We start from the raw sequence: 220424 nt of genomic DNA, 5'->3' as shown, positions 1-220424 counted from the left end.
TCGTTTCGGTCATAAGAGTGAGTGCGTCGGTGTGCGCCTCGATCGCCTTGGTCGCGTTGTTCAGCGCAGTCGGATCAACGATAACGGCAGCAACCTGCGCCGAGCCTTGGGATTTCTCGGGAGCGGCTTTCGCGCCGGCAAGGATGCCGAGATGTCGCACGGCGAAGATGATCGCCAGCGTGGCGCCGAAGACAACGAGAGCGAGCGGAGGAAGCTCAGCCAATCTTTCCATTGCGAACCTCTCCCTGGTCATGCGCTGCACGATGGATATTGACCAACTCCCCGATGGCGAAGAGCGGATAGATGGCGATCCACGTACTGATGACCCCGGAAGATGCAAAAGCGTATGCGATGCCAGCCCAAACTAAACAACCGGCTCCGGCCGAAATCTGCCGGATCTGCGGTGTGACCGTCTTTCGGGCTCCGTTGATCACCAGCCCGATGATGCGGAGGCAGCCGATAACGAACATGATCCAGCCAAGGAAATTCTCTGACGGGACAATCTCATTGAAGCCCATGAAAGCTGGCTGATTGAAGGTTTGCGACGGAAGTAACAGGACCCACCCGAAGGCGATCAGATGACCCGCCATGAACCATTCCATCATCCGTGGCCCGAAGCGATGCTGTATCCTCACCCACATTCCGGTGCCATGATAACCAGGTTCCATGTTCACTCCCTGCCCTTATTTGCGGCAGGCAGCATCTTGGCTGCACTGGCGGTTGTTGGAGTAGATCGCCGGGCCGGCTGTCGGATCCTGTGACGCGAGGCGTGCAGCTTCAGCATCAGAGAAGCGTACATGTTGATATCCGCTACCGTTCATCGCAGGTGCTGTCTGGCAGCCCGCTATCACGCACGATAGCAAGGCAACGCTCGCGAGACGGAAGTTTCCGGAACGAAGCATCGTTCTTCTCCATTTTTGTGATGCGGTTGAGAGCTTCTTTCGCTGCCTCGGCCTTAGCGGCATCCCGCTCCCGAAGCTGCCCGTATGAGCATGCAGGCACAGCCATCAGCGCTGCGCCAACGACCGCGCCGATACCCAGTTTGAGATAGTCGGTAAATCCGAACATCAGCACGACCTCCATACGCCATCGGTGAGGAACCCGTGCCAGTGACCAACATGGTGAACGCTCGGTGTCAGGGTCGGCTTTTCCCGATCGCCATTCCACTCCCACGACGGCGACAGATGGGGACGGAAGTTCAGCGCGCCGGTTCGACCACATCCACAGGGACAGGAGTAAACCAGCCCCGCTACCTTCTGATTGCGATCGACGAAGAACTCGAAAGCGCCTGCCGTAGCTTTTACGTCCTCGATATCTTCGCAATAGGTGGCCGTTACCGGATCGGTTCTGACTTCCGCCATCACGCCATCCCCTGCACCTGCTCGGAGACTGCCTTGGCATCAGACTTCTTGCGCCAAAGCAGGAATGCGCCGGCAAGTCCGAACGCAAGAAGGATCAGAGCGAGGTTTTGCCATGGCATCGAGCCGACGGCTGCCAGACCGGAGGAAAGACCGCTACCCGTTACGACTGGCACGATGACTTCTTTCGACTTCCACCACGGAGCGTCGAGGCTCGGCGGCGTAACCGGTACCGGCTTTTCCTCGACGACCGGAGCAGCTTTGACCTCAACCACCTGCGATTTCGGTGACAGGTCAACGAGCATGAGGTGGATGGCAGCACGAGTCTGCGGACCATCGAGAGCGTCGAGCTTGCCCTTGTAGTAACCCGCCTTCTGCGCGGCGTTCTGCAGGCCGATGATGTCGTTGACCTTGAACCCGAGCACGACGAGGCCGAGACGCGTATAATAGTCGAGGCGATCTGCGAAACCGTTCAGGCCGCCATTGATGCGGCGGGTAATCATTTCGGGGTCGTTACGATCGGCGTAGCGATTGAGGCTCTTGCCGTCGGGGTTACCCTCGTCCCAGTACCAGATCGCCGACAGACCTTCCCACGGATCGGTGTTGATCAGGTCGGGATTTTTCACGAAGTCGGGCGGGTTGAAGCCTTTCCGTTTGCACCATTCGTAGAAGGCTCGGATGTTGCGGGCTCCGGTCACCTGGATCGGGCCGCGACCGCGGTTCTTGTAGCCGTCGCCGTCCTTCTGTGGCGTGTTGCCGAGGTCCGTTCGGGTATCGTAGCGTTCCTGTGCCGGCGTCGGGCCCCAAATCTCCCGGTCGTATCGGAATGACCCGCTTTCATGCATCAACTGGGAAAGGTAGGGAACCGTTCGGTGTGGAAGGTCCAAACCGGCACTTGGGCCGTATTTCGACAGCGCCATCATGACAGAATTCAGGTTGCTTTCGTCAACGCGCCCCTTTGCTGCGGCGCGGACCTGAGAGACGGACACTGCTGTCATGAATTAATCCTCGGGAACGGATGTGGACCCGATGAGAGATACACAACATCATGCCAAATTACAACTTTTATGAGGAATTTTGGGCATCAAAAGGAAGCTCTGCCTGATCGTTCAGCATGTCCTCAAGTTGCTTTTGAAGCGCGTCGCGCTGGCGGCTGGCCAGTTCCAGTTCGGAAGCTAGGGCATCACACGCATTCGCATGACGCTCGATTTCCGACTGCAGGAAGGTGTTCTGTCGTTTCAGTGAGTCGATGTAGGAAGCCATGAGAACCCTATTCTGCTGAAGGCCAGGAAATCGGTGTGATCTCGCTGAGGAATTCTTCGACGGTAGGCTGCTGCCGTTGCCCTGCCTGGACCCTGGCGAGTTCGTCGTAAGCGTATGACCAGACATCATCACGCCATGCGACGAAGGCCTGTGCTTCGGCTGCCCAGTTCGGCTTCGTTGACGCCGTATAAGAGGCCAATGTCACGCCGTCGCGAAACTGACGCTCACGTGCAGTGCTGTCGACAAAGTTCTGAATAGCGGATTCGTAGGCGGCAACGGTGGTGGCGTTCTTCTGTTCACGCGTAATAATTTGCGACGGATCAGGCTTCCACATCATCATTCTCCTCTTTTGGCAGTACGACCCGCCCATCGGGCGGGTTTACTATTGGCGCAGGGAAAAGAATATCGTGAGGTGGGTTCGGCCCATGTGGAAGGATGATAGTGATGTGTAACTCGCCGTCTACCCGCTCGACCGGGCCGGAGATCAATTCGCATGGGATCGTCTCCGCTGGAATTGTTGCTCCATCGGGCAAACTCGAGAAATCAAAACTTTCACCATTGATTGAGAGGATTTCACCTGCCTTGGTTACGGACAGTAGATCGTCACGTCTTTGTGGGGAAAGAGAAATAATCATTTAGAACCACCTTCCATGCGCTCCGATGTGCACATAATATTTATCACCGGGAACATTGCTACTAGTTGGATTTCCTGAAACTATAGTTGTTCCCGACGATCCTCTATTTGCAAGTCTTGTTCTCATTGCGTAACTTCTAACGGCGTTGTTCCAGAACTGAGTTTCCGCAAAAGATATTATCGGAAATTCACTGAATGCAGCGGGGTACGTCCAGTTTCCAGACATATCTGTGACGTCAAAGTAACTTAGCTCTAACTGTTGAAAACAGACTTGGATACCGTTCGCAAACCTACTGTAAATCCCGTTAGCATTCACTCCAGTCTCCAAGATAGCTCCAGTCGGGACGCCTGACGACTGCGACACAGTACCGAGGATGTTGTCTTTCGCGTAAGCGCCAACAGCCTTAAGTGCGGTCAGCGCGGCGGCATGTGTCAGTGCTTTGGCTTTACGACCTTCAGTTCCGTCGAACTGCATGAACGCCCCGTCAGCTACGGCTCCGACGGGACCGGCAACCTTTTCATCGAGCGCGTTCTGCTGTGCTGTGCTCACCGGCTTATTCAAGTCGGAGGTATTATCGACATTCTCAAGTCCGACATCAGCTTTCGTGAGCTGATCGATCGCTGTTGCCACGTCTTGTGCGGCGGCGAAGAAAGCAGGCAAGTGGCCACCGAGTCTGTCGGCGTTTGCGGCAGTTTCTGCCTCGGGTGCCACGCCGATAGCCGCATAGACGTCATCAGCATCCTGCGCCGACAGAAGCGTCTGAATGAATGCCGGATAGTTTCCATTGATAAAATCAGCAATCTGCTGCGCTGTGACCTTCCGACTGTTCCCTTCCTGAACGGTGTGAAACAACGCCGCCGCAAGCAGCGCTTCGATTGGCGATAATGCCCCAAGTTCTTTGTCGGCCATCAGGCGTCTCCTGAAAGTAGAATGCGTCCGCTCTCGTCGCCCGACATGCGGAGATATCCGCTCTCGTCACCGGACAACCCGATTGCGTCACGAGGTGTGATTTGGACCGCCAGCGTATGTGCCTGGAGGGAACGATAGCCATCGCGCTCGGCCGACACCGTGATCGTCGAATTGACGTTCGTGCCGAGTTCGCTGAGCGGGATGTTGAAACTATTGCCGGTCAAACCGGGGTAGCTGACGATCAGCGTCCCGGTCGTCGTGCGGACATCGATGCGCGTCGTCTGACCGTCTTCGCCGCCAACATCAGCCTCATTCCATTTGAGAGCCTGTGTCGACTCGAGGATGCGGTTGCGGTTCGACCACGTGACCGACAGTTCTGACGCAGCCCGCGCGTCTACCGCGCCAAAGCCGACACCGTTGATCTTCACGTTAGCAGGCCGGTTGGGGCGATACGGGCGTGGAGTGATCGAGATGTTCAGTTGCGGAGCATCGGCTAGCGGAAGAGCGCCTGCGGTCGTTCTGGTCAGCAGCCAGTAGGAAGTGCTCTCAAACACCGACCTCACAGTCGGGTCGACCATGATGGAGTCGGCCGGGATGATGAAGCAACGTGTTCCGACTGGCCATGGCTTCGGGACGGTGTCGAGCATACCGCGGTTCAATAGGTATCCGAGCGCATCTGCCGTCTGCACTGTGCAGATTTCGGTATTTTCGTCGTTTCCGGTTCCGATAAGAATGAAATCGCCAGCCGACGGAACGCCGCCGCGTAACCCAGGCAACGTGGTCAACTGGCTCTGCGACTCGGCAACGAGCGGAGTGGTGAGCGCAAAAGTGCCGAAGAATGGCCGCGTGCCGATCGACGAACGTTTGGTCGTACCGTTAACGTCGGTGACATAGGTTACGAGATCGTAGTTTACGTCATCATCGCTGTCGGCGCCGACGGTCACGGCAGCCAGAGCCTCCGGATATTCCAGTTCCGATGGATCGTTGAGCTTCAACGCGGCGGCTGCCATGAACGCAGGAGCCGTACCAATCTGGTAATAGGAGGCAGGTGTCGGCGGCTGAGACGGATTTACCCACGCGGTGTCATCAGACTCGAGGTAGCTGGCGAGATCGAGACCGAAGATGTCTTCGTAGAGATCGAGCGTAACAACATTGCTATCCTTCTGGACCTCCGAAACACGGAAGACGATCCGCTCGATGTCATATTCGGGCCACGATAGAACGACCACGTCACTGCTCACCGAGTCCCAAAACTGGCGAGTGACCTGCGCCTGACAGGTTGCGATCGGATTGACAGAGGCTGCAAGGTCGCGCTCGGCCACATACTGGGCGGCAGCCTTCGAGGTGAAGCCATAATAATTCCGCGAAGAGGTTACGATGCCGCCTTCTGCGGCGATGCCGGCGAGATCCTGAACGGTAATCGTCTCACTCTTGCCGGTTTCTGCATTCGTCATGGTGACGACGATTTCGTTCGCCAGTTCACCCCATGCCTTGCGCGCGAAGCTCGACAAATCGGCGTTGCTCGGGTCGATAACCGGAAGCAGGTCGACATCGTAATCGCCGCGTAAAGCCTTGATCGTGTGCTTGCCCGTCGACGGCTTGACGAAAACGGCGGCCTGCACATGGTTACAGACCTCACCAATGAACTGTTCAATTTCGCTCTGCCGCGTCCAGATGAGGCTCATGCCAAGGCGTTCGTTGTAGAACAGTTGCGCTGCGGCCTCGAACGACGCCTTGTCGATCACACCCGGAGACTCGCCCATCCCCCAGTCCTGGTTGGTGAGGCATTCGTAGATGATGTGCGCCGGATTGGCAGCGAACTGGGGATTTCCGAAAGAGTCGTTGTCGACCTGAATCAATGCGAGCGCTGGATTGAGACCAATCGGCGCGCGGCGCACACGGAATGAAAAGGCACGTAGATAAGGATTGTTTGCTGCTAGATAGAAGCCTCGCTTAAAGGCGGACGGCTGATTGTTCAACGCATTGACTAGACCTTGGTACGCACCTTCCCAAATGTCCGCGATACCCGTGAGAAATACACTGGAGAAACCGCGAAAGCCGGGGCAAGTTGCACTTGTAAGCCCAAGGCGCGCCGCAAGCGATTCTGGCATGACCTGCGTCGCCTTACCGGGCAACCACCACAAGAGGCCTTTGACGCCCCCTTCCTTTTTCACATCGCCGAAGAGTTCAGGCCGGTTCACGGCAACCGTGGTCTCGTCCACCAGCCCGCCACGCCAAAGCTCCTTGTCATTGTACTTCGCGGCAACAAGGGTAAGGCCATCACCGTAGGCGCAAATCCCCATGTGAATACCCATGGTGTATTCGAAGATTTCAACTTTGCCTTCGCCCTTGCCGCCCATTCCCATCAGGACGACCTCGCACGAATTGCCTCAAGCACGCGATCAAGCTGCGCATCGAAGCCCTTGCCGCGCAGTTGGGAAGCGGGCATGCCGTTCTTAAGAAAGTGACCGAAATCTCCGCCGCCCGCCACGAACGCCTTGCGCACCCCCTTCACGCAGAAAAAGGGTCGCATGTCGCTGATCGTGACAATGGGATCAAAATCGCTCAAGCGGAGACCTTTCTGCTGGTCGTCGCCTTGTCGCCCCACCACAGGATATTGGGAGCGACATCGAGTTCCCCGAACACAACCGGTATCGGCCGACTTTCAGCAGTCGGCTCGTCCATGTCCCGCAATTCGTCGGGCTGCGCAGTTGAGGCCTTCGGCATGAGAATGTAGCCGAGCACCTGCAATCCGATGCCAACGAGAAGCTGAAGGAACAATGCGAGGAAAGGAAAAGGCATGGCTCACTTTTCGCGCGTTTCACGTTTAGTGAGCAATTCTAGTAGAACTGGTTCTTTGTGGAAAGGGGATTTTCGAGCGGGATGAATGGTTGGCCGCCGTAGTTCTGAATATTGTTGTGCTGATTGCAGCCGCTCATTTGCCGATTGCACCCCCTGATTACAGAAAGTTGGGTGCCGGCAGCGAGCCCTCGGGCTATTCCGCGAACGACAATCACGCTTGTTCCGCTGTCGTTAATCACGTTCGCAATAGTACGCAGCTCTCGAACGCCGGTATCTGAGTTCACCCATTCGAGAAGACCCCCGATGTATAGGCCGAACTGCGCGCCCAACCACGCATTCACCATGACGCGGTTGCGAGTAACGCTTGTGACTGAACGGGTCACGGTCGCGGCGGCGCGACTTGCCCTGCACTGAGAACCGTAAAGGACATGGGGGCAGCCGATCTGATAATTTCGACGGAGTCCCGGTCGCTTCAAAGAGGTAGAAACAGGCTGGCAGGAAAGCTCGATCTCGTTCTTTTTGTAGGTGCTTCCGAGAATGCGGCCGAGCCATATCGCAGGGAAGTTCTCTTCGGTCACCGGATCGCCGACATGGCCCTCGAAAATTGTCAGGTTCACGACCTGCGAAGGCGGGTATGCCAAAAACAACTGGTCGATTTCACTGCCAAGTGACATAGAGATCGTGACATCTGATTTATCCAATGTGCCGTCGTGGCTGATGGCGCTGTTTTTGATCGGCCAAGGGTAGAACGGCAGAATGATGTCCTGGCCGAGATCATTTACGCCGATCTTCCGGTTGATGATCGTTTCACCGTTATTAAACCCGAAAGGGCCGATGTTGCCACCCTCGTCAGAATTCTCCGCACCCTGGATCAGATAGAGGGAGACTGGTGTGCCGCTGTACCGGCTACTTTCACGAACATCGAACGACATGTTTGTTTGACCTCTATTCCCGTGGCGATTTCAGCGCTTAAATGTTGATGCAATCAACGTGGTCACATCCACTGAGCCAATGAACGCCCCACCCGATACAGTTACCCTGAACGTGGTTGAAGCTTGGCTTGATGAAGGCGTGTAGAGAACAATGTCACTTCCAACATAACGGAACCCGCTGACATCGTTGGTGGAATTGAATATGCAGAAATTGCTGACTTCGCCGCCATTGGAAATATTCTGCGTGACTATCTGAGACTTGCCGTTAACAGTGCCTCCAGAAATTAGCCTGCTGGCGATATCAAGACGCACTGTTGGCGAACCGAAGCCGTGAAATACGGTCACGTCAAATGTTCCCGTGCCGCCTCGAGAACCCGCGTCAATTCTTGTCACCGCGCCGGTTTCGATATTCGACGAACCGACGACCAAGCGACTGATATTTGCATCGCCGATGTCGACGTACCCCAAAACGGCAGAAATAGCCGAAAGCGAACCAACACTCATCTTTGCGGCGGTGACTGCGCCTGCCGCGAGCTTGTCGGTCGAGATAATACCTGCCTGGAGGTGTCCCGCCTGAATTGCGTCAGCCGCGATGTGCTGCGCACGGATAGCGTTTGCTGCAATCTGATCAGCACCAATTGTACCCGTCTTGATTCCCTGCCCATCGATAATCGTGCGACCGTAATCGGTGCTGAGATTAAGCCCACCCCTATATGTCGCGAGAACGATGTTGTTCGATGCGAATGCAGTCGACGGCAACGTGGTCGATGATAGCGAGGACGCGCCCTTGGCCCAGTAGATATAGATCGTGGCGTCGGTCCACATCGCGCCGATGGGATTCTCCGAAATAGCAACCTCAACTGTGGTGCCGGCATCGTCCAGGTATGTGATCGTTCCTGCAGTCCAACTGACACGATTAGACGTTGGAGTGTTTCCAGAGAAGGCAATTCCGGTCGCTGTAACGCCTCTTGCTCCGATCTCGAGAACGTTTGCTCGCACCGAGTTGGTGGCGATATTGCCACCGTTGATCTTCGTAGTGTCGCCGCCCGATCGCCAGTCCGCGAGCGAGGTTCCGCCTGAGATAAGAATTTTACCGGGATCGATCTGCGTCAGCGCCTGATTGATGCGGCCAGCAGGATCATTAGCGTAACCTGCCACGTCACCAAGCGCATGCCCGCTGACTGTGATGGAGCCGGCAAGCGCTGTGCCCGCCATCAGCTTTGCTGCGCTCAGTTCGACAATATGCGCGTTCGTGATGATTGCATTAGCTATCTGAGCAGCACCAGTGATGACTGCCTGATCGGCAACCAATTGGTTTGCACCGATCGTCTGCGCCAGGATGGTGCCGCCATCGATGTAAGCTTTACCTTCGACCGACTGATAGTCGTTCCCGCCTCGATAGACGCCGAGCAGGACTGAATCCTTGGAATACATTGTAACGAGAGACGTGGTGACGGAGAACTTGTTGTCACCGAGCACGTAATAAACGTAGAGGGTCGGACCGGTGAAATCGACAAATCCGGACGGTATGTTCTGGCTGGTCGGGACACTGCCGTCGGTCCCAAAAGTAATTTGACCAGCCGTCCATGTCAGCCGGTTCCCGTTTGGTGTATTACCCGGCTTAAAAAGGATACCGACCAAGGTTACCTTAACTTCGCTCCGGATTTTGGAAGTCGTTGCAGAGGCCGGCGCTGACCATGGAGATTTATTCCCCGACGTGTCGACCGCTCGCACCCAGTACCAGCGCGTGATTTCCGGATCCTGCGCCGCGATGACAAAAGCGTTCGTCTGAGATGTATAAGAGGGAGTCGACTCGTCGGTGGGCGCCGGAAATTCTTCGAGTGCTTCGAATATCTCGTACCGGGCAAAGTCAGTTTCGTTATTCGCAACCCACTTCAACCATGTGTTATTGATCCCTCCGCTCGCGGTAAGACCCACAGGCATTGCAGGCGGAACCTCGTCGGCGACGGTCGTGTGGGTGAACTCGACGCTCGGCTCCGACTTGTTCCCCGACTTATCGATCGCAAAGACGCGACCGGTATATACCGTGTTCGGGATCATCGGGACCTGATACATGGTCGAACTGGTCTGGTAGCCGATCCAGCTTCCGAGCCCCTGTTTCAGTTGAAGCTCGTAATATGCGAAGTCTTCCTCGAGCGACGGAGCCCATGTCCCGATCAGCAGGTTGGACGGCGCCAACGTTGAATCGAGTTCGAAGTTCTTCGGCCGGGCTGGAGGGATTGTGTCGACCAGGGCGTCGAGGTCTTCGGGTGTGACAGAGCCGAGTGTGCCGTCGATCGCTCCTTGAAGCAGAAGGTTGAGTTTGGCACGAACGCTGGCACCGGATTCGCCATTCTTGATGGGTTCGACAGGACCGATAGGCATCTCAGTCCTCCCACACTGCGGAGTCGACCCACTGCCCGCGGTCGCGCCAATAGCCCGTCGCTAGAATCCAGTTGCTGCCGTAGGAACTTTCCGCAGCCAGGTTTTCGAGCGTGACAAACGAGAGGCTGATGTTCGCGACGATATTCGTCACCCATTCGATCGTCAGGCTGTCCTGCGCGAAACGGGAAACGAACATCCACGAAATCTGCTCGATCTCCGAGGCTGCAACCCCGATATCCTCATGAAACTCGACAAAGGTGTTACCGCCGCTGGTCGCCATCAGCGTAATCTCGCGAGGCAGAAGCTGCCCGGAGCGTGTCCGGATCAACACCGCCGCGTGGGCGCGGTCATCGTTGTAGGTGTCAAAGAAATCAGTTCCTGCGAACTGTATCACCTTGTCGGCCACATTCATCGCGGCAGGGAAATCACTTCCCCACGTAGGCACGTAAATCTCGCCCGCCCTGCCCTTGCAGCGCACAAAGATGTCGAGGATGGCCATCGCATCCGCGCGGCTCATCGCCATGTAGGTGGCCGTCAGCGTTCGGGAGACGAGAGGAACAGGCGTGAAGGTTTTCACGACGCCGCGCGAATAGTCGACATTCTCGAATTTGAGGTTGAACTGTACCTGCGGTCGATTGAGATAGTTCGGCTTTCGCAGGAGGACGTATCTACCGAACAGAATGGCGGCAGGACCGAAGGATTGGACACTGTCACCCTCGGCGCTTTCGTCAAACGGCAGAGCGTCCGGAGTTCGCACCACGGAACCCGGTTCGATGTCGAACTTGACGGGAGCGGTAGCGACCTGGTTGGTGTAGAGTGAAAGTGTGTTCGAATTGGCGAGTTGCGCAGGCAAATATGGAAGCAGGTAGGCACCTGCACCAACTGGCTTTTGCAGCGGGCTGACGAGGACGACCGTGTCGTTGTCCACGAAGTCGACCTGCACCTTGGCCGCCGTGCGCCCGGTCATCAGAACATAGGTTCCGTCGTTGACCAGCCAAACAGGCGTCGACTCGATCAAAAGGACCGTCGCGCCGGCCGCCGTGGTGGTCTTCACCAACGCAGGCTCCGCCGAGAAATCGGCAATCTCGACCTTGCCGTCACGCGCCCGGTTTACCGCGTCAGCGAAGCCGCGCATCCTCTCGCCGTCGAGAAGGATTGTGGCTTCGACTGAGCGTCGAGGCTGGATGCGCAAAGCCCGGCGTTGTTCACTTCCGTTTCGGGTGGTGAACACATCCGTCTTGAAATCGTAGGTATCCCGAATTCCGTTACGCCAGTTGGGCACGAAAGGGAGGAAGACTGCCATGGGTCGAACGATCCTCGTTTGTCGCGAATTTCTCACAATAAGAGTAATTTTGCAACGAACTATCGACCGAGAGCACCGTTGACCTTATTTGAATTGCGGGTCATCCAGTTGGTCAATATCCGTTCCCCCGCGACGCTCGAAAGGGCAGCTTCCAGCACCTCTTCGGCACTGAAGGCATTGACCACTTTCAGATTGACGGCTTTGCCACCGCCACCGTTCGCAGAATGACGGGGATCGTTCTCTGTCAGAACTTCCTCGCCCTCGAGAGCAACAATAGGAACCTCGCCCTGACGCAGTCCGTCGGTTACAATACCGCCACCGTGGTAGCGCTGCGCGCCCGCAAAGACCATCGGATTGACTCGGCGGGTTTGGGTGGTTTGACCCACGATGCCGCCACTGTGCTTGGCGCTGAACAGTCCGGAGAGAAGACCTCCGATTCCACCGCCTGCACCCCCGCCCGAAGACACGCCACCAGTCAATGCGTTGAACAAGGCCTGCTTGATAATCGCCTTCCCGATCTCGATCAGGAATTCGGAAATCCCTTGGAGCAGTGCGTTGAAGAATGCGTCGGCTGCGTTCTCACCGTTCGCAATGGCTTGAGCAAACGCGCTGAACGCATTGCTTCCGATATCGGCAAGTTTATCATTGATGTCCTCGGCCGTCGGAAGGAACTGCGTTTTCATGCGATCGGTCGACTGGCCAATCGTAATCTGCATGTTCTGCAACTGACTGATGGCATTGGCCGCACCCTCTCCACCCATAGCCTGCCAGAAGGCGATGGCGGATGCGATAGCCTCGTTGAGCTTCGTGTTCACGTTGTCCAGCTCGGTCGCTGTTGACACGAATAGCGATTGGTCGCCGCTCGATTGCGCAAGATCCATGCGCTCAAGCAACAGGGAACGCTGTTCGAGAAGTTCGTTCACTTCGCGATTGACGTTGCTCCGGTCAAATTCTTCCGCAGCCAGTCGCTCCGTTTCGGCGCGCTGCTCTTTCGTCAGTTGAAGTCCGGTTTCCCGCGCCCGGTTCTCCTCATCGCGAACTGCTTTGAGAATGGCTGCCTCGCGAGCGGACTTGGACATCAAGTCGAGTTCGAACTTCTGCTGCTCGACGCGCTTCTGGTAATCCGTCAGATATTCCTGCTGATCGAGCGCGCGATCCTTATCGAACTGCGCAAGTTTGGTCGCATGTTCAACGGTTCCCGCATACGCTGCGAGAAGCCCTTGCGCCCTCGCCTCGTGGCCGCCCATCTGCTCGCTGACCTTGTCGAGCACCGTACCAGGTGCGCCACCGTTCTTGGCGTCCGAGGCATTGATGTTTTTCGCATTGCCCGCGTTGATGGCCGCGTAAATCTGCAACAATCCGTCGCCAGCTTTCACGCCGGCATCTGCAAGGTACTTTCCAACTGCTTCGATCTGCTGCGAGATCGTGGATTCGGCAGTCACGCCATATCGGGCGGCCTGAGGTTCGCCCCACTGGATCAAACCACGGTGCTGACCGTTCTGCGTCGTGGGGCCTGCCTTCCAAGGGTCGAAGGTTCCACCTGTCTCGTAAGACATGGCAGTGAGCAAATCCTTCGCGCTGACGCCCATCTGCTCCGCGAGCTTGACAGTCGCCGCGATCAGTTCCTCCATCTGGCGGCCCTGCGGCGTCCCTCGTTCCGCCGTGTACTGCGCCTCGAAGTTTCGGTTCTGCGCATCGTAGAGCGCGCCAGCCTGCTGGCGGATCGCCTCGGTTTGCTCTTTCGTGAGACCGAGGAATTCCTGATTGAGCTTCTTCGCCTGCTCCAGAGCGTCGTTGCGCGCTTTCAGCAACTTCTCTTCGACAAACCGCTCGCGGTTGGTGAGCGTGACTGCAGACGCCTCCTCACGCATGCTGTCGAGACCCTTTTCAACGGCAGCATTGATGTCGGTCTGAGCCTTCCTCTGCGCTTCCGATTCTCTGCTCATAGCGGCAGTTTCGACGTTGCGCTCACGCTCGACCTTGGCAATCTCGCGCTGAAGGCCGAGCAAGTCACTAAGCTCGGCCTTCATCTCGGCAAGATTATCAACTCCGGTCATGCCCGCAGAACCGGTCGAGATGCCACCTTCGCGAAGTTTCTCTTCGAGAGCTATCGCCTGCCGCAGTTCAGAAATACGGTCGCCAACACTCTGGTCTTCGAACGCTCCCTGCACGGCCTTCGTGGCGATCCGGATATCACGGGTGAAGTTCTTCACGTCGCGACCGAAATAGTTGATCTCACGCGTTACGAACTGAATAATGCCGCTGTCCTCAAGCGCACCGACAAGCTCATCCCAAGCGGCACGCATCTCATCGACGGCTTTCGCCCAGTCGCTTGCCTCTTTCTTCGTTCCCTCAAGCTTGGTACGGAGGACATCCTGCGCCATGGCCAATGCGCCCGCGCGATTGCCATTCGCATCCATCGCCTTGATCTGCTCGTATTGCGACGCCGTGAGGAAGTTCAGTTCCTGATCCAGTGCGCGAACGTCGTCGACCGAGCCTCTGAACGCGGCAGAAACCCTCCTGCCAGCTTCGACCACGCCCTCTCCGGTCACAGCATCGAGGTTCTTGGCAAGCTCCGCGAGACCTGCGAACCGACCACCTGAGATGCCTTCGGACGCAAAACCGGCAACCAGCGAACGGGCGTCGTCGATCGAGACACCCATATCTTTGATCTTATCGGTAATCTCGGTCAGGCCCTCGGCGGTATAACGATAGCCGTCGGCCGAGAGAGCGAGTTTTTTCTGGAAGTATTCGACAGAATCGCCGGCTTCCTTGAGGCGCATCGCCGCAGAGATGAATGGAGCCAGAACGACGCCAAGCATTGCGAGCTGCGGAATAGACCGTGCGACGGTCACCATGACGTTGGGCCAGATCTGCGCGAACTGACCAGCCTGCTGTGCCAGCACCTGTAACGGCGCCTGCCCCATGGCCAGACCCGACACCACGTCGTTGACCTGATAGCCAAGGTTCGTCAATTGCCAAGGACGTAGACCATAGACCAGAATATCTTCGGGATCGCCGCCTGCTCGGGAGCCCTTTTTGGTCCCGCCTGCATTGGTAACGGAATCCATCCGGTCACCGAGCGAACCCTGCGCAGCGGCCGCCTTCTTCGACGCCGTCGTAAGCTTATTCAATTCTGCAGTCGTGTTGACGAGCGAAACGCTCTCGTTTGTAGACGCAACGGCACCGCGCTGCATCTCTGTCGCAAGCCGGCTGAAACTCGCGAAGCCTACGCGAGCCTCACCGTTGATTTGCTGGAGCGCCGCGCGTTTCTGTTGCAGCGCTCCCATGGCTTCGCGAGAGCGATCGCGCACCAGCTTGATCGTATCGCCGAGTTCCCGCAATTCCGCTGCGGACAAAGCCCCTGTGCGGGCAGCATTGGCCTGCACAGCACGGTAGCGATCGACCTCGCTGTTGAGACGCTTGTAATTCGCGACGGCGGTTTCGATCTCGCCTTTGGCAACCCCGATGACGGCACGCCGATTCTGAGCAGCAGCCGAAGCTGAAAGGCGCTTCTGCTGCTGCTCAAGATTCCTGAGAACTTTCGAATATTCATCGCGAGCCTTGACGGCAAATTCGACGACTCTTTCACGGCTCGCCATTCTTCAGCACCTTCAATTGCGACTGGAAAGCCTCTTGAGCTTTCTTGGTCGAAGCCTTCTTCACGCTCTGATTTGGAACTGTGGAGATCGCCATTTGCAGAAGGGCTGCTTCGCTTGCCATCTGAGCGTTGATCCTGTCGACCACGAAGCGAGCCTCTGCAAAAACCTTACTGACCGGGTAGAACCAGGCTGACGGGTGTCCGTGGTCGAGCAGCAAGCTCACCTGGCGGTGGACACCCTCTACCCAGTCTGTCAGGCTTTCGGGGATGTCAGGCTTGCCGCGCCCGCCATCGCCCGAACGACGATCTCCATGAGTTTTTCCAAGCCACCCTCCGCTACGAGAGTGAGATTGATGATCTTCTCGAGGGCATCGATCTGGACGCTGAGCGGCAAGTCCGCTGCCTTCGCCGCCGATTTCGGATTGCCGGTTCCGCAAGCAATGGTGATCGCGGCCAGCGGTGCGAAATCATCGGCCATGCTTAACGCGATCTCCTCGACGCTTCCCGTCAGCTCTCCACCGATCGCTTTCGTGTAAAGCTCCGAGCAGACGCTACGATGCTCTCGAATGATGCGGGTGATATGCGCAAGGGCGAGACCGCGAACTTCGAAGGACTGGGTCCCAACTTTCACGGTCTCGCTCGGCAGTATCAGTGTCTCCAACTGATCCATGTCGATCCCTTACGCTGCAGGCCGACTGTCGCGATACGCGAGCGCCTGATTGCCCTTCTTCATCACGCTGATCGACAACGGCAACTGTTGCCATTCGTTCGATTCCGGATCGAGGATCAAGTTTAGGTCACCATTCGGAGACAGGCGAACTCGGGGGAAGATCATGTCGGCGTTGGGACCGACCGGGTTGTTCGAGATGAACTTAAGGGCCCCTTCGACTTGTGTCTCACCTGCCGCGATCTGCTCCCGAGTCGATGCCGCAACGCCGTAGCTCACTTCAAGGTCGCCACCGATGGCAGCGCTACCGACGGGGATGTAAACCGTGCCGAGTTCCGCATCCAGGATGTAATCGTCGTCGACATCGAAGGTGACTGGTGTAGTCGCCGCGCCGTCAGTAGCGACAACAGTGGTGACTTTGCGAGCACCGGAAGGATTGGCGTCACTGAAGCCGAGCTGATACAGGTCACCTGCCTTCACATCAGCGAACAGTTCGACCTGGTTGGTGCCGGCCGTCACAGTGACGTTGGCGACATCGCCCATGAAGAAATATGCGACGTTTTCAGCCTTCATGTCATCGATCGTCACAGCGCCAGTAAGCGTAGACTCGATGGTGATTTCCTCATCCATCAGACGCAGGCCCTGCCGCGAGGAGTAGTGAGGAAGGGTCTCCGACTCGCGCGTGAGCGTGAATTCCGGGCAGTTCCCGAGTTCGCGGAACGGGCCGGGTGTCTGCGTGCCGGGCTTGTACTTTGCGAAAAGCAGCGAGCCCCTCGGGAGTGTAAGATTGCGGGATTGCATGTCCATGAATTGCTCTCCTTTTGAGTATTGCGACTATAACGTGATTTTATGCTACGCGAAAGGCGTCTCAAGGTTTTCGGCAAGGCCGAGGGTGACGGGTATGAGGAAGTAGGCCACGCTCGACACCTCGTCGTCCGGTGGGCGATGTACGGGCTGTCCAATCGACAGCGACATTACGCACGGCGCTTTGTTTCCAAGTCCGAGAATATCGAAGCGATTTGCCTTGGCACGCACCAGCGCCCTAATGATCTCGGCGGACAATCTGTAGGCCGGATCGAGCGGATGTTCGCGATCATCTTCGACGAAACCCTGGATGAGCACGCGGAACTGATTTGCCGCTGCGGGCGATGTCGAAGTACCGTTTACGGCGTCGGCCGGGCGCGGATCCTCAAGCAGCACGACCATGGGACGAGGATCGTTGTCACCGAACAGCGTCCGTCCGCGGAAAACACGTTCAGCAGCTCGGCCAGCGCTATCCACGAAATCGGACAGGTCAAATTCGCAGCCGTTCGCTGGATTGACCTGCTTCACACAGAGGCTCAATTGCTTCATGGCCCGCAGGCGAAAAGGATCAACCATTCAACAGCTCCAACTGTCTGAAAAACTCTTTTTCGAGAAATTCCAATGACTCAGGCGTCATCTCCTCATAAATACCGCCGCCATCGGAGGCCGATCGCAGCGCCTGGTCGACCGAGGGGCCATACAGAAGCCACAGGTTCTTTCCCAACGACCGGGGCTTGTATGCGCCCTTTGGCATCGACCCATCTGTTCGGACAGCGAGTCCGACGTTGTTGTTCTTCAGGCGCATGAGGAATGCCCGACGAATGGATCGGGTTTGCCCCGGCTTCACCGTCACATTGATCTTCCCGCCCTTGTGACGCTGCCCACCGGCCAGTGGTTTTTGCTTCGTGAAGCGGGCCAGCGACGTGGCCGAACCCCTACCCTCAATCACAGTCTCGAGCGCGTTACGTTTCGCCTTCGTCTTCACCCAAAGGCGCTTGCTGGAAGGAGAAACGTAAGATGCTGGAAATGCTACCTGGTCACGGGCAGCACGACCGAACTTGGTGCGGTCACGGGTCGCTGTCGTGTTAAGCGCGCGGACCAACGCCAATTCGGTCGTGTTCGTCATTTCGTCGACGAACGAAAGCTGATCGAATTCAATGGCAATTACTGCTGCGACCATGGCGGGATGCCCCTCCACGCGTCGCCCGAGGTGTCGGCCTGAGCGAGTAAGCTTGCCAGTTCCGCTTTCGTAGCGTTCCGGACTTCGACCCATACGAAACCCTCCCGTTCGGGGCGGCTCGGGCCGGTAATGTACGCCTCGGAATCGCTGAGAATGACGAAGGCGCTTGTCACCACATTGGTCACTTCCGCGACTTTGAAGATAACCCGGTCGACGATATCGACAATCTGCCCGGTTCCATCTTCAACTTGCGCCTCAAGAACAGCAGGCCGTTGGTGCAGCCGGATATTAACGGGCACGGGAATTCCCGCGGCGTGGGTGAGATACACCGCGGGAATCGAGAAGGTTTCATGGACTGGAAGCAGGAGGTCTCGCTTCCTTTCCCGCCAGTTCATCAGACGAGTGCTCCGCTTTCGCCTTCGCCAGCCGCAGGAGGCGTACCCTCGCCCGATGCAGGGGGTTCGGTTCCGGATGCCGAAGTCTTCGTCGGCGTCGCTTTTTGCCTTGCCCTTCCCCTGCCCGACTTGCCTTCGTCGGCGCCGGTCTCGTCACTGTCGAGATCGATTTCCTCGTCGGGGTTGGCAAGCTTGTAAAGCTTCATCTCGTCGGCAGTCGGCTTTCGAACTGCGCCGAGATGAAGCATGTCTTTGTAATCTGCGTTGGTGAATTTCTCGACCTTGCCGACGGGAAGCTCTTCGTCCTTCCGACGGATGCTGTGAAGCGTGAAACCGTATTCCATTATCTCAGTCTCCTGTTGATGGGAAAAAGCATCCCCTGCACGGGGATGCTGTATGCTCTATGAGCCGACGCCGCCCGCTGGTTACGGTGCGATGACGTTGGCCAAGAGAGTCGCGTTCGGGTTGATCGGAACGAACAGCGGAGCCGACTTGTGGGTGATGTATTCGACTTCCAAGTCGCCCGGCTGCTCCCAGTTCTTCGGGAAGATCGGGAGAGCTTCGTAGCCGGCTTTCTTGTCGATGATCCGGCCGAAAGCCCGAGTACCGCTGACAGCCTCGGCGGTGCTCGTGAAGAGAATCTGGTGATTGCCGATGTAGCGCGCTGCTGCACCGGTTTGCGGATCGATGTAGGTCGAATTGTCGACCCAAAGCTCGATCGACTGACCAGAACCGCCACCGATGGTCATTTCACCCACTTTGAACACCGGATCGCCGGAAACGAGGCCGCGTTCGTAGGTGATGTTCCCGCCCTTCAGGTTCAGGTCCAGGTGCGTCTTGAACTCCGCATCCTTACGCATGATGGCCCAAACCCCGCCGCCCATGGTCGCACGAACCGGGACGCCGCCGAAGTCTGCCGTCGCCATCCGGTCGATCACCAACTGGAAGAAGTCGACGATCGAAACACCGGCCTCGCCGAAACGGCTGCCGGCACCGAGCGTGATGGTGTGGTTCGGTGCGCGTTTGAAATCGACGAGCGTGGTCGGGTAGTTTTCACCAGAGATGGTGACCTTGCCGTCGCGAAGCGCGGTCGCTGCCATCCAGTTCCAGCGGCGATTGATGGCACGAACATGGCTCTCGGCGATGGCAGCGCGGATGAGCGTGAGGCGCTGCATCGGCGTGAGCTGCACGGGCATCTGAGACATGTTCGCGTCGATACCGACACGACGGCGAAGCGGCATGAGCGGGTCGACCTGGTCTTCCAGTTTGATGTACGCCGGCTTGAAGCGGAAAGCCGTACCGGTGTCTTCGTAGACCGACTCGCCGCGAGCGAGCGGCATGACGAACGGAGCGAGCTTGCGGCCCTGCACCGGCATCTTTTCGAAATCGATCCATTCGTCGTTGGAACGCAGTTCGTAGGGGAACCACTGAGTCCAGTAGAGCGGATCGGGCTTGATATCGCGGAACACGCCAAGGAAGCGGCTGGTGTCCCAGAGTTCGAGATGTTGGGTCTGAGCGACCATTGAAGCCTCCTGTTACGCGCGCTTGGCGACGATGATGGTGGTGGGAGTGGGCGCACCACGGAAGGCCGCCTGTTTCAGCGCATCCGTGCTGAAAGAGTCGTCCCATACGAGCGCGTCCTGGTTAAAGCAGCCGGAGTAGAACACCTGACCGTTGACGGCCGGGGAACCAGCGCCGCCGCGCGAGACGGCGTGGGCAAGTACGCCGATGGCCTGCACGTCATCGTCAGGGCTGGCGCTTCCGGTAACGGCCGGCACCAGTTCACCGGTTTCGTTCAGGCCGAGAACGGTGAACTGCGCGTAGTTCGCGTTCAGCGGAATCGGGAACGAATAGGCCGGCGCCAGTTCCGGGTGGGAACCTGCCAGCAGATGGTTCTGCAGGTAGGTGTCGAGTTCCTCGAACGCTGCGCGGCCGGGATCTGCATAGGGAGGCGTAATGTTTGCCATCGCGGTTTACTCCTTGTTGTCAGAGAAGCCGGCGAGGCCGTAGCCGCGGATCAGCGCTCGGTCCTTGTCGACATCGGTTGCCTGGGTGTCGTCATTGGTGTCGGCACCAGCAGCGATGTTCGGCTGCGTGCTGCCATCCATGGCGGCGGTGAACATGCCAGCGGGTGCACCTGCACCGGGCTGCGTGGTGGCAGCCGCATCGGGTTTCGCTTCTTCCGGCAGCGAGGCCAGAAACGCCGTCGCCTCATCAGCAGACATCGATGTCTTGAGGGCGGCATTCAGCGCGGCGTTGGGCCGTACCTTGCCAGCGTCGGAGCCGATGATCGCGTTGATGCGGGAAATCGCGTTGGCGGCGCCGGTCTTTTCACCTTCTGCGACACCTTCAGCACGTGCGGCAGCAACCGCAGCTTCGTGTTCGGCCTGTTTATTTTCGGCCATTGGTTCTTCTCCTTCTTGTGAGAACGTGGCCTCAAGGGCCGTTACAGCGTCGTCGAGAGTTCCGATGGCATCGGCCAATCCGATCTCGACGGCTTGACGAGCCATGAAGGTCTGCGCGTCGGTATCGTCGACCGCCTCTTCCTTCATGCCTCGACCCCTCGCCACCATGGCGACGAATTGTTCGTGGAGTTCATCCACCTCTGCTTTCCACTTTTTCCGGGCTTCCTCGGAGAGCGGTTCAAGGGAATTTCCCTGCGCTTTTCCGGGCTTGGAGCGGATCATGTTGACCTTGATGCCCGCGCTTTTCAGGTATTCCGAATATTCGAAATGAGTGATGATGACGCCGATTGAACCTACGCCCCCGGTGCGCGCGACGGTGATATGGCTGGTCGCGGCGGCGATGTTGTAAGCGGCGGAATAGGCGTGTTCAGCGGCGACCGCGCGGATCGGCTTGAGGTCTCGAGTCTCGAAGATGTAGTCGACAAGGTCCCAGTTGCCCGAGACCATGCCGCCACCGGAGTCGATGACCAGCACAATGGCTTTGACATCGCTATCGTCACGGCCACGTTTGATGGCCTGATAGATGTATTCGTAGCCGGTGATCCAGCTTCCGATCGTCCATGGGAAGTTATTGACGAGAACACCCTGCACAGGCACGTAGAGGATGCCGTTTTTGACGTTGTAGGGCCGGTAACGGGCTCGCCAGTCCTCTTCGCTGAGCCAGAAATCGTTGTCGTTTGCCGCAGCCTTATCGATCTCGACAAGATGGTCAGACGCCATGTGGGCACAGGCCTCAAGCCACGACCCACGGGTTTCGGCTACGAGGGCAGTGCTGTCCTGAAAACGTGCGAGAATTGCGTTCACGCCGCCTCTCCTTCCCTTGGTGTGGCGGACAGTGAGTTCTCCATGTCCTTGGTGTCAGTGCTGTCGTAGATCGATGGATTGCCGTAAAAGGTGTCCAGTTCGCGCTCGCGCTGGATCTGACGCGCGACGCGGCGATAGTCGCCACCGCTCATCTTCGCGATCTCAGCTTCCTTCGTTGAGAAGCCGCTTTTCACCTTGAGAACGGCAGCCTGAGTTTCCTTGAGCGGGTCGATCTGGCCCTGCCCGGCACCGATCCACTCGCAGGCGGAATAGGCTTCAGCGTTCAAACCCTCGTAGAAGAGCGGAACGTTCTTTCGCTTGAGGCACTCGATGTCGTTGTTGTTGATCGCTTCCTCGAGCCAGAGGCGGTAAATGAAGTTGGCAACGCCGTCGGCCGCGATTGCCTTCTTGGCGTTCATGCCCTTCTGCGTTTCGCCGATAGATGCTCGAGCCGACGAATAGTTCGTCTGCGTGAAATCACGCGAGAACTGCTCGTAGGAAAGCCCGAGCGCCGCTGCAATGTAGCGCAGAAGGCTCTGTTCGTACTTGTCACCAAGTGGCCCGGTCGCACCGGTGTTTTGTATCTTGAGCTTGGTGCCCGGCGCGAAGACGGGAATCTTCGCTCCGTCCATATGCAAGTTCGTTGCGTTCGAATTGTATGCCGCAATTGCATCGAGATACGCGGTCATCCACTCTACGGTGGCGTTACCCTTAGGGTCTTGCCCGCCGAGGGCTGCCAGCACATCGTCAGGGATTTCCGACTCGACCGAGGCCGCGTAGCTGGCAGCGACAACGGCGCGTTCCAGCTCTGTCCGTCGGAAATGCTTCGTCATTCTCATTTCGGACAGTGCCGAAACAATATCGGAAATGCCGCGAGACTGGTCGGGGCGATCCTGTTCATAGATGTGCAGGATCATCTGACGACCCCACCGGTTGCGGGCGGGAACCCGCGTCCAGCTCATCTCCGAGAGGTTGGAGAAATCGTGATAGGGGCCGTCGTTCGGATGAGAGTTCCGAATGTGATACGCAATCGGAGCACCCCGACGATCGCGCTCAACGCCATTGCGAATGCGTGACCAGTCCTGCATCAGCTTGTCCATCGGAGTGGAGAGGCGATCAGGATCGATCATCTGCACGGCGGAACGATACGGACGACCATCGGCCGGCATCCATTCGGCGCTTGCCAGAACTTCACCGCCGCCAAAGAACGTGCAGACACCAAGACGGACTTGCGCTGTAAAGGTATTGATGCGAGCGGCGTCTGGCCATTTTTGCTGGCTTTCGCCCCACAGCATAAACTTGGTCTCGACTTCCTCCTGGTACTCCTCTTCCCACTTCGCATCTTCCTTGCCCCACAACACTTTGGTCTCAGGGCGAGCGTTGAGTTGATAGCGGGAACCAACGATGGAATCGCGGTAGATGTCAGCGCCACCAGATACGAACGCATCGTTCCGAATGGTGTCGCGCGACCGGGCATCAAGGTTACTTTTTTCAGGAAGAATTTCAGCGTCGGCTGACCGGATCGCAGGCTGCCAACGAGCGAGCCTGTCGAGTTTCGATGAGCCATCATAAGCTACACCGCCCGATGCTGCCGCCGTAGCACCGGGCGGTTGCACCGCATCGGCAACCGCTGTGGAGACATCAGCAGCAGTACCGATCAGGTCTGAAAGATCAACAGCCGCCCTCATCCCCACGTCGGCCTCATGACACGATGCGGAGTTGTCGGCTGTCCAGCGATTTGAGCTTTGAGGTCTTCGATATACTGACGAAGGCGGGAGATGTTTGCCATCGTATAGCGGACGGACTCGCCGTTGCTATCACGAACCTCGGCGACGCCTTTGCCGGTCAATAGCTCGTGGAGGGCCTTTTGAGCCTCTCGTAACCAAACCTGCAATTCGGCGTTCGTCGCCATTTGTCACCCCGCAATGCGCTCTTGCAGGGTGAGTAATACCGCCGTTCATTCTTAATTACAATATTAAGTTGGAATTTTGTAAACCATTTCCGTGCATCGCCTATCGCAGGCGTCGTAATAACCGCAGCGGGCGAAAATGCATAAACAAAGCAATTTCAACCACGTTAACGAGCAAGTTCATCAAAGGCCTCCTTTCTTTTCAAGCGTTGTCGTTACGTGACAATTATGCACTCAAAAAGTGAAAGTCAATGCTATCGTGATTTTTATGCTAATTTTTTTGCAAGCTCCGCCAGTGCGTTGAGGCCTGTAGGTTTAGCCGGTGGAGGATCGTCATCGACCTCGCCGCCTGAAACCAGGTCGTTTCGATCCCATTCTTCCGCCCAAGAAGGTGGGTTTTCCCAGTCAATGCGGTCGAAACCAAAGTGCGTATACGGCACGTTTTTCTCGATCGGCCTAAGGGAAATACCCTCGGCGTAGTAGGTCAGGTCGAACGCTTCGTTGCGCTTCTTCCGCGTGTTCAACCACCCCTTGGCTGTTCGCGTTTCCGAAGTGAGCTGCACAAAATACCAGTCCTCGGCCCAGTCAGGGAATCGCAGCATGCCGCCCTCGACACCCTCCTCCGCAATTCGGCGTGACATAAGCAGCGAGACTGCATCCTTGAGCTTGTTCGAATTGAGCATCACCACGGGCACGTCACCCCGTGCGATGGCCAGCGGACCCTTCTGAGACGAATCTGGCCACTCAGTCCGCGCCAACGGTTTCGATTTGGACGCCTCACCCTTCACCAGAATGAAGCGGCGGTGCGAACCGTCCTGTTTTGCCTTCAACCGGCGCCAGAAATTATAAGCGTGGGCGGTAACGCCCTCCGCGCCACCGGAGTCGGAAGCAGTTGCGCGGATCGCCATGCGCCGGCCGCTTCCGTCGCCCAGTTCATAGGTCTTATTCATCACTTCTGGAATCAGTACGTCCCAGTCCTCGCCGAAGGCTGCGGGATCAATGGGCAGACGATCACCATTCGCGTTGCGGCGGTTCGACAGGCGAACTTTGAACATGTCGACGACGACACGATCACCGTTGGCCGTATATCCCAAAACCTGAACGACAAACGCGTTCTTCTGGATATCGACGGTGGCAACAAGATATCGCACCCCTTCCGGAACAAGCGGCTCCTCTGGTGTCGAGCCCCAGTCTTCACCTTTGGCTTTCAAGAGTTCGGGCGCGAAATCGGATAAGCGCGCCTGAGGGATGTAAAAGGTCCCTTGGTCCGTAGTCCTCGTCTTTCGCAACGCGCTGTCGTCGCCTGTTTCCTCAAGCTCCTTGAGAGCGTTCAGTTCGAGCATCACGAGGTCGCCCCACTCGCGATAACCGGCGGCCGGGCCCTTCAGCCAGAAGGAGGCAATCGTCGACCGCGTGACCCGCATACCGGGACGAATAACTGTTTTGCCGGCGAGACCGGGTTCGATCATCTCCCCTTCACGGATCCAGCGCCCATTGCGATTTAGTTCGTGTTTCTGATGCGGTTTAATGATGCAGCCGTGCGACGGACAAATCATAACCGTGGCGTCACGCGCTTCCATGGGGTCAGTGTGGCCACCCCAGTCGAGCAGTTTAAAATCCGGCTCAAACCACTCGTCGCACTGGGGGCAACACCACTGCCATCTGCGGCGGTCACCGCGATTATACAGCGCAAAGATGCCTCGGATTGGCGGCGCTTCGTGAGGCGTCTTGGGCATCCAGCGCGGATCTTGGATTTCCTTGTTCGGGTTCGGAGACGACTCAGCAACGGTCATACCGAAACGCTTAAAAGTCGTGGTTCGCATGGAGAGAAGGTCATAAAGATTACCCTCGCCACCGATATCGTCCTCGGAGCGGTCGTAGTCGATCGACGCTCCGATCCTCACTGTGATGCCGGAAAGGTTGGCTGGCGTGGGATAGGTAACCAGCACCCGCATCCCGCTTTTGAATGTTTTGTCGAACGTGTTGTCATACTGACGAGCCGTAAGCTGCTCGGCGCGAATTTGCGTAGAAGCCTTTAGGTAGCGACTTAAATCGCCGTTCGACCATTTTCTGGCATTCTCGCGGTCCATGTGGACCAGCAGCATATCGGTGGGATCAGTCTTCACCGTGTGACTGATCATGTTCAGGACCATCACCGTCTTACCGGTTCGCGCTGGCCCAAGGAAAACCATGCCCGTAAAATCAAGCGAGGTAGTTTCGTCCTGCGGTTCCCTCAGGTAGGGAGTACGGTCTTCTGACCACGGCTGGCTATGCCCGCCCCCGGTGCCAATTCTCGAATATTCCTTCGCTGCGTCCGTAACCGTCATGCGGTTCGCCGGTTTCATCTCGTCAAACGCAGACGCAACAATGTCCTCGAGCGTTTTGAAGCGAACGGAGCTTATCAACTCGTCGATTGTTGGCGGGCGGATTTGTCGAAGCGGAGAGTTCATGCGGCCAACAACCATTCTGTGAGATTGAAGTATTCCTCGCGCTCGCCTGTTGGGTCTTCCTCGCAGACGATCCCGCATTCAATGCGCATCGTTTTAAGGGGGCGGCCGACAGCGTCGGCAGGCAGTTCGTCGAGGAAAATTCGTTCACCTTTGTAACGAACTAGCCGGACGCCAAGGCGTCGAGATTGCTCAGCGCGAGCGGTGAAAATTTCAGGGAAGACGCGACGGACGAGGTTCCAATACGTAGGGCTGGTAGCCTTCACGCAGCCAATGCAATTGGCATTAGGAAAGCCAAGGCTGTATATGCGAGGCAGCGCTATTCGGAAGAAATGCAGCAGCGAAGCGCAATCGTCTTTTGTGTAATTCGCGTCAATCAGGACAGGTAAAACGTTCTCGCGCTCTGTCATTATAAAGCGCTCATGGCGTTCCCTTTCGTCAGCGGTGAAGCCGAAGACATGCCAATCAACTCTATTGTTTTGTTCGTAGTCCTGCCGGGCTTCTTTTTTCCCGTGAACGGTACAAGGTGCACCTTTTGGGAACACCATTGCTTTCCGTTTCTCCCATATGTCGACCGCTGAATTCGACGGATACTCAGGGTTTCCGTGAAGGATGATAGGCTGGCCCAGCCATCTTGAAACGTCAGTCTGAAACCGAAGATTATCTTCGTCTTCCTCAATAATCGGATTGTTCACGATCCGAACGTCGCAAATCGCGCTGTAGCGACGGATGGTCTCCCACGCCGCAACCGCGCTGGCGGCGCCGTTCGAGAACCAGACTACGATTGTATCGCCGGGAAGAGGTGAATTCACTCTTCATCTCCCGCAGGCCTGTCAGCATCGTCAATCATCCGACCGCTGCTATCCAGTTCGCTCTTGATGTGTGCGGTCATGGACAGGGTTTCGCGAGGCATCTCTACGAGAGTTTTACGAATTTCGTCGACAAGTCGATTTACTGCATCGACCAGCGCGCCGTACTGCTTGTTGCTGAGCAACTCCTTCTCGGGCAGGTCTTCGATCCACATCTTCACGTCCTGGCGGATCATCATGGCGACGCGACCGAGAACGAGCATTACGTCTTCCGTGTGCCAGAGGTCACCCGAAGCAAGCATCACTCGGTTCCGCTGATGAGCAGAGTCCCACCACATCTTGTTGACGTAAGGCGGCAAGCTGGCCGCGTTCTGTTGGGCGAACCAGTCCTCGATGCTCCCGCGCGGCGGCACGAGATAGGACATGGCAGTCATGAAATCGTAGAACGGCACCTGTTTGCCGCCGTGGGTAGCCCATTTCGCCACTGGGCACTTTTCGAGCCTCTTCTGAATTTGCTTCGGCTGTTTGCCGACGACGTTCGCGATGAACATCACGCCGACGGGCTTGCGGAACTCGGTGTAATGCGGGAGGTCTTCCTGCATCTGCTTCTGGAGCCGGGCCTCAGCCTCGGCCTTGGTAGGCCTGCCCCGCGGGCGGCCAGCCGGTTCTCCACCCATCAAATCGCTGAGATCGACCATGGCTCACACCAGCAGGTCTGAGAGATCGACATTCGGTCGTCGTGTCGTCTTTGCGATCCACTGCTCCACGTCTCGTCTATTCCACGCCGAAAACCGATGTGAGATCCGCGTCTGCGCGGGGAATGTGCCGGCCTTCACACGGCGATAAATCTCGGCGCGAGATAAGGTCGTTACCTTCGACACATCGCTCACCCTCATAAGACTGTCGTTCATTTGCGTCTCCATTCGTCTCTCACAAAGTGATATTCACTCTTTACGTGAAATTCAAGAGTCGTTATGAGTAATTTCATCGGCCGAACGCTGTTCGACGAAACCAGAGAGATGGAGGTCGCCATGCAATCGGCGGCTAAAGCCCGCCACCAGAACCCCGGCTCCGAGGGGCAAATCGGGCATCATCATTAAGCGAGACAAAGCTGCATGAGCGTGATTTTTACCGACATCGAGTGCTACCACGACTTCTTCTATATCGGCTTCAAGCGCGAGGAAGACGGCAAGCGTGTCGGCGTAGAGTTCAGTTCAAGATCACCGAGCTATGACCGCAGATATGTCCGATCGGTACTGAAGAAGCACACCACGGTTGGCTACCGGAGCTTATCATACGACGTTCCGATGATCTGGTACTCGTTGCAGGAGCACGTCACAAACGCGCATCTCAAACGCGCCAGCGACCGCCTGATCGAAGGTAACATCCAGTGGTGGGAAGCCGAAGAGTTCCTTGGTATCGACATCCCTTTCGAGGTCAAGAAATTACACATCGACCTCTCCGAGCCTCAGCCCAACGCATTCGCGAGCTTGAAGTCGCTCAACGGCCGGATGATGGGCAAACAATTACAAGACCTGCCCTTCCCGCCTGACATGCGTCTAACCCATGAGCAGATGGACATCGTCGCCAATTACTGCCTTCACTCCGACCTGGATGCCACCCACAATCTTTGGAACGCCCTGCGTGAACCAATGGAACTGCGACGCGCTTTGGGAGCGGTCTACAATCGCAATTTCATGTCCAAGTCGGACAGCCAGATCGGCGAAGCGATCGTAAAAACCCGCGTTGAAGAGATCACTGGCCGCAAGGTCAAGAAGGTTGAGACAAAGCCCGGAACCACTTTCAAATACCCGGTTCCCGACTGGGTGTCGTTCAGGACGCCAGCTCTACAGGAATTGCTCGAGCGGGTTCGCGAAACTGAATTCGTCGTCAAATCCGACGGCAAGACAGCATCGCCGAAATGGATGGCGACCGAAGCTGCTCAGATCAAGCTCGGAACGGAGACTTATCAGTTCGGCATCGGAGGCATTCATACCACCGAGTCTAACCGGGCAACCTTCTCGACTGACACCCACATTCTCATCGATGCCGACGTAGCTTCCCAGTATCCCGCAGCGATCCTCATGCTCGGCCTCTATCCGAGGTCACTGGGGCCGGAATTCCTCGAAGCCTACGATGCCATTCGCAGAGAGCGCCTGGCGGCAAAGAAACGCGCGAAGGAAATCGAGGAAGAACTACCTAAGGTCAATGATCCTGATCGCATTGCCGCCCTGAACCGGGAACTCGAAGAATGCAAGGTCAAGGACAAAGGCGGCAAAATCCAGTTGAACGGTGTCTACGGAAAGCTCGGCAGCAGATACAGCATTCTGTATGCACCACATCTGCTCCTGTCGGTGACATTGACCTGCCAGCTCGCCATTCTGATGCTGGTCGAACGCGCTCTGGAAGCCGGCATCAATGTAGTCAGCGGAAATACCGATGGCGTGCTCTTCCAGTGCCCACGCGAGATGTACGACGGGATGGTGAAAGACCGTCTGAAGCCATCGGTTCTACAGCAGGTTTGCGCCCAGTGGGAAGCCGACACCGGTTTCGACCTCGAATTCGGCGAGTACAAGGCCATCTACAACCAGTCCGTCAACAGCTACTTTGCGATCAAGATGGACGGCAAGCATAAGCGCAAGGGACCGCTCGGCAACCCTTGGAACCCTGACAAGTCTGATTTCGATCCGGTGCGCGGTCAGTTGATGAAAAACCCGCAGATGACGATTTGCTCCGACGCCGCCTTGGCCCGCATCAAGCACGGTACGCCGATCGAGGAGACCATCAGGGCCTGCCGTGACATCCGCCAGTTCGTCACCGTGATCAAGGCGGCCAACGGCGCCACATGGCGCGGGCAGTATCTCGGCAAGGCGATACGCTATTACTGGTCGACTGATGGGGATGCGATCTATGACACTGTACCTCACGAGACGACGGGCAATTTCAAGAAAATCCCGAAAACAGACGGCGCCGCAGAGTGCATGCGCCTGCCTGACGATTTTCCGGAAGACATCGATTATCGACGCTACATCGAGGAGACCGAGACCATCCTTAGCGATCTCGGTTTCTATGGCCCAAAGCCACCGAAGTTGAAGCGTATCCGCCTCACCAAAGCCAATCGCGAAACAGTCTTGCGCACATGGATGGTTGCAGCATGACGATCGGTATCTACTGCATCACCAATACTGTTGATGGAAAGCGGTATGTCGGTAAGTCCAAGAATATCGAAAAGCGTTGGCTCCGACATAAGAAGAATACGCAGAGCCGCCATCTTCGCAACGCCTTCGAAAAATATGGCCTTGACGTTTTCACCTTTGATATCATCGAAACTTTCGAAACGACCGACGAAAAACTCATAGCCGACAGAGAAGTGTTCTGGATGGATAAGTTCAAAACGCTGGATCGCGACTTTGGCTATAACCTCAAGCGAGATAGTTCCACCTGCATCACCGTATCGGCAGAGACCCGCATTCGTATGGCCGTCGCATGGCTTTTGAGGCCGCCTATCAGTGTCGAAACACGGGCAAGAATCGCAGCCTCGCAAAAAGGACTGAAACGATCACAGGAGATTCGGCAACGAATTTCGGCAGGAAAGACAGGCGTGAAATTTTCAGCCTCCCATCGTCAAAATATCAGTGCCGCGCAGGAAGGACGGCAACTGTCACCTGAACATAAGGCCAAGATTGGAGCAGCAGGACGTGGTCGCGTTCGCAGTGCAGAAACACGATCCAAGATATCCGCTGCGCTAATGGGACGCTCGGTGTCCTCTGACGTTAGAGCGCGGCTATCCGAGACGAGCAAAGGGAATCAACATGCTCTCGGACACAGGCACACCGCTGAAACAAAAGAACGTCTCTCACACCTACACAAAGGTAAAACACTGTCGTCAGAAACTAGGTGTAAAATTGCCACGGCTTCTACAGGTAGAAGGCACTCGCCTGAAACGAAGGAGAAACTGGCACAGTTGGCGAGAATACAGCACGCGTCTCGCCGCGCCGCTAACGTCCTTGCAACCTGGATCATCGCACCATGAAAGCACCAGTCGATTTTGATTTCACCGAACGAAAGCTAGAGGCAAACGAGGAGATGGATGCTGTCGCTTTTGCCGAAAATAATGGATGGGTTGTTAGAAAGCTTGCCTACATCGGCCGCGTAGGCTGCCCTGATCGCCTCTTTGCAGGACACGGCACCCTGCTGCTGATCGAGATGAAGAAACCCGCCGCCCGAAAGCGGAAGGATGGAGGGCTTTCAGCAGGACAAAGTGGTGAGAGAAAGCGGTTCGCGGAGGTCGGCGTCACCATCCACGTCTGTTATACCGCTGACGAAGTGAAGAGCATCCTGAAGAGCCACATGACTTCAGAGAAGCCCTTCGAGAAGGTTGTCTCGCTTCACGACCTTCTTTGACAGCGCAACCAGCTTCTCACTGTACCAGTTCATCATTTCAGTCCGCTCGGCGAGATAAAGTGCCGCATTATAGGCATCCCGACTCTCGTCTTCTTCAGAATGCGCCAACTGCATCTCGATCGCGTCCTTTCGCCAAAGACCCGACTCGTTTGCAATTGTAGAGAATGTGCTGCGGAACCCGTGGACCGTAGCCCGGCTGTGATAGCCAATTCGATACAGGCAATAGAGCAAAGTGTTGTTCGATAGTGGCTGAGCAACCTTGTCAGGGCTCGGAACGATCAAGTCGCTGTCGCCAGCAATCTCTTTCAACTCGCGCAGGATCTCGATGGCTCGGTCGGTCAACGGAACCAGGTGCTCCCTCTTCATTTTCATCCGCTCTTCCGGTATCCGCCAAATTCGCTTTCTAACATCAAACTCTGACCACGTGGCAAGCCGGAGTTCTTTGGAGCGGACGGCCGTATGAATGAGAAGTTCGAGGGCGAGCGAAGTCTGTTCTTCGCCCCCGTAATTTCGGAGGCGCTGGAAGAACTCGGGCAGTTCGTCTTCACGAATAGCTGCTCGGTGCACGGTCTTCGGTTTCGCCTTCATCGCGTCACTCACAGTGGCCGACGGATCTGTGGAGGTGATCCCTGAAGCGATAGCGTACCGAAACACCCCGCTCACATATTGTCGGACGCGGCGAGCGAGGTCGTGTTTTCCCTCCGCCTCAATGTCCTGAATAAGTTCCAAAATATCGCGCACCGCAATCTTGGTTATGTCCAACTCGCCGAGCCGCGGGAAAACCCGGTCTTCCAAACGATCCCAAATCCGCTCGGCATAGATGTGATTCCACCTCGCCTTCCGCGCATCCCACCAATTCCTTGAGACCACCTTGAACCTTCGCTCGGGATGATCTGCACTGGTCAGAGCGGGATCACGCCCGTAAGCCAAATGCTCCTTTGCTATCTCTCTCGACTGCCGTGCGTCGGCCAGCGACACCAATGGATAAGCTCCGATGGACAGTGTCTTCTGCTTTCCTGCGTACTCATAGTTCATCCGCCAAAGTTTCGATCCGTTCGGCCGAACAAGAAGATAAAGACGCCCGCCATCCGTTAGCTTATAATCCTTTTCAGCAGGCTTTGCGTTTCGGCATTTCAGGTCGGACAAAGGCATTAGCGTCTCCGTGTGTGTCCATACGTCTCGGACAATTGTGGTATCAATTCGTGGTAATTACCAGCTAAATTATTGATACTACACACGTCGTGTGTCCTGCAGGGGTCGCCAAAACCAATAAACAGATATTTCCCTATCCATATTTTCCGACTGATTACGCGGGTTTGGTTTGTCCCTGCGCTGACTGATTGGGTCAACTCGCGGCATTTGAATTGGGCATGTTCGACTTTCCGCTCACAACACACGGTCTCGCGGTCACACTGCATTTCCGAAGAACAGTTTTCTCATGGCGATAGGCGTGATTTATTCTTCAGCGTCTCCAGGCGGTTAGGCTTTATAAAGGAAGCACAACCAGCCCCCGAAGCCGACAACCCGTTGGTTGTTCCTCCGCCTACGGCTAGAAATGACTGTTAGCGCTATTTGTTGGCGAAGTAGTACCCGTCGACCTTCTGTTCCCTGACGGCACCAAACAGATTGCTCCGCGCAATGTGAGCCTCAAGGTCGGGGTCGTATTCCCACGGCTGATCAATTAGGCACCAGTCGAGATGGAGGTATTCACCATCTTTAGACACGATGACCCCAACACCTTTCGCTGTTTTGCCGAGATACTTTGCGACGGCGGTGAGGTTCTGTAGTCCGGTTCTCCTCGCTTTTTCTCCATCGAGACCCGTCGTTGGCATTCCAGGGACCATCGGCGAAAACATGAAACTGCAATCGGTTGGTTGGAAATGAAACCTGTAGGGGCGCTCGAACTCTCCGTTCTGAGCTTGCGAGATGGCGAGGTCTAATCTCTGCTTCGCCGCCCTCCAGCCAGACCTCGGCAGCTTGGCGAACTCAAGCATTATGCGTGCATAATCGGAGCTGCCATCCGGGTTTTGGATATGGTCTGCGAGGCGATTCATCACAGGAGAGATATCAGCGTGATGGGAATCGTCAACGAGACGTGCCAGCGCCTTATGGGATAGCGGAGACGGAATCGCTTCGTCCGAGAGGTAGCCTGCGACGATGTCGGCCTCGATGACCTCCGTCCTCGTCTTCGAAAGCTCGATCAAGCTCATTTCTCGATACTGGAGATACCGACGAACTTCCTCGGGGACGGCTAGGGTTTGGACGATACCGCGGTAGTCCTCTCGCTCGAAAACGTGGATGAAGCCAGCTGTCTGACTAATATGGAAACGCAAGCTGCGGCAATCAGCCGGTAGTGCGGGCGATCCCGCATAGAGGATGATCTTCTCGATATGCCGGACGTTCTCCGCCGTAACGTCGTAACTTTGCCCGCGTTCATTCGTGATGGATATCGACTTATGTTCCCTGAGAAAACGGAGCGAGTCCTTGATCTGCTTAACGGCGGTTTTGAGGACTGCGTCTTTGAACCACCGCTTCTCAACGTCGGCATCATCCTTCGGTTCGGCCCGCTCTTTCATTTGGATGATGAAAGCCGTGTCCCCAAGCCATACGAAGCTATCGGCCAGTTCCAGTTCCTGACCAGGCTTTGGTGAGAACTGGTTCTGCGAGAACGTAAACTCTTTCCAGAAAGTGGAGCCGTTCAATTGCGCGGTAAATTCTTCGAGCGTCATGATGTGCCATATTATTGAACCAAGTATCACCTATAGGCGCGAGTTATATCGTGCGTCAAAGACGCGACGTCACAATATCATTTTGCAGACGCATAACCGCCCCAGTTGCTAAACCGTCTTTCAACCACTTTGGTTTAAACAGTTTCGCAAAATCGGATGGAGCGCATGGCCGACACATCAATCGAGTGGACTGACGCAACTTGGAATCCCGTGGCTGGATGCTCGATCATGAGTGCTGGCTGTACGAACTGCTACGCAATGCGAATGGCGGCTCGTCTCGAGGCAATGGGTCTGGAGAAGTACAAAGGTCTAACGCGCAAAAGTGGCGGTCGCGCGAAATGGACAGGCGATTTGTATCTGGATGAGTCAGCTCTTTTGATACCCGAGACTTGGGCGCGCCCACGCAATGTTTTTGTAAATTCAATGTCTGATCTATTTCATCCGGACGTCCCAGTCGCCTTCATTCGTAAGGTCTGGGATGCGATGGCGCGTTCCAAGCGGCACACTTTCCAAATATTGACGAAGCGCCCAGACCGAATGGCTGCCGTTTTGAATGAGGATTTTGATGTTCTCCCCAACGTCTGGCTTGGTGCGAGTGTAGAAGACAATCGAGTTTTACACCGCATTGATGATCTCCGCCGAGTGCCTGCCCGTATTAAGTTTGTGTCCTTTGAACCCTTGATCGGATCAGTATCCGGCGGTGACCTGCAGGGGATTCACTGGGCTATTGTCGGTGGAGAATCCGGCCCCCAAGCGCGGCCTATGGACCCGAAATGGATAGATGAAATTTTTTCCATGTGCGGGGCGGCAAGTACCGCGTTCTTCTTCAAACAATGGGGCGGGAAAAATAAAAAGGCGGCAGGTCGCATTTACCGTCAACGAACCTGGGATGAAATGCCCAGCTTTAGAATATGAGCTGCAATATCAGTTGCCAATTTCACCGCTGCCCTATTTGGGTTGGAGATTGCGAAGAAAAGAGATGCCATTGGTGCACCATTTGGATGGTGTAAACGCATAGGCCTCAAAACGTCGCCCTTGAATACGCTTTTCAGCCGAAGCCTCACCCACTCCTCGATGCGATCCACGGTCGCAATTCGTCGTTCATCGAGTCTGCCAAACATATCTGTTTGAGGGCCGACCTCATACCAGTCCTTTCTCCAGGCGTCCGTACCAAAAACGCGGTTCAGAGCTGTGATTTTTCCATCATCAAATCGGTCGGCATCCTTAGGGGCATTTCGGTACAAACCCGACAGCGGAAAAAAGTACCAGCAGTCCAACGCTTCCGTGTTCGCAACTGCTTCGACTGTTTCCCAAGCGACCTCCATGCCGTAAGGGTCGAGAAAGATTACACCTCGGAGCCTCTTCTCGTCTTGAAATCGTCCACAAATTCTCTGAACGATTTGGTTAGCGTCTCCCGCTCGAACCCACGCCCTGTTTCCCGGGTACTCACTGAGTACACTATTGAGAGCATCTATTTTTACGGGGTCTTTCTCGATTAAGACCACATGGTGGAATCCCGGTTTTGTCTCAAGGGCGATACGGGCACTTCCAGGGGTCGTGACTTCGATAACAGATTGCTCTCCATCACCCATAAACGGCAGAACAGCTCGTGTTTCAGTCCGGCTCCCAGTACCTGCAAAAGCATCGATATAGAGACGATAAAATTTCTTGTTTTGAAGAGCGATCGAATATGCTTCGAGATATCGCCGAAGACAGTCCAGTTTCCGCTCTGTCTCGGAACTTCCAAAATAATGCTTAGTTCCGCTCAAATCGTCCCTCGACATCAAGAATCACCTTCGCGATATTCGACATAGATTTCGCGAATGATCATGCTTAGTCAATGTTCAGAGGATGACGGAACCTAGCTCTTCACGAGACTACCCCACCATTACGGCGCTATAGTCATCCTGTACTATAGACCGTCGATATCCCGTGACTTCAACGGCCCTTCCTTTTCCAAGATATCGTCTAGGGATTTTCGCCCTGTTTGCCTGAACAACACCTCGAACTTGCCATCGGGGACAATGATGTATTGCGACGACGTGCGTGCCGCTTCCAGAAGGCTCGGCAGGTCGGCAGATGCTTCATCGATCGTCCAGGTTCGTGACATCGTCACCGTCTCTCCAATTTTCGAATTACGACTTCTATACTTCGACGTTTACGGAAAACCGGCACATGCCGGTTACGACCTTTGGTGATTCCGTTTACGTCCGAGGGTTTCGAAATGGCAGGCCCCATTTTTTTGCTGGATACGAACATCCTGAGCAATGCCGGTTTGCAACGACCTCCGCCAGGGTTGCGTGCCTGGATGAAAGCCATGGGAGCAGATTCACTCGCCATCTCGTTTCCCGCTATAGCAGAGTTGAGGCGGGGTGCCCATCTGGCCTTGAAACACGATCCACAAAAAGCGCAACGACTCCACAACTGGATTGATGACATCCTCTCCGTGGACTTCCAGTTCGCCGAACTCACAGCCAAAGCCGCCAATCTCTATGCAGAAATGACCACCGTCGGCCCCCTCCGACATCTATATGTGCCAAGTCCAGAGCAGAAGAAGGATAAGATCGGACACGATCTACTCTTCGCGGCTCTGTCTATCACCCATCAGATGCCGATCGCGTCGTTCAACGTGAAAGATTTCATCCTGATCGACAGGTACTTCCCGTTACCGGGTGTTTTTCACCCCGTTGACGTTCAATGGTACGTTCCATGCCACGCTGTGATACCCGACGACGATTATGGAATGACGCCGCCTTCATTGCCCGAGTTCGTATCCAGCGGTTTTGGCTTTATGAGGTAGACCGAAGCTCTCGCTCCTTTCTACGGCGGCTCTGACCACCGCGGCGGCCAAACTGCCCTCCCGCAAAAGACCGGCATGAAGATCGAGAAGGGCATCCCTATGTTCTTCGAGTAGGGATTTCGCCCGCCCAAACTCCGCCTGCAATGTCGCCTCGACTGATTTGCTGAGAGCCTTCCGGCGGTGACGGAATGCCGACAATTCACGTGGACTGTCGCCAGGTTCGACAGACAGCGTTTTCCCAAGACCCCACCTCGTTTCCATCATCGTCGCCAGATCAGTTGCGCGGTTGAGGTCCGCCGATGGATCGCCACCAGCACCACTACCGAATTCACCGAACAACACTTCTTCGGCTGCGATACCACCCAGAAGCGTGGCGATCTTGTTTCGAAAATACGTCGAAGTTTTTCGACTGAACAGCCGCTCCTCGAACGCCGTGTAACCCAGGGATCGTGATCGGCTATCAGTCTGAATGGCTTTCTCGATCGAGACCGACACCAACGGATCGGCCTCGAGCAGAACACCGAGAATAGCATGTCCGAGTTCGTGGGCAGCGACGCAGCGCTGTACCGCCATGGGGATCGGCACAACGGACGGCAAGGCTGCGATGAGATCAGTAAGAACCATCTGTCGTTTCGCGCGTCGCGCGTAGCGACGGGCGTCACGGACACACCGTTCGATATCGGCACCAGACCAGCCGTCGCTTGCCGATACCACGTCGTCCAACGCTTCGTCTGCAAGGTCTCCCCGGAGATAGAAACGGTAAATGTCATGGCGTGCCGCTTCATCCGGAAGAGGAATGGCGAAATGGCGTTCCAGGCGGCCTGCCCGAAGAAGCGCCGGATCGATAATCTCCGGGTTGTTCGTCGCACCGATCACGATAACGCCTTCGTGTGACTGTGCGCCGTCCAAAAGTTCCAGAAGGGCGTTGATCACCTGTCGATGGTAGTTGTCGTTGCTATTGCCTGTTCTGTCGTCGCGGCTGGTGAAACTATCGAATTCATCAATCAGAAGGATCGAGGGTGCCTGCCGCGCAGCCTCGGCAAACGCTTTGCGCATTGCCTTCAGCATATCGCCGAGGTGACCCGTCGCCTGCCATCTAGCTGCCGACCCGAGGATCAGGGGAACGTTACAGGTTCTTGCCAGAGCTGCCGCGTAGGATGTCTTCCCCGATCCTGGAGGGCCTGACAGCAGGACGCCGCGATCGACGGCGTCCCACCCAAGGTCAAATGCTTTCCATGCGGCCAGGTCTTCGGCAAGTTCGAGGCCCCAGGCTTTAGCCTCACCGTATCCAGACAAATCGTGCAAGGTTGGCCCCATCGACAAGGAGTCAGAAGTGCGCTTTCCTTTCTCGATGTGAGGATACCGACGGAGACGCCCGATGCTCGCAGCCACGGATCGTCCGCGCCGCCAACCGAGTTCGACCCGTTTGGGAGATTGTTTCGCCAAAAAATCGGCATCGGCATTCGTGATAGTCCCGAGCCTCATCCGCTGCGCCGCAATCCGATAATCGTTCGGAGCCGGTAGGGCCAAAGAGACCACGATATCAGCGACGATGCGGACTTCGTCAGACAGAAGCTCCTCGTCCTGGAGAAGAATAATCGCCCGCTTGAGTTCTCGAAGTTTTCTGAACGCCTGGAAATCGTCGGCAAGTTCAGTCTCTTCGCCGATGACGAGAACGTAGTTGTTGCCATGCTCGCCACCGACCGGAACAGTCCCTTCCAGCAAATATTTCGCTGCCATCTTGTGGGCATGAACATCAGCCTTAGGCGGCATGACGAAAGCTGCCACGAACGACGATCGCTTTTTCAGCAACTGGCGGATCGATCTCGACATTGCGATGATCGCTAGATGGGTCGGCAGGGTAAGCTCGTACTTCGAGCTATGGAACGGATCGCGATTGGCGATCAGGTTATCGCTATAAGACTGCATGTATGCCTCGGAACACTGGGAATGATGATGACGATTACGGGCGGTCAGGTCCGTATCCGCCGCACCATTGTCTCGGGTCCGAGTAATTCCGTATCGAGATCGACTTCGACGAAACCGCGCAAGATCATCTGGGACAGTCCGGCAACCGGCTTGGTTTCGGTAAAAACTGTCAGGCATTCGGCGATCGTCAGATTGCCGTGCTCTTCCAAGACGGCGAGTAACCGCAAACGGTCACCGAGCGCTAGAACCGTACCGCCATACCGAAGCAGGTCTTTGGCATTCTGAAGACGCGGGCCATCGTAGACTTCATCGGTGATCAGACGTCGATATCTGACGCCATAGTTTTGGGCTGCGGCCTCAATCCTGCCTACGTCGACCAGCATCACCCTGTCGGACGCATCGACTAACAAGCGCCCGCCATCATCGTCGAGAATACCAAAATCAGGGACGTGGACGCCACCACCGTAATCGAGCGAGAGTGGCATGCAGTGCCATGACGTGATTGATGGGTTGACGTCAAACAGGCAGGCAGCATCACGCGCCGCCTGTGATCGGAAGACTGGGGGGCCATCGCATTTAACGGTGGCCATTGGATAGAGCGTACGGATGGAAGCGGAATGACGGCTTGCGCGGAGCGACTTCGCGCGCTGTGCGATACCCATTTTCTAAAACCTCAACAAAACACAGTTGCTCGTCGCCGCGAATGTCACGGCGGGCGGAGATCAACCTATTCGTATGAGGCGGGTAAGATTTTTCATGCGTGAACAATTAGAGAACAGATTTGATAATGTCAACTTCCAGCAATGACTTAGGCGAAAATATAAGACGAAAGCACTTCAGAAGGTCGTAGTTTAAAGGCGTTGACAAAAATCCATACATCCAGCATTGTCGATATATGGAAAAAGATTCAGCAATTATGGCGCTCGCTGCCCTCGCACAATCCACCAGGATGGATACATTCCGGCTCCTTGTCAGGCATGAGCCAGATGGCGTACCGGCTGGCGAACTCGCACGACTTCTCGACATTCCGCAGAACACCATGTCCGCTCATCTTGCGACGCTGTCGCGTGCGGGCCTTGTGACTGGCGAACGCCAGAGCCGTTCGATCATCTACCGGGCCGATCTTCAGGGGCTGCGCGACCTAACCCTCTTCCTATTGAAAGACTGCTGCGGCGGCTCGACCGAACTGTGCGCGCCGCTGATCGCCGAACTGACGCCCTGCTGTGCTCCTGAGGTGAAGTTGTCATGAGCGACATCAGGTGTGAGCCAGTCCCGGGAAGCGATCCGGAACTGAGACTGGCGCTGTCGGCTTCCGGTCTTCCAACCGAAGACCTCGAAGACGCTGGGCGTTCGTTTTTCAGGGCGGTTTCCTCCGATGGCGGCACGGTTGGCTACGCTGGCATCGAGGCGTGCGGCGACGACGTGCTTCTCAGGTCGATAGTCATCTTGCCCGAGCATCGTGGCAAGGCGCTTGGAAAATCGCTGACCAGGGAAACCCTGAAGACCGTCGATGTAAGTTCGGCAGTCTTCCTGGCGACAACCTCCGCCGCACCGTTCTTCGAAAGCCTTGGCTTCGTCGTGGTTGAGCGGGCCGATGTTGCGCCTGCCGTCCTCGCAACCCGTCAGCTTTCGGGCATCTGCCCGGCATCGGCAACAATCATGCAATTCAACAGAGCTCCGACCTAAACCACGGAAAACGACCATGACCGACAAGACTTACAACGTGCTCTTCTTGTGCACGGGCAACTCCGCTCGTTCTATTCTCGCCGAATCCATCCTCAACAAGGAGGGCGGCGGACGCTTCAGGGCCTTCTCCGCGGGCAGCCAGCCCAAGGGCGAAGTCAATCCGCATGCCCTGAAGGAACTGGAAGCGATCGGCTATCCGGCGACTGGCTTCTCGTCGAAGAGCTGGGACGTTTTCGCACAGCCGGGCGCGCCCGAAATGGACTTCATCTTTACCGTTTGTGACAGCGCGCACGGGGAGGCTTGCCCGGTCTGGATCGGACATCCGATGACTGCACATTGGGGTGTCGAAGACCCCGCAGCCGTCGAGGGTTCCGAAGTCGAAATCCAGCGGGCGTTTGCACAGGCCGCGCGCTTCCTCAAGAACCGCATCATGGCCTTCATAAATCTGCCTCTGGCTTCCATCGATCGCCTGGCGCTCGAGCAGCACGTCCGCCAGATCGGTTCGCTCGAAGGCGCTTCCGCCAAGTCCGCAAAGGCCGAATGAGATGTCTACCTTCGAACGCTATCTGACCATCTGGGTGTTCCTCTGCATCGTCGTTGGCGTCGCCTTCGGCCATCTGATGCCCGATGTATTCCAGATCATTGGTGCGGCTGAGGTCGCGAAGGTGAACCTGCCCGTCGCCATCCTGATCTGGCTAATGATCATCCCAATGCTCATCAAGATCGATTTCCGCTCGTTGGCGCAGGTCAGCACGTACTGGCGGGGCATCGGCGTCACCCTGTTCATCAACTGGGCCATCAAACCGTTCTCCATGGCTCTGCTCGGCTGGCTGTTCGTGGGCTGGCTCTTCCGTCCGTATCTACCAGCCGACCAGATCGACTCCTATATCGCTGGCCTGATCATCCTCGCGGCCGCCCCCTGTACCGCGATGGTGTTCGTCTGGAGCAACCTGACGCGCGGCGAGCCACTGTTCACGCTGTCCCAGGTGGCCCTCAACGATGCGATCATGGTCGTCGCCTTCGCGCCGATCGTCGGGCTGTTACTTGGGCTGTCGGCGATCACAGTGCCGTGGGACACCCTCGTTCTGTCGGTCGTCCTCTATATCGTCGTCCCCGTCATCATCGCGCAGGTCCTGAGAGCGCGTCTGACCGCCGACGGCTCGACGAAGGCGCTGGACGCCATGTTGGCGAAGCTGCAGCCGCTTTCGCTTGTGGCACTGCTGGCGACGCTCGTTCTCCTCTTCGGCTTCCAGGGCGAGCAGATCATCGCGCAGCCGACGATCATCGCATTGCTGGCTGTTCCCATCCTCATCCAGGTCTATTTCAACTCGGGGCTGGCCTATCTCCTGAACCGGATGTCGGGCGAGCGCCATTGCGTCGCCGGGCCTTCGGCATTGATCGGGGCAAGCAACTTTTTCGAACTCGCGGTCGCGGCTGCCATCAGCCTCTTCGGCTTCCAGTCCGGCGCAGCGCTGGCGACGGTCGTCGGCGTGCTCATCGAGGTCCCCGTGATGCTCACGGTCGTTTGGGCCGTGAACCGCACCAAGGGCTGGTACGAGGCAGCTCCCGCTGTCTCCCGGAACACCATCACCGAAAGGACATGACAATGGACGCCACCATCTATCACAACCCCGCCTGCGGCACGTCCCGCAACACGTTGGAGATGATCCGCGCAGCCGGGATCGAACCGGCCGTCATCGAGTATCTCAACACGCCGCCGTCGCGCGACGAGTTGGCAAGGATGATCTCCGATGCTGGGCTGACAGTCCGACAGGCGATCCGCGAGAAGGACACGCCTTACGCTGAATTGGGTCTCGACGATCTGGAACTGACGGACAATGAGCTGCTCGACGCCATGCTGAAGAACCCTATCCTCATCAATCGTCCGTTCGTCGTGACACCGCTCGGCACCAGACTTGCACGACCCTCCGAGGTCGTACTCGACGTCCTGCCGAATGCCTTCAAGGGAGCGTTCTTCAAGGAAGACGGCGAGCAGGTCCTCGACCAGGAGGGAAAGCGCATTGTCTGAGACCCTTCCCGCTTTGCAGGAGCGGCATCTTCGCCAAACTGACCTCGACGCGTTGCGTCCAGCGTTTTCGACTCACAAGCCGCGTATCCTAATCCTCTACGGCTCGCTCCGGGAGGTGTCCTACAGTCGGCTGCTCGCGCATGAAGCCAGACGTCTGCTCGAGCGGTTGGGGTGCGAGGTGCGGATGTTTGATCCGCGGGGACTGCCGCTTCCCGACGAGGCTCCGGTCAGCCATCCGAAAGTGCAGGAGTTGCGCGAACTGTCGCAATGGTCGGAAGGCCAGGTCTGGGTTAGTCCCGAGCGCCACGGGGCGATGACGGGCATCATGAAGGCCCAGATCGACTGGATTCCCCTGTCGCTCGGATCGATCCGGCCGACGCAAGGCAAGACGCTGGCGATCGTAGAGGTCTCCGGTGGCAGCCAGTCCTTCAACGCCCTGAACCAGATGCGCGTGCTCGGCCGCTGGATGCGGATGATCACGATCCCGAACCAGTCGTCGGTCGCCAAGGCATACCAGGAGTTCGACGCCGACGGCCGGATGAAACCGTCGTCCTACTACGACCGCGTTGTCGACGTCTGCGAGGAGCTGGTGAAGTTCACGCTGCTAACACGGGATGGCTCGGCCTATCTGACGGACCGCTACAGCGAGCGGAAGGAGCAATCGGTCGAACTTGAAAAGCGGGTTGCCCTGAAGTCCATCTGAAGCCCTTCTATCGTAGGAGCGCAACGTGCGAATGTGGTGATCCTGCCAGCTTGGTAAGCAGGTGAACGACCAAGTTTATCGGCTTCTCAACTCCGTGGACCAAAGCCAATGTACCCGTTGCGCCGACGGAACGTGCACGTCACCCTGTAGAGGAGGATATGGGGGCGATATGCACGATTTCACCGATACGCAGGGTAATCCAGTGGATTTTATGCTGAGGGCGATGGCCCTCAGCGAGGAATGTGGCAACGTTCGCACGCTGGTCACCCAGATAAATCGTAACCATGCGACCATCATAACTACCGCGACTCAAGACCAATTAGAAACCTATCGTACACTACTCAGTCGAGCAGAGGCAGCCTCCGAGGCTGAAAGGATATATGGCTCCGGTAGTCAATTAAAACTCTCACATCCCCACATCAGGCAACTAATCATGAGTGGTCTCCTTGACGTACGCCAGACTATGGATTCCGACGTCCCCGCGCTGAACCTGGCTACGTGAGCGAAGCCGACGCGGTTTTCTGAATTATGGGCTTTGCCTCGCTATTGATCCTATAGTCTTCGTCGGCAGCTCCGATGGCTGCTTCTGGGGATGGGTAAATGCCAGGCAGCATGCCGAACGGCCCAAGGACGACAACACTCATATGGCCGCTGGAATATCGACGGGCGAATAACCTATAGCCTGGAGGCCCTCCAGGCGCAGGAATCCAGCTGAACGATTCCACGGGAACTTGGTCGGTTTCGTCAAGCTCCAGGAACTCAAGTACCTGGTCTTGAGAGAAAAAGGGATAGGGCCAAATTACCCCATCGTCTGCTTCCAGTGCAAAGCAGCCCGATCCGCGTTGGTTGAGGTAGATAATTCGGGGCATGTTATTCTTCTCCTTACAATCAAGGAGGCGATAGCATCCCCCAGTTGCCAAACAGCTAACTGGTTAGGAATGGCGAAAAGTGGCCACGGCGGCAACTCCCGGCATAGCGCGGCGCATTTGACGAAACCATCGGCGCGTTACGACCGTGTCGTCGATGTATGCGAAGAACTCGTGAAGTTCATCCTGCTGATGAGGGATTCTTCCGCATGCCTAACTGACCGCTACAACGGGTGGAAGAGCATGTGGCCAAACTTGAAAAGCGGGTCCACCTCAAGTTGATCTGACGAGAAACGTCGTCGGCTGTGACGCCAGAGATGAACGATCGACGGCAACAAGATCATTGCGAGCCGGGAATAGCTGCGATCCGGTGACCTACGAACATTCCTCCGTCATCCAGCAACGCGTTCGCGACGCACCGATGTGGCGACAGCGCCGAACGCCAGGATTCCGAACGTACCCAGCGCCGCGATGACGAAAAGGGAAATGGTTGTCCCGAAGTGGTTCATGGCGGCTGCGAACGCAAACGGGGCAGCCGCGCCAGTCGCCAACCTTGCCGCCGCCATCTTGCCCGTGATCGCGCCGTAGCCGGCAGACCCGAAGAGATAGAGCGGCAGGCTTCCCTGAGCGATGCTGTTGATCCCTGATCCAAGGCCAAGACAGATGGCGAAAGCAACCGCGCCGGGCAACCAGTCACCCGACATCCCGAGTATCACCGCGCCCGCGACCATGAGCGCCGCGGAGACAATCGCCAACGCAGGCGGCGACAGGCTCTTGCCGAAGACCATGTTGATCAGACGGCTCATGACCTGTGCCGGACCGAACAAGGAGCCGATCACGACCGCCGCACTGCCGAGTCCGATCGCGCCGAGCATAGGCACCATATGGGCGAGGATCGCGGCCAGGGAGAAACCCGAGAGCGAGAAGGCAAGAGAGACCAGCAGCATGCCACGGCGGCGCGCCTGGGGTTCGAGAGCGCCGACGACGACCTCGCGGGTTCTTGTCCCGTCGAGTTTGGAACCACGCCTTCCGTCACGCCTGATCCAGTAGTGCAGTGGCATGCAGACGAGAAGGTTCAGAGCGGCGAACACCAGATAGATTTCCCGCCAGGACAAGTATCCGGACAGTGTCGCCGAGATCGGCCAGAAAATGGTGGAGGCAAAGCCGCCGATGAGTGTCAGATAGGTGATGCTGCGTGACGCCGTCCGGGGTTCGCTTTCGACGAGCGTCGCAAAGGCTGCCTGATACTGGACCATCCCGGAGGACACCTCCAGTAGGACGATCGCAAGAGCGAAGAGCGATACGGACGGCGACCATGCACACAGCGCCAGAGTGAACGCCGCAAGGGCCGATCCCAGTGTCATCACGGTCGCAGCGCCGATCCCGTCCATGTGCCTGCCGATGAACGGAGCAGACAGGCCACCGATGAGCAGCGAGACCGAGAAGATGGCGAAAACCCGCTCCACGCTGATGCCGAAATCCTTGGCCATTCCGGGGGCGAGGATGCTGAAGGAATAGTAGAGAGTGCCGTAGCCGATGATTTGCGTGACACCGAGAGCGGAGACGATGCCCGCTGGAACCTTGGTCGAATGCAATGACGTATTCCTTGACAGCCTATGCTTCGTTTGAACAGCAACTGGCGGATCGCTCGACGGACCCACGAATGCCGGGATGTCCCGCGCAGCAGTCTTCCATCAGGAACGTCACTAGGTCGGCCAGTGTGTCGTAGCTTGCGCTGTAGAGGATCGAACGCGACTCTCGGCGCTGGACGATGAGACCGGAGCGCTCGAGTTCTTTGAGGTGGAACGAGACATTCGATGGCGAGACTCCCATTCGTTCGGCAATAGCGCCGGCGGCTAGACCTTCAGGGCCGGCGACGACTAGGGTCCTCACGATGGAGAGACGGGTTTCCTGTGCGAGTGCGGCGAACGAAGAGAGGGCTTGACGATCATCCATATTTCAATAATCCTTGAATCGTTGAAATCGAGGATATCCACAAATGAGCACGATCGACAATAGCCATTTCGACAAAACCGACATCTCGCTCGGGGAATTACTCGGCAGAGCGGCAGAGACACCGGACCTGCCATTGGTCTTCCTGTACGATGGCAAAACCGTGAAACCTGGCTATCACGTGACCGAGGTCAAAGCTGGCCAGTTCTCCGCGCTCGACTGCGGGGCCAATCCGGAAGCCTGGGCAGAAATCTTCGTACAGCTATGGGACGTCGAGGACGGCGAGCGGACCCACATGACGGCCGGGAAGTTCTCGGCCATCATCAGCAAGGTTTCCGAACACGTCCGTCTCGACGGCTCCGTCAAGCTAACCTTCGAGGTGAGCGACGGCATCCAACCTATGCAACTATTCTGCGCCGACGAACCTGTGGAGGCCGACGGCGTCCTCACTATCTCGCTAGTCCCGAGGCCTGCGAGTTGCAAACCGCGTGACCGCTGGGTGGCCGAGGAGACCGCGAGAACAACCGTCTGCTGTGGCACCGCAACCGTTACCGAATGCTGTTCACAATGAGGGTGCCATCGGAGACTGGCAATGTCATTGGTATCGGCGAATAGGCTCCGCATTCGCCAGCGCACTTACTCCCAAGCGCGAGGCAGACCGTTTTTATGCGAACCTGAATCCGAACAATCCTCCGCGATCGGTGTCGTCCAACCTGACGTCCATAATCTTTGACTTTACGTCGAAGTCGTCGTCGAAAGGCAGGCGATCAAACATGTCGGTGTTGAGCATGACTATGTACTGGCCACCGACCTCGTCAACGAGACCAGACCCAAGTTGGATGGCAGTGGCGATCTGTCTGCTATCTACAGGATCGAAGAGGTGGCTATCGTGGATGAGGAAACCTGGACCGCCGAGGCGTGCCGTTGTGAGTTTATAGAGCGCGTAGTCGAAACAGAAGATTTCCATGTTGGCGATACCGCCGCTCCGGGAGCCATCGATATTCACCCTGAAATGAGGTCCATTCACAGTAGCCTGAACCTCGAACGACGCCCCTCTGTCGGCGTAAAGGGCCTTCTTTGCCTCCATTACGGCCAGCACCATGGCGCTCACGGTTGCTTCACGGGTTCGCAGATCATTCTGCAGGCGGGCCAAAAGGTTACTCTCCTGGATTTTCCTCGCTGCGCGGCCGGCCTCAACCTCAAGAGCTTCTTCATACTGAGTCTGGAGTCGAGCATGTTTTTCGGACTTCTCGGCAGCTACCTTCTGCATGGCGGCCAGATCGCTGAACGCTCCCTTTCCCTTGAGGTCACGAAGGATTTCATCCCTACGCGCACGGGCAGTATTCATCTCGACGGTTACCGTGGAGATACGCCGACGGATCGCATCCAACTGAGAGGACAGGTGGAAGCGCCGATTGTCCGCCACCGACTGATGGAAATCGGCGATGTCCTCGAAGGATTTCACCACACTACCCGGCAGCTCCGTGCCTGCCGCTCGATACAACGCCGCGATTGCCTCTCCGTCTCCGGGTTTTTCCGCTTCAAGGCTTTCCTCGATAAAATCGAGCGAACTCTTGAGCGAAGCTGCTTCGACGCTGAGTTTTTCGAGCAAGTTTTTGGCTTGCGATGCCTCCGTGATCATTTCCTCGTAGTGTTCCGCAACCTGGAAGGAGGCAATCCTCGCTCGTTGGACTTCGGCTTCGTGTGCTGCAAGTGTCATCGCTGACTGAATTGCCGATGACGTATCCAGATTTTCAGAACGTCGCGCCTTTATCCTCTTCCTCTGAGCAGCCAGATCGCGCTTTTCCGCGCGCTCCAGTTCAAAATCCCGCGCGAGAAGCCAATCCAGGCCAAGTAGATAGGAGAGAGCGATCTGTGCACTGCCATCTGTCTGGTTTTTAGCAGCAAATTTCTCTGGATATTGAAAGCCGATGTCGTCGCGACGCCGGGCAAAGTATGGAAACATCGATCGGAATGTGGGCGCGTGCGGCAGGTTGAAAGGAGTCCCGACAGTGCTCGCAGGAAGTCCGAAAACGATATGACCCAACCAGTCACACCATGCTTGGTTTGTTGCCGTCGCATTACCCAGTAGATCGCCCTCGTAGACCAGACCGCGCACGTCACTTGCAACTACCTGAACGCTCTTGGGATCGGAAACTCGCCGTTCGACGCGAAATGTTATCCCATTGATGTCAAACTCGCCCCAGAACGAGTGTTCGTGCAGTGCTTGGGCCTTGACCACGGAGTTACGGATTGAGCCGCCGAGGAGAAAATGGATCAGTTCCAGGACGCTAGATTTCCCCGAACTGTTGCGGGTCTTAGTCTCTTCCGAATTTGTCTCCTGTTCGGCGAGGAGGATATTCAGACCCCTGTGAAAATTGAGAGTTTTGAACCCATCGATCGAACTGCCGAGAGCGGTAATCATTGCTTGGCTCCAGACACAATCGCCAGAAGTCCGTTGCGCATATCGAGCGTGCCGATAGCATACAGGAGGGTTATGGCGAGCAAAAACCAATCGTACGTTAGGGGCGCGGCATGAGGTGTTCTCGACGCGGTGACGCGTTCCCAAACTTCGCTGACTGATCGCGGCGTTTCAGTAAGGACTTTGATGATCTCAGCTCCGACGACGATCAATGAACGATCCGCGGTAAGATATTTAGTCGGCAAGATCATAAATTTCGTCCTGATTGGCTTCCTGCCGAGTTTCTTCAAAAATGACGCACGATTCAAAAAGGTCCGCGAGAATTGTCATAGCTGCAAATTCCCTTAGATCGTCGTCGAGATTTCTGACGTTTCCGGCCAACAATGCTTTCATGGTGTTTAGAATTTGACTCGATGTCATCCCCTCATGCTTCAATTCTTCGTACCGGAGACGAAAAAAAGAAGGGAGCAACAAACTTTGCTTTTCTCCACCGAGGCGACGCATAACCGCTCTCGAAATTGGGGAGAACATCAGAAAATATTCAAATTGATACGTCCAATGTCTGGAGATGTTGTTCAGCGTGAGCTTATCTCGCGGCACCCGGGAACGACTTGTGTAGGTCTCCATAATCGGCTTGATTTCCTCCATCAACGCCGAAATGAGGTTGTTAACCGCGGCAGGAAGGCGGGCCAGCATCAAATCATCTTGAGCACGCACGCCGAGAACCGCAGCGCGATCCTCCTCGGTCATTTTTTTCAGCAGTTGTCGAAAGCTATGCAAGCCGAAGAAGCCGGCTTCAACGTTGACCTTTGTCGCACGCGTCTTGATCTGTTCGAGAGTGTCTACTAGCGGCCGAGAAACGCCATCAACCAGATTGTGGGCGAAAAACCACCTCTCCATCGAGGGGGTGGTCTCACACGCGCGATTGAAGTCTGCGGTCATTTTTTTGCAGACCCGGGCGGCATTGATAACATGACCGTTTTCAGCACCATAACACTGGAAAACGTCGTTCCCAAGTGCACCATCCATGCCCCCGTCGCCCTGTGAGCCGTGGGGTTTGACAGGGGTGAAACCATCCCCGTGCACTCGTAGCATGAAGTCATTGAACAGCGCTTGAAATCCGTCGCCGTGGCTCATCCTAAGCTTTGCGCCGAGCAGGAATTCCCAGTATCCGCCCCTATCTACCTCCATAATCCAAGACCCCGAATCGTCACCCATAACTGTGACCATAGGTTGTCATGGAATGGTTTGCACATCGTTATCGAGGTGAAACAAGGTCAAATAAGAGCTGGACGCGCTTGTGCCTTGTCGGAGGAATCTGTGAAAGTTGCCGACAAGTCCCTCTAAGAGATTAAAAATGAAGATTTCTTTGCAGGCTCCCATTAACCAAGATCAACGATGTGCACCAATCCGGGGCACAAAATGCCCCAATCCGGCTCTGATACTCTATGCAACGCCGAAAAAATCGGTATTGGGAAATCGCTGACCCAAGGAGCCAGGCATGAACGAGATAGGCATACGAGCAAAGTGACCATTCGGACGGATCGTCCCGTCTGGAAGCACCGTATGTCGTCATCGTGTTCGAGCCTAAGGAGGGCTTCATGCATTTTGCACGTCAGGTTTCCAAACATATCGCGCTTCATAAGGCAGGTCTCGGCTTCCTGAGCATGCCTCCGATCCAGCCTCGCACCTTCGGTTATGCCAACCGCAAGGCTGAAAACGGCACGTCCGATTCGGGGGACTCTGGCATAACGCGGCATCATCGTCGGAACGACGACTGAAACCAAGTTCTGGAACGAGCCGGTAGCCGAACGTGCCGTGCGCAAGCCTCCGGCTACGCACGCCAAGACTTTGCGCGGCTTCTCGATCTTCAAGGAAACGGTAGTCTATCACGAGAGCGACCTCGAGCGCCGAGTGTCTAAGGTCATCCAGCTCCGCAAGGACGTGAAGGCCATCTACTCCCAGTTCCCGGTGCTGCTGTATCGCGATGCCGACGGAGTGTGGCGAGAGCATATCTGTGACTTCTGCGTGGTTTTCGACGACGGCGAGATTGTAGCCGTCGCGGTGAAACACGCCCGCAAGTCGGATGCGATGGCGGACCTGCTGAAGCGTATCAAGGCGGAAGGCTTTCTCCGGAAGAACCGGAACGGCTCGACGACGCTTGGCGCAGTCCACGACATCCGTCTCATGACCGAACGGGAGGCGACATACGGTGCTTATGAAAACGCCGAACGCATCCTGCGCGCCCGTCGCATGCGTGTTGACGCCGAATACGACCGAGCCTTTGAAGCCGTCCAGAAGTTTCATGGCCCCTTTCGCTTCGGTGAACTTCTCCGCGGGTGCGAGAACAGGGCGGCTCGTCGCACGGCGCTCCTGTTGCTGATCGATGAGTGTGTCCTTCTGACGGAGACACCCGGCCGGATCGACGATCTGACCATGCTGATGGTCCGCCGATAACCCCAACCCATCACCCCGACTTCCGATCGCCCTACAAGGAGCCTGCGATGCTGACCGACTTCCAGAGACCGAGCCTCTTCCGCCACGCCATCGTCAGAATGCGTCACGCCGATCGCTTCACCGATGACGACGTTAACTGGAAACCCAAGAAACGAGACGAGGACGGATGGACCTTTAGCAACGAAGCGAACGTCAGCGACGAACGCTTCATGTTGCACGGTGAGGTCTATTCGAAACTCGCCGGCGGCGTTGCCAAAATCCGCTATGGCTACAACGATCCTGAAAACCAGCGTCTGCGCGCGATTTTCGGCGACAACACGTTCTCAGACATTGTCGGCAAGCGCCGTGACCTCGCGTTGTTTCGCGAAAAGCTCATCAAGCGCTTCGATGCAGAATGGCTGACTCTCGGCAAAAAGCCGCGATGGTCGAAGGAGATGTTCGAGGCCAAGCTCAGAGCCTGGCGCAGAGAAATCATCGCCGAGATGCTAGGTCTCGATGAAGAGGATACAGACGTCCGCGCCGACGCGATGGTCGAAGTAAAGACCTTTCCGACACCGTCGGTGAAGACGTTCCGCCGCGACTACAAGCGTTATCACGCCTGCGGCGGCGAAGTCCTCGGGATCGTCCACCGCCATCACGGTCCTGGCCTGCACCTTCGCAAGGTTGACGCGGATTCAACGGCGTTCGCCCACAAGCAAGCCCTCAATTACATGACGGACCGTAAGCCCACAATGGCGCAGGTCTACCGTGACTATCTGGCAGCACTGGAGAAGGTGAATGCGGAGCGCACCACGCCGCTACTGAAGGTCACACGTCACAAGTTCGAGACGATGATTTCGAAATTCGACGAGTTCGACAAATGGGACGGCCGCCACGGTCGTGCCTCGACGCTAAAGCGCTTCGGGATGTCGAAGAGAGGTGGAATCCCCGCGTTGTTCGTCGGCGAGCGCATCGAGATCGACTTCTGGAACGTCGATCTCATGGCCCTCTTCGTTGAAACCGGGATGTGGGACATCCTTCCGCCATCGTACAAAGAGGCGATGGTCGGTAAGCGCATCTGGTTTGTGGCGGCGATCGATGTTGCCACACGCTACATCCTTGCGTTCAGGGCGAGCGTCAACCCGAACGCCGTTTCGGCAGCGGCCGCCATCCGTATGATCATGTCCGACAAGCGGCACATTTCCGACTTCGTCGGGGCGGAGACGCCGTGGATCGGGATGGTTCAGCCACGTAACATCTTCAGCGACAATGGCACGGAATTCGCCAACGCGCTTGTCGAAGGCATCATGCGCGCGGCGAAGATCACGTTTAACCGGCCGCAGGCGGGCAATCCTAAAGCTCGCCCCTTCATCGAGAGCCTGTTCCACTCCATCGGCCCGCTGATCGCGTCGTTCTTCGACGGCAGAACGTTCGGGTCGATCGCCGAGAAGGGTGATTACAACCCGGAACATCAGATCAGCCTGCAGATCGACGAGATGATCCAGCTCTTCACCTTGGCGATCTGCGACATCTACCACAACAAGCCGCACAGTGGCCTTGGTGGGGCGTCTCCGCATAACGCCTGGGTCCGGGCGACCCAAGAACACGACATCGAGTTCCCGAGCCAAGACCCCGAATTCATGCTGCATGTCTTCGGCACGAAGTTCAAACGCCGCATCGGGCAATACGGCATCCCATTCATGGGCATCCCGTACGCCAACGAGGAACTGGACCGCCAGCGCAAGAAGTACGGACAGATGGAATTCGAGATCAAGGTTGATCCCGAAAACCTCGAACACATCGCGGTCCGCGGCGACAAGGGCTGGTTCGTCGTCGAGAACAAGGTCGGTATCGCGCGCAACCTGACGCTGGCCGAGTGGATTGTCGCCCGCGCTGACCTGCGGACGCAACACGCCGCGGAGGCGGAGGCAGGTCTGGCGGCGATGTACCGTACCATCAATCGTCTCGCCGAGAGCGGCAGGGCAGCGGCGCTGCGTGCGAACCTGACCCCGCGCAACATGACGGCCGAACACTATGAGGCCCTCGAGGCCGAACTGTTCGGCGCGTGGGTCGCCGTGAAGGCGGCGGACACGCCGACCCTTACGCAGGCCTTCGCGCTTCCCGCGGACCCTCTCCGCGAGGGATCGGTATCCGATTCCCGCCTGATCCCCGAATTCCACGCCGAACGCGAACGCGATGCGCGGAAGAAGAAGCGTGCCGCCGCCGTCGACCAGACGCCGACCGAGACGCCCACGCCCACCGAAACCACTGACAACTACTACGAGGAGTACTGAGTATGGAAAACGCTACGAACGTCATCGCTTTCGACGCGATCACCGACAAGAAGGCTGAAGTCTACAGCGGCTACATCGAACACGCACGCGACACGCGGTTGGGAACGATGCTGCGCGACCTGGTCGAGAACGTGGAGGCTTGCCGCCGTGGCGTGGGATCGCGCCGGCGTGCGTTGTTCCTCATCGGGGCCTCGGGCAGCGGTAAGTCCTTCGCATTGCGCCATCACTTCAGCCGCATCCCGGAATTCCAGCCTTGGAAGAACGAGTTCGGCGAGACTGTCCGGCCGCTGCTGAGCATCGAGGCACCGAAGCCGTGCACGACGAAAGACTTCGCCATGGCGATTCTGGATGCGATCGGAGTGCCGTCGAAGGCCAAGATGACGGAGGGCCAGCTCTTCGCGACCGTGAAGGCTCAATTGCGCGAGCGCGGGATCATCTATCTTCACGTGGACGAAGCCCAGCACTTGCTGCGCCACAGCAGCAGCCGCGCGATCCTCGACCTCCAGGATCGCCTCAAGAGCCTGATGCAGATCGAGGACTGGCCGTTGCACACGATCTATTCCGGTATGCCGGAGCTCGCGGAACTGCTTACGGGGGATCAGCAGTTGGCCAACCGTTCGATGGTCATGCGCTTCATTCCTCTGAGCCTGCCCGGCGACAAGGCCAGCATCGCGCAGGTGTTGGCCGACATCGTGGAAGGCAAGTGCGGACTTAACCTAACCGATGAGCTCCGCGCCGACGACTTCCTCGGCCGCCTGTGCGCCGCCAACAGCGGGTGCTACGGGAAGATCATCGAGGCAGTCCAGGCGGCGTGCTTCCTCGTCATGCATAAGGGAAAGGGTACGGTGGATCGCCGCGCCTTCGCCCACAACTACCAGCGTGACAGTGGTTGCCTTCCGAGCGATAACGTGTTCACCGCCGCGCGCTGGAGCGAAATCGATCCCGGCAACGCGCTGGCCGACTTGGCTACCGCTGGCAAGGGACGCAAGTAATGGTTCTGCCCGTAACGCTTCTCCATCATGACGACGAGGCGGCGATCGATCTGGTCGCTCGTCTTGCTACCGCCAACGGATACCCGTCTCTGCGGGAGTTTCTCGCGCATACGGATACCACGGCCAACGCCATCGTTCATGGCGAGACGGATGCCCTGTCGCTGGTGAGCGAGTGGGCTGCGGTGCCAGTCGCTACGCTGGGGAAACTGGCGGTGAAGGCGTCTGGCCCTGGCGGCACCTGGAAGATGGGCTGTGCGACCCTCAGCAAGGACATGCGTCCGGGCCGAATGCATCGCTTCTGCGCCCAATGCGTGCTGGATGACCGAGAAAGGGAGGCTGGACGTTTGGTGTCACGCGCCTATCGCCGTGCGTGGTGGACTATTCGCGGGATCGAAGGATGTCCAGTTCACGGCTGCCGACTGACGGAAGTGGCAGTTGACGCCGCCGAGGACGTCCACGACTTCCCGCAATTCGTGAATGCCAATGTCGGATTGATCGAGGACGCCGCGGCGGGTTCTGTGCCGAGCCGCCAGCCTCGGCTGGATTCGTATCTGCGAGACCAAGTGTTCCTGGATCGCGGGGACGGCTTCCTCAACAGGCTCGACGCGCACGTCGCTGTCGAGCTCTCTCGATATCTCGGTGACTTCCTGGTCCTTCACGACATCAAGGCGTGGATGCACGACGAGACCGACCTTCGCGAATGGGGATTCAATCTCGCAGTAGCGGGCGAAAGTGAAATCCGTCGCGTCATCGGGAACGTCATCGATGATAAGCGCCCGAAAACGCAGTATGTCGAGTTGGTTCTCGGGCCGATGGTGAGGTGGCTGCGTCGCAATCTCGTCAAGGAAGCGTATGGACCTGTGATCGATCTCATGCAGGATATCCTCGAGCGCAACATGCCATTCGGTGAGGGGCAGACCATCTTCAAGCCCGTTCGGACCAGACACTTTCACAGTGTGAGCTCCGCGCACGCCGAGTATGGTCTTCCCCACGATCGGATCAGGGCCTTGATGAAGGCAAACGACCCTGACTTTCGTGACGGCCTCTCTGACGCGTCCACATACTTCGATGCTGCCGCCTTGCGGCCGATCCTGGAAGCGGCGCGCGACACGCTGAACAGCAGGGAGGCAGGAGACGTGTTGGGTGTCAGCGAAGAAATGGTACACGGTCTTTTGAGCGTCGGTGTCCTGACGCAAGTCGAGAAGCGGGCCGACGGCGAGCGAGCCTTTGTAAGAATCGAGATGAGGGCGTTGGAAGCTCTGGTTCAATCTCTCGAGAGCAAATCTACCGTTGTAGCCTTTACGGAGGGTTTGGTGTCGCTTGCCTCAGCGGCTCCTGCATTTCGTCAGCCGTTCAACCGACTTGTGGAAATGGTCTTGGACGGGGGTGTCGAGGCGTTTATCGTTTCCGGCGACGGACCAGTCTTCGAACGGGTCCATATTGCGTCACCGACACCCGCGTCTGCAGAGGCCCGAAAAGAGCAGAAAAAAGGCACCCCCCTGGCCGGAGGCGACGACGAACTGATGCGGCTCAAGGAGGCTGAACTTGCGCTCGGCACAACGACCATCACGGTCGCGGACCTCATCAAGCGCGGCTACCTCCGCCAGCAAACCGTCCGCCGGAAAACGGGGCATGTTGTGAAGTTCATTGAGCGGCAGTCCCTGGCAGAGTTCCATGCGGCGCATGCTTCCCTGACGGAGATCGCCAAATCTCGCCAAGGTTACAGGGCCGCGATCAAGGTTGAATTGGAGAACGCCGGCATCGCGCCGATCTTCGAACCCGAGGGCTTCATTGCACGCTTTTACAGAAGATCAGACCTTACCCAGATTGGGTAAGGTCGACCCAAAATCTGGTAAACAACCAGCTTTCGAACCCGCTCCGGCGGGTTTTTCTTTGGCTTGCTTCTGAATGTGCCCAAATCAAATGCCGCGGGATGCTCAGATCAGTTTGAAAGCCCTGAAAAACATGCAATGAATTCAATGCTTGATTACTCGAAGGGGACAAACCAAGACCGCGTAATCACCGACTGTACGGCTTTTGCCCTTCATCAGTCCTTGCTCCCCTGAACGCCTTCTCAAAGCGATCGTCAGGCGTGGAGATTCGGCCCAAACACGGCAACATCAACCATTTCCTCATGGCATATATAAGAACTATAATATTTTATAAATGTACAATATACAAAAAATAGAGATTTATTAACCATAATTCATGACACTATATCCAAATAAAAACGCCGATTCTCTTATTATTTTATTTATTATATTTGGATATATGCATGAAAATCCGTGGTTATTATCGTTTTATTCAAGAATCAACCATTGCGCGCACCAATATTCTCGTGATCGCGCTGGCTGTTCTGACGCTTGCCGTCGATTTTGGAGACACGCCAGCGCTGGCTGCGGAAGCCACCGGCTATAAAACGATGGAACCGGATGCGAGTTATCAGGCGCTGGACGTCCGCGGCGTCAGTGCGGATGGCAGGGTTGTCATCGGTTGGTCGACTACGCCAGATGGCGAAAGGGCTTTCGCCTGGACAGCAGGCTCGCCGAACATCCGGCCACTGGGCGACCTGTCGGCTGCCGCCCTCGCGACAAACATGGATGGCCAAATCATTGTCGGGATTGCCGAAGCCGGGACTTCGATGCGTCCTTTTCTTTGGAAGGAAGCATCGCAGACGATGCATATCATCGATGTTGGAACCGCCGGGTACAGCTATGCTTCCGGGGTCAGCGCAGACGGTACCGTTGTCGCCGGCTCCACTGAAACCATCGATGGTTATCGCCCCTTCCGCTGGAGCGAAACGACGGGGATGACACTGCTGGACCCGCTTTTGGCTGGGGAAGCACAAGCAGGGGCAATCAGTGCCGATGGCGGGTCTATTGTCGGCTGGACGAGATCAGCCGTTGCGGTAGGCGCGTTTCGGTGGAGAGAAGCAACCGGGATGCAAAGCCTCGGCACGCTCCCTGGCGGCATTCACTCCAGCGCCAGCGCCGTGAGCGCCAACGGCGATGTCGTCGTTGGCACAGCGACAACCGCAGACGGATATCGCCGCGCATTTCGCTGGACGGAAACGGCGGGCATGGCGGATATCGGCGTGCTCCCGGGTGGCACCAATTCCAATGCCAACGGCGTCAACGCCGATGGCTCGGTTATAGTCGGCTTTTCAAGTCGCGTTAGTGGCGATCATGGGTTTCGCTGGTCAGAGGCGACCGGCATGATATCCATAGAAGAATGGCTGAGAAACAGCGGCGTGACCATCGCGGATGATTTTGTCCGCGACGCAAAAGGCGTGAGCGGCGACGGTAACGTCATCGTAGGAAACACGGTAAGCGGCGGCATCTTCCTGGCGCGCATCGTGCCTCCGGAGCAAACCCGCCCTGCGCCAGCCACGGACGAGAATTCGGAGCCTGTGGCTAACCCGTCGACAACAACGGACAATGGCGTCGCGCCGACGCAAACCGACACCGGAACCGATAGCAGCGCAACAGCCGGCATGAACACAACCGGCGCCGGGATTTCGCCCCCGACACCAGCCACAAGCACAACGAACCAGTCGACAGCCTCAGGGGCCGATGAAACCGTCGCCACGTCCCCTGCTCCCGCCGTGGCCGAATCCGGCATCATCGACCTCACGCAATATGCCCATAGCCTTGCCGGCCTTCCGCTGGTCCAGCACGGCCTCGACATTACCGGCACGATCCTCAATGGCGCGCATGGCGATCCGATGCGTAACCTGCTCACACCCGGCCAGCACTCCCTTATGGTCACCTCCGACACCGGTTATGACAATGGCTCGTCCTCCAGGGGCGGGATTTTTGCATCCGACATCACCTATGCCCAAGGCTTCGAAGGCGATATCACCGCACGTTTCGCGGCAGGCGGGCTTTACAACAGACAGGATCTCGAAGCCGGCGGCCACTTCAACCAGACGGGTTTTTATATCGCGCCGGAAGTAACCGCCTCCGTTGCCGGGCCGATCCATGCGACATTCGGCGCGTTCTACGCTCCGCAACATCTTTCCATTCAGCGCGGCTATAGGAACGGCGACGTAATGGACTATTCGCGCGGCAAGACGGATGTGGAAAACTGGGGCGCAAAATTCAGGCTCGACTGGAAGGATGCCTTCACCCTCAGCGATGCGGTCGTCACGCCCTATGCCAGCCTCACCTGGGTCAAGGCGCGCATGGAAGCCTATTTTGAAAGCGGCGGCAGCTTCCCGGCAAGTTTCGACGCCATCTCAGACCAAGCAACGGTGATGCGCGTCGGTCTCGATGGGGTTGTTCCGCTGAGCGGGCAATCAAGATTGCTGACACGCGCGGAAGTAGCTTACCGTTTCGAGGACAAGTCGGCGCCCATCACCGGCGACATGATCGGCCTGTCCGGCTTCCGCTTCGAAGGACAGGATATCGATCAGTTCTGGCTGCGTGGCGGATTTGGCGCAGAAGTCGACATCGCCGGGGGCACCGCATCCCTCACCCTCAACGCCACTACCAAGGGCGACGATCCTACCGTGTGGGTCAAATCAGCCTGGAAGGTCGTGTTTTAGATAAGCGAAACGCAGAGCTGCTTCCCTGTTCCGCGCAAAACCTGCACAGGGGATGCGATGAACGCAGCGCATCCAGCTACCCCTGCCCGAACAGCGTGAAGTAACCCCAGACAGCTGCGAAAAATACGATGACAGCCACAATCGTCAGCGCCTTTTTTGCTTTCGGCCCAAGCGGTTCGCGCGGTTTTTTCGGCGGAACCGGTTTGCGGAACTTCACCACATTGTCGTTCATTCTATCATCGTCCTGAATTTCGCTGCGAAGCCTCCGCTTTATAGCTGGCATCGGCCTTTCCAGAATTATCTCTAACAGACCAGAACTATCATAAATATTACCAAGTTTTCACTTCACCCTTAGGGCAAGCTATGTCACTTCCCACAATCAGAGGAATATAAATAGCAATGAACCGAGCGGAAAACACGGGGTGGCAACAATCCCCTGTCGTGTTTTGAATTTTGCGGGTAACGAGAATGAATGACGCCAACAGCCAAGGCCGTGACACGGAAAACAACCAGCCCGATCTGCGGGAGATTCTGGGTACGAACAGATCCGGCCGCAAGAAGAAGTCGCGCCGGTATCTCTATGCCGCAGCGGCTATCGTGTTGATCGGCGGCGGACTTGGCTATTATTACCAGTCCCGTGCAGCAGGCGTTGCCTATAACTACACCACGGAAGCAGCACGTCAGGGCGATCTTTCCGTCATCGTCACCTCCACCGGTTCGGTTCAGCCGACGGATCAGGTCGATATATCGAGCGAATTGTCCGGAACGGTGCGCAAGGTCAACGTCACTTACAATACCCCGGTAAAATCCGGCGACATCCTTGCCGAACTCGACACCAACAAGCTGGAAGCCGACGTGCAGAGCGCCCGCGCCAAGCTTGCCTCCGCCAAGGCCAATGTGCTGAAGGCGCGCGCCGATCTCGGCTCGGCAAAAACCTCCATGGAGCGGCTGAGATCGCTTGTGCAGAACCGGGTCTCCAGCCAGCAGGATCTGGACGCTGCGCAGTTCACCCACGATGCCGCCGCCGCCACGCTTGAGGTGAACGAGGCGACCGTGCTTTCAGCCGAGGCAGACCTCAGGCTCGCAGAAGTCAATCTCGGCAAGGCCAAGATCGTCTCGCCCATAGATGGCGTCATCCTCACCCGCAGCGTCGATCCCGGCGCCACCGTCGCCTCCTCGCTGAATGCTCCTGTTCTCTTCACCATCGCCGGCGATCTGCGGCATATGGAGTTGCAGGTGTCGGTGGATGAGGCCGATGTCGGCAAGGTCGAAACCGGACAGAAAGCGACCTTCAATGTCGATGCCTATCCCGACCGCAGCTTCCCGGCCGAGATCGAAACCGTGCGCTTCGCTTCGGAAACCGTGTCCAATGTGGTGACTTACAAGGGCATATTGACTGTCGACAATCAGGAGCTGTTGCTGCGCCCCGGCATGACGGCGACGGCCAATATCATCGTCGAGGAAATCAAGGATACGCTGCTGGTGCCGAATTCGGCGCTTCGTTATACGCCGCCGCGCGAATCCGCCTCCCGTGGCGGCGGGTTGATGAGCCTGTTCCGCCCGCCCCGCATGGGTCGGTCACAGAACCGCGACGCCGGTCAGGCCGCGACAGGCAAAAGAACGGTCTGGGTGCTGCGCAACAACAATCCGGTCTCCGTCGCCATCGAAACCGGTTCCACCGACGGCCAGCACACCGTGGTAAAATCGGGCGAGCTGAAAGCCGATGATCTGGTGATTACCGACGCAACGGCCCGCAACGCCGGCTGACGGAGGAAAACCTGATGCAACAGCCGCCGCTCATCGAATTCCGCAACGTCGTCAAGCAATATGGCCGCGGCGAAGCAACCATCCGCGCGCTCGATGGCGTCAGCCTGTCGATCCACGAGAGGGAATTCGTCGCCATCATGGGTCCATCAGGCTCGGGCAAATCCACATCGATGAACATCATCGGCTGTCTGGACGTGCCAACGGCTGGCGAATATCTGTTTCAGGGCGTGCCGACCAGCGGCTTCGACAATGAGCACCTGACGCTGCTGCGCCGCCACATGCTGGGTTTCGTGTTTCAGGGCTTCAACCTTCTGTCACGCACCTCGGCGGTGGAAAATGTCGAGCTGCCGCTGGTCTATCGCGGCATGAAAGCGTCTGAACGGCGCGCCCGCGCCATGGAGGCGCTGGCACAAGTCGGTTTGACGGGCCGCGAGGATCACACCACCCAGGAGCTTTCCGGCGGCCAGCAGCAGCGTGTGGCCATCGCACGGGCCATCGTCACCCGCCCTGCCCTGCTTCTGGCCGACGAGCCGACCGGCAATCTCGATACGAAAACCAGCACCGAGATCATGGAACTGATAACCGCGCTCAATCGGGACAGGGGCATCACGGTCGTCATGGTCACGCATGAAGAGGATATTGCCGCCCATGCGGGGCGCCTGCTGCGCTTCGTTGACGGGCATCTCGCCTCCGATAGTGCGGCGGACAAAAAGGAGAGCTCCGATGTTCTTTGAAACGTCGCGTCTGGCGCTGCGCGCCATCAGCCGCAACCTTTTGCGCTCCTTCCTCACCGTGCTCGGCGTCGTCATCGGCGTGGCCGCCGTCATCGCCATGGTCACCATCGGCAACGGCACGACAGAACAGGTAAAATCGGAATTGTCGCGGCTCGGCACCAACATGCTGTTCGTGCGCCCCGGCCAGTTCGGCCCCGGCCGCGCCAGCACCGAGGCGAAACGTTTCGACGACCGCGATGTCGAAGCCATCCGCAACCAGATATCAGGCATTCGCGCCGTTGCGCCGCAAAACCGCAGCTCGGCCGCGACGGTCATCTTCGGCGGCAAGAACCATCAGACAAGCGTCATCGGCACCACCAACGATTATCTGATCGCGCAGGACTGGACCATCGCGCTCGGCCGCGATTTCCAGCCGGCCGAAGATCGCGGCGGCCAGATCGGCTGCATCATCGGCGAAACGGTGCGGCAGGAACTTTTCGGCGCGGAAAACCCGGTGGGGCAGACGGTCCGCGTCAGCAACATCTCCTGTCCGGTCATTGGCGTTCTGGCCCGAAAAGGCCAGTCCGGCCTCGGCGACGATCAGGACGACACCATCATCATGCCGCTGAAAATCCACCAGCGGCGCATCGGCGGCACCACCACCATTTCCTCGATCATGGTTTCGGCGCAGGACGGCGTTTCGACTGCCAAGGTGCAGAGTGACCTGCAGAACCTGCTGCGCGAACGCCGCCGCATCAACATCGGCCGCGAGGATGATTTCACCGTCAACGACATGACACAGATCGCCTCGGCCATGACCGGCACAACGACGCTGCTGACCGGTCTCTTAGGCGCGGTCGCGGCCGTCAGCCTGCTGGTCGGCGGTATCGGCATCATGAACATCATGCTGGTGTCTGTGACGGAACGCACCCGCGAGATCGGCATTCGTCTCGCCATCGGCGCGCTGGAAAAACAGGTGCTGACACAGTTTCTGGTGGAAGCCGTCATGCTGTCGGCCTTCGGCGGCCTCGTCGGCATCCTCACCGGCCTCGGCCTCGCTTACGCCGTCGTCAGCTATCTCACCGTGCCCTTCGTCACCAGCCCGTCGATCATCTTCCTCGCCTTCGCCTTTTCGGCGGCCATCGGGGTGATTTTCGGCTATTTCCCGGCACGACGGGCAGCGAGCCTGAGCCCGATCGAGGCGCTGCGGCATGAATGAAGGGTCGAGTTCAAGCCGCAACCGGCTTTGCGTGCGAAGAACCCTTCCCAGGCATCGACCCGATCCGCTTTAATCGCTGGCCGGGGAGTGCGCACTATCCACCCACTCTTCAAGCGCGCGCTCTACGTCGTACTGATAGGACGGCAGATTTTCCTTCTCGCTGATGGCGCGGAGATACACTTCCACGGCATTCCGTTGCAGCGGGGTCAGTAAGGAAAACGTCTCCTGGCGTCCGCACAAATAGGGTACGAATTCGTGCCTGTAGTCGCCATCGAGATCAGCGATCATATAGGCGGGCAGATGAAATCGCATTCCTTCAGCATCAAGGAAGGCGGGACTGCCGGAATGTCTGTTGAGGTCCTTCAGCGGGATCGCGGCCCAATCATTCTCCTCATCGCCAGCGCGACATGCGGCGCGAATCTCATTGCTCGCATAATCGTCAAGCGCCTGCGCCTCGGAGAGGCCGACGCCGCCGCCCAGCGTAACACCCGCGAATGCCTCTCGCACCGCAGCTTTCGCATTCGCAATATTATCGGATTCCGACCTCATCACATAGTCTGCCTGTTCAATGAGGGGCTCCCCCACTCCCGTCACCATGCACTGTCGGCCAGTCTCCACCCTCGGTCCGTTCGAGCGGGGGACTATTCAACGCGTCACCCCTGGATGCCGCAGATCCCTTTATCTCCTCCCAGTAAAACACAAGGCAAACAATACCGGCAATCAGCGTCAGGCCAGCCACGACGCTGGAGACGATCAGCCCTATCGTCCAGATATCAATCGAGGCGCTACTGATGTCCATCCCGGTTCACTCCCCACGATCAATCCTGCCAGCGGTCCGAAACGCCTTCCAGCATGGGCGGCAGGCGGTTTCGCACCTCCCGCCAAACCTCGCAGAATATCCGATATCCTTGCTGATCTTGCGTCAGGGCGTCAATCGGATAGGCTCGCCCTCGAGTTTACCGGATGGAGTTTGGATGTTCAAATCGGTATCGGACAGCGCCGCTGCCGCAGACGGCGGTTCGCTCGCCCTCTTCGTCGAACGGATTGACGGACAGACGGAGCTGTTTGTGATCAATCGCTCCCTCGCGTCACGCGGGACGCCCGATTATAACAAGATCACTTCGAGCCTTCGGCCGCTTGCCGAGGGGGATTGCGCAATGATCGCAGCGGTTCTCGAACCGCTTTTGACAACGACACCATCGATTCATCCGCTGGCGGATTTTATCGATACGCTGAAACAGCAGTCATGATCCTTCGAAAGCTGATTTGCGCGGGGCGCAGTCTGCGGAAAAAGAATCTGAAACCTCTCATCCGTCATCCTCGGGTTTGACCCGAGGATCTACAAACGTCTCAAGGGATTTGACGGGGATGGATCCTCGGGTCAAGCCCGAGGATGACGTCGCGTTTGTGGGAGCGCTGTGTGCATAAGAAAGGTCTGTCTCTCCATCGCAGAGATAGCGTAACCAATCAAACGCTAGCCTCTGCCTCACGCTGCTTCGCCAGCGCCGCCAGATCGGCAGGCTTCAGCTCGACCGATTCACCGCAGCCGCAGGCGGATGTCTGGTTCGGATTGTTGAAGGTGAAGCCAGAGCGCATCTTGGTCACTTCGAAATCCATCTGCGTGCCAAGCAGATAAAGCACAGCGGACGGCTGAACCCAGACCCTGGCGCCTTCGAATTCAACCAGATCGTCCTTCGCATCCGGCTCGGTCACGAGGTCGATGGTATATTCCATGCCCGCGCAGCCACCCTTTTTGATGCCGACACGCACGCCCCTGGCGTCCGGGCCGGAATTTTCGACGATTGCTTTAACACGCGAGGCGGCAGCCCCTGTCATGGTCATGATCGCAAAGCCCATGGGCTTAATTCTCCTTCGACAATCGAGTTCAAGGCTCGATGCTTATGGAATTCAATTTAAGTGCACCCGACAATGTCATCAAGAGATGACACCTGTGAAAATCGCGTCAGACTTAATACCAGCCGACGGCGACCTGCGCTTCTTCGGACATACGGTCCGGTGTCCAAGGCGGATCGAAGGTCATTTCGACGGTAACGCCGGAAACACCCTCGACGGCACCAACCGCGTTTTCCACCCAGCCCGGCATTTCACCGGCCACCGGGCAACCGGGTGCTGTCAGCGTCATGACGATCTTGACCATCCGGTCATCCTCTATGTCGATCTTGTAAATCAGACCGAGTTCGAAAATATCGGCCGGAATTTCCGGGTCGTAGACGGTCTTCAGCGCCGAGATCACGTCGTCGCTGAGACGCGCCAGTTCGTCAGGCGGAATGGAAGACGGCTTCGCCGTTTCTTCGGTCGCATCGGGTGTCTTTGCAGTGGCTTCCGCAGTCATGGTCTGATCCTCAATCCTGATCTCTTTATGCCGATATCAGGCGAAAAATTTGCGCGCATAGTCCAGCGCCTCAACAAGAGAGTCTACTTCGGCGCGGGTATTGTAAAGGCCGAACGATGCCCGGCATGTGGAGGTGACGCCGAACCGTTTCAAGAGCGGCATGGCGCAATGGGTGCCGGCCCGCACGGCAACGCCACGCCGGTCGATCACCATCGAGACATCATGGGCATGGATGCCCGCAAGCTCGAAGGAGAAGATGCCGCCCTTGTCAGGCGCATTGCCGATGATGCGCAGCGAATTGATGTCGCGCAACCGTTCGGCAGCGTAAGCCGCAAGATCGGCCTCATGCGCGGCAATCGCGGCGCGGCCGAGATTGTCCATGTAATCAAGCGCGTAACCGAGACCGATCGCCTGCACGATGGGTGGCGTGCCGGCTTCGAAACGGTGCGGCGGCTCGTTATAGGTGACATTGTCCTCGGAAACATCGAGGATCATCTCGCCGCCGCCCTGGAACGGTCGCATCTCCCGCAGGCGGTCAGCCTTGCCATAGAGCACACCGATGCCGGAGGGACCGTAAAGCTTGTGGCCGGTCATCACGTACCAGTCGCAATCGATATCACGCACATCGACCGGCATGTGAACCGCACCCTGCGAACCATCGATCAACACCGGAATGCCGCGTTCGTGGGCAATGCGGCAGATTTCCTTGACCGGCACGATGGTACCGAGCGCATTCGACATATGGGTGATGGCAACGAGCTTGGTACGCTCCGTCAGGCTCTTCTCGAAAGCCTCGATATGGAACGCGCCGTCATCGTCCACAGGCACCCAGACGAGCTTCGCACCCTGACGCTCGCGAATGAAATGCCAAGGCACGATGTTGGAATGATGCTCCATGATCGAGATGACGATCTCGTCGCCCTCGCCGATAACAGGCATGCCATAACCGTAAGCGACCGTGTTGATCGCTTCCGTTGAGGATTTGGTGAAGACGATTTCGTCCACCGAACCGGCATTCAGGAAACGACGCACCTTTTCGCGCGCCGCCTCATAGGCGTCGGTTGCGGCATTGGAGAGGAAATGCAGGCCGCGATGCACATTCGCATACTCATTGGCATAGGCATGCGAAACGGCGTCGATCACCACCTGCGGTTTTTGAGCGGACGCGCCGTTGTCGAGATAGACCAGCGGCTTGCCATAGACCTCGCGCGACAGGATCGGGAAATCCTTGCGCACGGCTTCAATGTCATAAGGGGCCGCCAATGCGGCGCGTTCGCTCTCAGGCATGATGTTCCAGCCAGCCGGAGATGATCGTCTCCAGCGCCTCTACCAGATTTTCTTCTTCCAGTTCCTCGACGATCTCGGCGACGAAGGCGTTGACGAGCATCGCCCGCGCCTTTGCCCGCGGCACGCCGCGCGCCATCAGGTAATAGAGATGGTTGTCGCTGATATCGGCAACCGTCGCGCCATGGCCGCACTGAACGTCGTCAGCGAAGATTTCCAGTTCCGGCTTTGCCGAGAACTCGCCATCGTCGGACATCAGCAGCGTATTGCACGCCATCTTCGCATCGGTTTTCTGGGCATCGGGCGCCACCCGGATCATGCCCTGGAAAATCCCCTTGGCACGGTCGAACACCACGTTGCGGAATACTTCCGTCGAGGTCGTGTTCGGCACGTTGTGGCCGAGAACCATCGTCACGTCGGTATGGGTTTCGCCACCCAGAAGGTTGACGCCGCGAACGATGAGGTCCGTGCCCTCACCTTCCACATCGATGCGCAGTTCCTGACGCACCAGCTTGCCGCCGGCATTGACAATGAACAGGCGAATCTTGGCATCCGCACCGATTTTCATACGCAGCTGGCCAAGATGGATATCGGCAGCGCCCTGTTGCTGCAGGATGATCCAGGTCACTTCCGCGCCATCCTCGACCACGATGTCGCTGACGGAGGAAACGAAGGCTGCATCTGAAGTCACCGAAAGGTGACGCTCGATGACGGTCGCCTTGGAGCCCTTGCCGAAACGGACCGGGAAGCGGCTGTGAACCTGGCCTGCGCCATGGACCGCCTGCAATTCGATCGGCTTCTCGATATCGGCATCATCAGGAATCTCGAGCACCAGACCATCGCGCACGAAGCTGCCATTGATGCGGCCAATCGCGTCATCCTTGCTGGCTTCCGCAAGGCCGGCGGCGGCGGAGCCGTCGAGCAGGCTTTCGGCAAAGCGCGAAATACGGACGTCATCGATCTTGCCGATATCGGCGGTGCCGTGCTGCACATAGGCAACCAGCGAACCGGCAACTGTCGGCACCTGCTTCTCGATAACAGGCGCGGGCCGGTCTTCAGGAACGGCGCGCAGCAGGCTCTTCAGATCGGTATAGTGCCACGCCTCGATACGGCGGGTCGGAAGACCACCGGTCTTCAGATCGTCGAACAGCACGTCACGGGCGGCAACAACAGCGCCATTGCCCGGCAATTCGCTGAACTTGGCGGTGTAAGCGTCGACCAGCGCGGTTTCCGCTGGCGTCAGCCGGTTGGTAGCTTGAATGTTCATGGACATCACCTCCTGGCCCGACTTAGGCCGCTTCACCGATGATGTCGGCGTAACCGTTGTTTTCCAGCTCAAGCGCCAGAGCCTTGTCACCCGAGCGGATGATCTTGCCCTTGTAGAGAACGTGAACGCTGTCAGGCACGATGTAATCAAGCAGGCGCTGATAGTGGGTGATGACGACGGTGGCGCGATCCGGCGACTTCAGCGCGTTGACGCCGTCAGCCACGATCTTCAGCGCGTCGATATCGAGACCGCTATCGGTTTCATCGAGAACACAGAGCTTCGGCTCCAGGAGCGCCATCTGCAGGATTTCGGCGCGCTTCTTCTCGCCGCCGGAGAAGCCGACATTGAGCGGACGCTTCAGCATTTCCATGTCGATCTTCAGGTCGCCAGCGGCTTCCTTGACGCGGCGGATGAAGTCCGGCGTCGTCAGTTCGGACTCGCCGCGCGCCTTGCGCTGCTCGTTCATCGCAACCTTGAGGAACTGCATGGTGGCGACACCGGGAATTTCGACCGGATACTGGAAGGCAAGGAAGATGCCCTTGGCCGCGCGCTCAGCCGCGTCCAGCTCCAGAATGCTTTCGCCGTTATAAAGAATGTCACCGGAGGTGACTTCATAATCTTCGCGGCCCGACAGGATGTAGGACAGCGTCGACTTGCCGGAACCGTTCGGGCCCATGATGGCGGCGACTTCACCAGCGGCAACCTTCAGGTTGAGACCCTTGATGATTTCGGTTTCGGTATCGGCGATCTTTGCGTGCAGGTCGATGATTTCAAGCATGGTTTTGTTCCTGTTCATGGTGCGGTTTCAAGGACCGCCTCGAAGACCCTGTTTGTGGGTCGCTCTCAATTCTCACATCCGTCAACCTCGGGCTCGTCCCGAGGATCTAATCCGTCAATTTTCGTTGCCCGTAGCGACTGAAGCAAACTCCTCAGGCAGCTTCCAGTACCCACAACCCATGAGTACATGAAGGCTGACATCCGGCTCGGCAAATTTCTGCACCGACAATTCAACATGAAGCGAATCGTTGGGCGCAAAACCGTATGCGGAAGCCATGGTTACGAGGGGCTGAAACATGTCCAACCCCAGCGGAGATGCGTAGGCCACGATATCTTTCTTTTTAAGATCACCCTTGATTGCCTTCACAACTTCGAGTTCTGCGCGAATCATCCGGGCATTCATTCCCTCAGAAAAGGTCAGTCCCGAGTCCCCGATCGTTAGTGATCTGACACGCGCATCCACGACGATTTCCGCCGACTTCAGACGCTCGTCCTGACTGGGGCACCGCTGCATGGCCATCGCCGACTCCATGGAGACGAAAAACAGCAGAGATGCCGCAGCCATTCTCACTGCGATCGAAGGTCTCACCCCACGCTTCCTTCCAGCGAAATGCCGATCAGCTTCTGCGCTTCCACGGCAAATTCCATCGGCAGTTCCTGAATAACTTCCTTGACGAAGCCGTTGACGATCAGCGCGATGGCCGCTTCTTCCGGGATGCCGCGCTGCAGGCAATAGAACAGCTGGTCTTCCGAAATCTTCGACGTCGTCGCCTCGTGCTCGAAGTGAGCGGAGGAGTTCTTCGCCTCGATATAGGGCACGGTATGCGCGCCGCACTTGTCGCCGATCAGGAGCGAGTCACACTGCGTGAAGTTACGCGTGTTGGTCGCCTTGCGGTGAGCCGAGACCTGGCCGCGATAGACGTTTTCCGAGAAACCGGCGGCGATGCCCTTGGCGATGATGCGGCTCGACGTGTTCTTGCCGAGATGGATCATCTTGGTGCCGCTGTCGATCTGCTGATGGCCGTTGGAAACAGCGATCGAATAGAACTCGCCACGGCTGTCGTCACCGCGCAGAATGCAGGACGGGTATTTCCAGGTGATGGCCGAGCCGGTTTCCACCTGCGTCCACGAAATCTTGGAACGGTCGCCACGGCAATCGCCGCGCTTGGTCACGAAGTTGTAGATGCCGCCCTTGCCTTCCTTGTCGCCCGGATACCAGTTCTGGACGGTGGAATATTTGATTTCGGCATCGTCGAGCGCCACCAGTTCGACGACGGCGGCGTGAAGCTGGTTCTCGTCGCGCTGCGGTGCCGTGCAGCCTTCCAGATAGGAGACGTAAGCACCCTCTTCGGCGATGATCAGCGTGCGCTCGAACTGGCCGGTGTTCTTTTCGTTGATGCGGAAATAGGTGGAAAGCTCCATCGGGCAACGCACGCCCTTCGGCACGAAGACGAAGGAACCGTCTGTGAAGACAGCCGAATTCAGCGTCGCGTAGAAATTATCCGTCGTCGGCACGACCGAGCCGAGATATTTCTTCACCAGCTCCGGATGCTCGCGCACGGCTTCCGAAATCGACATGAAGATGACGCCGGCCTTGGCCAGTTCCGCCTTGAAGGTGGTGACGACCGAAACGCTGTCGAACACGGCATCCACCGCCACCTGGCGCTTTTCAACACCGGCGAGGATTTCCTGTTCCTTCAGCGGAATGCCGAGCTTTTCATAGACCTTCAGAAGCTCCGGATCGACCTCGTCCAGAGACTTGGGGCCGGGCGTGCTTTTCGGCGCAGCATAATAATAGAGATCGTTGAAATCGATCTTGGGATAGCTGACGCGCGCCCAGGTCGGCTCTTCCATCGTCAGCCAGCGCTTGTAAGCCTCAAGACGCCATTCCAGCATCCATTCCGGCTCCTGCTTTTTGGCCGAGATGAAACGGATCACCTCTTCCGAAAGGCCCTTCGGGGCCTTGTCGACTTCGATATTGGTTTCGAAGCCGTATTTATACTGGTCCACATCGATCTGGCGTACCTGATCGATCGTTTCCTGAACCGCTGCCATGTCGTTCTCCAATCTCGCCGGAGCCAAGGTCCGGTGGCTTGTCAACGTATCAAGGCGGAAAGCCGCCTTATTCATCTTCGGGCAAATCGTTCCGAGCCGTCAGCCGGGGCGGAGCTTATACCCATGTAGGTGCGGGATGGCGCTTTTCACACATCCCGGCAAGCGGAAATTTGCGATTCCGCAATTCTTTGCCGCATTTTACGCGGCCTGACCGGAAAGCTTGCGCCGCCCGGCAATTTTCGTGAACGCCGCAAGCGTCCGTTCTATGTCCGCCTCGTCGGTCGCATGGCCAAGAGAAATCCTGAGCGCGCCGAGCTTGGGGTCACGCCCCATCGCGCTCAGCACATGGCTTTCCCCCACCTTGCCGGATGAGCAGGCCGAACCGGCCGACAGCGCAATGCCCTCAATATCGAATGCGATCTGCCCCGTTTCCGCCTTCAGGCCCGGAAGGGTGAAAAAGGTCGTGTTACCGACGCGTGCGACATCCTCGCCGTGAATGATCACGTCAGGCGCGCTCGCCCGCATGCCGTCTTCCAGCCGCGCCCGCAGAGTGGCAAGACGCGCCGCTTCAATCTCGAGATTTCGGGCCGCCACAGCAGCAGCGGCACCGAAACCAATAACCGAGAGGGTATTTTCCGTGCCGGAACGATGTCCCTTTTCCTGCCCGCCGCCATGGATCAGCGGCTTCGGCATCATCACCTCGCCGCGCGACACCAGCGCGCCCGCACCCTTGGGACCACCGAGCTTGTGGGACGAGACAACAAGAAAATCGGCATCGAGCGCATTGATATCGAGCGGGACACGACCTGCCGCCTGCACGGCGTCGACCACCATCAATCCGCCCGCCGCATGCACCAGCCGCGCCGCTTCCGCCACCGGCTGAATGATGCCGGTCTCATTGTTCACCAACATGCAGGCAACCATCGGCAGGCCGGTGGAAGCATCATGCGAAGATAGAAGCGCCTCTAGTGCGGCAAGATCGATGACACCCGCTGACGTAACGGGAATTTCCGTAACGTCAGCCTTGCCAAACCGGCCGCCTTCACGAAAAGCAGGGTGCTCGATAGCGGAGACGTAAAGACGGCCATAACGCACGGGAGCGCGCCCCATCTTGAATTCAGGCGTCAGCACCAGATTGGCGGCTTCCGTCGCACCGCTGGTGAAGGTAACGTGGGCGGCCTGCGCACCGGCAAGCGCTGCAACCTCGCGGCGGGCGGTCTCGATGGCGGCGCGGGCCGCACGCCCTTCCCGATGAACGGAAGACGGGTTGCCCGAAAGGTCGAGCGCCGACACAAGAACATCACGCACGGCGGGCAAAAGCGGCGCCGTGGCGTTCCAGTCCATATATGTGCGCGTCAAAACCGTCATGGCGGTGAGGCTTTATCCAATCTTCAATGCGTAAAAACGCATTTTTCTTGAAATTACAGTTGCGCTTGCCTTATGACACGACCCGAGTGCTTAAGCACACGCAAAGTTTCGAATTATTCTAAACTGCGTTCTAGAAAAGATGACAGAGTTCGTCAAGTCTTCTCATAGGCAGAATGCGGTTGGAGAATGAAAAAACACGACCGGAGTACCAATGCCCGAAGTCATCTTTAACGGCCCTGCGGGTCGCCTCGAAGGCCGTTATCAACCCTCCAAGGAAAAGAGCGCGCCGATAGCGATCATCCTTCATCCGCACCCGCAGTTTGGCGGCACGATGAACAACCAGATCGTTTATCAGCTCTTCTATCTTTTCCAGAAGCGCGGTTTCACGACGCTCCGGTTCAATTTCCGCTCCATCGGCCGCAGCCAGGGCGAGTTCGACCATGGCGCCGGCGAACTTTCCGATGCCGCTTCCGCCCTCGACTGGGTGCAGAGCCTGCATCCCGATTCGAAAAGCTGCTGGGTTGCCGGTTATTCCTTCGGCGCCTGGATCGGCATGCAGCTGCTGATGCGCCGTCCGGAAATCGAAGGTTTCATGTCGATTGCGCCGCAGCCCAATACCTACGACTTCTCCTTCCTGGCTCCCTGCCCGTCCTCCGGCCTCATCATCAATGGTGATTCCGACAAGGTCGCACCTGAGAAGGACGTCAACGGCCTCGTCGAAAAGCTGAAGACCCAGAAGGGCATTCTCATCACCCACCGCACGCTTCCCGGCGCCAACCACTTCTTTAATGGCAAGGTGGATGAGCTGATGGGCGAATGCGAGGACTACCTCGACCGCCGCCTGAACGGCGAACTGGTTCCGGAACCGGCGGCGAAACGCATTCGGTGATTTTGAGCGTATTTTCAGGTCGGTCTTGATCTGGCTGCAATGATCGATGGCGGGTGTGGTTTACCCCCCTCTGCCCTGCCGGGCATCTCCCCCTCAAGGGGGGAGATCGAATCGTAGCACAGCCTTTCGGCCATCTTGAACGTCCCAGCTGAGACGAAGAGTAAGCCTCATGCCGATCTCCCCCCTTGAGGGGGAGATACCCGGCAGGGCAGAGGGGGGTAAACCACACCCACCGTCATCCCTTATGCCGCACCAAAACCCCACCCGTCACCGGCTCCTTCACCCCCGTCGTACCGGGATAGGTCAGCGACAGACCTTTAAGCGATCGCACTGCCAGATAGGCCCAGGCCTCCGCCTCCATCGCCCCGCCATCGAAACCCGCCTCTTCCGCCGCAATCACGCGCGCCCCAACCTTTGCGGCAAGGTCCGCGAATTCTTCCATGATCACCGGGTTCAACCGACCGCCACCACAAACGACATAGGTCTTTGCCGCCTCCGGCAAATAGCTCGCCGACTTCAGAATGGCAGCCCCCGTCAGATGCGCCAGCGTCCGCGCGCCATCCGCCAGGGAAACCTCACCCTTTATCGGCGGCACGAAATCGCCGCGATCGAGCGAGCGGCGGATATTGGCTGAAAAAAACGGGCTTTCCATATAACGCGCCACCAGCGAGGCAACGACGCTGCCGCCCGCCGCCGTCCTGCCGCCCTTGTCGAAGGCTTTGCCGGTATGGGCCTCGATCCACTGGTCGATCAGCATATTGCCGGGGCCGCTGTCGAAGGCGGCAAGTCGCCCCGCCTCGCCAATATAAGTCAGATTGGAGATACCGCCGATATTGACGAAAACGGCGGGCGTTTCGAACCCGTCAGGAAGATTGGCGGAAAGCGCCATGTGATAGGCCGGGATCAGCGGCGCGCCCTGCCCGCCATGCACCATATCGTTGGCGCGCATGTCATAGACCACATCGATGCCGGTTTCGGAGGCCAGCATTGGTCCGTCACCGATCTGCACGGTCAGTGCCTCATCCGGCCGGTGCAGCACGGTCTGGCCATGAAAACCAATGACGTCGATATCGCCGGCTTCAAGCCGGTGACGGTGCAGGAAGGACTTCACCGCCGCCGCATGGGCAAGCGTCAGCTTGCGCTCGGCCTCCGCCAGATCGCCCGGACGCTCACGCCGTTCGCGGATGGCCTTGGCTGTCGTGAGCGCCTTCTGCCAGATGGCGCGCAGGCCCGGATCGTAGGGAAAATAACCGCTCGGCCCGTGCCGTACCACGCTTTCGCCATCCGTGCGTAACAGGGCGATATCGATGCCGTCCATCGATGTGCCGCTCATCAGCCCGATCGCCGTTTTGATCTCGCCCACCTGCCGCTCCCCTGCAATATCGAATCATGATGATGTGAATCCCGATATTCATGGCCGAAACGGGTGCACATTTCAAAAAACAATGATAAAGCCGCGACGTTCATTGGCTGCTTACAGCATTGTGGAGCGTCCTTTGCGCGTCCGAAAGGACGTGCGGCGCTCCAGCGACGGCAAAGATCAAACCAGAAAGTAAAAGGTTATGTCCAGGTTCAAGTCCGATTTCCTCCGCACGCTCGATGAGCGCGGCTTCATTCACCAGATCTCCGATGAGGCAGGTCTCGACGAACTGTTCGCCAAGGAAACCGTGACCGCCTATATCGGCTATGACCCGACGGCTTCGAGTTTGCATGTCGGCCACCTCACCCAGATCATGATGCTGCATTGGATGCAGAAGACCGGCCACCAGCCGATCTCGCTGATGGGCGGCGGCACCGGCATGGTCGGCGATCCCTCCTTCAAGGAAGAGGCCCGCAAGCTGATGACGATCGACATGATCGAGGACAACATTACCTCGCTCAAGCACGTCTTCGCCAATTACCTCGATTACGACCGTGCCAATCACCCGGCGCTGATGATCAACAATGCCGACTGGCTGCGTGGACTTAACTACCTCGAATTCCTGCGCGATGTCGGCCGCCATTTCTCGGTCAACCGCATGCTGTCCTTCGACAGCGTGAAGACGCGCCTCGACCGCGAGCAGTCGCTGTCCTTCCTCGAATTCAACTACATGATCCTGCAGGCCTACGACTACGTGGAGCTGAACCAGCGCACCGGTTGCCGGCTGCAGATGGGCGGCTCGGACCAGTGGGGCAACATCATCAACGGCATCGACCTAGGTCACCGTATGGGGACACCGCAGCTCTATGCGCTGACCTCGCCGCTTCTGACCACTTCCTCGGGTGCGAAGATGGGCAAGTCCGCCTCCGGCGCCGTGTGGCTCAACAAGGACCTGCTGCCGGTTTATGATTTCTGGCAATACTGGCGCAACACCGAAGACGCCGATGTCGTCCGCTTCGCCAAGCTCTTCACCACCCTGCCGATGGATGAGATCGCCCGCATTGCGGCGCTTGGCGGCTCGGAAATCAACGAAGCGAAGAAAATCCTCGCAACCGAAGTGACGGCGATCCTGCATGGCCGTGCTGCTGCGGAAGAAGCTGCTGAAACAGCGCGCAAAACTTTCGAGGAAGGCGCACTGGCTGAAAACCTGCCCTCCATCGAGGTGCCGGCATCCGAACTCGAAGCCGGCCTTGGCGTCCTCTCCCTCATCGTCCGCGCCGGCCTTGCCGGCTCGAACGGCGAAGCCCGCCGCCACGTTCAGGGCGGCGCGGTTAAGATCAACGACCAGGGCGTTTCCGATGAGCGCCAGATGATCGGCACCGGTGAAGTGACCGGCGACGGCGTCATCAAGCTGTCGGTCGGCAAGAAGAAGCATGTTCTGGTGCGCCCGGCCTGAAAAACCCACGCAAAACCTGTTATCGAGGGCCGCGAAAGCGGCCCTTTTTATTGGAACTCGAAGATCTGACGGAAAACACCCGGCGCGATCAGCGACAGCGGGTTGATCGTCAGCTTCGGCTGGTCCGTCTGGCCGGACAGTTTGAAAGTAATGCCGAGCAGACCCCGGTCGCGGCCGTTGCCGAGGAAGATGCCTATGAAAGGCAACTCGCCAAACAGCCGGTTCAGGCCATAAGCGGGCATGAAGGTGCCGGTCATGTCCATGCGGCCGCTCTGGTCCTTGAGCAACCCCTGGAAGGTCGCGCCGATCTGTTCACCGCGCACCACGCCGTTTTCCACCGCAACCGAGCCATTAACGTAGACGACCCGGGCAAAACCGCGCTGGAACTTCTCAGAACTGACATCGATATTGCGGCGAACCGCGTTGTTGAGGCTTCTGCCGTCTTCACCAGCGGGGGTGGCAACGATATCCTGCAATTTCGCTTCGTTCACCACGGCGAAATTGCGCAGGTCCAGCGAACCGCTCCAGTCGCTGCCATTGGCGGTCGTCAGCGCCAGATTGAGAAGGCCGCCGCGGATACGGCTGTAGATATTGGCGAAACGGGCCAGCGAACCGGCATCGCTGCTGGTCAGCGTCACGGTTCCCGTCGCGCCGCGATTGGTGGTCTGCGCCACCACCGCCTGGCCGTTGCCGGTGACACCGCGAAAATCGATCGAACGCACCTTGCCGTCACGCACGCTGATATCGGAACTGACATTGCCGAGGATTTCGTCGTTGAAACCATAGACCTTGTCGAACTGTGTCTTGATGGCAAGCGATGGTTGCGAACGCGATGTGCCGTCACCGCCGCCGGAAGAACTGCGCAGTTTCGAAAGGAACGGCCGGACATCCGCGGATTTTCCCGAGGCATTGATGATATAGCCGTTTTTGGAGGCCGCGACGGAAACGGCGTAATTGTCGGCGGGCGACAGCTGCACTCGGCTGAGATCGGCTGAAATCAACCCGTTCTTGCTGAAGGCGATATCGCCGGCGGCGCCGAAACCGTCCCCGTCGAGGGAAAAATCACTGATCGTCGTGCGGCCATCCACCGTCTCGGTGGTGAAGGCGGCTTTTGCCGGAATGCCGATGCCCTTGCTCCAGCCAAGCCCCGGCAGAATGATCGACGCCCTGGTCAGATCGAGCCGGATGTCCTGCCGTTTCGGGTCTGCGCCATCGACTTCCATCACCGTCGTGCCGCCAAGAACCGAGGACAGTTCCGGCGCAAGCTTGGCAACCTGTGTCTCGTTCAGGGTCGCCTTCAACGACAGCGTCGAGGGGACATCGCCATTCTTGCGCACCGGCTCCGTCATCTCGATATCCATCGGCACGTCGTCCACACGGCCCTTGCCCTGAAGCTTGAGCTGGCGGTCGTTCAAAGCCATGAAACCGTCAAGCGCCGTCACCTTGTGGCCGGCAAAGGGCTTCGTCAGCGACAGGTTCTTCAGGTCCAGATCAGCCGTCCACATCGGCGGAGGCGGGTTCTGGCTGGACAGCAGTCCGACGGTCAGTTTTGCACTGGCCTTCACGTCACCGGTGAAATCCTCCGGTTTGAACTGCGTATCCTTCAACGCATTGATCGGCTTCAGTGTCGCAAGCTCGGCAACGGCATCCGCAGAGCCGGCCACATTCAACTCGACATTTCCAAGCAGCGGCTTGTCATAAACGTTGGAGATCAGAAACCGGCTGTTCTCCAGCGCAAGCGACCGGTTGGAGGGAAAATAGGATGTCGCCCGCTCGATGTCGACGGTCATGCCGCCGCCGACCAGGTTGAAATGTGCATCGACATCCCGAAGCGGCGGAATATCGCCCGTGGTGTTCAGCCGCGTATCGTCAATATCGAAGCGGATCTGCATTTCGCTCTCGCCGAGCACCAGCGGGCAGCCGGGACCGCACATCCGCCCCTGCGGAATGAATATCGCAATCGAGCCATTGGTGACCGTGCCGCCATAAAGGTTGGTTACCACCCAGTCACGCGGCTTGTGCGCCATCCAGAACGGCCAGAGCTGCTTGACCGCCGTGGCCTCCATCTTCGGAATCTGGCCGCCAAAGCTGATTTCCGGCGAGCCCTCACCGAAGCGGACTTTCAGCGAGCCCGCCATGTCTCCAAGCGGGCCAGTAACGTAAAGCGAGGGAACGTCGAGTTGCTTTGTCGCCGCCGTATATTGCCCATCCGCCTTCAGGCTGAAGGGAACCGGCTCCTCGCCAGAGGCTTCGGCCGAAGCAATCCCGTTGTCGACCCGGAGCGAAAGACCGAAACCTTCCTCCGTATCGCGAATTTCACCGGTAACCGGTATGATCGTACGTCCCAGCTCCAGCCGCGAATTGGCGATTACCAGGGTACTTTTTTCGAAATCATAACGCGCATTGACGCTGCCGGCCGTGAAAGGCTGGGCCTCGCCACCAATCAGAAGCGTTCCGTTGCCCATGCCGACCGAAGCTTCCAGCTGGGGCTCCTGCCCTTCCGCAGCACGCCGGGCGACAATGCTGACACCGGTCTTGACATTCAGCCCCTCGTGCAGATTGCCCTGCGGATCGAATTTTTCCAGAAACGGCCCGATATCGAAACCGTCGATCCGCGCCTGAAAACCGTCGATCACGCCGCCGGATCCGGATGTCGTCAGCGATAGGCTGGCGATCTCACCGTTAAACAGCGTCTCGCCATCAAGCGAATATCCACCCTGCTGGTCGGGTGTGAGCGACAGTTCGCGTATCTCGATGGTACGTGGTTTTCCAAGCTCACCGGGCGGCAGATGAACCGAAACACTGGAAATATCGATTTCCTCTGTGCCGCTGCTCAGGAAAGCCTGGGCGAGCTTGTCGAGCTGTCCGAAGGCGGCCTGCAATTGCTGCGGTACGGCGTCAAGCTTGATACTGGAAAGATCAAAACCGTTACCCTTGGGCAAAAGCGCCGTGTCGAGCTCCATACCATCGGCTTCGAGGCTTTGTACCGAGATGCGGCCGGTCAGCAGCGCAAGCGGATCAAGCGCCATGCCGATCGCCCGGGCCCTGCTCAGATGCTGGCCGGAGTCCTTCTCGACGATGTCCACATCCTCGGCCACCAGCGCCAGCCGCAGCCCGGTGGAGAACCTTATGGCCGAAGAGCCGATCCGGGCGCTGTAATGTGGCCCAAGCGCCCTCTCCAGCGCCTGTTGCGCCTGGCTGGAGAGCGTCTTGTCGATCGATCCCGTCTCGACGGAAAGAATAATGCCGCCGATGGACAGGAACGCCAGCACAAAGAGAGCCGCGAAAATCTTGATAAGAGCGCGCGCCATGGAACGCGGCGCTGGGCAATGCACGATGATGGGATCTTCGGCCTGTGCCGAAGGGAGATCATGCAGGGCAATGATATCGCGCCTGCCGAACTTGACCTTTTCACCCCTGACTTCAGCCATACGCCCGTGCTTGCCCCTGAATAGCTTTTGTTTCGCCGCAACACCGGAGCGGGATGGCGAAAAGTGTAAGCGGTTTTCGTCCGGAACCCCGCTCCAAATTCTTTAACCCAGATGACGATTCAGATTACAGGTGAATTCGACCTGAAATCTCAATCGTGATCTGGACGACGCGCGGTTTCGCTATATATCGAATGTGGCGACTTTCACTCAACATCCCGGCGAAAGAAAGGTAGATTATGACAGACTTGACGATTGGCAGCCCGGCTCCCGACTTTACTTTGCCCCGCAACGGTGAAGGGACGGTGACATTGTCCAAACTTCAAGGCAAGGCCGTCATTCTCTATTTCTACCCTAAGGACGATACTTCAGGCTGCACCGCAGAAGCGATCGACTTCAGCGCTCTCGGCGCAGAATTCGAGGCCGCCAACGCCGTCGTCATCGGCATTTCGCCCGATAGCGTCAAAAGCCACGACAAATTTGCCGCAAAACACGCGCTTTCCGTCATGCTGGCCTCCGACGAAGACCGCAAGGCTCTCGAAGCCTACGGGGTTTGGAAGGAAAAAAGCATGTATGGCAAGAAATACATGGGTGTCGAACGCACCACTGTCCTCGTCGCACCGGATGGCACAATCGCGGAAATCTGGAACAAGGTGAAGGTTGCGGGCCACGCGCAGGCCGTTCTTGAGGCTGCAAAGAAGCTCTGAAAAAACGGATCCGATGTGACGCCCCCGTTCAAAATCATCTCGCTGCGCGGCGGGGCGACGGATGCTGTTGCGAGCGCCGATCTCGACCGTAAAACCGCGCTGGCACAGGAAACGGCGACACGGTGGTTCGAGCGTCGCCTGTCGTTGCGCTCGCCGCTCGATCCGCCCTTGCCCGAACGTCCGGGCAGACCGGAAAAGCCGGAGCTCGTGCCGCCGACCGCCGTCGAGCGCCGTTCGCTTTACACGGTGAAGGGCCGCATCGCCCTGCTGCACGCCATCGCCCATATCGAACTCAACGCCGTCGATCTCGCGCTCGACATCGTCGCGCGTTATGCGAGCGAACCGGTGCCGCATTCCTTTTTCGACGGCTGGATGCAGGTCGCCTTCGAGGAGGCGAAACATTTCCGGCTGGTGCGCGACCGGCTCAGAAGCCTCGGAGCGGATTATGGCGATCTGCCGGCCCATGACGGGCTCTGGCAGGCGGCGCATTCCACCCGCAACGACCTGACCGCCCGGCTGGCGGTCGTGCCGCTCATTCTGGAAGCGCGCGGACTGGACGTCACACCTTCCCTGCAGGCCAGAATGCGGGAGACCGGCGATCTCGAAAGCGCTGCCGTTCTCGATGTTATCTATAACGACGAAAAGGGCCACGTCGCCATCGGCGCCAAATGGTTCCGGTTCCTCTGCGCCCGTGAAAAGAAGGATCCGGCCGCAACCTTCAAACAACTGGTGCGTGCCAATTTCCGCGGCCCCCTGAAACCGCCCTTCAACGACCTCGCCCGCGCCGAGGCCGGCCTGACGCCGTCCTTCTACCGCTCGCTGACATCCGTCAGCCACAGCTAAAACCGCACCAGGCAACTCTGCATAAGCGCAGATAGATGCTTCCGGCAAAACTTCGTTAACCTTAACGAATTATGATTTCCTGTGAGAAATCGGCCAGTCCGGAGAGAGATTTTGACTGATACAGCGGAAAACCGGGTATTCGGCAAAAAGCGGCCGCAGCACGTCCTCATTCTGGCGAGCGGCGAGAAAGTTCGGCATATGACCATTCGGCCGTGGATGGCCGCTCTTGCCGGCTGCACCATTGGCCTGTTTTCGCTCGGCTATCTCGGCGCTACCGGCTACCTCATTTTGCGTGACGACCTGATCGGTGCGACCATGGCGCGCCAGACCCGCATGCAGAACGATTATGAAGACCGTATCGCAGCACTGAGGGCTCAGGTGGACCGGGTCACCTCCCGACAATTGCTTGACCAGCAGGTCGTTGAAAAGAAAGTGGAAAAGCTGCTGGAACAGCAGGCGGCGCTGACCTCCAGGCACGGGCGCATGAGCGAGTTGCTGGAGCGCGCCGAAAATTCCGGCGTCGCAGCAACACCCGCCGTGCCCTCTTCCCTTTCGAACGCCATGGCGCCGGAAAAGCGCGCGGAGCTGACGGGCGGCCTGTCAGCAATTGAAAAGCTGATGGCGCCGCGCGCGCCGCAGCCGGAAAAGCCAGCCGCACCCGACAGACGCGCCGCTTACGTGCCTCAATCCGGCGAAACACCCTCGGACCGGGCCGATCGGGTGTTTTCCAAAGTGACCATTTCGCTGAAGGATATCGAGCGCCAGCAGATATCGCGCATCGCCAGATTGACCAACGATGCCGAAGACAAGGCAAGCGCGATGCAGGACATCATCCGGCAGGCCGGATTGAAGATCGAAGAAAGCGGCGCGGACGATATCGGCGGCCCCTATGCGGCTCCCCAGCGCAGCGAAACCGATCCGTTCAACCTGTCGCTGACCAATCTTGACAATGCGCTGAACCGGCTGGATATCGTCAAGGAAAGTGCAACCGCCCTGCCCTTCGGCAACCCGGCTCCCGGAAGAACGATCACCAGCCGGTTCGGCAATCGCATGGATCCGTTTCTCGGACGGCCGGCTTTGCACACCGGCATCGATTTTCGCGCCGAAACCGGCGCCGACGTCAAAGCCACCGGCGCAGGCAAGGTGACGGTGGCGGAAAATTCCGGCGGTTACGGCAATATGGTCGAGATCGATCACGGTCAGGGCGTCTCGACGCGATTCGGCCATCTCTCCGCGATCCTCGTCAGGGCCGGTGACAAGGTGGAGGCCGGCGACATCATCGGCCGCGCCGGCAGCACCGGTCGTTCAACCGGCCCCCATGTGCATTACGAGGTGCGCCGCAACGATACGCCGGTCGATCCGATGCGGTTCCTGATCGCCGGCGCCGAGCTTAAAACCTATTTGAAATGACAGGCCAAATTTAACGCTTTTTTTGCGCTTTTTACGATAAATCGCATGAAACTGCGCCACAGGCTGAAAAGCCTCGTCAGAACCGCGACGTTTCGCGTGCTTTTCCCGTTGTTTCCTTGACTTTCCGGCAATTTGGGCATATCCCCGCGCCAAGTCTTTGCAAGTGTCGCAGCGGCACGCAGGTGTTCTTACCGAACCAGAACGGAAAAAGTTCTTCCTTTGACAACATTCTCTGATCTTGGCCTGAGCCAAAAAGTTCTTTCCGCTATTGCAGATGCCGGCTACACGACGCCGACACCCATTCAGGCCGGCGCCATTCCGCCCGCGCTGGAAAAGCGTGATATCTGCGGTATCGCACAGACCGGCACGGGCAAAACCGCGTCCTTCGTGCTGCCGATGCTGACCCTGCTTGAAAAGGGTCGCGCACGCGCCAGAATGCCGCGCACGCTGATCCTTGAGCCCACCCGTGAGCTTGCGGCGCAGGTGGCTGAGAATTTCGAGAAATACGGCAAGAATCACAAGCTGAACGTCGCCCTGCTTATCGGCGGCGTTTCGTTCGAAGATCAGGATCGCAAGCTCGAGCGTGGCGCCGATGTTCTCATCTGCACCCCCGGCCGTCTTCTTGACCATTGCGAGCGCGGCAAGCTGTTGATGACCGGCGTTGAAATCCTCGTCATCGACGAAGCCGACCGCATGCTGGACATGGGCTTCATTCCCGATATCGAACGTATCGTGAAGATGATTCCCTTTACCCGGCAAACGCTGTTCTTTTCGGCCACCATGCCGCCGGAAATCCAGAAGCTGGCCGACCGCTTCCTTCAGAACCCCGAACGCATCGAGGTCGCCAAGCCCTCCTCCACGGCGAAAACCGTTACGCAGAACATCGTCGCTGCGCATAACAAGGACTATGAGAAGCGCGCTGTCCTGCGCGATCTCGTCCGCGCCGAAGAGGCCGAACTCAAAAACGCGATCATTTTCTGCAATCGCAAGAAGGATGTCGCCGACCTGTTCCGTTCGCTCGACCGTCACGGCTTTTCCGTCGGCGCGCTGCATGGCGACATGGACCAGCGTTCGCGCACGACGATGCTGCAGAACTTCAGGGACGGCAATCTGACGCTGCTCGTCGCCTCTGACGTTGCGGCGCGCGGACTTGATATCCCCGATGTCAGCCACGTCTTCAACTTCGACGTTCCCATTCATGCCGAAGACTATGTCCACCGCATCGGCCGTACCGGCCGTGCGGGCCGTTCGGGCAAGGCCTTCACCATCGTCACCAGAAACGACGCAAAATATCTCGACGCGATCGAAAAGCTGATCGGCGAAAAGATCGAGTGGCTGAATGGCGACCTCTCCACGCTGCCCGCGCCCATGGAAAGCTTTGAAAGCAATTCCGGCCGCCGGGGTAACAAGGAACGGGGCGGCAGGGGTCGCGACAGGAACCGTCGCGATGCGGCTCCGGTCGAAAACATCAATCAGGATGCACAATCCGCTGCGGTTACCGAGATCGTGGCTCACGGAGACGACAAGGTGAAAGCAGAACGCAGACCGGAAAAGACCCCGCGCAATTCCGACCGCAACAGCCGTAATCCGCTGCACGCCAATGACGACAACCGCGAGCGCCGCCGCCACTATCGCGACCATGATGATGGCCCGACCCCAGTCGGCTTCGGCGACGACATTCCCGCCTTCATGCTGATCGTGGCCAACGCCAAGGGCTGAGGCCAGTACAAATATGACGCCGACAATCAAACCAGGGCTTGATTTTCCGGGTGTCGGCGTGGGCCTTGCCATATTGCGCGATGGCCAGCTGCTTCTCTGCCGGCGCTTGAAAGCGCCGGAAGCCGGATACTGGAGTATTCCGGGCGGCAAGGTTGATCACCTCGAATCCTCCCTCGCCGCCGCAAGGCGAGAGGCCGAAGAAGAGACCGGGCTGACAATCGGCGATGTCGAATTTCTCTGTCACAGTGAATATATCGATACCGAAGAGCGGCACCATTGGGTGTCGCTGATCTTCGTCGCCCGCGATACGCGTGGCGAGCCGGCACTGACCGAACCGGACAAGCTTTCCGATATAGGCTGGTTTTATCCCGACAATCTTCCCGCACCCATTTCCGCCTTCGCGAAGGACGCGCTGGCCGCCCTGAAATAAATCCGAACAAGGGACCGGCAAGTGCGACATTGCCGCAGACCGGGCGTCTTCCACTCTGAAACGGGGGCGTCAAAAAAGGGGGCGAAGCCTCGCCTGCCTACAATGAAGGCAACCTGGCAGAGCGATTTCTTTTCCGTAAATATAATAATAAGAGAATAGCTTTGCGTGAAGCTTTTCAGATTCAATTTTAAATTGCTTAAATTAGCTCCATGTAAAAAACCGCCCCAGTTTCCCGAAGCGGTTTATACGTAATGAAAATAATAGAATATAGAATGTAATATAGTCTGGCAGTGCTTATAATCGGAACACTTTCCGAGGCTGGTTACAGCCAATTTCAGTCGTCCCCTGAAACACGTATATCTAAGCTAAACATTTACTTTCCGTCAAGCAAATCTTCTCGCAAATGCGAAAAAAGACACTAAGAAAAATCGACGTTGGGCGAAAAGCATGGATTTTTTCTTTAAATATCAATAATTTAAATATATGAAAATAAAATGTGCACTTTTCGCGGCTGCACTTTAAAGGGCAAAACAGCGCACAGGCCGTTGCTAAACTGTGCTTATACGCATCGCATGTTACAGTTTTATAAAGTAAAAATCCTCTGAACAGGCGATGGAGTTACTTCTCCTTTCACGCATTTCAAGAGCGACTTGCCGATCCGCAAAAATGAATCCGCAATGAAGACAGTAGCGCACAATTATATTGAATGGCAGCAACTACAACGTGTCTTGAGGCCCTGTTTCCTTGAATCGAACAATTGGCGATCAAATCCGCCGTCTCGCGCACCGCGATATGCGATTATGCTGGGGTTCAGGCGATTTTTCCTTTGGAAAACCGTTTGTTGCCGATAAACATCAAGCGGGACAACAGGATTTCGCTCACGTCATGCTTTCACTTCGCCTGCTAACGATCATCGCCGGTTTTGCCTTTGCGGGCTCAGCAAGCGCGGCGTCGATCGGCATTGTTGCTCCGCAAAACGGGCCATATGAGCTTCTGGGGCAGCAGGTGCGGCAGGGCGCGAAGGCCGCTGCCGCCAAACTTGGGCTTGATGTCGTCGAAATCCATGAAAGCTGCGAGGATGGCAGCGGCGGCGCCATCGCCGATGGCCTTGTGGCCGCCAAAGTCAGCGCCGCGATCGGCTTCCTGTGCACCGAAACGCTCCAGGATGTTCTGCCGCCACTGAAAGCGGCCGCCATCCCGGTCATCACGCTCTCCAGCCGCGCACCTATCCTGATGGAAGATGCGTTGAAATACGGCTGGCCGCTTTTCCGCCTCGCCCCATCGGACAGGGCCGAATCGGAAAGGGCAGCGGAAATCATCCTGCGCGACTGGAAAGGACATTCCATCGGACTTGTGGATGACGGCACGATCTACAGCCGCGAACTGGTCGACAGGATTCGCTCGAAGCTGGAGGAAAACGGGCTGAAACCCACCTTCACCGACACGATGCGCCCCAACCAGGAACAACAGGTGGCGCTGGTGCGCCGGCTGGCGCGAACCGGCATCACTCATGTCTTCATCGGCGCGGAACGCAACGACGTCGCCATTATCGCCCGCGACGCCGCCTCGGAGAACTCCCCCCTCACCATTATGGGCGGCGACGCCATGAATGCGGCCAACGCGCCGGTAGCACTTACGGCAAATGTGCTCGCCATCACCCGCCCGGCCTACGACACATTGCCATCGGCTCAGGCCGTCACCGGTGAATTGCGCGCCGCCGGCATCGAACCGGAAGGCTATGTCCTGCCCGCCTATGCGGCAGCGGAACTGACGGCAGCGCTCACGGAGGCGGCGCAGGCGCAGTCCAAACCCACGCCGGAAATATTGACGACCGGCACCGTCTTCAAAACCGTGATCGGCGATCTGAGCTTTAATCCCTCGCACGAACTTGCGGATAATCCCTACCGCCTGCAGCGCTGGAACGGCCAGCGCTTCGAACCGGCGGACAAGGCCGAAAAACAATAGGCAGAGCCAGTGCGGCGGGAAATTTGAGGAAGCGGGTCTGAAAACCGCCGGCAACAGCGCGGCGGGCCGTTTCAAACCCGGATACTTGATGCTAAAGGCAGCTTACGCAACGCGTCGAGAGGAGTTTGCCCCATGTCCCTGCCTATCCGGATAGCCCCGTCGATCCTGGCTGCCAATTTCGCCAAGCTCGGACAGGAGGTCGCCGATGTCACGGAAGCGGGTGCCGACTGGATCCATCTCGACGTCATGGACGGTCATTTCGTGCCCAACATCTCGTTCGGGCCTGACGTCATCAAGGCACTTCGCCCGCACAGCAACGCCTTTTTCGATTGCCACCTGATGATCGCCCCCGTCGATCCCTATCTCGAAGCCTTCGCCAAGGCCGGTTGCGACAGCATCACCGTGCATGCGGAGGCCGGACCGCATCTGCATCGCTCGCTGCAGACCATCCGCACACTCGGCCGGAAGACCGGCGTGACCCTCAATCCCGCCACGCCGCTTTCCGTCATCGAAAACGTGCTTGATGATGTTGATCTCATCCTGATCATGAGCGTCAATCCCGGCTTCGGCGGCCAGAAATTCATCCCCGCCATGCTCGACAAGATCCGCGCGGCAAAGGCGATGATCGGCGACCGGCCGATCGAGCTTGAAGTGGATGGCGGCGTAACGGCGGAGACAGCCGGTGCAATCATTGCCGCCGGCGCCAATGCATTGGTGGCAGGCTCAGCGGTCTTCAAGGGCGATGGCGTCGAGGACTACCGCAAGACGGTGTCATTGTTGCGTACGGCGGCGGAGGCCGGAAGGTCCTGACCCACGGAGCGAACACGCCGGAGGCCGGACTACGGGGCGTTTGGATGAGGGCTTGATGGACAGCGACAGGCAGGATTTCCGCAATACAGTATCGGCATCGCTGTTTCCGCTCCTCGCTCCGCTCGTCTGGGCCGCCTGTTCGGCGGCCACCGCCGCCCTCGGTCTCTATCTCAGAAACCGGCTGGAAACCGACCACGCCGCTGATATCGGGATATTGTTCTTCTGCGGCGGTCTTCTCGGCTGGCCGCTGGCCATGGTGGCGCTGCGCTTCCTGCCCGCTTCTGCCAGCCTGACGCTGCGCTTTGCGCTAAGCTGTCTCGCCATCGCATTCTTCACTCTGGCGGTCGCGGCGATATTTTTCGCTTTCCAGTACCGCATCTTTTATGCGCAGTGGCACGCGCCATTCTTTTCCCGCATCTGGTTTTTTCAGCAGATTTTCACCTCGCTCGGCGCGATCTACCAATTTTGCATTCTCGGCCTCGGCCTCTATTTTCCGTTTGCAGCCGTTCCGCTGGCGCTGGCGGGCGCAATCCTTTGCCGACGGGCGTATCGAGCGACATAGCCATGTAGCTTTAGATTGAGATTACCGGAACACTTTGCTAAACGGGCAGCAAAACTCCCACAAAGCCAAGTTCCTCCACCAAGCCAAGCCTCTCTACGAAGAAAGTCATTGCCATGATCCCTCGTTACTCCCGGCCGGAAATGGTCGCCATCTGGTCGCCGGAAACAAAGTTCCGCATCTGGTTCGAGATCGAGGCATATGCCTGTGACGCACTGGCAGACCTCGGCGTCATTCCGAAATCGGCGGCCCAGACGATCTGGGAAAAGGGCGGCAGCGCCACCTTCGACGTCGCCCGCATCGACGAGATCGAAGCCGTCACCAAGCATGACGTCATCGCGTTCCTGACCCACCTTGCCGAGTTCGTCGGTCCCGACAGCCGTTTCGTGCATCAGGGCATGACCTCCTCCGACGTGCTCGACACCACGCTCAACATCCAGCTCGTGCGCGCCGCCGATCTGCTGCTCGCCGATATGGACCGGGTACTCGCAGCACTGGAGACCCGCGCCTTCGAGCACAAGAATACGGTGCGCATCGGCCGCAGCCACGGCATTCATGCCGAGCCGACCACCATGGGCCTGACCTTTGCCCGCTTTTATGCCGAGATGCACCGCAACCGCGAGCGCCTCGTCAATGCTCGTGCGGAAATCGCCACGGGCGCGATCTCCGGCGCCGTCGGCACCTTCGCCAACATCGACCCACGCGTCGAGGAGCATGTCTGCGAAAAGCTCGGCCTCATCCCCGAGCCGGTCTCCACGCAGGTCATCCCGCGTGACCGCCACGCCATGTTCTTTGCCGTTCTCGGCGTCATCGCCTCGTCGATCGAAAACGTCGCCATCGAAATCCGCCACATGCAGCGCACCGAGGTTCTGGAAGCCGAAGAGTTCTTCTCTCCCGGCCAGAAGGGTTCCTCGGCCATGCCGCACAAGCGCAACCCGGTTCTGACCGAAAACCTGACCGGCCTTGCCCGTCTGGTGCGCATGTCGGTCGTCCCGGCCATGGAAAACGTGGCGCTCTGGCATGAGCGCGATATCAGCCACTCCTCCGTGGAGCGCGCCATCGGTCCCGACACGACCGTCACGCTGGATTTCGCGCTGAACCGCCTGGCCGGCGTCATCGAAAAGCTGGTGATCTACCCGGACAACATGCTGAAGAACATGAACAAGTTCCGTGGCCTCGTGCATTCGCAGCGCGTGCTGCTGGCGCTGACGCAGGCCGGTGTTTCCCGCGAGGACGCCTACCGTCTGGTACAGCGCAACGCCATGAAGGTCTGGGAACAGGGTGCGGATTTCCTTGAAGAACTGCTGGGTGACGAGGAAGTGCGCGCCGCCCTTCCCGAAGCAACCATCCGCGAGAAATTCGACCTCGGTTACCACACCAAGCATGTCGACACGATCTTCGCGCGCGTCTTCGGCAAGGCGTAAGGCAGGGTCTCCAAAGTTAATGCCGCCGCGGCCTTGATCGCGGCGGCATCACAACACAGATATGGGCGCATGAAAGTTTCAGAAGCAGATATCCTCATGGTACCGGGCTACACCAATTCCGGCCCCGACCACTGGCAGACCCGCTGGGAGCGCAAGCTTTCCACCGCGCGCCGTGTCGAGCAGGCGGAATGGACAAAACCGGTGAGGCACGATTGGGTGGCGCGGCTGGTCGAAGAGGTCAACACCTCGACCAAGCCCGTGGTCATCGTTGCCCATTCGCTGGGTGTGCCGACCGTCATCCATGCGTTGCCGGAAATCGGCAAGAAGGTTGCCGGCGCGCTTCTGGTTGCGCCGCCGGATGTCGCCAATCCGGATATCCGGCCGAAACATCTGATGACCTTCGGGCCTTATCCGCGCGATCCGCTGCCATTTCCGACAATCACCATCGCCAGCCGCAACGATCCCTTCGGCACCTACGAACATGCCGATGACATTGCCGCTGCCTGGGGTTCGCTGCTGATCGATGCCGGCATGTCCGGCCATATCAACGCCGAGTCCGGCCATGGCCCGTGGCCGGAGGGCGGCATGGTCTTCGCCCAGTTCCTGAGCCGACTGAAGGCGAACGAACCCTGACAGGAGGTTCGGGCAAGACCCGTCCCGCCACTTGCCAGTCGCACCGGCCGGTTTCCGGCCGGACAACCTTCCGGCCCGACACAAGAATTGAAGGGAAGATATGCGAGCTGCATTGTAGAATGCACTCTTTTCCTTTATGGGACCGCTCAAAGACAGAAACGTAACGCCACCAGAATCGGCGTCAACCAAGAGACCTGCCATTATGAACCGTCGCCGCCGTATTTACGAAGGCAAGGCCAAGATCCTCTACGAAGGTCCGGAGCCAGGCACGCTTATCCAGTTCTTCAAGGACGATGCGACTGCCTTCAACAAGAAGAAGCACGAAGTCATCGACGGCAAGGGTGTGCTGAACAACCGTATCTGCGAATATGTCTTCACGCATCTGAACAAGATCGGCATTCCCACCCACTTCATCCGCCGCCTCAACATGCGCGAGCAGTTGATCAAGGAAGTGGAGATGATCCCGCTCGAGATCGTCGTGCGCAACGTCGCCGCCGGCTCGCTCTCCAAGCGCCTCGGTATCGACGAAGGCGTGGTCCTGCCGCGCTCCATCATCGAGTTTTATTACAAGTCGGATGAGCTGGAAGACCCGATGGTCTCCGAAGAGCACATCACGGCCTTCGGCTGGGCCAACCCCGCCGAGCTTGACGACATCATGGCGCTTGCCATCCGCGTCAACGACTTCCTGTCCGGCCTCTTCCTCGGCGTCGGCATCCAACTCGTCGATTTCAAGATCGAATGCGGCCGGCTGTTCGAAGGCGACATGATGCGCATCATTCTCGCCGACGAGATTTCGCCAGACAGCTGCCGCCTGTGGGACATCGAGACCCAGAAAAAGATGGACAAGGATCTGTTCCGCCGTGACATGGGCGGGCTGGTGGAAGCCTATTCCGAAGTGGCGCGCCGTCTCGGCATCATCAATGAAAACGAACCGATCCGCGGCACCGGCCCAGTCCTGGTAAAGTAATATCGGCCTCGTGACGTAATATTGGCCTCTTAAGGTAAAATCAGGAGAAGATCAGGTGATCAAGGCACGGGTGACTGTTACGCTGAAGAACGGCGTTCTCGATCCGCAGGGCAAGGCAATCGAAGGCGCGCTCGGCAGCCTCGGTTTCGGTGGCGTCGGCCATGTCCGTCAGGGCAAGGTCTTCGATCTGGAACTGGAAGGCGCCGACAAGGCCAAGGCCGAGACCGACCTGAAGGCAATGTGCGAAAAGCTTCTGGCCAATACGGTCATCGAAAACTACGCTATCGCCATCCTCTAGATCGTTTTGGCTTTTTCTTCGAATCGCCAAACCGATCTATCTCTTTGATTTTGCGCGTTGTCCGGACGTAAAAGCGTTTCCGCTTTTACTGGAAACGCTCTAAGCCGCAGGAGCCGTCCCGATGAAATCCGCTGTCGTCCAACTTCCCGGCCTCAACCGCGACCGCGACATGATCGCCGCGCTGACGAAAATCTCCGGAAGCGCGCCCGTCACCATCTGGCAGACGGAAACGGATATTCCGGACGTCGACCTGATCGTCATCCCGGGCGGTTTTTCCTATGGTGACTATCTGCGTTGCGGCGCGATTGCCGCCCGCATGCCGGTCATGCAGGCCATTCGCGAAAAGGCGGAAAAGGGCGTCAAGGTTCTCGGCGTCTGCAACGGTTTCCAGATATTGGTCGAAGCGGGCATGCTGCCGGGCGCACTGATGCGCAACGCCTCGCTGAAATTCGTCTGCCGCGAAGTGAAGCTCGAAGTCACCAATAACGACACCGAATTCACCCGCGCTTATGACAAGGGCCAGATTCTGCGCTGCCCCGTTGCCCACCATGACGGAAACTATTTCCTCGATACGGATGAGCTGAAGTCCGTGGAAGACAACGGTCAGGTCGTGTTCCGTTATGCTGATGGCACCAACCCCAACGGCTCGCTGAACGACATCGCCGGCGTCATCAACGCCAGGGGCAATGTTCTCGGCATGATGCCGCATCCGGAAAACCTCATCGAAGCCGCCCATGGCGGCAATGACGGGCGTGGCCTCTTTGCGTCGGCGCTCGGCGTCATCGCAGCCTGATAGACCGGGCGGGCTTCGAGCCCGCCTTTTTTAATGCCGGCTTCCGGCTAAGTTTCGGCTTCTCTTCTGGATGACCTGATGCCTCGTCTTCTTCGCCACAATGCCTATAAAGCCACCGCATTGCTGCTCGCGGCAGCCGCGCTCGCCGCCTGCCAGCCGAAATCGCAACCGGCTGCCTCCGTCTCCCGTGCTGCCCTGCCAACGATGGAACGGATTGCTCTTGGCGCAAATGCCTGCTGGTTCAAATCGGGTGATGCGGCATTCAAGGCCTATCGTCTGGCCCCGGAACTCAATTCTTTCTCCGGCCGTCCACGCATCCTGCTCGTGCCGCGCAACAGCCCGGAATCCCGCCCCATGCTGGTCGTCCAGGCAGAAGGCAATCCGGCAAAGCTCGACGCGTTCGGACCCGTCATGAACGAAGCCATCTCCGGCCGCATTGCAGCCGACGTCAAGCGCTGGGCGAATGGCGGCAAAGGCTGCTGATCTAGAGACGTCTACTTTAAAGACGTCAGTCTCGGCCCATGACGGGGGCCGTTTGCCTGCATTCCCGCGCAAATCCAATAAAAAACCCGCCAACGCCGGTTGGGATTGGCGTGGCGGGCTGCCGAATGGCTTGATGGCGCCGGGGAAAGAAGGCACCGCTCTTCGACAAAATTATAAAGACCGCGACGGCCAGGAGAAAAGCTGCGATTTCGCGGCCTCCTTCAAGGCCTCGTCCCGCGTAACGCCGATATCCTCCAGAAGATCGTCGGGCAATTCCCGCAAAGCGAGCCGTCCCCGTCGTTTCTGAAACCAAAGAGCCATGCCCGCAATCAGGCGACCAATAAGCGTGCGGGCGATCTTGGCCGGAAAGGGCGCCGGTGCGACCATGTCGCCGGCATCGCGGAACACGCGTTCCCGTTCGTAACCATCAGGATAAAGCGTATCCGCTGTCGAAAGGTATTGATCCATCTTGCGCATATTGCACCTATTGTCTCCGTGCGTTTGTCTTGATTGACTACAATCAATAAATACAATTGACTTGACGATAGATACAATGCATAAATTGTCACCATGACAAATTGGCTTCCCAATATCACCGAGGGCGACGGCCCGATTTATCTTCGCCTCGCCGACAGTATCGAAGGCGCGATTTCCGACGGCACCCTGCAGGCCGGCTCGAAATTGCCGCCGCAGCGCAATCTTGCCTATGATCTGGGTGTTACAATCGGCACAATCGGTCGGGCCTATGCGCTCATCCACGAGCGCGGCCTCGTCAGCGGCGAAGTGGGCCGCGGCACCTATGTCAATGAACGCAAGACCCCCGCCCCGTCTTTACCCATGGAACCGGCAGCGGCGGCCTTCGGCAGCACGCGTCACGCCATCGACACCAGCGCCGAATTCCGGCTGAACACGACAGCCGCACCGGATGTCGGCCAAAGCCCGTTGATCGCCCGGCACATCGAGGCGGTCACCAGAGAACACACCTACGACATCACCAATTATGCCCGCTCCTTCCCCGACAGCTGGTGCATGGCGGGTGTCCGCTGGCTTTCCCAGAACGGCTGGTCGCCGAAGCCGGAAAACATCGTCTCGACCCTCGGCGCCCATGCGGCGGTGATGAGCGTGATCACGGCAATGACGGCGCCGGGCGACCGCATCGTCTTCGAACCGCTGACCTATTCCCATATCAGTCGCAGCGCCGCCCTTGCCGGACGGCGGGTGACACTGGTGGAAGCGGACGAAAAGGGAATTGTCCCTGACGATTTCGAGCGCGTTTGCGCCCAGCAGCACCCGAAAATGATCTTCCTGATGTCAGCCGGCCAGAACCCGACCTGCGCCACCCTGCCGGAAGAACGCCGCCGCGCCATTGCCGATATTGCCCGCCGATACGGGGTATGGATCGTCGAGGACAATCTTTATGGCGCGATGACCCGCGAGGCGATCCCGCTGATTGCCGAATTCGCACCCGACATCACCTTCGTGGTCGGCGGCCTGTCGAAATCCGTCGCCGCCGGTGTCCGGGGCGGTTGGGTGGCCTGCCCGGCGCAATATTCCTCGCGTATCCGGATTTCCCATTCGATGATGACGGGTGGCCTGCCCTTTATGCTGGCGGAGTTGAATGCCCGCCTCGTCAACAGCGGCGACGCGCATGATATCCGCAAAGACTGCATTGCCGAATTGAATGGGCGCGAAGCGATCGCCCGGCGCGTCTTTGCCGGGCTGGACTTCAACTCCCTGCCCGATATCGCCTTCATGTGGCTGCGGCTGCCTGAACCCTGGCTTTCCGGCACCTTCCGCAATGCGGCGATGAAAGAAGGCGTGCTGATCGACGACGAGGACGAATTCAAAGCCGGGCGGGCGGAAAAGGTCTTCCACCGTGTCCGCATCAGCTTTTCCGGGCCTTCCAGCCGTGAGGAACTGACACACGGCTTCAGCATTCTTCGTCACCTGCTCGACAATGGTTCAGCCGGCTATGAAAGCGTGGCCTGATCCCTGCGCTGGCCCTGCGGGTACCGCCCGCAGGTCGCCAATATCGGCACAAACCGCCAATTAGCAGGCAAAGCGGCGCATTTTCCTGTCGCACCATTGAGCCTCTTGCGCTAAAGAACCGGAAACTTTCCTCGGCTCGAACCGCGTGAGACCTATGTCGATTCCAAACTCCATCAAGATCACCCCGGAACTCGTTGCATCCCACGGGCTGAAGCCCGACGAATACCAGCGTATCCTCGACCTGATCGGACGGGAGCCGAGCTTTACCGAGCTTGGCATCTTCTCGGCCATGTGGAACGAGCACTGCTCCTACAAGTCATCCAAGAAGTGGCTGAAGACCCTGCCGACAACAGGACCGCGCGTTATCCAAGGCCCCGGCGAAAATGCCGGCGTGGTGGATATCGACGATGGCGACTGCGTCGTTTTCAAGATGGAGAGCCACAACCACCCGTCCTATATCGAACCCTATCAGGGTGCGGCGACCGGCGTCGGCGGCATCCTGCGTGACGTCTTCACCATGGGCGCGCGCCCGATCGCGGCCATGAATGCGCTCCGCTTCGGCGCTCCCGATCATCCGAAGACCCGCCACCTCGTGGCCGGCGTCGTCGCCGGTGTCGGCGGTTACGGCAACTCCTTTGGTGTGCCGACGGTTGGCGGTGAAGTGGAATTCGACCCGCGTTATAACGGCAATATCCTCGTCAACGCCTTCGCAGCCGGCCTTGCCAAGTCCAATGCGATCTTCCTTTCGGAAGCCAAGGGCGTCGGCCTGCCGGTCGTTTATCTCGGCGCAAAAACGGGCCGCGACGGCGTCGGCGGCGCGACCATGGCGTCCGCGGAATTCGACGAATCCATCGAAGAAAAGCGCCCGACCGTTCAGGTCGGTGACCCCTTCACTGAAAAGTGCCTGCTGGAAGCCTGCCTTGAGCTGATGAAGACCGGTGCGGTCATCGCCATTCAGGACATGGGTGCGGCCGGCCTCACCTGCTCCGCCGTTGAAATGGGCGCCAAGGGCGATCTCGGCATCGAGCTTGACTTGAACGCCGTGCCGGTGCGCGAAGAACGCATGACAGCTTATGAAATGATGCTGTCGGAAAGCCAGGAGCGCATGCTCATGGTTCTCGAGCCCTCCAAGGAAGAAGTCGCCAAGGCGATCTTCGTCAAATGGGGTCTGGATTTCGCCATCGTCGGCAAGACGACGGACGACCTGCGCTTCCGCGTGCTGCATAATGGCGAAGAAGTCGCCAACCTGCCAATCAAGGAACTGGGCGACGAAGCCCCCGAATATGACCGCCCGTGGACACCGGCCAAGGTGCCGGCAGCACTTTCGGAAACCGACATTCCGGCAGCCGATATTGCCGACGCGCTTGTGTCGCTTCTCGGTTCAGCCAACAACTCCTCGCGCCGCTGGGTTTATGAGCAATATGACACGTTGATCCAGGGCAATTCCCTGCAGCTTCCGGGCGGCGATGCCGGCGTGGTGCGTGTCGAAGGCCATGACAAGAAGGCGCTCGCCTTCTCCTCCGACGTAACCCCGCGTTATGTCGAGGCCGATCCATTCGAAGGCGGCAAGCAGGCGGTTGCCGAATGCTGGCGCAACATCACTGCCACAGGCGCTCTGCCGCTGGCGGCAACCGATAACCTCAATTTCGGCAATCCGGAAAAGCCCGAGATCATGAGCCAGCTGGTCCATGCCATCAAGGGCATCGGCGAAGCCTGCCGCGTGCTGGAATTCCCCATCGTTTCGGGCAACGTCTCGCTTTATAACGAGACCAATGGCCAGGCGATCCTGCCCACCCCCACCATCGGCGGCGTCGGCCTGCTGAAAGACTGGGGCCGCATGGCGCGCATCCGTTTCGCTGCCGAGGGCGACGTGGTGCTTCTGGTCGGCGCACCTGCCGGTCTCGGCACGCATATCGCCCAGTCGGTTTACATGCGCGACATCCATAACCGTATCGATGGCCCGGCACCGCATGTCGATCTGGCTGCCGAGAAGAAAAACGGCGATTTCGTCCGCGGCGTCATCACCGATGGTCTGGCCACCGCCGTTCACGATTGCTCCTCGGGCGGCCTTGCTCTTGCTGTCGGCGAAATGGCGATTTCCTCCGGTATCGGCGCGACGATCGATGCGGTCGAAGGCCACAATCCGGTCCTCACCTTCTACGGTGAAGATCAGGGCCGTTACGTCCTCACCGTCAAGAAAAGCGATCTCGACAAGGTGCAGGCGGCTGCCAAGGCGGCAGGCGTTTCCTGCCCGGTCATCGGCGTTACCGGCGGCTCCACCGTAAAGCTGGGCACGGCGCGCGCTGTCGAGATTAAAGAATTGCACTTGGCCTATGAATCGTGGTTCCCTCAATTCATGGACGGCGAAACTTTGCTCGCCGCAGAATGAATTAAGGAGAAACACCATGCCCATGAAACCCGGCGACATTGAAGACATGATTAAGGCGGGAATTCCCGGGGCAAAGGTCACGATCCGCGATCTGGCCGGTGACGGCGACCATTATGCGGCGGAAGTCGTTGCGGAAGCATTCAAGGGCAAGACCCGCGTGCAGCAGCACCAGATGGTCTATGACGCGCTGAAGGGCAATATGGGCGGCGTTCTGCATGCCCTTGCCCTGCAGACCTCGGCTCCCGAATGATTGCGCCCGTGAAAACGGTTCCTGCAAACGGCAGGCTCTGTCCCATCTGCGGGATAGCGTGAAAGCTTCGGAATAAATCAAAGGCCCGCATGATACTCTCACGCGGGCCTTTTTTCATTCTGGCAAAGGGCGGTCGCCGCTTACAAGGCAGGCGGCGTCTGCGAATCCAGATCCGCAAAAGAGGCGGCCGGCAAAGGCCCCGCCGTCAGCAGCGTAAAATCGTAACCGGACTTGCGGTCAGGCCCCAGCACATATTGCCGGTGCATGCGCAGGAAGTTGCGCTTGTTCTTCTTGTAGCGCTCCGGCGAAAGCGAGTGCTTGAAACGGATCGGCACGATTTTCGGCTGCGGCGCATCCGCGTGACCGGTCAGGGCCACGGTGTTGCACCGGTAAAGATGGATAGGGTCGGTCAGGCACTGGATATCGAACCATGTCACCTTCTGGTGACGAGCGATCATTCCGACGCTCTGGCGAAGCCTGTCCGCACTCGACAGGAACGCACATTGCAGCGCCGCCCCGCCCAAGGTCGCAAAAGACAGTGTCCGGCCATCCAGCGCATCCGGTTTCAGCTCCAGCACCCGGCCGATAGTGGCGAGTGCGAGACTGGCGCCCATGCTGTGCGAAACCACCAGAACCTCGTCTGAAGGCTGTTCCAGCGCCGTCAGGACAAGCGCTGCCCTCTCCTCGATCCAGTCGCGGGCAATCGGCTCATCGCGGCCGACTGCAAGCGCGAACCGCCAGTCCGCATAAAGATGCAGGGTGTGAAACCGCTCGGCAAACGGCAGGAACGCCTTCACGAAAAACAGGGCGGCAGCGGGAAGGCTGATGGCGAACAGCCAGAGCGGCAAGGCGAAAAGCCATGGCGAAAGGGCAATAGCGGCAGCAAGCGCACCGCCGGCAAGCATCAGCAGGAACGGAAAGATGAAGAACAGGCCAAAACGCCAGGCATGGCGAAAGTAGCGCGCCGCGCCCCCTTCACCGACGATGCCCGCCCCGGCCTTGAATCCGAGCCAGATCTGCCGCCAGACCGGTTCATCCCGCAGCTCGGAGATGACCCCATTATGATCGTAGACAAAAATCTCCGAACGCGTCCGCCAGTCGCCCGCCGAGGCCTCGACCGTGAATGTTTCGCCTCCCGGCGCATTCTCCAGCGGCCCCACCGCATAATCGACATCCCAGGTCTTGCCGGCAAGCGCCGCCGCCCGCTGGTAACGCAGATGATGGGCCGCCGCATCGAGCGGATCGAAACCGGGAAAATAAAGAACAAGTCGTGACTTGACGGCTGGCATGCATGAACCTTCGGCCGGAGCATTTCCAGTAAAAGCTGAATCGCTTTTACGTCAGGACAATGCGCAAAAACAAAGAGATAGTGCGCTTTTGCGTCTCTGAGAAAAGCAAAACCGCGCTAGAGGCACCCGAAAGGATCGCTTGATACAGTGGGCGATGCACGTATAGTAAAAATCGCGACGGAAATATGATTTATTTAGCGGTGAGGGAAATTTGTCTGGCATCGTCGATCAAGTGCTCAACGGCGTCGTCAAGGGCGCGCTGTCTGAAATCCTCACCAAGACCGGTATCCGCAAAACCCGGCGCACGCGCCGGACGAAAAGCACCGGCTCACTCGCCGGCGGCATTGTCGGCTCCGTTCTGGAAGCAGCGCTCAACGCCGCCGTCAAACCCAGGCCGGCCAAGAAGCAGGTGAGCAAAAGACGAACCGCCGCCGCCCGCAGCCGGCAGAAATATCGATGATCCGCCACGAGCGACTTTGCCTGTTTTTCGCCTGCGCCATCCTGTTTCTTTCCGCACCACGCATGGGCTTCACCGACGACACAAGTGACAAAGAGATCAAAATTGGCATCGCCGTGCTGCTTCATGATGCTGATCCGATAGCTGGCACTGCGTTTTGCAAAATCGGTCGAACCTGCCGTCTGCTTAAACAGGAAGAGCCTAAATTAATTGTCGATCTCAAAATCGACCACCAAAACGACAGACTGGTGGGTGAAATGCAGGTGGATTGCGAACGAGATTGTTCGCTAGCGACCGGTCGCTCAGTCATGACACTCCAGAACCAGAAAGAACTCGATCTTTTCGCCGACGAGACAGGCATATTAGTCCCGCTCGTCTCCAGACCGCGAAAGACAATCGGTAAAATACTTCTGATCTATCCCGACACGTGAACCGCTGCGACGTGGATGTGAAATTTCGATCCCTTTCCAATGATGCCACACCCGCAGTTTTTTACGCTTCCCGGGTGGAAATCGCGCCGTGACATGTTATCTAGGAACAAACAGAAAGCAGCGGCCTTGAACCGCATGTGAAAGGAATAGGCCTATGAGCGGCATTAACGACATGATCGACAGCGAAGTGAAGAGCAACGACATCGTTCTTTTCATGAAGGGCACCCCGCAATTTCCGCAGTGCGGTTTTTCCGGCCAGGTGGTACAGATCCTCGATTATCTCGGCGTCGACTACAAGGGCATCAACGTGCTTGCCGATGCCGATATCCGTCAGGGCATCAAGGACTATTCCAACTGGCCGACCATCCCGCAGCTTTACGTCAAGGGCGAATTCGTCGGCGGCTGTGACATCGTAAGAGAGATGTTCCAGTCCGGCGAACTGCAGAACCACTTCCAAGAACAGGGTATCAGCGTCCGCGGCGCGGCCTGATTTCGGCCGGTTCATCCGGCCCACCCTGATTGTCAGAAATTTATGCCAGGCGTTGCTTCATGCAACGCCTTTGCCGTTCTTTTTGGGGCAATCCTGTGACAGAACTTTCACAATCCACCGCTTCGCGCGCAGGCTCGATGGGGCGCACGGAATTCATTGCGCTTGCAGCCATGCTGATGGCGCTGAACGCGCTCGCCATCGACATCATGCTGCCCGGTCTTCAGGAAATCGGCGCATCGCTGGGCGTCGTTAATGAAAACCACCGCCAATACGTGATTTCCACCTATCTTCTCGGCTTCGGTGTCGCCCAGCTTCTGTATGGGCCGATTTCGGACCGTTTCGGACGCCGCAAGCCGATGCTGGTCGGGCTGGCGATCTACATCGTTTCAGCCCTTGCCGTGGTCTTCGTGCCGTCATTCTCCGGCCTTTTGCTGCTGCGCTTCATTCAGGGCATCGGTTCGGCGGCGACACGCGTCATCACCATCTCGATCGTGCGTGACATCTATGGCGGCCGTCAGATGGCGGAAGTCATGTCGCTGATCATGATGGTCTTCATGGTCGTTCCGGTCATCGCGCCCGGCACCGGCCAGATCGTGCTGTTTTTCGGCAACTGGCACCTGATCTTCGCCTTTATGGCGGGAATTGCCGCGGTTGTAACGGCCTGGATGTATTTCCGCCTGCCGGAAACCCTGCATCCGGATGATGTCAGGCCTTTCACCGCCCGCTCGGTGCTTGGCGGCTTCAAGATCGTGCTCACCAACCGTATCGCGCTCTGTTATACGCTTTCGAGCACCTTCATCTTCGGCGCGCTGTTTGGCTTCATCAACTCGGCTGAACAGGTCTATAAGGGCATTTATGGCCTCGGCGCATGGTTTGCGGCGGCCTTTGCCGGCGTTGCCCTGTTCATGGCCTTCTCGTCCTTCATCAATGCAAGGCTGGTCGGCAGGTTCGGCATGCGCAAGCTGTCGCACGGATCGCTGCTCGGCTTCATCGCCATCACCTTCATCTGGCTGGTGGTGCAGGTGCTTGGACCGGAGCCGATGCCCTTTGCCATCTTCATCGTGTTCTTTGCGCTTGCCATGTTCCAGTTCGGCTGGATCGGCTCGAACTTCAACTCGCTCGCCATGGAACCACTCGGCCATGTCGCCGGCACCGCCTCCTCCGTCATCGGTTTCATGGGAACCGTCGGCGGTTCGCTGATCGGCGCCGGCATCGGCCAGGCTTTCGACGGCACGGCGCTGCCGATGGTGGCCGGCTTCTTCGTCGTCTCCATCATCGGTCTGATCTTCGTGCTGATCGGCGAAAAGGGCATGCTGTTTCAGGCGCACAACAAGCCGACACGGTAAAGGCGGTTAGAAAAATAAAAGGGCGCGGAATTTTGTTCCGCGCCCTTTTTTATTTGTCTGCCAATTGCACTTCGCTTTCAACGTCGTCCGTTCTCCGCTCTCGGCGTCATCCTCGGGCTTGACCCGAGGATCCATCGCCTCAACCACCTGTGGATCCTCGGGTCAAGCCCGAGGATGACGGATGTCAGACCGGTAAACTCCATCTAACCGCAACGTGGTCGCGCAACTCACACCGTAAAAATCTTCTCGCGCAGCAATTCCCAGGTCTCCTGATCCGGAGCCAGCAGCAGCCCGCCATCCACATGGCGCGGCAGATAGGGCGAACCATCCAGACGGGCGGCATAGGCGCCCGATTCCTGCGAGATCAACGTCCCAGCCAGATGGTCCCAGGGCATAAGCTTGTTATACATCAGGAAATGCATGTGGCCGCCGCAGAACAGGCGGTATTCGTGCGCGGCGCAGCGATAGCTGGTGAACAGCCGCACATCCGCAAGGTTCATGAGAATCTTGCGCCGGGTCTCCACGTCGAAATATCCGGTATTGGCGATGCCGACCATCTGCGACAGGTGGGGCGCCGTCACGACCGACATCTGCGTCTGCGAACCATCTGCCCCACAAAGCCACGCGCCGGAACCCTTTTCGGCAATCGCCCAATCATTGCCCATCGGATCGAAGATCAGGCCGGCGACGGTTTCGCCCTTGGAGATGACACTCATCATCACGCCGAACAGCGGCAAGCCGGACGCGAAATTATAGGTGCCGTCGATCGGATCGACCACCACGGCAAGATCGGCATCGGCAAGCTTGCCGAGCAGCGAAGCATCAGCCGCCACAGCCTCTTCGCCGATGAACAGCGCATCAGGCATGATGTCCTGCACGCGGGCGCGGATCAGCCGCTCGGCAGCCTCGTCGGCCTCGGTGACGAGATCGATCGCTTCGGTCTTTATTCTGACGTCGCCTTCGCCCAGATTACGGAACCGCGGCAGGATTTCCACTGCTGCCGCCTCCTGAAGCGCGTTGGCAAGAGAGGCGATGTCGAGTTCGAGAGCCATGGGCGATATCCTTCCTTGTGATGTACTTGCTATAAGGCGACGATTTCCCGTCGCAGCATCTTCCAGCTTTCCTTGTCGGGAGCCGACAGGATGCCGCCCGCCGTCTGTCCCGGCCGGTAGGGCGTATTGTCGAAACGGGCCGTGTAACCACCCGCTTCCTGATGAACGAGCACACCGGCAAGATGATCCCACGGCATCAGCTTTTCATGGCCGATGAAATGCAGCTTGCCGGCCGAGGCAAGCCAATATTCATGGGCAGAACAATTCAGCGAAAATGCCATCTTGATCTTCGCCATATTGGCGGCGATGACAGGACGGCGATCCTCGTGGCTGTGACCCCAGGAAAAAATGCCAACCATCTCGGATAGCGGCGCGGGATCCGCGACCTTGAGCTTGGCCTGCGAGCCGTTCTTGCGGTGGAGATAAGCCCCCTCGCCCTTCAGCGCAACAATGGTATCGCCCATGACGGGATCATGGATGATGCCCGCCACCGTCTCACCCTTGACGGTGACCGCAAGCAGCGTGCCGAAAGCGGGAAAGCCGGAAGCGTAATTGAAGGTACCGTCGATGGGATCGATCACGAAGGCAAGCGGCGCATCGGCAAGGGCGGGAATGACTGATGGGTCCGCCTCATACGTTTCTTCGCCGACGATGTGGGCCTTCGGAAACCGCTGCAGGAGAGCGGCAGTAATCGCCTTTTCCGCCAGAATATCGGCCTCGGTGACAAGGTCGACGGCGGATGTCTTTTCGGAGATCGCGCCTGCGCTCAAATTGCGGAAGCGGGGCAGAATTTCCTGTGCGCCGGCAGCGGCGACGGTGGAAACGAGGAAGTCGATATCTTTATCGGAAAGGCTCATGGCGCGGGGCACTTCTTCATCAGGGAGGGCTGGCCTCCCTACGCTCTTCAGGTGACGCCCCGGTGACAGCAAGCGCCGAAAAATCAAAAAGCTTGGGATCAAGCAGATGCGACGGATTAACATGGGCAAGCGCCCGCAGCATCACGTCCTTGCGGCCCGGCATGCGCCTTTCGATGTCGGCCAACATCTCTTTCATGGCATTGCGCTGAAGCCCGTCCTGAGAGCCGCAGAGGTCGCAGGGAATGATTGGGAATTCCATCGCCGCCGCAAATTTCGCCATATCATCCTCGGCGCAATAGGCAAGCGGGCGCATGACCATCAGGTCGCCCTCGTCATTCATCAGCTTCGCCGGCATGCCGGCAAGACGACCGCCATGGAAGAAGTTCATGAAAAAGGTCTCGAGAATATCCTCGCGGTGGTGACCGAGCAGCAGCGCATCACAGCCCTCCTCCCGCGCGATGCGGTAGAGATTGCCGCGCCTGAGCCGCGAACAGAGCGAACAGTAGGTGCCGCCGGAAGGCACCTTTTCTTTCACCACCGAATAGGTATCGCGATATTCGATGCGATGGGCAACGCCGATCTTCGCCAGATACTCCGGCAGCACATGCTTCGGAAAATTCGGCTGGCCCTGATCGAGATTGCAGGCCACCAGCTCCACTGGCAAAAGGCCGCGCCATTTGAGATCAAGCAGCAGCGCGAGCAGCCCATAGCTGTCCTTGCCGCCGGAAAGGCCGACCAGCCAGCGCTTCTGACCGTTCAGCATGCCGAAATCTTCAAACGCCTGGCGCACATTGCGCAGCAGCCGCTTGCGCAGCTTGTTGAACGAGACCGAACGTGGCGCGTTGTCGAACAGGGGATGCGAGCCGCCGTTTTCCTCGGACGCGTCCTGATCCGCCCCAATCTGGTCGGCGCCAACCTGATCTACAAAGTCATCGATCTTGGTGAGAATGTTCATCATCAGCTCGCTCCGGCACGACTGCCGTTCTTAGTGCAGGCAATGCCCCCATCTGCCGGCAATATCAAGCCCCGAATACCGACCAGCCGGTTTTCGTCGTCAGCAATTCCAGCGCCTGTGACCCGAGCGCCGAATTGCCGACCTTGTTGAGACCCGGCGACCAGACCGCAATCGAAGCATTGCCAGGCGCCACCGCCATGATGCCGCCGCCGACGCCGCTCTTGCCCGGCAGGCCGACATGATAAGCGAAATCGCCCGATCCGTCATAATGGCCACAGGTCAGCATCAGCGCATTGATGCGCCGTGCGCGGCGGTCGGAGACCACGGTGTGACCCGTCAGCGGGTTGCGGCCGCGATTGGCAAGGAACAGCCCGGCGCGCGAAAGCTGCGCGCAGGTCATCGAGAGTGCGCACTGATGGAAATAAACGCCGAGCGTATGTTCCACCGGGTGGTGCAGATTGCCGAAGGAGCGCATGAAATTGGCGAGTGCGAAATTGCGGAAACCCGTCGCCTGCTCGGATTTCGCCACCGTGTCGTCGATGCTGATCGTATCATCATCCGCGAGATAGCGCACGAAGCGCAGAAGCTCACCGATTGCCTCACGCGGCTGGTGGCCGGAAAGAACGATATCGGTCACCACGATCGCGCCGGCATTCACGAAGGGATTGCGCGGAATACCGTGCTCATGTTCCAGCTGGACGATGGAGTTGAAGGAAGAGCCTGAAGGTTCGCGCCCCACCCGGTTCCACACCGTCTCACCGGCCTTGCCGAGCGCCAGCGTCAGCATGAAGACCTTGGAGATGCTCTGGATCGAAAACGGCGTGAGCGCATTGCCGGCCGTATAGGTGGTTCCATCGACGGTGGTGATGGCAATGCCGAACTGGTTGGGATCGACCTTGGCGAGTTCGGGAATGTAATCCGCAACCTTCCCCTCACCCAGCCGCGGCAGCATGCTGTCGTAAATGGAATCGACGATCGCCTGAATATCCTGCATGCAAAGCCTTCCCCAGCAAACAAAAAAGCCGCCCCGAGGGGCGGCTTTCTCAATACTGAAACGCGTCGATTAACGCGAGTAGAATTCGACGACCAGATGCGGTTCCATGACGACCGGGTACGGAACGTCGGAAAGCGAAGGAACGCGTGCGTAGGTCGCAACCATCTTGTTGTGGTCGACTTCGATGTAATCAGGAACGTCACGCTCAGCGAGCTGAACGGCTTCGAGAACCGTAACCAGCTGCTTGGACTTCTGACGAACTTCGATAACGTCGCCAGCCTTGCAACGGTAAGAACCGATGTTGACGCGAACGCCGTTAACCGTGACGTGGCCATGGTTGATGAACTGGCGCGATGCGAAAACGGTCGGAACGAACTTGGCGCGGTAGACGATGGCGTCCAGACGCGACTCGAGCAGGCCGATCAGGTTTTCAGAAGTATCACCCTTGCGACGGTTTGCTTCGTCGAAGGTGGCGCGGAACTGCTTTTCGCGCAGTTCGCCGTAGTAGCCCTTGAGCTTCTGCTTGGCGCGCAGCTGCGTGCCGAAGTCGCTCATCTTGCCCTTGCGGCGCTGGCCGTGCTGGCCCGGGCCGTATTCGCGGCGGTTTACCGGGGACTTCGGACGACCCCAGATGTTTTCGCCCATGCGGCGGTCGATTTTGTACTTGGCCGATTCGCGCTTGCTCATCGTATTTCCTTCTCAAAAGGTTATGCCGGTCTGTTACCAAACCGGTTTAAGGAAACACGCCCTCCTCTGAAGCCCGTTTCAGGGCCTCTGACAGGCTTCTCACATGCAAATGGAGAAACCACGGGACATGTCGGTGATATTGACCGCCGAACGTCAGCCTTTAAACTGCAAGGCAGTCAACAAAACACACCGGACATCACTGCCCGGCGTTGGGGCGGCTTCTATAGTCGTTTTACAAATTTGTCAAACAGCGCCTGCCGATTTTTTTTACGAGCTTGCCCTTGAAAACATCGAGGGGCCACCCATTTACCCATCGTGATCAGAACTCGGGCCCCTCTGACGTGTTACCGGACAACACGTGATGTCGAGTTTCTTTAGGTTGGGGCCCACGTATATTCTTGACACACGTTCCCCATCCGCAAAGCCAACCTCGTCCGGCTAAAGGTTGACTGATGGAGTTTCTCCTCAACGATTTTCTCGGCACCCCCACATGGATGTGGGCGGTCTTCATTTCTCTTGTCCTTGGCCTCTTGGCGCTCGATCTGGGCGTGCTGCACAAGAATTCCAAGGAAATCGGCATTCGCGAAAGCCTGCTGATGTCAGGCTTCTACATCGCCATCGGCTTGGCCTTCGGCGGCTGGATCTGGTATCAGTCCGGCCAGCAGTCGGCGATGGAATATGTCACCGGCTTCGTGGTCGAAAAAAGCCTGGCGATGGACAATATCTTCATCATCGCCATGATCTTCTCCTATTTCGCCATTCCCCGCCAATATCAGCACCGCGTGCTGCTTTGGGGTATCCTCGGCGTCATCATCCTGCGCGGCATCATGATTGCCGGTGGTGCTGCCATCGTCGAAAACTTCCACTGGGTGCTTTATCTCTTTGCGGCCTTCCTCGTCTTCACGGGCCTCAAGATGCTGTTCTCGTCCGACCATGACGAGGCCGATATCGGCAATAACCGCATCCTGAAATTCCTGCGCAGCCGCCTTCCGGTGACGGAGAAGCTGCATGGCGAGAAGTTCTTCGTCAAGGAAACGGATGCAGCCACTGGCAAGCTGAAAACCTTCGTGACGCCGCTCTTCCTGGCGCTCATCATGGTTGAAATCGCCGACCTGATCTTCGCGGTCGATTCGATCCCGGCGATCTTCGCGATCACCACCGATCCGTTTATCGTCTACACCTCGAATATCTTTGCGATCCTTGGCCTGCGCGCCCTCTATTTTGCGCTCGCCGCCCTGATCCACCGCTTCGCTTATCTGAAATATGCGCTGGCTGCGGTTCTGGTTTTCGTCGGTTCGAAGATTTTCGTGGCGGATATGCTCGGCATCGCCAAGATCCCGCCCGCCGTCTCGCTGGGTGTCACGGTCGCCATCCTCGCAACCGGCATCGTCGGTTCGCTGATTGCGACGCGAAAGGAAGCAAAGGCCATCGAGTAAATATACGCGCGAAGGAGGCAAGAAAGCTGCCTCCTTCGTTACATTTTGAAGAATTAGTCCTCTAATGTGCTGCTCTATTGAGATAAAATATTATCGCGATGCCTAGCATAATTTCTCGCCAATGCTTAGAAATAACCAGGCAAAATTTCTTAAATATTTAAAATACTTTATAAATTTTAGAAGCAGGTAAATATGGAAAGAGATGTAGCAAAATCGCTGATAGATTTAGCCGTATCTATCGACCCAATTCTGGGTGAAATGTTCTTATGCATAGAAAAGATATCCGACGAAAACACCAAAATAAATCTCAAAAAATCGGTAGGTGATTTAATGGGATATATTGCGAGAGACCTGATATTTCCGTTGGTTGAAAAACATCCTGATTTGAATCCGGATCATAGGCTAAGTGATATTTAGTCGAGAATTGCGATCATGTAGGCAGCGGCTTTAATTCTATTATATCCCTCCGAGACATGCGGTTTTATTTCACAATTTATAAGTATCACTCATATGACCTTTGAACCCGTTGATCAGGCAATTTCCGAAAAGAAGCTTTGGCGAGCGAAAGAAATCCTTCAAGGAAGGCTCAGCCATCCCGAAGTCGATCTGGCGCTCTTTCAAAAATACGGCGAAGTGCTGCTCGAAATGAACGATCTCGTTGAAGCGGGACGCATGTTATTCTGCTCAGGCGCGCGCGACGAGCGTTTCAAGGAAGCGATCGGTATATTCCTGTCGAGAAGCAACCGGCGTGAACCGCAACGCTTTCTGGCGCAATTGCCTTCTTCAATGAGACGACAGCGGCATCTGGCGGAATTTATCGCTTCGCCGGAATTCGAACGCGGCGGATGGACAGCGGCGCAGCTCTCCCGGGTCGCTCCCATACAGACGGATATCAGCACCCGCCCCTATCAACGGCCGCACCGATTGGCCTCGGCACTGGTCATAGCCGTTCTTGTTTGCGTACTGGCTTTAAGCTTAGTCGGTATCTACACGACAATCCGCTTCGCCGTGCGGATTCTGGCGGAATAGCAACTACTCCGCCGCAAGCCTTGCATCATCCTCAGCCGCATCCGCATCGCCGGGTGCGGTTTTTGCGTCGAGATCGGGGAAAGCCACGATGCGCTTGCCGGAGAAATCGGCATGCACCACCACAAGCTCCTTCTCCTCGAAATAACCGAGCAGACGGCGAGCGCGGCGGGCGGAATGCGTGCCGTACGCACGGGCAATGCGGGCATCCGACGGGCAAGGCTCTTCACCCAGCGCCGCCTTGACGAGCAGCAGGAAGACGCCCTGCAGATCATCAGAAACCGACGTCGACAATTCCAGCGCCTTCTCCCAGCCTTCGCTTGCCGCCATCGCCGCATCAACGCCGGAGCGGGCGATCGCCACCTGCCGGCGGAATTCCGGCAGCGTCATCGGCGTGCCGGGAATACGGCGCATACGGGCGCGCACCAGAAAATCCTGATAAAGCACGGCATCCGTGCGATAGGCCGATTGCGGATCGTCGAGAATTTCAACGAGCACGGCCCCGATCTTTTCCTCGCGCTCCTCCGGCGTCAGTTCCGGCTGACCTGCACGCGGAGACTGCTCCGGTGAAGGGCCAACGGCAGCGGGCGTGGAACGGGAAAGCTCTGCCAGAATATCCGTGGTCGGACGCGGTGCCGGCGGCGTGCGGCGCACCGCGTGGCGGGTAAACTCCTCCGGATCCGGCGTGAAGATCAGGTCCTCCACATCCTGCGGAGCATCCGGCAGCGGCATCAGCTTCGGTGACGACGAGCGCGCCGAGGTTTCCACCGCACCGATGACGATGGGCAGCGGGCGGCGCGACAGCGCAGGCCCGAGCGCCACGAAGTTGCCTCGCTGCAGATCGCGGAACATTTCCGCCTGCCGCCGGTCCATGCCGAGCAGATCGGCAGCACGCGCCATGTCGATATCGAGGAAGGTGCGGCCCATGAGGAAGTTCGAGGCTTCCGCCGCCACGTTCTTGGCGAGCTTCGCCAGACGCTGGGTGGCGATGACGCCGGCAAGCCCGCGTTTACGGCCACGGCACATCAGATTGGTCATGGCGCCCAGCGACGCCTTGCGGGCATCTTCCGTCACTTCGCCGGCAACGGAGGGCGCAAACATTTGCGCCTCATCCACCACCACAAGCACGGGATACCAGAATTCGCGATCGGCATCGAACAGGCCGTTGAGGAATGCGGCTGCGGCCCGCATCTGCTGTTCGACATCAAGGCCTTCCAGCGTCAGCACGCAGGAAACGCGGTGCTGGCGAATGCGGTTGGCGATACCTGCAAGTTCCGCTTCGGTGCGCTCGCCATCCACCACCACATGGCCGAACCTGTCGGAAAGCGTGACGAAATCACCCTCGGGATCGATGATGACCTGCTGCACCCATTGCGCCGATTGCTCCAGCAGCCGGCGCAGGAGATGCGACTTGCCGGAACCGGAATTGCCCTGCACAAGCAAACGTGTCGCAAGCAATTCCTCTATATCGAGCTTGGCCTGCTGCCCGCCCGATAGGGTTCCCATGTCGATGCCGACCTGCAATGTTCCGTTCCTCGTGCTGCATCTGATCCGGCCGATTCCCCTGGCGGCGGCCGAACATGCTCTTTACCAAAAAATCGCCGGTTGCGTCTGTCCCATGCCGATAATGCACAGGCAATTGCACTGCCTCTAGGCAGCCCCGGATGATACCCGCAAAAATGAAAGCCGCCTGCCGAACACATTCAGCATCAGCCCGATGATGACCAATGCGGCGCCGACCACTTCGAAGACCGTGATATGCTCGGCAAAAGCGAGATAGGCGCTGATGAAACCGACAATCGGCACCAGCAGCGAAAACGGCGCCACCGTCCCGGCCGGATAACGCAGAAGCAGGTAACTCCAGATACCCGCACCGACGATCGTCGCACCATAGGCCATGTAGATCACCACTAAAGCCATCGTCGGCGTCGCATTGATCAGGCCTTCCGCAATCGCATCCGGTCCCTCCACCACCAGCGAAAGCAGGACCAACGGCAGAACTGGCACAAGGCTCGTCCATGCCACAAAGGAAACCGCATTCACCTGGCCAATGCGACGGTTGACGATGTTGCCGCAGGCCCAGGCAATGGCCGAACCGACCCCCATCAGCAGCGGCACCAGCGCTGCCGCCGTCATGCGCTCCAAACCGATGACCGCCAGCCCGCCAAACGCGATGATTGCCCCGAGGATCTGTGAAGGCAACGGCCGCTCGCCGAGAAACACCACGGCAAGCGCAAGCGTGAAGAAGGCCTGCGACTGCATGACGAGCGAAGCAAGCCCCGCCGGCAGGCCGAGCTTGATGGCCGGGTAAAGCAGGCCGAATTGCACGAAGCCCATCGCCATGCCGTAAACGATCATATGCCGCCAGCGCACATTGGGCTTCGGCAGGAAGAACACCAGGGGCACGGCGGCAAAGAAATAACGCACACCCGTCAGAAACAGAGGCGGCATGTCGGCAACGCCGACCTTGATGGCGACGAAGTTGAAGCCCCACAAAAACACGGTGATCAGGGCGAGAAGTATATGCGGCAATGCCATTTTGTTATGTCCGAATTTCAGGCGATCGAGAGGTGCCTTACGGCGCGACCGCCCTCTTCCAGCCAAAGGCAATGAGACCGGCGCCGATCAGGAGACCACCGCCCGTGCGGTTGACAATGCGCTGAACCTTCGGCTTGCGGATCGTGTTGCGGGCGGCACTTGCCAGAAGTCCATAAAGGGCGGCGTTGACGGTGGCAAGCACCAGGAATGTCGCTTCGAAAATCAGCACCTGTGGCCAGAAGGGCAATGTCGGCACCAGAAACTGCGGCAGGAACGCCACGAAAAACACGATGCTTTTCGGGTTCAGCGCCGTCACGATATAGGCATGCAGGAAGATTTTAAGCGGCCTTTCGCGGCCCGTCACACCAGTTCCTTCCGCACCCTCGCCGGCAACCGGTGAACGCCACAGCTTGATGCCGAGATAGATAAGGTAAGCCGCACCGATCCATTTCAGGCCGGTGAAAAGTGCCGCCGATGTGGCAAGCAGCGCTCCAAGCCCCAGCATCGAGGCCGTCATGGCGGTGAAATCACCAAGCGCGACACCTGTCACCGTCGCGGTGCTGGCCTTGCGGCCATGACCGAGCGCGTAAGAAATCACCAGCAGGATCGTCGGTCCCGGAATGGCGAGCATGATGGCGGATGCGGCCACGAAGGCCAGCCAGTTCTCCAGCGGCATGATGAAATCTCCCTTCACTCAATGCGGTGAGCAAGCCATGGAAACCGAGAGGTATCAAGCCCAAACTTCGAAGATTATGCCGCCCTGTCATCCAGCGGACGAACGGGCGGCTGCTCGCGTTTCATCGCCTGCGCAAGATCGTAATTCGACTGCATGGCAAGCCATGCACGGGCTGTGCTGACGCCTGCCCGCTCCAGCCGCACCGCAAGGTCAGGACTGACGCCCGCCCGTGCGTTGAGGACGCGCGAAAGCGCCACACGGGACATGCCGAGCCTTTCAGCGGCTTCTTTCACGGAAAGCTGAAGCGCGGTAATGACCTCCTCCCGCAAAAGCTCACCGGGGTGAACAGGAAACTTCATCATTGGAACAAACTCCTTTCACTCAGTATACGACGTCATCCTCAGCCTTGTGCCACTGCTGTCCGGTTTAAATTTCTGGATGCTTTATATGACACGGACGTTGATGGCGAACTTTGCGCATCATCTCAACGTCATCCTTGGGCTTGTCCCAAGGATCTAAACACGTCAACAAAATCAGGACGTTGCAGATTCTCGGGACAGGCCCGAGGATGACGTCGGAGTGCTTGGCGAGGTTTGCCATTCATACGGATGACAACCATAGTCATAACGCCTAAAAATCAACGTGATAGGTGGCGCTCAAAAGTTTGAACCGGACAGTAGTGGGACAGGCCCAAACATGACAGAAAGAAGTCGATCGCTACAATAAACATCCATCCGCTGTCACTCCTTTCAGCCTATGATGCCATAGAACGATAAAGATACGACCTCTCCAACATTTCGTCGCCAGAGAGGCCGCCACCATCAAAACCGCGGCGCCCAGTAAGGCGGCGCCCAGTCCCGACGCATCTTCCGCTTAGAGGGCTCGAGGCCGATATCGTCCAGCATACGTTCGGGTAGATCGGCGATATCCGTCGGCGGCGCACGCGGCACCATGGCCGCGACAAGAACCGCCTTTAAGGTTTTCCAGACGCCGAAGGTGACGAACAAACGGTCGACCGCATCCGGCAGCGCATATGCTACCAATGGTTGATTTTTCTGCATGGGAAATCCATCCCGGCGCGGCGAAGCGGCCGGGTCCTTTATCGATGGAAAGCGACATGCCGGAACGACGGGCGCAACACTCAGGCCACGCGAACGCACAATTTCAGATGTCGAACGAAGTGAAAATGCCAAACGGCAAGGAAATCAGGCAATAAGCCTTATCGGAGGTTGATGCCTCGGAACATGTAACCACCGATGACCATGCCGGAAATGCCAGACATGCCGTTAAGGCGCATATTAAAATTGTCAGTCATTCCACGCCTCCTTTAATAGCGGTTACAGACAAGGAGCATCTTACACGAGACGTCAGGCGCGACAAGTGGCCGCAATCTCGAATTGTAAAAGTCACACAGGATAGATGCAAAAATGCAACAGGCGCTAAGGCAGCAAACTCAGACCGCCGAAACGCTGAGACCGAACCCTTGCATCAACCGCCGTGTGGCAAAATCCGGCTTGCCGGATGTGAAGACGGCAAAGTCGAAACCATCGGGGTGTTCCGCATCCTGCGGCAGCGGCACCAGATGGCGCGCCCGCCTCGCAATCGCTTCTGCCGGATCAAGCCAGTCCACCGGCCATGGAGCGAGCCGGCGAAACACGTTGGCCATGAAGGGGTAATGGGTGCAGGCGAGAACGACGATATCGGTGCGCTTGCCGTCACTATCAATGAAGCACGGCTCGATTTCGGCCAGGACCGCCTCGTCCGAAACCGGCTCACCCCTGATCCAGCTTTCCGCCATGCGCGCCAGATTTTCAGAGCCCACGAGACGGACATGGCACTGTGTGGCGAAGGATTGGATGAGATCGCGCGTATAGGCACGCTTGACGGTGCCCGGCGTCGCCAGCACGGAGACGAGGCCGGAGCGGGTGCGTTCCGCAGCCGGCTTGATGGCGGGAACGGTGCCGACGAAAGTCATGTCCGGAAACCGCGCCCGAAGATCGGCCCCGGCGAGCGTGAAGGCGGTATTGCAGGCGATGATGCAGACTTCCGGACTATAATCCTGCAGCAGCGTTTCGAAGAGCGAGAGAATACGCGTCTTCAGCGCTTCCTCTTCCCAGCCGCCATAGGGAAAACCCGCATCGTCGGCCACATAGATGAAGCCGCGCTCGGGCATCAGCACGCGCGCTTCGCGCAGCACCGTCAGCCCGCCAATGCCGGAATCAAACACCAGCACCGGTTTCAGCACATCGGCCGTGGCCTCACTCGTCTTCAGCATTCTCCCCGGTCCTCTCCGAATTGGCGCCTTCGGCCGACGGCGCCGCCCGGCCTGACTGCTTTGGCCACTGCCGGGGGAAACGGTCGAGCGAATTGATCACGCCGCGGAAAACGCTGATTTCCTGCTCGGAGAAACCCCGTCTCGACAGCACGGCACGCAGATTGTCGACCATTTTCGGCTTTTTTTCAGCAGGATGGAAATAACCACGCGCATCCAGCGCTTCCTCGATATGTTCGAACAGGCCGAAAACCTGTTCCTTGGTCGAAGGTCGCTGCTCGACGGACTGGAAAAGCGTTTCATCCAGGTCGTCCATGCCTGATTTCATCCATTCATAGGACATCAGCAGCACGGCCTGCGCAATGTTGAGCGAGGCAAAGGCGGGGTTTACCGGGAAGGTCACGATCTCGTCGGCCAGCGCCACCTCCTCATTGGTCAGCCCCCAGCGCTCCCGCCCGAACAGGATGCCGGTCTTTTCGCCGGCCTTGAATTTTGCCCTGAGCGTATCGGCGGCGGTCACCGGCGCGCGCACCGGCTTGAAACCGTAACGCTCGCGCGCCGTCGTGGCATAAACGAAATTGAGATCCTTGACCGCCTCTTCCAGCGTCTCGAACACCCTGGTGCCGTCGATGACGTGATCGGCCTTGGAAGCGGCAGCACGCGCCTTCTCGCTCGGCCAGCCATCACGCGGATTGACCAGACGCAATTCGGAAAGGCCGAAATTGGCCATTGCCCGCGCCACCATGCCGATATTTTCGCCGAGCTGCGGTTCGACCAGAATGATCGCCGGGCCTTCCGCCAGAAGTTCAAGCTCGCTGTTAGTGCCTGCCATCGTCATTTTCCAGTCTAGGATCGTCGCCCGTGTATGAGGTCAGGGCGTTAAACGGCGCCTCACTGACACAGATCGGCGGCAAAATCAAAGCCGTAGCGTATGCAAGCAGGACATCGGGCTGCAGAGACAAAGACCCAAAACCTGAACGGCGTCATCCTCGGGCTTGACCCGAGGATCCATAACCCGTTGAAATCATGGATCCTCGGGTCAAGCCCGAGGATGACGCCGAGTGTGAAGAAGCGTCATCGTCAAATTCGACCGGCGGCAACCGCCTTCACTCCCCCTTGATGATATTCGCCATTTCTTCGCGCAGCGAATCCCTACCCTCATCGCCGACCCGGTGAATGTCGCTGATCACCGGCCGTCCGTCTTCCTCGATGACATCGAAATGAACTTCATCGACGGTCGCCTTCATCTCCGCCTCATCCATGCAGGCCCAGAGCTTGAATTTCGCCGTCACATCAGTCACGCCGTCCTTCACCGCGCCCGGCGTCACCGAAACATCCGCCAGCGGGCAGCCGTCCTGCGAGTTCGTCACCACATCGTAACCGAAGGGATCGCCAGTCTCACCGCTTTCCGCCTCATAAGCCGGCTTCTTGGATGCTTCGCGATATTGGGTCACGAAGTCCTTGCTGAACAGGCTGGTCAGCATGTCCTCGTCGAAAATATATTTCCAGTTTTCGGCGTCGCCGGACCAGTTCTTGACGGTAATATCCATCACCTTCTGGACGGGGTCGGCAGGCCCGGCGGCGAGCGCGCTGTGCGAAAAGAGGACGGCGGCAGTCAGAAGCAGAATATTCCGCATGATGTGATCCCGGGATAGGCCCGACAGGCGGGCGAAGCGATTCGCCTGACTGTATTCCGGCATTATGGTTTGGCAATGCGCAATCCACTGTTGCGCTGCGCCAAAAAAGCGCCCCCCATGGCTTTGCCTCAGACGCTCGCGATGCTATAGCCGCACCGGATATTTTTCCGGATACCGGCGTCATCAGGCGCCACAGCTTCGAAGGTGAGGAATTCATGGCAAAGATCAAGGTAGCCAATCCAGTCGTTGATCTCGACGGCGACGAAATGACCCGTATCATCTGGCAGCTGATCAAGGACAAGCTGATACTGCCATACCTCGATCTCGATATCGAATATTACGACCTCTCGGTTGAAAACCGCGATGCCACCAACGACCAGGTCACGGTCGATGCGGCACACGCCATCAAGAAGCACGGCGTCGGCATCAAGTGCGCCACCATCACCCCGGATGAAGCCCGCGTCGAGGAATTCGGCCTGAAGCAGATGTGGAAGAGCCCGAACGGCACGATCCGCAACATTCTGGGCGGCGTCATCTTCCGCGAGCCGATCATCTGCAAGAACGTTCCGCGCCTCGTTCCCGGCTGGACCAAGCCGATCGTCGTCGGCCGCCACGCTTTCGGCGACCAGTACAAGGCAACCGATTTCAAGTTCCCCGGCAAGGGCAAGCTGACGATCAAGTTCGTCGGTGAAGACGGTCAGGTCATCGAGAAGGACGTCTTCGACGCCCCGAGCGCCGGTGTTGCACTGGCCATGTACAACCTTGACGAATCCATCCGCGAATTCGCCCGCGCATCCATGATGTACGGCCTGATGCGCAAATGGCCGGTTTACCTGTCCACCAAGAACACCATCCTCAAGGCCTATGACGGTCGCTTCAAGGATATCTTCGAAGAAGTTTACCAGGCCGAGTTCAAGGCGAAGTTCGACGAAGTCGGCATCATCTATGAGCACCGCCTGATCGACGATATGGTCGCTTCCGCGCTCAAGTGGTCCGGCGGTTACGTCTGGGCCTGCAAGAACTATGATGGCGACGTTCAGTCCGACACGGTTGCGCAGGGCTTCGGCTCGCTCGGCCTGATGACCTCGGTTCTCCTGTCGCCGGATGGCCGCACGGTCGAAGCCGAAGCGGCACATGGCACGGTGACGCGCCACTACCGCCAGCACCAGAAGGGTCAGGAAACCTCGACCAACTCGATCGCTTCGATCTTCGCCTGGACCCGTGGCCTCGCCCACCGCGCCAAGCTGGACGACAATGCGGAACTGGCAAAGTTCGCGACAACGCTCGAAACCGTCTGCGTCGACACCGTCGAAAGCGGCTTCATGACCAAGGATCTGGCCCTGCTCATCGGCCCGGACCAGCCCTGGCTCTCCACCACCGCTTTCCTCGACAAGATCGACGAGAACCTCAAGAAGGCGATGGCGGCTTAAGCCTCTTCACTCAGTGACATTAAAACCCGGCCTCAGCGCCGGGTTTTTTTGCGCCATAAAGCTGAAACGTCAGCGCCGCGGCACGGGCAGAAAAAAGGTGGAAAAAACTGGAAAACCGGGTCGAAACGCCCGGTTTTCTTTTTTTGTTCACAGTATCTTGATTAGATGTTGCACTAGGCGCAGACTTCGATTCTGCGCCGTGCCGTGGCCAGCACAACAATAAGACAAAGCTGAAACAGCATCTACTTACAGATAACTTGCCCGGCGCAGTCAAAACCTACCGCAGCGTCAGTACGATCTTCAAGGAGCGTGAGAATGATGCTGCGGATTATAAAAACACACCGCGCCAGTGAGGGACCCGCCGGGTTTCCCCACGAGGCTGCGGCGATTTTGCTTGGGGAGGCAGGACTATGAGTGAGTTGATCTTCTATACCAATCCCATGTCGCGCGGACGCATCGCGCGCTGGATGCTTGAAGAAGTGGGTGTTCCTTATAAAACGGAAATATTGAGTTTCGAAACCTCGATGAAATCGCCCGCCTATCGGCTGATAAACCCGATGGCCAAGGTGCCGGCCATCAAACATGGCGATACCATCGTCACCGAGGCGGCGGCGATCTGCGCTTATCTGGCCGACGCCTTTCCCGGCGCCAACCTCGCACCGACACCGAAGGCACGCGGCCTTTATTACCGGTGGATGTTTTTCGCCGCTGGCCCGCTGGAAATGGCGGCCAGCATGAAGGCGATGGGTTTTGAAGTGCCGAAGGAAAAACTGCGCATGGCGGGCTGTGGCAGCTATGCGGATGTGATGAACACGCTTGAACGGGCGGTCAGCGAAAACCGTTTCATTGCCGGCGATCTCTTCACCGCAGCCGATGTTTATGTCGGCGCCCATATCGGCTGGGGGCTACATTTCGGCACGATCGAAAAACGCCCGGCCTTTATCGACTACATGGCGCATCTCACCGAACGCCCGGCCTTCAAGCGCGCTGCCCAGCTTGATGAAGACGCGGCGAAAGATTTGCAGGCGACAGGATAATCGGCCGCGATATTGCAAAGAACGAACCACGGCCCGTCCGAAAATCGCCCACAGGGTCGATCTTTGCGGCGGGTCTATTCATCGGATTGGCCGAGCGGTTCTCCGACCTCGATTGCATGCCCGTCCGGATCATAAAAGCGGAATACTCTCTGTCCCCAGGCCTGCCTCTGAACCGGATGGATAAGCTCGACATACGGTGCGATATTTTGAAAAGCCGCATCCACATCTGCGTGCTCGAAATACAGCAGCAGGTTTCGCCTGCCATAGGGCTCTTCCATGCCTGATGGTGCTTGCCAGACAGTCTCCTCAAGCGACCGCCCCTCATGGATGGCAAAGCCGCCCTCAAAGAGAACGAAATTCCCGAAGTCCCGCAATATTTGGAGGCTCAGCCGATCACGATAAAACGCCTTCGAGCGGTCTATATCGCGCACGAAAGGGATGGGATTTACAAAGCGCATCGCATGCCCTCCTCCCCGTCTTCAGCGCTCGATGGTCCATGCCATCTCTCGCAAGCCTCAGCGTAGAATTAAAAAAGGCGGGGTAAAACCCCGCCCCTTCCTCAATCTTTCCAGATCAGGCCGCCAGTGCCGCGGCCACCGCTTCGATGGCCTCCTGCGCCTTGGCGCCATCCGGGCCGCCGGCCTGTGCCATATCCGGGCGTCCGCCGCCTCCCTTACCGCCAAGCGCGGCCGAAGCGGTGCGGACGATATCGACGGCACTGAAACGGGCCGTCAGATCTTCGGTAACGGCAGCAACGGCGCTTGCCTTGCCATCGTCAGAAACCGCAATCAGCAGCACAACGCCAGAGCCAAGATTGGCCTTGGCCTCATCGGCAAGACCCTTGAGATCCTTGGCATCGATGCCGGACAGGGATTTCGCAAGGAAATTGACGCCCGCGACCTGCTGGACATCGTTTGCGCCCGCATCCGACGAACCACCGCCCATGGCGAGCTTCTTGCGGGCATCGGCAAGCTCACGCTCCAGCTTTTTGCGCTCGTCAAGCAGCCCTTCAACGCGCGACAGCACGTCGCCCGGCTGAACCTTCAGCGATGAAGCCAATGCCTTCACCCGCTCATCCTGCTCGGCGAGATAGGCAAGCGCGCCCTGACCCGTTACGGCTTCAAGACGGCGCACGCCCGCACCAACGGCGCTTTCGCCGAGAATGCGGATGAGACCGATCTGGCCGGTGGCTGCCACATGGGTGCCGCCGCAAAGCTCGACCGAATAGGGACGGTTGGCCTTCGCGCCATGAACGCCGGTGCCCATCGACACCACGCGAACTTCGTCGCCATATTTTTCACCGAACAGCGCCATGGCGCCCTCGGCAATGGCGTCATCGACGCTCATCAGGCGGGTGACAACAGGCGAGTTCTGCAACACGATCTCGTTCGCCATATCCTCAACGACCTTCAACTCCTCGGCCGACATCGGTTTGGGATGCGAAACGTCAAAGCGCAGGCGCTCGGGCGCGACCAGCGAACCCTTCTGGGCGACATGGGTGCCGAGCACTTCGCGCAGCGCCTCATGCAGCAGGTGCGTGGCGGAATGGTTGGCGCGCAGACGCGAACGGCGATCATGATCGACGGTCAGCTGCACGGCATCGCCGAGCTTCAGGCCGCCCTTGGAGACGGTGCCGGAATGCACGAACAGGCCTTCGCCCTTCTTCTGGGTTTCGGAAACCGTGAAGGCGCCATTTTCGCCGGTAATCACGCCCGTATCGCCCATCTGGCCGCCGGACTCACCATAAAACGGTGTCTGGTTAACGACGATCTGGACCGCTTCTCCATCGGCGGCATTGTCCACCGCCTTGCCGTCCTTGACGATCGCCTGAATGACGCCTTCGGCGGTTTCCGTGTCATAACCGAGGAATTCGGTCGCGCCGAATTTTTCCTTCAGCTCGAACCAGACGGTCTCTGTCGCCTTGTCGCCGGAACCGGCCCAGTGCGAACGGGCTTCCGCCTTCTGTCGTTGCATGGCATCGGTGAAGCCTGAAATATCGACGCCGATTTCGCGGGCGCGCAGTGCATCCTGCGTCAGGTCGAGCGGGAAACCATAGGTGTCATAAAGCTTGAAGGCCGTTTCACCATCAAGCATGTCACCCTTGTGCAGCGTCGACGTGGCGTCGGAGAGCAGCGACAGGCCGCGCTCCAGCGTCTTGCGGAAACGGGTTTCCTCAAGCTTGAGCGTTTCGGAAATCAGCGCCTCGGCGCGGACCAGTTCCGGATAGGCACGGCCCATCTGTTGCACCAGCGCCGGCAAAAGCTTGTAGATCAGCGGCTCGCGCGAGCCCAGAAGCTCGGCATGGCGCATGGCGCGGCGCATGATGCGGCGCAGGACATAACCGCGGCCTTCATTGGACGGCAGAACGCCATCGGCGATGAGGAAAGCGGACGAGCGCAGGTGATCGGCGATGACGCGATGGCTGGCGCGCTTTTCGCCTTCGGCCGGAACACCGGTCGCTTCGACGGAAGCGGCGATCAATGCACGGAACAGGTCCGTATCGTAATTGTCGTGTTTGCCTTGCAGCAGCGCCGAAATGCGCTCGAGGCCCATGCCGGTGTCGATCGACGGGCGCGGCAGGTCGATGCGCTCTTCCTTCGTCAGCTGCTCATATTGCATGAAGACGAGGTTCCAGATTTCGATGAACCGGTCGCCATCCTCTTCCGGCGAGCCGGGCGGGCCGCCCCAGATATGATCGCCATGATCGTAGAAGATTTCCGAACAGGGACCGCAGGGACCGGTATCGCCCATCGCCCAGAAATTGTCGCTGGTCGGAATGCGGATGATGCGGTCGTCGGAAAAACCGGCGATCTTCTTCCAGAGATTAAAGGCCTCGTCATCGGTGTGATAGACCGTGACCAGCAGCCGATTGCGGTCGATGCCGAATTCCTTGGTGATCAGGTTCCAGGCATGGGTGATCGCCTCTTCCTTGAAATAATCGCCGAAGGAAAAATTGCCGAGCATTTCGAAGAAGGTATGGTGACGGGCGGTATAACCGACATTGTCGAGGTCGTTATGCTTGCCGCCGGCACGCACGCATTTCTGCGCCGAAGCGGCGGTGGAATATGGACGGCTTTCAAGACCGGTGAAGACGTTCTTGAACTGCACCATGCCGGCATTGGTGAACATCAATGTCGGATCGTTGCGCGGCACCAGCGGGCTGGAGGGCACGATCTCGTGTCCATTCTTTTTGAAGTAGTCGAGAAAGGTCGACCGAATTTCATTTACACCGCTCATGCCCACACACCGCTCACAGCTGGAGTCCATCATTGCCATCACAAATGATGGCTATATTGCAAAATCAATGGCTTTTATCGTCCGTATCCTGCCCTGTCCAGCCATGCAGGCAAACCAAGGCGCATCGGCAAACAAAAAGGGCCAGGCGAGGGAAAATCGCACGGCCCATTTCGTTTCGATCAGCTCATTTCGGCAAAGTGGCCAGACACTCTATGCCCGGCCCCTTTTTTGAGGTGTCAGCCCTCGTCGCCGTCACCGTCGCTATCGCCGGCATCCGGGCCGCCATTCTGCAGGAAGCGGTCAGCGATCAGACCGGCATTCTGGCGCAGCGCCAGCTCGATCTCATTGGCCGTTTCCGGATTGTCGCGCAGGAAGGTCTTGGCGTTCTCACGCCCCTGCCCCAGACGCTGGCTGTTATAAGAGAACCATGCGCCGGATTTCTCGACGATACCGGCCTTCACGCCGAGATCGACAAGCTCGCCGGTCTTGGAAACGCCTTCGCCATACATGATGTCGAATTCCACCTGCTTGAAGGGCGGCGCCATCTTGTTCTTGACGACCTTCACACGCGTCTGGTTGCCGACCACCTCTTCGCGCTCCTTGACGGCGCCGATGCGGCGAATGTCAAGGCGTACGGAGGCGTAGAACTTCAGCGCGTTACCGCCCGTCGTCGTTTCCGGCGAACCGAACATGACGCCGATCTTCATGCGGATCTGGTTGATGAAGATCACCATGCACTTCGATTTGGAGATCGAAGCGGTCAGCTTGCGCAGCGCCTGGCTCATCAGACGCGCCTGAAGACCCGGCAGGCTGTCGCCCATCTCGCCTTCGATTTCCGCCCGCGGCGTCAGTGCCGCGACCGAATCGACGACCAGAACGTCGACCGCGCCGGAACGAACCAGCGTATCGGTGATCTCCAGCGCCTGCTCGCCCGTATCCGGCTGCGAAATCAGCAGGCTCTGCAAATCCACACCCAGCTTGCGGGCATAGACCGGATCGAGCGCATGTTCGGCATCCACGAAGGCGCAGATGCCGCCCTTCTTCTGGGCTTCCGCAATGGTCTGCAACGCCAGCGTCGTTTTACCCGAGCTTTCCGGACCATAAATTTCAACGATGCGCCCCTTCGGCAGACCGCCGATGCCGAGCGCGATATCCAGGCTGAGCGAACCCGTCGAAACGGTTTCCACTTCAACCACATTTTCATTGGAACCGAGCTTCATGATCGATCCCTTGCCGAACGACCGTTCGATCTGGGAGAGCGCCGCTTCCAGTGCCTTGCTTTTATCCACGGATTTATCCTCTACGAGACGCAAAGAATTTTGTGCCATCTGAACCACCTTTAGGTTATTGAAGCCGCACAGGCAATGAAGCAGTATGGAAATGGTATGTACTCCATTTGTTCTCATTTCGCAAGGCGCGGCCAGCATATTGAAAACAAATAGCGATAAGTGGTTTGTTCTATCTTTGTTTTTCGGCTCCGGCCTATCGCCGCAAACGGGAAGTGACAGGCAAACGAACACGGGGGTCGGCCGAATCGTCCGGCCTTTCCATCCGCCAAAGAGGGAAACGCAAGCGTGAAGAAAATACTCGTTCTGGGCGGCGCGCATATCGACAGGCGCGGCATGATCGAGACTGAGACGGCGCCCGGCGCCAGCAATCCCGGCTCCTGGATGGAGGAGGCAGGCGGCGGCGGTTTTAACGCGGCGCGCAATCTTGCCCGGCTCGGTTTTGCCGTCCGCATCATCGCGCCACGCGGCGGCGACGTGACAGGCGAAGCGGTGGCGGAGGCCGCAAAATATGCCGGCGTCGAAGATACGCCCTTTATTTTCCTCGACCGCCGCACGCCAAGCTACACCGCCATTCTGGAGCGTGACGGCAATCTGGTCATCGCCCTTGCCGATATGGACCTCTACAAGCTCTTTACCCCGCGCCGCCTGAAAGTGCGTGCCGTGCGCGAGGCGATCACGGCAAGCGACTTTCTGCTCTGCGACGCCAATCTGCCTGATGACACGCTGACGGCCCTCGGCCTCGTCGCCCGCGCCTGCGAAAAGCCGCTGGCTGCCATCGCCATTTCCCCCGCCAAGGCGGTGAAACTGAAAGGCGCGCTTGCCGATATCGACATTCTCTTCATGAACGAGGCGGAGGCACGAGCACTAACCGGAGAGACGGCGGCGAATGTCCGCGACTGGCCCGGCATTCTGCGCAAGGCCGGGCTTGCCGGCGGCGTCGTCACCCGCGGCGCAAGCGAGGTCGTGGCTTTCGATGCGACGCAAACCGTAACGCTCAACCCGCCCCTTATCCGCGAGGTAAAGGACGTGACCGGCGCCGGCGACGCCATGGCCTCCGGTTATCTTGCCGCGATCGCCGAGGGAAAGACCATCGCGGAAGCGCTGAGACAGGGCGCGGCCGCAGCGGCCATCACCGTGCAATCGCCCTTCGCCACCTCGCAGGATTTATCAAAAGACAGTGTCGATGCCATGTTGGGACTTGTTCCCGCAGCTGAAATACTGGCATGAACCCGCTTTCAAGAATTGGAACAGAATAAATGACCCGCCCCATCTCCCCGCTCCTGCCCATCGTTTATTCACGGGAAGTCGCCGCCGCCAAGCAGCGCGGTGCGCCGATCGTGGCACTTGAATCGACCATCATCACCCATGGCATGCCCTATCCCGGCAATATCGAGATGGCCGAAAGCGTCGAACAGATCATTCGCGACCAGGGCGCCGTTCCGGCGACCATCGCCGTCATTCACGGCACCCTGCACATCGGCCTCGAAAAGGACCAGCTGGAGGCGCTCGCCCAGACCACTGACGCCATGAAGGTCTCGCGCGCCGATATCGCCTTCGCAATTGCCGAGCGCCGCACCGGCGCCACCACGGTTGCCGCCACCATGATTGCCGCTGCCCGCGCCGGCATCCGCGTTTTCGCCACCGGCGGCATCGGCGGTGTGCACAAGGGCGCGGAGGAGACGTTCGACATCTCCGCCGATCTGACCGAACTTGCCAAGACCGGCGTCATCGTCGTCTGCGCCGGCGCCAAGGCGATCCTCGACATCCCAAAGACGCTCGAGGTTCTCGAAACCAACGGCGTGCCTGTCGTCACCTTCGGCTCGGAAGAATTCCCCGCCTTCTGGTCGCGCTCCTCCGGCCTGGCGAGCCCGCTTTCGCTGAACAGCCCGGCGGCAATCGCCAATTTCCAGGTGACCCGCGAACAGCTCGGCATCGATGGCGGCATGCTGATCGCCAACCCCGTGCCGGAAGAAGACGAAATCCCCCGCGAAGAAATGGAAATCTACATCAACCGCGCCATCTCCCATGCGGAGCGCGACGAGGTCACCGGCAAGGAAGTTACCCCCTACCTGCTCGGCGACATCTTCCGACTGACGGATGGCCGCAGCCTGGAAACCAATATCGCGCTGGTGCGTAATAATGCCCAGCTGGCCGCGGAGATCGCGGTGGCGCTGAACTGAAGAGCATTCAGTTTTCTCAGTCATCCTCGGGCTTGACCCGAGGATCCACGTTGCGACAACAGGAATGGATCCTCGCCTCAAGGGCGAGGATGACGGTGCGAAAGTAGCAAGCTCGAAACCAACAAAAAGCCCGGAAAGCTTGCGCTCTCCGGGCCTTCGTTTTTCTGCAGGAACCCGATCAGTTCTGGGCGACCGGCTTCACCAGCGGCGTCACGCGGCGGATGGTGACGCGGCGGTTCTGCTGTTCCGGACCGAGTGTCTGGACCTTCAGGTAACGCTCGCCATAACCCTGCGTCGCGAGGTTTTCCGGCGGAATGCCGTAGACATCGGTCAGCACGTTGGCAACGGAAGCGGCGCGCTCGTCGGAAAGAACGAGGTTGCTTTCATCGGAGCCGACGGCATCGGTATGGCCTTCGATCAGGAAGGTTTCCGCCGGGTTCTTTTCCAGCGCCTTGTTGATCGCATCGGCCACCTTGCGCAGTGAGCGAGCCTGCGCCATCGGAATGTCGGCGCTGCCGGTGGCAAAGGTGATCGTATCGAGGTCGATACGGCGCACCTTGTCGCGGATACGGGCCGAATAGCGCACTTCATCCAGCGAATAGACACGCTCCACGGGTTCGACCGGCGGCTGCTCGAGGAAGCGGTAATAATCGCGGTCCGGATCGCTCGACGTGTCGATGATGTAGTCACGAACGGGAATACGCAGGCGCATCGGCGGCAGGTCGAGGCCCGGATCACGATAGACATAATCGCGGTCTGGATCGTCCATCAGCTCGGGCGCATAGAACAGCACATATTCCCGGCCGCGATCATCGATGCGCGAGCGCTGGATCACGTCGCCATAACGATTGCGGATCGTCACCACCTGCGTACCGTCACGGCGCTCGACGGTTTCGCGGACACGACCGCCCTGCAGACGCTCGTAATAGGGCTCGCCGCCATCACGGATGAAGCGCTGGTTGTCATCGCCACGCACGACGACACGATCGCCGAATTGCAGGATGATCGGCGCATCACGATCACGGTCACGCGGGCGGCCCTCACGTGGCTGCCACTCGCGCACGCCTTCCGGCCGCTCATATTGCGGACGGCGGTCGATGCGCTCACCCTGCTGGGAGGTGATCGCCTCCATTTTCACGGGCGGCGGCGGGGTCTTGCCTTCAGCGGCACCGGCGCGCTGCGCCTCGGCGTCCGAGGTAGGCACCTTCACCTCACCGGCCTGTTCACGCTCGCGGCGGCGTTGCTCTCGGGCCTGATTGTTGCCGGAGCGCTCCACTTCCTTATCGCTGTCGAGAACGGCCGCACCCTTGTCGACCGGCAGGATGACGGTGTCGGCGGTCTTGGACGGGTCCTTGGCAACCGCCTTGGCCTTGTCCAATTCTTCCTTCGTCATGGGCGGTGCTTCCGTCTGCGGAACAGCAACCTGGTTGGGAACGGGCTCACCGGCAGGCGCCTGTCCGGTCGTGGTGCCGCTTGGCGGCGGGGGCGTCGGCGTGCCCGGCAGCGGCGCTGCAGGCTCGGTTTTGCCCTGACCTTCGGCAGGTTTTTCGGAAGGCTGCTGGCCGGGTGCGGGGTTGGGCTGCGCCTCCGGCGCCGGCGGACGTGCGGGTGTCGGCGCTTCCGTCGGAACAGGCGCTTCCTTCGCGGCAGGTTCTGGAGCGTCAGGTTTTTTCTCCGGAACAGCCTTTTCGGCCGGTTCGGATTTCTGTTCCGGAGCCTTTTCTTCTACCTGCGGCTTTTTCTCACGCGGTTTGGCGGGCTGCTCGGCATTGTCTGGACGCGCGGCAGGCTGCTCGGCGGCAGGCTCTTTAGCGCGCTCCTTGCGCGGACGCGCCTCGCCCTCACCCGCAGGCTGTTCCGCGCGCTCAGGTTTACGTGGGCGCTCCTTCGGCTGCTGTTCGGCCGGCGCTGCCTCGGGTGCAGCTTCAGGAGCGGCCTCCGGGCGCTGGCGTGCGGGGCGCTGCTCGCCTTCCCCTTGAGGCTCCTGTGCCCGCTCCGGTTTGCGTGGGCGTTCCTGCGGCTGTTCGGCAGGCGCCGGCTCAGGGCGGGCTTCGCGCTGCTGCGGCTCACGCTGAGGTTCCGGCTGTGCTTCACGCTTGGGTTCGGGCTTGGGTTCCGGCTGCGCTTCACGTTGCGGCTCGGGGCGCGGTTCGGCGGGTGCTGCTTCGGGCTTCGGCTCGGGGGCCTGCTTCGGCGGCTCGGCCTGCGGCTGCGCTTCTTCGGCTTGCTGGCGCTGTTTGCGCAGAAGCTCTTCCGGGTTCTGCTCTTCGGCGACCTGGCCTTCCGGTTGCGCCTGCGCCAGAATAAGCGGGCTCTGCAACTTGGGCATCTGCGTCTGCGTCCGCGCGGCTCCGGCAAAACCGGCAGCAGCGGGCTCCACCGCAATCGCCAGCGACATGAGGGGGAAAACCACCCCCGTCAGCAATCTGTTCTTCTTCAGCATCGGTGCTTCCTCATCTGCCATTATTGGTCGCTTGTGTCGCGACATCTTGAACCGGCTGCGCATGCAGGCGCTGGTCAACGCCTTGCACACGCTTCGGTTCCCATGATGGACAAAGCCTTGTGTACCGGAAATGAACAGATCAAGGCGTTTTCGTGAAAGCTCTGCGGCGCAATCGAGGTGACTAATATTGCAGTTGCATTTTTTGACCAACCGGATGAATAATTGCCCCGGCGCTGAAGGCCACGGAAAACAAAAAACATTCCGTCGCGCCTTGCGCTTATGGCGTCCGCACTGAAAACAACAACAGACTGCGGATGAACGACCAAAAGAGAGGATCGAAATGCCTATTTCCACCCGTCTGCTCGCAGCCGCATCGATTGCCGCCATCTCGCTGTTTTCAGGCGCAGCCCTTGCGCAGGACAAGATCGTCATCGGCACCGAAGGCGCCTATCCGCCCTTCAACAATCTTGAAGCCGACGGCACGCTGACCGGCTTCGACATCGACATCGCCAAGGCGATGTGCGAACAAATGAAGGCTGAGTGCACCTTCGTCACCAATGACTGGGACGGCATCATTCCCGCCCTTCAGGCCAAGAAGTTCGACGCCATCATCGCGTCCATGTCGATCACGCCCGAGCGTCTCGAGAAGGTCGACTTCTCCAAGAAATATTACAACACCCCGCCGGCCATCGCCGTGCCGAAGGATTCGCCGATCAAGTCCCTCGACGACCTGAAGGGCAAGTCGCTCGGCGCACAGGGTTCCACCACCCACTCCAACTACGCCGAAAAGCACTTCCCGGATGCCGACGTGAAGATGTATCCGACCGCCGATGAATATAAGCTCGATATCGCCAATGGCCGTATCGACGCCGTCATCGACGATATCGTCGTGCTTTCGGAATGGCTGAAGACGGATGCCGGCGCCTGCTGCAAGATCCTGACGCCGCTCAAGGTCGATGTCGAGATCAACGGCAATGGCGCAGGCGTTGCGGTGCGCAAGGGTGACACGGCGCTCGCCGATAAATTCACGGCTGCCATCGCCGGTATCCGCGCCAGCGGCAAGTACCAGGAGATCAATAAAAAATACTTCGATTTCGACGTTTACGGCGAGTAAGCCTGCTCGATCTGTTGAAATCTGGTGGCGGAAGGCTTGCCCTTCCGCCATTTTTGTTTGAAAACGTCACCATAACAATCACGGCGGCTTAAGACCGCGGGGGAAAACTGGCATGAGCGGAGCATTTTCCGCCATAGGTGCGTTCTGGACCTATGTCTCGACACTTCTCGACCCCTTCTGCGGTCCGGTCGGTCTCTTCTCGCTTTTCGGAAACAGCACCCTTGTTGCGTGTGGTGATGCAGGCTGGGGCGATGAAATCGCCTTCGGCGTCAAGGTCACCATCTCGCTGGCGCTTGCGACATTGCCCGTCGGCCTGCTGATCGGCTTCCTCATTGCGCTTGCGGCGCAATCGGAGGAGAAGTCGCTACGGCTGGCGACCGGCATCTACACAACCATCTTCCGTGGCCTGCCGGAACTGCTGACGCTCTTCATCGTCTATTACGGCATTCAGATGCTGCTGCAATCAGCAGCGGGTTATGTCGGCATCACCGGCCCCGTCGAGATCAACGCCTTCGTGGCCGGCATGGTCGCGCTATCAGTCGTGTTCTCATCCTATGCCTCCGAAGTGCTGCTCTCCGCCTTCAAGGCCATTCCCAGGGGCCAATATGAGGCGGGCCATGCGCTTGGCCTGTCACGCGGCCGCACCATGGTGCTCATCATCATTCCGCAACTGGTCAGGATCGCCCTGCCCGGCATGACCAACCTCTGGGTCATCCTGCTCAAAGACACGTCCTACGTCTCGATCATCGGACTTGCCGATATCATCCGTCAGACCGGCATCGCCGCACGTGTCAGCAAGGAAGCATTCTTCTTCTACGGCATCGCCTGCCTGCTCTACCTCATTCTCGCACTTCTCTCCTCCATCGGGATCGGCTTCATCGATCGCTGGTCACGCAAGTCGGAGGCACGCCGATGAGCCATATCCAGGAACTCATTCCGCCGCGCCCGGCGCCAGCCATAGCCGACAAGCCGCTCAACATATCGCGCATCGTCGGCATCGGCGTCATCACGCTCTGGCTGCTGCTCGCCGCCGGCTTGATCTTCGCGATGATCGAAGGGTGGGACTGGGCGAAATTCGAACGTTACGGGCCGCGTTACATTGACGGCCTCATCACCACCATCACGCTGGTCGGCAGTTCGATCATTCTCGGCGCAATCCTCTCGGTGCCGATCGCCTTTGCGCGTATGTCGAAAAACCGCGTCCTCGGCTCGCTGGCCTATGCCTATGTCTACGTCTTCCGCAGCACGCCGCTTCTGGCCCAGCTTTTCCTGATCTATTACGGCCTCGGCAGCTTCCGCCCGCAATTGGAGACGGTCGGGCTGTGGTGGTTCTTCCGGGAAGCCTGGTATTGCGGCCTCCTGTCGCTGACCCTCAATACCGCCGCCTATCAGGCCGAAATCCTGCGCGGCGCAATCCGCAGCGTGCCGCTCGGCCAGCATGAGGGCGCCGCCTCGCTCGGCATTTCGAAATTCATCACCTTCCGCAAGATCATCCTGCCGCAGGCACTCATCGTCGCGCTGCGTCCTTACGGAAACGAGATCATCCTGATGATTAAAGGCTCGGCAGTCGTCTCCATCGTCACGGTTTTCGACCTGATGGGACAGACCCGCTACGCCTTTTCCCGCACCTTCGATTATCAGGCTTATCTTTGGGCGGCGATCTTCTACCTGACAATCGTCGAGACGCTGAGACATGTCTGGGCCTGGCTGGAAGCCCGCCTGACGCGCCACCTCAAGCGTTAGGCCGAAGCTTGGCAGCACTCATCAACTGAGGCTGCCAACATTTTGAAAAATATAACTATTTTGTGACAACTTATGGCTTTGGCAAGGTTGGATTAACCCTGTCGTGTTCCCATGTCAGATACAGCTGCAACGCTGTGATCGGCAATCATGGAAACGGGAACCGCCGTCATGAACAAGGACATGGAAATGATGCTGAGAGGCTACGGCCTCACCACCGCCCAGATATTTTACCGCATGCCGGACCATCCGCTGGTTCTGCAGACCTATGTCTGGCAGGACTACGATCTCGCCCCGGATTTCCCCGAAATGCACGGTTTCCTCAAATTCTGGCAGGAAAAGCTCGACGGACCGTTACACTCCGTCCGCTACGTGCACCGGCAGGTAATCTCGGCGCAGGAATGGCGCGCGCTTAAAGGGGAGTTCATCCTCCACTGAAAACTGTTCCCACATAAACGTTGCGCCAACCACCGTTGCGGCTTACAGCAAACGTCAACCGAAGACGTTATGGATACCGCACGATGACGAAAAACCAGAAAATCGACGAAGAGGCGCTTGCCGAGGCCTATAACCGCGCACTGACGCTTGAAAAAGCCGGCGATGTGGACGCGGCGGTAAAAGCCTATCAGGACGTTCTGGCGATCGACCCGGAAGATCACGGTGGTGCCGCCGTGCGTATCGCCGCCATGGGCCGGGGCGAAACGCCGCCGAAAGCGCCCGACGCCTACGTTGAAACCCTGTTCGATCAGCACGCCGAGGCCTTCGAGGATATTCTTGTCGAACAGCTGGGATACGCCGTGCCGATGATGGTGCGCCAGCGGCTGCAGACGCTAAACCTCGGCCCGTTCAAGCGGCTGCTCGATCTCGGCTGCGGCACCGGCCTCACCGGCGAAGCGCTGCGTGACATGGCTGATGACATTACCGGCATCGACATTTCCGAAAACATGGTCGAAATCGCCCATGAGAAGGACCTCTACGAGACGCTTTACGTCGCCGAAGCCGAGGATTTCCTTGAGGATAATGACGACGAACCCTTCGATATCATCACCGCAACCGACGTGCTGCCCTATCTCGGCGCGCTGGAGCCGCTGTTTTTCGGCGCCGCCGAAAACCTCAATGCCGGCGGCCTGCTGATCTTCTCCTCGGAAACCCTGGACGAAGAGACCCTGGCCGGACGCCCCTATATGGTTGGCCCGCACCACCGTTTCGCCCATGCGGAAAACTATGTCCGCGAAAGGCTTGTGGCGACCGGTTTCGATATCCTCGAAGTCACCGATATCAACGTCCGCATGCAGGACGGCAACCCGACACCGGGCCATCTGGTGATTGCCAAGCTCAAGGGCTGATAACTCGGCATTTCGGCATATTTCTTCTCCCCGGCGGGGAGAAGAAACAAGTGGCACCCGCCCGCCCTAATGCGGAGCCCTGCCTTGCTGAATCAATATCTCATCAAGATCACCCAGACCGTTGAAGAGATTCGACTTTCCGTCGCAACAACCGGCAAATAAAAAAGCCCTCCCCGGCAACCGGAAAGGGCATTGCTCAAAAACCGGATGAGCGGCGCGTCACTCCTCGCCGGATTTCGGATTATCCAGCAGCATGTAATCGAGCGGCAGTTCCGTCGTATATTTGATCTGCTCCATCGCAAAAGCAGACGACACGTCACGAATTTCGATCTTGGCGATCATCCGCTTGTAGAAGGCGTCATAGGCAGCAATGTCAGGCACAACGACACGCAGGAGATAATCGACATCGCCGCTCATGCGGTAAAATTCGACGACCTCCGGAAATTCGGAAACCACCTCGGAGAAACGCTTCAGCCATTCGATGGAATGGGAGGCGGTGCGGATGGAGACGAAAACCGTGACCTTGGTGTTGACCTTGACCGGATCAAGCAGCGCCACGCGCCGGCGGATAACGCCGTCCTCCTCCATCTTCTGGATACGCCGCCAACAGGGCGTCGTGGAAAGTCCGACCTTTTTCGCCAGATCAGCGACGGCCAGCGTGGAATCCTCTTGCAGAATGCGCAAAATCTTACGGTCAAGGCGATCCAATGCGTCTATCCTCCTGAATTAATTTCCTTTCAATACACTAATTTTCGCAGAAAAACAGAAAATTGTTTCACTAAAGCCGCATTTCCACATGTTGCCGCAGAACCGGGAGCAGCTCTTGCGTGAACCACGGGTTCTTTTTCAGCCAGCCGGTATTGCGCCAGCTGGGGTGCGGCAGAGGTAAAGTGCCGGGGCCGAAATTGGCATGCAGGTAGCCGCGCCAGTCCTTGACGGTCTCGGTCATGGTTTTGCGCCGCCTCTCACCCAGGTGAAAAGCCTGCGCATATTGGCCGACGGCAAGGATCAGCTCCACCTGCGGCATCGCCGCCATCACCCGCTCACGCCATGCAGGCGCACATTCACGCCGTGGCGGCAGGTCGCTGCCCTTGTCATCGTAGCCCGGAAAACAGAAGCCCATGGGCACGATGGTGAAGCGGTCGGGATCATAAAAGGTCTCGCGGTCGACATTCAGCCATTGCCGAAGCCTGTCACCGGAAGCGTCGTTAAAGGGAAGTCCCGTCTCATGCACACGCAGCCCCGGCGCCTGCCCCGCAATCAGGATACGGGCCTTCTTCGACATGACAACCACCGGCCGCGGTTCATGCGGCAGGCGATCGGCCATGCCCCTGACAGGCGCGTCACGACAGATGCGGCAGCGGCCAATCTCACCGCGCAACTCATCCAGCCCATCATCAAACCTCGGCATGGATTGATCCATCTCAGCCATGCGACCATCCCAGAAGATGGCGGATGACGGTCAGGAACCCCGCCGCCGGTGTCTCGATATCCGCTGCGCGGTGCTCACGCCGCCATTCGGAGGGCTTTTCGAATTCGCCCGCCCAGATGCCCCGCGCATCCCGGCGCGCCGCCGCCTGTTCGCCTGAAAACTGGAAATAACCGGAGGCAACGGCAAAACCCGCCGACACCATTTCCGCCGAGACATCCCTGCCGCCGGCCGCGCAATAGACAAGCAGCCGCCCGTAGCGGTCCCTCGAACTGCCGGAACAGGAAAAATTCTGCGCCACGACCAGCCGTTGCAGCACACGGCGCGCCTCCTCCCCGCAGGGCCAGGTTTCAGCGCCGCGCCGGCATGTCTGCGACAGTTCGGGCGCATCGATACCGAGCAGGCGAAACCGTTCTTCACCCTTTGAAAGCGTATCGCCGTCGATCACGAAGAAACGGCCGCTATAGGTCTCGCTGTTGATCTGGTCGAGCTTGGCGGCGATGAGGATGCCGAGAAAAATCGCGGCAAGAAACAGCCCGCCGTCGCGGAACGCCGAAAAACCTCTGCGCCTGCCTCCGTTTCGTCCCATGTAACAACAAACCCTTGTCAGAAATGGCAAACAAATCCTTTCACGGCAGCATCTTCTTAAGATTTTGCACGTAGTCTGCAAGGGTTCATGTCACCTGCGTTGTAACAATGAGTAAAAGCGTCAGCACGTCCACCGACAAGATCATCGTCGACCGCTCGAAAAAACACCGCAACAAAGCGGTTTTCGACACGGTGAAGACGACGCGTGAACGCCTGCAGCAGGGTGCCGGCGGAACCGAAGCCTATGAACGCGAAATGCTGACCATGCACATCGCCGAGACCCTTCAGGGCGCGATGTTCATGCCGCTTTTCATCGTGCTCGCCTCCGTCATCGGTCTTTATATCACCCGCGACATCGGGCTGATCATCTGGTCGCTGATTGCGCTCAGCTTCCACGCCATGGCCTTGGTGCTGGCCAAGAGGGCGGCGAAGCAGGAGATCACGCCCGAAAATCTCCAGCACTGGAAAAATCTGTTCCTCGGCATGCAGATCCTCATCGGCTGCGCATGGGCCATGTTCGCACTGGCCGAACCGGCGCGCAACGACCCGACGCTTGTTCTCTTCTTCAAGGGCGCAACGCTGCTGATCGCGCTTTCGCTGACCGCCATGGCCAATTTCATGCTGCGGCGGGCGACTTTCATGACCTTCCTGCCGGTGATGGCGGCGCTGTGCGTCACCTCGGCCATCTCGCGTGATCCATTCGATGTCGGCCTTGCGCTGATGTTTGGCATGGCGATCCTCTTCTGTCATCGCATCACCAGCCGGCTCTACCAGACCAGCGTCAAGCTCCTCTCCTCCCAGACGGAAAAGGACGACCTGATCGCCGAACTCGAAGTCGCCAACTCGGTTTCGGATGAGGCGCGACGCCGCGCCGAAGAGGCTAATCTGGCCAAATCGCGCTTTCTCGCCTCCATGTCGCATGAGCTGCGCACCCCGCTTAACGCCATTCTCGGCTTTTCCGAGGTCATGGCGTCAGAAGTGCTCGGCCCGCTCAACAACCCGCTCTACAAGGAATATTCCGGCGATATCCATCGCTCCGGCCAGCACCTGCTCGATCTCATCAACGAAATCCTCGACCTGTCGCGCATCGAGGCCGGTCGCTATGATCTCAATGAGGAATCCATCTCGATGCTGGAAATAGCCGAGGATTGCATCGGCATGATCCAGCTGCGGGCCCGCGCCAAGACGATCAGGATTTCACAGCAGTTCGAAAGCAGCCTGCCGCAGGTCTGGGCCGATGAAAAATCCATCCGCCAGGTTATTCTCAACCTTCTCTCCAATGCCGTGAAATTCACGCCGCAGGGCGGCGAAATTCTCGTGAAAGCCGGCTGGACGGCGGGCGGCGGACAATATGTGTCTATCAAGGACAATGGGCCGGGTATTCCCGAAGATGAAATCCCCGTGGTGCTGTCGGCCTTCGGTCAGGGATCGATCGCCATCAAGAGCGCCGAACAGGGAACCGGGCTTGGCCTGCCCATCGTTCAGGCCATTCTTGCCAAACATGACGGCCAGTTCATCCTGAAATCGAAGCTGCGCGAAGGCACAGAGGGCATCGCCATCCTGCCGGCAAAACGCGTGCTGCAGAGCCTGCCGGCCGTGGAGGAAACCCACGCCATCCAGCCGCGCCGACGGTCCTTCGCCTGATCCCGGTTCCCAGCCGCTTAGAAGAACAGCGTCGTCACCAGCGAATAAAGCACGAAAAATCCGTTCGCCATCAAAAGGCAGAAGACGGCGAAGGAACCGAGATCCTTGGCATGTCGTCCGACCGAGGAAATTTCCGGCGAGATGCGGTCCACCAGTTCCTCGATCGCGGTATTGAGCGCCTCGACCGCAAACAGCAGAAGCATCAGCACCGTGAAGACGAGAAGATGCGCAAATGGCGCGCCGACGACCAGAAGCAGGGCAAGCCCGACGCCGAAGGCCAGAACCTCATGCCGGAACGCCGCTTCCTGCCACAGCCGGCCCAGCCCCTGCACGGAATAGCGGGCCGCGGCGAATAGATGCCGCCAGCCCTTTTCCTTGCGGAAGGCGGGCTCGGGTTGCTTCTTGTGCGGCGTCGCGTCCATCTTTGACCTCAATGATCGGTATGGGGGCTGATGTGGGTATCCACACCCGCCGCTTCAAAGGTCGCCATGCCGGAATGGCAGGCAGCCGCTGCCTTGACGATACCGGCTGCCAGAGCCGCACCCGTGCCTTCGCCCAGCCGCATGCCAAGCGCCAGAAGCGGCGTCTTGCCAAGCTTTTCGACGGCGGCCAGATGGCCGGGCTCACCCGAGACATGGCCGATCAGGCAGTGATCGAGCGCCGAAGAATTGGCCGCCTTTAGGAGAGCGGCAGCCGCTGTTGCCACATAACCATCGATCAACACGGGAATACGCTGCACGCGCGCGGCGAGAATGGCACCGGCAATTGCCGCAATCTCGCGTCCGCCGAGACGGCGCATGATTTCCAGCGGATCGGACAGATGGTCCTTGTGGAACTCGACAGCGGCCTTCACCGCCGCGATCTTGCGGGCCATGACCTCGCCTTCCGAACCGGTGCCCGGGCCGGTCCATTCTTCCGCGGTGCCGCCATAGAGCGCCAGATTGATCGCCGCCGCAATCGTGGTGTTGCCGATGCCCATTTCACCGACGCAGAGAAGATCGGTGCCGCCGGCAATCGCCTCCATGCCGAAGGCCATGGTGGCGGCGCAGTCGCGCTCCGAAAGGGCCGGCTCGCAGGTGATGTCGCCGGTCGGATAATCAAGCGCCAGATCGAAAATCTTCAGGCCGAGATCATTAGCGACGCAGATCTGGTTGATCGCCGCGCCACCGGCTGCAAAATTCTCCACCATCTGCTGGGTTACGGATGTCGGATAGGGCGTGACGCCGTGACGGGTGACACCATGATTGCCGGCGAAAATCGCCACCAGCGGACGGGTGACGGCGGGCGAACGGCCGGACCATGCAGCCAGCCACATGGCGATTTCTTCGAGGCGGCCAAGCGAACCGGCAGGCTTGGTCAGCTGCGCATTGCGCTCCTTGGCAGCCACGAGCGCATGCGTATCCGGGCCGGGAAGCTCACGCAACAGCGCGCGAAAATCATCGAAGGGCAATCCGCTCATGCTCATGGTGTCGGTCTCTTTCGTAGCCGGGTTGGCTGTCGCATCGGCTCATGCGTCCGGAACTTGTGTTTTCCGGCAAATCGGTCTTTGTTGCGCCTCTCATAATCGCGGATGCGCCGCGGAACAACCGGAAATGCAAGTGCAGCAACGGAGAGAGCATGAAGGCCCGGGATTTTATAACAGATGTCATGCATTCCGTTGCCTTTCTCAGCCGCCTGCCGGTTCCTTCGCGGTTTTTCGAAAATGCCGATGGCGTGTCGATGCGCCGCACCGCCCGCGCCTTTCCCGCCGCCGGCCTGCTGATCGCCCTGCCCGCGGCTTTTCTGGTGGTGATTTTCGCCGCCTTCGATGCCTCGCCACAGCTCACGGGCTGGCTCGCCATCGCCCTCACGGCGCTTCTGACAGGAGCACTGCACGAAGACGGGCTGGCCGATATGGCCGATGGTTTCGGCGCAGGCAAGGACAAGGCGCGCACGCTTGAGATCATGAAGGACAGCCGCATCGGCAGCTATGGCACCATCGCCATGGTACTGTCCTTTGCCCTGCGTGCCACGGCGCTCGCATCGCTGATCGAGACACTTCCCGCAAAAACTGCCGCCGCCGGCCTGATCGCCGCACTTGTCCTGAGCCGCGCCCTGATGGTGTGGCACTGGCAGGCCCTGCCCGCCGCCAAAACCTCCGGCATCGCCGCCGGCGCCGGCCAGCCCGGAGACAGCGAGCGCAATATCGCCCTGGCGATCGGGCTGCTGGTCTTCATTCTCTTCACGCTGCACGCTTTGCCCATTCTGTCGATTGCACTTGTGCTCGCCGCAGCCATTCTGGCGACGGTGCTGTTCGGCCGTCTGTGCGACAGGAAGATCGGCGGCCACACCGGCGATACGATCGGCGCCTGCCAGCAGATCACGGAGATCGTTACTCTCGTCGCCCTTGCCCTTGCGGCGTAACGGCCTGATATAGACCATCATGGAAACACCCTGCATCCATATCTGCCGCCTCAACGCGACCAGCAGCCTCTGCATTGGCTGCGGCCGCACGCTGGATGAAATCGGCGGCTGGGCAGGCTATAGCGACGAGAAGCGTCGAACGATCATGCAGGCGCTGCCGCAAAGACTGGAAAATTTGAGCGAGACCACCGGGGAGACGCATACCGCATGAACAGGCTGACCATCGTTCTCCTTCTCCTCGCCGTGGGCCTCGGCCTGCTTCTCATCAATCACGATGGTGGCCGCACACTCGGCATCGATAATGATCAATTCGCACAGGCTCTCTATCTCGTGCCCATTGCCGGCCTCCTGTCGGTCGGCATCCTGGCCGGAAGACGGGGCGGCTTCGGCACCGTCATCCGCCAGCTTGCCGTCTGGCTTGTCATCATCCTCGGCCTCGTCTCGCTTTATCTCTATCGCTACGACCTGCAATCCTTCGGTGATCGCCTTTTGGGCGGCCTGATGCCGGGCCGCGCCGTGGTGGTAACGACATCGGGCGGCGAACAGGAGATCGTGCTGCACAAATCGATGAGCGGCCATTTCGAGGCGAATGTCGGCGTCGATGGCAAGACCATCCACATGCTGGTCGATACCGGCGCAAGCTCCGTGGTTCTGGCCAATGCCGACGCCGCCGAAATCGGTATCGACACGGGCAGCCTGCGCTATACCGTACCGGTCATGACCGCAAATGGCCGCACGGCAGCAGCCCCCGTCACCCTGTCGGAAATCGGCATCGGCCCGATCGTGCGCCGCAACATCCCTGCCCTCGTCGCGCAGGATGGCCAACTGGGCCAAAGCCTGCTCGGCATGAGCTTCCTGTCGACGCTCGGTTCGCTACAGATGCAGACGGACGAGTTACGGTTGCGGGATCGATAAACCCCAGGCATCAGTGAGCGCCGCCGCGGCACTCCGCTTTCGTCATCGGCCGCGGAAAGGAAATACCCCGTTTTAGGGCCAATCGGGATGTTCTTTTCGCACCGACCGGTCGTCGCAGGGCATTGCCCCTTGATTCCTTCCCATTTGATAATTTATGTTGGTGCTGTTCTCAGGGCGGGGTGCAATTCCCCACCGGCGGTATCGGGATTTTTCCCGGAGCCCGCGAGCGCTTCCGGTCTCCAAAGCCGGAAGGTCAGCAGATCCGGTGAGAGGCCGGAGCCGACGGTATAGTCCGGATGGAAGAGGACAAGGCATAGGACGCCCGCGCGTGAGCGGGCTTCGCATTGCATTGTTCGCCCAAGGGATATTTGGCGCTTCTTGAAGCGCGAAAATGCCGCAAAACGGCATAACCCCTTGAAAGGCTTGAAATAGAATGACCATTGCTAAAATTGAAGACGCGATCGAAGCCATTTCCCGTGGCGAGATGGTGATTGTGGTTGACGATGAAGACCGCGAAAACGAAGGCGATATCATCGCCGCTTCCGACAGCATCACTCCGCAGCAGATCGCTTTCATGATGAACCATGCGCGCGGGCTGGTGTGCGTCGCCATGCCGGGCGAACGTCTGGATGCGCTCGACATTCCGCTGATGGTGTCGCGCAACACCGAATCCCTCAAGACGGCCTTCACCGTCTCGGTGGACTATATTCCCGGCACCACGACAGGCATTTCCGCCGCTGACCGGGCAGAGACCGTGCGTGCGCTGGTTTCAGAGGGTTCGCGCCCGGAAGACTTCGCCCGTCCCGGCCATATCTTTCCGCTGCGCGCCAATCCGCAAGGCGTCCTTGGCCGCACCGGCCATACGGAAGCAGCCGTGGACCTCTGCCGCCTTGCCGGCAAATACCCCTCCGGCACCATCTGCGAAGTCGCCAATGACGACGGCACCATGGCCCGCCTGCCCCAGCTCGAAGTCTTCGCCGAACGCCACGGCCTGCTCGTCGTGACGATCAAGGACCTCGTTGCTTACCTCAAGGGCGAGGTTGTCGAGGATGTGGTGCAGAAGCAGGTCGCTTGATCTGCGCTTGCTTGTACTTTGAATACGAAAACGCCCGGCAAGAGCCGGGCGTGAAATTCTTGATTGAGGCGCTAAAACCTCTCTCCTGCGTCATCCTCGGGCTTGACCCGAGGATCCACAACCCAGCCGCCCATGGATCCTCGGGTCAAGCCCGAGGATGACGTGGAGTGTGGTGAACCGCCGATTGAAGCGGTCGTTTATGTCTATTGGACAAAGAACCTCAGCACTTCCACACCAAACCTTACCAGCAGCAGAAACCACCATCCACCAGCAGGTCCACGCCCGTCACGAAGCTCGCGGCGTCAGACAGCAGGAAGATCGCCGGGCCGACCATTTCATCGACGCCTGCCATGCGCTGCATCGGCGTCTGCTCTTCGAAGAGCTTGGTCTGGTGCACCATTTCCGGCCGCGTGTTCATTGGCGTCGCCGTGTAACCCGGCGAGATGGTGTTGACGCGGATGCCGCGCCCCACCCACTCCATCGCCATGGATTTCGACATGTGGATGACGCCGGCCTTCGAGGCGTTGTAATGGCATTGCATCAGCCCGCGATTGACGATGACGCCAGACATGGAGGCGATATTGACGATCGAACCACGGCCGTTCTTCAGCATGGCATTGGCTTCCGCCTGGCAGGAGAGGAAAACGCCCTTCAGGTTGATGTCCATCATCGTCTGGAACTGGCTTTCCTCCATCTCCTCGGCCGGATTGGCGTTGGCGATGCCGGCGGCATTGACCGCGAGCGACAGCGCACCAAGTTCTGCCTCAGTGCGGGCAACCGCATCGATCAGCGCTTCTTTGCTGGTCACATCAGCGGCGATCTGGATCGACCTGCGCCCGGCCTTGGCGATGAAATCCGCCGTCTGCGCCAGACCGTCATCGGTGCGACGGTCGAGCAGCGCGACATCGGCGCCGGACTGGGCAAGCCCCATGGCGATCCGCTGGCCGATGCCGGAACCGGCGCCGGTGACAAGCGCCACCTGGCCGGAAAGATCGAACAGTTTCGGCGCGTTGAGGGTGATGGTGGACATCGCTATTTCCTTCTTCAGATGGTCGCCAGTTCCATGACCGAGACGTCGTTTGCTTCGTCGCGGTTGAGGATGCCGGCCTGTTTTCCCTGCGCAAGCACGAGGATGCGGTTCGAAACGCCCAGCACCTCTTCCAGATCGGAGCTGACGACGATGACGGCGACGCCGTCTTTCGCCAGACCGACGATAATATCGTAGATGCCCGCCCGTGCGCCGACATCGATGCCGCGTGTCGGCTCGTCCAGCACCACCACACGCGGATTGCGGGCAAGCCATTTGGCAATGACCACCTTCTGCTGGTTGCCACCGGAAAGATCCGATGCCGGCTGTTCGCTGCGGCCCTTGACGCCGAATTTGGCGATGGCTTCCCTGGTAAAGGCGCGCTTGATGCGTGGCGTGATCCAGCCGGTGCCAACGCGGTCGAGATTGGCATAGATCAGGTTTTCACCGATCTCGTGCTCCACCACCAGCCCCTGCAATTTGCGGTCTTCCGGCACCATGACGATGCCCCTGGCGATGGCATCCGCCGGGCTTTTCAGCGTCAGCACCTTGCCATCCAACAGAACCTCACCCGCACTCGTCGGATCGGCACCGGAAATAGCCCGCACCAGTTCGGTGCGTCCCGCGCCGATCAGCCCGGCAATGCCGAGGATTTCACCGGCGCGAACGCCGAAGCTGATGTTGCGGAAAGCATTGTCCGCGCCGGTCAGCCCCTTGACCTCCAGCACCATCTTGTCCTGCGGTTCCGGCAACGCCGGGAACAGGCGCTCCAGCGAGCGGCCGACCATGCTTTCGACAATGGTGCGCACCGGCGTCGCGCTATCGGCAAATTCATGCACCCGTTCGCCGTCGCGCAACACGACGATGCGGTCGGTGATCTGTTTGATCTCTTCCATGCGGTGGGAAATATAGATGATGCCCACGCCCTCGGCGCGCAGCTTGCGCACCTGCTCGAACAGCGCCTGCGTTTCCGCACCGCCAAGTGCCGCCGTCGGCTCGTCGAGGATCAGGAGCTTGGCGTCGAGCGCCAGCGCCTTGGCGATTTCGATCAACTGCTGGTTCGCAGTCGAGAGACCGGCCACCTTGCGGGTCGCGGGAATGTGCAGGTTGAGGCGCGCCAGCTGCTGCTGTGCTCTGCGCACCATCTCGGCGCGGTCGACAACGCCATTCTTCATCGGCCAGCGGCCAATGAAGACATTTTCGGCAATGGAAAGTTCCGGCAGAAGCTTCAGCTCCTGATGGATCAGAACGACACCCTTGTCGATCGCTTCACGCGGGGACGACGGCGCATAGGGCTGCCCAAGCCATGTCATCTTGCCTTCGGACGGCTCACGCGAACCGGCGATGATGCCTGACAGCGTGGATTTGCCCGCACCGTTTTCACCCAGCAAGGCCACCACTTCGCCCGGATAGACGTCGAGATCGACGGCTTTCAGAACCTCAAGCGGACCGTAACGTTTGCTGATGCCACGGAGCGAAAGAACCGGCTCGCGCATGACGGGACCTCCCAGGACACGTCAGCAGCGGGAATGCCCGAAGCCTTGCGTCCGAAATAACCTAAAGACAAACCAATGAATGCCCCGCGCATCAGATTGGACGCGCGGGGCAACGGGATCAGGGGTGGTTGGCGATGAAGCCTTCGACATTTTCCTTGGTCGTCAGCGTCGCATCGGAGAGCTGCACGGCCGGAACCTTCTCGCCGCCGACGATCTTGACGGCCATCTCGACAGCCATGCGGCCCATCTTCTGGGTCTGCTGCGTCGCGGTTACGTCGAAGACGCCGTTCTTCAGCGCCTCAAGGGCTGCCGTATCACCATCGAAGCCGCCAACGACGATTTTCTGCGAAGGGTTGGCAACCTTGATAGCCTGTGCCGCGCCGAGCGCCAGACCGTCGGCCTGCGCAAAGACGATGGAAACGTCAGGATTGGCCTGCAGCATGTTCTGCATGATCTGGAAGCCTTCGTCCTGGCTCCACATGTTGGACCACTGTTCGGCAACGATCTTCACGCCGGAATTGGCGTTTACCGATTCCATGCAGCCCTTGGTGCGGTCCACTTCCGGTGTCGTGCCCTTCTGGCCATGGATGATGACCATCTTGCCCGAACCGCCGGCCTGCTTGATGATGTAATCGCAAACCGACTTGGCGGAAGCGACGGAATCGGTGGCGAGGAAGGTATCGCCCGGCGCGCCATCGGCATTGCGGTCGATGTTGATGACCGGAACGCCGGCGGCTTTCGCAAGCTTCACCGGAACGGTCGCGGCAGCGGCACCGGCCGGAATATAGATCAGCGCATCGATATTCTGGGTCAGCAGATCCTGAATCTGGTTCACCTGCGTCGGGCCGTCACCCTTGGCATCAACGGTGACGACGGCAATGCCGCGCGTCTTGGCTTCGGCTTCGACGGCCTGCTTGATCTGGTTGAAGAAGTTCGCCTGCAGATTGGCGACGGCAAGGCCGATCTTCTTGACTTCGGCGGCATTGGCCTGGCCGAGCGACAGGGCGAGAAGGGCAGCGGATGTCAGCAGAATGCGTGAAAATTTCATGATTATTCCTCCATTTGTTGATTGTTGACCTTTGGGCAGATCGAACCTCCTCCCCTCCGGCCGTTTTTCACGCCTCCCATGCCGGGAGGGTCGTTTATTGCGCGGACGGCTCAGCACCATCCGCAGGCAAATTCAGCTTCTGCGGCGGCGCAAAGTTTCAGCACCCACGGCCAGCACGATGACGACACCGATGATGACCTGCTGGAGAAAGGGAGAAACGTTGAGCAGGTTGAGGCCGTTGCGCAGCACGCCGATGATCAGCACGCCGATCAGCGTTCCGCCAATGCCGCCCGCACCGCCCGAAAGCGAGGTTCCACCGATGACGACGGCCGCAATCGTATCCAGCTCGTAACCGAAGCCGCTGGAGGGCTGTACCGAGTCGAGACGTGCGGCGAGAACGATACCGGCAAGACCGGCGAGAACCGCGCAGGCGACATAAACGCAGATCGTCACCAACGGCACGTTGATGCCGGCAAGACGCGCCACTTCCGGGTTGCCACCCACCGCATAAACGGTGCGGCCTTCCGAACGGAAACGCAGGAACGCCCAGGAAATCAGCACCACGACCAGCATCAAAAGCACGGTTGCGGTCAGCACGCCGAAATGGCGCTCAATCGCCAGCATCATGAACCAGTCAGGAAAACCGACGATCTGCTGGCCGTCGGTGATCATGTTGGCAAGTCCGCGCGCCACCGACATCATTGCCAGCGTGGCAATAAAGGCAGGCACCCGGAAAGCGGTGACGAGAATACCAACCACAAGGCCGCAGGCGGCAGAGGCGACAAGCGCCAGCACGATGGCCATGCCCATCGGCATTCCCGCGACATTAGCCGTCCAGCCCATGATCATCATCGACAGCGCCAGAACCGAACCAACAGACAGATCGATGCCGCCGAGCAGGATCACGAAGGTCATGCCAACGGCCATGATGCCGAGAACGGTGATCTGGTCGAGAATGTTCAGACCGTTTCTGAGCGACAGGAAGTTCTCGCTGGCGAAAGTCAGAAACACACAGAGCAGCAGCAGGCCCAAAAGAGGTCCGGTCGCACCACTCAGCCAGGCAAGCGGGCTCCTGGTGTGTGTGACCCCCTCATTGCGTTCAATCGCGGACATGGCTCCTCCCGGTGACTGTCTTGCATTTTTTAAACCGATTAGAATAATTATTCATCATCGGTGAAACATGCATAAGCCAGTTCTGAGAAGCTTGTCAATAGGCTTGGATGGCGAGGCAGGCCTTGCGCAAGATGGGAGAGCTGGAGACTTGCGCCTCCCCACCTCATTCCTGTGCTCGTCACAGGAATCCAGCCGACGCGCGTCTGCGCGGCGGGAAGAGCCCTTTCAGCCCAAGGACTTGGGCTGACTGGATTCCTGTGACAAGCACAGGAATGAGGGCGGTGGAGATGCTCTTCACCATGAATGCGAATGTATCGGCAGAAATAACCAGCACGGATTGAAACAAGAGAATCCGCAATTCCGGCTTGACAGAAACGCCATCTCTGCAATTATATAAATAGCTGTATAAATATTCACACGCATGTTTTGAAGAGGATTCCATGCAGTCCCAGGAGCTAGAGCGCATTGCGCGCCAGATTCGCCTTCGCGACGTACAGGCTGTTTTCGAAGCGGGTGCGGGCCATGTCGGCGGCGAAATGTCCGCTATCGACATCATGACGGCCCTTTATTTCCGCGTATTGCGCATCTGGCCGGATGATTCGAAGAACCCTGCGCGCGATCGTTTCGTGCTTTCGAAGGGCCACACGGCCTGCGCGCTTTATGTGACATTGGCCAAGCGCGGCTTCATCCCGGAAGAGGAAATCTCGACCTTCCTGCAGCCGAATTCGCGCCTCAACGGCCACCCGAACTGTAACAAGGTGCCGGGTGTCGAAACCAATACCGGCCCGCTCGGCCATGGATTGCCCGTCGCCGTCGGCATGGCGAAGGCGGCCAAGCTTTCCGGCGCGGACTACCACACCTATGTCATGACCGGCGACGGCGAGATGCAGGAAGGCTCCAACTGGGAAGCCATCATGTCCGCCGCGCAATTCGGCCTGAACAATCTGACGCTGATCGTCGACCACAACCGTTTCCAGCAGGGTGCCGCGCTTTCGGAAACCAACGATGTCGCGCCGCTTCGCCCGAAGCTCGAGGCTTTCGGCTGGGAAGTCAGCGAAATCAACGGCAACGCCATGGCGGAAGTCGTGCCGGCGCTGGAGCATCGCGGCAATCGCCCGCATTGCATCGTCGCCCACACAAACAAGGGTCACGGCATTTCCTTCATGCAGGACCGCGTCGACTGGCACCATAAGGTTCCGAGCAGGGAACAATATGAAATCGCCGTCAAAGAACTTTCGGAGACATTGTGATGAACGCGCCCGTAACCGCCGCCAAACTGTATGACTGCCGCGACGCCTTCGCTGAAACGCTGGAGGCGCTGGCCGCCGGCAATGACAGGGTCGTCGCCGTCTGCAACGATTCGGTCGGCTCCTCGAAGCTCGGCGGCTTCAAGTCGAAATTCCCCGAGCGCCTCGTCAATGTCGGTATTGCCGAACAGAACATGGTCGGCGTCGGCGCCGGCCTTGCCAATGGCGGCCAGCTGCCCTTCGTCTGCGGTGCATCCTGCTTCCTCACCGGTCGCGCGCTGGAGCAGATCAAGGCCGACCTCGCCTATTCCAACGCCAATGTGAAGCTGATCGGCATTTCGTCGGGCATGGCCTATGGCGAACTCGGCCCGACGCACCATTCCATCGAGGACTTTGCCTGGACCCGCGTTCTGCCGAACCTGCCGGTCATCGCCCCCTGCGACCGCATCGAAACGGCCGCCGCCGTCAAATGGGCGGCGGACTATGCCGGCCCTTGCTTCCTGCGCCTGTCACGCGTCGGCGTGCCGGATCTGCTGCCGGAAGGCCATGTCTTCGAACTCGGCCGCGCCAATCTTCTGCGCGAGGGTTCCGATCTGACGCTGATCGCCAATGGCACGCTGACCCACCGCATCGTCAAGGCCGCTGACATTCTGGCAAGCCGCGGCATCAAGGCCCGCGTGCTGAACATGGCGACCGTGCGCCCCATCGATGAGGCGGCCATCGTCGCCGCAGCGACCGAAACCGGCGCGATCCTGACGGCAGAGGAACATTCGATCTTCGGCGGCCTTGGGTCTGCCGTTGCCGAAGTTGTGGTCGATCAGGCCCCCGTGCCGATGAAGCGCCTCGGCGTTCCCGGCGTCTTTGCTCACACCGGTTCCGCCGAATGGTTGCTCGATGAATTCGGCATGGCGCCGGCGGCCATTGCGGATGCGGCCGAAGCGCTGATCAAGAGAAAATAAAGTCTCCTCCCAGAGTCGTCGCGCGTCTTCGGATGCGCGGCGACACCCTTTCTGCAATATCCTCGTTTAATCGCCGCAAGGCGAAACGAAAAAACTGCCGACGAAAGACTCACGTGATGCGCGCCATTCTGTCCATTGATCAGGGCACCACCAATTCCAAGGCCATTCTCGTCTCGGAAAGCGGAGAGCTGCTGGCGCGCGGCTCATCACCGGTCGGCATCGCCTATCCGCAGCCCGGCTGGGTGGAACAGGAACCGCAACGCATCTGGGCCTCGGTCCGCGAGGCAATCTCCGCTTGCCTTGCCGCCTCGCCCTCTGACGTCGATGTCGCGGCCATCGCCATCTCCAACCAGCGCGAATCCGTGACCATCTGGGACGGCGAAACCGGCGAGCCGCTCGGCCCCGTGCTCAGCTGGCAATGCCGCCGCACGGCGCAGGACTGCGCCGAACTGATCGAGAAGGGCCATTCCGAGCGCGTCATGGCGCTGACCGGCCTGCCGATCGACCCGATGTTTCCGGGCGCAAAAATGCGCTGGCTTCTGGAGCGCGCGCCGAAGGGCCGCAGGCTCCGCCTCGGCACCATCGATAGCTGGTTGATCCATTGTTTCACCGGCGGCAAGGTCCATGCCTGCGATGCCTCCAACGCCGCCCGCAGCCAGGTGCTCGATCTCAACCGGCAGGTCTGGAGCGATGAGCTTTGCGATCTCTTCGGCATCGATATCAACGCTCTGCCGGACCTGCGCGACAGCAGCGGCGATTTTGGCGTCACATCAGGCGTTCCCGGCATCAAGGACGGCACGCCGATTCTTGCCGCCATCGGCGACAGCCACGCAGCCCTCTTCGGCCACGGCGCCTTCAACCCCGGTGATGGCAAGGTGACGTTCGGCACCGGCTCGTCAGTCATGACGACCCTGCCGCATTTCATCGTGCCCGAACGCGGCATCACGACCACCGCTGCATGGCGGCTCGGCGGCAAACCGACCTTCGCCTTTGAAGGCAATATTCTCGTTTCGGCAGCCTCCCTGCCCTGGATGACCGACATTCTCGGCCTGCCGGATGTCGCGGCCCTCGTAGAGCTTGCCGCCACGGCAGAACCCGAAGGTCCGGGTTTCGTACCGGCATTCGTTGGCCTCGGCGCGCCCTATTGGGACACGCATGCCCGCGCCTTGTTCTCCCAGATAAATTTCAGCACCACCCGTGCCCAGATGGCCCGCGCCGTCACCGATTCCATCGCCTTTCAGGTCCATGACGTCTTTGCCGCCATGCGCGCGCAGTCGCCTTCCGGCTTCGGGCGACTATTCGTGGATGGTGGGCCGAGCCAGAACCGTTTCCTGATGCAATGCGTCGCCGATATGCTGGAACACCCCGTCATCCAACGCGACGCGCCGGAAGCTTCCGCACTGGGTGCAGCCTATCTCGCCGGCCTCGCCCTCGGTGTCTGGAGCGATCTCGATGCAATCGCGGCGTTGAACAGCAACGGCAACACCATCGCGCCGTCCGCGAGCGAAAACAGCCAACGGCTCAGCGTCTGGCGCGACGCGATTGCCCGCTCGACCTTGCCTGTAACCTCGGGTAATGGTGAATAAAAATTCACCCTGGAGGGCTTATGGGCAGGCTAAACGAACTTCGAATGATTTCCCGCGTGGCGCAGATGTATTTCAGCGAGCACAAAAGGCAGGCGGAAATCGCACAGCATCTCAATCTCTCGCAGGCAACCGTCTCGCGCATGTTGAAGCGTGCCGAGGCGGAAGGGATCGTCCGCACCAGCATCATTCCACCGCCCGGCACCTATAGCGATCTGGAAGCGCAGCTGCGCGAACGTTTCGACCTGCCGGAGGCCATCGTCGTCGATTGCAGCGAGGATCGCGATGGCGCGATCATGGCCCGCATCGGCGAGGCAGCGGCGCATTTTCTTGAGGTGACGCTGTCGCAGAACGAGATCATCGGCGTCTCCAGCTGGAGCCAGACGATCTTCAAGATGGTGGAAAACATCCATCCGCTTAAAGGTGCCAAGGCGCGCTATATCGTCCAGACGCTGGGCGGCATGGGCGATCCTTCCGTGCAGACGCATGCGACCCAGATCACCACCCGGCTGGCCCGGTTGACGGAAGCCGAACCGAAACTGCTGCCGGTGCCGGGCGTCGCCACCTCGCGCGAAGCCAAGCTTTTGATGCTCGCCGATCCCTTCGTGCGCGAAACCATCGATCTCTTCGGGTCCATCACGCTCGCCATTGTCGGCGTCGGTGCCGTCGAACCATCGGAGCTTCTTGCCCGGTCCGGCAACATCTTTTCCGCCAAGGAACTGGCCGATCTGGCCCAGGCGGGTGCGGTGGGCGACATCTCGCTGCGCTTCTTCGACAAGGACGGCAAGCCGGTGAAGACGCCGCTCGACGACCGGGTCATCGGCCTGCCGCTGGAAAACCTCTCCAATGTCGATCGCGTCATTGCACTCGCAGGCGGCTCGAAAAAGACCGAGGCGATTGCAGGCGCGCTCAGAACCGGTGTGATCGACGTGCTCGTCACCGATAAATTCACCGCCGAACGACTGGTCGGCAAAGAAACATAGCCAAAATCCCATAAAGGAGGAGACATGAGGCGCTTTGAAGGTCAATCCGTATTCGTGACCGGAGGCAACAAGGGCATCGGATACGGCATAGCTCGCCGTTTTGCCGAGGAAGGCGCTAAAGTCGCCATCGCCTCTGTCGACAAGGACACGCATGACGCCGCCAGAAAACTGGCGGACGAAACCGGCACCGTAACCCATGGCGTCATCCTCGACGTGCGCGATGCGGCAGCGGTGCGCGACGCCTATAGCGCAGCCGAAGAGGCGATCGGCGCGCTTTCCATCTCCGTCCAGAATGCCGGCGTCATCACCATTTCCAAGATCGAGGAACTGACGCAGGAACAGTGGGATTTCAATCTCGACGTCAATACCAAGGGCGCGTTCCTGTGCTGCCAGGAGGCGATCCGCCGCTTCCGCGCCAGCGGCACCAAAGGCCGCCTCGTCAACACTGCTTCCGGCCAGGCGCGTCAGGGCTTCATCTATACCCCGCATTACGCCGCCTCGAAGTTCGGCGTTATCGGCCTGACGCAAAGCCTTGCCAAGGAACTGGCGCCGGAAGGCATCACCGTCAACGCCATTTGCCCCGGCATCATCCACACCGAAATGTGGGATTATAACGACCGCGTCTGGGGCCAGATGCTCGGCGATTACAAGCCCGGCGAACTGATGGCCGAATGGGTGCGCAACATCCCCATGCGCCGCGCGGGAACGCCCGCCGAAGTGGCCGCACTGGTGGCGTTTCTGGCTTCCGACGATGCGGCCTATATCACCGGCCAGACGATCAATGTCGATGGTGGGTTGATCATGTCTTGAGGGGCCTTGCGACCTCTCTCTTCCGTCATCCTCGGGCTTGACCCGAGGATCCATCCCCGCGCAACAATGGATCCTCGGGTCAAGCCCGAGGATGACGGCACTGTAGAGAAGTCTTCAGTGACAGGCAGTAATCCGCAATGTCAGTTGCGCAGCCGGTAGCCCGTCTTGAACATCCAGCCGACAACACCGAGGCACAGCGCCAGAAACAGCGTGATCATCGCAAGGCTGATGACGGGATTGACGTCGGCGATCTCGTAAAAACTCCAGCGGAAACCGCTGATGAGATAAAGCACCGGATTGAAGTGGCTGACCGTTTGCCAGAAGGGCGGCAGCATGTCGATGGAATAGAAGCTGCCGCCGAGGAACGTCAGCGGCGGCACCACCAGCATGGGGATGAGGTTCAGCTGCTCGAAATTCGTCGCCCAGATGCCGATGATGAAGCCAAACAGGCTGAAACTGATAGCCGTCAGCACGAAAAACAGCACCATCATGAACGGATGGGCAATGTGGATATCCACGAAGAAGGTGGCCGTGATCAGAATAATCGTGCCGATCATCAGCCCCTTGGTCGCCGCCGCCCCGACATAACCGGCAACGATTTCCGTCATCGAGACGGGCGCGGACAATATCTCATAGACCGTTCCGGTGAACTTCGGGAAATAGATGCCGAAGGAGCCGTTGCTGATGCATTGGGTCAGAAGCGTCAGCATGATCAGGCCGGGCGTTATGAAAGCGCCATAGGAAACGCCGCCAACTTCCTGAATCCGCGAGCCGATCGCAGTTCCGAACACGATGAAATAAAGCGATGTTGAGATGACCGGCGAAATCACGCTCTGCAACAGTGTGCGCCGCGTGCGCGCCATTTCGAACAGATAGATGGACTTGATGGCTTCGAAATTCATTTCTGGCCTCCCACCAGCGAAACGAAGATATCCTCAAGCGAACTCTGCCGCGTGGAAATATCCTTGAAATGGATGTTGGCGGCGGAAAGAGCGCCCAGAAGATCGGCGATGCGGCCCTGCTCGCCGTTGTCCTCGATTTCATAGGTGAGCGTACAACGATCATCCGAAAGCGTCAGGCCGAAGGGCGCGAGACTGTCGGGCAAGGTTTCCACCGGCTGCGCGAGTTCAAGGAAAAGCTGCTTGCGTCCGAGTTTCTTCATCAGCGCCGTCTTTTCTTCCACCAGCAACAGCTCGCCGCCATTGATGACGCCAACACGGTCGGCGATCTCTTCCGCCTCCTCGATGTAATGCGTGGTCAAAATGATGGTGACGCCCTTGGTGCGCAGCTCGGAAACGACATTCCACATGTCGCGGCGCAGGGTCACGTCGACGCCGGCGGTCGGCTCGTCGAGGAACAGTACCTTCGGTTCGTGCGCAAGCGCCTTGGCGATCAGCACGCGCCGTTTCATGCCGCCGGAAAGCTCCCGCAGCATGTTGTCTTTCTTGTCCCACAAGGACAGGGACCTCAGAACGCTTTCGATCAGTTGCGGGTTCTTCTTTTGCCCGTGCAGGCCACGCGAGAAGCTTACCGTGTTCCATACGGTCTCGAACATATCCGTCGTCAGCTCCTGCGGCACGAGGCCGATCAGGGCGCGGGTCTGGCGAAAATCCTTCACCACATCATGCCCGCCGACAAAAACGGAACCTTCGCCCGGATTGACGAGACCACAAACGATGGAGATCAACGTCGTCTTGCCGGCACCGTTCGGACCCAAAAGAGCGAGAATTTCTCCCTCTCTGATATCAAGGCTGACGCCTTTGAGCGCCTGAAAGCCATTTGCGTAGGATTTGGTCAGATTCCGTATCGAAACAATGGCATTCATCGCGAATCTTTCGAAAAAACCGAGTAAGATGCACGCCATATAGGCCGTGAAACGCGCAAATGCCAGCCCGGAGGCCTGAACACTGCGTTCGGCAATCGAGGAAAATCAGCCGTAAACGCTGTAGAAAAACTGCGCCGCGACGAAGACCAGAAACACCCCGAAAGCCCGCTCCAGCTGCTTTTTGCTGAGCGCATGCGCCAGCCGCGCACCATAGGGCGCAACCACGAGAGTAATGGGGATCAGGAGCACCACGGCGATCCAGTTGATGAAGCCGGTTGAAAACGGCGGCAGGCCCGCATCCCCCCAACCGGCCCAGATGTAACCCAGCAGCCCCGGCAGCGAAATCAGCACACCAACGCCGGAGGACGTGGCAACCGCCTGATGGATGGATCGCCCGTAAAGCGTCATGAAGGTATTGTTCATCACCCCGCCGCCCACACCCATCAGGCCGGAAAAAAGCCCGATACCGGTGCCCACCAGAAAACGGCCCGGATTTTTCGGCAGGTCGGAGCCGAGTTGCCAGCTCGCCCGGTTGAAAACCATCCGGAAGGCGAGCGCCAGCGCGATGAAGGCGAAGATCAGCCGCAGCGCAACACTGGAGGCATAGGCGGCCACGACGGATGCGACGATGGTGCCAAGCGGCACGGCGACGATCCAGCCCTTCAGGAGATCGATATCGACCGCGCCTTTCTGGCGATGGGTCAGAAACGAGCGGATGGAGGTCGGCACGATGATGGCAAGCGACGTACCAAGCGAAAGATGCATGCGCACCGCCTCCGGCACATCCAGAAGCCCGAAGACGTGGTAAAAGACCGGCACCAGAACCGCGCCGCCGCCGATGCCGAACAGCCCGGCGAGAAGGCCGGCTACAACACCCGCCGCCGCAAGTGCGGCGGCAAACACCATTATCTCTGAAACAGGGGGCATCAAAACAGGCTCCCGGGCGCCGTTGTCACAAACATGTGACCCTCATAGCGTATCAGAAAGACGCGGCAAGCCATGTTGGCCGCAGGTCAGTACGGCGCGGTGTCTTTTGCCGCGCATCCGCACCGGATCGACCACTCTATGGGATCGCTTCCCATTTTATGCTCTTGCAAAGACGCCGATATCCCCCCGATAAGGCAGTCTTTTTCACCGGCCTTCGGGCCGGTTTTTTTTGCGCATGTGACAGGGGCGTATGTGTTGGGAGATGGATGCCAACGCCCTCCCTCCGTCATTCCGGCTCATCCTCGGGCTTCGGGGACGGGAATGACGGAAAATACACGGCGTCACAACAAACGCCGATCTGCCCAGCGAATATCGTCCCGCACCACCAGGCAGGTCTTACCGAGCGTCCTGGATGTTAGCTTTCAGGGGGTTGTCCATTGACAACGGGTCGAGGGTGCGTGGGGCTTCACCCCCCTCTGTCCTGCCGGGCATCTCCCCCTCAAGGGGGGAGATCGATCTGCGGCAAGGTCTCGCCCATCTCAGCGCCGGCGAATGAAGCGGTGGTAGCGCCGCTTGCCGATCTCCCCCCTTGAGGGGGAGATGCCCGGCAGGGCAGAGGGGGGTAAGCCCCACGCACCTCCGGTCCGTTGTCAATGGACAACCTCCTGAAAGCTCACACCTAGAGCATCGGAACGAAAACTGTATTGTGGTTTTTACAAAATCCGATGCTCAAACAAAAACTGAGAGCGACGGGACCGATTTCGATTTATCTCTCACCGCTCTAATCACAATGCCTGTAACCGGATTTGCGGGTGCGCAGATCGAAGTGAAAATGGTTCCAATGGTTGGGATCGCTGCCTGGCCCGAGAACGGTCGAGAAATATTTGCAGCTATCGGACCTCACCGCCTTCAGCAGAGCCTTTTCACGGAAGGCGAAGAAGTTCTTGCTGCGAACGTCGATTTCCTTGCCGTTCTTGAGCGTGATCGTACCGATATCGATGGCGTTGCCGCGCGCATGTTCCGACCACGGGTTGCTGGAGCGCGAATTCATCTTGCGGCAGGAGTAACCACCCATCGGCGTGATGCGGCCGACGCCCGAGAGATAACGGAAGCGCGAGGATGGCACGAGTTCGAACTTCACCCATTTGGCGAAGGCAAGCGTGACCTGGCAATTGAGCTTCACCGCCGGGCGGATGGCGACGCCGCTGGCAAGTCCGCTGAGTTCGATCGGATAATCGATGCCGCAGGTCGGACCGTCGGCGATACGCGCAACATCGCGGAAAGCGACGCCGAGACGACGCAGCTGGGAGCGACAGGCAACCTCGGAGGAAGGCATGACGCCGGGCGGCATGGTCGACCGGTTGCTTTGTCCGCCGCGCGCCATCGGATCGTTCGGCATCAACATGGCAACCTCCTCCACCGGTTGGCGGCGAGAAGACGAGCCAAGGGATGGCGGCGGTATCAACCGTGATTGACCGGCGCTCTGCTGCCGGCGAGGAGGAGAGACGGCCACCGGATTGTCGGTGCCGATACCATCCACCACCGGCTGTTGCGAGACGCCCTCGGCAATATCGGCATCCTGCTCTTCCGCAAGCCCGCGAACCGGTTCCACGCCCAGCATGGAATCCATGTTCACCCCACCCTCGCCTTCGGCAATCTGGCCGCCGGCCATCGGCTGCGAGGACATGGCCTGGTTTTGCATCGTCTGAGTTGGCATCGTCTGAGTTGGCAAGGGCTGCGTCGTGGCGCTGTGACCGCTCGCGGCCATACGCGCCTGATGCTGGGTATCGAGTGTGGAATAACCCTGTCCGCCCTGCGGTGATTGCAAAAGGGGATCCTGCGAAGCGTAAGGCTCCGGCATCGGCTGCGACACGGCTGCGGGATAATCGGTGGCCTGCCCGGCCCGCTCGGCCTGATAGACGGCGCCCGGCGGCGCGCTGTAACCCTGCTGCCGCGACGACCTTATGGCGCTGACACGCGTGGTGCCATCGACCTCGGCCGGCGGCACGAGGCCTTCCGCCGAACACGACACCATGACCGTGGAAATCATCAGCAACGTCACAAGACGACGCGGAAGGGAAACATACGCCATACGAGAACCTGTACCTTCAGCGGCCGCAAACGCGGCAATACAGGTCAAATTTTAAAGAAATGAGGTAAACGAAACCTTATTGGTTGCGGGAAATAACGAACCGGCCAGTTTTGGGGTCATCTGATGCAAAAGCCCGGCCAAGCGGCATCCGTGGAGAAGAGAAAGTTCGAAGAACTCTCCGCCGTAATGCTCGGGCCTGTCCCGAGCATCTGCAACCGTTTGATTTTACGAGGCGTGGTTGGATCCTCGGGACGAGCCCGAGAATGACGTCGAGTGTGGATAAAGGTCCGTCAACAAGCGAAGGGCGCAGCCAAAGCCGCGCCCTCCGATTAATCCCAAGCGGATCAACTCACGCCGCCCGAGAAACCTCGCGCCCTGCCCCCTGTCCAAGTTCGAAACGGGAAAGCAGCGAGCGCAGCTGCTGGCTTTCCTCGGCGAGCGTCTGGCTGGCCGCCGTCGTCTCCTCCACCATGGCGGCATTCTGCTGCGTCATCTGGTCCATGTGGTTGACGGAGGTATTGATCTCCTGCAGGCCGGTCGCCTGCTCCCGCGCCGCCGTGGCGATGGAATTCACATGGCCTTCGACGCGGTTGACCAGCGCCACGATCTCCTCCAGCGCATCGCCCGTGGAGCGCACGAGCGCGACCCCGCCGCCGACCTCTTCCGCCGAACGGTTGATAAGGGTCTTGATCTCCTTGGCCGCATTGGCGGAGCGTTGCGCCAGTTCGCGCACCTCCTGCGCCACCACGGCGAAGCCACGCCCCGCTTCGCCAGCGCGAGCGGCTTCCACCCCGGCATTCAGCGCCAAAAGGTTGGTCTGGAAGGCGATTTCGTCGATGACCGAGATGATCTGCCCGATCCGTTTCGAGGAATCCTCGATACGGCCCATGGCATCGACGGCGTTGCGAACGATCTCGCCTGAGCGGCCGGCGCTGGTTTTCGTGTCCTGTACCATCTGCCGCGCCTCATTCGCGCGCTCGGAGGCGGTGCGCACCGTGGCGGTGATCTCGTCAAGAGCCGCTGCCGTCTCCTCCAGCGCCGCCGCCTGCTGTTCGGTCCGGCGCGAAAGATTGCCGGTGGCGCCGCTGATGTCAGAGGCGCTGTCATTGACGACATGGCCGGTTCTGGCAATGGCTTCAATGGCGCCGTGCAAAGCGCCGACGGCACGGTTGAAATCCATGCGCAGTTTTTCGTAATCCGCGCCGATATCGGCAAGCTCGACGGTCAGATCGCCATTCGCAAGCGCTTCCAGCGAATTGCCGAGCTGGCTCATGGCATAGGCCTGACGTTCGGATGCGGAGCGCAGAACCGTCTCATTGCCTCGCCGCGCCTCTTCCAGTGCCCGCTGCTGGTCAGCCTCCCGGGCCTGCAGGGCGCTGCGCTCATTGACGCTGTCACGCAAGACCAAAAGCGTCTTCGCAATTGCACCGATTTCGTTGCGGCGGTCAGCGAACTGGATTTCGGCCGTGCCGTCACCATCGGCGATCCGCTTCATGCTTTGGCGGATAAGGTCGATCGGTCGCGTCACGCTGCGTACGACGGCTGCCGCGACGCCGATGACCAGAAGGCCGGACAGAACGCACAGACCGATGTTGAAATAGGCATCGCTCCAGAACACCGCCTCAAGATCGTCCACATAAACACCAGTGCCGACAATCCATCCCCAGGGCGCGAAACCGGCGACATGGGAGAACTTCTCCACCGGATCCGGCGCGCCGGGCTTCGGCCAATAATAATCAACAAAGCCCTGACCTCCCGCCTTCACCGTGTTCACGAATTCGACGAACAGCGCCTTGCCGTTCGGATCCTTGTTGGCGGTAAGATCGGTGCCGTTCATTTCAGGCTTGATCGGATGCATCACCATTTTGGGATGCATGTCGTTGATCCAGAAATAACCGCTGCCATTGCCATAACGCATCGCCGCAATTGTCGTTTTGGCCTGCTGCTGCGCGGCTTCCCGTGTCAGGCTGCCGCTCTGCTCCAGACGATAATATTGCTCGAGAATGGCAACGGCGGTTTCGTTCATCGCCGCAAGCCCGGCTTTGCGCTCGCGCTCCATCTCGTGGAAGGTTTCAAAAAGGCTGAATGTCAGCGCCGCGGTCAATATTGCCAGAAACAATGCGACAAGCGCATAAAGACGCATAGATATCGTAACGTTTTTCATATTCCCCCCAACGCCGAAGATGGCATTCCCATCAGCCGATGTTAAAGTTGAAAAATTTATTATCATTAAATACGCATCTTATACGTTAGTATTATTCCCGACCGTCTCATCGAACCCCGCCAATACTCTCCGCAGCCACTCAAAAGCGGCATGGCTGTCCGAAATTCGACAAGCGTGCCCATGGCTTTAAAGGGCTCGTTAACTCTGGCGTCCTATCCTCCTTTGCCAAATATACGGTATGGGAAGCACGCGATGGCACGGCCGAATTTCCGCTTTACGCACTACGACCTGAAGGAATTGCGGGCTGGGACGACCATTGAAGTATCCCTGTCGGCCGTCAACAATGTGCGGCTGATGACAGGCGCGAATTTTCAGCGTTTCACCGAACTGCTCGACTTCAAATATCTCGGCGGCGTCGCGAAAAAATCACCGATCCGCATCGCCATTCCAGAAACGATGCACTGGCACCTGGTGATCGACGCCGAGGGGCATAGTGGCCTGGCGGAGTCCGCGGTAAAGATGCTGCCGGCGCAGCCGCAGGTCGCGCCGCAGCGCAAAGCGTCCTGATTTCTTTAAAGCATTTCCGCTTTTCTCCGAAATGCGAAACGCTCTAGCATTTTTACGCATTTTACGGGCGTAAAAGCGCCACGCATTTTGACGGAAATTCCCTAGTAAACAAAGAGATAGCGCGGATTTACGACTCTTTTTGCCAAGCACATGATTCTGTTTGTGAAGAACGCCGCCTACCGCGCGCCACGCTCACGGCGCAGCTTTGCCCACCAGTCGAGACGTTTGCGAATTTCCCGCTCGAAACCCCTGTCGGGCGGATCGTAAAAGGTCGTGCGACCCATTTTTTCCGGGAAATAATCCTGTCCCGAAAAAGCGTCCGGCTCGTCATGGTCATAACGGTAGCCGTCACCGTAGCCCTCGCCCTTCATCAGCTTCGTCGGCGCATTGAGAATGTGTTTCGGCGGCACCAGCGAGCCGTTTTCCTTGGCCGCCCGCATCGCCGATTTGAAGGCGGTGTAAACGGCGTTGGATTTCGGTGCGGTGGCGAGATAGACGCAGGCCTGCGCCAGCGCCAGCTCACCCTCCGGTGAACCGAGATAATCATAGGCATCCTTGGCGGCATTACAGACCGCCAGCGCTTGCGGATCGGCAAGGCCGATATCTTCCACCGCCATGCGCACCAGCCGACGCCCGAGATAAAGCGGGTCCTCGCCGGCATCGAACATGCGGGCGAGATAATAAAGCGCCGCATCCGGGTCCGAGCCGCGAACCGACTTATGCAGCGCCGAAATGAGGTTGTAGTGACCGTCCTGGCTCTTGTCGTAAACCGGGGCGCGTCGCTGCACGATGCGTGTCAGCCCTTCGGTATCGAAAGTCTCATCCTTGCGCGCCGCCCGCCAGACCTCTTCGGCAAGCGTCAGCACGGCACGACCGTCGCCATCCGCCATGCGGATCAGGCTCGCCCGCGCCTCCTCCGTCAATGGCAGGGGTTTGCTCTCCGCCTCCTCGGCCCGCTTCAGAAGTTCACTGAGACTATCCTCATCATGCGAACCAAATGTCAGCACCCGTGCCCGCGACAAAAGAGCGGCATTGAGTTCGAAGGACGGGTTTTCGGTGGTTGCCCCCACCAGAATGATGGTGCCATCCTCCATGACCGGCAGAAAGCTATCCTGCTGGGCGCGGTTGAAACGGTGTATCTCGTCAACGAACAACAGCGTCTGCCGGCCGTTCATCCGGCGGGTGCGCGCCGCCTCGAATACCTTCTTCAGATCAGCGACACCGGAAAAGATCGCCGAGATCTGCTCGAAAGCCAGCCCCGCCTCGCCGGAGAGCAGGCGGGCAACCGTGGTCTTGCCGGTTCCGGGCGGCCCCCAGAAGATCATCGACCCCAGGGAGCCGCTGTCGATCATGCGGCGCAGAACGCCCTCCTCACCCGTCAGATGCGGCTGCCCGCTCACCTCGGCCAGCGTCTTTGGACGCAGGCGGTCGGCAAGAGGCCGCCGATTGGCGACCTCGACAGGCACTTGCGGGGCGAAGAGGTCATCACTCATCGCAGGAACTGCCGGATGCGCTGCCCGTCGCGCAGGATCTCCACCCGCCAGAAACCGGGATTGTCATCCAGCGCCTTCTCGACCGCAGCCGTGGAGCCGATATCCGCGCCGTTCAGCGACAGGATGACATCCTTCGGCTGGAAACCGACGCGATAGGCTGGCGAACCGCGCTTCACGTCGGTAATGACCACGCCTGTCACCTGCGAAGGCATGCGCAACTCATCGGCAAGCTTCGGCGAAAGATTGGCGACGGTGGCGCCGGCAAAGGGGTTGCGGCCCTCGATCAGGCGCTCATCAGGCGGCGCGGTTTCCGGCGCCGTGTCGAGTGCGATGGTCAGCTTCTTTTCTTTGCCCTTGTCCATCACGGTAAGCTCGGCGGATTTACCGATGCCCGCCGTCGTCAGGCGATAACCAAGAGCGTCGGGATGCTCGACCTCGAAACCATCAACGGCAGTGACGACCTGTCCCGGCTCGATACCCGCCTTCTCCGCCGGGCCATCCTTGACGACACTGACGACGAGCGCACCACGGGCGCGATGCAGGCCTAGCGCCTCCGCGACATCAGACGTAACGGGATCGAAAGTCGCACCAATATAGGGGCGCTGAAAGTTTGCATCCCCACGCTCAGCCGCAGCGACGAATACGCGGACGAGGTTGGCCGGAATGGCAAAGCCGATGCCGTTAGACCCACCGCCCTTGGAGAAGATCGCGGTGTTGATGCCGATCAACTCACCGGCCATGTTCATCAGCGCACCGCCGGAATTGCCGGGGTTGATGGAAGCATCTGTCTGGATGAAGAAGCCGAAATCGCCCTGCGTCACCTGGTTGCGCGCCAGACCCGAAACGATGCCGCTCGTCACCGTCTGACCCACACCGAAGGGGTTGCCGATGGCCAGCACCAGATCACCGACCTCGATGGCATCCGAATTGCCGAGCGACAGCACCGGAAACTGCTCCTTGGCATCGATCTGCAGAATGGCAAGATCGATACGGTCGTCCTTCATCAGCACCTTGGAGGAAAACTCGCGTCCATCGGCCAGCGCCACCTTGATGTCGTCGGCACCATCGATGACGTGGTTGTTGGTCACGACAAGACCGCCGGCGGTAACGATCACGCCCGATCCGAGCGACGACTGCTTTTCCGTGCGGTTCGGCATCTGCTGGCCGAAGAACTGTTCGAAGAACGGGTCGCCGGCAAAAGGCGACAGACGTCGCTGCACGACGCGCTCGGCATAGACGTTCACCACAGCACCCGCGGTGCGCTTGACCAGCGGCGCGAAGGAAAGCTGCATTTCCGTGTGGCTTGCCGGCACGGTCTTGTTGTCTTGCGCCTGAGCGCCCGCAGGCAGGAGAATGAGCGCGGCGAGAAAGCCGGTGGACAGATACTTCAACACGCTTCGCATGTGATTCCTCATCGTCATCAGTATGATGGAGTTATAACGCCAAAGCCTGTAAAGCAAAGAGCGGCAAGATGATGGCCAGCCTTTTCCCTGTGCAGGCCGGTTCCGGCAATTGGAACCACCGACGCCCCTTTTTGGTTTCATCCGCATCGATTGTCCTTGAAAGAAACGATCCATGCATCTGAAAAAGACTTTTTTCGCCTGCGGCCTCCTTTGCGCCTCCACTCTCGGCTCGCCCGTTTCGGCAGCCAGCTTCGATTGCACCAAGACCGATCTGGCGGCGGATGAAAAGGCGATCTGCGACAACCGCGCCCTGAACGACCAGGACGTGAAGATGGCCACCACCTTCGACATCCTTACCCAGCTGATGGCCATGGGCGCCCGCGACACGCTGCGCGACGAGCAAAGCCAATGGCTGAAGAAACGCCAGGAATGCGCGGCGGATATCGCCTGCCTGACGGGCGCTTATGACGAGCGGATGAAGAAGCTCGGCGAAGCCTTCCAGAGCATCAACAGACCTCTTTGAGCAATGCAGCGACAATTACGCTGCACGGATAATGTTCTCCACGAGACCGTGCAGCTGATCGCGATAACCGGTTCTGGCCGAAGGCGCATCCTCACGCGAGGTCATGACCACGGACAGGCGCTTGGCGGGAACGATGTAGAGCATCTGCCCGCCATAACCCCAGGCGTAATAGACCGTTTCCCCCGCCATCTCCTTGATGAACCAGCAATAGCCATAACCATCGCCATTGAAGACGGAAGTGGTGCGCTGTTGCCAGGATTGGTCGATCCACCCCTGCGATATCAGCCGCTCACCATCGGGCGTCACGCCGCCTCGCCGGTAAAGCTCTCCAAAGGCAAGCAGCGAGCGCGCCGTCATCGCCATCTGGTTGCCTCCGAGATAGATGCCCTGCGGATCACGCTCCCAGCCGCCAATGGCAAATCCATTGAGCGGCCGGAACCAGTCCCGCGCCAGAGAGAGGGTCGAGCGGCCGGAGGCCTTGGTCAATATAGCCGAAAGCAGATGCGTGGAACCGGTGGAATAAAGCATGCCACCGTCAGGTTCTCCGGCAAAACCGGACCCCAGCGCCATGCGCACCCAGTTGCGGCTGGCAACCCAGCGCCCATAATTCGGACCGGACATGCGCTCCAGACCGGATTGCATCGAAAGCAGGTTGCCGATGGTGACCCTCTCCAGCCGCGGATCGGGGTTTTGCGGAAACTCACTGCGCAGGATGGTCGCAATCGGCTGATCGGCACCCGACAGTATCTTCCGGTCAATCGCCATGCCGACCAGCGCCGAAATGACCGATTTCGATGCCGACTTGATGTTGGCGGAGCCGTTAAGGCTCGCGCCATGATAGGCGCGGCTGGCGACCTCAGCCCCGTCAATACTGACGATGACGGCCTTGAGACTCGAAAGCGCATCCGCGTCCCTCAGCAATGGATCAAAACGGGCGGTATTGCCGGAGCTTTGCGCGCGGGCACGCGGGGCGAAAGGCAGCGAGGCAATGAGGGCGAGTGCGGTTCGTCTTTTCATGCTGATGAAGTTAGGCATCGCTACGCTACGGAAAAGAGCCGATGGACGAACATCACTCCAATGTGACTAAGATGAAGGCTGGCACCCGGTTGGATAGTTTCGAATTTTATTATGAAAACAGCACGTTGCGTAGACTTGGAGAATCATCCTCTGAGGCAGTTGAATCAGTTTGCGAACCCCGACGTGGCATTCGCCGGAAGGGCATTAAAAAACCGCCCCGGAAGGCGGCAAACTTGAGGATAGCAATCTTGCCTCACATGCCACGTCATCCTCGGGCTTGTCCCGAGGATCCATCCACGTCGCACAAAATCGAAGGGTTGCAGATGCTCGGGACAAGCCCGAGCATGACGGCCGAGAGGTATTCGCGTGTCAAAACCCTGCAGGCTTACTCCGGCAAAATCCGCACCGCGCCCTTGTCCGCGCTCGACGCAAAGGCCGCATAGGCCTTCAACGCCGTCGTGACATTGCGCTTGCGCGGTGCCGCCGGTTTCCAGCCCAGCTCTTCCTGCTCGGCGCGGCGCGCTGCCAGTTCGGCATCCGTGACCTTGAGGTTGATGGTGCGGTTCGGAATATCGATCTCGATCAGGTCTCCCTGGCGAACGAGGCCGATGGCGCCGCCCTGCGCCGCTTCCGGCGAGGCATGGCCGATGGAGAGGCCTGACGTGCCGCCGGAAAAACGACCGTCGGTGATCAGCGCGCAGGCTTTGCCGAGACCCTTGGATTTCAGGTAGCTGGTCGGATAGAGCATTTCCTGCATACCCGGTCCGCCCTTCGGCCCTTCGTAACGGATGACGACGACGTCGCCCGCCTTGACCTCATTGCCCAGAATGCCCTTCACCGCCGCGTCCTGGCTTTCGTAAACGACTGCCGAACCGTTGAATTTCAGGATGGATTCATCAACACCCGCCGTCTTCACAATGCAGCCGTCAAGCGCGATATTGCCGTAAAGCACGGCGAGACCACCATCCTTGGAGAATGGCTTTTCGACCGAGCGGATGACGCCGTTGTCGCTGTCGGTATCCAGATCGTCCCAGCGCGAGGACTGGCTGAAGGCAACCTGTGTCGGCACGCCGCCGGGGGCCGCCTTGAAGAATTCACGAACCGTCTCGCTGTTGGTGCGGGTAATATCCCAGCGATCGATGGCATCGCCAAGCGTCGCCTCGTGTACGGTATAGGTATCGCGGTTGATGAGACCCCCACGCTCCAGCTCACCGAGAATGCGCATGATGCCGCCGGCGCGGTGAACGTCTTCCATGTGCACGTCCTGCTTGGCAGGCGCAACCTTGGAAAGGCAGGGAACCTTGCGGGAAAGACGGTCGATGTCCTCCATGCCGAAATCGACGCCGCCCTCATGCGCGGCAGCCAGAATATGCAGAACCGTGTTCGTGGAGCCGCCCATGGCGATATCCAGCGACATGGCGTTCTCAAACGCCGCCTTGTTGGCAATGGTGCGCGGCAGAACGGTTGCATCGTCCTGCTCATAATAACGGCGGGCCAGATCGACGATCAGATGGCCGGCCTCGACGAAAAGGCGCTTGCGATCCGAGTGGGTGGCAAGCGTCGAACCGTTGCCGGGCAGCGACAGACCCAGCGCCTCGGTCAGACAGTTCATCGAATTGGCGGTAAACATACCGGAACAGGAACCGCAGGTCGGGCAAGCGGAACGTTCGATGATCTTGACGTCCTCATCGGAAATCTTGTCGTCGGCAGCAGCCACCATGGCGTCGACCAGATCGAGCGCAACCGTCTTGCCATGCAGAACCACCTTGCCCGCTTCCATCGGGCCGCCGGACACGAAGACCGCGGGAATGTTGAGGCGCATCGCCGCATTCAGCATGCCGGGCGTGATCTTGTCGCAGTTGGAAATGCACACCATCGCATCGGCGCAATGGGCATTGACCATATATTCCACCGAATCCGCGATGATCTCGCGCGACGGCAGCGAATACAGCATGCCGTCATGGCCCATGGCGATGCCGTCATCCACCGCGATAGTGTTGAATTCCTTGGCCACGCCACCCGCCGCCTCGATTTCGCGGGCGACAAGCTGGCCGAGATCTTTCAGATGCACATGGCCCGGCACGAACTGCGTGAAAGAGTTGACCACCGCGATGATCGGCTTGCCGAAATCGCTGTCCTTCATGCCGGTGGCGCGCCAAAGGCCGCGCGCGCCCGCCATGTTGCGGCCGTGGGTTGTCGTTCTGGAGCGATAGGCTGGCATGGTGTTTTCCTCGATCTCTCGGACAGAAGAGCCGTCTTCCGCAGCGCGGTCAAAACGGCCCCTGCCCTATTTTGCGGTTTTTCTAGCGCAAACCGCAAGCCCTGTCACTGTCACCTTCGGGCAAAACAGTACGGTTCGGTACGGTACGCTTCATCTACAGCCGCCAATCTGGCACTGGCTCATCACAAATGCGCGATTTTCACTGTGCGGCCGTTGTTTTTCCGCACCGCGCTGAAACATATCTGTGCAGTGGTCGTATTGGCTATCATAATCGATTTATCGCCGATGCACCCGGCTTTTGTGGAGGTTGAAATGCCCGCCTATCGCCCGCCCCTCATCTCGGCTAGTGAAATCACGCCGAAGAATATTTACCTGTCCCGACGCGGCTTTCTCGGCACGGCGGCTGGACTTGCGGCAATTGGGCTTACGGGTCGCGACGCGATCGCCGCACCTCTTTCCGCAAAACCCGGTGCCTACAAGCTGGATGAAAAGCTCACCCCGCTCGACGCCGTCACCAGCTACAATAATTTCTACGAATTCGGCGTCGGAAAATCCGACCCGAAGGAAAATTCCGGCAAGTTCAAGCCTACCCCTTGGACGGTAAAGGTAGACGGCCTCGTCTCCAAACCGCAGGAATTCGGCATTGAAGAGCTGATGAAATATCCGCTGGAGGAGCGCACCTATCGCATGCGCTGCGTCGAAGGCTGGTCGATGGTCATTCCTTGGATCGGCTTCCCGCTCGCCGCCCTGCTCGACAAGGTGGAGCCGCTTGGCAGCGCGAAATATGTCGCTTTCGAAACCGTGGTGCGGCCGGACGAAATGCCGGGACAAAGTGGTCTGTTCCAGCCTCTTTCCTGGCCCTATGTCGAGGGGCTTCGCCTCGATGAAGCACGCCATCCGCTGACCATTCTCGCTGTCGGCCTTTACGGAGAAACGCTGCCGAACCAGAACGGCGCGCCGATCCGCCTCGTTGTCCCGTGGAAATATGGTTTCAAGGGCATCAAATCCATCGTGCGCATTTCGCTCGTTGAGAAACAGCCGGAAACGACGTGGAAGAACTCCAATGCCCGCGAATATGGCTTTTATTCCAATGTGAACCCGAAGGTTGACCACCCACGATGGAGCCAGGCGACGGAACAACGGATCGGCGAAGGCGGCTTCTTCGGCACCCAGAACCGCCCTACCCTGATGTTCAACGGTTATGACGAGGTGGCAAGCCTTTATACCGGAATGGACCTGAAAGCGAATTATTGACCATGGCCTTCGCCCTTCCGCTTCCATCGCTGCCAAAGCGTTACCAGCCGGCGGCCATCTGGTCGCTTTACGTGATCGGCCTCTGTCCGGGCCTCTGGTATTTCTATCTCGCCGCAACCGGCGGCCTCGGCTTTAATCCGGTCAAGGATTTCGAGCACCTGCTCGGCATCTGGGCGCTGCGCTTTCTCTGCCTTGGCCTGCTGGTGACGCCGCTGCGCGACCTCTTCAACATCAACCTCATCGCCTATCGCCGGGCGCTGGGCTTGATCGCCTTTTATTACGTGCTGGCGCATTTCACCGTCTATCTGGTGCTGGATCGCGGCCTGATCGTCAGCTCCATCGCCGGAGATATTCTCAAACGCCCCTATATCATGCTCGGCATGGCCGGGCTTGTCATGCTCTTGCCCCTTGCGCTCACCTCCAACCGCTGGTCGATCCGCAAGCTCGGCAGCCGCTGGAACACGTTGCACAAGCTCGTTTATCTCGTACTCATCGTCGGCGTGCTGCATTTTGTGCTGGCGCGAAAGTCGATCACGTTGGAACCGGTGTTTTATATCAGCACTATGGTGATCCTGCTCGGCTATCGGCTGGTGCGGCCCTCGATCATGTCGATGAAGAGAGCCAAACGCGCGAGACCCGTCCGGCCATAATGGCGGCAGCACCAATTCCAGCGATATAACAGACTATATTCCACAGCGAAAAAACACGGCCGAGCAGCAAGGCGCCGGCCGTCGTCGCACGAAACGCATCCAGCGCCGGGAAATGAACAAGCCGGATGAGTTCCACGAGAACAACGGCAAGAATGGCGATGTGGACCTCATAGCCATGCCAGCGGGATGGAAAGAAGGCTGCCAGCAGCAGATAGACCATCGCCCCCCAAAGCACGGATCCGCCATATTTTACCGCCACGAACGGCAGTCCCACGTCGTAACCGAAAGCCCGCAGGCAAAGGCCACAGACGACCACCGTCATCGCCCCCGCCAGAAACCCGCTGCGGGCGAAATAAGATGGGGATACGTGTGGCAGGCCCATACGGGTTCCTTCGGGTTTTCGTATGAAAGGTGACGAACTGAGATCGGGGACGGAAATGAGCACAGGAACAAGCCCGGCCGCAAGCCGCCTCTCCGTCTTGGACAATCTGCTCTGCGATACCTATCCCTGGGGCGAACTCAAGGGCATCAGGCGTTTTATCGTCGAGTTTCTGTATTTCGGCATCAAAGAAGCCCGCGCCTGCATGTTCGCCGGCTTGTTCTTCCTCTCCATCTTTGTGGTGCCGCATGGCGGAGTACTCGGCATTCCCCGTTATGACGTGCTGCTGATCATTGCACTCGGCATCCAGTTCTTCATGATCTGGAGCAGGCTCGAAACGCTTGACGAGGCCAAGGCCATCCTGTTGTTCCATATCGTCGGCTTCGCACTGGAGGTGTTCAAGACATCGAGCGCCATCCAGTCATGGTCCTATCCGGATTTCGCCTATAGCAAAGTTTTCGGCGTACCGCTGTTTTCCGGCTTCATGTATGCCGCGGTCGGCAGCTACATCATTCAGGCGTGGCGGCTGCTGGATGTGCGCATTCGCCACTATCCCACCTACTGGATGGCGACCCTGATCGGCATCGCCATCTACGCCAACTTCTTCACCCACCACTTCATCGGCGACTACCGCTGGTACATCGCCGCCTGCGCCATCGGCCTCTACTCCCGCGCAACGGTGATTTACCGCCCCTATGACCGCGACCGAAAGATGCCATTGCTTCTCTCATTCGTCCTCATAGGATTTTTCGTCTGGCTGGCGGAAAATATCTCCACCTTCTTCGGCATATGGAAATATCCCGACCAGCTCGGCGCCTGGTCCGTCGTTCATATCGGGAAATGGAGCTCGTGGTCCCTGCTGGTCATCATGACCTTCACGATTGTCGCACACCTCAAACACATCAAGGCTCGTATTTACATTCCGGAGTGAAGAGGGAGCCAAAGACGTTCGGAAATCTCTTGTCATAAATGTCATCGAGACACTTGCTACGACGATATGGTCGGAGAAACGATGAGCTTCTCTGCGAGAGAGGCAAGACGACATCATGAAGAAGAGCATTACACCCGCGCCCGTTTTCCTGAAATTTACAGGCTACATGATCCAAGACTTCGAAATGTTCGAGAGCTTGGATGGCGTCTTACTTTTAGGTTTGTATCACTTAACCAAAAAGGAGCGGAATGAACTAAATACCTTCTTGGCGTCCCTGTTGCGCTCTGACGTTTCAGATAGCTTGATTGAAGATCTTTGGAACACGTCCAATGCTGAATTTGGTGCCGGAGGCAAGGGAATTAGATGGCTTCTCAATCGGACCGTCGAGTTGATAGAAGGTGACGACGGCACTGACGGTTACTATCTGCGTCGCTCATGACTATTCCTTTGGAAAACAAAAAAGCCGGGCGATCTCTCGCCCGGCTTTTTTTAACGCACGACGCCTGAACGGCGTCAAACCTTATGCGGCTTCGGCAGCAGCAGCTTCTGCAGCAACGCGAGCCTTGTCGGCTGCGCCCTTGGCATCAACGTCGCGCTCGACGAATTCAACGACGGCGAGAGCCGCGTTGTCGCCCTGGCGGTAGCCGGCCTTCATGATACGCAGGTAGCCGCCGTTGCGGGTTGCGTAACGCGAAGCGATCGCGTCGAACAGCTTGCGAACGGCGTCCTGATCCTTGATCTGCGAGATCGCCTGACGACGAGCGTGCAGGTCGCCGCGCTTGCCGAGGGTCACGAGACGCTCGACGATCGGACGGATTTCCTTCGCCTTCGGAAGGGTGGTGACGATCTGCTCATGGGTGATGAGCGAAGCAGCCATGTTGGCAAACATTGCCTTGCGGTGGCTGGCGGTTCTATTGAGCTTGCGGCCTGAATTTCCGTGGCGCATTGCTATTCTCCTTTAGTGCAGGTTTCCTGTGCGGACCTGCCGTTTCCTGGCACATGCAGATGACTTATCTGCTGTTTGACGGGGAAAGGCAGTCTTTAAAGGGTCTGCCTTTTTGATTGTTAGTACTGGTCTTCGTAACGCTTTGCGAGATCTTCGATGTTCTCTGGCGGCCATGCCGGCACTTCCATGCCGAGGTGCAGACCCATGGAAGCGAGAACTTCCTTGATTTCGTTCAGCGACTTGCGACCGAAGTTCGGCGTGCGAAGCATTTCGGCCTCGGTCTTCTGGATCAGGTCGCCGATATAAACGATGTTGTCGTTCTTCAGGCAGTTTGCCGAACGAACCGACAGCTCGAGCTCATCGACCTTCTTGAGAAGCGCCGGGTTGAACGCGAGTTCGGTAACCGATTCTTCTTCTGCTTCCTTCTGCGGCTCGTCGAAGTTGACGAAGACGCCCAGCTGGTCCTGAAGAATGCGAGCGGCGAAGGCAACGGCGTCTTCGCCGGAAACCGAACCGTTGGTCTCGATCGTCATAATCAGCTTGTCATAGTCGAGAACCTGGCCTTCACGGGTGTTTTCCACCTTGTAGGACACTTTCTTGACCGGAGAATAGAGGCTGTCCACCGGAATGAGGCCGATCGGGGCATCTTCCGCGCGGTTGCGCTCAGCCGGTACGTAACCCTTGCCGTTGTTGACGGTGAATTCCATGCGGATTTCAGCGCCATCATCAAGCGTGCAGATCACGTGGTCTGGGTTCAGGATCTCGATGTCGCCAACCGTCTGGATATCACCAGCGGTAACGGCACCCGGGCCCTGCTTGCGCACGACCATGCGCTTGGAATCGTCGCCATCCATCTTGATGGCGATTTCCTTGATGTTGAGCACGATATCCGTCACATCTTCCCGAACGCCGGGGATGGAGGAGAATTCATGCAGGACACCGTCGATCTGCACGGCCGTCACAGCGGCGCCACGCAGAGAAGACAACAGAACGCGACGCAGCGCGTTGCCGAGGGTAAGACCGAAACCACGTTCCAGCGGCTCGGCAACCAGTGTTGCCTTGGTGCGGCTGGACGAGGTGAACTCGACCTTGTTCGGCTTGATAAGTTCCTGCCAGTTCTTCTGAATCATCTTTAAACCTTCCGTTCGCCGCCACCATCCAATCGTGACGGACCGAGCATGAAAACACCGAGAGGAACCTAATTCAGTGGTTCATCAGTGGGTTCTTGAGCGCAAGTCCGTCGATCGAAATCGACGCGCACACGCCAGATACACGAAAATTCCGCCTGACCTGAGGACAAGGCGGAATTTCCGAACCACGGTCGCGTCAGACGCGGCGCTTCTTGCGCGGACGGCAACCATTGTGCGGGATCGGCGTCACGTCGCGAATGGAAGTGATCATGAAACCGGCAGCCTGCAGAGCGCGAAGTGCCGATTCACGACCGGAACCCGGACCGCAAACTTCAACTTCAAGCGACTTCATGCCGTGTTCCTGAGCCTTCTTCGCGCAATCTTCAGCAGCGATCTGGGCAGCGAACGGGGTCGACTTGCGCGAACCCTTGAAGCCCTTGGCACCAGCGGACGACCAGGCAATAGCATTGCCCTGTGCGTCGGTGATGGTGATCATCGTGTTGTTGAAGGTCGAGTTGACGTGCGCAACGCCCGACGTGATATTTTTGCGTTCGCGACGACGGACGCGTGCGGCTTCCTTGGCCATGTTATACCTTTCATTGATCTCTTCACCGCCGTAACACCAGCGGCTACACCGGCAATCAGCCCGTATTCGAGCTTTTCGCCAAACTCAGAAAGGCTGGCGCGGACTGCACCAGCCTCCCCTTTCCGGAGAACCGGAAAATTACTTCTTCTTACCAGCGATAGCCTTCGCCGGACCCTTGCGGGTGCGGGCGTTGGTGTGCGTGCGCTGACCGCGGACCGGAAGGCCACGACGGTGACGCAGGCCGCGGTAGCAGCCGAGATCCATCAAACGCTTGATGTTCATCGACGTGTCGCGACGAAGATCACCCTCGACCTGATAGTCGCGGTCGATGGCTTCGCGGATCTGAAGAACTTCAGCATCCGTCAGCTGATGAACGCGCTTGTCAGCCGGAAGACCGACCTTGTCCATGATTTCCTGCGCGAATTTCGGACCAATCCCGTGAATGTAGGTCAGCGCAATAACAACGCGCTTCGCAGTCGGGATGTTGACGCCAGCGATACGTGCCACGTCTTTTCTCCTTGGTTCCAGTTGCCATCCGGCAAGTGGTGATTCCAGTCGAGCGACCAACAGGGCCGCCAGTTCAAAATTGATGTCCGTGACAGGTCAAAACGACCGAACCCGGATCTCCCTTCCCTGAGGGAAATCCGCGCCAGTCGCTTGGGATGTCGCGAGTTGGCGCGGTGTTTAACGGAATCAGCGCAAAAAAGCAACCGGCTCCGCCAAGATTCTTTTGCTATCCAAAGGACGAGCTAAATCATGAGAGCGGCAAATCGGGCGAAAATCGCCGGCAGATTTTGCCACCCCGCCCCAGCCGTCAGACTGAAGCTTTCTCGAGGACGTTTTCAATAGCCTCGGTCACGGCATCGACATCCGCCATGCCATCCAGCGTCACAAGCTCACCCTGTTCGCTGTAATAGTTCGACAGGGGCGCGGTCTTCTCGCGATATTCCGTCAGCCGCTTGCGGAAGGCTTCCGGATTGTCATCCGAACGAACCGTACCGCCGGCGGCGATGGTTTCTGCGACGCGGTTTTCGATTCGGCGAATCAACGCCTCTTCGTCCACCTTCAGTTCAATGACGGCATCTAGGGCAAGATTCTTCTTGCGCATGTTCTCGGCAAGCGCCTTGGCCTGCGGAACGGTGCGCGGATAGCCGTCGAGAATAAAGCCCTTGGCACAGTCAGGCGCCTCGATGCGTTCGGAAACGATCTGATTGACGATATCGTCGGACACCAGCCCGCCGGCGTCCATGACGGCCTTGGCGCGCTTGCCGATTTCGGTGCCCGCGCTAACCGCAGCGCGAAGCATGTCACCGGTGGAAAGCTGCGGGATCCCGTACTTGTCAGTCAGCCGCTTGGCCTGGGTTCCCTTGCCCGCACCCGGCGGACCCAAAAATATCAGTCTCATCGTCCCCTCTTTCCTCCACGCAACTTCGACTTCTTGATCAGCCCTTCATATTGCTGCGCGATCAGGTGACCCTGAATTTGCGCAACCGTGTCCAGAGTTACACTGACAACGATCAAAAGCGAAGTACCACCAAGGGCTAATGGAATGCCCGTGCGTGCGATAAGTGTCTCAGGAAGGATACACACGAAGACCAGATAAATCGCGCCGACCACCGTGATGCGGGTCAGGACGTAATCGATGTACTCCGCGGTGCGGTCACCCGGACGAATGCCCGGAATGAAGCCACCGTGCTTCTTGAGGTTATCGGCCGTGTCCTTCGGATTGAAGACGATAGCCGTGTAGAAAAACGCGAAAAACGCGATCAGCAGGCCGTAGAGCGCCATGAACAACGGCTGCCCATGCTGCAGCGACGCGATGATCGCGGTCGCCCAGGACGGCAGATTGGTGTTTCCGGCAAAACCGGCAGCCGTCGCCGGCAGAAGCAGCAGCGACGATGCGAAGATCGCGGGAATGACGCCGGCCGTATTGAGCTTCAGCGGCAGATGCGAGGTATCGCCCTGGAACATCCGGTTGCCAACCTGTCGCTTCGGATATTGTATCAGCAGGCGACGCTGGGCGCGCTCCACAAAGACGATAAGCGCGATGACGCCGATGGCGACGAGGACGACCATAAGGATAAGCGGGGTCGAAAGCGCACCGGTGCGGCCGAGTTCCAGCGTGCCGGCAAGCGCCTTGGGCAGACCTGCGGCAATACCTGCAAAGATGATCAGCGAAATACCGTTGCCGATACCACGCGAGGTAATCTGTTCACCGAGCCACATCAGGAACATCGTGCCGCCAAGCAGCGTGATGACAGTGGAAACGCGGAAGAACCAGCCCGGATCGACCACGAGGCCGTTGCCGCTTTCAAGGCCGACCGCAATGCCATAGGCCTGCAGCGTGCCGAGCAGCACCGTACCGTAGCGGGTGTACTGGTTGATGATCTTGCGGCCGGCTTCGCCTTCCTTCTTCAACGCTTCGAGCGAGGGCACGACCGAGGTCATGAGCTGCACGATGATCGAAGCGGAGATGTAAGGCATGATGCCGAGGGCGAAGATCGCCATACGCTCGACAGCACCACCCGCAAACATGTTGAAAAGACCGAGAATGCCGTTGGCCTGGCCCTGGAAGGCCTGCGCATAGGCTTCTGGGTTCAGGCCCGGAAGCGGAATATGGGTGCCAAGACGGTAGACGAGAAGTGCGGCAAGAGTAAACCAGAGACGCTTTTTCAGATCCTCCGCCTTAGCGAAGGTCGAAAAATTCAGGTTCGAAGCCAGTTGTTCCGCTGCGGAAGCCATAAATTTCTCCGAATGACCCTTGCCAGCCGACGAAACCGGCCGATGCGGAAAGGTCTAAAAGATACCGGTTCAAAAACCGGGCTTCGGACGAACACGGCTTTGCGCCGCCATCATGCCTCACCCTGTTTTTTTATGTCCTATCCCCTCCCCTACGGAAGTTCAAGAACTGTGAGGCTCTCCCTGCAGCACTTTATGCCGCAAGCGGCGCGCATAACAGCTGCACCGCGAAGAGTTTGCCATGATGCATCTCTAAATCGATTTAGATCGAAAGCAACATTGGCCAGGGAGCGCAGACGCCCGGAGCACGAAGCCCCGGGCGCCTGAAGTCTATATATTACTCGGAAGCTTCGGCTGCAACCACGAGAAGCTTGATCGAGCCGCCGGCCTTCTCAATCTTTTCGAGTGCAGGCTTGGAAGCGCCGGCAACTTCGAAGGCAACCTTGGCCTTCAGCTCGCCGTCGGCGAGGATGCGGACACCGTCCTTGACGCGGCGGATAACGCCGGCTGCCTTGAGAGCAGCGGCATCGATCGTTGCGGAAGCGTCGAGCTTCTTGGCGTCGATGGCGGTCTGGATGCGGCCGAGCGACACAACAGCATATTCGGAACCGAAGATGTTGTTAAAGCCGCGCTTCGGCAGACGACGGTAGATAGGCATCTGACCGCCTTCGAAGCCGTTGATGGCGACGCCCGAACGAGCCTTCTGACCCTTCACACCGCGACCACCGGTCTTGCCCTTGCCAGAACCGATACCGCGACCTACGCGGATACGATCCTTGGAGGAGCCTTCGTTGTCTCTGATTTCATTGAGTTTCATGATAGGTTACTCCGTCTCACTTCTCGTCAACGACGCGAACGAGATGCTGGACCGCACGGATCATGCCACGAACCGCCGGAGTATCTTCCAGGGTGCGCTGACGATGCATCTTGTTGAGACCCAGACCGACCAGCGTCTGACGCTGGATTGCCGGGCGGCGAATAGGGCTGCCGATCTGTTCGACCGTGACAGTCTTCTTGGCTTCAGTAGTTTTCTTGGCCATGATCCAGCTCCTTATTCTTCAGAAGCGTTGCCGGACGCGGCGCGGCGAGCCTGAAGGGTCGCAAACTTCAGACCACGCTGTGCAGCGATGTCCTTCGGATGAACCTGATGCTTCAGAGCGTCGAACGTTGCGCGAACCATGTTGTATGGGTTCGACGAACCGGTCGACTTCGCAACGACGTCATGAACGCCCAGCGTTTCGAAAACAGCGCGCATCGGACCACCGGCGATGATACCGGTACCGGCCTTGGCCGAACGCAGCAGAACCTTGCCGGCGCCATGACGGCCATTGACGTCGTGATGCAGCGTGCGACCATCGCGCAGCGGAACGAAGATCAGATCGCGCTTTGCGCTTTCAGTTGCCTTGCGGATCGCTTCCGGAACTTCACGAGCCTTGCCGTGGCCGAAGCCGACGCGGCCCTTCTGGTCGCCGACGACGACGAGAGCGGCGAAGCCGAAGCGACGGCCACCCTTAACAACCTTTGCAACGCGGTTGATCGCGACCAGCTTGTCGACGAATTCGCTATCGCGCTCTTCGCGGTTCTGGCGATCTTCGCGAGAACCTCTTTTATCCTGTGCCATTGTCCTTGTCCTTTTTCTTTTACGGGTGGAACGGCAAACGAAAAGACCAGCGGCCCCGATGAGGAGATCCGCATGGCCCGGTGAAATTCCGCCCGGATCGTTGTCCGGGCGGAAAAAAATCAGAAGTTCAGACCGCCTTCGCGGGCAGCATCTGCCAGGGCCTTGACACGGCCATGATAGATGAACGCGCCTCGGTCGAATACAACATCCTTGACGCCAGCCTTGACGCCGCGCTCGGCAACCAGCTTGCCCACGACAGATGCCGCAGCAACGTCGGCGCCGGTCTTGAGCGAGCCGCGCAGATCAGCTTCGAGCGTGGAGGCAGACGCAAGCGTCTTGCCAGCAACATCATCGATGATCTGGGCGTAGATGTTCTTCGACGAGCGATGAACCGACAGGCGCGGGCGGCCGTTGGCAACCGCCTTGATCTGGCGGCGCACACGGCTCGCGCGACGTGCAAGTGCTTCTTTCCTGCTAGCCATTTCGCGTGATCCTTACTTCTTCTTGCCTTCTTTGCGGACGATACGCTCTTCAGCGTACTTCACGCCCTTGCCCTTGTAGGGCTCGGGACCACGGTATTCGCGGATTTCCGCGGCTACCTGACCGACCTGCTGCTTGTTGATACCGGAAACGATGATTTCCGTCGGCTTCGGCACGGCAATGGTGATGCCGACCGGCGGCTCATAAACCACGTCGTGGGAGAAACCGAGCGCCAGCTGCAGGTTCTTGCCCTGCAGGGCGGCACGATAACCAACGCCGTTGATTTCGAGCTTGCGTTCGTAACCGTCCTTAACACCCTTGAAGATGTTCTCGATCATCGTGCGGGACATGCCCCACTTCGAACGAGCTTCCTTGGTGCCATTGGCGGGCGTTACGGAAACGCCGTTATCTTCGAGTTTCAGCTGAATATCGTCGTTTGCGACGAAAAACAGTTCACCCTTCGGGCCCTTCGCAGTGACCTTCTGGCCGTCGACATTGGCCGTCACACCTGCGGGAACCGGAACGGGCTTTTTACCGATACGAGACATTGTTCAATCCTGTCTGTTCGTTATGGAGATCCGTGCTCGATCTTAGAAGACCGAGCAAAGAACCTCGCCACCAACGTTCTGTTCGCGAGCCTGGTGATCGGCCATCACACCCTTCGGGGTCGAAAGGATGGTGATGCCGAGGCCGTTCGCGACCTGCGGAATGGACTTTACCGAGACATAAACCCGGCGGCCCGGCTTGGAAACGCGGCCGATCTCACGGATCACGGACGCGCCTTCGTAGTACTTCAGTTCGATGGTGAATTCGGACTTGCCGTTTTCGAAATCGACCTTGGAATAACCGCGAATGTAGCCTTCAGCCTGCAGCACGTCGAGAACGCGTGCGCGGAGGCTGGAAGCAGGCGTGCTGACCGCAGACTTGCGGCGAGCGGCACCATTGCGGATGCGGGTGAGCATATCACCCAAAGGATCAGTCATGGTCATGTGCCCGTCTCCTTACCAGCTCGACTTGACAATGCCCGGCACCTTGCCGGAATTGCCCAGCTCACGAAGCGCGATACGCGACATCTTGAGCTTGCGATAGAACGCGCGCGGACGGCCCGTTACTTCGCAGCGGTTGCGGATACGCGTCTTCGAGCCGTCACGCGGCAGCGAAGCGAGCTTCAGAGTGGCCTTGAACCGGTCTTCGATCGGAAGGGACTGGTTCATTACGATCGCCTTGAGTGCAGCACGCTTGGTGGCCTGCTGGGCGACCGACTTGCGGCGGCGCTTGTTCTTTTCAACTGCGCTTGTTTTCGCCATATCGGAGTTCCTTTTCTACGCTCGTCGTTACGGTTAGTGACGGAACGGGAAGTTGAACTCTGTAAGCAGAGCCCGAGCTTCGTCGTCCGACGTCGCCGTCGTGCAAACGATGATGTCCATGCCCCACATCTGATCAACCTTATCGTAGTTGATCTCAGGGAACACAATGTGTTCCTTGATGCCCATGGCGAAGTTGCCACGGCCGTCAAAGCTCTTGGGGTTCAGACCCCGGAAGTCGCGAACGCGCGGCAGCGCGATGTTGATCAGACGATCAAGGAATTCATACATGCGTGCGCCACGAAGGGTAACCTTCGCACCGATCGGCATGCCTTCGCGAAGCTTGAAACCAGCGATCGAATTACGAGCGCGGGTAACGACCGGCTTCTGGCCGGCGATTGCAGCCAGGTCACCGGCAGCAATGGTAGGCTTCTTGGAATCGGCAGTCGCTTCACCAACACCCATGTTGATCACGATCTTTTCAAGCTTCGGGATCATCATCACGTTGGCGTAGGAGAACTTCTCCTGCATGGCGTCGCGGATGCGCGACACGTATTCCGTCTTGAGACGCGGCTCGTACTTGTCAGCCATCGATCACTTCTCCCGAACGCTTGGCCACGCGGACCTTCTTGCCTTCTACAACAGAAAAGCCAACGCGGGTCGGCTTGCCATCCTTATCGGCGATGGCAATGTTGGAGATGTGCAAGGATGCTTCCTTGTTGATAATGCCGGCTTCCTGGCCCTGGGTCTGGCGCTGGTGACGCTTCACCATGTTTACGCCACGCACAACAGCCCGGTCTTCCTTCGGCAAAACCTGGATTACTTCGCCGGTACGGCCCTTGTCCTTACCGGTCAATACGACAACCTTGTCGCCTTTACGAATTTTCTGCATCGCAATTGCTCCTTACAGTACTTCCGGAGCCAGCGAGATGATCTTCATATGGTTCTTGGCGCGAAGTTCGCGCGGAACCGGTCCGAAGATACGGGTGCCGATGGGCTCTTTCTTGTTGTCGATAAGAACGGCTGCGTTGTTATCGAAACGGATGACGCTGCCGTCAGCGCGACGGATGTCCTTGGCGGTGCGCACGACAACCGCCTTCATCACATCGCCCTTCTTGACGCGGCCGCGCGGAATAGCTTCCTTGATGGAAACGACAATAATGTCGCCAACAGAAGCATATTTGCGCTTCGAGCCGCCCAGCACCTTGATGCACATGACACGACGTGCGCCGGAATTATCCGCCACGTCGAGGTTTGTTTGCATCTGAATCATGTCAGGTCGCCTTCTTGTTGTTACCGGAACGGTTGGGCAAACTCTCCCGAGCAAGCCCCCTGCTCCAGCTTATGAATATCTCTTTTTTTGCGCGGAAATGTCGTGACAGGGTGGTTTCCCGAAGGACCTTCCGTGCGCATCAAAGCAAAAGACGCTCGATTCACGAGCGTCCTTGCGCTGCTTCATACAGGAATTCGCGCCAAGTACAAGATGCCTGGCGCGATTCTGATGAAATTAAGCCTGGGCGGCGACGACCGTCCAGCGCTTGTCCTTGGAGATCGGTGCGCATTCCTCGATGGAAACGACATCGCCGACCTTGTATTGATTGTTTTCGTCGTGCGCCTTGTACTTCTTCGAACGACGAACGGTCTTTTGCATGAGCGGGTGAGCGAATCGACGCTCAACCCGGACCACGACAGTCTTCTCGTTCTTGTCGGACACTACGACGCCCTGCAGAATGCGTTTCGGCATATTATTTTTCCTTAGGCCTTGGCTTCTGCCGCCTTCTGGCGGGCAATGGTTTTAACGCGGGCGATGTCCTTGCGGACTTCGTTGATGCGCGAGGACTTCTCCAGCTGGCCGGTCGCCTTCTGGAAGCGCAGGTTGAACTGCTCCTTCTTCAGATCGGCGAGCTTGTCCTTGAGCTGGTCGGCGCTGAGGCCGCGAACTTCATCGGCTTTCATGTGCCTTGCTCCTTACTCTGCGATGCGCTGTACGAAGCGCGTCTTGACCGAGAGCTTGGCAGCGCCGAGACGAAGCGCCTCACGGGCGATCTCCTCGGTAACACCGTCGATCTCGAACATCATACGACCGGGCTTGACCTTGCATGCCCAGTATTCGACCGAACCCTTGCCCTTACCCATACGAACTTCGGTCGGCTTTGCCGTTACCGGAACGTCGGGGAATACGCGGATCCACACACGACCTGCGCGCTTCATGTAACGCGTGATCGCGCGGCGGGCCGCTTCGATCTCGCGTGCATTCACGCGGTTCGGTTCCTGCGACTTCAAGCCGAATTCACCGAATGCCAGGTCAAAGCCGCCCTTGGCGACGCCCTTGATGCGTCCCTTGAACTGCTTACGGTACTTAGTACGCTTTGGCTGCAACATTTTCTTACTTCTCCGAGCTTATCTTTCGCCAGCGTCAATCAAGCGTTTTCGCGACGACGATCGGGACGATCGCCACGCTCACGGCTTGCAGGGCCCTGCGCATCGCCTTCGAGACCGCGACGCTCAGAAGCCATCGGATCGTGCTCAAGGATTTCGCCCTTGAAGATCCAGACCTTGATGCCGCAGATGCCGAATGCGGTTTCAGCTTCAGCTGTGCCGTAGTCGATGTCCGCACGCAGCGTGTGCAGCGGAACGCGACCTTCGCGGTACCATTCGGTACGAGCGATTTCAGCACCGCCGAGACGGCCGCCGCAGGTGATCTTGATGCCTTCGGCGCCAAGACGCATGGCAGACTGAACCGAGCGCTTCATTGCACGGCGGAAAGCCACGCGACGCTCGAGCTGCTGGGCGATCGACTGGGCAACGAGAGTTGCGTCGATTTCCGGCTTGCGCACTTCAACGATGTTGAGGTGCGTTTCGGAGTTGGTCATCTCGGAAAGCTTCTTGCGAAGCTTCTCGATGTCCGCGCCCTTCTTGCCGATGATGAGACCCGGACGAGCCGAGTGGATCGTAACGCGGCACTTCTTGTGCGGACGCTCGATGACCACCTTGGCGATACCGGCCTGCTTGAGTTCCTTGATCAGGTATGCCCGGATCTTCAGGTCTTCATGCAGCAGCTTGCCGTATTCCGCGGTGTCAGCGTACCAGCGGCTATCCCAAGTACGGTTGATGCCGAGGCGGAAGCCGATTGGATTGATTTTCTGACCCATTATGCGGCCTCCCCTTTTTCCTCAACTTCACGAACAACGATCGTGAGGTGAGCGAACGGCTTTTCAATGCGGGACGCACGACCACGGCCACGAGCGTGGAAACGCTTCATGGTGATGGACTTGCCAACATAGGCCTCGGCGACGACGAGAGCGTCGACGTCGAGGTCATGGTTGTTTTCCGCATTGGCAATTGCAGATTCCAGCGTCTTCTTGACGGTGCCTGCAATGCGCTTGCGGGAGAATTCGAGCTCGGCGAGAGCGCGATCAACCTTCTTGCCACGGATAAGAGCGGCAACCAGGTTCAGTTTCTGGGGGCTGACGCGGAGCGTACGGGCAATGGCCTGAGCCTCATTGTCCTTCAGCCGGCGTTCGGTCTTAGCCTTCGCCATGATTACTTCCTCTTTGCCTTCTTGTCCGCGCCGTGACCGTAATAGGTACGGGTCGGAGAGAATTCACCGAACTTGTGTCCGACCATGTCTTCGTTGACCGAGACGGGCACATGCTTGCTGCCGTTATAAACGCCGAAGGTCAGACCGACGAACTGCGGCAGGATCGTGGAGCGACGGCTCCAGATCTTGATTACTTCATTACGTCCGCTCTCGCGCACCTTCTCAGCCTTGGTGAGAAGATAGCCGTCAACAAACGGACCTTTCCATACTGAACGAGCCATTAGTGACTACCTCTCTTACTTCTTACGCTGATGGCGCGAGCGCATGATGAACTTGTCGGTCGACTTGTTCGAACGGGTGCGCTTGCCCTTCGTGGGCTTGCCCCACGGAGTAACCGGGTGACGACCACCCGATGTGCGACCTTCACCACCACCGTGCGGGTGGTCGACCGGGTTCATGACGACGCCGCGAACGTGCGGACGCTTGCCACGCCAACGCGAACGACCAGCCTTGCCGTCGTTGATGTTGCCGTGATCCGAGTTCGAAACAGCACCGATCGATGCGAGGCACGAGCCATGCACCAGACGCTGTTCGCCCGAGTTGAGACGCAGGATGGCCATACCGGCATCGCGGCCGACGAGCTGGACATACGTACCGGCGGAGCGGGCGATCTGACCGCCTTTACCCGGCTTCATCTCGACGTTGTGGATGATCGAACCGACCGGAATGTACTGAAGCGGCATGGTGTTGCCGGGCTTCACGTCCACTGCCTTGTCGGAGGCGATCACCTTGTCACCAGCAGCGAGACGCTGTGGCGCGAGAATGTAAGCCTGTTCGCCGTCGGTATACGTAACCAGCGCGATGAACGCGGTGCGGTTGGGGTCGTATTCCAAACGTTCAACGGTGCCTTCAACGTCGAATTTACGACGCTTGAAATCCACCAGACGGTAGGTCCGCTTGTGACCGCCACCCTGGAACCGGACGGTGATCCGGCCCTGGTTGTTGCGGCCACCCTTGGAGCTGAGGCCCTGGGTCAGAGCCTTTACCGGCTTACCCTTGTAGAGCGAAGCGCGGTCCACGATAACCAGCTGGCGCTGGCTTGGCGTGGTCGGATTGAAACTTTTCAATGCCATTTTATTGTTCCCTTTTGGGTCTTTGCCCGCTTGGGCCTAACCTTTAGAGTCCGGTGGACACGTCGATGGATTGACCTTCGGCGAGCGTAACGACGGCTTTCTTGACGTCTTTCAGCTTACCGGCGAACCCACGGAAACGACGGGTCTTACCCTTGCGGATAAGCGTGTTCACAGCCGTGACTTTGACGCCGAAGAGAGCTTCCACGGCAGCCTTGATTTCAGGCTTGGAAGCGCTTTTGGCGACGTTGAATACGACCTGGTTCTGTTCGGAGACCAGCGTCGACTTTTCCGTGATCGAAGGAGATACGATCACATCGTAGTGGCGAAGATCCGTCATTTGAACCGCTCCTCCAGAGCCTCTACAGCAGCCTTGGAAAGCACCAGCTTGCCACGGCGCAGGATGTCGTAAACATTGATGCCCTGTACCGGCAGAACGTCCACATTCGGGATATTCTGGGCTGCGAGCTTGAAGTTGCCATCAAGTTCAGCGCCACCGATAACGAGAGCGTTGGTCAGGCCAAGCGAAGCGAAGCTGCCCAGCAGAGCCTTGGTCTTTGCTTCAGATGCAACGAGCTGATCAACGATGATCAGTTCTTCAGCCTTCAGCTTTGCAGACAGGGCGTGACGCAGAGCGAGCGCACGAACCTTCTTGGGAAGGTCATGGGCGTGGCTGCGAACGACCGGGCCGTGGGCCTTGCCGCCGCCGCGGAACTGCGGTGCGCGAGCCGAATGGTGACGAGCGCGGCCCGTACCCTTCTGCTTGTACATCTTGGCACCGGTGCGGGAAACTTCCGACCGGTTCTTGGTCTTGTGGGTTCCCTGCTGCTTCTTAGCAAGCTGCCAGCGAACCATGCGGGCCAGAATGTCCTGGCGGGGGTCGAGGCCGAAGATCTCATCCGACAGAGAAACCTTGCCGGCGTCTTTTCCCTCGAGGGTCTTGACGTTCAATTCCATGATAAGGCTCCCTTACTTCGCAGCCGACTTGACGGCGTCGCGGACGATGATCCAGGAACCCTTCGAACCGGGAACTGCACCCTTCACGAGGATGAGGCCACGGTCTTCGTCAGTCGAAACGACTTCGAGGTTCTGGGTCGTAACGCGTGTCTGGCCCATATGACCAGCCATGCGCTTGCCCTTCCAGACGCGGCCCGGATCCTGGTTGTTACCGGTCGAACCGTGTGCACGGTGCGATACGGAGTTACCGTGCGAAGCGCGGCCACCACCGAAGTTGTGACGCTTCATAGCACCGGCAAAACCTTTACCGATTGTGGTTCCAGTGACGTCCACCAGCTGGCCGTTCTGAAAATGAGTTGCGGTCAGTGTTGCACCGATGTCGATCAGGTTCTCGGGGGAAACCCGGAACTCGACGAGCTTGGCTTTCGGTTCGACATTGGCAGCGGCAAAATGACCGCGAAGCGCCTTCGTCGTGTTCTTGACCTTGGACTGGCCGGCACCGAGCTGAACTGCGGTGTAGCCATTCTTGTCTTCCGTGCGCTGGGCAACGACTTGTACGTTATCCAGTCGCAATACTGTTACGGGGATATGTTCACCTGCGTCGTTATAGACGCGTGTCATACCCACTTTCTGTGCAATCACACCTGAACGCATTGGTTCATCCTCTTGCGAGCCTTGAAGGGAAAACCCTCTCTGGCCTTTGTTAAGGAGTGCCCTTCGACATCTCACGATGTTTCCGGTCTCCGGTTTGGAAGTCGTTGGATTGCTCCACGTACCTTCCTTGTTATTTCAGCCCTCACCTTGGATGGATCGGGCCGGGTCTTAGAGCTTGATTTCCACGTCAACGCCAGCAGCGAGGTCGAGCTTCATAAGAGCATCGACAGTCTGCGGGGTGGGGTCAACGATATCGAGAAGACGCTTGTGCGTCCGCATTTCGAACTGTTCACGGCTTTTCTTGTCAACGTGAGGAGAGCGGTTGACGGTAAACTTTTCGATGCGGGTGGGGAGTGGAACCGGGCCGCGAACGCTGGCGCCGGTGCGCTTTGCGGTCGACACGATTTCACGGGTAGAGGCATCGAGGATCCGGTGATCGAACGCCTTGAGGCGGATACGGATATTCTGGCCGGTCATTCGTCTTGTCCTTGTTCTTTGTTATTCGTTTCCGCACGCGGAAACACATGAACTTCTATTGATCGTGGCGCCGCAGATTTTCAAAAATCGAGAGGGATGCGCCTCGCACCCCAATCATTTCAGTAGTCTGTATTGCTAAAACACCGCGTTTCGCAAATGCTTGCGAATCCAGCGGTGAGTGTGAGTGCGCGTTTACGCGCTTTCACCGAATTTTTCAAGCACTAAAAATGCAACGCCGCCAGGCTTTTTATTAAAAGCCCGACGGCGGTGTTTGTGACACCGCCGTCGGAGCGAATTTTAAAAGTCGAAATTACTCGACGATCGAAGCCACGATGCCGGCGCCGACGGTACGGCCGCCTTCGCGGATAGCGAAGCGCAGCTTTTCTTCCATCGCGATCGGAACGATCAGCTCGACTTCAACCGTGACGTTGTCGCCAGGCATAACCATTTCCGTGCCTTCCGGCAGAGAAACGATGCCGGTCACGTCCGTCGTGCGGAAGTAGAACTGCGGGCGGTAGTTCGTGAAGAACGGCGTATGACGGCCGCCTTCTTCCTTCGTCAGGATGTAGGCTTCTGCCATGAACTTCTTGTGCGGCTTGACCGAACCCGGCTTGCACAGGATCTGGCCACGCTCAACGCCGTCACGGGTAACGCCGCGAACGAGAGCACCGATGTTGTCGCCAGCCTGGCCCTGGTCGAGCAGCTTGCGGAACATTTCAACGCCGGTAACCGTCGTCTTCGAGGTCGGACGAATGCCGACGATTTCGACTTCTTCACCAACCTTGACGATACCGCGCTCAACGCGACCCGTCACAACCGTACCACGGCCGGAGATCGAGAACACGTCTTCGATCGGCATCAGGAACGGCTGGTCGATCGGACGCTCAGGGGTCGGGATGTAGGCGTCAACAGCGGCCATCAGCTCGCGGATCGCGTCTTCACCGATCTTCTTGTCGGAATCTTCAAGAGCAGCAAGTGCCGAACCCTTGATGATCGGGATATCGTCGCCCGGGAAGTCGTAGGACGACAGAAGTTCGCGAACTTCAAGCTCGACGAGCTCCAGAAGCTCGGCGTCGTCAACCTGGTCGACCTTGTTGAGGAACACGACGATTGCCGGAACGCCAACCTGACGGGCAAGCAGGATGTGCTCGCGGGTCTGCGGCATCGGGCCGTCAGCAGCCGAGCAAACCAGGATCGCGCCGTCCATCTGGGCAGCACCGGTGATCATGTTCTTCACGTAGTCGGCGTGGCCGGGGCAGTCGACGTGCGCGTAGTGACGGGCAGGCGTCTCATATTCAACGTGTGCCGTCGAAATCGTGATACCACGGGCCTTTTCTTCAGGCGCGGCGTCGATCTGGTCATACGCCTTGAATTCGCCGAAGAACTTCGTGATCGCGGCCGTCAGCGACGTCTTGCCATGGTCAACGTGACCGATCGTGCCAATGTTGACGTGCGGCTTATTGCGCTCAAACTTGCTCTTTGCCATTAGTGGCTCTCCATTCTTGTCCCTTGACGGGAATAATCTTCAAATCTGGTGGGGCGTACCCCGATCACTTCTGACCGGAGTACTTTGCCTGGATTTCCTGCGCCACGTTCGACGGAACCGGCGAGTAGTGGTCGAACGTCATCGAGTACTGAGCGCGGCCTTGGCTCATGGAGCGCAGGTTGTCGACGTACTTGAACATGTTCGCGAGCGGAACATGCGCGTTGATGACGATGGTGATACCACGGCTTTCCTGGCCCTGGATCTGACCACGACGGGAGTTCAGGTCGCCGATAACGTCGCCGACATAGTCTTCCGGCGTTACGACTTCGACCTTCATCATCGGCTCGAGAAGCTGTGCACCAGCCTTCTTGGCTGCTTCACGGAAGCAGGCACGCGATGCGATTTCGAAGGCGAGAACCGACGAGTCGACGTCGTGGAATGCACCGTCGATCAGCGTCGCCTTGACGCCGAGCATCGGGAAGCCAGCCAGCGGACCGGAAGACAGAACGCTTTCGATACCCTTCTGAACGCCCGGGATGTATTCCTTCGGAACAGCACCACCGACGATCTTGGATTCGAACTTGAAGTCTTCGCCTTCAGGGTTCGGTTCGAAGATGATCTTGACGCGAGCGAACTGACCGGTACCACCGGACTGCTTCTTGTGCGTGTAGTCTTCTTCGTGCTGACGCGTGATCGTTTCGCGATAGGCAACCTGCGGCGCGCCGACGGTGGCTTCAACCTTGAACTCGCGACGCATACGGTCAACGAGAATGTCGAGGTGAAGTTCGCCCATGCCCGCGATGATCGTCTGACCGGACTCTTCGTCGGTCTTGACGCGGAACGAAGGATCTTCAGCAGCCAGACGGTTGAGCGCGAGGCCCATCTTTTCCTGGTCGCCCTTGGTCTTCGGCTCGATCGCGATCTGGATGACCGGCTCGGGGAATTCCATGCGCTCGAGGATAACCGGCTTCAGCGGATCGCAAAGCGTATCGCCAGTGGTGGTTTCCTTGAGACCGGCCAGAGCAACGATGTCGCCGGCAAAGGCTTCTTCGATGTCTTCGCGCGAGTTGGAGTGCATCTGCAGCATACGGCCGACGCGCTCACGCTTGTCCTTGACCGTGTTGATGACAGACGTACCCTTTTCGAGCTTGCCCGAGTAGATACGCGCAAACGTCAGCGAACCGACGAAGGGGTCGTTCATGATCTTGAACGCGAGCATGGAAAGCGGCTCGCTGTCGTCGGCATGACGCTCGATCTCGGCTTCGGTCTTGAAGTCGATGCCCTTGATCGCCGGAATGTCCAGCGGCGAAGGCAGATAGTCGACGACGGCGTCGAGAAGCGGCTGAACGCCCTTGTTCTTGAACGCGGTACCGCAGAACATCGGGTGGAACTTCACGTCGATGGTGCCGCGGCGAACCAGTGCACGGATCTGCTCGTTGTCAGGCATGATGCCGTTCAGGTAGTTTTCCATCGCTTCTTCGTCGATCTCGACAACGGTCTCGATCAGCTTTTCGCGATATTCGTCAGCCTTGGCCTTCATGTCATCAGGAATTTCGACGACGTCCCACTGAGCGCCGAGCGATTCGTCGCGCCAGATGAGTGCGTTCATCTCGATCAGATCGATAACGCCCTTGAACTCGGTCTCAGCGCCGATCGGCAGCTGCATGACGACGGCAATGGCGCCGAGACGGGTCTTGATCATTTCTACCGAGCGGTAGAAGTCAGCACCGGTCTTGTCCATCTTGTTGCAGAAGATCATGCGCGGAACATGATACTTCTCGGCCTGGCGCCAGACGGTTTCCGTCTGCGGCTCCACACCGGCGTTGGCGTCGAGCAGCGCGATGGCGCCGTCGAGAACGCGCAGCGAACGCTCGACTTCAATGGTGAAGTCAACGTGGCCGGGGGTGTCGATGATGTTGAAACGGCGCATCTTGCCGTCACGGCCCTTCCAGAAGGTCGTGGTGGCAGCAGACGTGATGGTGATACCACGCTCCTGCTCCTGCTCCATCCAGTCCATCGTGGCTGCGCCATCGTGAACTTCACCGATCTTGTGCGACTTACCGGTGTAATAAAGGATACGCTCGGTGGTCGTCGTCTTGCCGGCGTCGATATGCGCCATGATACCGAAATTGCGGTAGTCTTCGATTTTATATTCGCGAGCCATAATGGACTGCCTTTCGATATGCGACCGGTTAAGATTACCAGCGGTAATGCGAGAATGCGCGGTTGGCGTCAGCCATCTTGTGCGTGTCTTCGCGCTTCTTGACAGCCGAACCACGGTTGTTCGCAGCGTCCATGAGTTCGCCGGAAAGGCGATCGACCATGGTCGTTTCGTTGCGCTTGCGCGCAGCGGTGATCAGCCAGCGGATGGCCAGAGCCTGACGGCGCTCGGGGCGAACATCGACCGGAACCTGGTAGGTAGCACCACCAACGCGGCGCGAACGCACTTCAACATGCGGAGCAACGTTGTCGAGGGCGGAGTGGAACACGCCGAGCGGCTCCTGCTTCGTCTTGCCCTGAACGACGTCGAACGCGCCGTAAACGATGCTTTCTGCGACCGACTTCTTGCCGTGAAGCATGATGGCGTTCATGAACTTGGTAACGATCAGATCGCCGAACTTCGGATCCGGGTTGATCTCACGCTTTTCTGCACTATGGCGACGGGACATATTCTTTGTCTCTCAATGTTATTGACGCTTTACCACGCGGAGAACCTCGCGCAGCGCCGGAATTTGTTTAAACCCGAATTACTTCGGACGCTTCGCACCGTACTTGGAGCGGCGCTGCTTGCGGTTCTTGACGCCCTGGGTATCGAGAACACCGCGGATGATGTGGTAACGCACGCCCGGCAAGTCCTTTACGCGGCCGCCGCGGATCATGACCACGGAGTGTTCCTGAAGGTTGTGACCTTCGCCCGGAATGTAACCGATGACTTCGAAGCCGTTGGTGAGGCGGATCTTGGCAACCTTACGCAGAGCCGAGTTCGGCTTCTTCGGGGTCGTCGTGTAAACGCGGGTGCAAACACCACGCTTCTGCGGGTTTTCCTGAAGAGCAGGAACCTTGTTGCGCTTTACCTGTGCCTGGCGAGGCTTGCGGATCAGCTGGTTTACGGTAGGCATATAACCATCCCTTGCAAAAACTACTTTAGCCACCCGAACGGGTGGCGGCTATGCCGTTGCCGGCGACGACGCACGTATATATCCTCATGCGCAAAACGTGGCCCGATCCGTTTTCACGGATGGACCACCAAGAGCAGAGGACACCTCAACGAGGCGTCTTGCATGCAACATTCGTGTCTTCTACGTGCAATGGAGTCTTGTTTGAGATGATGTTCGGAAAAAAGGTTTCCGAACGGCCAGCACCCACAGAGGCTCCGATGGCGGGCGTACTACTGTTTTAGCCAGCTTTCGTCAAGGCCGAATCCGCATTTTGCGCCCGCGCCCGCGGCCACAAAGCCCGCAGGCGGGCCATTTCCCCCTCCTTCTAACAGAAGTCACAGTCGGCAACAGTGATTTTGCGCTCCGGCCTTTGGCTTTTCATAAAATCCGTCTATTGATTCCCTCAAGCGGCCAGACTTGGCCCGCCACGCGCAAGGCCCGCTCCGGTCGACCCGCGTACATAGCAACGACAGATCAAGGAACCGCGTCATGAGCACCCTCCCCGACAACGACAACGGACGCGACGAGCCGATGGTCTTCATCGTCATCGGCAAGGCTTACGAGACCGATAACTCCGAGGGCATCGACATCCACGTCATCCTTCGGGCGCCGGACGACGATACCGCCGTGCGTGAAACACTGAACGCGCTTTCCGAGGAAGGCTTCATCGAGGCCGACCTCGACCAGATCGGCATGCTGACCGAAATCCCGGATGAAGAGCCGCACGCTTCCGCCTATCAGGGCGCACTGGAAGGCGAAGTGGCGATCATCCGCTTCGCCTGAGGCGCTGCCATGACGGTGAGACGCATCGTCACCAATATCGCGACACCCGACCTTGAACGGGCGGGTGTCTTTTATGGCGATATTCTCGGCATGACAATCGCCATGGATCACGGCTGGATCGTGACCTATGCAAGCCCGGTTGAAACACCTGCCCAGATCAGCTTTGCCCGCGAAGGAGGCTCCGGAACGGCGGTCCCCGACATCTCCATCGAGGTCGACAATTTCGACGAGGTTCACGCCCGCATAGTTAAAGCCGGGCTGCCGGTCGAATACGGGCCGGCCATCGAAACATGGGGCGTGCGCCGCCTGTTCCTGCGCGATCCCTTTGGCAGACTGACCAATATATTAAGTCACTTATAGATTATATACTTCAAACTCGTTAGTATTACTTCGTTTCCCGTTGAACATCATGAAGATATTAGCTTAAATAACCCCGACATAAAATTCCGGTGGCGGGTTGGACAATATATCTTCGGCAGACATTATTGATGACATTTACGAGGCGGCGCTTTTTCCCGACCGCTGGGCGAAGGTCATCGCCACAATCGGTCAACGGCTGGATTTCTGGGGCGGCGCCCTCACCTGGGGCAAGGGTGAGGAAGAAGCCTGGCTTTTCACTCCCAATTTCCAGGAATTGATGCAGGCCTTCATGGAGGGCGGCTGGAACCACCGCAATGACCGCCTCACCCGCGCGGTTCGCGAGGGACAATTTTCCTTCGTGCATGATTTCGATGTCTTCACCCACGATGAATGGGCCGGGCTACCGATCGTGCGCGACTTCCTGATGCCACGTGGATTGGGATATGGGGCGGCAACCCAGGTCGCTCCACCTGACCATCCGGAAATGACGGTACTTTTCGAACGCAAGCTCGACAGCGGCGTCATCGGCCCGGAGACGATGGCCGCGCTCGGCAGGCTGAGGCCGCATATAGCCCGCAGCCTCACACTTGCAACCCGGCTGCAGCGCCAGAGGGCCGATGCGATGACACTCGGTCTCAATGCCATTGGCGCGCCGGCGGCGGTGCTGCAGGCAAGCGGGCGTGTCCTTTCCGCCAACGGCCTGTTTCAGACGCTCCAGAAGTGCATATCCACCCGCGCCCGCGACAGGATCTCCATTTCCGACGAAAGAGTAAACCGACTGCTCTACAAGGCGCTGGCCGGGCGTGGCGTCAGCTCTTTCCCCATGCCGACCAGCGAGGAGCGGGCCTGCATCCTTCACGTCATCCCGCTGCGCAAGGATGCACTGGACCTCTCCCCGAACGGCAGCGCCATCGTTCTGATATCGCAACCCGTAGGCGCCGTCGCGGACGCGACCTTGCTTCTGAAAGGGCTTTATGACCTCACCAGGGCCGAAGCCCGCGTTGCTCTGGAAATCATGAAGGGGCTTTCGCTTCCCTCGGTGGCGAAGCAATTGCAGATTTCCCACGAGACGGTCCGCAGCAACGCCAAGTCGATCTATGCGAAGACCGGCAGCACCGGCCAGACCGATCTCGTCCGCCGGCTTTCCGTTCTGACGCGCTACAACATCGGCGAGCAGGGCTGAACCTGCCGCACGGCTTGAAGCCCTCGGCCACACCGATCTGAATATCAACCAGCCCCCGCATCCGCAGCAGTGACCCGCCGAAACGAAAAAACGCCCGGATTGCTCCGGGCGTTTTTATGAACCGTGGCAGGGCTTCGTAAAGCCCCTGCCCTTTCGGCTTCGTTCGCCTTATTCGGCGGCCGGAACCTGATCCGTCATGTCCTGCAGCATCTGGTTTGCAGAACCTGCACCCGTACCCTTGCGGCGTTCCTCGAGAATGAGGTCGTCGCGCGAGGTAGCGATGCGGCGGATCTGCGTCATGGTGCCGCCGGTACCGGCCGGGATGAGACGGCCGACGATGACGTTTTCCTTGAGGCCCTGCAGCGTGTCCGTCTTGCCGGCAATCGCAGCTTCCGTGAGAACCTTGGTGGTTTCCTGGAAGGATGCGGCCGAGATGAAGGACGGCGTCTGCAGCGAAGCCTTGGTGATGCCGAGCAGGACAGGATCGCCGTAAGCCGGCTTCTTGCCCTCCTCGATCAGGCGGTCGTTCATGTCGTCCAGCTCGATACGGTCGACGTTGTCGCCGACGATGTACTGGCTGTCGCCGGCATCGGTGATCTCAACCTTCTGCAGCATCTGGCGAACGATCACCTCGATGTGCTTGTCGTTGATCACAACGCCCTGCAGTCGGTAGACTTCCTGGATTTCGTTCACGAGGTAGGAAGCCAGAGCCTCTACGCCCTTGATCGCCAGAATGTCGTGCGGTGCCGGGTTGCCGTCGAGAATGTATTCGCCCTTCTCGATGTAGTCGCCTTCCTGAAGATGGAAGGGCTTGCCCTTCGGGATCAGGTATTCGACCGGCTCAACGCCGTCTTCCGCAGGCTCGATCATCACGCGACGCTTGTTCTTGTAGTCGCGACCGAGGCGGATCGTACCGTCGATCTCGGCGATGACGGCGTGATCCTTCGGACGACGTGCTTCGAACAGTTCGGCAACACGCGGCAGACCACCGGTGATGTCCTTCGTCTTGGCGCTTTCCAGCGGCGAACGTGCAAGCACGTCACCCTGGGAGACCTTCGAACCCGGCTCGACCGACAGGATGGCGTCCACGGACAGCTGGAAGCGGGCTTCGCCACCACGGGCAAGCTTCGCAACAGCGCCGGAAGCGTCCTTGATGACGATCGCGGGCTTGAGGTCCGAACCGCGCGGCGTCGAACGCCAGTCAATGACCTGACGCTTGGTGATGCCGGTGGATTCGTCGGTGGCTTCCAGAACGGAAAGACCGTCGACGAGGTCCTCGAAGTGAACGGTGCCTTCCACTTCCGTCATCATCGGACGGGTGTAGGGGTCCCATTCTGCCAGACGCTGGCCACGCTTTACCTTGTCGCCATCATCCACGAAGATCTTCGAGCCGTAAGCGACGCGCTGCGACGAACGTTCCGCACCGCGCTCATCGAGAATGGTGACGGCCATGTTACGGCCCATCGCGATGAGAGTGCCTTCCGAGTTGCGCAGGATGTTACGGTTCTTGATCGCAATCGTGCCCTCGTAAGAGGCTTCAAGGAACGACTGGTCGACCACGTTCGCCGTACCGCCAAGGTGGAAGGTACGCATGGTGAGCTGCGTGCCCGGTTCACCGATCGACTGTGCGGCGATAACGCCAACGGCTTCGCCCATGTTGACAGGCGTACCGCGTGCAAGGTCACGACCGTAGCAGACGCCGCAAACGCCAACCTGCACTTCGCAGGTCAGAGCCGAGCGGATGCGCACGGACTGGATGCCCGCCTTTTCGATGACGGCCACATCGGCCTCATCGATGAGCGTGCCAGCCTTGACGAGGTTCTCGCCGGAAACCGGATGATCGATATCATCAAGAGCCGTACGGCCGAGGATACGTGCGCCAAGCGAGGCAACGACCTGACCGGCATCGACGATGGCGGTCATGGTGAGGCCCTTGTCGGTGCCGCAATCGGTGGAAACGACGATGCAATCCTGCGCGACGTCAACCAGACGACGGGTAAGGTAACCCGAGTTCGCCGTCTTCAAGGCGGTGTCTGCAAGACCCTTACGGGCACCGTGGGTCGAGTTGAAGTACTCGTTAACGGTCAGGCCTTCCTTGAAGTTCGAGATGATCGGCGTCTCGATGATTTCACCCGAGGGCTTGGCCATCAGGCCGCGCATGCCGCCCAGCTGACGCATCTGGTTCGGAGAACCACGCGCGCCCGAGTGGGACATCATGTAGATGGAGTTCATCGGCTTCTGGCGGCCCGTTTCCGGATCGAACTCGACAGCCTTGATGCGCGCCATCATTTCTTCGGCGACCTTCTCGGTTGCCTTGCCCCAGGCGTCGACAACCTTGTTGTACTTTTCGCCCTGGGTGATGAGACCATCATTATACTGCTGTTCGTATTCCTTCACCAAGGCTTCGGTGTCGCCAACGATCTTCACCTTGCTGTCCGGAATGACCATGTCGTCCTTGCCGAACGAAATGCCGGCGCGGCAGGCGTGGCTGAAACCGAGCTGCATGATGCGGTCGCAGAAGATGACCGTGTCTTTCTGGCCGCAATGACGGTAGACCGTGTCGATCATCTTGGAGATGTTCTTCTTGGTCATTTCCTGGTTGCAGACGTCGAAAGGCACGTTGACGTTCTTCGGCAGAAGTTCGCCAATCAGCATACGGCCAGGGGTCGTTTCATGGATCTTCGAAACCGGCTTGCCATCGGCGTCCACGGTCTTGAAGCGGCCACGAATCTTGGCATGCAGCGTCACGACCTTGTTTTCAAGCGCGTGATGCAGCTCACCGATGTCGGAGAAAGCCATGCCTTCGCCCGGCTCGTTCTGGTTCATGATCGACAGGTAATAGAGGCCGAGAACCATGTCCTGCGACGGAACGATGATCGGGTGACCGTTCGCCGGATGCAGGATGTTGTTGGTCGACATCATCAGCACGCGGGCTTCCAGCTGGGCTTCCAGCGAAAGCGGCACGTGAACAGCCATCTGGTCACCGTCGAAGTCGGCGTTGAAGGCCGTGCAGACGAGCGGGTGCAACTGGATGGCCTTGCCTTCGACCAGCATCGGTTCGAAAGCTTGGATACCCAGACGGTGCAGCGTCGGTGCGCGGTTCAGAAGAACCGGATGCTCGCGGATGACCTCGTCGAGGATATCCCAGACTTCCGGCTTTTCCTTTTCAACCAGCTTCTTGGCCTGCTTGACGGTCGAGGAGTAACCCTTGGCGTCGAGACGGGCGTAGATGAACGGCTTGAACAGTTCGAGCGCCATCTTCTTCGGCAGGCCGCACTGGTGCAGCTTCAGTTCCGGACCGGTCACGATGACCGAACGACCGGAATAGTCGACGCGCTTGCCGAGAAGGTTCTGGCGGAAGCGGCCCTGCTTGCCCTTGAGCATGTCGGAGAGCGACTTCAGCGGGCGCTTGTTGGCACCCGTGATGACGCGGCCGCGACGGCCGTTGTCGAACAGCGCATCGACGGATTCCTGCAACATACGCTTTTCGTTGCGGATGATGATGCCAGGCGCACGAAGCTCGATCAGGCGCTTCAGACGGTTGTTACGGTTGATGACGCGGCGATAGAGATCGTTGAGGTCGGACGTCGCAAAACGGCCGCCATCCAGCGGAACCAGCGGGCGCAGGTCCGGCGGAATAACCGGAACGACCTTCATGATCATCCATTCAGGACGGTTACCCGACTCCATGAAGTTCTCGACGATCTTCAGGCGCTTCATCAGCTTCTTCTGCTTGAGATCAGACGTGGTCTCAGCAAGTTCGGCACGCAGGTCGCCGGCGATCTTTTCGAGGTTCATCGAAGCCAGCATCTCGTAGATGGCTTCAGCGCCGATCATGGCGGTGAACTGGTCTTCGCCGAACTCGTCGACGGCGATCATGTACTCTTCTTCAGACAGAAGCTGGTTCTGCTTCAGCGAAGTGAGGCCAGGCTCGGTGACGATGTAGTTCTCGAAATAGAGAACGCGTTCGACATCCTTCAGCGTCATGTCGAGCAGGGTCGAGATACGCGAGGGAAGCGACTTCAGGAACCAGATGTGGGCAACCGGCGCTGCGAGCTCGATATGGCCCATGCGCTCACGGCGAACGCGCGACAGCGTCACTTCGACGCCGCACTTTTCGCAGATGATGCCCTTGTACTTCATGCGCTTGTACTTGCCGCACAGGCACTCGTAGTCCTTGATCGGTCCGAAGATACGCGCGCAGAAAAGGCCGTCGCGTTCCGGCTTGAACGTACGGTAGTTGATGGTTTCCGGCTTCTTGATCTCGCCGTAGGACCACGACAGGATTTTTTCCGGCGAAGCAATCGAAATCCGGATGGAATCGAAATGCTGCGCAGGCACCTGAGGATTGAAAAGATTCATGACCTCTTGGTTCATGCCTTGTCTCCTTGAGAGGCTAGCTGCTGCCCCTGTTTGCATCCGGACCGGCTTCTTCCCGGGTCACCGTCCAGAGCTTTAAATACGGATTAACCGCACAATGCGGCGAAAGTGTCCCACGCCAGCCGGGCTGACGGGAAACCGGCGGGCGCCCGGAAGGCGCCCGCCTCTCTCATTTTTATTCCGCCGCGTCGGGCAGCTGGTCGTCGGGCTGGTTCTCGATCTTCGAGTTTTCCAGCTCAACCGAAAGACCGAGCGACCGCATTTCCTTGACGAGAACGTTAAAGCTCTCCGGAATACCGGCCTCGAAGGTATCGTCGCCACGGACGATCGCTTCGTAGACCTTGGTGCGGCCGGCCACGTCGTCCGACTTGACGGTCAGCATTTCCTGCAGCGTGTAGGCCGCGCCGTATGCTTCCAGAGCCCAGACTTCCATTTCCCCGAAGCGCTGTCCGCCGAACTGCGCCTTGCCGCCCAGCGGCTGCTGGGTAACGAGCGAGTAAGGACCGATCGAGCGAGCGTGGATCTTGTCGTCGACAAGGTGGTTCAGCTTGATCATGTACATGTAGCCGACGGTGACCTTGCGGTCGAACGGCTCACCGGTACGACCGTCGTAAAGGACGGACTGACCGGATTCATGCAGACCTGCCTTCTTCAGCATCGCGGCGACGTCAGGCTCATGCGCACCGTCGAAGACCGGGGTCGCGATGGAAACACCGCGCTTGGCTTCTTCGGCAAGCTTCACCAGCGAGTCGTCATCGAAGCGCTGAACCTCGTCATTGGCTTCAGACGCGTAGATTTCCGTCAGCTCGCTGCGAAGCTCGCTGATGTCCATCGTCTTGCGATACTCTTCGAGCATCTCGCCGATCTTCTTGCCCATACCTGCGCATGCCCATGCGAGGTGGGTTTCGAGGATCTGGCCGACGTTCATGCGCGAAGGCACGCCGAGCGGGTTCAAGCAGATGTCGACATGCGTGCCGTCTTCAAGGAACGGCATGTCTTCGACCGGAACGATACGCGAGACGACGCCCTTGTTACCATGACGGCCGGCCATCTTGTCACCCGGCTGGATCTTGCGCTTAACAGCAACGAAGACCTTGACCATCTTCATGACGCCCGGAGGCATTTCGTCGCCGCGCTGGACCTTTTCGACCTTGTCCATGAAGCGCTGTTCAAGGCGTGACTTGGACTCGTCGTACTGGCCGCGAAGCGCTTCCAGTTCGGACTGAGCCTTCTCGTCCTCGACCGCGAACATCCACCACTGCGAGCGGGGATATTCGGAGACGACGGCGTTGGAAAGTTCGACGCCCTTCTTGAAGCCCTTCGGACCGGCGATGGAAACGTGGCCACGCAGCATGTCGATCAGGCGACCGTAGACGTTACGGTCAAGAATTGCCTGCTCGTCGTCGCGGTCCTTCGCCAAGCGCTCGATCTCTTCGCGCTCGATAGCCATCGCGCGCTCGTCCTTCTCCACACCGTGACGGTTGAAGACGCGGACTTCCACGACGGTACCAAACGTGCCCGGAGGCATGCGCATGGAGGTGTCGCGAACGTCGGAGGCCTTTTCACCGAAGATGGCGCGCAGAAGCTTTTCTTCCGGCGTCATCGGGCTTTCGCCCTTCGGCGTGATCTTGCCGACGAGGATGTCGCCCGGCTGAACTTCCGCACCGATGTAAACGATACCGGCTTCGTCGAGGTTCTTCAGCGCTTCTTCCGAAACGTTCGGAATGTCGCGCGTGATTTCTTCCGGACCAAGCTTCGTGTCACGCGCCATCACTTCGAATTCTTCGATGTGGATGGAGGTGAACACGTCGTCGGAAACGATACGTTCCGACATCAGGATCGAGTCTTCGTAGTTGTAGCCGTTCCATGGCATGAACGCGACGAGCGCGTTACGGCCAAGCGCCAGATCGCCGAGGTCGGTCGACGGACCGTCCGCGATGATGTCACCCTTGGAGATGGCGTCACCGACGGAGACCAGCGGACGCTGGTTGACGCAGGTGTTCTGGTTCGAACGCTGGAACTTCTGCAGACGGTAGATATCGACGCCCGACTTGCCCGCATCGAGGTCTTCCGTAGCGCGGATAACGATACGCGTCGCATCCACCTGATCGACGATACCGCCGCGGCGAGCCGCGATGGCAGCGCCGGAGTCGCGAGCAACGACCGGTTCCATGCCCGTGCCGACGAACGGCGCTTCCGCCCGCAGAAGCGGAACGGCCTGACGCTGCATGTTCGAGCCCATGAGAGCGCGGTTGGCGTCGTCGTTTTCCAGGAACGGAATGAGAGCCGCAGCGACCGAAACGAGCTGTTTCGGCGAAACGTCCATAAGGTTGATGTTGTCGCGCGGTGCGAGCATAACTTCGCCCGAGTGACGGCAAACAACGAACTCTTCAACGAAGGCGCCTTCGCCATCGAGTTCGGCATTGGCCTGTGCGACGTAATACTTGGCCTCTTCCATCGCGGAGAGATAGATCACGTCGGTCGTTACCTTGCCGTCGGTGATCTTGCGGTACGGGCTTTCGATGAAGCCGTACTTGTTCACACGGGCAAAGGTTGCAAGCGAGTTGATCAGACCGATATTCGGTCCCTCAGGCGTTTCGATCGGGCAAATACGGCCGTAGTGGGTCGGATGAACGTCGCGGACTTCAAAGCCGGCGCGCTCACGGGTCAGACCGCCCGGTCCAAGAGCCGAAAGACGGCGCTTGTGGGTGATTTCCGAAAGCGGGTTCACCTGGTCCATGAACTGCGACAGCTGCGAGGAACCGAAGAATTCGCGAACGGCGGCGGCTGCCGGCTTCGCATTGATCAGGTCCTGCGGCATCACGGTGTCGATTTCGATCGAGGACATACGTTCCTTGATCGCACGTTCCATGCGCAGAAGGCCCAGACGATACTGGTTTTCCATCAGCTCGCCGACAGAACGAACACGGCGGTTGCCGAGGTTGTCGATGTCGTCGATTTCGCCCTTGCCGTCGCGCAGTTCGACCAGCATCTTGACGACGGCGAGGATGTCTTCCTTGCGCAGCGTACGCACGGTGTCTTCCGCGTCGAGGTCGAGGCGCATGTTCATCTTCACGCGGCCAACAGCCGAGAGATCGTAACGTTCAGCATCGAAGAACAGCGAGTTGAACATCGCTTCGGCCGAATCCATGGTCGGCGGCTCACCCGGACGCATGACGCGGTAGATGTCGAACAGCGCTTCCTGGCGGTTCTGGTTCTTGTCCGCAGACAGCGTGTTGCGGATATAGGCGCCAACATTGACGTGGTCGATGTTGAGAACCGGAATCTCGTCAAAGCCGGACTGCAGGATGAGGCCGAGCGTCTTCTCGTCGATTTCGTCGCCGGCTTCGAGATAGATCTCACCCGTCGAATAGTTGACGATGTCTTCGGCAAGGAAGTTGCCGTAGAGGTCTTCGTCAGTCGCCTTAAGCGCCTTCAGGCCCTTGTCGACGAGCTGGCGGATAAGGCGCGGGGTCAGCTTCTTGCCACCTTCGACAACAACTTCGCCGGTATCGGCGTCGATCATGTCGGTGATGACCTTGGCGTTCTTCAGCGCTTCAGGCTGGAACGGAATGCGCCAGCCATCGCCGGAGCGCTCGTAGGAAGCCTTGGTGTAGAAGGTCGACAGGATTTCTTCGCCATCCATGCCGAGCGCCATCAGGAGCGAGGTCACAGGCAGCTTGCGGCGACGGTCGATACGCGCATAAACGATGTCCTTGGCGTCGAACTCGATGTCGAGCCAGGAACCGCGATACGGGATGACGCGGGCAGCGAACAAAAGCTTGCCGGAAGAATGGCTCTTGCCCTTGTCGTGGTCGAAGAACACGCCCGGCGAACGATGCATCTGCGAAACGATGACGCGCTCGGTGCCGTTGACGATGAACGTACCGTTATTGGTCATGAGCGGCATGTCGCCCATGTAAACGGACTGTTCCTTGATGTCCTTGATGGACTTCGCGCCAGTATCCTCGTCGATATCGAACACGATGAGGCGCAGCGTCACTTTCAGCGGCGCTGCATAGGTCAGATCGCGCTGACGGCATTCCTCGACGTCGAACTTCGGCGCTTCGAATTCGTAGGATACGAATTCGAGCATGGATGCGCCCGAAAAATCGGTGATCGGGAATACGGATTTGAATACGGCATTCAATCCCTCGTCGGGACGGCCACCCTTGGGCTCGTCAACCATGAGAAACTGGTCATACGAAGCCTTCTGAACCTCGATGAGGTTCGGCATTTCCGCTACTTCTGGAATTTTGCCGAAAAACTTGCGTACGCGCCTGCGACCGTTAAACGAAAGGGTCTGAGCCATCGTCGCTCCTTTAAAATTGCATCCGGGCCTGCAACGGACGGGAACCGATGGCCAGTCGACCCCGTCAAGCAATGGGTATCATCAATCTCGTTCCACATCCCGGATCGATCAGGCCGGATTGCCTAGATGAGCCGGTTCGGAACCATTCTCTTGAAGAACCCATTACCCAAAAGCCATTTTCACGCGGCTTTTGGGTAATAAGGTTTAAAACGATGACAGACGGGGAAGGCTGAGACAGCCTCCCCCGCAAGCAATCGCAAGATTACTTAACGTCAACCTTGGCGCCTGCGTCCTCAAGCTTCTTCTTGAGATCAGCAGCTTCAGCCTTGGAAACGGCTTCCTTGACAGCCTTCGGAGCGCCTTCAACGAGGTCCTTGGCTTCCTTCAGGCCGAGGCCCGTGATAGCGCGAACTTCCTTGATGACGTTGATCTTGTTGGCGCCAGCGTCAACCAGGATCACGTCGAATTCAGTCTTTTCTTCTTCAGCGGCAGCAGCAACGCCAGCACCGCCAGCAGCAGCAACAGCTACCGGAGCAGCAGCGGAAACGCCCCACTTTTCTTCAAGAAGCTTCGACAGTTCTGCAGCTTCCAGAACGGTCAGGGTGGAGAGGTCTTCAACGATCTTTGCGAGATCAGCCATTTTGATAGTTCCTTTTGTTCAGTTCGAACCAGTTTGAATAATTACAGCGAAAAACCGCCTTAAGCGGCTTCGTCCTTCTTGGCGTAAGCCGAAAACACGCGTGCAAGCTGGCTTGCAGGTGCGGCAACAACCGTAGCGACGCGAGTTGCCGGGGCATTGAGAAGGCCCAGCAGCTTTGCGCGCAGCTCGTCCAGCGAAGGCAGGGTCGCAAGCGACTTGACTGCTTCGGCGTTGAGCGTGGTTGCGCCCATGGAACCGCCGAGAACAACGACTTTATCGTTGGCCTTTGCGAAGTCCATGACGACTTTCGGAGCGATCATCGGGTCGACGCTGTATGCAATCAGCGTCTGGCCCTTGAAGAGATTTGTCATCCCTTCCGACTCCGTGCCCTGAAGAGCGATCTTGGCCAGGCGGTTCTTCGCGACCTTGACGGTGCCTCCGGCAGCGCGCATTTTCGAACGGAAGTCGTTCATCTGCGCAACGGTGACACCAGCATAGTGGGCCACGACAACCGAACCGGAAGCCTTGAAGACTTCGTTCAGCTCCGTGACGAATTCGCGTTTTTCCGCTCTTTCCACTGTCTGTCTCCAGTAGACGGGACCACATGATTGTGAACCCGTCGGGTTTGCCTTTGCCCCAGGGGACCTTTTTACAAAGATCCCGAGCGACGCTCGAGGATCCTGTCCCCCGCTCTGTCGCCGCAAACGGCTTCAGGCACAGGCACACCAGGTTCGAACCGGACAGTCAGACATCCTCAGATGTCTCAAATCCAGCCTCACCCGTCTCATGCAGGTTGAATGATTAAGGCCAGATCCCGAAAGACATGGCCACCCGCAATCTCGGACAGGAGTTCCGGGTTTCCCCGGAAATCTCCGGCTCCCTGAGAGCCGGAAATTCTTTTAGTCACACGCCCGAAGGACGCGCGAGAATTGATTAAGCCGTAACCGACGAAGGGTCGATCTTGACGCCCGGACCCATGGTCGAGGAGATGGCAACGCGCTTGACGTAGTTGCCCTTGGCACCCGTCGGCTTTGCCTTGACGACCGCATCGGCGAAAGCCTTGATGTTTTCTTCAAGAGCCTTGGCGTCGAACGAAGCCTTGCCGATGCCGGCATGCACGATACCAGCCTTTTCGACGCGGAACTCGACAGCGCCGCCCTTGGACGCCTTGACGGCGCCGGCAACATCCATCGTCACCGTACCGACCTTCGGGTTCGGCATCATGCCGCGCGGGCCGAGTACCTTGCCGAGACGGCCGACGAGCGGCATCATGTCCGGGGTCGCGATGCAACGATCGAAGTCGATCTTGCCGCCCTGAACGATTTCAACCAGTTCTTCCGCGCCGACAACGTCAGCGCCGGCAGCCGTGGCTTCATCAGCCTTGACGCCACGGGCGAAAACGGCGACGCGAACGTCACGGCCGGTGCCGTTCGGCAGGTTGACAACGCCACGAACCATCTGGTCCGCATGGCGCGGGTCAACGCCGAGGTTCATCGAAACTTCAACGGTTTCGTCGAACTTGGCAACCGCACGTTCCTTGACCATCGAAATGGCGTCGGTGAGAACGTAGAGCTTGTTGGGATCCACGCCTTCGCGGATCTTCTGAATGCGCTTTGCTACCTTGGCCATGATCAACCTACCACTTCCAGGCCCATGGCGCGGGCGGAGCCCTCAACCATTGCCATTGCGCCTTCGATATCGGCTGCGTTCAGATCCTTCATCTTGGCTTCAGCGATCGTCTTGACCTGAGCCTTGGTGATGGAGCCGACCTTGGCGCCCTTGCCAGGCGTCTTGGAACCGGAGGTGATCTTAGCTTCCTTCTTCAACCAATAGGTCATCGGCGGCTGCTTCATGACGAAGGTGAAGGACTTGTCCTGGTAATAGGTGATGACGACCGGGATCGGCATACCCTTTTCCATTTCCTGCGTGGCGGCATTGAACGCCTTGCAGAATTCCATGATGTTAATGCCACGCTGACCAAGTGCCGGACCGATCGGCGGGGACGGATTGGCCGACCCAGCCTTTACCTGCAACTTGAGCTGGCCTGCAACTTTCTTAGCCATATCTCTCTGCCTTTCAATTCAAACCGGTTACCCGGCTTCTCTCTAGCCGGATCGCTCCGGCGGCTGCGGTTGCGTGGTGCGGCGCCCTGCCCCGGCTTAAGAGCCAGATTGCCTTCCACGCGCTTGGGGCTTCACCCCTCCAATCAGACCTTCTCGACCTGATTGTATTCCAGCTCGACCGGCGTAGCGCGGCCGAAAATCGAAACTTCCACCTTCAGGCGCGAACGCTCTTCGTCGACATCCTGAACCACGCCGTTGAACGACGCGAACGGACCGTCGGAAACGCGAACCTGCTCGCCGATCTCGAACGAAACCGAAGACTTCGGACGCTCGACACCTTCCTGAACCTGACCGAGAATACGATCGGCTTCATAATCGGGAATCGGAACAGGCTTATTGTCCGAACCGAGGAAACCGGTAACCTTCGGCGTGTTCTTGATGAGGTGATAGGCCTCATCCGTCAGGTTGGCGCGCACCAGCACGTAACCCGGAAAGAACTTGCGCTCGCTATCAACCTTACGGCCGCGACGCACCTCGACAACCTTTTCGGTCGGCACGAGGATTTTCTCGAAAAGATGATCAAGGCCCTTCTGGCGAGCCTTTTCCTCGATCGACTCGGCGACCTTCTTTTCGAAATTCGAATATGCGTGAACGATATACCAGCGTGCTGCCATTTTTATTCTCCGTTCAATCCTTTGACCGTGCCGTTACCGGCCTACGTTCAGCACGAGGCTGAGCAGCCAGCCGATGAGCTGGTCCGCAGCAAAGAAGAACAGAGCCGCAAAAATGACCATCACCAGCACCATAGCCGTCGAAATCATGGTCTCGCGGCGCGACGGCCAAGTAATTTTTGACGCTTCGGCGCGAACCTGCTGCAGAAACGTAAACGGATTGGTTTTGGATGCCATTGACTGCCCACGCAATTACGGCGCGTAAAGCCGAACTAATCAGCCCCACGCACCGCGTGTCTGTTTTGACCTACATAAACACCGATTCCACTTTTAACAAGAGGAAATCGACATTCCGCGAAATTCGCCGGAAATCCGGCACCCATCTGCCATGCAGCGAAGATCGCGCTTGCGAATGGAAAGTGGCAGGGGCAGTAAGGCTCGAACTTACGACCTGCGGTTTTGGAGACCGCCGCTCTACCAACTGAGCTATACCCCTTCATCACCGTAACCGGCCGCGAAAATCGCTTGGCCAGTTCGATATGCGTTCCTTTAAGGCCCTGAAAAAAGAATGGCAAGCGCTTTTTGCCGGCTTTCAGAAGTTTATACCGCCCCTCGCGCTGTCGTCGGGCCATAACCCCTGAGCCTTCGGCACCCCACACCCCACACATCCGCGATCGAACAGGCGTTACGCCCACAAATGAAGCCCTGCCCGCACAAGAGGGCTAGGACTCAGGCATCTTATCCGTCGCCGCCACGCTTTGTTTTTCACGATGTTTGCGCCTTTGATGAGCCACGCGCCGATCGACGGAACGGCGCCATTTTCTGAGCGTCGCCACCGAGAAAAATCGATTCGCACCCTTTAATACCCCTGCCAGACCGCCAGCAGACTTGCTGCCATAATTGCTGCGGCCGAAACCGGAGTGATTGACGTGCGTATCCGCCAGCCATGCCATGATTGCACCAAGGTCTTTATAATAGAGACTGATTTCCGCTTCGGTGGCAAATCCGGCATAGCCATGGGGCAGTTTCTGGTAATCGGCGAAACGCTTCAGGGTCGGATTGAACGTGAAGCTATGCCAGACCCGATGCGCAGCGGGCGGTATCTTCCAGTAGCCAATGTCATTCGATATTTTGGAAAGCCGGCGAACATCTTCCGGCATGTCCTCGTGCGTCCTTAGCTGGACGAGGGCAACCTGCGGGTCTCGCCTGAGTATCTCCAGCCCCCTCGCCACGGTCCCCGGCACCGGAAAGGTCCAATCATCTTCAAGATGCAAAATATAGGACGTGCTGACCTCAGCATAGGCCTTGTCTATCGAGCGATGCTGACCGAGATTGACGCCGTTTAAAATTACCCGCACCGGCTGGTCGGGATATCTTGCCGGAAGATCAAGGACCGACTCGTCACCGGAATCCTCGATGATGATAAACTCGCGCAGCGGGTAATCGTTCGTCGCGAAAAATGCGTCAACCGTCGCAATAAGCAGATCCGGGCGTCGGCAACTCGTCAGCACTACAGTAAGATCAGACATCTTATAATCTTGAATTTAGACAGCATTTACGCGGAATGGAATCTCCCGCCCGAATAGAAAATAATGATGCCTGGGCTCGGAACACCGAGCCGAAAATGAGCTGCAATAAACATGCAATAAAAATGTCATCTATTACGCCTCCACCCAGATGCGCAGGCATTATAGTTATGAGATCAAGTAACCATAACACCCCGGCAGATACGCCTAAAAAAAATTACTTATATTTTCAAGTTCACGTCGGCCAAAATCGAATTTTTCAACAAAAAAAAGCGGCGACACCAATGGTGCCGCCGCTTTCTGAAATCATACATGCATCACCGGTATTTCTACCGGCAATTATTACTCGACGATCGAAGCAACGATGCCGGCGCCGACGGTACGGCCGCCTTCGCGGATAGCGAAGCGCAGCTTTTCTTCCATCGCGATCGGAACGATCAGCTCGACTTCAACCGTGACATTGTCGCCAGGCATAACCATTTCCGTGCCTTCCGGCAGTGAAACGATGCCAGTCACATCCGTCGTGCGGAAGTAGAACTGCGGGCGGTAGTTCGTGAAGAACGGCGTATGACGGCCGCCTTCTTCCTTCGTCAGGATGTAGGCTTCTGCCATGAACTTCTTGTGCGGCTTGACCGAACCCGGCTTGCACAGGATCTGGCCACGCTCAACGCCGTCACGGGTAACGCCGCGAACGAGAGCACCGATGTTGTCGCCAGCCTGGCCCTGATCGAGCAGCTTGCGGAACATTTCAACGCCGGTAACCGTCGTCTTCGAGGTCGGACGAATGCCGACGATTTCGACTTCTTCACCAACCTTGACGATACCGCGCTCAACGCGACCCGTCACAACCGTACCACGGCCGGAGATCGAGAACACGTCTTCGATCGGCATCAGGAACGGCTGGTCGATCGGACGCTCAGGCGTCGGGATGTAGGCGTCAACAGCGGCCATCAGCTCGCGGATCGCGTCTTCACCGATCTTCTTGTCAGAATCTTCAAGAGCAGCAAGTGCCGAACCCTTGATGATCGGAATATCGTCGCCCGGGAAGTCGTAGGACGACAGAAGTTCGCGAACTTCAAGCTCGACGAGCTCGAGAAGCTCGGCGTCGTCAACCTGGTCGACCTTGTTGAGGAACACGACGATTGCCGGAACGCCAACCTGACGGGCAAGCAGGATGTGCTCGCGGGTCTGCGGCATCGGGCCGTCGGCAGCCGAGCAAACCAGGATCGCGCCGTCCATCTGGGCAGCACCGGTGATCATGTTCTTCACGTAGTCGGCGTGGCCGGGGCAGTCGACGTGCGCGTAGTGACGGGCAGGCGTCTCATATTCAACGTGTGCCGTCGAAATCGTGATACCACGGGCCTTTTCTTCAGGCGCGGCGTCGATCTGGTCATACGCCTTGAATTCGCCGAAGAACTTCGTGATCGCGGCCGTCAGCGACGTCTTGCCATGGTCAACGTGACCGATCGTGCCAATGTTGACGTGCGGCTTATTGCGCTCAAACTTGCTCTTTGCCATGTGAATTGCTTCCTGTGAACGTGAAGTAGTTTCCCCGGCGAACCGGTTTGGTGTCGCCGTTTAAGGCTTTGTAAGCGAATGCGCAAGACTTAATTGTGAAAGCGCCTGCGCACGCGCTTCAAGCGTGCCCCGAGGCCCGCATATGGTGTGTTGTTTGCGACATTTAAACCCTTGGAAGGATGACATCGACGCAAGCCGCGGCGAGCGCCTTTCTGCTATTCTCGATCACTAATTAAGATATTTCCATCACAACTTCTTTACCTGCACCGCCATGATGGCTTAAGGACAGTCCATCGCCGGGGGGAGACGGGCGATCGCAATGCGGCGCCGGGCGCGCCATCCCATGCATATCTCGATCCGTCGCTTCCCCCGCGGCCTTTCTATCCGTTTCAGGACCATCCCATGGAAATCTTCACAGCCGCCGGTTTCACGGCATTCTTACAGGTCATTGCGATCGATCTCGTTCTGGCGGGCGACAATGCCATCGTCATCGGCCTTGCCGCTGCGGGGCTTCCCGCCCATCTTCGCCGCAAGGCAATCCTGGTGGGCATCATCGCCGCCACCGTTCTGCGCATCGCCTTTGCCGCCGTCACCGTGCAGCTTCTCGCCATTGTCGGCCTGCAATTGTTCGGCGGCCTGCTGCTCGCCTGGGTATGCTGGAAGATGTGGTCCGAACTGCGCGAGGCCGCCGGCTCCATCGAAGACGAGGTGACCGACGAAGAAGCCGACCTGACCAAAGGCCACAAGACCTTCTTTCAGGCCGCAACCCAGATCGTCATCGCCGATGTCTCCATGTCGCTGGACAACGTTCTGGCTGTTGCCGGCGCCGCACAGGAACATGTGACGGTACTGGTGATCGGCCTCATCGTCTCGATCGCTCTCATGGGGCTTGCCGCCAACTTCGTCGCCAAGCTGCTGCACCGCTATCGCTGGATTTCCTATCTCGGCCTGATTGTCATCATCTATGTGGCACTTAACATGCTCTATCACGGCGTGATCGAAGTCTTGCCCTATATCAAGGCCTATCTGGGCTGAGCCGCCCCGCAGCAACGCCATTTGAAAGGCCCGGAAACGTAAAGGTTTCCGGGCCTTTTTTACGAGCTGACGAGCACGGCGAACTTCTTCAAAAAACCATTTCGACCAACCGGCAGGCACACCTCAAGAATCATCAGGTTCAACCGCTGCAACATCCGGGCAAGGCAGGGAAATCGTAATTTCTTGCCTATGGATTCTGGCAATTGAGGTCAGCCACAAGCAAGCCCAGGGAGCTAGTAATAAGTCATAATAATAAAAAGAAAGGTAAAGCTGCCAATGGCTTATGACTGGAGCGGCGGTCGTACCCGCCGCCTTCGAAGGATGAAACTCGGCGTTGTCGCAAGCTCCCTCATCCTTCTCGCGCTGCTGGCGTCGCTCGTTCTCGTCTGAACGCGCCGCAAGCGCAGACCAACACTGACCGGCGGCATGGCAAGGTTTCATAACCGCCCTGCCGCCGCTCCTTTAAGGGCAGCCGTCGGCGATCAGGACTTCTTCTTTTCCACGCAATGAACCGGCTTCTTCATCTCGGGATCGGCCATTAGATCGTATAGATCGGCCTCATCGCCCTTCGACCACCAGACATGGACGCCGCCCTGATATCTGGCCCCTGAGCCTGAAATGACATTTGCGGCAACGATGACGCCATCCTTCAGTCCCAGCCGCACGAGGCTGATGTCGCCGGCATTGAAATAGACTGCCTCCACCGTGTCGGCGGCGCATTGATAGACAGTCTCGACCTTCTCGATCGTCGTGTCCTTCGGAAGCGGAATCATCAGATCATCCGCCAGGGCGGCGGAAGCGACCGGCGACGACAAGATTGCAAGACACGTGACGGCGATGGATTTTTTCATGATGACCCTTTCCTGATCCGGTCGAAACATAAGGTCACGACAGCAAAGCCAAAATTGGGCGGACCATTCCTGGCCTTTTGGAATTTGCGGCAACATGAATGACGGGAGACATATCGCAGCTTATCGACGACGCGCGTCTACCCGCCCGTCAGTTCGTGCCGGAAGACACCCCCGGTGCCCTTATCGATACATCCAATAAGCGACACCAAGAATCACCGCCCACATCATCAATGATATGGCCAGCACCGCGAGATAGTTTCGAAATCGTCTGGTCATCCGCCCACATTGCCGGTCGGCCGTCACGGGACAGCTCTCACCGTTGAATTGCTGGATGCGGGTCGAACCGCAGGATCAACTCTTTCTACCAAGATACTGAATCACGGACTATTCACAGATTTTACCCGCCCGAAAACGGGGTTGCCCAAGGGCCCGGATGTCCCTCCCCGCCACGCCTGACCATTGGGGGCATTGCCCCACCTCTGTCCCGTCTGGCGATGGACGGCGCGTGAACACAACCCCGCCATTGCCGGCAGGGTTTGCAAAAGAGATAAAGGCGCACAACTCCGGAGAAAGTTCAAACACGCCCTCCCCGGCTGAAACGGTATCCCGCCTGCCGATATGATTTTGGAATCAGTCTGATGGTCGGGCGACGGCAGTCCGCCGCCGCCCTGCCCCATATCAGCTCTTCAGCGCCGTGTTACACAGGCTCCAGTAGCCGCCGCCCTTCTGGATCCACTTCAGATCGCCGAGCGTGCCGTCATCCTTGTTCTTGTGATAGGAGTCGACACAGGTCTTCAGGCGAGCCTTGCCGGGCGTCTCGCTTGAATATTTCTTATCGACAGCACTCGGGAAAGCGACACCCTTCGGGGCCTTTGTCGTCGCTTTTGCGGGTTCCTTGTCTGTGGTGGCCGCGACCTGCTTATCGTCAGCCGCATCCTCGGCCGCCGCCTCACTGCCGCAGAACTTGGCGCGATAGTCGTTCCACTTGACGTCCTTGGCCGACCCGTCGGCTTTCGCCGCCTGATATTTCACGCTGCACTCCTTCATGGTGAGTGCGGCTGCGGGGGAGACGAACGCTGCCGATGCCAGCAGCGCAAAGGATGAGAGAATGACAACCCTGTTAAACATTGAAGACTCCCGTTTGCATGATTGCCGGCCGACTATCCGACCGGATTTTCCGCTTGTCAACGAGCAGTGCGGGAAGGACGCAAAGTCGAATTGACGGGAAATGAAACCTGCTCACGCGACACGGCATCGTCCTGGTGAAGACGGCGTCATGCCGCCTCACATTTTGCGCGTGGACGCGTAATGCCCAACAGCCCCGGAAGCAGCCGGTCCAATCCCGCCGCTCCACCTTTCCGCCAGTCTCGAAGAATCACGTATTCGTGTGACGTCAACCCTCTCACGGAACGAATTTCCTAAATTTTCGTTAGCATCCCAAACGAATAACGAGGATTTATCGATGTTGAGGATGCCGAAGACTATCTCCGCACTCGCTCTTGGCGTCGCATTATCTGGCGCTTCCGTCATACCAGCCCATGCGCTGAGCCTCATACAGCCGGCCTATGAACCGCCGGAACAGGCGCAGAATTCGAACCAGCACAGCTACCCCGCATCCGCCTTCGCCGCGGGAAAGGGTGAGGAAGCCACCTCCAATGGTTACGCCCTGTCGCAGGCGGAGATAAACCATGTCAAATGGTGTGCGGCGCGATACACGTCCTACCATCCGACCGACAACAGCTATATGGCACCTGCGGGTACACGCACGCAGTGTCTTTCCCCCTATTGATCCGACTTAGAGAACAGCGATTTTAAATGGTGGGTGGCACCCAACACGTTTGCGGCAAACGCATATCTGTCTGATCACTCGTCTTCCGGTATGAAGCCGCCGATCTGGCGCTTCCAGAGCCGCGCAAACAGCCCGTCCCGCTCGACCAGTTCCTCCGGCCGCCCCTCTTCGACGATTCGGCCGTGATCCAGCACGATGATCCGATCCATTCTCGCAATGGTCGACAGGCGGTGCGCGATCGCGATCACCGTTTTGCCTTCCATCACCAGGTTGAGCTTTTCCTGAATGGCGGCTTCGGATTCGCTATCCAGCGCGGATGTCGCTTCGTCGAGGATCAGAATGGGTGCATCTTTCAAAAGCATGCGGGCAATGGCGACCCGCTGGCGCTGTCCGCCGGAAAGCTTGATGCCGCGGTCCCCGACAAACGCCTGATATCCCTTGCGCCCTTCGCTATCAGCGAGGTCAGCAATAAAACCATCCGCCTTCGCAACTTTCGCCACCTGCTCGATATCCTCGAGCGTCGCCTCCGGTCGGCCGTAGCGAATATTGTCGCCAACCGACCGGTGCAGCAACGCCACATCCTGGGCAATCACCCCGATATTGCGGCGCAGGCTCGTCTGCGAGACATCGCGGATATCCTGACCGTCGATGCGAATGGCACCACCCTGAATGTCGTAAAACCGCAGGAGCAGATTGACCAGCGTCGTTTTTCCCGCGCCGGAAAGGCCCACGAGCCCGACCTTCTCTCCCCCGCGCACCGTCAGCGACAGGTCGTCAATCACCGGCTTTCCAGCCTTGTAGGCAAAGCGGATATGGTCGAAATCGATGTTCCCATTCGGAACGCTGAGCTCGGCAGCACCGGCCCTGTCGGTGATGGTCGGCGGCGTCGTCATGACAGGCATGGCGTCCTTGATGGTGCCGATCGCCTGGAATATCTGCTGGCCCATTTGCAGGAAGGTGAATGTGTGACCCGACAGCCGCTGCAATATATAGACGGCGCCGACAAATTCTCCGACCGTGATGAAGCCCTTCACCAGACCGGAAAAACCCACCGACAGGATTGCCAGCCATAACGCCATGTTGAGCGCCACGACAACCAGTTCGGACGCGCGGTAGACACGCTGCTCCCTGTGCTGCGTCTGCACCGCCTTGTTCAGGATACGGCGGATTGCGCCCGCCTCGCTGTCTTCAGCGGCAAATTGCTTGATCATCTGCATATTGCTGTAGAGATCGGTGATCGCACCCGAGACAAGGCTCTTCTGCTTGGCCGAACGACGCGACCGCTCCGTGAAGACGGGAGCCAGTTTAACGGCGAGCCCCACATTCAGCACGATCCAGATGAACACCGGCAGCGCCAGCTGCCAGGATAGTGTGGCCAGCAGAACCAGAGAGCCGACCATCTGCAGCAGGAAGCGCGGTCCGGTCTGGAAGGCATTGATGATCTGCTGCTGAACCGCCGACGAGACCTGTGAAAGACGCGAAGCGACCTGCCCGGCATAAAGCTCATGGAAAAATGCGAGATCCTGCCGCTCCACGGCCTTGTGGCCCTGCCACTGGATGGCCGCCGGCATCGCAATGCCGAGCGTGTGCGAATTGAGCGTATTGAGAAGAAACGACGCTATCGGCATGGCAGGGAAGATCAGCAGCCCGAGGACTGCGAGCAGCCGCCATTCATGACGCAGGAAAACCTCCGCGCCCTGCGCCGTCACGCCATCGACGATGACGGACAATCCCCAGATGATGGAGAGGTTGATGGCTTCCACCGCCATGGACGACAAGGCGAGAGCAATGAGGACGCCACGAAACATCGAAATGAAATGCAGCAGCACCGCCACGGGGCCTTTCGACGGCAACGGGCGGAAGGGAATCTCGAGTGGCCGTATCAATGTCTCGAAAGGGCGAAAAATCGTATCTGAAATCGACATGGGCCTCTCGGATCACAGCTTGGTATCGACGGGGAGGAATCAGTTACGCGCCCGGCATGGAACCATGACCGGCCTTTGACCTCAATTACAAAGAATGGCGGACGCCGCCTTCGCGGCAAAGCGCTCAAACATGGCGTCAAATCTACAGATGACGCCATGACGGCCTGGTGGCCGAGATTCCGATGCAGATATCGGCAGGCTCGACAGGTAAGATGATTGCGGGCGAACACCGTTTCGCTTCGGCACAGGCGAGGCAAAACGCTGTGAAATCAGCGCTTAATCGACGTCATGGATTTTTTTGGGAGAATAGCTGGAGCGGGTAGCGGGAATCGAACCCGCGTATTCAGCTTGGAAGGCTGCTGCTCTACCATTGAGCTATACCCGCGGTGGTGATTTCGATCCGTGCAGAATGGTGGAGGGAGTTGGATTTGAACCAACGTAGGCGTAGCCAACGGATTTACAGTCCGTCCCCTTTAACCACTCGGGCATCCCTCCAGCGTTCTGCTAGGATCGAGCTACCAAGCTCTTTAAGATTTCGCTGCGGCGAAGCGCCGTTGCGTCGTCTGTGGCGCGTATATGACGGCCTCGTTCGTTTCTGTCAACACGCCCTTTCACGAATTTTCGGGAAAAAATTCAAACATCTTTACAGCCCTGTGGATTATCGCGGGGGCTGGTGTGCGCCTCTTTGCGGAGATATAAGGCGCCATGAGCAAAGACGATCCCAACAACAAATCCACCCGCGATACGCACTACGCCACCCTGCGCCGCGCCGTACGCGACGCCAAGCGCGAAAGGGGCGAAATCCCCACTCCGCCGCAGCAGCGGCGCAGGAACCGCGATGCGGACGACTGGAAGCCCCCGCAGCTTGCGCCGGATCAGGTGCATCTTTACGGCCTGCATACCGTGCGTGCCGCTCTCGCCAATCCCGAACGGCAGATCGTCAAGCTCTCCGTCACCCAGAATGCTCTTGCGCGTCTGGATATCGGCGAGGCGGACGCCCAGCCCTTCCCGGTCGAGATGGTTTCCCCGCAGGATATCGACAAGGTGCTCGGCCCCGAGGCGATCCATCAGGGCGTGATGCTGGAAACGAAGCCACTGCCGGTCAAGAGGCTCGGCGCGCTGAAGGACAGCCCGCTCGTCCTCGTGCTCGATCAGGTCACCGATCCACACAATGTCGGCGCCATCATGCGCTCGGCGGTCGCCTTCAACGCCGGCGCCGTCATCACCACAATGCGCCATAGCCCGACCGAGTCAGGCGTATTGGCAAAATCCGCCTCAGGCGCGCTGGAACTCATTCCCTATATCCAGGTCACCAATCTGGCCGATGCTCTGGGCGAGCTGCACAAGCTCGGCTTCTTTTCGGTTGGGCTGGATTCGGAAGGTCCCGCCCCCATCGAACAGACCTTCAGCGGCGCAAAAGTCGCGCTGGTGCTGGGAGCCGAAGGCAAGGGCCTGCGCCAGAAGACTCGCGAAACGGTCTCGGCGCTCGCCCGTCTCGATATGCCCGGCGAGATCAAATCGCTTAATGTGTCGAATGCGGCGGCCATCGCCCTTTACGCAACGCAGCAATTTCTGGGCAAAGCGTCGGCCTGACGCTTTCCCTTCCTTGCGAAATCCCAAAGCGCAACGCATGCTGCGCTTTTTCGCAAGGAGCAAATTTCAACATGACCGAGCAGACCATCAAACCGACCGGCGAGCTGACGCTCAGGACACTTGCCATGCCGGCCGACGCCAATCCCGCCGGTGATATTTTCGGCGGCTGGGTCATGTCGCAGATGGACTTGGCGAGCGGCATCCGCGCAGCGGAACGCTCGCGCTGTCGCGTGGTCACGGCCGCGGTCAAGGAAATGGCCTTCGAACTGCCGGTGAAGATCGGCGATACTTTGTCCATCTATACCGATATTGCCCGCGTCGGCCGCACCTCCATCACATTGACGGTTGAGGCCTGGGCACAGCGTTCGCGTTTCGACAAGTTGGAAAAGGTCACCGCCGGCACCTTCATCATGGTGGCGATGGACGAAAACGGGCAGCCGACGCCCATTCCCCCGGCGGAGTAGGCACGATGGAGGCCGCCGTCAACGCCGCGGAAGCCTATTCGCACATCCGTGCCGTCATGGGCATGGTGGTCGGCCTCAGCCTCGCCCGCCTGCTGACCGGCCTTGCCGGTTTCGTGCAACATCCAAAGAAGGAACGCATCTATCCGCTGCATCTCGGCTGGGTGGCGTTCCTGTTTCTGATGCTGGTGCATTTCTGGTGGTGGGAGCACCGGCTTTCCGCCACCGGCCACGTGCTGGGCTTCGGCGCCTTCCTGTTCCTTATCCTGTTCTGCTCGCTGTTTTATTTCCTCTGCGTGCTGCTGTTTCCCACCGACATGAAGGAATATAAAGGATATGAGGACTACTTCTTTTCCCGCAAAAGCTGGTTCTTCGGTTTTCTGGCAGCGCTTTTCGTCACCGATGTCGGTGACACGCTTCTGAAGGGACAGGACTACCTCGCCGCGCTCGGCCCGGAATATCTCATCCGTACAACCATTTACGTCGTTCTTTTCACGTCCGCCGCCTTCATCGGCAACCGCCGCTTCCACCGGTTCCTGGTGGTCTTCGCGCTGATCTATCAGATCGCCTGGATTTTCCGCACCTACGACCTGTTGGCCTGAAGACCGCAACGCCCTGATGCCGTCATTGTGTCGCGGTGACATTTAGCCGCGACTATGGCATTCCGGCCGTATGGGACATATTCGCAGTATCATGCAGGACAGAAGCTCGGCGGGCGCCATCGCCACGCTGGCCGTCCTGCTTTTCCTTCTGCAGGGTCTCGCCAATGGCCTGACCAGCGGCAACATGGCCATGGTCGCGCTTGCGGCGGATGAGGTCATCTGTTCCAGCCACATGCCGGAAGGGCCCGCAAAGCAGGACCCGGCGGGCAAAATTGCCGCCGACTGCTGCGGAACGCTGTGCCGGCTGGCATCGGCCACCATAGCCACCCTTCCGGTTACGCCTGTCGAACGCGCGGACAGGGTCGTTACGGCGGACGAAGTTGCCTTTTTGAACTTCGACGCGGCATTGCCGCCCTCGCCGCCGAACCTGGAATCACGCCCACGCGCACCGCCCACCCCTCCGCAGAACTGAAACAATCCCGGCCTGCCGGAAATCACTCTTCTTGCGGAGACATCCATGTCCGTTACGACCTCTTTCGAGGGCGAGCGCGCGCCTGCGCATTCCTCGTCCATCAATCTTTACCGCGCCGTGTGGCGCTGGCATTTCTATGCCGGTCTCTTCGTCCTGCCCTTCATGATATCGCTCGCCGTCACCGGTGCCCTTTATCTCTTCCGGGACGAATTCGATAACCTCATCCATTCGGATTTGAAGCGGATAGAGATGGTTCAAGACGCACCGAAAGCGCTTCCTTCCGAAATTGTTGCCGCTGCACTTGCTGCGGTTCCAGGCACTGCCGTCAAATATACGACACCCGCCGATCCGGGTGCCTCGACGGAAATCACCGTCAATACGGCGAATGGCAAGCGCGCCGTCTACGTCAATCCTCATACGGCTGAGGTTGCCGGCTCCCTGCCGGATCGCGGCACCGTCATGTGGACGATCCGCTATCTCCACAGCCTGAAATATTTCGGCACCTATGCCCGCTATCTGATCGAGATCGCCGCCGGCTGGTCGATCCTTCTCGTCGCCACCGGCATCTATCTCTGGTGGCCGCGAAAACAGACGGGCGGTGTCGTCACGGTGCGCGGCACGCCGAAAAAGCGGGTCTTCTGGCGCGATACCCATGCCGTCACCGGCATCTTCGTCGGCTTTTTCATCGTCTTCCTCGCCGTCACCGGCATGCCCTGGTCGGGCGTGTGGGGCGCAAAGGTAAATGAATGGGCGAATGGCAGCAATTTCGGATATCCGGCCGGCGTGCGCACCGATGTTCCGATGTCCGGTGACCATCTCGATCACGTGGCCAAAACAAGCTGGTCGCTGGAGCAGGCAAAAATCCCCGAATCCATTGCGTCCGCCATCGACCAACCGATCGGGATCGATGCGGCCATTGCGCGTTTCGACAGCTTGGGCCTCGCTGCCGGTTACGCCGTCGCCCTTCCCACCAAATCGTCCGGTGTCTATAGCGGCTCCGCCTATCCTGACGATCTGACGAAGCAACGCGTCGTCCACCTCGACCAATATAGCGGTGAGCCGCTGATCGATATGAGCTACGCCGATTACGGCCCGCTCGGCAAGGCGCTGGAATGGGGCATCAACGTGCATCTGGGCCAGCAATATGGCCTCGCCAATCAGATCGTCCTCGTGATGGCCTGCATCTGCATCGTGCTGCTTGCCATGTCAGCCGGCATCATGTGGTGGAAACGCCGCCCGAAAGGCTCGCTCGGGGTACCACCTTTGCCGCAGGAAAAACGTGCGCTGCGCGGCCTCATTGCCCTGCTCGCCATTGGCGGCCTCATGTTCCCGCTGGTGGGTGCAAGCCTGCTGGTGATGCTGGCGCTGGATCTGATAGTACAGTCTCGCCAGAGACGGCGGGCCGTTTAAAAAGGCGTGCTCTAAAATGGAAACAGCCGGGCGAAAATCCCGGCTGTCACCCTCGATATCAAGGAAAGCCCGACTTAGAACATCGTATTGTTGTTCGCCGCCGTTTCCGGCACCGGCTGGATCACGTCCCAATGTTCGGTGATCTTGCCATCGGTGACACGGAAGATATCGACGATAGCCCTGCCGCGATCGCTTTCATTTTCCGTCGAATGGATGTGCAGATAGACCAGATCGCCATCCGTGGCGCTGCGAACGATACGCGCTTTCGACTGCGGATTCTCCTTGAAGAAGCCGGTGAAGTAGTTGACGAACGGCGCCTTGCCGTCCGGCACCATCGGGTTATGCTGCTTGTAGCTGTCGACGAGGACGGCGGCGCCTTTGTCTACCTCATGCTTGTTGAAGACCGTGTCATAAAACTCGATCACCAGTTTGCGGTTGGCTTCTTCCTGCGCGAAATCCCGTCTTGCGGTTTGCGCAAGTACAGGCGCGGCCGCCAAAGCGGGCACGAGGGCGAAAGCGGCGATGGCAAGACGGCGTGTTACGAAATTCATGGATGATACCTCTCAATAACCGACGGTGAAACGCTGGCGGGAATGCTGCGGCTTCTCGATTTCATCGACAAGCGCGATCGCATAGTCTTCGAAGGAAATACGGCTGCCCTCATCGTTGCTGAGCAGGCTATCCTTGCCGATGCGGAATTTTCCGGTTCTTTCCCCCGGTACGAATTCGGCTGAAGGCGACAGGAAGGTCCAGTCGAGCTGTTTTTCCTGTTTCAGCAGATCAAGAAACTCCGCGCCCTTGGTAGCCTCAGCCTTGTAGGCGGCCGGGAAATCCGGCAAGTCAACCACGCGCTGGCCGGGCGCGATTTCAAGGCTGCCGGCACCGCCGACCACGAGATAACGCTGAACACCGGAAGCGCGCACGGCCTCGATGAGCTTCAAGGGATCGCTGGCAGTGAAGTGCACCGAGCTTATCACAGCATCGTGACCCTTCAGCAGCTCCGAAAGCGCTGCCTGATCGAAAACATCGCCCTTCTTGGCCACCACATTCGGCAGGCTGGCGATCTTTTCAGGAGCGCGGGCAATCGCCGTTACCTGATGCCCCCGGTCGGAAAGTTCCTTCAAAATGCGGGAGCCGGCATTGCCGGAAGCGCCGACGAGCGCGATTTTAGCCATGGCTTCTGTCCTTTCGTCACTATCGTTGTAGGTCTAAATAATAGACCGCGAAAGAGAGCTATGATATCGCAACCATAGCCGCAAGAAGTCAGCGGCGGCTGATCTGGTCACATGGCGATGACCTTGAAGGGTGAAAAAGGGCAAGGGGTAAGAACAGTGACGGATACGCAAACAAAGGAAATCTTCACCTTCGAGCAACCCTGCCCGATCCGTGACGTACTGGATCGCATCGGCGATCAGTGGAGCCTGCTGGTTCTGGAAGCGCTACAGGGCGGCGTGCTTCGCTTCAACGAACTGAACCGCAGGATCGACGATATTTCCAAGCAGATGCTGTCGCGCACGCTGAAGCGGCTGGAAGAGGATGGCTTCATCCGCCGCACGCTTTATGCCGAGGTGCCGCCGCGCGTGGAATATGAACTGACCAATCTCGGCCGTTCGTTTCTGGTGCCGATGCAATTGCTGGTGCAGTGGGCGGACGAGAACCATGTCCGCATCTGCAAGGCCCGCCTGCAATATTCCGAAAACGACAATCGCGGCTGACCGGGAGCAGGCCGCGCCTATCCCAGCCGATAAACCTTGCAGACCAGCCCTTCCGGCTGACGATAGGTCGTGAAGCCCATGGCCTCATAATAACGCTGCCCGAGCATGTTGTCCGCGCCGATGCTGGCATCGATATTCTGAAGGCCCCGCGCCTCCGCCACCCTGCACGTTGCCGCAAAGAGGGCGGATCCCACGCCTCTTCGCACCGCCTGCGGGCTGACATGGGTGCCGATAATGCCCCAGCCTTGCGCCACGTCATAGGGATTGTCCTCCCGCGCATAACGCAGTGACTGGAAGCCCAGAATACGTCCGTCCTCATCCTCGGCAACCGAGCATTCGATACGGTCGGCGTGCTGGATGTAATTCTCCAGCACCGCCGTGATATCCGTCGGTGCTTTTCTGAGGCCGGCCGAGAATATCTCGTTCTGAACCGCCGCCATTCCCATTGCATCGTCAACTTGTGCAGGCCGTATTTTCATCGGTACATCACCTCATATCCGCTGCGACTGGTTCCGGACCGGCAGAGCGCCAGCCTCTCCCGTCCGTCTTCAGGACCGGAAAATGAAGGATGCACCGAAAGCGATCAGCGCAAAACCGATCACATGATTGATGGTGATGCTTTCCTTCAGCCAGAAGATCGAAAACAGCGCGAAGACCGCAAGCGTGATGACCTCTTGAATGGTCTTGAGCTGCGCGGTGGAATAGACCTCCGAACCGATGCGGTTCGCGGGAACGGCAAGCACATATTCGAAGAAGGCGATGCCCCAGCTGGCGACAATCGCCAGAAAGAGCGCGCTGCCCTTGTGCTTCAGGTGGCCGTACCAGGCGAAGGTCATGAAAACATTGGAGGCGATAAGCATCAGGACAGGCCAGATATGGGCAGGGCTGATTGAGAACGGCATGATGGGTCCTGGAAAAAAGGGAAGGATGTCAGGAAATGCGGCAGGAGGAGGCAGTCAGAAGGGAACCCTCATTCTGCCCGTATGGATTTGCTCTAGCGCATCCGCCTGAAAACCGGAATCGATTTTCTACGGATTTGAGCAAAGCTGTTTTCAGCCGCTACGCAACGCATCCGGCCGAATTTTGTTCCACTCGCTTCGTTTCCTTTTTGTACTCATTTTTTCACCGCATCCCCTTCCCTTTATGCGTGACTCCCTCCATATTTCGCGCATGGCCAGATCACCGAAAAAGTCCACCTCCTCGCCCCCGGGCTTCGAGGAAGCTCCGCAATCGTCATTCGAAGGTGCGCCGCTCAGCGGCAGCGTCGCCGATTGGGTGAAACAGCTTGAGGCGGAAGCCGAGGCGGGCTCGGTGGAAACCCAGCGCGAAATCGCCTCGAAAGCGGGCAAGCACCGCAAGAAGATCGAAATCGAGGCCCGCAAGGAAGCGGAAAAGGCAGCCTCCAGGACGGCGAAGAACACCACCGCGTCCAAAACTGCGCGCGGCGTATCCATCGGCGCGTCGAGCGATCCGAAAACCCGCGCCGCCGCCGGCCTCAATCCGGTGGCCGGCATGGACGTGTCGCTGGAAGAAGCCGCCAATCTCGCCCCGGGCGCCGTCACCGCCACGGTGGATGCGCTGTCGAAGCTAATCGAGAGCGGCAATCCGCTGTTCAAGGACGGCAAGCTATGGACGCCGCACCGCCCGGCCCGGCCGCCGAAATCGGAAGGCGGCGTCGCGATCCGCATGGCTTCGGACTACCTGCCCGCCGGTGACCAGCCGACCGCCATTGCCGATCTTGTTGAAGGCATCGATTCCGGTGAGCGCAGCCAGGTGCTGCTCGGCGTCACGGGATCGGGCAAGACCTTCACCATGGCCAAGGTCATTGAAGCGACGCAGCGCCCGGCCGTCATCCTTGCCCCCAACAAGACGCTGGCCGCGCAGCTCTATTCGGAGTTCAAGAACTTCTTCCCCGACAATGCGGTGGAATATTTCGTCTCCTACTACGATTATTACCAGCCGGAAGCCTATGTGCCGCGCTCCGACACCTTCATCGAGAAGGAATCTTCGATCAACGAACAGATCGACCGGATGCGCCACTCCGCTACCCGCTCGCTGCTGGAACGCGATGACTGCATCATCGTCGCCTCGGTCTCCTGCATCTACGGTATCGGTTCGGTCGAGACCTATACGGCGATGACCTTCCAGATGCAGGTGGGCGACCGGCTGGACCAGCGCCAGCTTCTGGCCGACCTCGTGGCCCAGCAATACAAACGCCGCGACATGGATTTCCAGCGCGGTTCTTTCCGTGTGCGCGGCGATACCATCGAAATCTTCCCGGCCCACCTTGAGGACGCCGCCTGGCGCATCTCGATGTTCGGCGACGAGATTGATTCCATCACCGAATTCGACCCGCTGACCGGCCAGAAAACCGGCGACCTGCAATCCGTCAAGATTTACGCCAATTCGCACTATGTCACGCCGCGTCCGACGCTGAACGGCGCGATCAAGTCGATCAAGGAAGAACTGAAGGGCCGCCTCGCCGAGCTGGAAAAGGCTGGACGCCTGCTGGAAGCCCAGCGGCTGGAACAGCGCACCCGCTACGACATCGAGATGCTGGAAGCGACCGGCTCCTGCGCCGGCATCGAGAACTATTCGCGTTACCTTACCGGCCGCAATCCCGGTGAACCGCCGCCGACCCTGTTCGAGTATATTCCTGATAACGCCCTCCTTTTCATCGACGAAAGCCACGTTTCCGTCAGCCAGATCGGCGGCATGTATCGCGGCGACTTCAGACGCAAGGCGACGCTGGCCGAATATGGCTTCCGCCTGCCCTCCTGCATGGACAACCGGCCGCTGCGCTTCGAGGAATGGGATGCGATGCGCCCGCTCACCGTGGCGGTGTCCGCCACACCCGGCTCATGGGAGATGGAACAGGCCGGCGGCGTCTTTGCCGAACAGGTCATCCGCCCGACCGGCCTCATCGATCCGCCGGTGGAAGTGCGCTCGGCCCGCAGCCAGGTCGACGACGTTCTCGGCGAAATTCGCGAGACCGCCGCCAAGGGCTATCGCACGCTCTGCACCGTGCTGACCAAACGCATGGCCGAGGACCTGACCGAATATCTGCACGAACAGGGTGTTCGCGTCCGTTACATGCACTCTGACATCGACACGCTGGAGCGTATCGAAATCATCCGCGACCTGCGCCTCGGCGCTTTCGACGTGCTTGTCGGTATCAACCTGCTGCGCGAAGGCCTCGACATTCCCGAATGCGGTTTCGTGGCCATCCTCGATGCCGACAAGGAAGGCTTCCTGCGCTCGGAAACCTCGCTGATCCAAACCATCGGCCGCGCCGCGCGTAACGTCGACGGCAAGGTCATCCTTTATGCCGACAATATCACCGGCTCGATGAAACGGGCGATGGAGGAAACCTCCCGCCGCCGCGAAAAGCAGATGGCCTATAACGCCGAACACGGTATCACGCCGGAATCGGTCAAGGCGAAGATCTCCGATATTCTTGATTCAGTTTATGAGCGCGACCATGTAAGGGCCGATATTTCTGGCACTTCCGGCAAGGGCTTCGCCGATGGCGGCCATCTGGTCGGCAACAATCTGCAGGCCCATCTCAACGCGCTGGAAAAATCCATGCGCGATGCCGCCGCCGACCTCGATTTCGAAAAGGCCGCCCGCCTGCGCGACGAAATCAAGCGCCTCAAGGCCGCCGAATTGGCCACCATGGACGACCCCATGGCCAAGGAAGAAGCCCGCGCTGTTGAAGGCGGCGGAAAAAACAACAGACGCAGCCGCTTGCCGATCTCATCCCCAGAGGGGGGCGAGCCACACGCCGCAACCTCCCTCTTCGCCAAACCCGCACTGGACGAGATGGGTCCGGGTTCGGACGCTGGAAAGCCGCTGTTCCGCAGAAACTCGCTGGACGAAATGACAGTGGGCAGAACCGAAAAACCCGTACGCGGCGCCCTGCCCGACAAGCCGGAAACCGAGCCCGGCAAACGTTTCTCACCGCTGCTGGAAGGCCAGCCGGAGCATACGACGGACGATCCAAGACCGCTTGTACGGGGCAAGATCGGCGCTGGTTCCTACGAGGATGCCGGTGAGCAGAAGCGCAAAAGCCGGACGAAGGGAAAGACCGGCCGTCCCGGCCGCTGATGCGCAACGACCAATCAGGCGGGGGCGATAAATTTGCCCCCGCTTCAGCGTTGTGCCTGGTAGAACAGCTTCCGATCATGGCCGGAGCGCTTCCAATATAGGTTCGCGGCCGCTTTACGCCCGGAAATGCGTAAAAAAGACAAAGCACGTCCGGCGAATCCGTTTAACCGGATACGTTCTAACCTTCACAACTGCTGACCCGCGTCGCAATCTGTGCCGCCCCAAACACCTTCACCAGATCCGCATCGAGGGACATCGGGATGTAGTCCTCATTTTCCGCAGGCCTGATATAAGTCGAGAAATAGATCGGCCCATTCGGCAGGACGCCGGCGACGCAGACCCGCAATATCTCTATCTCCGTGCTGCCGCGGATGCGCGGCCCCTCAATGCGCGAGCGGCGCACTTTCTCCTGTAATGCGGTGAGCCTTGCAATATCCTCAGGCTTTATTCTCCACACGCTGGTGCCCCATCCGGCCCGGTGTTTTACGTTGAACCGTGCGCGGTCAGCCTCAGCCATGTTTTCTTCGATCAGCCCAAATGTTTCGACAGTCTTGTCCTTCACCCCATCGGTGGTGCTACGGATGATCATAACCGCATCGCCGGCGCGTAATGAAAGGAAGGTGGGAAGCTGCAAGCCCACCCGGACATGCTCGAAATTCATCGTCAGAAAATCGAGCCGCATCAGCTTGGGAATACTGGAAATCGGCGTGGTCATGCAGCCGGAGAGGAAAACGAGCAAAATAAGCAATGGTTTGAAACGCGATAATGTCAATGTCATCATGAAACCCTGGAGACTGTGGCGCGATATGAACGGCTGCCGCATCCAGGTTTCCGAAGCTGAAGCCATAAGACCGCCCGCAAACTTGCAAGGAGAGCATTACCGCAACATTATGCCCAGACCACGCGGTTCCCGCGAATGTTGATTATCTTCTGGAAATGGCGGCAGGGAGAACGGCATGCATCGAAAAAATCTGGCGGCCTTCTGCCTTTTGCTTTCCTGGGGACCAGCCTTCTCCGGCCAGATCGAGGATG

General features: G+C 58.5%; 229 protein-coding genes, 3 tRNA genes, 2 pseudogenes and 1 riboswitch (2 of these 235 only partly in view). Of the genes and pseudogenes, 88 read left to right on the top strand and 146 right to left on the bottom strand.

The genetic code is table 11. From position 1 onward, the window contains the following. The 32 genes from ACQZ5F_RS04155 to ACQZ5F_RS04000 all read right to left on the bottom strand — a co-directional run. Positions 1-232: the 5' portion of a hypothetical protein gene (locus tag ACQZ5F_RS04155; protein WP_448731196.1), read on the bottom strand. Its footprint begins 98 nt before the window's first position; the window shows 232 of its 330 coding nt (coding positions 1-232); the start codon lies at positions 230-232; the stop codon falls past the left edge of the window. Further along, positions 216-668 carry a hypothetical protein gene (locus ACQZ5F_RS04150; protein WP_448731195.1) on the bottom strand — a complete coding sequence of 151 codons (453 nt, stop codon included), beginning with the start codon at positions 666-668 and terminating at the stop codon, positions 216-218. The genes ACQZ5F_RS04155 and ACQZ5F_RS04150 overlap by 17 nt, the downstream gene beginning before the upstream one ends. A gap of 142 nt (positions 669-810) precedes the next feature. Next, a complete protein-coding gene (locus ACQZ5F_RS04145; RefSeq protein ID WP_448731194.1) occupies positions 811-1068 on the bottom strand; it encodes a hypothetical protein in 258 nt (85 codons plus the stop codon). Further along, a complete protein-coding gene (locus ACQZ5F_RS04140; protein WP_448731193.1) occupies positions 1068-1361 on the bottom strand; it encodes a DUF6527 family protein in 294 nt (97 codons plus the stop codon). Before ACQZ5F_RS04140 ends, ACQZ5F_RS04145 begins: the two co-directional genes overlap by 1 nt. After that, positions 1361-2356 carry a glycoside hydrolase family 19 protein gene (locus ACQZ5F_RS04135; protein ID WP_448731192.1) on the bottom strand — a complete coding sequence of 332 codons (996 nt, stop codon included), beginning with the start codon at positions 2354-2356 and terminating at the stop codon, positions 1361-1363. The genes ACQZ5F_RS04140 and ACQZ5F_RS04135 overlap by 1 nt, the downstream gene beginning before the upstream one ends. Before the next feature lie 67 nt (positions 2357-2423). After that, a complete protein-coding gene (locus ACQZ5F_RS04130; RefSeq protein ID WP_448731191.1) occupies positions 2424-2621 on the bottom strand; it encodes a hypothetical protein in 198 nt (65 codons plus the stop codon). 7 nt (positions 2622-2628) lie between these two features. After that, positions 2629-2961, bottom strand: a complete 333-nt coding sequence (locus ACQZ5F_RS04125; protein ID WP_448739312.1) for a hypothetical protein — start codon at positions 2959-2961, stop codon at positions 2629-2631. After that, positions 2942-3256, bottom strand: coding sequence for a hypothetical protein (locus ACQZ5F_RS04120; protein WP_448731189.1), 315 nt, complete (start codon positions 3254-3256; stop codon positions 2942-2944). The genes ACQZ5F_RS04125 and ACQZ5F_RS04120 overlap by 20 nt, the downstream gene beginning before the upstream one ends. Further along, complete coding sequence (locus tag ACQZ5F_RS04115) at positions 3257-4165, bottom strand: hypothetical protein (protein WP_448731188.1); 909 nt, start codon at positions 4163-4165, stop codon at positions 3257-3259. Next, positions 4165-6531, bottom strand: coding sequence for a phage tail protein (locus ACQZ5F_RS04110; protein WP_448731187.1), 2367 nt, complete (start codon positions 6529-6531; stop codon positions 4165-4167). Before ACQZ5F_RS04110 ends, ACQZ5F_RS04115 begins: the two co-directional genes overlap by 1 nt. Continuing rightward, positions 6531-6734 (bottom strand): hypothetical protein, encoded by a 204-nt coding sequence (locus ACQZ5F_RS04105; RefSeq protein ID WP_448731186.1) that lies wholly within the window; start codon positions 6732-6734, stop codon positions 6531-6533. Before ACQZ5F_RS04105 ends, ACQZ5F_RS04110 begins: the two co-directional genes overlap by 1 nt. Continuing rightward, a complete protein-coding gene (locus ACQZ5F_RS04100) occupies positions 6731-6967 on the bottom strand; it encodes a hypothetical protein (RefSeq protein ID WP_187772384.1) in 237 nt (78 codons plus the stop codon). Before ACQZ5F_RS04100 ends, ACQZ5F_RS04105 begins: the two co-directional genes overlap by 4 nt. Before the next feature lie 38 nt (positions 6968-7005). Beyond that, complete coding sequence (locus ACQZ5F_RS04095; protein WP_448731185.1) at positions 7006-7899, bottom strand: phage BR0599 family protein; 894 nt, start codon at positions 7897-7899, stop codon at positions 7006-7008. 30 nt (positions 7900-7929) lie between these two features. Continuing rightward, positions 7930-10284, bottom strand: a complete 2355-nt coding sequence (locus ACQZ5F_RS04090; RefSeq protein WP_448731184.1) for a hypothetical protein — start codon at positions 10282-10284, stop codon at positions 7930-7932. A 1-nt stretch (position 10285) separates the two neighbouring features. Further along, a complete protein-coding gene (locus tag ACQZ5F_RS04085; RefSeq protein WP_448731183.1) occupies positions 10286-11587 on the bottom strand; it encodes a hypothetical protein in 1302 nt (433 codons plus the stop codon). A 59-nt stretch (positions 11588-11646) separates the two neighbouring features. Beyond that, positions 11647-15189: a phage tail length tape measure family protein gene (locus tag ACQZ5F_RS04080; RefSeq protein WP_448731182.1), complete on the bottom strand. Its 3543-nt coding sequence runs from the start codon at positions 15187-15189 to the stop codon at positions 11647-11649. After that, on the bottom strand, positions 15176-15406 hold the full coding sequence (locus ACQZ5F_RS04075) for a hypothetical protein (RefSeq protein WP_448739311.1): 231 nt from the start codon (positions 15404-15406) through the stop codon (positions 15176-15178). Before ACQZ5F_RS04075 ends, ACQZ5F_RS04080 begins: the two co-directional genes overlap by 14 nt. A gap of 35 nt (positions 15407-15441) precedes the next feature. Then, entirely contained in the window at positions 15442-15858 is a 417-nt protein-coding gene (locus ACQZ5F_RS04070; protein ID WP_448731180.1) for a phage pre-tape measure protein, read from the bottom strand. Between the two features lie 9 nt (positions 15859-15867). Next, positions 15868-16662, bottom strand: coding sequence for a phage tail tube protein (locus tag ACQZ5F_RS04065; protein WP_448731179.1), 795 nt, complete (start codon positions 16660-16662; stop codon positions 15868-15870). A 45-nt stretch (positions 16663-16707) separates the two neighbouring features. Next, the gene (locus tag ACQZ5F_RS04060) at positions 16708-17235 is read right to left on the bottom strand and encodes a hypothetical protein (protein ID WP_448731178.1); all 528 of its coding nucleotides are present in this window, start codon (positions 17233-17235) and stop codon (positions 16708-16710) included. After that, entirely contained in the window at positions 17228-17839 is a 612-nt protein-coding gene (locus tag ACQZ5F_RS04055; RefSeq protein ID WP_448731177.1) for a hypothetical protein, read from the bottom strand. Before ACQZ5F_RS04055 ends, ACQZ5F_RS04060 begins: the two co-directional genes overlap by 8 nt. After that, positions 17824-18234 (bottom strand): hypothetical protein, encoded by a 411-nt coding sequence (locus ACQZ5F_RS04050; RefSeq protein WP_448731176.1) that lies wholly within the window; start codon positions 18232-18234, stop codon positions 17824-17826. Before ACQZ5F_RS04050 ends, ACQZ5F_RS04055 begins: the two co-directional genes overlap by 16 nt. Continuing rightward, positions 18234-18578 carry a hypothetical protein gene (locus tag ACQZ5F_RS04045; RefSeq protein ID WP_448731175.1) on the bottom strand — a complete coding sequence of 115 codons (345 nt, stop codon included), beginning with the start codon at positions 18576-18578 and terminating at the stop codon, positions 18234-18236. The genes ACQZ5F_RS04050 and ACQZ5F_RS04045 overlap by 1 nt, the downstream gene beginning before the upstream one ends. 81 nt (positions 18579-18659) lie before the next feature. Next, positions 18660-19757: a major capsid protein gene (locus tag ACQZ5F_RS04040; RefSeq protein WP_448731174.1), complete on the bottom strand. Its 1098-nt coding sequence runs from the start codon at positions 19755-19757 to the stop codon at positions 18660-18662. Between the two features lie 12 nt (positions 19758-19769). Beyond that, positions 19770-20201, bottom strand: a complete 432-nt coding sequence (locus tag ACQZ5F_RS04035) for a head decoration protein (RefSeq protein WP_448731173.1) — start codon at positions 20199-20201, stop codon at positions 19770-19772. 6 nt (positions 20202-20207) lie between these two features. Then, positions 20208-21503, bottom strand: a complete 1296-nt coding sequence (locus ACQZ5F_RS04030) for a S49 family peptidase (RefSeq protein ID WP_448731172.1) — start codon at positions 21501-21503, stop codon at positions 20208-20210. Beyond that, positions 21500-23191, bottom strand: coding sequence for a phage portal protein (locus ACQZ5F_RS04025; protein ID WP_448731247.1), 1692 nt, complete (start codon positions 23189-23191; stop codon positions 21500-21502). The genes ACQZ5F_RS04030 and ACQZ5F_RS04025 overlap by 4 nt, the downstream gene beginning before the upstream one ends. Continuing rightward, positions 23188-23415, bottom strand: a complete 228-nt coding sequence (gene gpW / locus ACQZ5F_RS04020) for a gpW family head-tail joining protein (RefSeq protein ID WP_187772398.1) — start codon at positions 23413-23415, stop codon at positions 23188-23190. Before gpW ends, ACQZ5F_RS04025 begins: the two co-directional genes overlap by 4 nt. A 263-nt stretch (positions 23416-23678) precedes the next feature. Beyond that, positions 23679-25862, bottom strand: a complete 2184-nt coding sequence (locus ACQZ5F_RS04015) for a terminase gpA endonuclease subunit (RefSeq protein WP_448731171.1) — start codon at positions 25860-25862, stop codon at positions 23679-23681. Next, positions 25859-26671 carry a hypothetical protein gene (locus ACQZ5F_RS04010; RefSeq protein ID WP_448731170.1) on the bottom strand — a complete coding sequence of 271 codons (813 nt, stop codon included), beginning with the start codon at positions 26669-26671 and terminating at the stop codon, positions 25859-25861. The genes ACQZ5F_RS04015 and ACQZ5F_RS04010 overlap by 4 nt, the downstream gene beginning before the upstream one ends. Further along, the gene (locus ACQZ5F_RS04005; protein WP_448731169.1) at positions 26668-27366 is read right to left on the bottom strand and encodes a hypothetical protein; all 699 of its coding nucleotides are present in this window, start codon (positions 27364-27366) and stop codon (positions 26668-26670) included. The genes ACQZ5F_RS04010 and ACQZ5F_RS04005 overlap by 4 nt, the downstream gene beginning before the upstream one ends. A 3-nt stretch (positions 27367-27369) precedes the next feature. Beyond that, positions 27370-27579: a helix-turn-helix transcriptional regulator gene (locus tag ACQZ5F_RS04000; RefSeq protein ID WP_448731168.1), complete on the bottom strand. Its 210-nt coding sequence runs from the start codon at positions 27577-27579 to the stop codon at positions 27370-27372. Between the two features lie 63 nt (positions 27580-27642). On the opposite strand from ACQZ5F_RS04000, the gene ACQZ5F_RS03995 reads away from it, so the two are divergent. Genes ACQZ5F_RS03995 through ACQZ5F_RS03980 form a run of 4 tightly spaced genes read left to right on the top strand, consistent with a single transcriptional unit; the run spans position 27643 to position 31072 of the window. Next, complete coding sequence (locus tag ACQZ5F_RS03995) at positions 27643-27768, top strand: hypothetical protein (RefSeq protein WP_448731167.1); 126 nt, start codon at positions 27643-27645, stop codon at positions 27766-27768. Positions 27769-27783: 15 nt separating this feature from the next. After that, on the top strand, positions 27784-29826 hold the full coding sequence (locus ACQZ5F_RS03990) for a hypothetical protein (RefSeq protein WP_448731166.1): 2043 nt from the start codon (positions 27784-27786) through the stop codon (positions 29824-29826). Next, the gene (locus ACQZ5F_RS03985; protein ID WP_448731165.1) at positions 29823-30701 is read left to right on the top strand and encodes an NUMOD3 domain-containing DNA-binding protein; all 879 of its coding nucleotides are present in this window, start codon (positions 29823-29825) and stop codon (positions 30699-30701) included. Before ACQZ5F_RS03990 ends, ACQZ5F_RS03985 begins: the two co-directional genes overlap by 4 nt. Then, entirely contained in the window at positions 30698-31072 is a 375-nt protein-coding gene (locus tag ACQZ5F_RS03980) for a hypothetical protein (protein ID WP_448731164.1), read from the top strand. Before ACQZ5F_RS03985 ends, ACQZ5F_RS03980 begins: the two co-directional genes overlap by 4 nt. Here the strand turns inward: ACQZ5F_RS03980 and ACQZ5F_RS03975 are convergent. Further along, positions 31025-32224, bottom strand: a complete 1200-nt coding sequence (locus ACQZ5F_RS03975; RefSeq protein WP_448731163.1) for a tyrosine-type recombinase/integrase — start codon at positions 32222-32224, stop codon at positions 31025-31027. The genes ACQZ5F_RS03980 and ACQZ5F_RS03975 overlap by 48 nt on opposite strands. A gap of 416 nt (positions 32225-32640) precedes the next feature. Further along, complete coding sequence (locus ACQZ5F_RS03970) at positions 32641-33801, bottom strand: hypothetical protein (protein WP_225339732.1); 1161 nt, start codon at positions 33799-33801, stop codon at positions 32641-32643. A gap of 165 nt (positions 33802-33966) precedes the next feature. Here ACQZ5F_RS03970 and ACQZ5F_RS03965 point away from each other — a divergent pair, with 165 nt between their 5' ends. Then, the gene (locus ACQZ5F_RS03965) at positions 33967-34716 is read left to right on the top strand and encodes a DUF5131 family protein (protein WP_137084544.1); all 750 of its coding nucleotides are present in this window, start codon (positions 33967-33969) and stop codon (positions 34714-34716) included. On the opposite strand, the gene ACQZ5F_RS03960 is transcribed toward ACQZ5F_RS03965, so the two are convergent. Together ACQZ5F_RS03960 and ACQZ5F_RS03955 are read right to left on the bottom strand one after the other, a co-directional pair. Then, positions 34677-35585: a three-Cys-motif partner protein TcmP gene (locus tag ACQZ5F_RS03960; RefSeq protein WP_137084546.1), complete on the bottom strand. Its 909-nt coding sequence runs from the start codon at positions 35583-35585 to the stop codon at positions 34677-34679. The two genes, ACQZ5F_RS03965 and ACQZ5F_RS03960, sit on opposite strands and share 40 nt — an antisense overlap. Positions 35586-35713: 128 nt before the next feature. Beyond that, positions 35714-35917, bottom strand: a complete 204-nt coding sequence (locus ACQZ5F_RS03955; protein WP_137084548.1) for a hypothetical protein — start codon at positions 35915-35917, stop codon at positions 35714-35716. A gap of 108 nt (positions 35918-36025) precedes the next feature. Between ACQZ5F_RS03955 and ACQZ5F_RS03950 the strand changes: the two genes are divergently transcribed. Beyond that, positions 36026-36601: a type II toxin-antitoxin system VapC family toxin gene (locus ACQZ5F_RS03950; protein WP_137002519.1), complete on the top strand. Its 576-nt coding sequence runs from the start codon at positions 36026-36028 to the stop codon at positions 36599-36601. Here the strand turns inward: ACQZ5F_RS03950 and ACQZ5F_RS03945 are convergent. Both ACQZ5F_RS03945 and ACQZ5F_RS03940 read right to left on the bottom strand, forming a co-directional pair. Continuing rightward, entirely contained in the window at positions 36557-38530 is a 1974-nt protein-coding gene (locus tag ACQZ5F_RS03945) for an AAA family ATPase (RefSeq protein WP_448731162.1), read from the bottom strand. The genes ACQZ5F_RS03950 and ACQZ5F_RS03945 overlap by 45 nt on opposite strands. 44 nt (positions 38531-38574) lie before the next feature. Next, on the bottom strand, positions 38575-39192 hold the full coding sequence (locus ACQZ5F_RS03940; protein WP_448731161.1) for a hypothetical protein: 618 nt from the start codon (positions 39190-39192) through the stop codon (positions 38575-38577). A 233-nt stretch (positions 39193-39425) separates the two neighbouring features. Between ACQZ5F_RS03940 and ACQZ5F_RS03935 the strand changes: the two genes are divergently transcribed. Genes ACQZ5F_RS03935 through arsH form a run of 6 tightly spaced genes read left to right on the top strand, consistent with a single transcriptional unit; the run spans position 39426 to position 42948 of the window. After that, positions 39426-39779: an ArsR/SmtB family transcription factor gene (locus ACQZ5F_RS03935; protein ID WP_448731160.1), complete on the top strand. Its 354-nt coding sequence runs from the start codon at positions 39426-39428 to the stop codon at positions 39777-39779. Continuing rightward, positions 39776-40216, top strand: coding sequence for an arsenic resistance N-acetyltransferase ArsN2 (gene arsN2, locus ACQZ5F_RS03930; RefSeq protein ID WP_448731159.1), 441 nt, complete (start codon positions 39776-39778; stop codon positions 40214-40216). The genes ACQZ5F_RS03935 and arsN2 overlap by 4 nt, the downstream gene beginning before the upstream one ends. Positions 40217-40232: 16 nt before the next feature. Then, on the top strand, positions 40233-40760 hold the full coding sequence (locus tag ACQZ5F_RS03925; RefSeq protein ID WP_448731158.1) for an arsenate reductase ArsC: 528 nt from the start codon (positions 40233-40235) through the stop codon (positions 40758-40760). 1 nt (position 40761) lies between these two features. Further along, on the top strand, positions 40762-41820 hold the full coding sequence (gene arsB / locus ACQZ5F_RS03920; RefSeq protein WP_448731157.1) for an ACR3 family arsenite efflux transporter: 1059 nt from the start codon (positions 40762-40764) through the stop codon (positions 41818-41820). Between the two features lie 2 nt (positions 41821-41822). Beyond that, on the top strand, positions 41823-42245 hold the full coding sequence (gene arsC, locus ACQZ5F_RS03915; RefSeq protein ID WP_448731246.1) for an arsenate reductase (glutaredoxin): 423 nt from the start codon (positions 41823-41825) through the stop codon (positions 42243-42245). Further along, the gene (gene arsH, locus ACQZ5F_RS03910) at positions 42172-42948 is read left to right on the top strand and encodes an arsenical resistance protein ArsH (RefSeq protein WP_448731156.1); all 777 of its coding nucleotides are present in this window, start codon (positions 42172-42174) and stop codon (positions 42946-42948) included. Before arsC ends, arsH begins: the two co-directional genes overlap by 74 nt. A gap of 139 nt (positions 42949-43087) precedes the next feature. On the opposite strand, the gene ACQZ5F_RS03905 is transcribed toward arsH, so the two are convergent. Next, positions 43088-43234, bottom strand: a complete 147-nt coding sequence (locus tag ACQZ5F_RS03905; protein ID WP_448739310.1) for a hypothetical protein — start codon at positions 43232-43234, stop codon at positions 43088-43090. A 706-nt stretch (positions 43235-43940) separates the two neighbouring features. Here ACQZ5F_RS03905 and ACQZ5F_RS03900 point away from each other — a divergent pair. After that, positions 43941-44101, top strand: a pseudogene (locus ACQZ5F_RS03900) (arsenical resistance protein ArsH); the annotation flags it as partial. 105 nt (positions 44102-44206) lie between these two features. Here the strand turns inward: ACQZ5F_RS03900 and arsK are convergent. Next, positions 44207-45409, bottom strand: coding sequence for an arsenite efflux MFS transporter ArsK (gene arsK / locus ACQZ5F_RS03895; protein WP_448731155.1), 1203 nt, complete (start codon positions 45407-45409; stop codon positions 44207-44209). A gap of 19 nt (positions 45410-45428) precedes the next feature. Then, entirely contained in the window at positions 45429-45770 is a 342-nt protein-coding gene (locus tag ACQZ5F_RS03890; protein ID WP_035242396.1) for an ArsR/SmtB family transcription factor, read from the bottom strand. A gap of 43 nt (positions 45771-45813) precedes the next feature. Here ACQZ5F_RS03890 and ACQZ5F_RS03885 point away from each other — a divergent pair, with 43 nt between their 5' ends. Beyond that, a complete protein-coding gene (locus tag ACQZ5F_RS03885) occupies positions 45814-46338 on the top strand; it encodes a DUF6428 family protein (protein ID WP_448731154.1) in 525 nt (174 codons plus the stop codon). 93 nt (positions 46339-46431) lie between these two features. Here ACQZ5F_RS03885 and ACQZ5F_RS03880 read toward each other — a convergent pair whose 3' ends face one another. The 3 genes from ACQZ5F_RS03880 to ACQZ5F_RS03870 are packed head-to-tail and all read right to left on the bottom strand — an operon-like array spanning position 46432 to position 49407. After that, the gene (locus ACQZ5F_RS03880) at positions 46432-48192 is read right to left on the bottom strand and encodes a DUF2326 domain-containing protein (protein WP_448731153.1); all 1761 of its coding nucleotides are present in this window, start codon (positions 48190-48192) and stop codon (positions 46432-46434) included. Further along, the gene (locus tag ACQZ5F_RS03875) at positions 48189-48440 is read right to left on the bottom strand and encodes an ABC-three component system middle component 6 (RefSeq protein ID WP_035242392.1); all 252 of its coding nucleotides are present in this window, start codon (positions 48438-48440) and stop codon (positions 48189-48191) included. The genes ACQZ5F_RS03880 and ACQZ5F_RS03875 overlap by 4 nt, the downstream gene beginning before the upstream one ends. Next, on the bottom strand, positions 48424-49407 hold the full coding sequence (locus ACQZ5F_RS03870) for an ABC-three component system protein (RefSeq protein ID WP_448731152.1): 984 nt from the start codon (positions 49405-49407) through the stop codon (positions 48424-48426). The genes ACQZ5F_RS03875 and ACQZ5F_RS03870 overlap by 17 nt, the downstream gene beginning before the upstream one ends. Positions 49408-49790: 383 nt before the next feature. Between ACQZ5F_RS03870 and ACQZ5F_RS03865 the strand changes: the two genes are divergently transcribed. The 6 genes from ACQZ5F_RS03865 to ACQZ5F_RS03840 all read left to right on the top strand — a co-directional run bounded on the left by ACQZ5F_RS03865 (position 49791) and on the right by ACQZ5F_RS03840 (position 58457). Continuing rightward, positions 49791-49970: a hypothetical protein gene (locus ACQZ5F_RS03865; RefSeq protein WP_137084594.1), complete on the top strand. Its 180-nt coding sequence runs from the start codon at positions 49791-49793 to the stop codon at positions 49968-49970. Positions 49971-50007: 37 nt separating this feature from the next. Next, a complete protein-coding gene (locus ACQZ5F_RS03860; protein WP_225339718.1) occupies positions 50008-50646 on the top strand; it encodes a hypothetical protein in 639 nt (212 codons plus the stop codon). Positions 50647-50693: 47 nt separating this feature from the next. Continuing rightward, positions 50694-52919 carry a Mu transposase C-terminal domain-containing protein gene (locus tag ACQZ5F_RS03855; protein ID WP_448731151.1) on the top strand — a complete coding sequence of 742 codons (2226 nt, stop codon included), beginning with the start codon at positions 50694-50696 and terminating at the stop codon, positions 52917-52919. Between the two features lie 2 nt (positions 52920-52921). Beyond that, entirely contained in the window at positions 52922-53911 is a 990-nt protein-coding gene (locus ACQZ5F_RS03850; RefSeq protein WP_448731150.1) for an ATP-binding protein, read from the top strand. After that, on the top strand, positions 53911-55746 hold the full coding sequence (locus ACQZ5F_RS03845) for a TniQ family protein (protein WP_448731149.1): 1836 nt from the start codon (positions 53911-53913) through the stop codon (positions 55744-55746). The genes ACQZ5F_RS03850 and ACQZ5F_RS03845 overlap by 1 nt, the downstream gene beginning before the upstream one ends. A gap of 440 nt (positions 55747-56186) precedes the next feature. Then, entirely contained in the window at positions 56187-58457 is a 2271-nt protein-coding gene (locus ACQZ5F_RS03840; RefSeq protein ID WP_225339714.1) for an autotransporter domain-containing protein, read from the top strand. Between the two features lie 76 nt (positions 58458-58533). On the opposite strand, the gene ACQZ5F_RS03835 is transcribed toward ACQZ5F_RS03840, so the two are convergent. Continuing rightward, positions 58534-58689, bottom strand: a complete 156-nt coding sequence (locus tag ACQZ5F_RS03835; RefSeq protein ID WP_052819842.1) for a hypothetical protein — start codon at positions 58687-58689, stop codon at positions 58534-58536. A 236-nt stretch (positions 58690-58925) separates the two neighbouring features. Here ACQZ5F_RS03835 and ACQZ5F_RS03830 point away from each other — a divergent pair, with 236 nt between their 5' ends. From ACQZ5F_RS03830 to ACQZ5F_RS03820, 3 genes are read left to right on the top strand one after another with little or no spacing between them, the layout of a single operon-like run. After that, entirely contained in the window at positions 58926-60224 is a 1299-nt protein-coding gene (locus ACQZ5F_RS03830; RefSeq protein WP_137084606.1) for an efflux RND transporter periplasmic adaptor subunit, read from the top strand. 14 nt (positions 60225-60238) lie between these two features. Beyond that, positions 60239-60958, top strand: coding sequence for an ABC transporter ATP-binding protein (locus ACQZ5F_RS03825; protein WP_225339713.1), 720 nt, complete (start codon positions 60239-60241; stop codon positions 60956-60958). Continuing rightward, a complete protein-coding gene (locus ACQZ5F_RS03820; RefSeq protein ID WP_225339712.1) occupies positions 60948-62156 on the top strand; it encodes an ABC transporter permease in 1209 nt (402 codons plus the stop codon). Before ACQZ5F_RS03825 ends, ACQZ5F_RS03820 begins: the two co-directional genes overlap by 11 nt. A gap of 69 nt (positions 62157-62225) precedes the next feature. Here the strand turns inward: ACQZ5F_RS03820 and ACQZ5F_RS03815 are convergent, their stop codons facing one another. Then, entirely contained in the window at positions 62226-62753 is a 528-nt protein-coding gene (locus ACQZ5F_RS03815; protein ID WP_225339711.1) for a DUF6714 family protein, read from the bottom strand. A 377-nt stretch (positions 62754-63130) separates the two neighbouring features. Here ACQZ5F_RS03815 and ACQZ5F_RS03810 point away from each other — a divergent pair, with 377 nt between their 5' ends. Continuing rightward, positions 63131-63406, top strand: a complete 276-nt coding sequence (locus ACQZ5F_RS03810) for a hypothetical protein (RefSeq protein WP_225339709.1) — start codon at positions 63131-63133, stop codon at positions 63404-63406. Positions 63407-63623: 217 nt separating this feature from the next. On the opposite strand, the gene sufA is transcribed toward ACQZ5F_RS03810, so the two are convergent. The 8 genes from sufA to ACQZ5F_RS03770 all read right to left on the bottom strand — a co-directional run bounded on the left by sufA (position 63624) and on the right by ACQZ5F_RS03770 (position 71260). Further along, entirely contained in the window at positions 63624-64013 is a 390-nt protein-coding gene (sufA, locus tag ACQZ5F_RS03805) for a Fe-S cluster assembly scaffold SufA (protein WP_035224262.1), read from the bottom strand. Between the two features lie 112 nt (positions 64014-64125). After that, on the bottom strand, positions 64126-64509 hold the full coding sequence (locus ACQZ5F_RS03800; protein ID WP_046798253.1) for an SUF system Fe-S cluster assembly protein: 384 nt from the start codon (positions 64507-64509) through the stop codon (positions 64126-64128). A gap of 36 nt (positions 64510-64545) precedes the next feature. Next, a complete protein-coding gene (locus ACQZ5F_RS03795) occupies positions 64546-65796 on the bottom strand; it encodes a cysteine desulfurase (protein WP_046798252.1) in 1251 nt (416 codons plus the stop codon). Beyond that, on the bottom strand, positions 65789-67060 hold the full coding sequence (sufD, locus tag ACQZ5F_RS03790; RefSeq protein ID WP_225339708.1) for a Fe-S cluster assembly protein SufD: 1272 nt from the start codon (positions 67058-67060) through the stop codon (positions 65789-65791). Before sufD ends, ACQZ5F_RS03795 begins: the two co-directional genes overlap by 8 nt. A gap of 22 nt (positions 67061-67082) precedes the next feature. Next, positions 67083-67838 carry a Fe-S cluster assembly ATPase SufC gene (gene sufC, locus ACQZ5F_RS03785; protein ID WP_003522658.1) on the bottom strand — a complete coding sequence of 252 codons (756 nt, stop codon included), beginning with the start codon at positions 67836-67838 and terminating at the stop codon, positions 67083-67085. Positions 67839-67952: 114 nt separating this feature from the next. Next, positions 67953-68402 (bottom strand): hypothetical protein, encoded by a 450-nt coding sequence (locus ACQZ5F_RS03780; RefSeq protein ID WP_052760217.1) that lies wholly within the window; start codon positions 68400-68402, stop codon positions 67953-67955. Between the two features lie 20 nt (positions 68403-68422). Next, positions 68423-69892, bottom strand: a complete 1470-nt coding sequence (gene sufB / locus ACQZ5F_RS03775; protein ID WP_046798251.1) for a Fe-S cluster assembly protein SufB — start codon at positions 69890-69892, stop codon at positions 68423-68425. Between the two features lie 198 nt (positions 69893-70090). Then, positions 70091-71260: a cysteine desulfurase family protein gene (locus tag ACQZ5F_RS03770; RefSeq protein ID WP_225339707.1), complete on the bottom strand. Its 1170-nt coding sequence runs from the start codon at positions 71258-71260 to the stop codon at positions 70091-70093. Between the two features lie 211 nt (positions 71261-71471). Here ACQZ5F_RS03770 and ACQZ5F_RS03765 point away from each other — a divergent pair, with 211 nt between their 5' ends. Beyond that, positions 71472-72149 carry an alpha/beta hydrolase gene (locus ACQZ5F_RS03765; RefSeq protein WP_020012833.1) on the top strand — a complete coding sequence of 226 codons (678 nt, stop codon included), beginning with the start codon at positions 71472-71474 and terminating at the stop codon, positions 72147-72149. Positions 72150-72384: 235 nt separating this feature from the next. Here ACQZ5F_RS03765 and ACQZ5F_RS03760 read toward each other — a convergent pair whose 3' ends face one another. Continuing rightward, positions 72385-73512, bottom strand: a complete 1128-nt coding sequence (locus ACQZ5F_RS03760; RefSeq protein WP_225339706.1) for an anhydro-N-acetylmuramic acid kinase — start codon at positions 73510-73512, stop codon at positions 72385-72387. Positions 73513-73711: 199 nt separating this feature from the next. On the opposite strand from ACQZ5F_RS03760, the gene tyrS reads away from it, so the two are divergent. After that, on the top strand, positions 73712-74965 hold the full coding sequence (gene tyrS / locus ACQZ5F_RS03755; protein ID WP_137084628.1) for a tyrosine--tRNA ligase: 1254 nt from the start codon (positions 73712-73714) through the stop codon (positions 74963-74965). Positions 74966-75012: 47 nt separating this feature from the next. Here the strand turns inward: tyrS and ACQZ5F_RS03750 are convergent, their stop codons facing one another. Continuing rightward, positions 75013-78396 (bottom strand): YhdP family protein, encoded by a 3384-nt coding sequence (locus ACQZ5F_RS03750; protein ID WP_225339705.1) that lies wholly within the window; start codon positions 78394-78396, stop codon positions 75013-75015. A 236-nt stretch (positions 78397-78632) separates the two neighbouring features. Between ACQZ5F_RS03750 and ACQZ5F_RS03745 the strand changes: the two genes are divergently transcribed. The 14 genes and pseudogenes from ACQZ5F_RS03745 to ACQZ5F_RS03680 all read left to right on the top strand — a co-directional run bounded on the left by ACQZ5F_RS03745 (position 78633) and on the right by ACQZ5F_RS03680 (position 91434). Further along, entirely contained in the window at positions 78633-79100 is a 468-nt protein-coding gene (locus ACQZ5F_RS03745) for a peroxiredoxin (protein ID WP_046798245.1), read from the top strand. Positions 79101-79115: 15 nt separating this feature from the next. Continuing rightward, the gene (locus tag ACQZ5F_RS03740; RefSeq protein WP_225339704.1) at positions 79116-79943 is read left to right on the top strand and encodes a ferritin-like domain-containing protein; all 828 of its coding nucleotides are present in this window, start codon (positions 79116-79118) and stop codon (positions 79941-79943) included. 111 nt (positions 79944-80054) lie between these two features. Next, positions 80055-81353: a M23 family metallopeptidase gene (locus tag ACQZ5F_RS03735; RefSeq protein WP_225339703.1), complete on the top strand. Its 1299-nt coding sequence runs from the start codon at positions 80055-80057 to the stop codon at positions 81351-81353. A gap of 219 nt (positions 81354-81572) precedes the next feature. Further along, positions 81573-83072, top strand: coding sequence for a DEAD/DEAH box helicase (locus tag ACQZ5F_RS03730; RefSeq protein ID WP_046798242.1), 1500 nt, complete (start codon positions 81573-81575; stop codon positions 83070-83072). A gap of 13 nt (positions 83073-83085) precedes the next feature. Beyond that, a complete protein-coding gene (locus ACQZ5F_RS03725; protein WP_052819710.1) occupies positions 83086-83502 on the top strand; it encodes an NUDIX domain-containing protein in 417 nt (138 codons plus the stop codon). Between the two features lie 838 nt (positions 83503-84340). Continuing rightward, positions 84341-85467, top strand: a pseudogene (locus ACQZ5F_RS03720) (branched-chain amino acid ABC transporter substrate-binding protein). 132 nt (positions 85468-85599) lie between these two features. Beyond that, positions 85600-86277: a ribulose-phosphate 3-epimerase gene (gene rpe, locus ACQZ5F_RS03715; RefSeq protein ID WP_046798239.1), complete on the top strand. Its 678-nt coding sequence runs from the start codon at positions 85600-85602 to the stop codon at positions 86275-86277. A gap of 55 nt (positions 86278-86332) precedes the next feature. Further along, a complete protein-coding gene (locus tag ACQZ5F_RS03710; RefSeq protein WP_046798238.1) occupies positions 86333-86839 on the top strand; it encodes a hypothetical protein in 507 nt (168 codons plus the stop codon). Between the two features lie 113 nt (positions 86840-86952). Beyond that, positions 86953-88260: an adenylosuccinate lyase gene (gene purB, locus ACQZ5F_RS03705; RefSeq protein ID WP_225339701.1), complete on the top strand. Its 1308-nt coding sequence runs from the start codon at positions 86953-86955 to the stop codon at positions 88258-88260. Positions 88261-88329: 69 nt separating this feature from the next. Further along, positions 88330-88893 (top strand): alpha/beta hydrolase, encoded by a 564-nt coding sequence (locus ACQZ5F_RS03700; RefSeq protein ID WP_046798236.1) that lies wholly within the window; start codon positions 88330-88332, stop codon positions 88891-88893. A gap of 202 nt (positions 88894-89095) precedes the next feature. Continuing rightward, the gene (purC, locus tag ACQZ5F_RS03695; protein ID WP_003516002.1) at positions 89096-89860 is read left to right on the top strand and encodes a phosphoribosylaminoimidazolesuccinocarboxamide synthase; all 765 of its coding nucleotides are present in this window, start codon (positions 89096-89098) and stop codon (positions 89858-89860) included. Positions 89861-89915: 55 nt separating this feature from the next. Further along, the gene (gene purS / locus ACQZ5F_RS03690) at positions 89916-90158 is read left to right on the top strand and encodes a phosphoribosylformylglycinamidine synthase subunit PurS (protein WP_003507918.1); all 243 of its coding nucleotides are present in this window, start codon (positions 89916-89918) and stop codon (positions 90156-90158) included. Between the two features lie 121 nt (positions 90159-90279). Next, entirely contained in the window at positions 90280-90951 is a 672-nt protein-coding gene (purQ, locus tag ACQZ5F_RS03685; protein WP_225339700.1) for a phosphoribosylformylglycinamidine synthase subunit PurQ, read from the top strand. 78 nt (positions 90952-91029) lie between these two features. Beyond that, positions 91030-91434: a hypothetical protein gene (locus tag ACQZ5F_RS03680; RefSeq protein WP_225339699.1), complete on the top strand. Its 405-nt coding sequence runs from the start codon at positions 91030-91032 to the stop codon at positions 91432-91434. Positions 91435-91605: 171 nt separating this feature from the next. On the opposite strand, the gene ACQZ5F_RS03675 is transcribed toward ACQZ5F_RS03680, so the two are convergent. Then, positions 91606-91911 carry a DUF1127 domain-containing protein gene (locus ACQZ5F_RS03675; protein ID WP_225339698.1) on the bottom strand — a complete coding sequence of 102 codons (306 nt, stop codon included), beginning with the start codon at positions 91909-91911 and terminating at the stop codon, positions 91606-91608. A gap of 93 nt (positions 91912-92004) precedes the next feature. Here ACQZ5F_RS03675 and ACQZ5F_RS03670 point away from each other — a divergent pair, with 93 nt between their 5' ends. From ACQZ5F_RS03670 to ACQZ5F_RS03660, 3 genes are all read left to right on the top strand, one after another. Further along, positions 92005-93423 carry an aminotransferase-like domain-containing protein gene (locus ACQZ5F_RS03670; protein ID WP_225339697.1) on the top strand — a complete coding sequence of 473 codons (1419 nt, stop codon included), beginning with the start codon at positions 92005-92007 and terminating at the stop codon, positions 93421-93423. Between the two features lie 154 nt (positions 93424-93577). Beyond that, entirely contained in the window at positions 93578-95812 is a 2235-nt protein-coding gene (gene purL, locus ACQZ5F_RS03665; RefSeq protein ID WP_046798231.1) for a phosphoribosylformylglycinamidine synthase subunit PurL, read from the top strand. A 16-nt stretch (positions 95813-95828) separates the two neighbouring features. Next, the gene (locus tag ACQZ5F_RS03660; protein WP_003507909.1) at positions 95829-96062 is read left to right on the top strand and encodes a BolA/IbaG family iron-sulfur metabolism protein; all 234 of its coding nucleotides are present in this window, start codon (positions 95829-95831) and stop codon (positions 96060-96062) included. 140 nt (positions 96063-96202) lie between these two features. On the opposite strand, the gene ACQZ5F_RS03655 is transcribed toward ACQZ5F_RS03660, so the two are convergent. Then, positions 96203-97351 (bottom strand): hypothetical protein, encoded by a 1149-nt coding sequence (locus tag ACQZ5F_RS03655; protein ID WP_448731148.1) that lies wholly within the window; start codon positions 97349-97351, stop codon positions 96203-96205. 211 nt (positions 97352-97562) lie between these two features. On the opposite strand from ACQZ5F_RS03655, the gene ACQZ5F_RS03650 reads away from it, so the two are divergent. The 4 genes from ACQZ5F_RS03650 to ACQZ5F_RS03635 all read left to right on the top strand — a co-directional run bounded on the left by ACQZ5F_RS03650 (position 97563) and on the right by ACQZ5F_RS03635 (position 100075). After that, on the top strand, positions 97563-97811 hold the full coding sequence (locus tag ACQZ5F_RS03650) for a hypothetical protein (protein ID WP_046798229.1): 249 nt from the start codon (positions 97563-97565) through the stop codon (positions 97809-97811). Next, the gene (locus ACQZ5F_RS03645) at positions 97808-98239 is read left to right on the top strand and encodes a hypothetical protein (protein WP_046798228.1); all 432 of its coding nucleotides are present in this window, start codon (positions 97808-97810) and stop codon (positions 98237-98239) included. The genes ACQZ5F_RS03650 and ACQZ5F_RS03645 overlap by 4 nt, the downstream gene beginning before the upstream one ends. 154 nt (positions 98240-98393) lie before the next feature. Beyond that, positions 98394-98729 (top strand): Grx4 family monothiol glutaredoxin, encoded by a 336-nt coding sequence (grxD, locus tag ACQZ5F_RS03640; protein WP_046798227.1) that lies wholly within the window; start codon positions 98394-98396, stop codon positions 98727-98729. A 137-nt stretch (positions 98730-98866) separates the two neighbouring features. Continuing rightward, entirely contained in the window at positions 98867-100075 is a 1209-nt protein-coding gene (locus ACQZ5F_RS03635; RefSeq protein ID WP_052819702.1) for a multidrug effflux MFS transporter, read from the top strand. 227 nt (positions 100076-100302) lie between these two features. On the opposite strand, the gene ACQZ5F_RS03630 is transcribed toward ACQZ5F_RS03635, so the two are convergent. The 5 genes from ACQZ5F_RS03630 to rpsD all read right to left on the bottom strand — a co-directional run bounded on the left by ACQZ5F_RS03630 (position 100303) and on the right by rpsD (position 104620). Next, entirely contained in the window at positions 100303-101127 is an 825-nt protein-coding gene (locus ACQZ5F_RS03630) for an inositol monophosphatase family protein (RefSeq protein WP_225245983.1), read from the bottom strand. 29 nt (positions 101128-101156) lie between these two features. Beyond that, positions 101157-101984 carry an inositol monophosphatase family protein gene (locus ACQZ5F_RS03625; RefSeq protein WP_137084650.1) on the bottom strand — a complete coding sequence of 276 codons (828 nt, stop codon included), beginning with the start codon at positions 101982-101984 and terminating at the stop codon, positions 101157-101159. A 19-nt stretch (positions 101985-102003) separates the two neighbouring features. Beyond that, a complete protein-coding gene (gene ttcA / locus ACQZ5F_RS03620; RefSeq protein WP_052821273.1) occupies positions 102004-102942 on the bottom strand; it encodes a tRNA 2-thiocytidine(32) synthetase TtcA in 939 nt (312 codons plus the stop codon). A gap of 61 nt (positions 102943-103003) precedes the next feature. Continuing rightward, positions 103004-103933, bottom strand: coding sequence for a glutaminase (locus tag ACQZ5F_RS03615; protein ID WP_448731147.1), 930 nt, complete (start codon positions 103931-103933; stop codon positions 103004-103006). Between the two features lie 69 nt (positions 103934-104002). Further along, the gene (rpsD, locus tag ACQZ5F_RS03610; RefSeq protein WP_046798221.1) at positions 104003-104620 is read right to left on the bottom strand and encodes a 30S ribosomal protein S4; all 618 of its coding nucleotides are present in this window, start codon (positions 104618-104620) and stop codon (positions 104003-104005) included. A gap of 452 nt (positions 104621-105072) precedes the next feature. Here rpsD and ACQZ5F_RS03605 point away from each other — a divergent pair, with 452 nt between their 5' ends. From ACQZ5F_RS03605 to ACQZ5F_RS03595, 3 genes are all read left to right on the top strand, one after another. Next, complete coding sequence (locus tag ACQZ5F_RS03605) at positions 105073-106056, top strand: TerC family protein (RefSeq protein ID WP_046798220.1); 984 nt, start codon at positions 105073-105075, stop codon at positions 106054-106056. Between the two features lie 192 nt (positions 106057-106248). Then, on the top strand, positions 106249-106473 hold the full coding sequence (locus tag ACQZ5F_RS03600) for a hypothetical protein (protein ID WP_448731146.1): 225 nt from the start codon (positions 106249-106251) through the stop codon (positions 106471-106473). Positions 106474-106566: 93 nt separating this feature from the next. Continuing rightward, positions 106567-107085, top strand: a complete 519-nt coding sequence (locus tag ACQZ5F_RS03595) for a hypothetical protein (RefSeq protein ID WP_309582381.1) — start codon at positions 106567-106569, stop codon at positions 107083-107085. A 3-nt stretch (positions 107086-107088) separates the two neighbouring features. On the opposite strand, the gene ACQZ5F_RS03590 is transcribed toward ACQZ5F_RS03595, so the two are convergent. The 8 genes from ACQZ5F_RS03590 to ACQZ5F_RS03555 all read right to left on the bottom strand — a co-directional run bounded on the left by ACQZ5F_RS03590 (position 107089) and on the right by ACQZ5F_RS03555 (position 114205). Beyond that, on the bottom strand, positions 107089-108606 hold the full coding sequence (locus ACQZ5F_RS03590; protein ID WP_448731145.1) for a helicase HerA domain-containing protein: 1518 nt from the start codon (positions 108604-108606) through the stop codon (positions 107089-107091). 126 nt (positions 108607-108732) lie between these two features. After that, entirely contained in the window at positions 108733-109620 is an 888-nt protein-coding gene (locus tag ACQZ5F_RS03585) for an EamA family transporter (protein WP_448731144.1), read from the bottom strand. A 37-nt stretch (positions 109621-109657) separates the two neighbouring features. Next, a complete protein-coding gene (locus tag ACQZ5F_RS03580; protein ID WP_137084654.1) occupies positions 109658-110296 on the bottom strand; it encodes a LysE family translocator in 639 nt (212 codons plus the stop codon). Between the two features lie 74 nt (positions 110297-110370). Then, a complete protein-coding gene (locus ACQZ5F_RS03575) occupies positions 110371-110658 on the bottom strand; it encodes a HigA family addiction module antitoxin (protein ID WP_448731143.1) in 288 nt (95 codons plus the stop codon). Between the two features lie 459 nt (positions 110659-111117). Beyond that, a complete protein-coding gene (locus ACQZ5F_RS03570; protein WP_052821279.1) occupies positions 111118-111357 on the bottom strand; it encodes a hypothetical protein in 240 nt (79 codons plus the stop codon). Between the two features lie 392 nt (positions 111358-111749). Continuing rightward, positions 111750-112571: a glutamate racemase gene (gene murI / locus ACQZ5F_RS03565; RefSeq protein ID WP_046798216.1), complete on the bottom strand. Its 822-nt coding sequence runs from the start codon at positions 112569-112571 to the stop codon at positions 111750-111752. Then, a complete protein-coding gene (locus ACQZ5F_RS03560) occupies positions 112555-113400 on the bottom strand; it encodes an RNA methyltransferase (protein WP_052821278.1) in 846 nt (281 codons plus the stop codon). The genes murI and ACQZ5F_RS03560 overlap by 17 nt, the downstream gene beginning before the upstream one ends. Positions 113401-113674: 274 nt before the next feature. Next, positions 113675-114205: a hypothetical protein gene (locus ACQZ5F_RS03555; protein ID WP_052821277.1), complete on the bottom strand. Its 531-nt coding sequence runs from the start codon at positions 114203-114205 to the stop codon at positions 113675-113677. Positions 114206-114420: 215 nt separating this feature from the next. Between ACQZ5F_RS03555 and ACQZ5F_RS03550 the strand changes: the two genes are divergently transcribed. Both ACQZ5F_RS03550 and ACQZ5F_RS03545 read left to right on the top strand, forming a co-directional pair. After that, on the top strand, positions 114421-115635 hold the full coding sequence (locus ACQZ5F_RS03550) for an NADP-dependent isocitrate dehydrogenase (protein WP_225339691.1): 1215 nt from the start codon (positions 114421-114423) through the stop codon (positions 115633-115635). A gap of 410 nt (positions 115636-116045) precedes the next feature. Then, positions 116046-116672 (top strand): glutathione S-transferase family protein, encoded by a 627-nt coding sequence (locus ACQZ5F_RS03545; RefSeq protein ID WP_046798214.1) that lies wholly within the window; start codon positions 116046-116048, stop codon positions 116670-116672. 74 nt (positions 116673-116746) lie between these two features. On the opposite strand, the gene ACQZ5F_RS03540 is transcribed toward ACQZ5F_RS03545, so the two are convergent. From ACQZ5F_RS03540 to recA, 3 genes are all read right to left on the bottom strand, one after another. Continuing rightward, positions 116747-117130 carry a VOC family protein gene (locus ACQZ5F_RS03540; protein WP_046798213.1) on the bottom strand — a complete coding sequence of 128 codons (384 nt, stop codon included), beginning with the start codon at positions 117128-117130 and terminating at the stop codon, positions 116747-116749. A 115-nt stretch (positions 117131-117245) separates the two neighbouring features. Continuing rightward, positions 117246-119909 carry an alanine--tRNA ligase gene (gene alaS / locus ACQZ5F_RS03535; RefSeq protein ID WP_225339690.1) on the bottom strand — a complete coding sequence of 888 codons (2664 nt, stop codon included), beginning with the start codon at positions 119907-119909 and terminating at the stop codon, positions 117246-117248. 236 nt (positions 119910-120145) lie between these two features. Continuing rightward, the gene (recA, locus tag ACQZ5F_RS03530; RefSeq protein WP_046798211.1) at positions 120146-121237 is read right to left on the bottom strand and encodes a recombinase RecA; all 1092 of its coding nucleotides are present in this window, start codon (positions 121235-121237) and stop codon (positions 120146-120148) included. A 246-nt stretch (positions 121238-121483) separates the two neighbouring features. On the opposite strand from recA, the gene ACQZ5F_RS03525 reads away from it, so the two are divergent. After that, complete coding sequence (locus tag ACQZ5F_RS03525) at positions 121484-122425, top strand: carbohydrate kinase family protein (RefSeq protein ID WP_080841998.1); 942 nt, start codon at positions 121484-121486, stop codon at positions 122423-122425. 29 nt (positions 122426-122454) lie between these two features. After that, positions 122455-123378 (top strand): pseudouridine-5'-phosphate glycosidase, encoded by a 924-nt coding sequence (locus ACQZ5F_RS03520; RefSeq protein WP_046798210.1) that lies wholly within the window; start codon positions 122455-122457, stop codon positions 123376-123378. A gap of 178 nt (positions 123379-123556) precedes the next feature. Here the strand turns inward: ACQZ5F_RS03520 and ACQZ5F_RS03515 are convergent, their stop codons facing one another. Then, positions 123557-125821, bottom strand: coding sequence for an OmpA family protein (locus ACQZ5F_RS03515; RefSeq protein WP_225339689.1), 2265 nt, complete (start codon positions 125819-125821; stop codon positions 123557-123559). A gap of 340 nt (positions 125822-126161) precedes the next feature. On the opposite strand from ACQZ5F_RS03515, the gene ACQZ5F_RS03510 reads away from it, so the two are divergent. The 5 genes from ACQZ5F_RS03510 to ACQZ5F_RS03490 all read left to right on the top strand — a co-directional run bounded on the left by ACQZ5F_RS03510 (position 126162) and on the right by ACQZ5F_RS03490 (position 130021). Next, complete coding sequence (locus tag ACQZ5F_RS03510) at positions 126162-126935, top strand: ABC transporter substrate-binding protein (RefSeq protein WP_046798209.1); 774 nt, start codon at positions 126162-126164, stop codon at positions 126933-126935. A gap of 112 nt (positions 126936-127047) precedes the next feature. After that, entirely contained in the window at positions 127048-127851 is an 804-nt protein-coding gene (locus ACQZ5F_RS03505) for an ABC transporter permease (RefSeq protein WP_448731142.1), read from the top strand. Then, positions 127848-128678: an ABC transporter permease gene (locus ACQZ5F_RS03500; protein ID WP_046798207.1), complete on the top strand. Its 831-nt coding sequence runs from the start codon at positions 127848-127850 to the stop codon at positions 128676-128678. The genes ACQZ5F_RS03505 and ACQZ5F_RS03500 overlap by 4 nt, the downstream gene beginning before the upstream one ends. Before the next feature lie 168 nt (positions 128679-128846). Continuing rightward, entirely contained in the window at positions 128847-129113 is a 267-nt protein-coding gene (locus ACQZ5F_RS03495; RefSeq protein ID WP_035224318.1) for an usg protein, read from the top strand. An 83-nt stretch (positions 129114-129196) separates the two neighbouring features. Then, on the top strand, positions 129197-130021 hold the full coding sequence (locus ACQZ5F_RS03490; RefSeq protein WP_046798206.1) for a class I SAM-dependent DNA methyltransferase: 825 nt from the start codon (positions 129197-129199) through the stop codon (positions 130019-130021). Between the two features lie 219 nt (positions 130022-130240). On the opposite strand, the gene ACQZ5F_RS03485 is transcribed toward ACQZ5F_RS03490, so the two are convergent. The 3 genes from ACQZ5F_RS03485 to ACQZ5F_RS03475 form a co-directional block, all read right to left on the bottom strand. After that, positions 130241-130729, bottom strand: a complete 489-nt coding sequence (locus ACQZ5F_RS03485) for an Lrp/AsnC family transcriptional regulator (RefSeq protein ID WP_003507846.1) — start codon at positions 130727-130729, stop codon at positions 130241-130243. Positions 130730-130799: 70 nt separating this feature from the next. Next, complete coding sequence (locus ACQZ5F_RS03480; RefSeq protein ID WP_448731141.1) at positions 130800-131453, bottom strand: uracil-DNA glycosylase family protein; 654 nt, start codon at positions 131451-131453, stop codon at positions 130800-130802. Beyond that, on the bottom strand, positions 131446-132039 hold the full coding sequence (locus tag ACQZ5F_RS03475; RefSeq protein WP_448731140.1) for a thermonuclease family protein: 594 nt from the start codon (positions 132037-132039) through the stop codon (positions 131446-131448). The genes ACQZ5F_RS03480 and ACQZ5F_RS03475 overlap by 8 nt, the downstream gene beginning before the upstream one ends. Before the next feature lie 107 nt (positions 132040-132146). Here ACQZ5F_RS03475 and pdhS2 point away from each other — a divergent pair, with 107 nt between their 5' ends. Next, positions 132147-133682 (top strand): two-component system sensor histidine kinase PdhS2, encoded by a 1536-nt coding sequence (pdhS2, locus tag ACQZ5F_RS03470; RefSeq protein ID WP_046798204.1) that lies wholly within the window; start codon positions 132147-132149, stop codon positions 133680-133682. A gap of 17 nt (positions 133683-133699) precedes the next feature. Here pdhS2 and ACQZ5F_RS03465 read toward each other — a convergent pair whose 3' ends face one another. Together ACQZ5F_RS03465 and cobT are read right to left on the bottom strand one after the other, a co-directional pair. Next, positions 133700-134104 (bottom strand): diacylglycerol kinase, encoded by a 405-nt coding sequence (locus ACQZ5F_RS03465; RefSeq protein ID WP_225245972.1) that lies wholly within the window; start codon positions 134102-134104, stop codon positions 133700-133702. Between the two features lie 8 nt (positions 134105-134112). After that, the gene (cobT, locus tag ACQZ5F_RS03460; protein WP_448731139.1) at positions 134113-135147 is read right to left on the bottom strand and encodes a nicotinate-nucleotide--dimethylbenzimidazole phosphoribosyltransferase; all 1035 of its coding nucleotides are present in this window, start codon (positions 135145-135147) and stop codon (positions 134113-134115) included. Between the two features lie 152 nt (positions 135148-135299). Between cobT and ACQZ5F_RS03455 the strand changes: the two genes are divergently transcribed. The 4 genes from ACQZ5F_RS03455 (at position 135300) to ribB (ending at position 138075) form a co-directional block, all read left to right on the top strand. After that, positions 135300-136085 carry an adenosylcobinamide-GDP ribazoletransferase gene (locus ACQZ5F_RS03455; RefSeq protein ID WP_448731138.1) on the top strand — a complete coding sequence of 262 codons (786 nt, stop codon included), beginning with the start codon at positions 135300-135302 and terminating at the stop codon, positions 136083-136085. A gap of 19 nt (positions 136086-136104) precedes the next feature. Further along, the gene (locus ACQZ5F_RS03450) at positions 136105-136296 is read left to right on the top strand and encodes a DUF1289 domain-containing protein (protein ID WP_225339683.1); all 192 of its coding nucleotides are present in this window, start codon (positions 136105-136107) and stop codon (positions 136294-136296) included. Then, positions 136293-137000 carry a TIGR02281 family clan AA aspartic protease gene (locus tag ACQZ5F_RS03445; RefSeq protein WP_046798200.1) on the top strand — a complete coding sequence of 236 codons (708 nt, stop codon included), beginning with the start codon at positions 136293-136295 and terminating at the stop codon, positions 136998-137000. Before ACQZ5F_RS03450 ends, ACQZ5F_RS03445 begins: the two co-directional genes overlap by 4 nt. 161 nt (positions 137001-137161) lie before the next feature. Next, positions 137162-137312: riboswitch (FMN riboswitch) on the top strand. Between the two features lie 121 nt (positions 137313-137433). After that, on the top strand, positions 137434-138075 hold the full coding sequence (gene ribB / locus ACQZ5F_RS03440) for a 3,4-dihydroxy-2-butanone-4-phosphate synthase (RefSeq protein WP_225339682.1): 642 nt from the start codon (positions 137434-137436) through the stop codon (positions 138073-138075). Between the two features lie 241 nt (positions 138076-138316). On the opposite strand, the gene ACQZ5F_RS03435 is transcribed toward ribB, so the two are convergent. From ACQZ5F_RS03435 to ACQZ5F_RS03420, 4 genes are all read right to left on the bottom strand, one after another. Then, entirely contained in the window at positions 138317-139105 is a 789-nt protein-coding gene (locus ACQZ5F_RS03435) for an SDR family oxidoreductase (protein WP_225339203.1), read from the bottom strand. Positions 139106-139119: 14 nt separating this feature from the next. Next, on the bottom strand, positions 139120-140598 hold the full coding sequence (locus ACQZ5F_RS03430) for a sugar ABC transporter ATP-binding protein (protein ID WP_448731137.1): 1479 nt from the start codon (positions 140596-140598) through the stop codon (positions 139120-139122). Between the two features lie 118 nt (positions 140599-140716). Next, the gene (locus tag ACQZ5F_RS03425) at positions 140717-141646 is read right to left on the bottom strand and encodes a sugar ABC transporter substrate-binding protein (protein WP_003520405.1); all 930 of its coding nucleotides are present in this window, start codon (positions 141644-141646) and stop codon (positions 140717-140719) included. A 132-nt stretch (positions 141647-141778) separates the two neighbouring features. Beyond that, positions 141779-142759 carry an ABC transporter permease gene (locus tag ACQZ5F_RS03420; protein WP_046798195.1) on the bottom strand — a complete coding sequence of 327 codons (981 nt, stop codon included), beginning with the start codon at positions 142757-142759 and terminating at the stop codon, positions 141779-141781. Between the two features lie 440 nt (positions 142760-143199). On the opposite strand from ACQZ5F_RS03420, the gene ACQZ5F_RS03415 reads away from it, so the two are divergent. The 5 genes from ACQZ5F_RS03415 (at position 143200) to ACQZ5F_RS03395 (ending at position 148341) form a co-directional block, all read left to right on the top strand. Then, entirely contained in the window at positions 143200-144009 is an 810-nt protein-coding gene (locus ACQZ5F_RS03415; protein ID WP_448731136.1) for a transketolase, read from the top strand. After that, on the top strand, positions 144009-144965 hold the full coding sequence (locus ACQZ5F_RS03410) for a transketolase family protein (protein WP_225339201.1): 957 nt from the start codon (positions 144009-144011) through the stop codon (positions 144963-144965). The genes ACQZ5F_RS03415 and ACQZ5F_RS03410 overlap by 1 nt, the downstream gene beginning before the upstream one ends. A gap of 116 nt (positions 144966-145081) precedes the next feature. Then, entirely contained in the window at positions 145082-146551 is a 1470-nt protein-coding gene (locus tag ACQZ5F_RS03405) for an FGGY family carbohydrate kinase (protein ID WP_225339200.1), read from the top strand. A 20-nt stretch (positions 146552-146571) separates the two neighbouring features. Beyond that, positions 146572-147531 (top strand): sugar-binding transcriptional regulator, encoded by a 960-nt coding sequence (locus ACQZ5F_RS03400; RefSeq protein WP_046798190.1) that lies wholly within the window; start codon positions 146572-146574, stop codon positions 147529-147531. Between the two features lie 24 nt (positions 147532-147555). Then, entirely contained in the window at positions 147556-148341 is a 786-nt protein-coding gene (locus tag ACQZ5F_RS03395) for an SDR family oxidoreductase (protein WP_225339199.1), read from the top strand. A gap of 140 nt (positions 148342-148481) precedes the next feature. On the opposite strand, the gene ACQZ5F_RS03390 is transcribed toward ACQZ5F_RS03395, so the two are convergent. The 5 genes from ACQZ5F_RS03390 to ACQZ5F_RS03370 all read right to left on the bottom strand — a co-directional run bounded on the left by ACQZ5F_RS03390 (position 148482) and on the right by ACQZ5F_RS03370 (position 155349). Continuing rightward, positions 148482-149243, bottom strand: coding sequence for an ABC transporter permease (locus tag ACQZ5F_RS03390; RefSeq protein ID WP_046798188.1), 762 nt, complete (start codon positions 149241-149243; stop codon positions 148482-148484). Continuing rightward, positions 149240-150166, bottom strand: a complete 927-nt coding sequence (locus ACQZ5F_RS03385; protein ID WP_046798187.1) for an ABC transporter ATP-binding protein — start codon at positions 150164-150166, stop codon at positions 149240-149242. The genes ACQZ5F_RS03390 and ACQZ5F_RS03385 overlap by 4 nt, the downstream gene beginning before the upstream one ends. Positions 150167-150271: 105 nt before the next feature. After that, positions 150272-151093, bottom strand: a complete 822-nt coding sequence (locus ACQZ5F_RS03380) for a sulfite exporter TauE/SafE family protein (RefSeq protein ID WP_448731135.1) — start codon at positions 151091-151093, stop codon at positions 150272-150274. Positions 151094-151874: 781 nt separating this feature from the next. Next, the gene (locus tag ACQZ5F_RS03375; RefSeq protein ID WP_225339198.1) at positions 151875-153185 is read right to left on the bottom strand and encodes an extensin-like domain-containing protein; all 1311 of its coding nucleotides are present in this window, start codon (positions 153183-153185) and stop codon (positions 151875-151877) included. A 349-nt stretch (positions 153186-153534) separates the two neighbouring features. After that, on the bottom strand, positions 153535-155349 hold the full coding sequence (locus ACQZ5F_RS03370; RefSeq protein ID WP_225339197.1) for a methyl-accepting chemotaxis protein: 1815 nt from the start codon (positions 155347-155349) through the stop codon (positions 153535-153537). Between the two features lie 252 nt (positions 155350-155601). Here ACQZ5F_RS03370 and ACQZ5F_RS03365 point away from each other — a divergent pair, with 252 nt between their 5' ends. Further along, positions 155602-155916 (top strand): DUF1883 domain-containing protein, encoded by a 315-nt coding sequence (locus tag ACQZ5F_RS03365; protein ID WP_448730975.1) that lies wholly within the window; start codon positions 155602-155604, stop codon positions 155914-155916. A 176-nt stretch (positions 155917-156092) separates the two neighbouring features. Here ACQZ5F_RS03365 and ACQZ5F_RS03360 read toward each other — a convergent pair whose 3' ends face one another. Both ACQZ5F_RS03360 and ACQZ5F_RS03355 read right to left on the bottom strand, forming a co-directional pair. Continuing rightward, positions 156093-157409, bottom strand: a complete 1317-nt coding sequence (locus ACQZ5F_RS03360; RefSeq protein ID WP_225339195.1) for a replication-associated recombination protein A — start codon at positions 157407-157409, stop codon at positions 156093-156095. After that, entirely contained in the window at positions 157406-158812 is a 1407-nt protein-coding gene (locus ACQZ5F_RS03355; RefSeq protein ID WP_052817940.1) for a DegQ family serine endoprotease, read from the bottom strand. The genes ACQZ5F_RS03360 and ACQZ5F_RS03355 overlap by 4 nt, the downstream gene beginning before the upstream one ends. 172 nt (positions 158813-158984) lie before the next feature. Between ACQZ5F_RS03355 and ACQZ5F_RS03350 the strand changes: the two genes are divergently transcribed. Next, positions 158985-159335, top strand: coding sequence for a lysozyme inhibitor LprI family protein (locus ACQZ5F_RS03350; RefSeq protein WP_225339194.1), 351 nt, complete (start codon positions 158985-158987; stop codon positions 159333-159335). 15 nt (positions 159336-159350) lie between these two features. Here the strand turns inward: ACQZ5F_RS03350 and ACQZ5F_RS03345 are convergent, their stop codons facing one another. After that, complete coding sequence (locus tag ACQZ5F_RS03345) at positions 159351-160352, bottom strand: serine hydrolase domain-containing protein (protein ID WP_225339193.1); 1002 nt, start codon at positions 160350-160352, stop codon at positions 159351-159353. 385 nt (positions 160353-160737) lie between these two features. Continuing rightward, on the bottom strand, positions 160738-162573 hold the full coding sequence (gene ilvD / locus ACQZ5F_RS03340; protein ID WP_046798179.1) for a dihydroxy-acid dehydratase: 1836 nt from the start codon (positions 162571-162573) through the stop codon (positions 160738-160740). 312 nt (positions 162574-162885) lie between these two features. On the opposite strand from ilvD, the gene msrP reads away from it, so the two are divergent. Together msrP and msrQ are read left to right on the top strand one after the other, a co-directional pair. Then, a complete protein-coding gene (gene msrP, locus ACQZ5F_RS03335) occupies positions 162886-163827 on the top strand; it encodes a protein-methionine-sulfoxide reductase catalytic subunit MsrP (RefSeq protein WP_225339192.1) in 942 nt (313 codons plus the stop codon). 2 nt (positions 163828-163829) lie between these two features. Next, positions 163830-164477 carry a protein-methionine-sulfoxide reductase heme-binding subunit MsrQ gene (gene msrQ / locus ACQZ5F_RS03330; RefSeq protein WP_046798177.1) on the top strand — a complete coding sequence of 216 codons (648 nt, stop codon included), beginning with the start codon at positions 163830-163832 and terminating at the stop codon, positions 164475-164477. On the opposite strand, the gene ACQZ5F_RS03325 is transcribed toward msrQ, so the two are convergent. Then, complete coding sequence (locus ACQZ5F_RS03325; protein WP_046798176.1) at positions 164431-164859, bottom strand: ribosomal maturation YjgA family protein; 429 nt, start codon at positions 164857-164859, stop codon at positions 164431-164433. The genes msrQ and ACQZ5F_RS03325 overlap by 47 nt on opposite strands. Positions 164860-164914: 55 nt before the next feature. Here ACQZ5F_RS03325 and ACQZ5F_RS03320 point away from each other — a divergent pair, with 55 nt between their 5' ends. Both ACQZ5F_RS03320 and ACQZ5F_RS03315 read left to right on the top strand, forming a co-directional pair. Continuing rightward, positions 164915-165787, top strand: coding sequence for a DUF817 domain-containing protein (locus tag ACQZ5F_RS03320; protein WP_225339191.1), 873 nt, complete (start codon positions 164915-164917; stop codon positions 165785-165787). Between the two features lie 115 nt (positions 165788-165902). Further along, entirely contained in the window at positions 165903-166226 is a 324-nt protein-coding gene (locus tag ACQZ5F_RS03315; RefSeq protein ID WP_225339190.1) for a hypothetical protein, read from the top strand. 81 nt (positions 166227-166307) lie between these two features. Here ACQZ5F_RS03315 and rplQ read toward each other — a convergent pair whose 3' ends face one another. The 31 genes from rplQ to rpsL all read right to left on the bottom strand — a co-directional run bounded on the left by rplQ (position 166308) and on the right by rpsL (position 185957). Further along, on the bottom strand, positions 166308-166733 hold the full coding sequence (rplQ, locus tag ACQZ5F_RS03310; RefSeq protein WP_006313985.1) for a 50S ribosomal protein L17: 426 nt from the start codon (positions 166731-166733) through the stop codon (positions 166308-166310). 119 nt (positions 166734-166852) lie between these two features. Further along, positions 166853-167863 (bottom strand): DNA-directed RNA polymerase subunit alpha, encoded by a 1011-nt coding sequence (locus ACQZ5F_RS03305; protein WP_003495228.1) that lies wholly within the window; start codon positions 167861-167863, stop codon positions 166853-166855. A 196-nt stretch (positions 167864-168059) separates the two neighbouring features. After that, positions 168060-168449, bottom strand: coding sequence for a 30S ribosomal protein S11 (gene rpsK / locus ACQZ5F_RS03300; RefSeq protein WP_003495225.1), 390 nt, complete (start codon positions 168447-168449; stop codon positions 168060-168062). A gap of 138 nt (positions 168450-168587) precedes the next feature. Further along, positions 168588-168956: a 30S ribosomal protein S13 gene (rpsM, locus tag ACQZ5F_RS03295; protein ID WP_003507791.1), complete on the bottom strand. Its 369-nt coding sequence runs from the start codon at positions 168954-168956 to the stop codon at positions 168588-168590. Between the two features lie 307 nt (positions 168957-169263). Next, the gene (locus tag ACQZ5F_RS03290; RefSeq protein ID WP_046798174.1) at positions 169264-169854 is read right to left on the bottom strand and encodes an adenylate kinase; all 591 of its coding nucleotides are present in this window, start codon (positions 169852-169854) and stop codon (positions 169264-169266) included. Continuing rightward, the gene (secY, locus tag ACQZ5F_RS03285; RefSeq protein ID WP_046798173.1) at positions 169851-171191 is read right to left on the bottom strand and encodes a preprotein translocase subunit SecY; all 1341 of its coding nucleotides are present in this window, start codon (positions 171189-171191) and stop codon (positions 169851-169853) included. The genes ACQZ5F_RS03290 and secY overlap by 4 nt, the downstream gene beginning before the upstream one ends. A 334-nt stretch (positions 171192-171525) precedes the next feature. Further along, positions 171526-172005: a 50S ribosomal protein L15 gene (gene rplO, locus ACQZ5F_RS03280; protein WP_046798172.1), complete on the bottom strand. Its 480-nt coding sequence runs from the start codon at positions 172003-172005 to the stop codon at positions 171526-171528. A 16-nt stretch (positions 172006-172021) separates the two neighbouring features. Continuing rightward, the gene (gene rpmD / locus ACQZ5F_RS03275) at positions 172022-172228 is read right to left on the bottom strand and encodes a 50S ribosomal protein L30 (protein WP_003495212.1); all 207 of its coding nucleotides are present in this window, start codon (positions 172226-172228) and stop codon (positions 172022-172024) included. A gap of 11 nt (positions 172229-172239) precedes the next feature. Beyond that, a complete protein-coding gene (gene rpsE, locus ACQZ5F_RS03270) occupies positions 172240-172809 on the bottom strand; it encodes a 30S ribosomal protein S5 (protein ID WP_046798171.1) in 570 nt (189 codons plus the stop codon). Between the two features lie 119 nt (positions 172810-172928). Beyond that, entirely contained in the window at positions 172929-173291 is a 363-nt protein-coding gene (gene rplR, locus ACQZ5F_RS03265) for a 50S ribosomal protein L18 (protein ID WP_046798170.1), read from the bottom strand. 12 nt (positions 173292-173303) lie between these two features. Continuing rightward, positions 173304-173837, bottom strand: coding sequence for a 50S ribosomal protein L6 (gene rplF, locus ACQZ5F_RS03260; RefSeq protein WP_006313979.1), 534 nt, complete (start codon positions 173835-173837; stop codon positions 173304-173306). 42 nt (positions 173838-173879) lie between these two features. Beyond that, positions 173880-174278, bottom strand: a complete 399-nt coding sequence (rpsH, locus tag ACQZ5F_RS03255; RefSeq protein WP_003507786.1) for a 30S ribosomal protein S8 — start codon at positions 174276-174278, stop codon at positions 173880-173882. Positions 174279-174290: 12 nt separating this feature from the next. After that, positions 174291-174596: a 30S ribosomal protein S14 gene (gene rpsN, locus ACQZ5F_RS03250; RefSeq protein ID WP_003495202.1), complete on the bottom strand. Its 306-nt coding sequence runs from the start codon at positions 174594-174596 to the stop codon at positions 174291-174293. Between the two features lie 33 nt (positions 174597-174629). After that, positions 174630-175184, bottom strand: coding sequence for a 50S ribosomal protein L5 (rplE, locus tag ACQZ5F_RS03245; protein ID WP_046798169.1), 555 nt, complete (start codon positions 175182-175184; stop codon positions 174630-174632). After that, on the bottom strand, positions 175177-175485 hold the full coding sequence (rplX, locus tag ACQZ5F_RS03240; RefSeq protein ID WP_046798168.1) for a 50S ribosomal protein L24: 309 nt from the start codon (positions 175483-175485) through the stop codon (positions 175177-175179). The genes rplE and rplX overlap by 8 nt, the downstream gene beginning before the upstream one ends. 12 nt (positions 175486-175497) lie before the next feature. Continuing rightward, complete coding sequence (rplN, locus tag ACQZ5F_RS03235; protein WP_003495199.1) at positions 175498-175866, bottom strand: 50S ribosomal protein L14; 369 nt, start codon at positions 175864-175866, stop codon at positions 175498-175500. A 234-nt stretch (positions 175867-176100) separates the two neighbouring features. Next, a complete protein-coding gene (gene rpsQ / locus ACQZ5F_RS03230) occupies positions 176101-176337 on the bottom strand; it encodes a 30S ribosomal protein S17 (protein WP_006313974.1) in 237 nt (78 codons plus the stop codon). Positions 176338-176348: 11 nt separating this feature from the next. Then, positions 176349-176549, bottom strand: a complete 201-nt coding sequence (gene rpmC, locus ACQZ5F_RS03225) for a 50S ribosomal protein L29 (protein WP_003495193.1) — start codon at positions 176547-176549, stop codon at positions 176349-176351. A gap of 12 nt (positions 176550-176561) precedes the next feature. Continuing rightward, positions 176562-176975 carry a 50S ribosomal protein L16 gene (gene rplP / locus ACQZ5F_RS03220; RefSeq protein ID WP_006313973.1) on the bottom strand — a complete coding sequence of 138 codons (414 nt, stop codon included), beginning with the start codon at positions 176973-176975 and terminating at the stop codon, positions 176562-176564. A gap of 38 nt (positions 176976-177013) precedes the next feature. After that, positions 177014-177745, bottom strand: coding sequence for a 30S ribosomal protein S3 (gene rpsC, locus ACQZ5F_RS03215; protein WP_003516138.1), 732 nt, complete (start codon positions 177743-177745; stop codon positions 177014-177016). Continuing rightward, complete coding sequence (gene rplV, locus ACQZ5F_RS03210; RefSeq protein ID WP_006313972.1) at positions 177745-178134, bottom strand: 50S ribosomal protein L22; 390 nt, start codon at positions 178132-178134, stop codon at positions 177745-177747. The genes rpsC and rplV overlap by 1 nt, the downstream gene beginning before the upstream one ends. Before the next feature lie 2 nt (positions 178135-178136). Beyond that, positions 178137-178415 carry a 30S ribosomal protein S19 gene (gene rpsS, locus ACQZ5F_RS03205; protein WP_003507772.1) on the bottom strand — a complete coding sequence of 93 codons (279 nt, stop codon included), beginning with the start codon at positions 178413-178415 and terminating at the stop codon, positions 178137-178139. Positions 178416-178430: 15 nt separating this feature from the next. Next, the gene (gene rplB, locus ACQZ5F_RS03200; protein ID WP_003507771.1) at positions 178431-179267 is read right to left on the bottom strand and encodes a 50S ribosomal protein L2; all 837 of its coding nucleotides are present in this window, start codon (positions 179265-179267) and stop codon (positions 178431-178433) included. A 43-nt stretch (positions 179268-179310) separates the two neighbouring features. Next, complete coding sequence (locus ACQZ5F_RS03195; RefSeq protein ID WP_003495178.1) at positions 179311-179604, bottom strand: 50S ribosomal protein L23; 294 nt, start codon at positions 179602-179604, stop codon at positions 179311-179313. Then, the gene (rplD, locus tag ACQZ5F_RS03190) at positions 179601-180221 is read right to left on the bottom strand and encodes a 50S ribosomal protein L4 (RefSeq protein ID WP_010971963.1); all 621 of its coding nucleotides are present in this window, start codon (positions 180219-180221) and stop codon (positions 179601-179603) included. The genes ACQZ5F_RS03195 and rplD overlap by 4 nt, the downstream gene beginning before the upstream one ends. A 12-nt stretch (positions 180222-180233) precedes the next feature. Further along, entirely contained in the window at positions 180234-180875 is a 642-nt protein-coding gene (gene rplC, locus ACQZ5F_RS03185) for a 50S ribosomal protein L3 (protein ID WP_046798167.1), read from the bottom strand. Positions 180876-181043: 168 nt separating this feature from the next. Beyond that, positions 181044-181352 carry a 30S ribosomal protein S10 gene (gene rpsJ, locus ACQZ5F_RS03180; protein ID WP_003495158.1) on the bottom strand — a complete coding sequence of 103 codons (309 nt, stop codon included), beginning with the start codon at positions 181350-181352 and terminating at the stop codon, positions 181044-181046. Between the two features lie 310 nt (positions 181353-181662). Beyond that, complete coding sequence (gene tuf / locus ACQZ5F_RS03175; RefSeq protein WP_003507684.1) at positions 181663-182838, bottom strand: elongation factor Tu; 1176 nt, start codon at positions 182836-182838, stop codon at positions 181663-181665. A 64-nt stretch (positions 182839-182902) separates the two neighbouring features. Next, positions 182903-185002, bottom strand: coding sequence for an elongation factor G (fusA, locus tag ACQZ5F_RS03170; protein ID WP_052817949.1), 2100 nt, complete (start codon positions 185000-185002; stop codon positions 182903-182905). Positions 185003-185036: 34 nt separating this feature from the next. Continuing rightward, positions 185037-185507, bottom strand: a complete 471-nt coding sequence (gene rpsG / locus ACQZ5F_RS03165; protein ID WP_046798164.1) for a 30S ribosomal protein S7 — start codon at positions 185505-185507, stop codon at positions 185037-185039. 78 nt (positions 185508-185585) lie between these two features. Next, positions 185586-185957 (bottom strand): 30S ribosomal protein S12, encoded by a 372-nt coding sequence (gene rpsL, locus ACQZ5F_RS03160; protein ID WP_003507760.1) that lies wholly within the window; start codon positions 185955-185957, stop codon positions 185586-185588. 528 nt (positions 185958-186485) lie between these two features. On the opposite strand from rpsL, the gene ACQZ5F_RS03155 reads away from it, so the two are divergent. The 3 genes from ACQZ5F_RS03155 (at position 186486) to ACQZ5F_RS03145 (ending at position 188322) form a co-directional block, all read left to right on the top strand. Then, the gene (locus ACQZ5F_RS03155; RefSeq protein ID WP_003523731.1) at positions 186486-186779 is read left to right on the top strand and encodes a hypothetical protein; all 294 of its coding nucleotides are present in this window, start codon (positions 186486-186488) and stop codon (positions 186777-186779) included. Positions 186780-186788: 9 nt separating this feature from the next. Then, positions 186789-187139: a VOC family protein gene (locus tag ACQZ5F_RS03150; protein ID WP_225339189.1), complete on the top strand. Its 351-nt coding sequence runs from the start codon at positions 186789-186791 to the stop codon at positions 187137-187139. Between the two features lie 97 nt (positions 187140-187236). Continuing rightward, a complete protein-coding gene (locus ACQZ5F_RS03145) occupies positions 187237-188322 on the top strand; it encodes a helix-turn-helix transcriptional regulator (RefSeq protein WP_046798162.1) in 1086 nt (361 codons plus the stop codon). A 168-nt stretch (positions 188323-188490) separates the two neighbouring features. Here the strand turns inward: ACQZ5F_RS03145 and rpoC are convergent, their stop codons facing one another. The 11 genes from rpoC to tuf (ACQZ5F_RS03090) all read right to left on the bottom strand — a co-directional run bounded on the left by rpoC (position 188491) and on the right by tuf (ACQZ5F_RS03090) (position 203432). Next, positions 188491-192699, bottom strand: coding sequence for a DNA-directed RNA polymerase subunit beta' (gene rpoC, locus ACQZ5F_RS03140; RefSeq protein ID WP_046798161.1), 4209 nt, complete (start codon positions 192697-192699; stop codon positions 188491-188493). Between the two features lie 178 nt (positions 192700-192877). Continuing rightward, on the bottom strand, positions 192878-197014 hold the full coding sequence (rpoB, locus tag ACQZ5F_RS03135) for a DNA-directed RNA polymerase subunit beta (RefSeq protein WP_046798160.1): 4137 nt from the start codon (positions 197012-197014) through the stop codon (positions 192878-192880). 262 nt (positions 197015-197276) lie between these two features. After that, positions 197277-197654 (bottom strand): 50S ribosomal protein L7/L12, encoded by a 378-nt coding sequence (gene rplL, locus ACQZ5F_RS03130; protein WP_046798159.1) that lies wholly within the window; start codon positions 197652-197654, stop codon positions 197277-197279. A gap of 59 nt (positions 197655-197713) precedes the next feature. Beyond that, positions 197714-198232 carry a 50S ribosomal protein L10 gene (rplJ, locus tag ACQZ5F_RS03125; protein ID WP_046798158.1) on the bottom strand — a complete coding sequence of 173 codons (519 nt, stop codon included), beginning with the start codon at positions 198230-198232 and terminating at the stop codon, positions 197714-197716. Between the two features lie 355 nt (positions 198233-198587). After that, on the bottom strand, positions 198588-199283 hold the full coding sequence (rplA, locus tag ACQZ5F_RS03120; RefSeq protein WP_046798157.1) for a 50S ribosomal protein L1: 696 nt from the start codon (positions 199281-199283) through the stop codon (positions 198588-198590). A 2-nt stretch (positions 199284-199285) separates the two neighbouring features. Next, positions 199286-199717: a 50S ribosomal protein L11 gene (gene rplK / locus ACQZ5F_RS03115; protein WP_027677153.1), complete on the bottom strand. Its 432-nt coding sequence runs from the start codon at positions 199715-199717 to the stop codon at positions 199286-199288. A gap of 143 nt (positions 199718-199860) precedes the next feature. Then, a complete protein-coding gene (gene nusG / locus ACQZ5F_RS03110; RefSeq protein WP_046798156.1) occupies positions 199861-200391 on the bottom strand; it encodes a transcription termination/antitermination protein NusG in 531 nt (176 codons plus the stop codon). A 33-nt stretch (positions 200392-200424) separates the two neighbouring features. After that, the gene (secE, locus tag ACQZ5F_RS03105; RefSeq protein ID WP_003523719.1) at positions 200425-200625 is read right to left on the bottom strand and encodes a preprotein translocase subunit SecE; all 201 of its coding nucleotides are present in this window, start codon (positions 200623-200625) and stop codon (positions 200425-200427) included. A gap of 183 nt (positions 200626-200808) precedes the next feature. Then, a tRNA-Trp gene (locus tag ACQZ5F_RS03100) sits at positions 200809-200884 on the bottom strand. Between the two features lie 226 nt (positions 200885-201110). Continuing rightward, the gene (locus ACQZ5F_RS03095; protein ID WP_225339188.1) at positions 201111-201917 is read right to left on the bottom strand and encodes a glycosyltransferase family 2 protein; all 807 of its coding nucleotides are present in this window, start codon (positions 201915-201917) and stop codon (positions 201111-201113) included. A gap of 339 nt (positions 201918-202256) precedes the next feature. Continuing rightward, positions 202257-203432, bottom strand: coding sequence for an elongation factor Tu (gene tuf / locus ACQZ5F_RS03090; RefSeq protein WP_003507684.1), 1176 nt, complete (start codon positions 203430-203432; stop codon positions 202257-202259). 402 nt (positions 203433-203834) lie between these two features. On the opposite strand from tuf (ACQZ5F_RS03090), the gene ACQZ5F_RS03085 reads away from it, so the two are divergent. After that, complete coding sequence (locus ACQZ5F_RS03085; protein ID WP_046798154.1) at positions 203835-204467, top strand: TerC family protein; 633 nt, start codon at positions 203835-203837, stop codon at positions 204465-204467. A gap of 482 nt (positions 204468-204949) precedes the next feature. On the opposite strand, the gene ACQZ5F_RS03080 is transcribed toward ACQZ5F_RS03085, so the two are convergent. After that, complete coding sequence (locus ACQZ5F_RS03080; protein ID WP_046798437.1) at positions 204950-205318, bottom strand: MliC family protein; 369 nt, start codon at positions 205316-205318, stop codon at positions 204950-204952. A 678-nt stretch (positions 205319-205996) separates the two neighbouring features. Next, a complete protein-coding gene (locus ACQZ5F_RS03075) occupies positions 205997-206446 on the bottom strand; it encodes a hypothetical protein (RefSeq protein WP_046798153.1) in 450 nt (149 codons plus the stop codon). A 334-nt stretch (positions 206447-206780) separates the two neighbouring features. Between ACQZ5F_RS03075 and ACQZ5F_RS03070 the strand changes: the two genes are divergently transcribed. Further along, positions 206781-207107 carry a BA14K family protein gene (locus tag ACQZ5F_RS03070; RefSeq protein WP_046798152.1) on the top strand — a complete coding sequence of 109 codons (327 nt, stop codon included), beginning with the start codon at positions 206781-206783 and terminating at the stop codon, positions 207105-207107. A gap of 74 nt (positions 207108-207181) precedes the next feature. On the opposite strand, the gene ACQZ5F_RS03065 is transcribed toward ACQZ5F_RS03070, so the two are convergent. The 3 genes from ACQZ5F_RS03065 to ACQZ5F_RS03055 form a co-directional block, all read right to left on the bottom strand. Then, on the bottom strand, positions 207182-209032 hold the full coding sequence (locus ACQZ5F_RS03065; protein WP_448730976.1) for an ABC transporter ATP-binding protein: 1851 nt from the start codon (positions 209030-209032) through the stop codon (positions 207182-207184). Positions 209033-209343: 311 nt separating this feature from the next. Continuing rightward, a tRNA-Gly gene (locus tag ACQZ5F_RS03060) sits at positions 209344-209417 on the bottom strand. A gap of 25 nt (positions 209418-209442) precedes the next feature. Next, a tRNA-Tyr gene (locus tag ACQZ5F_RS03055) sits at positions 209443-209527 on the bottom strand. 210 nt (positions 209528-209737) lie between these two features. Between ACQZ5F_RS03055 and rlmB the strand changes: the two genes are divergently transcribed. From rlmB to ACQZ5F_RS03030, 5 genes are all read left to right on the top strand, one after another. Then, a complete protein-coding gene (gene rlmB / locus ACQZ5F_RS03050; RefSeq protein WP_448730977.1) occupies positions 209738-210625 on the top strand; it encodes a 23S rRNA (guanosine(2251)-2'-O)-methyltransferase RlmB in 888 nt (295 codons plus the stop codon). 71 nt (positions 210626-210696) lie between these two features. Continuing rightward, positions 210697-211089, top strand: a complete 393-nt coding sequence (locus tag ACQZ5F_RS03045; protein ID WP_046798149.1) for an acyl-CoA thioesterase — start codon at positions 210697-210699, stop codon at positions 211087-211089. Between the two features lie 5 nt (positions 211090-211094). Then, positions 211095-211688: a hypothetical protein gene (locus ACQZ5F_RS03040; protein ID WP_225339185.1), complete on the top strand. Its 594-nt coding sequence runs from the start codon at positions 211095-211097 to the stop codon at positions 211686-211688. Between the two features lie 70 nt (positions 211689-211758). Then, positions 211759-212160 (top strand): DUF2946 family protein, encoded by a 402-nt coding sequence (locus ACQZ5F_RS03035; RefSeq protein ID WP_225339184.1) that lies wholly within the window; start codon positions 211759-211761, stop codon positions 212158-212160. A 45-nt stretch (positions 212161-212205) separates the two neighbouring features. Then, complete coding sequence (locus ACQZ5F_RS03030) at positions 212206-213570, top strand: PepSY-associated TM helix domain-containing protein (protein WP_225339183.1); 1365 nt, start codon at positions 212206-212208, stop codon at positions 213568-213570. A gap of 74 nt (positions 213571-213644) precedes the next feature. On the opposite strand, the gene ACQZ5F_RS03025 is transcribed toward ACQZ5F_RS03030, so the two are convergent. Then, on the bottom strand, positions 213645-214121 hold the full coding sequence (locus ACQZ5F_RS03025) for a nuclear transport factor 2 family protein (protein ID WP_225339182.1): 477 nt from the start codon (positions 214119-214121) through the stop codon (positions 213645-213647). 12 nt (positions 214122-214133) lie between these two features. Next, positions 214134-214745 (bottom strand): NAD(P)-dependent oxidoreductase, encoded by a 612-nt coding sequence (locus ACQZ5F_RS03020; protein WP_046798144.1) that lies wholly within the window; start codon positions 214743-214745, stop codon positions 214134-214136. A gap of 156 nt (positions 214746-214901) precedes the next feature. Between ACQZ5F_RS03020 and ACQZ5F_RS03015 the strand changes: the two genes are divergently transcribed. Then, entirely contained in the window at positions 214902-215285 is a 384-nt protein-coding gene (locus tag ACQZ5F_RS03015; protein WP_046798143.1) for a winged helix-turn-helix transcriptional regulator, read from the top strand. Between the two features lie 17 nt (positions 215286-215302). Here ACQZ5F_RS03015 and ACQZ5F_RS03010 read toward each other — a convergent pair whose 3' ends face one another. Next, positions 215303-215725: a GNAT family N-acetyltransferase gene (locus ACQZ5F_RS03010; protein WP_225339181.1), complete on the bottom strand. Its 423-nt coding sequence runs from the start codon at positions 215723-215725 to the stop codon at positions 215303-215305. Between the two features lie 108 nt (positions 215726-215833). Next, positions 215834-216187, bottom strand: a complete 354-nt coding sequence (locus tag ACQZ5F_RS03005) for a DMT family protein (RefSeq protein WP_003507620.1) — start codon at positions 216185-216187, stop codon at positions 215834-215836. 268 nt (positions 216188-216455) lie between these two features. Here ACQZ5F_RS03005 and uvrB point away from each other — a divergent pair, with 268 nt between their 5' ends. After that, a complete protein-coding gene (uvrB, locus tag ACQZ5F_RS03000; RefSeq protein ID WP_225339180.1) occupies positions 216456-219392 on the top strand; it encodes an excinuclease ABC subunit UvrB in 2937 nt (978 codons plus the stop codon). Between the two features lie 178 nt (positions 219393-219570). On the opposite strand, the gene ACQZ5F_RS02995 is transcribed toward uvrB, so the two are convergent. After that, positions 219571-220239, bottom strand: a complete 669-nt coding sequence (locus tag ACQZ5F_RS02995) for a hypothetical protein (protein ID WP_225339179.1) — start codon at positions 220237-220239, stop codon at positions 219571-219573. A gap of 109 nt (positions 220240-220348) precedes the next feature. Between ACQZ5F_RS02995 and ACQZ5F_RS02990 the strand changes: the two genes are divergently transcribed. Then, positions 220349-220424, top strand: partial view of an alpha/beta hydrolase gene (locus tag ACQZ5F_RS02990; RefSeq protein WP_052817959.1) — the 5' portion only. The gene runs 893 nt beyond the window's last position; 76 of the gene's 969 nt are visible here — the first part of the coding sequence; the start codon lies at positions 220349-220351; its stop codon lies off the right edge, out of view.

It is taken from the genome of Agrobacterium sp. 22-210-1 (genome assembly GCF_053522525.1).
Note: the sequence above shows the minus strand (reverse complement) of the source record. Positions and strands in the feature narration are given on the sequence as shown.

What these genes read in the sequence shown, in the direction of transcription:
- ACQZ5F_RS04150 (WP_448731195.1), bottom strand. Translation starts at nt 668, where the DNA reads ATGGAACCTGGTTATCATGGCACCGGAATGTGGGTGAGGATACAGCAT.
- ACQZ5F_RS04145 (WP_448731194.1), bottom strand. Translation starts at nt 1,068, where the DNA reads ATGTTCGGATTTACCGACTATCTCAAACTGGGTATCGGCGCGGTCGTT.
- ACQZ5F_RS04140 (WP_448731193.1), bottom strand. Translation starts at nt 1,361, where the DNA reads ATGGCGGAAGTCAGAACCGATCCGGTAACGGCCACCTATTGCGAAGAT.
- ACQZ5F_RS04135 (WP_448731192.1), bottom strand. Translation starts at nt 2,356, where the DNA reads ATGACAGCAGTGTCCGTCTCTCAGGTCCGCGCCGCAGCAAAGGGGCGC.
- ACQZ5F_RS04130 (WP_448731191.1), bottom strand. Translation starts at nt 2,621, where the DNA reads ATGGCTTCCTACATCGACTCACTGAAACGACAGAACACCTTCCTGCAG.
- ACQZ5F_RS04125 (WP_448739312.1), bottom strand. Translation starts at nt 2,961, where the DNA reads ATGATGATGTGGAAGCCTGATCCGTCGCAAATTATTACGCGTGAACAG.
- ACQZ5F_RS04120 (WP_448731189.1), bottom strand. Translation starts at nt 3,256, where the DNA reads ATGATTATTTCTCTTTCCCCACAAAGACGTGACGATCTACTGTCCGTA.
- ACQZ5F_RS04115 (WP_448731188.1), bottom strand. Translation starts at nt 4,165, where the DNA reads ATGGCCGACAAAGAACTTGGGGCATTATCGCCAATCGAAGCGCTGCTT.
- ACQZ5F_RS04110 (WP_448731187.1), bottom strand. Translation starts at nt 6,531, where the DNA reads ATGGGAATGGGCGGCAAGGGCGAAGGCAAAGTTGAAATCTTCGAATAC.
- ACQZ5F_RS04100 (WP_187772384.1), bottom strand. Translation starts at nt 6,967, where the DNA reads ATGCCTTTTCCTTTCCTCGCATTGTTCCTTCAGCTTCTCGTTGGCATC.
- ACQZ5F_RS04095 (WP_448731185.1), bottom strand. Translation starts at nt 7,899, where the DNA reads ATGTCGTTCGATGTTCGTGAAAGTAGCCGGTACAGCGGCACACCAGTC.
- ACQZ5F_RS04090 (WP_448731184.1), bottom strand. Translation starts at nt 10,284, where the DNA reads ATGCCTATCGGTCCTGTCGAACCCATCAAGAATGGCGAATCCGGTGCC.
- ACQZ5F_RS04085 (WP_448731183.1), bottom strand. Translation starts at nt 11,587, where the DNA reads ATGGCAGTCTTCCTCCCTTTCGTGCCCAACTGGCGTAACGGAATTCGG.
- ACQZ5F_RS04080 (WP_448731182.1), bottom strand. Translation starts at nt 15,189, where the DNA reads ATGGCGAGCCGTGAAAGAGTCGTCGAATTTGCCGTCAAGGCTCGCGAT.
- ACQZ5F_RS04070 (WP_448731180.1), bottom strand. Translation starts at nt 15,858, where the DNA reads ATGGATCAGTTGGAGACACTGATACTGCCGAGCGAGACCGTGAAAGTT.
- ACQZ5F_RS04065 (WP_448731179.1), bottom strand. Translation starts at nt 16,662, where the DNA reads ATGGACATGCAATCCCGCAATCTTACACTCCCGAGGGGCTCGCTGCTT.
- ACQZ5F_RS04060 (WP_448731178.1), bottom strand. Translation starts at nt 17,235, where the DNA reads ATGGTTGATCCTTTTCGCCTGCGGGCCATGAAGCAATTGAGCCTCTGT.
- ACQZ5F_RS04055 (WP_448731177.1), bottom strand. Translation starts at nt 17,839, where the DNA reads ATGGTCGCAGCAGTAATTGCCATTGAATTCGATCAGCTTTCGTTCGTC.
- ACQZ5F_RS04050 (WP_448731176.1), bottom strand. Translation starts at nt 18,234, where the DNA reads ATGAACTGGCGGGAAAGGAAGCGAGACCTCCTGCTTCCAGTCCATGAA.
- ACQZ5F_RS04045 (WP_448731175.1), bottom strand. Translation starts at nt 18,578, where the DNA reads ATGGAATACGGTTTCACGCTTCACAGCATCCGTCGGAAGGACGAAGAG.
- ACQZ5F_RS04040 (WP_448731174.1), bottom strand. Translation starts at nt 19,757, where the DNA reads ATGGTCGCTCAGACCCAACATCTCGAACTCTGGGACACCAGCCGCTTC.
- ACQZ5F_RS04035 (WP_448731173.1), bottom strand. Translation starts at nt 20,201, where the DNA reads ATGGCAAACATTACGCCTCCCTATGCAGATCCCGGCCGCGCAGCGTTC.
- ACQZ5F_RS04025 (WP_448731247.1), bottom strand. Translation starts at nt 23,191, where the DNA reads ATGAGGGCGGCTGTTGATCTTTCAGACCTGATCGGTACTGCTGCTGAT.
- gpW (WP_187772398.1), bottom strand. Translation starts at nt 23,415, where the DNA reads ATGGCGACGAACGCCGAATTGCAGGTTTGGTTACGAGAGGCTCAAAAG.
- ACQZ5F_RS04015 (WP_448731171.1), bottom strand. Translation starts at nt 25,862, where the DNA reads ATGAACTCTCCGCTTCGACAAATCCGCCCGCCAACAATCGACGAGTTG.
- ACQZ5F_RS04005 (WP_448731169.1), bottom strand. Translation starts at nt 27,366, where the DNA reads ATGGTCGATCTCAGCGATTTGATGGGTGGAGAACCGGCTGGCCGCCCG.
- ACQZ5F_RS04000 (WP_448731168.1), bottom strand. Translation starts at nt 27,579, where the DNA reads ATGAACGACAGTCTTATGAGGGTGAGCGATGTGTCGAAGGTAACGACC.
- ACQZ5F_RS03995 (WP_448731167.1), top strand. Translation starts at nt 27,643, where the DNA reads ATGAGTAATTTCATCGGCCGAACGCTGTTCGACGAAACCAGAGAGATG.
- ACQZ5F_RS03990 (WP_448731166.1), top strand. Translation starts at nt 27,784, where the DNA reads ATGAGCGTGATTTTTACCGACATCGAGTGCTACCACGACTTCTTCTAT.
- ACQZ5F_RS03985 (WP_448731165.1), top strand. Translation starts at nt 29,823, where the DNA reads ATGACGATCGGTATCTACTGCATCACCAATACTGTTGATGGAAAGCGG.
- ACQZ5F_RS03980 (WP_448731164.1), top strand. Translation starts at nt 30,698, where the DNA reads ATGAAAGCACCAGTCGATTTTGATTTCACCGAACGAAAGCTAGAGGCA.
- ACQZ5F_RS03975 (WP_448731163.1), bottom strand. Translation starts at nt 32,224, where the DNA reads ATGCCTTTGTCCGACCTGAAATGCCGAAACGCAAAGCCTGCTGAAAAG.
- ACQZ5F_RS03970 (WP_225339732.1), bottom strand. Translation starts at nt 33,801, where the DNA reads ATGACGCTCGAAGAATTTACCGCGCAATTGAACGGCTCCACTTTCTGG.
- ACQZ5F_RS03965 (WP_137084544.1), top strand. Translation starts at nt 33,967, where the DNA reads ATGGCCGACACATCAATCGAGTGGACTGACGCAACTTGGAATCCCGTG.
- ACQZ5F_RS03960 (WP_137084546.1), bottom strand. Translation starts at nt 35,585, where the DNA reads ATGTCGAGGGACGATTTGAGCGGAACTAAGCATTATTTTGGAAGTTCC.
- ACQZ5F_RS03950 (WP_137002519.1), top strand. Translation starts at nt 36,026, where the DNA reads ATGGCAGGCCCCATTTTTTTGCTGGATACGAACATCCTGAGCAATGCC.
- ACQZ5F_RS03945 (WP_448731162.1), bottom strand. Translation starts at nt 38,530, where the DNA reads ATGCAGTCTTATAGCGATAACCTGATCGCCAATCGCGATCCGTTCCAT.
- ACQZ5F_RS03940 (WP_448731161.1), bottom strand. Translation starts at nt 39,192, where the DNA reads ATGGGTATCGCACAGCGCGCGAAGTCGCTCCGCGCAAGCCGTCATTCC.
- ACQZ5F_RS03935 (WP_448731160.1), top strand. Translation starts at nt 39,426, where the DNA reads ATGGAAAAAGATTCAGCAATTATGGCGCTCGCTGCCCTCGCACAATCC.
- arsN2 (WP_448731159.1), top strand. Translation starts at nt 39,776, where the DNA reads ATGAGCGACATCAGGTGTGAGCCAGTCCCGGGAAGCGATCCGGAACTG.
- ACQZ5F_RS03925 (WP_448731158.1), top strand. Translation starts at nt 40,233, where the DNA reads ATGACCGACAAGACTTACAACGTGCTCTTCTTGTGCACGGGCAACTCC.
- arsB (WP_448731157.1), top strand. Translation starts at nt 40,762, where the DNA reads ATGTCTACCTTCGAACGCTATCTGACCATCTGGGTGTTCCTCTGCATC.
- arsC (WP_448731246.1), top strand. Translation starts at nt 41,823, where the DNA reads ATGGACGCCACCATCTATCACAACCCCGCCTGCGGCACGTCCCGCAAC.
- arsH (WP_448731156.1), top strand. Translation starts at nt 42,172, where the DNA reads ATGCCTTCAAGGGAGCGTTCTTCAAGGAAGACGGCGAGCAGGTCCTCG.
- ACQZ5F_RS03905 (WP_448739310.1), bottom strand. Translation starts at nt 43,234, where the DNA reads ATGGTTACGATTTATCTGGGTGACCAGCGTGCGAACGTTGCCACATTC.
- ACQZ5F_RS03890 (WP_035242396.1), bottom strand. Translation starts at nt 45,770, where the DNA reads ATGGATGATCGTCAAGCCCTCTCTTCGTTCGCCGCACTCGCACAGGAA.
- ACQZ5F_RS03885 (WP_448731154.1), top strand. Translation starts at nt 45,814, where the DNA reads ATGAGCACGATCGACAATAGCCATTTCGACAAAACCGACATCTCGCTC.
- ACQZ5F_RS03880 (WP_448731153.1), bottom strand. Translation starts at nt 48,192, where the DNA reads ATGATTACCGCTCTCGGCAGTTCGATCGATGGGTTCAAAACTCTCAAT.
- ACQZ5F_RS03875 (WP_035242392.1), bottom strand. Translation starts at nt 48,440, where the DNA reads ATGATCTTGCCGACTAAATATCTTACCGCGGATCGTTCATTGATCGTC.
- ACQZ5F_RS03870 (WP_448731152.1), bottom strand. Translation starts at nt 49,407, where the DNA reads ATGGGTGACGATTCGGGGTCTTGGATTATGGAGGTAGATAGGGGCGGA.
- ACQZ5F_RS03865 (WP_137084594.1), top strand. Translation starts at nt 49,791, where the DNA reads ATGCATTTTGCACGTCAGGTTTCCAAACATATCGCGCTTCATAAGGCA.
- ACQZ5F_RS03855 (WP_448731151.1), top strand. Translation starts at nt 50,694, where the DNA reads ATGCTGACCGACTTCCAGAGACCGAGCCTCTTCCGCCACGCCATCGTC.
- ACQZ5F_RS03850 (WP_448731150.1), top strand. Translation starts at nt 52,922, where the DNA reads ATGGAAAACGCTACGAACGTCATCGCTTTCGACGCGATCACCGACAAG.
- ACQZ5F_RS03845 (WP_448731149.1), top strand. Translation starts at nt 53,911, where the DNA reads ATGGTTCTGCCCGTAACGCTTCTCCATCATGACGACGAGGCGGCGATC.
- ACQZ5F_RS03840 (WP_225339714.1), top strand. Translation starts at nt 56,187, where the DNA reads ATGAAAATCCGTGGTTATTATCGTTTTATTCAAGAATCAACCATTGCG.
- ACQZ5F_RS03835 (WP_052819842.1), bottom strand. Translation starts at nt 58,689, where the DNA reads ATGAACGACAATGTGGTGAAGTTCCGCAAACCGGTTCCGCCGAAAAAA.
- ACQZ5F_RS03830 (WP_137084606.1), top strand. Translation starts at nt 58,926, where the DNA reads ATGAATGACGCCAACAGCCAAGGCCGTGACACGGAAAACAACCAGCCC.
- ACQZ5F_RS03825 (WP_225339713.1), top strand. Translation starts at nt 60,239, where the DNA reads ATGCAACAGCCGCCGCTCATCGAATTCCGCAACGTCGTCAAGCAATAT.
- ACQZ5F_RS03820 (WP_225339712.1), top strand. Translation starts at nt 60,948, where the DNA reads ATGTTCTTTGAAACGTCGCGTCTGGCGCTGCGCGCCATCAGCCGCAAC.
- ACQZ5F_RS03815 (WP_225339711.1), bottom strand. Translation starts at nt 62,753, where the DNA reads ATGGTGACGGGAGTGGGGGAGCCCCTCATTGAACAGGCAGACTATGTG.
- ACQZ5F_RS03810 (WP_225339709.1), top strand. Translation starts at nt 63,131, where the DNA reads ATGTTCAAATCGGTATCGGACAGCGCCGCTGCCGCAGACGGCGGTTCG.
- sufA (WP_035224262.1), bottom strand. Translation starts at nt 64,013, where the DNA reads ATGGGCTTTGCGATCATGACCATGACAGGGGCTGCCGCCTCGCGTGTT.
- ACQZ5F_RS03800 (WP_046798253.1), bottom strand. Translation starts at nt 64,509, where the DNA reads ATGACTGCGGAAGCCACTGCAAAGACACCCGATGCGACCGAAGAAACG.
- ACQZ5F_RS03795 (WP_046798252.1), bottom strand. Translation starts at nt 65,796, where the DNA reads ATGCCTGAGAGCGAACGCGCCGCATTGGCGGCCCCTTATGACATTGAA.
- sufD (WP_225339708.1), bottom strand. Translation starts at nt 67,060, where the DNA reads ATGAACATTCAAGCTACCAACCGGCTGACGCCAGCGGAAACCGCGCTG.
- sufC (WP_003522658.1), bottom strand. Translation starts at nt 67,838, where the DNA reads ATGCTTGAAATCATCGACCTGCACGCAAAGATCGCCGATACCGAAACC.
- ACQZ5F_RS03780 (WP_052760217.1), bottom strand. Translation starts at nt 68,402, where the DNA reads ATGGCTGCGGCATCTCTGCTGTTTTTCGTCTCCATGGAGTCGGCGATG.
- sufB (WP_046798251.1), bottom strand. Translation starts at nt 69,892, where the DNA reads ATGGCAGCGGTTCAGGAAACGATCGATCAGGTACGCCAGATCGATGTG.
- ACQZ5F_RS03770 (WP_225339707.1), bottom strand. Translation starts at nt 71,260, where the DNA reads ATGACGGTTTTGACGCGCACATATATGGACTGGAACGCCACGGCGCCG.
- ACQZ5F_RS03765 (WP_020012833.1), top strand. Translation starts at nt 71,472, where the DNA reads ATGCCCGAAGTCATCTTTAACGGCCCTGCGGGTCGCCTCGAAGGCCGT.
- tyrS (WP_137084628.1), top strand. Translation starts at nt 73,712, where the DNA reads ATGTCCAGGTTCAAGTCCGATTTCCTCCGCACGCTCGATGAGCGCGGC.
- ACQZ5F_RS03750 (WP_225339705.1), bottom strand. Translation starts at nt 78,396, where the DNA reads ATGGCTGAAGTCAGGGGTGAAAAGGTCAAGTTCGGCAGGCGCGATATC.
- ACQZ5F_RS03745 (WP_046798245.1), top strand. Translation starts at nt 78,633, where the DNA reads ATGACAGACTTGACGATTGGCAGCCCGGCTCCCGACTTTACTTTGCCC.
- ACQZ5F_RS03725 (WP_052819710.1), top strand. Translation starts at nt 83,086, where the DNA reads ATGACGCCGACAATCAAACCAGGGCTTGATTTTCCGGGTGTCGGCGTG.
- rpe (WP_046798239.1), top strand. Translation starts at nt 85,600, where the DNA reads ATGTCCCTGCCTATCCGGATAGCCCCGTCGATCCTGGCTGCCAATTTC.
- ACQZ5F_RS03710 (WP_046798238.1), top strand. Translation starts at nt 86,333, where the DNA reads ATGGACAGCGACAGGCAGGATTTCCGCAATACAGTATCGGCATCGCTG.
- purB (WP_225339701.1), top strand. Translation starts at nt 86,953, where the DNA reads ATGATCCCTCGTTACTCCCGGCCGGAAATGGTCGCCATCTGGTCGCCG.
- ACQZ5F_RS03700 (WP_046798236.1), top strand. Translation starts at nt 88,330, where the DNA reads ATGAAAGTTTCAGAAGCAGATATCCTCATGGTACCGGGCTACACCAAT.
- purC (WP_003516002.1), top strand. Translation starts at nt 89,096, where the DNA reads ATGAACCGTCGCCGCCGTATTTACGAAGGCAAGGCCAAGATCCTCTAC.
- purQ (WP_225339700.1), top strand. Translation starts at nt 90,280, where the DNA reads ATGAAATCCGCTGTCGTCCAACTTCCCGGCCTCAACCGCGACCGCGAC.
- ACQZ5F_RS03680 (WP_225339699.1), top strand. Translation starts at nt 91,030, where the DNA reads ATGCCTCGTCTTCTTCGCCACAATGCCTATAAAGCCACCGCATTGCTG.
- ACQZ5F_RS03675 (WP_225339698.1), bottom strand. Translation starts at nt 91,911, where the DNA reads ATGCGCAAGATGGATCAATACCTTTCGACAGCGGATACGCTTTATCCT.
- ACQZ5F_RS03670 (WP_225339697.1), top strand. Translation starts at nt 92,005, where the DNA reads ATGACAAATTGGCTTCCCAATATCACCGAGGGCGACGGCCCGATTTAT.
- purL (WP_046798231.1), top strand. Translation starts at nt 93,578, where the DNA reads ATGTCGATTCCAAACTCCATCAAGATCACCCCGGAACTCGTTGCATCC.
- ACQZ5F_RS03660 (WP_003507909.1), top strand. Translation starts at nt 95,829, where the DNA reads ATGCCCATGAAACCCGGCGACATTGAAGACATGATTAAGGCGGGAATT.
- ACQZ5F_RS03655 (WP_448731148.1), bottom strand. Translation starts at nt 97,351, where the DNA reads ATGCCAGCCGTCAAGTCACGACTTGTTCTTTATTTTCCCGGTTTCGAT.
- ACQZ5F_RS03645 (WP_046798228.1), top strand. Translation starts at nt 97,808, where the DNA reads ATGATCCGCCACGAGCGACTTTGCCTGTTTTTCGCCTGCGCCATCCTG.
- grxD (WP_046798227.1), top strand. Translation starts at nt 98,394, where the DNA reads ATGAGCGGCATTAACGACATGATCGACAGCGAAGTGAAGAGCAACGAC.
- ACQZ5F_RS03635 (WP_052819702.1), top strand. Translation starts at nt 98,867, where the DNA reads ATGGGGCGCACGGAATTCATTGCGCTTGCAGCCATGCTGATGGCGCTG.
- ACQZ5F_RS03630 (WP_225245983.1), bottom strand. Translation starts at nt 101,127, where the DNA reads ATGGCTCTCGAACTCGACATCGCCTCTCTTGCCAACGCGCTTCAGGAG.
- ACQZ5F_RS03625 (WP_137084650.1), bottom strand. Translation starts at nt 101,984, where the DNA reads ATGAGCCTTTCCGATAAAGATATCGACTTCCTCGTTTCCACCGTCGCC.
- ttcA (WP_052821273.1), bottom strand. Translation starts at nt 102,942, where the DNA reads ATGATGAACATTCTCACCAAGATCGATGACTTTGTAGATCAGGTTGGC.
- ACQZ5F_RS03615 (WP_448731147.1), bottom strand. Translation starts at nt 103,933, where the DNA reads ATGCAGGATATTCAGGCGATCGTCGATTCCATTTACGACAGCATGCTG.
- rpsD (WP_046798221.1), bottom strand. Translation starts at nt 104,620, where the DNA reads ATGAGCAAGCGCGAATCGGCCAAGTACAAAATCGACCGCCGCATGGGC.
- ACQZ5F_RS03605 (WP_046798220.1), top strand. Translation starts at nt 105,073, where the DNA reads ATGGAGTTTCTCCTCAACGATTTTCTCGGCACCCCCACATGGATGTGG.
- ACQZ5F_RS03600 (WP_448731146.1), top strand. Translation starts at nt 106,249, where the DNA reads ATGGAAAGAGATGTAGCAAAATCGCTGATAGATTTAGCCGTATCTATC.
- ACQZ5F_RS03595 (WP_309582381.1), top strand. Translation starts at nt 106,567, where the DNA reads ATGACCTTTGAACCCGTTGATCAGGCAATTTCCGAAAAGAAGCTTTGG.
- ACQZ5F_RS03585 (WP_448731144.1), bottom strand. Translation starts at nt 109,620, where the DNA reads ATGGCATTGCCGCATATACTTCTCGCCCTGATCACCGTGTTTTTGTGG.
- ACQZ5F_RS03580 (WP_137084654.1), bottom strand. Translation starts at nt 110,296, where the DNA reads ATGCCGCTGGAGAACTGGCTGGCCTTCGTGGCCGCATCCGCCATCATG.
- ACQZ5F_RS03575 (WP_448731143.1), bottom strand. Translation starts at nt 110,658, where the DNA reads ATGATGAAGTTTCCTGTTCACCCCGGTGAGCTTTTGCGGGAGGAGGTC.
- ACQZ5F_RS03570 (WP_052821279.1), bottom strand. Translation starts at nt 111,357, where the DNA reads ATGCAGAAAAATCAACCATTGGTAGCATATGCGCTGCCGGATGCGGTC.
- murI (WP_046798216.1), bottom strand. Translation starts at nt 112,571, where the DNA reads ATGCTGAAGACGAGTGAGGCCACGGCCGATGTGCTGAAACCGGTGCTG.
- ACQZ5F_RS03560 (WP_052821278.1), bottom strand. Translation starts at nt 113,400, where the DNA reads ATGGCAGGCACTAACAGCGAGCTTGAACTTCTGGCGGAAGGCCCGGCG.
- ACQZ5F_RS03555 (WP_052821277.1), bottom strand. Translation starts at nt 114,205, where the DNA reads ATGCGGAATATTCTGCTTCTGACTGCCGCCGTCCTCTTTTCGCACAGC.
- ACQZ5F_RS03550 (WP_225339691.1), top strand. Translation starts at nt 114,421, where the DNA reads ATGGCAAAGATCAAGGTAGCCAATCCAGTCGTTGATCTCGACGGCGAC.
- ACQZ5F_RS03545 (WP_046798214.1), top strand. Translation starts at nt 116,046, where the DNA reads ATGAGTGAGTTGATCTTCTATACCAATCCCATGTCGCGCGGACGCATC.
- ACQZ5F_RS03540 (WP_046798213.1), bottom strand. Translation starts at nt 117,130, where the DNA reads ATGCGCTTTGTAAATCCCATCCCTTTCGTGCGCGATATAGACCGCTCG.
- alaS (WP_225339690.1), bottom strand. Translation starts at nt 119,909, where the DNA reads ATGAGCGGTGTAAATGAAATTCGGTCGACCTTTCTCGACTACTTCAAA.
- recA (WP_046798211.1), bottom strand. Translation starts at nt 121,237, where the DNA reads ATGGCACAAAATTCTTTGCGTCTCGTAGAGGATAAATCCGTGGATAAA.
- ACQZ5F_RS03520 (WP_046798210.1), top strand. Translation starts at nt 122,455, where the DNA reads ATGACCCGCCCCATCTCCCCGCTCCTGCCCATCGTTTATTCACGGGAA.
- ACQZ5F_RS03515 (WP_225339689.1), bottom strand. Translation starts at nt 125,821, where the DNA reads ATGCTGAAGAAGAACAGATTGCTGACGGGGGTGGTTTTCCCCCTCATG.
- ACQZ5F_RS03510 (WP_046798209.1), top strand. Translation starts at nt 126,162, where the DNA reads ATGCCTATTTCCACCCGTCTGCTCGCAGCCGCATCGATTGCCGCCATC.
- ACQZ5F_RS03505 (WP_448731142.1), top strand. Translation starts at nt 127,048, where the DNA reads ATGAGCGGAGCATTTTCCGCCATAGGTGCGTTCTGGACCTATGTCTCG.
- ACQZ5F_RS03500 (WP_046798207.1), top strand. Translation starts at nt 127,848, where the DNA reads ATGAGCCATATCCAGGAACTCATTCCGCCGCGCCCGGCGCCAGCCATA.
- ACQZ5F_RS03495 (WP_035224318.1), top strand. Translation starts at nt 128,847, where the DNA reads ATGAACAAGGACATGGAAATGATGCTGAGAGGCTACGGCCTCACCACC.
- ACQZ5F_RS03490 (WP_046798206.1), top strand. Translation starts at nt 129,197, where the DNA reads ATGACGAAAAACCAGAAAATCGACGAAGAGGCGCTTGCCGAGGCCTAT.
- ACQZ5F_RS03480 (WP_448731141.1), bottom strand. Translation starts at nt 131,453, where the DNA reads ATGGCTGAGATGGATCAATCCATGCCGAGGTTTGATGATGGGCTGGAT.
- ACQZ5F_RS03475 (WP_448731140.1), bottom strand. Translation starts at nt 132,039, where the DNA reads ATGGGACGAAACGGAGGCAGGCGCAGAGGTTTTTCGGCGTTCCGCGAC.
- pdhS2 (WP_046798204.1), top strand. Translation starts at nt 132,147, where the DNA reads ATGAGTAAAAGCGTCAGCACGTCCACCGACAAGATCATCGTCGACCGC.
- ACQZ5F_RS03465 (WP_225245972.1), bottom strand. Translation starts at nt 134,104, where the DNA reads ATGGACGCGACGCCGCACAAGAAGCAACCCGAGCCCGCCTTCCGCAAG.
- cobT (WP_448731139.1), bottom strand. Translation starts at nt 135,147, where the DNA reads ATGAGCATGAGCGGATTGCCCTTCGATGATTTTCGCGCGCTGTTGCGT.
- ACQZ5F_RS03455 (WP_448731138.1), top strand. Translation starts at nt 135,300, where the DNA reads ATGAAGGCCCGGGATTTTATAACAGATGTCATGCATTCCGTTGCCTTT.
- ACQZ5F_RS03450 (WP_225339683.1), top strand. Translation starts at nt 136,105, where the DNA reads ATGGAAACACCCTGCATCCATATCTGCCGCCTCAACGCGACCAGCAGC.
- ACQZ5F_RS03445 (WP_046798200.1), top strand. Translation starts at nt 136,293, where the DNA reads ATGAACAGGCTGACCATCGTTCTCCTTCTCCTCGCCGTGGGCCTCGGC.
- ribB (WP_225339682.1), top strand. Translation starts at nt 137,434, where the DNA reads ATGACCATTGCTAAAATTGAAGACGCGATCGAAGCCATTTCCCGTGGC.
- ACQZ5F_RS03435 (WP_225339203.1), bottom strand. Translation starts at nt 139,105, where the DNA reads ATGTCCACCATCACCCTCAACGCGCCGAAACTGTTCGATCTTTCCGGC.
- ACQZ5F_RS03430 (WP_448731137.1), bottom strand. Translation starts at nt 140,598, where the DNA reads ATGCGCGAGCCGGTTCTTTCGCTCCGTGGCATCAGCAAACGTTACGGT.
- ACQZ5F_RS03425 (WP_003520405.1), bottom strand. Translation starts at nt 141,646, where the DNA reads ATGAAATTTTCACGCATTCTGCTGACATCCGCTGCCCTTCTCGCCCTG.
- ACQZ5F_RS03420 (WP_046798195.1), bottom strand. Translation starts at nt 142,759, where the DNA reads ATGTCCGCGATTGAACGCAATGAGGGGGTCACACACACCAGGAGCCCG.
- ACQZ5F_RS03415 (WP_448731136.1), top strand. Translation starts at nt 143,200, where the DNA reads ATGCAGTCCCAGGAGCTAGAGCGCATTGCGCGCCAGATTCGCCTTCGC.
- ACQZ5F_RS03410 (WP_225339201.1), top strand. Translation starts at nt 144,009, where the DNA reads ATGAACGCGCCCGTAACCGCCGCCAAACTGTATGACTGCCGCGACGCC.
- ACQZ5F_RS03405 (WP_225339200.1), top strand. Translation starts at nt 145,082, where the DNA reads ATGCGCGCCATTCTGTCCATTGATCAGGGCACCACCAATTCCAAGGCC.
- ACQZ5F_RS03400 (WP_046798190.1), top strand. Translation starts at nt 146,572, where the DNA reads ATGGGCAGGCTAAACGAACTTCGAATGATTTCCCGCGTGGCGCAGATG.
- ACQZ5F_RS03395 (WP_225339199.1), top strand. Translation starts at nt 147,556, where the DNA reads ATGAGGCGCTTTGAAGGTCAATCCGTATTCGTGACCGGAGGCAACAAG.
- ACQZ5F_RS03390 (WP_046798188.1), bottom strand. Translation starts at nt 149,243, where the DNA reads ATGAATTTCGAAGCCATCAAGTCCATCTATCTGTTCGAAATGGCGCGC.
- ACQZ5F_RS03385 (WP_046798187.1), bottom strand. Translation starts at nt 150,166, where the DNA reads ATGAATGCCATTGTTTCGATACGGAATCTGACCAAATCCTACGCAAAT.
- ACQZ5F_RS03380 (WP_448731135.1), bottom strand. Translation starts at nt 151,093, where the DNA reads ATGCCCCCTGTTTCAGAGATAATGGTGTTTGCCGCCGCACTTGCGGCG.
- ACQZ5F_RS03375 (WP_225339198.1), bottom strand. Translation starts at nt 153,185, where the DNA reads ATGGCGTATGTTTCCCTTCCGCGTCGTCTTGTGACGTTGCTGATGATT.
- ACQZ5F_RS03370 (WP_225339197.1), bottom strand. Translation starts at nt 155,349, where the DNA reads ATGAAAAACGTTACGATATCTATGCGTCTTTATGCGCTTGTCGCATTG.
- ACQZ5F_RS03365 (WP_448730975.1), top strand. Translation starts at nt 155,602, where the DNA reads ATGGCACGGCCGAATTTCCGCTTTACGCACTACGACCTGAAGGAATTG.
- ACQZ5F_RS03360 (WP_225339195.1), bottom strand. Translation starts at nt 157,409, where the DNA reads ATGAGTGATGACCTCTTCGCCCCGCAAGTGCCTGTCGAGGTCGCCAAT.
- ACQZ5F_RS03355 (WP_052817940.1), bottom strand. Translation starts at nt 158,812, where the DNA reads ATGCGAAGCGTGTTGAAGTATCTGTCCACCGGCTTTCTCGCCGCGCTC.
- ACQZ5F_RS03350 (WP_225339194.1), top strand. Translation starts at nt 158,985, where the DNA reads ATGCATCTGAAAAAGACTTTTTTCGCCTGCGGCCTCCTTTGCGCCTCC.
- ACQZ5F_RS03345 (WP_225339193.1), bottom strand. Translation starts at nt 160,352, where the DNA reads ATGAAAAGACGAACCGCACTCGCCCTCATTGCCTCGCTGCCTTTCGCC.
- ilvD (WP_046798179.1), bottom strand. Translation starts at nt 162,573, where the DNA reads ATGCCAGCCTATCGCTCCAGAACGACAACCCACGGCCGCAACATGGCG.
- msrP (WP_225339192.1), top strand. Translation starts at nt 162,886, where the DNA reads ATGCCCGCCTATCGCCCGCCCCTCATCTCGGCTAGTGAAATCACGCCG.
- msrQ (WP_046798177.1), top strand. Translation starts at nt 163,830, where the DNA reads ATGGCCTTCGCCCTTCCGCTTCCATCGCTGCCAAAGCGTTACCAGCCG.
- ACQZ5F_RS03325 (WP_046798176.1), bottom strand. Translation starts at nt 164,859, where the DNA reads ATGGGCCTGCCACACGTATCCCCATCTTATTTCGCCCGCAGCGGGTTT.
- ACQZ5F_RS03320 (WP_225339191.1), top strand. Translation starts at nt 164,915, where the DNA reads ATGAGCACAGGAACAAGCCCGGCCGCAAGCCGCCTCTCCGTCTTGGAC.
- ACQZ5F_RS03315 (WP_225339190.1), top strand. Translation starts at nt 165,903, where the DNA reads ATGAAGAAGAGCATTACACCCGCGCCCGTTTTCCTGAAATTTACAGGC.
- rplQ (WP_006313985.1), bottom strand. Translation starts at nt 166,733, where the DNA reads ATGCGCCACGGAAATTCAGGCCGCAAGCTCAATAGAACCGCCAGCCAC.
- ACQZ5F_RS03305 (WP_003495228.1), bottom strand. Translation starts at nt 167,863, where the DNA reads ATGATTCAGAAGAACTGGCAGGAACTTATCAAGCCGAACAAGGTCGAG.
- rpsK (WP_003495225.1), bottom strand. Translation starts at nt 168,449, where the DNA reads ATGGCCAAGGAAGCCGCACGCGTCCGTCGTCGCGAACGCAAAAATATC.
- ACQZ5F_RS03290 (WP_046798174.1), bottom strand. Translation starts at nt 169,854, where the DNA reads ATGAGACTGATATTTTTGGGTCCGCCGGGTGCGGGCAAGGGAACCCAG.
- secY (WP_046798173.1), bottom strand. Translation starts at nt 171,191, where the DNA reads ATGGCTTCCGCAGCGGAACAACTGGCTTCGAACCTGAATTTTTCGACC.
- rplO (WP_046798172.1), bottom strand. Translation starts at nt 172,005, where the DNA reads ATGAAACTCAATGAAATCAGAGACAACGAAGGCTCCTCCAAGGATCGT.
- rpmD (WP_003495212.1), bottom strand. Translation starts at nt 172,228, where the DNA reads ATGGCCAAGAAAACTACTGAAGCCAAGAAGACTGTCACGGTCGAACAG.
- rpsE (WP_046798171.1), bottom strand. Translation starts at nt 172,809, where the DNA reads ATGGCACAGGATAAAAGAGGTTCTCGCGAAGATCGCCAGAACCGCGAA.
- rplR (WP_046798170.1), bottom strand. Translation starts at nt 173,291, where the DNA reads ATGGCTAGCAGGAAAGAAGCACTTGCACGTCGCGCGAGCCGTGTGCGC.
- rplF (WP_006313979.1), bottom strand. Translation starts at nt 173,837, where the DNA reads ATGTCTCGTATCGGTAAAAAGCCCGTTCCGGTTCCCGCAGGTGTGACG.
- rpsH (WP_003507786.1), bottom strand. Translation starts at nt 174,278, where the DNA reads ATGACCATGACTGATCCTTTGGGTGATATGCTCACCCGCATCCGCAAT.
- rpsN (WP_003495202.1), bottom strand. Translation starts at nt 174,596, where the DNA reads ATGGCGAAAACAAGCGCAGTTGAAAAGAACAAGCGCCGCCGCAAGTCG.
- rplE (WP_046798169.1), bottom strand. Translation starts at nt 175,184, where the DNA reads ATGGCTGACAAGTACGAGCCGCGTCTCAAGACGGAATACGTGTCGCGC.
- rplX (WP_046798168.1), bottom strand. Translation starts at nt 175,485, where the DNA reads ATGCAGAAAATTCGTAAAGGCGACAAGGTTGTCGTATTGACCGGTAAG.
- rplN (WP_003495199.1), bottom strand. Translation starts at nt 175,866, where the DNA reads ATGATTCAGATGCAAACAAACCTCGACGTGGCGGATAATTCCGGCGCA.
- rpsQ (WP_006313974.1), bottom strand. Translation starts at nt 176,337, where the DNA reads ATGCCGAAACGCATTCTGCAGGGCGTCGTAGTGTCCGACAAGAACGAG.
- rpmC (WP_003495193.1), bottom strand. Translation starts at nt 176,549, where the DNA reads ATGAAAGCCGATGAAGTTCGCGGCCTCAGCGCCGACCAGCTCAAGGAC.
- rplP (WP_006313973.1), bottom strand. Translation starts at nt 176,975, where the DNA reads ATGTTGCAGCCAAAGCGTACTAAGTACCGTAAGCAGTTCAAGGGACGC.
- rpsC (WP_003516138.1), bottom strand. Translation starts at nt 177,745, where the DNA reads ATGGGTCAGAAAATCAATCCAATCGGCTTCCGCCTCGGCATCAACCGT.
- rplV (WP_006313972.1), bottom strand. Translation starts at nt 178,134, where the DNA reads ATGGCGAAGGCTAAGACCGAACGCCGGCTGAAGGACAATGAGGCTCAG.
- rpsS (WP_003507772.1), bottom strand. Translation starts at nt 178,415, where the DNA reads ATGGCTCGTTCAGTATGGAAAGGTCCGTTTGTTGACGGCTATCTTCTC.
- rplB (WP_003507771.1), bottom strand. Translation starts at nt 179,267, where the DNA reads ATGGCATTGAAAAGTTTCAATCCGACCACGCCAAGCCAGCGCCAGCTG.
- ACQZ5F_RS03195 (WP_003495178.1), bottom strand. Translation starts at nt 179,604, where the DNA reads ATGACGGATCTTCGCCACTACGATGTGATCGTATCTCCTTCGATCACG.
- rplD (WP_010971963.1), bottom strand. Translation starts at nt 180,221, where the DNA reads ATGGAATTGAACGTCAAGACCCTCGAGGGAAAAGACGCCGGCAAGGTT.
- rplC (WP_046798167.1), bottom strand. Translation starts at nt 180,875, where the DNA reads ATGCGTTCAGGTGTGATTGCACAGAAAGTGGGTATGACACGCGTCTAT.
- rpsJ (WP_003495158.1), bottom strand. Translation starts at nt 181,352, where the DNA reads ATGACCGGCCAGAATATCCGTATCCGCCTCAAGGCGTTCGATCACCGG.
- tuf (WP_003507684.1), bottom strand. Translation starts at nt 182,838, where the DNA reads ATGGCAAAGAGCAAGTTTGAGCGCAATAAGCCGCACGTCAACATTGGC.
- fusA (WP_052817949.1), bottom strand. Translation starts at nt 185,002, where the DNA reads ATGGCTCGCGAATATAAAATCGAAGACTACCGCAATTTCGGTATCATG.
- rpsG (WP_046798164.1), bottom strand. Translation starts at nt 185,507, where the DNA reads ATGTCCCGTCGCCATAGTGCAGAAAAGCGTGAGATCAACCCGGATCCG.
- rpsL (WP_003507760.1), bottom strand. Translation starts at nt 185,957, where the DNA reads ATGCCTACCGTAAACCAGCTGATCCGCAAGCCTCGCCAGGCACAGGTA.
- ACQZ5F_RS03155 (WP_003523731.1), top strand. Translation starts at nt 186,486, where the DNA reads ATGAGCACCCTCCCCGACAACGACAACGGACGCGACGAGCCGATGGTC.
- ACQZ5F_RS03150 (WP_225339189.1), top strand. Translation starts at nt 186,789, where the DNA reads ATGACGGTGAGACGCATCGTCACCAATATCGCGACACCCGACCTTGAA.
- rpoC (WP_046798161.1), bottom strand. Translation starts at nt 192,699, where the DNA reads ATGAACCAAGAGGTCATGAATCTTTTCAATCCTCAGGTGCCTGCGCAG.
- rpoB (WP_046798160.1), bottom strand. Translation starts at nt 197,014, where the DNA reads ATGGCTCAGACCCTTTCGTTTAACGGTCGCAGGCGCGTACGCAAGTTT.
- rplL (WP_046798159.1), bottom strand. Translation starts at nt 197,654, where the DNA reads ATGGCTGATCTCGCAAAGATCGTTGAAGACCTCTCCACCCTGACCGTT.
- rplA (WP_046798157.1), bottom strand. Translation starts at nt 199,283, where the DNA reads ATGGCCAAGGTAGCAAAGCGCATTCAGAAGATCCGCGAAGGCGTGGAT.
- rplK (WP_027677153.1), bottom strand. Translation starts at nt 199,717, where the DNA reads ATGGCTAAGAAAGTTGCAGGCCAGCTCAAGTTGCAGGTAAAGGCTGGG.
- nusG (WP_046798156.1), bottom strand. Translation starts at nt 200,391, where the DNA reads ATGGCAGCACGCTGGTATATCGTTCACGCATATTCGAATTTCGAAAAG.
- secE (WP_003523719.1), bottom strand. Translation starts at nt 200,625, where the DNA reads ATGGCATCCAAAACCAATCCGTTTACGTTTCTGCAGCAGGTTCGCGCC.
- ACQZ5F_RS03095 (WP_225339188.1), bottom strand. Translation starts at nt 201,917, where the DNA reads ATGTCTGATCTTACTGTAGTGCTGACGAGTTGCCGACGCCCGGATCTG.
- tuf (WP_003507684.1), bottom strand. Translation starts at nt 203,432, where the DNA reads ATGGCAAAGAGCAAGTTTGAGCGCAATAAGCCGCACGTCAACATTGGC.
- ACQZ5F_RS03085 (WP_046798154.1), top strand. Translation starts at nt 203,835, where the DNA reads ATGGAAATCTTCACAGCCGCCGGTTTCACGGCATTCTTACAGGTCATT.
- ACQZ5F_RS03080 (WP_046798437.1), bottom strand. Translation starts at nt 205,318, where the DNA reads ATGAAAAAATCCATCGCCGTCACGTGTCTTGCAATCTTGTCGTCGCCG.
- ACQZ5F_RS03075 (WP_046798153.1), bottom strand. Translation starts at nt 206,446, where the DNA reads ATGTTTAACAGGGTTGTCATTCTCTCATCCTTTGCGCTGCTGGCATCG.
- ACQZ5F_RS03070 (WP_046798152.1), top strand. Translation starts at nt 206,781, where the DNA reads ATGTTGAGGATGCCGAAGACTATCTCCGCACTCGCTCTTGGCGTCGCA.
- ACQZ5F_RS03065 (WP_448730976.1), bottom strand. Translation starts at nt 209,032, where the DNA reads ATGTCGATTTCAGATACGATTTTTCGCCCTTTCGAGACATTGATACGG.
- rlmB (WP_448730977.1), top strand. Translation starts at nt 209,738, where the DNA reads ATGAGCAAAGACGATCCCAACAACAAATCCACCCGCGATACGCACTAC.
- ACQZ5F_RS03045 (WP_046798149.1), top strand. Translation starts at nt 210,697, where the DNA reads ATGACCGAGCAGACCATCAAACCGACCGGCGAGCTGACGCTCAGGACA.
- ACQZ5F_RS03040 (WP_225339185.1), top strand. Translation starts at nt 211,095, where the DNA reads ATGGAGGCCGCCGTCAACGCCGCGGAAGCCTATTCGCACATCCGTGCC.
- ACQZ5F_RS03035 (WP_225339184.1), top strand. Translation starts at nt 211,759, where the DNA reads ATGGGACATATTCGCAGTATCATGCAGGACAGAAGCTCGGCGGGCGCC.
- ACQZ5F_RS03030 (WP_225339183.1), top strand. Translation starts at nt 212,206, where the DNA reads ATGTCCGTTACGACCTCTTTCGAGGGCGAGCGCGCGCCTGCGCATTCC.
- ACQZ5F_RS03025 (WP_225339182.1), bottom strand. Translation starts at nt 214,121, where the DNA reads ATGAATTTCGTAACACGCCGTCTTGCCATCGCCGCTTTCGCCCTCGTG.
- ACQZ5F_RS03020 (WP_046798144.1), bottom strand. Translation starts at nt 214,745, where the DNA reads ATGGCTAAAATCGCGCTCGTCGGCGCTTCCGGCAATGCCGGCTCCCGC.
- ACQZ5F_RS03010 (WP_225339181.1), bottom strand. Translation starts at nt 215,725, where the DNA reads ATGGCGGCGGTTCAGAACGAGATATTCTCGGCCGGCCTCAGAAAAGCA.
- ACQZ5F_RS03005 (WP_003507620.1), bottom strand. Translation starts at nt 216,187, where the DNA reads ATGCCGTTCTCAATCAGCCCTGCCCATATCTGGCCTGTCCTGATGCTT.
- uvrB (WP_225339180.1), top strand. Translation starts at nt 216,456, where the DNA reads ATGGCCAGATCACCGAAAAAGTCCACCTCCTCGCCCCCGGGCTTCGAG.
- ACQZ5F_RS02995 (WP_225339179.1), bottom strand. Translation starts at nt 220,239, where the DNA reads ATGGCTTCAGCTTCGGAAACCTGGATGCGGCAGCCGTTCATATCGCGC.